This window comes from Delftia sp. WSY_12, assembly GCF_043104645.1.
GTDB classification, from domain to species: Bacteria; Pseudomonadota; Gammaproteobacteria; order Burkholderiales; family Burkholderiaceae_C; genus Comamonas; species Comamonas tsuruhatensis.
This window is the reverse complement of record NZ_JBICKW010000022.1, coordinates 283,234-508,210: the sequence shown is the minus strand read 5'-3', so window position 1 is coordinate 508,210 and position 224,977 is coordinate 283,234. Positions and strand designations below refer to the sequence as shown.

At 67.0% G+C, this 224,977-nt stretch carries 198 protein-coding genes and 1 tRNA gene (2 of these 199 running past the window's edge); 106 read left to right on the top strand and 93 right to left on the bottom strand.

Annotation, left to right across the window (positions count from 1 at the left end):
- Together ACF8LI_RS14615 and ACF8LI_RS14610 are read right to left on the bottom strand one after the other, a co-directional pair.
- Positions 1 to 2,523, bottom strand: the 5' portion of a protein-coding gene (locus ACF8LI_RS14615) for a diguanylate cyclase (RefSeq protein ID WP_280047779.1). The gene continues 447 nt to the left of window position 1, outside the view; the window shows 2,523 of its 2,970 coding nt (coding positions 1-2,523); the start codon lies at positions 2,521 to 2,523; its stop codon lies beyond the left edge, outside the window.
- Positions 2,524 to 2,840: 317 nt separating this feature from the next.
- The gene (locus tag ACF8LI_RS14610; protein WP_392414245.1) at positions 2,841 to 3,812 is read right to left on the bottom strand and encodes a LysR family transcriptional regulator; all 972 of its coding nucleotides are present in this window, start codon (positions 3,810 to 3,812) and stop codon (positions 2,841 to 2,843) included.
- A 116-nt stretch (positions 3,813 to 3,928) separates the two neighbouring features.
- Here ACF8LI_RS14610 and ACF8LI_RS14605 point away from each other — a divergent pair, with 116 nt between their 5' ends.
- Positions 3,929 to 5,170, top strand: a complete 1,242-nt coding sequence (locus ACF8LI_RS14605; protein ID WP_392414244.1) for a serine hydrolase domain-containing protein — start codon at positions 3,929 to 3,931, stop codon at positions 5,168 to 5,170.
- Positions 5,167 to 6,339, top strand: a complete 1,173-nt coding sequence (locus ACF8LI_RS14600; RefSeq protein ID WP_392414243.1) for an MFS transporter — start codon at positions 5,167 to 5,169, stop codon at positions 6,337 to 6,339. The genes ACF8LI_RS14605 and ACF8LI_RS14600 overlap by 4 nt, the downstream gene beginning before the upstream one ends.
- A gap of 32 nt (positions 6,340 to 6,371) precedes the next feature.
- Here ACF8LI_RS14600 and ACF8LI_RS14595 read toward each other — a convergent pair whose 3' ends face one another.
- From ACF8LI_RS14595 to ACF8LI_RS14570, 6 genes are all read right to left on the bottom strand, one after another.
- Complete coding sequence (locus ACF8LI_RS14595) at positions 6,372 to 8,648, bottom strand: putative bifunctional diguanylate cyclase/phosphodiesterase (protein ID WP_392414242.1); 2,277 nt, start codon at positions 8,646 to 8,648, stop codon at positions 6,372 to 6,374.
- Positions 8,649 to 8,676: 28 nt separating this feature from the next.
- On the bottom strand, positions 8,677 to 9,417 hold the full coding sequence (locus ACF8LI_RS14590) for a GGDEF domain-containing protein (RefSeq protein WP_012204881.1): 741 nt from the start codon (positions 9,415 to 9,417) through the stop codon (positions 8,677 to 8,679).
- On the bottom strand, positions 9,417 to 9,818 hold the full coding sequence (locus tag ACF8LI_RS14585; RefSeq protein ID WP_012204882.1) for a DUF1987 domain-containing protein: 402 nt from the start codon (positions 9,816 to 9,818) through the stop codon (positions 9,417 to 9,419). The genes ACF8LI_RS14590 and ACF8LI_RS14585 overlap by 1 nt, the downstream gene beginning before the upstream one ends.
- 68 nt (positions 9,819 to 9,886) lie before the next feature.
- Positions 9,887 to 10,459, bottom strand: coding sequence for a SiaB family protein kinase (locus tag ACF8LI_RS14580; protein WP_013802972.1), 573 nt, complete (start codon positions 10,457 to 10,459; stop codon positions 9,887 to 9,889).
- Between the two features lie 9 nt (positions 10,460 to 10,468).
- Complete coding sequence (locus ACF8LI_RS14575; RefSeq protein WP_392414241.1) at positions 10,469 to 11,701, bottom strand: SpoIIE family protein phosphatase; 1,233 nt, start codon at positions 11,699 to 11,701, stop codon at positions 10,469 to 10,471.
- Positions 11,702 to 11,894: 193 nt separating this feature from the next.
- On the bottom strand, positions 11,895 to 12,158 hold the full coding sequence (locus ACF8LI_RS14570; protein WP_034364437.1) for a DUF2789 domain-containing protein: 264 nt from the start codon (positions 12,156 to 12,158) through the stop codon (positions 11,895 to 11,897).
- A gap of 224 nt (positions 12,159 to 12,382) precedes the next feature.
- Between ACF8LI_RS14570 and ACF8LI_RS14565 the strand changes: the two genes are divergently transcribed.
- The 7 genes from ACF8LI_RS14565 to ACF8LI_RS14535 all read left to right on the top strand — a co-directional run bounded on the left by ACF8LI_RS14565 (position 12,383) and on the right by ACF8LI_RS14535 (position 22,064).
- Positions 12,383 to 13,423, top strand: a complete 1,041-nt coding sequence (locus ACF8LI_RS14565; protein ID WP_392414240.1) for a ligase-associated DNA damage response exonuclease — start codon at positions 12,383 to 12,385, stop codon at positions 13,421 to 13,423.
- Complete coding sequence (locus ACF8LI_RS14560) at positions 13,420 to 15,111, top strand: ATP-dependent DNA ligase (RefSeq protein ID WP_392414239.1); 1,692 nt, start codon at positions 13,420 to 13,422, stop codon at positions 15,109 to 15,111. Before ACF8LI_RS14565 ends, ACF8LI_RS14560 begins: the two co-directional genes overlap by 4 nt.
- 22 nt (positions 15,112 to 15,133) lie before the next feature.
- A complete protein-coding gene (locus tag ACF8LI_RS14555) occupies positions 15,134 to 18,019 on the top strand; it encodes a ligase-associated DNA damage response DEXH box helicase (protein WP_392414238.1) in 2,886 nt (961 codons plus the stop codon).
- Between the two features lie 16 nt (positions 18,020 to 18,035).
- Entirely contained in the window at positions 18,036 to 18,767 is a 732-nt protein-coding gene (pdeM, locus tag ACF8LI_RS14550; RefSeq protein ID WP_034347934.1) for a ligase-associated DNA damage response endonuclease PdeM, read from the top strand.
- A 133-nt stretch (positions 18,768 to 18,900) separates the two neighbouring features.
- Complete coding sequence (locus ACF8LI_RS14545; RefSeq protein ID WP_016448183.1) at positions 18,901 to 19,518, top strand: hypothetical protein; 618 nt, start codon at positions 18,901 to 18,903, stop codon at positions 19,516 to 19,518.
- A gap of 190 nt (positions 19,519 to 19,708) precedes the next feature.
- Positions 19,709 to 20,752 (top strand): transporter, encoded by a 1,044-nt coding sequence (locus ACF8LI_RS14540; RefSeq protein WP_016448182.1) that lies wholly within the window; start codon positions 19,709 to 19,711, stop codon positions 20,750 to 20,752.
- A 94-nt stretch (positions 20,753 to 20,846) separates the two neighbouring features.
- A complete protein-coding gene (locus ACF8LI_RS14535; protein ID WP_016453711.1) occupies positions 20,847 to 22,064 on the top strand; it encodes a Fic family protein in 1,218 nt (405 codons plus the stop codon).
- Between the two features lie 10 nt (positions 22,065 to 22,074).
- Here the strand turns inward: ACF8LI_RS14535 and ACF8LI_RS14530 are convergent, their stop codons facing one another.
- The 4 genes from ACF8LI_RS14530 to ACF8LI_RS14515 form a co-directional block, all read right to left on the bottom strand.
- On the bottom strand, positions 22,075 to 23,583 hold the full coding sequence (locus tag ACF8LI_RS14530; protein WP_392414237.1) for a tripartite tricarboxylate transporter permease: 1,509 nt from the start codon (positions 23,581 to 23,583) through the stop codon (positions 22,075 to 22,077).
- Between the two features lie 27 nt (positions 23,584 to 23,610).
- Positions 23,611 to 24,198 (bottom strand): tripartite tricarboxylate transporter TctB family protein, encoded by a 588-nt coding sequence (locus tag ACF8LI_RS14525; protein ID WP_392414236.1) that lies wholly within the window; start codon positions 24,196 to 24,198, stop codon positions 23,611 to 23,613.
- An 11-nt stretch (positions 24,199 to 24,209) separates the two neighbouring features.
- Positions 24,210 to 25,247 carry a tripartite tricarboxylate transporter substrate binding protein gene (locus tag ACF8LI_RS14520; RefSeq protein ID WP_071955152.1) on the bottom strand — a complete coding sequence of 346 codons (1,038 nt, stop codon included), beginning with the start codon at positions 25,245 to 25,247 and terminating at the stop codon, positions 24,210 to 24,212.
- A 105-nt stretch (positions 25,248 to 25,352) separates the two neighbouring features.
- Complete coding sequence (locus ACF8LI_RS14515; RefSeq protein ID WP_047327241.1) at positions 25,353 to 26,594, bottom strand: alanine--glyoxylate aminotransferase family protein; 1,242 nt, start codon at positions 26,592 to 26,594, stop codon at positions 25,353 to 25,355.
- A gap of 158 nt (positions 26,595 to 26,752) precedes the next feature.
- Here ACF8LI_RS14515 and ACF8LI_RS14510 point away from each other — a divergent pair, with 158 nt between their 5' ends.
- Genes ACF8LI_RS14510 through ACF8LI_RS14500 form a run of 3 tightly spaced genes read left to right on the top strand, consistent with a single transcriptional unit; the run spans position 26,753 to position 31,006 of the window.
- Entirely contained in the window at positions 26,753 to 27,442 is a 690-nt protein-coding gene (locus ACF8LI_RS14510; protein ID WP_012204897.1) for a GntR family transcriptional regulator, read from the top strand.
- An 8-nt stretch (positions 27,443 to 27,450) separates the two neighbouring features.
- Positions 27,451 to 30,537: an FAD-binding and (Fe-S)-binding domain-containing protein gene (locus ACF8LI_RS14505; RefSeq protein WP_392414235.1), complete on the top strand. Its 3,087-nt coding sequence runs from the start codon at positions 27,451 to 27,453 to the stop codon at positions 30,535 to 30,537.
- A 49-nt stretch (positions 30,538 to 30,586) separates the two neighbouring features.
- Complete coding sequence (locus ACF8LI_RS14500; RefSeq protein ID WP_392414234.1) at positions 30,587 to 31,006, top strand: heme-binding protein; 420 nt, start codon at positions 30,587 to 30,589, stop codon at positions 31,004 to 31,006.
- Positions 31,007 to 31,018: 12 nt separating this feature from the next.
- On the opposite strand, the gene ACF8LI_RS14495 is transcribed toward ACF8LI_RS14500, so the two are convergent.
- Positions 31,019 to 31,705 (bottom strand): GntR family transcriptional regulator, encoded by a 687-nt coding sequence (locus ACF8LI_RS14495; protein WP_012204906.1) that lies wholly within the window; start codon positions 31,703 to 31,705, stop codon positions 31,019 to 31,021.
- 228 nt (positions 31,706 to 31,933) lie between these two features.
- Here ACF8LI_RS14495 and ACF8LI_RS14490 point away from each other — a divergent pair, with 228 nt between their 5' ends.
- The gene (locus ACF8LI_RS14490) at positions 31,934 to 32,884 is read left to right on the top strand and encodes a transglutaminase family protein (RefSeq protein ID WP_016448176.1); all 951 of its coding nucleotides are present in this window, start codon (positions 31,934 to 31,936) and stop codon (positions 32,882 to 32,884) included.
- A gap of 54 nt (positions 32,885 to 32,938) precedes the next feature.
- Here ACF8LI_RS14490 and ACF8LI_RS14485 read toward each other — a convergent pair whose 3' ends face one another.
- The 7 genes from ACF8LI_RS14485 to msrB (ACF8LI_RS14455) form a co-directional block, all read right to left on the bottom strand.
- Positions 32,939 to 35,098, bottom strand: a complete 2,160-nt coding sequence (locus ACF8LI_RS14485) for a TonB-dependent siderophore receptor (protein ID WP_160855647.1) — start codon at positions 35,096 to 35,098, stop codon at positions 32,939 to 32,941.
- Between the two features lie 321 nt (positions 35,099 to 35,419).
- A complete protein-coding gene (locus tag ACF8LI_RS14480) occupies positions 35,420 to 36,106 on the bottom strand; it encodes a B3/4 domain-containing protein (protein WP_392414233.1) in 687 nt (228 codons plus the stop codon).
- A gap of 84 nt (positions 36,107 to 36,190) precedes the next feature.
- Positions 36,191 to 37,018, bottom strand: a complete 828-nt coding sequence (locus ACF8LI_RS14475; protein ID WP_392414232.1) for an AraC family transcriptional regulator — start codon at positions 37,016 to 37,018, stop codon at positions 36,191 to 36,193.
- Positions 37,019 to 37,030: 12 nt separating this feature from the next.
- Entirely contained in the window at positions 37,031 to 38,410 is a 1,380-nt protein-coding gene (chrA, locus tag ACF8LI_RS14470) for a chromate efflux transporter (RefSeq protein WP_392414231.1), read from the bottom strand.
- 62 nt (positions 38,411 to 38,472) lie between these two features.
- The gene (gene msrA, locus ACF8LI_RS14465) at positions 38,473 to 39,222 is read right to left on the bottom strand and encodes a peptide-methionine (S)-S-oxide reductase MsrA (protein WP_392414230.1); all 750 of its coding nucleotides are present in this window, start codon (positions 39,220 to 39,222) and stop codon (positions 38,473 to 38,475) included.
- A gap of 34 nt (positions 39,223 to 39,256) precedes the next feature.
- Complete coding sequence (locus tag ACF8LI_RS14460) at positions 39,257 to 41,020, bottom strand: cytochrome c biogenesis protein DipZ (protein ID WP_392414229.1); 1,764 nt, start codon at positions 41,018 to 41,020, stop codon at positions 39,257 to 39,259.
- A gap of 16 nt (positions 41,021 to 41,036) precedes the next feature.
- Entirely contained in the window at positions 41,037 to 41,537 is a 501-nt protein-coding gene (gene msrB, locus ACF8LI_RS14455; RefSeq protein ID WP_392414228.1) for a peptide-methionine (R)-S-oxide reductase MsrB, read from the bottom strand.
- Positions 41,538 to 41,705: 168 nt separating this feature from the next.
- Between msrB (ACF8LI_RS14455) and ACF8LI_RS14450 the strand changes: the two genes are divergently transcribed.
- The 6 genes from ACF8LI_RS14450 to ACF8LI_RS14425 all read left to right on the top strand — a co-directional run bounded on the left by ACF8LI_RS14450 (position 41,706) and on the right by ACF8LI_RS14425 (position 48,104).
- Entirely contained in the window at positions 41,706 to 42,422 is a 717-nt protein-coding gene (locus tag ACF8LI_RS14450) for a response regulator transcription factor (RefSeq protein ID WP_016448168.1), read from the top strand.
- 2 nt (positions 42,423 to 42,424) lie between these two features.
- A complete protein-coding gene (locus ACF8LI_RS14445; RefSeq protein WP_392414264.1) occupies positions 42,425 to 43,930 on the top strand; it encodes a sensor histidine kinase in 1,506 nt (501 codons plus the stop codon).
- A gap of 88 nt (positions 43,931 to 44,018) precedes the next feature.
- Positions 44,019 to 45,737 carry an FMN-binding glutamate synthase family protein gene (locus tag ACF8LI_RS14440; RefSeq protein ID WP_392414227.1) on the top strand — a complete coding sequence of 573 codons (1,719 nt, stop codon included), beginning with the start codon at positions 44,019 to 44,021 and terminating at the stop codon, positions 45,735 to 45,737.
- An 88-nt stretch (positions 45,738 to 45,825) separates the two neighbouring features.
- Entirely contained in the window at positions 45,826 to 46,104 is a 279-nt protein-coding gene (locus tag ACF8LI_RS14435; RefSeq protein WP_016448165.1) for a hypothetical protein, read from the top strand.
- Between the two features lie 16 nt (positions 46,105 to 46,120).
- On the top strand, positions 46,121 to 47,794 hold the full coding sequence (locus ACF8LI_RS14430; protein ID WP_016448164.1) for a PepSY domain-containing protein: 1,674 nt from the start codon (positions 46,121 to 46,123) through the stop codon (positions 47,792 to 47,794).
- The gene (locus tag ACF8LI_RS14425; RefSeq protein WP_392414226.1) at positions 47,787 to 48,104 is read left to right on the top strand and encodes a DUF3325 domain-containing protein; all 318 of its coding nucleotides are present in this window, start codon (positions 47,787 to 47,789) and stop codon (positions 48,102 to 48,104) included. The genes ACF8LI_RS14430 and ACF8LI_RS14425 overlap by 8 nt, the downstream gene beginning before the upstream one ends.
- A gap of 34 nt (positions 48,105 to 48,138) precedes the next feature.
- Here ACF8LI_RS14425 and ACF8LI_RS14420 read toward each other — a convergent pair whose 3' ends face one another.
- Positions 48,139 to 50,463 (bottom strand): Ig-like domain-containing protein, encoded by a 2,325-nt coding sequence (locus ACF8LI_RS14420; RefSeq protein WP_392429827.1) that lies wholly within the window; start codon positions 50,461 to 50,463, stop codon positions 48,139 to 48,141.
- Between the two features lie 387 nt (positions 50,464 to 50,850).
- Between ACF8LI_RS14420 and ACF8LI_RS14415 the strand changes: the two genes are divergently transcribed.
- From ACF8LI_RS14415 to ACF8LI_RS14400, 4 genes are read left to right on the top strand one after another with little or no spacing between them, the layout of a single operon-like run.
- A complete protein-coding gene (locus ACF8LI_RS14415; protein WP_392414224.1) occupies positions 50,851 to 53,199 on the top strand; it encodes an ATP-binding protein in 2,349 nt (782 codons plus the stop codon).
- Between the two features lie 4 nt (positions 53,200 to 53,203).
- A complete protein-coding gene (locus ACF8LI_RS14410) occupies positions 53,204 to 54,415 on the top strand; it encodes an EAL domain-containing protein (RefSeq protein ID WP_392414223.1) in 1,212 nt (403 codons plus the stop codon).
- A gap of 20 nt (positions 54,416 to 54,435) precedes the next feature.
- Positions 54,436 to 57,720 carry a response regulator gene (locus ACF8LI_RS14405; protein ID WP_392414222.1) on the top strand — a complete coding sequence of 1,095 codons (3,285 nt, stop codon included), beginning with the start codon at positions 54,436 to 54,438 and terminating at the stop codon, positions 57,718 to 57,720.
- An 18-nt stretch (positions 57,721 to 57,738) separates the two neighbouring features.
- Positions 57,739 to 58,392 (top strand): response regulator transcription factor, encoded by a 654-nt coding sequence (locus ACF8LI_RS14400; protein ID WP_016448158.1) that lies wholly within the window; start codon positions 57,739 to 57,741, stop codon positions 58,390 to 58,392.
- Positions 58,393 to 58,417: 25 nt separating this feature from the next.
- On the opposite strand, the gene ACF8LI_RS14395 is transcribed toward ACF8LI_RS14400, so the two are convergent.
- On the bottom strand, positions 58,418 to 58,663 hold the full coding sequence (locus tag ACF8LI_RS14395) for a hypothetical protein (RefSeq protein ID WP_223275363.1): 246 nt from the start codon (positions 58,661 to 58,663) through the stop codon (positions 58,418 to 58,420).
- Positions 58,664 to 59,035: 372 nt separating this feature from the next.
- On the opposite strand from ACF8LI_RS14395, the gene ACF8LI_RS14390 reads away from it, so the two are divergent.
- Positions 59,036 to 61,195 (top strand): methyl-accepting chemotaxis protein, encoded by a 2,160-nt coding sequence (locus tag ACF8LI_RS14390; RefSeq protein ID WP_392414221.1) that lies wholly within the window; start codon positions 59,036 to 59,038, stop codon positions 61,193 to 61,195.
- Between the two features lie 14 nt (positions 61,196 to 61,209).
- On the opposite strand, the gene ACF8LI_RS14385 is transcribed toward ACF8LI_RS14390, so the two are convergent.
- On the bottom strand, positions 61,210 to 62,025 hold the full coding sequence (locus tag ACF8LI_RS14385) for a BRO family protein (RefSeq protein WP_392414220.1): 816 nt from the start codon (positions 62,023 to 62,025) through the stop codon (positions 61,210 to 61,212).
- Positions 62,026 to 62,879: 854 nt separating this feature from the next.
- Here ACF8LI_RS14385 and ACF8LI_RS14380 point away from each other — a divergent pair.
- Positions 62,880 to 64,880, top strand: coding sequence for an ATP-binding protein (locus ACF8LI_RS14380; protein ID WP_392414219.1), 2,001 nt, complete (start codon positions 62,880 to 62,882; stop codon positions 64,878 to 64,880).
- A gap of 224 nt (positions 64,881 to 65,104) precedes the next feature.
- Here the strand turns inward: ACF8LI_RS14380 and ACF8LI_RS14375 are convergent, their stop codons facing one another.
- From ACF8LI_RS14375 to ACF8LI_RS14360, 4 genes are all read right to left on the bottom strand, one after another.
- Complete coding sequence (locus tag ACF8LI_RS14375) at positions 65,105 to 65,839, bottom strand: retron Ec48 family effector membrane protein (protein ID WP_392414218.1); 735 nt, start codon at positions 65,837 to 65,839, stop codon at positions 65,105 to 65,107.
- Entirely contained in the window at positions 65,832 to 67,040 is a 1,209-nt protein-coding gene (locus tag ACF8LI_RS14370; protein WP_392414217.1) for a reverse transcriptase family protein, read from the bottom strand. Before ACF8LI_RS14370 ends, ACF8LI_RS14375 begins: the two co-directional genes overlap by 8 nt.
- A 544-nt stretch (positions 67,041 to 67,584) precedes the next feature.
- Positions 67,585 to 68,565: a GyrI-like domain-containing protein gene (locus tag ACF8LI_RS14365; protein ID WP_392414216.1), complete on the bottom strand. Its 981-nt coding sequence runs from the start codon at positions 68,563 to 68,565 to the stop codon at positions 67,585 to 67,587.
- A gap of 91 nt (positions 68,566 to 68,656) precedes the next feature.
- Entirely contained in the window at positions 68,657 to 68,980 is a 324-nt protein-coding gene (locus tag ACF8LI_RS14360; RefSeq protein ID WP_392414215.1) for a winged helix-turn-helix transcriptional regulator, read from the bottom strand.
- A gap of 150 nt (positions 68,981 to 69,130) precedes the next feature.
- On the opposite strand from ACF8LI_RS14360, the gene gstA reads away from it, so the two are divergent.
- Positions 69,131 to 69,763, top strand: a complete 633-nt coding sequence (gstA, locus tag ACF8LI_RS14355) for a glutathione transferase GstA (RefSeq protein WP_203399547.1) — start codon at positions 69,131 to 69,133, stop codon at positions 69,761 to 69,763.
- A 131-nt stretch (positions 69,764 to 69,894) separates the two neighbouring features.
- Here the strand turns inward: gstA and ACF8LI_RS14350 are convergent, their stop codons facing one another.
- The 4 genes from ACF8LI_RS14350 to ACF8LI_RS14335 form a co-directional block, all read right to left on the bottom strand.
- A complete protein-coding gene (locus ACF8LI_RS14350) occupies positions 69,895 to 70,905 on the bottom strand; it encodes a hypothetical protein (protein ID WP_034392344.1) in 1,011 nt (336 codons plus the stop codon).
- 80 nt (positions 70,906 to 70,985) lie between these two features.
- The gene (locus ACF8LI_RS14345) at positions 70,986 to 72,299 is read right to left on the bottom strand and encodes a hypothetical protein (RefSeq protein WP_392414214.1); all 1,314 of its coding nucleotides are present in this window, start codon (positions 72,297 to 72,299) and stop codon (positions 70,986 to 70,988) included.
- A gap of 523 nt (positions 72,300 to 72,822) precedes the next feature.
- The gene (locus tag ACF8LI_RS14340) at positions 72,823 to 73,314 is read right to left on the bottom strand and encodes a response regulator transcription factor (RefSeq protein WP_046988640.1); all 492 of its coding nucleotides are present in this window, start codon (positions 73,312 to 73,314) and stop codon (positions 72,823 to 72,825) included.
- A 691-nt stretch (positions 73,315 to 74,005) separates the two neighbouring features.
- Positions 74,006 to 74,560, bottom strand: a complete 555-nt coding sequence (locus tag ACF8LI_RS14335; RefSeq protein WP_034367244.1) for a MarR family winged helix-turn-helix transcriptional regulator — start codon at positions 74,558 to 74,560, stop codon at positions 74,006 to 74,008.
- Positions 74,561 to 74,677: 117 nt separating this feature from the next.
- On the opposite strand from ACF8LI_RS14335, the gene ACF8LI_RS14330 reads away from it, so the two are divergent.
- Together ACF8LI_RS14330 and ACF8LI_RS14325 are read left to right on the top strand one after the other, a co-directional pair.
- Positions 74,678 to 75,529, top strand: coding sequence for an EamA family transporter (locus ACF8LI_RS14330; RefSeq protein WP_392414263.1), 852 nt, complete (start codon positions 74,678 to 74,680; stop codon positions 75,527 to 75,529).
- A gap of 45 nt (positions 75,530 to 75,574) precedes the next feature.
- Complete coding sequence (locus ACF8LI_RS14325; protein ID WP_392414213.1) at positions 75,575 to 76,210, top strand: nitroreductase family protein; 636 nt, start codon at positions 75,575 to 75,577, stop codon at positions 76,208 to 76,210.
- 28 nt (positions 76,211 to 76,238) lie between these two features.
- Here the strand turns inward: ACF8LI_RS14325 and ACF8LI_RS14320 are convergent, their stop codons facing one another.
- Positions 76,239 to 76,598, bottom strand: a complete 360-nt coding sequence (locus tag ACF8LI_RS14320; RefSeq protein ID WP_016448140.1) for a hypothetical protein — start codon at positions 76,596 to 76,598, stop codon at positions 76,239 to 76,241.
- Between the two features lie 281 nt (positions 76,599 to 76,879).
- On the opposite strand from ACF8LI_RS14320, the gene nikR reads away from it, so the two are divergent.
- From nikR to ACF8LI_RS14305, 3 genes are all read left to right on the top strand, one after another.
- Positions 76,880 to 77,338, top strand: a complete 459-nt coding sequence (gene nikR, locus ACF8LI_RS14315) for a nickel-responsive transcriptional regulator NikR (protein WP_043781638.1) — start codon at positions 76,880 to 76,882, stop codon at positions 77,336 to 77,338.
- Positions 77,339 to 77,427: 89 nt separating this feature from the next.
- The gene (locus tag ACF8LI_RS14310; RefSeq protein WP_392414212.1) at positions 77,428 to 79,491 is read left to right on the top strand and encodes a TonB-dependent receptor; all 2,064 of its coding nucleotides are present in this window, start codon (positions 77,428 to 77,430) and stop codon (positions 79,489 to 79,491) included.
- Positions 79,492 to 79,517: 26 nt separating this feature from the next.
- Positions 79,518 to 80,225 carry a DUF4198 domain-containing protein gene (locus ACF8LI_RS14305; RefSeq protein ID WP_392414211.1) on the top strand — a complete coding sequence of 236 codons (708 nt, stop codon included), beginning with the start codon at positions 79,518 to 79,520 and terminating at the stop codon, positions 80,223 to 80,225.
- A 33-nt stretch (positions 80,226 to 80,258) separates the two neighbouring features.
- Here ACF8LI_RS14305 and ACF8LI_RS14300 read toward each other — a convergent pair whose 3' ends face one another.
- Positions 80,259 to 81,557: a D-amino acid dehydrogenase gene (locus ACF8LI_RS14300; RefSeq protein WP_016448135.1), complete on the bottom strand. Its 1,299-nt coding sequence runs from the start codon at positions 81,555 to 81,557 to the stop codon at positions 80,259 to 80,261.
- Between the two features lie 114 nt (positions 81,558 to 81,671).
- Between ACF8LI_RS14300 and ACF8LI_RS14295 the strand changes: the two genes are divergently transcribed.
- Both ACF8LI_RS14295 and ACF8LI_RS14290 read left to right on the top strand, forming a co-directional pair.
- A complete protein-coding gene (locus ACF8LI_RS14295; RefSeq protein ID WP_016448134.1) occupies positions 81,672 to 82,157 on the top strand; it encodes a winged helix-turn-helix transcriptional regulator in 486 nt (161 codons plus the stop codon).
- 810 nt (positions 82,158 to 82,967) lie between these two features.
- Positions 82,968 to 83,720: an IPTL-CTERM sorting domain-containing protein gene (locus ACF8LI_RS14290; protein WP_392414210.1), complete on the top strand. Its 753-nt coding sequence runs from the start codon at positions 82,968 to 82,970 to the stop codon at positions 83,718 to 83,720.
- Positions 83,721 to 83,745: 25 nt separating this feature from the next.
- Here ACF8LI_RS14290 and ACF8LI_RS14285 read toward each other — a convergent pair whose 3' ends face one another.
- From ACF8LI_RS14285 to ACF8LI_RS14250, 8 genes are all read right to left on the bottom strand, one after another.
- Positions 83,746 to 84,336 (bottom strand): HD family hydrolase, encoded by a 591-nt coding sequence (locus ACF8LI_RS14285; protein ID WP_016448132.1) that lies wholly within the window; start codon positions 84,334 to 84,336, stop codon positions 83,746 to 83,748.
- Between the two features lie 46 nt (positions 84,337 to 84,382).
- Positions 84,383 to 85,252, bottom strand: coding sequence for a phosphodiesterase (locus ACF8LI_RS14280; RefSeq protein ID WP_392414209.1), 870 nt, complete (start codon positions 85,250 to 85,252; stop codon positions 84,383 to 84,385).
- Positions 85,239 to 86,300: an ABC transporter ATP-binding protein gene (locus tag ACF8LI_RS14275; RefSeq protein ID WP_043822683.1), complete on the bottom strand. Its 1,062-nt coding sequence runs from the start codon at positions 86,298 to 86,300 to the stop codon at positions 85,239 to 85,241. Before ACF8LI_RS14275 ends, ACF8LI_RS14280 begins: the two co-directional genes overlap by 14 nt.
- Positions 86,290 to 87,057, bottom strand: coding sequence for an ABC transporter permease (locus ACF8LI_RS14270; RefSeq protein WP_183019367.1), 768 nt, complete (start codon positions 87,055 to 87,057; stop codon positions 86,290 to 86,292). The genes ACF8LI_RS14275 and ACF8LI_RS14270 overlap by 11 nt, the downstream gene beginning before the upstream one ends.
- Positions 87,058 to 87,176: 119 nt before the next feature.
- Positions 87,177 to 88,034 (bottom strand): ABC transporter permease, encoded by an 858-nt coding sequence (locus ACF8LI_RS14265; protein WP_392414208.1) that lies wholly within the window; start codon positions 88,032 to 88,034, stop codon positions 87,177 to 87,179.
- A complete protein-coding gene (locus ACF8LI_RS14260) occupies positions 88,031 to 89,068 on the bottom strand; it encodes an ABC transporter substrate-binding protein (protein WP_392414207.1) in 1,038 nt (345 codons plus the stop codon). The genes ACF8LI_RS14265 and ACF8LI_RS14260 overlap by 4 nt, the downstream gene beginning before the upstream one ends.
- A gap of 79 nt (positions 89,069 to 89,147) precedes the next feature.
- Positions 89,148 to 90,137: a LacI family DNA-binding transcriptional regulator gene (locus ACF8LI_RS14255; protein WP_392414206.1), complete on the bottom strand. Its 990-nt coding sequence runs from the start codon at positions 90,135 to 90,137 to the stop codon at positions 89,148 to 89,150.
- A 126-nt stretch (positions 90,138 to 90,263) separates the two neighbouring features.
- On the bottom strand, positions 90,264 to 91,043 hold the full coding sequence (locus ACF8LI_RS14250; RefSeq protein WP_392429825.1) for a nucleotidyltransferase domain-containing protein: 780 nt from the start codon (positions 91,041 to 91,043) through the stop codon (positions 90,264 to 90,266).
- Positions 91,044 to 91,212: 169 nt separating this feature from the next.
- Between ACF8LI_RS14250 and ACF8LI_RS14245 the strand changes: the two genes are divergently transcribed.
- Positions 91,213 to 92,601, top strand: a complete 1,389-nt coding sequence (locus ACF8LI_RS14245; protein WP_017407212.1) for a GntP family permease — start codon at positions 91,213 to 91,215, stop codon at positions 92,599 to 92,601.
- 489 nt (positions 92,602 to 93,090) lie between these two features.
- On the top strand, positions 93,091 to 93,357 hold the full coding sequence (infA, locus tag ACF8LI_RS14240; RefSeq protein ID WP_016448120.1) for a translation initiation factor IF-1: 267 nt from the start codon (positions 93,091 to 93,093) through the stop codon (positions 93,355 to 93,357).
- A gap of 141 nt (positions 93,358 to 93,498) precedes the next feature.
- Here infA and ACF8LI_RS14235 read toward each other — a convergent pair whose 3' ends face one another.
- The 4 genes from ACF8LI_RS14235 to ACF8LI_RS14220 all read right to left on the bottom strand — a co-directional run bounded on the left by ACF8LI_RS14235 (position 93,499) and on the right by ACF8LI_RS14220 (position 96,337).
- Positions 93,499 to 93,798, bottom strand: coding sequence for a pentapeptide MXKDX repeat protein (locus ACF8LI_RS14235; RefSeq protein WP_016448119.1), 300 nt, complete (start codon positions 93,796 to 93,798; stop codon positions 93,499 to 93,501).
- A 104-nt stretch (positions 93,799 to 93,902) separates the two neighbouring features.
- Positions 93,903 to 94,694 (bottom strand): molybdopterin-dependent oxidoreductase, encoded by a 792-nt coding sequence (locus tag ACF8LI_RS14230; protein ID WP_074923934.1) that lies wholly within the window; start codon positions 94,692 to 94,694, stop codon positions 93,903 to 93,905.
- Positions 94,691 to 95,344, bottom strand: a complete 654-nt coding sequence (locus tag ACF8LI_RS14225) for a cytochrome b/b6 domain-containing protein (RefSeq protein ID WP_043791287.1) — start codon at positions 95,342 to 95,344, stop codon at positions 94,691 to 94,693. Before ACF8LI_RS14225 ends, ACF8LI_RS14230 begins: the two co-directional genes overlap by 4 nt.
- Positions 95,345 to 95,413: 69 nt before the next feature.
- The gene (locus tag ACF8LI_RS14220) at positions 95,414 to 96,337 is read right to left on the bottom strand and encodes a LysR family transcriptional regulator (protein ID WP_046983529.1); all 924 of its coding nucleotides are present in this window, start codon (positions 96,335 to 96,337) and stop codon (positions 95,414 to 95,416) included.
- A gap of 114 nt (positions 96,338 to 96,451) precedes the next feature.
- Between ACF8LI_RS14220 and ACF8LI_RS14215 the strand changes: the two genes are divergently transcribed.
- The 9 genes from ACF8LI_RS14215 (at position 96,452) to ACF8LI_RS14175 (ending at position 104,455) form a co-directional block, all read left to right on the top strand.
- Positions 96,452 to 97,405 (top strand): hydroxymethylglutaryl-CoA lyase, encoded by a 954-nt coding sequence (locus ACF8LI_RS14215; RefSeq protein WP_392414205.1) that lies wholly within the window; start codon positions 96,452 to 96,454, stop codon positions 97,403 to 97,405.
- 37 nt (positions 97,406 to 97,442) lie between these two features.
- Positions 97,443 to 98,588, top strand: a complete 1,146-nt coding sequence (locus tag ACF8LI_RS14210; protein WP_392414204.1) for a CaiB/BaiF CoA transferase family protein — start codon at positions 97,443 to 97,445, stop codon at positions 98,586 to 98,588.
- Between the two features lie 77 nt (positions 98,589 to 98,665).
- Positions 98,666 to 99,649 carry a tripartite tricarboxylate transporter substrate binding protein gene (locus tag ACF8LI_RS14205; protein ID WP_392414203.1) on the top strand — a complete coding sequence of 328 codons (984 nt, stop codon included), beginning with the start codon at positions 98,666 to 98,668 and terminating at the stop codon, positions 99,647 to 99,649.
- A 227-nt stretch (positions 99,650 to 99,876) separates the two neighbouring features.
- Complete coding sequence (locus ACF8LI_RS14200; RefSeq protein ID WP_016453658.1) at positions 99,877 to 100,164, top strand: hypothetical protein; 288 nt, start codon at positions 99,877 to 99,879, stop codon at positions 100,162 to 100,164.
- Positions 100,161 to 100,571: a hypothetical protein gene (locus ACF8LI_RS14195; RefSeq protein WP_043791292.1), complete on the top strand. Its 411-nt coding sequence runs from the start codon at positions 100,161 to 100,163 to the stop codon at positions 100,569 to 100,571. Before ACF8LI_RS14200 ends, ACF8LI_RS14195 begins: the two co-directional genes overlap by 4 nt.
- Before the next feature lie 227 nt (positions 100,572 to 100,798).
- On the top strand, positions 100,799 to 101,098 hold the full coding sequence (locus ACF8LI_RS14190; protein WP_392414202.1) for a hypothetical protein: 300 nt from the start codon (positions 100,799 to 100,801) through the stop codon (positions 101,096 to 101,098).
- Between the two features lie 82 nt (positions 101,099 to 101,180).
- Complete coding sequence (locus ACF8LI_RS14185; RefSeq protein WP_392414201.1) at positions 101,181 to 102,107, top strand: intradiol ring-cleavage dioxygenase; 927 nt, start codon at positions 101,181 to 101,183, stop codon at positions 102,105 to 102,107.
- Positions 102,108 to 102,119: 12 nt separating this feature from the next.
- Positions 102,120 to 103,763, top strand: a complete 1,644-nt coding sequence (locus ACF8LI_RS14180) for an ATP-binding protein (RefSeq protein WP_392414200.1) — start codon at positions 102,120 to 102,122, stop codon at positions 103,761 to 103,763.
- Positions 103,760 to 104,455 (top strand): response regulator, encoded by a 696-nt coding sequence (locus tag ACF8LI_RS14175; RefSeq protein WP_374005384.1) that lies wholly within the window; start codon positions 103,760 to 103,762, stop codon positions 104,453 to 104,455. Before ACF8LI_RS14180 ends, ACF8LI_RS14175 begins: the two co-directional genes overlap by 4 nt.
- 27 nt (positions 104,456 to 104,482) lie before the next feature.
- Here the strand turns inward: ACF8LI_RS14175 and ACF8LI_RS14170 are convergent, their stop codons facing one another.
- Together ACF8LI_RS14170 and ACF8LI_RS14165 are read right to left on the bottom strand one after the other, a co-directional pair.
- Positions 104,483 to 105,793 carry an NtaA/DmoA family FMN-dependent monooxygenase gene (locus ACF8LI_RS14170; RefSeq protein WP_034399462.1) on the bottom strand — a complete coding sequence of 437 codons (1,311 nt, stop codon included), beginning with the start codon at positions 105,791 to 105,793 and terminating at the stop codon, positions 104,483 to 104,485.
- 19 nt (positions 105,794 to 105,812) lie between these two features.
- A complete protein-coding gene (locus ACF8LI_RS14165; protein WP_260263053.1) occupies positions 105,813 to 107,762 on the bottom strand; it encodes a TonB-dependent receptor in 1,950 nt (649 codons plus the stop codon).
- Between the two features lie 358 nt (positions 107,763 to 108,120).
- On the opposite strand from ACF8LI_RS14165, the gene ACF8LI_RS14160 reads away from it, so the two are divergent.
- The gene (locus ACF8LI_RS14160; protein WP_096916011.1) at positions 108,121 to 108,912 is read left to right on the top strand and encodes an IclR family transcriptional regulator; all 792 of its coding nucleotides are present in this window, start codon (positions 108,121 to 108,123) and stop codon (positions 108,910 to 108,912) included.
- A 30-nt stretch (positions 108,913 to 108,942) separates the two neighbouring features.
- Here the strand turns inward: ACF8LI_RS14160 and ACF8LI_RS14155 are convergent, their stop codons facing one another.
- Positions 108,943 to 109,758 (bottom strand): ABC transporter ATP-binding protein, encoded by an 816-nt coding sequence (locus ACF8LI_RS14155; protein ID WP_047472422.1) that lies wholly within the window; start codon positions 109,756 to 109,758, stop codon positions 108,943 to 108,945.
- A gap of 119 nt (positions 109,759 to 109,877) precedes the next feature.
- On the opposite strand from ACF8LI_RS14155, the gene fepB reads away from it, so the two are divergent.
- Genes fepB through ACF8LI_RS14140 form a run of 3 tightly spaced genes read left to right on the top strand, consistent with a single transcriptional unit; the run spans position 109,878 to position 112,957 of the window.
- On the top strand, positions 109,878 to 110,852 hold the full coding sequence (gene fepB / locus ACF8LI_RS14150) for a Fe2+-enterobactin ABC transporter substrate-binding protein (protein ID WP_392414199.1): 975 nt from the start codon (positions 109,878 to 109,880) through the stop codon (positions 110,850 to 110,852).
- Positions 110,853 to 110,855: 3 nt separating this feature from the next.
- Positions 110,856 to 111,920 carry a FecCD family ABC transporter permease gene (locus tag ACF8LI_RS14145; protein WP_392414198.1) on the top strand — a complete coding sequence of 355 codons (1,065 nt, stop codon included), beginning with the start codon at positions 110,856 to 110,858 and terminating at the stop codon, positions 111,918 to 111,920.
- On the top strand, positions 111,917 to 112,957 hold the full coding sequence (locus tag ACF8LI_RS14140; protein ID WP_331254693.1) for an iron chelate uptake ABC transporter family permease subunit: 1,041 nt from the start codon (positions 111,917 to 111,919) through the stop codon (positions 112,955 to 112,957). The genes ACF8LI_RS14145 and ACF8LI_RS14140 overlap by 4 nt, the downstream gene beginning before the upstream one ends.
- Before the next feature lie 45 nt (positions 112,958 to 113,002).
- Here ACF8LI_RS14140 and ACF8LI_RS14135 read toward each other — a convergent pair whose 3' ends face one another.
- Positions 113,003 to 113,374 carry a hypothetical protein gene (locus tag ACF8LI_RS14135; protein ID WP_063326421.1) on the bottom strand — a complete coding sequence of 124 codons (372 nt, stop codon included), beginning with the start codon at positions 113,372 to 113,374 and terminating at the stop codon, positions 113,003 to 113,005.
- 143 nt (positions 113,375 to 113,517) lie between these two features.
- Here ACF8LI_RS14135 and ACF8LI_RS14130 point away from each other — a divergent pair, with 143 nt between their 5' ends.
- The 3 genes from ACF8LI_RS14130 (at position 113,518) to ACF8LI_RS14120 (ending at position 115,806) form a co-directional block, all read left to right on the top strand.
- Positions 113,518 to 113,826 (top strand): helix-turn-helix domain-containing protein, encoded by a 309-nt coding sequence (locus ACF8LI_RS14130; RefSeq protein ID WP_392414197.1) that lies wholly within the window; start codon positions 113,518 to 113,520, stop codon positions 113,824 to 113,826.
- A 548-nt stretch (positions 113,827 to 114,374) separates the two neighbouring features.
- Positions 114,375 to 115,154: an SDR family NAD(P)-dependent oxidoreductase gene (locus ACF8LI_RS14125; protein ID WP_392414196.1), complete on the top strand. Its 780-nt coding sequence runs from the start codon at positions 114,375 to 114,377 to the stop codon at positions 115,152 to 115,154.
- 70 nt (positions 115,155 to 115,224) lie between these two features.
- Positions 115,225 to 115,806: a TetR/AcrR family transcriptional regulator gene (locus ACF8LI_RS14120; protein ID WP_392414195.1), complete on the top strand. Its 582-nt coding sequence runs from the start codon at positions 115,225 to 115,227 to the stop codon at positions 115,804 to 115,806.
- 7 nt (positions 115,807 to 115,813) lie between these two features.
- Here the strand turns inward: ACF8LI_RS14120 and gcvA are convergent, their stop codons facing one another.
- Positions 115,814 to 116,740, bottom strand: a complete 927-nt coding sequence (gcvA, locus tag ACF8LI_RS14115) for a transcriptional regulator GcvA (RefSeq protein WP_392414193.1) — start codon at positions 116,738 to 116,740, stop codon at positions 115,814 to 115,816.
- Positions 116,741 to 116,950: 210 nt separating this feature from the next.
- Here gcvA and ACF8LI_RS14110 point away from each other — a divergent pair, with 210 nt between their 5' ends.
- Genes ACF8LI_RS14110 through ACF8LI_RS14095 form a run of 4 tightly spaced genes read left to right on the top strand, consistent with a single transcriptional unit; the run spans position 116,951 to position 120,219 of the window.
- Positions 116,951 to 117,295 (top strand): carboxymuconolactone decarboxylase family protein, encoded by a 345-nt coding sequence (locus tag ACF8LI_RS14110; RefSeq protein ID WP_392414192.1) that lies wholly within the window; start codon positions 116,951 to 116,953, stop codon positions 117,293 to 117,295.
- 48 nt (positions 117,296 to 117,343) lie between these two features.
- Entirely contained in the window at positions 117,344 to 118,009 is a 666-nt protein-coding gene (locus ACF8LI_RS14105; protein ID WP_392414191.1) for a cupin domain-containing protein, read from the top strand.
- On the top strand, positions 117,939 to 119,162 hold the full coding sequence (locus ACF8LI_RS14100) for a flavin monoamine oxidase family protein (protein WP_392414190.1): 1,224 nt from the start codon (positions 117,939 to 117,941) through the stop codon (positions 119,160 to 119,162). The genes ACF8LI_RS14105 and ACF8LI_RS14100 overlap by 71 nt, the downstream gene beginning before the upstream one ends.
- A 34-nt stretch (positions 119,163 to 119,196) precedes the next feature.
- Positions 119,197 to 120,219 (top strand): alcohol dehydrogenase, encoded by a 1,023-nt coding sequence (locus tag ACF8LI_RS14095; RefSeq protein WP_392414189.1) that lies wholly within the window; start codon positions 119,197 to 119,199, stop codon positions 120,217 to 120,219.
- Between the two features lie 542 nt (positions 120,220 to 120,761).
- Here the strand turns inward: ACF8LI_RS14095 and ACF8LI_RS14090 are convergent.
- Positions 120,762 to 121,163, bottom strand: a complete 402-nt coding sequence (locus tag ACF8LI_RS14090) for a hypothetical protein (RefSeq protein WP_013802859.1) — start codon at positions 121,161 to 121,163, stop codon at positions 120,762 to 120,764.
- Between the two features lie 332 nt (positions 121,164 to 121,495).
- On the opposite strand from ACF8LI_RS14090, the gene ACF8LI_RS14085 reads away from it, so the two are divergent.
- A complete protein-coding gene (locus tag ACF8LI_RS14085) occupies positions 121,496 to 122,116 on the top strand; it encodes a hypothetical protein (protein WP_392414188.1) in 621 nt (206 codons plus the stop codon).
- A 35-nt stretch (positions 122,117 to 122,151) separates the two neighbouring features.
- Here the strand turns inward: ACF8LI_RS14085 and ACF8LI_RS14080 are convergent, their stop codons facing one another.
- Complete coding sequence (locus tag ACF8LI_RS14080) at positions 122,152 to 123,087, bottom strand: LysR family transcriptional regulator (RefSeq protein ID WP_392414187.1); 936 nt, start codon at positions 123,085 to 123,087, stop codon at positions 122,152 to 122,154.
- 132 nt (positions 123,088 to 123,219) lie between these two features.
- Here ACF8LI_RS14080 and ACF8LI_RS14075 point away from each other — a divergent pair, with 132 nt between their 5' ends.
- The 3 genes from ACF8LI_RS14075 (at position 123,220) to ACF8LI_RS14065 (ending at position 126,328) form a co-directional block, all read left to right on the top strand.
- Positions 123,220 to 124,179, top strand: coding sequence for an alpha/beta fold hydrolase (locus tag ACF8LI_RS14075; RefSeq protein WP_392414186.1), 960 nt, complete (start codon positions 123,220 to 123,222; stop codon positions 124,177 to 124,179).
- Positions 124,180 to 124,258: 79 nt separating this feature from the next.
- On the top strand, positions 124,259 to 125,263 hold the full coding sequence (locus ACF8LI_RS14070) for a tripartite tricarboxylate transporter substrate binding protein BugE (RefSeq protein WP_012205002.1): 1,005 nt from the start codon (positions 124,259 to 124,261) through the stop codon (positions 125,261 to 125,263).
- 150 nt (positions 125,264 to 125,413) lie between these two features.
- Positions 125,414 to 126,328: a LysR family transcriptional regulator gene (locus ACF8LI_RS14065; protein ID WP_016448094.1), complete on the top strand. Its 915-nt coding sequence runs from the start codon at positions 125,414 to 125,416 to the stop codon at positions 126,326 to 126,328.
- A gap of 35 nt (positions 126,329 to 126,363) precedes the next feature.
- Here the strand turns inward: ACF8LI_RS14065 and ACF8LI_RS14060 are convergent, their stop codons facing one another.
- The 6 genes from ACF8LI_RS14060 to ACF8LI_RS14035 form a co-directional block, all read right to left on the bottom strand.
- Complete coding sequence (locus ACF8LI_RS14060; RefSeq protein WP_012205004.1) at positions 126,364 to 127,341, bottom strand: tripartite tricarboxylate transporter substrate binding protein; 978 nt, start codon at positions 127,339 to 127,341, stop codon at positions 126,364 to 126,366.
- 33 nt (positions 127,342 to 127,374) lie between these two features.
- Positions 127,375 to 128,880 carry an acyl-CoA synthetase gene (locus tag ACF8LI_RS14055; RefSeq protein ID WP_392414185.1) on the bottom strand — a complete coding sequence of 502 codons (1,506 nt, stop codon included), beginning with the start codon at positions 128,878 to 128,880 and terminating at the stop codon, positions 127,375 to 127,377.
- Positions 128,877 to 129,782 carry an SDR family oxidoreductase gene (locus tag ACF8LI_RS14050; RefSeq protein ID WP_392414184.1) on the bottom strand — a complete coding sequence of 302 codons (906 nt, stop codon included), beginning with the start codon at positions 129,780 to 129,782 and terminating at the stop codon, positions 128,877 to 128,879. The genes ACF8LI_RS14055 and ACF8LI_RS14050 overlap by 4 nt, the downstream gene beginning before the upstream one ends.
- Before the next feature lie 461 nt (positions 129,783 to 130,243).
- Complete coding sequence (locus ACF8LI_RS14045) at positions 130,244 to 131,671, bottom strand: c-type cytochrome (RefSeq protein WP_392413130.1); 1,428 nt, start codon at positions 131,669 to 131,671, stop codon at positions 130,244 to 130,246.
- Between the two features lie 5 nt (positions 131,672 to 131,676).
- On the bottom strand, positions 131,677 to 132,273 hold the full coding sequence (locus ACF8LI_RS14040; protein ID WP_392413128.1) for a (2Fe-2S)-binding protein: 597 nt from the start codon (positions 132,271 to 132,273) through the stop codon (positions 131,677 to 131,679).
- On the bottom strand, positions 132,270 to 135,191 hold the full coding sequence (locus ACF8LI_RS14035; RefSeq protein WP_392413126.1) for a xanthine dehydrogenase family protein molybdopterin-binding subunit: 2,922 nt from the start codon (positions 135,189 to 135,191) through the stop codon (positions 132,270 to 132,272). Before ACF8LI_RS14035 ends, ACF8LI_RS14040 begins: the two co-directional genes overlap by 4 nt.
- 433 nt (positions 135,192 to 135,624) lie before the next feature.
- Here ACF8LI_RS14035 and ACF8LI_RS14030 point away from each other — a divergent pair, with 433 nt between their 5' ends.
- From ACF8LI_RS14030 to ACF8LI_RS14010, 5 genes are all read left to right on the top strand, one after another.
- Entirely contained in the window at positions 135,625 to 136,671 is a 1,047-nt protein-coding gene (locus tag ACF8LI_RS14030; RefSeq protein WP_016448088.1) for a methionine ABC transporter ATP-binding protein, read from the top strand.
- Between the two features lie 3 nt (positions 136,672 to 136,674).
- Positions 136,675 to 137,340, top strand: a complete 666-nt coding sequence (locus ACF8LI_RS14025; RefSeq protein WP_012205011.1) for a methionine ABC transporter permease — start codon at positions 136,675 to 136,677, stop codon at positions 137,338 to 137,340.
- 79 nt (positions 137,341 to 137,419) lie between these two features.
- Complete coding sequence (locus ACF8LI_RS14020) at positions 137,420 to 138,229, top strand: MetQ/NlpA family ABC transporter substrate-binding protein (RefSeq protein WP_012205012.1); 810 nt, start codon at positions 137,420 to 137,422, stop codon at positions 138,227 to 138,229.
- 4 nt (positions 138,230 to 138,233) lie between these two features.
- Positions 138,234 to 138,764 carry a cupin domain-containing protein gene (locus tag ACF8LI_RS14015; protein ID WP_392413125.1) on the top strand — a complete coding sequence of 177 codons (531 nt, stop codon included), beginning with the start codon at positions 138,234 to 138,236 and terminating at the stop codon, positions 138,762 to 138,764.
- A complete protein-coding gene (locus ACF8LI_RS14010; RefSeq protein ID WP_392413123.1) occupies positions 138,761 to 139,861 on the top strand; it encodes a DUF6817 domain-containing protein in 1,101 nt (366 codons plus the stop codon). The genes ACF8LI_RS14015 and ACF8LI_RS14010 overlap by 4 nt, the downstream gene beginning before the upstream one ends.
- A gap of 59 nt (positions 139,862 to 139,920) precedes the next feature.
- On the opposite strand, the gene ACF8LI_RS14005 is transcribed toward ACF8LI_RS14010, so the two are convergent.
- Complete coding sequence (locus tag ACF8LI_RS14005; RefSeq protein ID WP_392413121.1) at positions 139,921 to 140,964, bottom strand: bile acid:sodium symporter family protein; 1,044 nt, start codon at positions 140,962 to 140,964, stop codon at positions 139,921 to 139,923.
- A gap of 118 nt (positions 140,965 to 141,082) precedes the next feature.
- Here ACF8LI_RS14005 and ACF8LI_RS14000 point away from each other — a divergent pair, with 118 nt between their 5' ends.
- On the top strand, positions 141,083 to 141,997 hold the full coding sequence (locus ACF8LI_RS14000; RefSeq protein WP_392413119.1) for a LysR family transcriptional regulator: 915 nt from the start codon (positions 141,083 to 141,085) through the stop codon (positions 141,995 to 141,997).
- On the opposite strand, the gene ACF8LI_RS13995 is transcribed toward ACF8LI_RS14000, so the two are convergent.
- The 8 genes from ACF8LI_RS13995 to ACF8LI_RS13960 all read right to left on the bottom strand — a co-directional run bounded on the left by ACF8LI_RS13995 (position 141,972) and on the right by ACF8LI_RS13960 (position 151,190).
- On the bottom strand, positions 141,972 to 143,309 hold the full coding sequence (locus tag ACF8LI_RS13995) for a D-tagatose-bisphosphate aldolase, class II, non-catalytic subunit (RefSeq protein ID WP_392413117.1): 1,338 nt from the start codon (positions 143,307 to 143,309) through the stop codon (positions 141,972 to 141,974). The two genes, ACF8LI_RS14000 and ACF8LI_RS13995, sit on opposite strands and share 26 nt — an antisense overlap.
- 4 nt (positions 143,310 to 143,313) lie before the next feature.
- Positions 143,314 to 144,282, bottom strand: a complete 969-nt coding sequence (locus ACF8LI_RS13990) for a sugar kinase (RefSeq protein WP_392413115.1) — start codon at positions 144,280 to 144,282, stop codon at positions 143,314 to 143,316.
- A 60-nt stretch (positions 144,283 to 144,342) separates the two neighbouring features.
- A complete protein-coding gene (locus ACF8LI_RS13985; RefSeq protein ID WP_392413113.1) occupies positions 144,343 to 145,368 on the bottom strand; it encodes an ABC transporter permease in 1,026 nt (341 codons plus the stop codon).
- The gene (locus ACF8LI_RS13980) at positions 145,365 to 146,882 is read right to left on the bottom strand and encodes a sugar ABC transporter ATP-binding protein (protein ID WP_392413111.1); all 1,518 of its coding nucleotides are present in this window, start codon (positions 146,880 to 146,882) and stop codon (positions 145,365 to 145,367) included. The genes ACF8LI_RS13985 and ACF8LI_RS13980 overlap by 4 nt, the downstream gene beginning before the upstream one ends.
- A 59-nt stretch (positions 146,883 to 146,941) precedes the next feature.
- Positions 146,942 to 147,862 carry a substrate-binding domain-containing protein gene (locus ACF8LI_RS13975; protein ID WP_343739560.1) on the bottom strand — a complete coding sequence of 307 codons (921 nt, stop codon included), beginning with the start codon at positions 147,860 to 147,862 and terminating at the stop codon, positions 146,942 to 146,944.
- 34 nt (positions 147,863 to 147,896) lie between these two features.
- Positions 147,897 to 148,706 (bottom strand): DeoR family transcriptional regulator, encoded by an 810-nt coding sequence (locus tag ACF8LI_RS13970; RefSeq protein ID WP_047327574.1) that lies wholly within the window; start codon positions 148,704 to 148,706, stop codon positions 147,897 to 147,899.
- A 111-nt stretch (positions 148,707 to 148,817) separates the two neighbouring features.
- Positions 148,818 to 149,549 (bottom strand): type 1 glutamine amidotransferase, encoded by a 732-nt coding sequence (locus tag ACF8LI_RS13965; RefSeq protein WP_016448076.1) that lies wholly within the window; start codon positions 149,547 to 149,549, stop codon positions 148,818 to 148,820.
- Between the two features lie 183 nt (positions 149,550 to 149,732).
- Positions 149,733 to 151,190: a hypothetical protein gene (locus ACF8LI_RS13960; RefSeq protein ID WP_392413110.1), complete on the bottom strand. Its 1,458-nt coding sequence runs from the start codon at positions 151,188 to 151,190 to the stop codon at positions 149,733 to 149,735.
- Here ACF8LI_RS13960 and ACF8LI_RS13955 point away from each other — a divergent pair.
- Positions 151,119 to 151,511 (top strand): hypothetical protein, encoded by a 393-nt coding sequence (locus ACF8LI_RS13955; protein WP_392413138.1) that lies wholly within the window; start codon positions 151,119 to 151,121, stop codon positions 151,509 to 151,511. The two genes, ACF8LI_RS13960 and ACF8LI_RS13955, sit on opposite strands and share 72 nt — an antisense overlap.
- 655 nt (positions 151,512 to 152,166) lie before the next feature.
- Here the strand turns inward: ACF8LI_RS13955 and ACF8LI_RS13950 are convergent.
- Positions 152,167 to 153,069: a DMT family transporter gene (locus ACF8LI_RS13950; RefSeq protein ID WP_392413108.1), complete on the bottom strand. Its 903-nt coding sequence runs from the start codon at positions 153,067 to 153,069 to the stop codon at positions 152,167 to 152,169.
- 14 nt (positions 153,070 to 153,083) lie between these two features.
- Here ACF8LI_RS13950 and ACF8LI_RS13945 point away from each other — a divergent pair, with 14 nt between their 5' ends.
- Entirely contained in the window at positions 153,084 to 153,653 is a 570-nt protein-coding gene (locus ACF8LI_RS13945) for a helix-turn-helix domain-containing protein (RefSeq protein WP_026062195.1), read from the top strand.
- Positions 153,654 to 153,888: 235 nt separating this feature from the next.
- On the opposite strand, the gene ACF8LI_RS13940 is transcribed toward ACF8LI_RS13945, so the two are convergent.
- The 3 genes from ACF8LI_RS13940 to cysC are packed head-to-tail and all read right to left on the bottom strand — an operon-like array spanning position 153,889 to position 156,360.
- Positions 153,889 to 155,049, bottom strand: coding sequence for a hypothetical protein (locus ACF8LI_RS13940; protein ID WP_046239880.1), 1,161 nt, complete (start codon positions 155,047 to 155,049; stop codon positions 153,889 to 153,891).
- Entirely contained in the window at positions 155,042 to 155,677 is a 636-nt protein-coding gene (locus ACF8LI_RS13935; protein ID WP_209672877.1) for an aspartyl/asparaginyl beta-hydroxylase domain-containing protein, read from the bottom strand. Before ACF8LI_RS13935 ends, ACF8LI_RS13940 begins: the two co-directional genes overlap by 8 nt.
- A complete protein-coding gene (cysC, locus tag ACF8LI_RS13930) occupies positions 155,674 to 156,360 on the bottom strand; it encodes an adenylyl-sulfate kinase (RefSeq protein WP_047327577.1) in 687 nt (228 codons plus the stop codon). Before cysC ends, ACF8LI_RS13935 begins: the two co-directional genes overlap by 4 nt.
- A 753-nt stretch (positions 156,361 to 157,113) precedes the next feature.
- Between cysC and ACF8LI_RS13925 the strand changes: the two genes are divergently transcribed.
- From ACF8LI_RS13925 to ACF8LI_RS13825, 21 genes are all read left to right on the top strand, one after another.
- Positions 157,114 to 157,899, top strand: coding sequence for a beta-ketoacyl synthase chain length factor (locus ACF8LI_RS13925; RefSeq protein WP_392413106.1), 786 nt, complete (start codon positions 157,114 to 157,116; stop codon positions 157,897 to 157,899).
- Positions 157,892 to 158,662, top strand: coding sequence for a lysophospholipid acyltransferase family protein (locus ACF8LI_RS13920; RefSeq protein WP_392413104.1), 771 nt, complete (start codon positions 157,892 to 157,894; stop codon positions 158,660 to 158,662). Before ACF8LI_RS13925 ends, ACF8LI_RS13920 begins: the two co-directional genes overlap by 8 nt.
- Positions 158,655 to 158,915: a phosphopantetheine-binding protein gene (locus ACF8LI_RS13915; RefSeq protein WP_128422704.1), complete on the top strand. Its 261-nt coding sequence runs from the start codon at positions 158,655 to 158,657 to the stop codon at positions 158,913 to 158,915. Before ACF8LI_RS13920 ends, ACF8LI_RS13915 begins: the two co-directional genes overlap by 8 nt.
- A gap of 38 nt (positions 158,916 to 158,953) precedes the next feature.
- A complete protein-coding gene (locus ACF8LI_RS13910; protein WP_017406831.1) occupies positions 158,954 to 159,214 on the top strand; it encodes an acyl carrier protein in 261 nt (86 codons plus the stop codon).
- Positions 159,215 to 159,228: 14 nt separating this feature from the next.
- Positions 159,229 to 159,780: a membrane protein gene (locus ACF8LI_RS13905; RefSeq protein ID WP_046239885.1), complete on the top strand. Its 552-nt coding sequence runs from the start codon at positions 159,229 to 159,231 to the stop codon at positions 159,778 to 159,780.
- Positions 159,781 to 159,787: 7 nt separating this feature from the next.
- On the top strand, positions 159,788 to 161,554 hold the full coding sequence (locus ACF8LI_RS13900) for an AMP-binding protein (RefSeq protein ID WP_392413102.1): 1,767 nt from the start codon (positions 159,788 to 159,790) through the stop codon (positions 161,552 to 161,554).
- Positions 161,551 to 162,315 (top strand): glycosyltransferase family 2 protein, encoded by a 765-nt coding sequence (locus ACF8LI_RS13895; protein WP_392413100.1) that lies wholly within the window; start codon positions 161,551 to 161,553, stop codon positions 162,313 to 162,315. The genes ACF8LI_RS13900 and ACF8LI_RS13895 overlap by 4 nt, the downstream gene beginning before the upstream one ends.
- Positions 162,312 to 163,289 (top strand): acyltransferase, encoded by a 978-nt coding sequence (locus ACF8LI_RS13890; RefSeq protein ID WP_209672871.1) that lies wholly within the window; start codon positions 162,312 to 162,314, stop codon positions 163,287 to 163,289. The genes ACF8LI_RS13895 and ACF8LI_RS13890 overlap by 4 nt, the downstream gene beginning before the upstream one ends.
- Before the next feature lie 23 nt (positions 163,290 to 163,312).
- Positions 163,313 to 163,753, top strand: a complete 441-nt coding sequence (locus tag ACF8LI_RS13885; RefSeq protein ID WP_017406826.1) for a thioesterase family protein — start codon at positions 163,313 to 163,315, stop codon at positions 163,751 to 163,753.
- Positions 163,750 to 164,454: an outer membrane lipoprotein carrier protein LolA gene (locus tag ACF8LI_RS13880; RefSeq protein ID WP_392413097.1), complete on the top strand. Its 705-nt coding sequence runs from the start codon at positions 163,750 to 163,752 to the stop codon at positions 164,452 to 164,454. Before ACF8LI_RS13885 ends, ACF8LI_RS13880 begins: the two co-directional genes overlap by 4 nt.
- 9 nt (positions 164,455 to 164,463) lie before the next feature.
- The gene (locus ACF8LI_RS13875) at positions 164,464 to 166,839 is read left to right on the top strand and encodes an MMPL family transporter (protein WP_392413095.1); all 2,376 of its coding nucleotides are present in this window, start codon (positions 164,464 to 164,466) and stop codon (positions 166,837 to 166,839) included.
- Positions 166,840 to 166,853: 14 nt separating this feature from the next.
- A complete protein-coding gene (locus ACF8LI_RS13870; protein WP_392413093.1) occupies positions 166,854 to 168,104 on the top strand; it encodes an NAD(P)/FAD-dependent oxidoreductase in 1,251 nt (416 codons plus the stop codon).
- A 65-nt stretch (positions 168,105 to 168,169) separates the two neighbouring features.
- Complete coding sequence (locus tag ACF8LI_RS13865) at positions 168,170 to 168,754, top strand: DUF3261 domain-containing protein (protein ID WP_392413091.1); 585 nt, start codon at positions 168,170 to 168,172, stop codon at positions 168,752 to 168,754.
- Complete coding sequence (locus tag ACF8LI_RS13860) at positions 168,751 to 169,962, top strand: beta-ketoacyl-ACP synthase (RefSeq protein ID WP_392413089.1); 1,212 nt, start codon at positions 168,751 to 168,753, stop codon at positions 169,960 to 169,962. The genes ACF8LI_RS13865 and ACF8LI_RS13860 overlap by 4 nt, the downstream gene beginning before the upstream one ends.
- A gap of 12 nt (positions 169,963 to 169,974) precedes the next feature.
- Positions 169,975 to 170,454 (top strand): hotdog family protein, encoded by a 480-nt coding sequence (locus tag ACF8LI_RS13855; protein ID WP_097202602.1) that lies wholly within the window; start codon positions 169,975 to 169,977, stop codon positions 170,452 to 170,454.
- Positions 170,451 to 171,194, top strand: coding sequence for a 3-ketoacyl-ACP reductase FabG2 (locus ACF8LI_RS13850; RefSeq protein WP_160854387.1), 744 nt, complete (start codon positions 170,451 to 170,453; stop codon positions 171,192 to 171,194). The genes ACF8LI_RS13855 and ACF8LI_RS13850 overlap by 4 nt, the downstream gene beginning before the upstream one ends.
- Positions 171,191 to 172,450, top strand: a complete 1,260-nt coding sequence (locus ACF8LI_RS13845) for a beta-ketoacyl-ACP synthase (RefSeq protein ID WP_392413086.1) — start codon at positions 171,191 to 171,193, stop codon at positions 172,448 to 172,450. Before ACF8LI_RS13850 ends, ACF8LI_RS13845 begins: the two co-directional genes overlap by 4 nt.
- Positions 172,447 to 172,842: a hypothetical protein gene (locus ACF8LI_RS13840; RefSeq protein ID WP_209672864.1), complete on the top strand. Its 396-nt coding sequence runs from the start codon at positions 172,447 to 172,449 to the stop codon at positions 172,840 to 172,842. The genes ACF8LI_RS13845 and ACF8LI_RS13840 overlap by 4 nt, the downstream gene beginning before the upstream one ends.
- Positions 172,843 to 172,889: 47 nt before the next feature.
- The gene (locus tag ACF8LI_RS13835) at positions 172,890 to 173,324 is read left to right on the top strand and encodes an excinuclease ATPase subunit (RefSeq protein WP_392413085.1); all 435 of its coding nucleotides are present in this window, start codon (positions 172,890 to 172,892) and stop codon (positions 173,322 to 173,324) included.
- A gap of 1 nt (position 173,325) precedes the next feature.
- Positions 173,326 to 174,078: a 4'-phosphopantetheinyl transferase superfamily protein gene (locus ACF8LI_RS13830; RefSeq protein WP_052734075.1), complete on the top strand. Its 753-nt coding sequence runs from the start codon at positions 173,326 to 173,328 to the stop codon at positions 174,076 to 174,078.
- 168 nt (positions 174,079 to 174,246) lie between these two features.
- Positions 174,247 to 174,543: an addiction module antidote protein gene (locus ACF8LI_RS13825; protein WP_017406814.1), complete on the top strand. Its 297-nt coding sequence runs from the start codon at positions 174,247 to 174,249 to the stop codon at positions 174,541 to 174,543.
- A 74-nt stretch (positions 174,544 to 174,617) separates the two neighbouring features.
- On the opposite strand, the gene ACF8LI_RS13820 is transcribed toward ACF8LI_RS13825, so the two are convergent.
- From ACF8LI_RS13820 to ACF8LI_RS13795, 6 genes are all read right to left on the bottom strand, one after another.
- A tRNA-Thr gene (locus tag ACF8LI_RS13820) sits at positions 174,618 to 174,693 on the bottom strand.
- A 26-nt stretch (positions 174,694 to 174,719) separates the two neighbouring features.
- Positions 174,720 to 175,727 carry a class 1 fructose-bisphosphatase gene (locus tag ACF8LI_RS13815; protein ID WP_012205101.1) on the bottom strand — a complete coding sequence of 336 codons (1,008 nt, stop codon included), beginning with the start codon at positions 175,725 to 175,727 and terminating at the stop codon, positions 174,720 to 174,722.
- Between the two features lie 198 nt (positions 175,728 to 175,925).
- Entirely contained in the window at positions 175,926 to 178,652 is a 2,727-nt protein-coding gene (gene pepN, locus ACF8LI_RS13810) for an aminopeptidase N (protein ID WP_016450620.1), read from the bottom strand.
- 78 nt (positions 178,653 to 178,730) lie between these two features.
- Positions 178,731 to 179,835, bottom strand: a protein-coding gene (prfB, locus tag ACF8LI_RS13805; protein WP_392413084.1) for a peptide chain release factor 2 whose coding sequence is annotated in 2 segments (ribosomal slippage) — positions 178,731 to 179,753 and positions 179,755 to 179,835 — 1,104 coding nt in all. Because the reading frame shifts where the segments join, the coding sequence is not laid out codon by codon here.
- A 291-nt stretch (positions 179,836 to 180,126) separates the two neighbouring features.
- Positions 180,127 to 181,986: a methyl-accepting chemotaxis protein gene (locus tag ACF8LI_RS13800; protein WP_392413083.1), complete on the bottom strand. Its 1,860-nt coding sequence runs from the start codon at positions 181,984 to 181,986 to the stop codon at positions 180,127 to 180,129.
- Positions 181,987 to 182,267: 281 nt separating this feature from the next.
- Positions 182,268 to 184,856: a GGDEF and EAL domain-containing protein gene (locus ACF8LI_RS13795; RefSeq protein WP_047219769.1), complete on the bottom strand. Its 2,589-nt coding sequence runs from the start codon at positions 184,854 to 184,856 to the stop codon at positions 182,268 to 182,270.
- Positions 184,857 to 185,083: 227 nt separating this feature from the next.
- Between ACF8LI_RS13795 and ACF8LI_RS13790 the strand changes: the two genes are divergently transcribed.
- The 6 genes from ACF8LI_RS13790 (at position 185,084) to ACF8LI_RS13765 (ending at position 193,415) form a co-directional block, all read left to right on the top strand.
- Complete coding sequence (locus ACF8LI_RS13790; protein WP_203399512.1) at positions 185,084 to 185,596, top strand: sigma-70 family RNA polymerase sigma factor; 513 nt, start codon at positions 185,084 to 185,086, stop codon at positions 185,594 to 185,596.
- Positions 185,575 to 186,588 carry a FecR domain-containing protein gene (locus ACF8LI_RS13785; protein ID WP_392413080.1) on the top strand — a complete coding sequence of 338 codons (1,014 nt, stop codon included), beginning with the start codon at positions 185,575 to 185,577 and terminating at the stop codon, positions 186,586 to 186,588. The genes ACF8LI_RS13790 and ACF8LI_RS13785 overlap by 22 nt, the downstream gene beginning before the upstream one ends.
- An 89-nt stretch (positions 186,589 to 186,677) precedes the next feature.
- On the top strand, positions 186,678 to 189,140 hold the full coding sequence (locus ACF8LI_RS13780) for a TonB-dependent siderophore receptor (protein WP_392413078.1): 2,463 nt from the start codon (positions 186,678 to 186,680) through the stop codon (positions 189,138 to 189,140).
- Between the two features lie 126 nt (positions 189,141 to 189,266).
- A complete protein-coding gene (locus ACF8LI_RS13775) occupies positions 189,267 to 189,749 on the top strand; it encodes a sigma-70 family RNA polymerase sigma factor (RefSeq protein WP_016450750.1) in 483 nt (160 codons plus the stop codon).
- A 5-nt stretch (positions 189,750 to 189,754) separates the two neighbouring features.
- Complete coding sequence (locus tag ACF8LI_RS13770) at positions 189,755 to 190,738, top strand: FecR domain-containing protein (protein WP_203399510.1); 984 nt, start codon at positions 189,755 to 189,757, stop codon at positions 190,736 to 190,738.
- 142 nt (positions 190,739 to 190,880) lie between these two features.
- The gene (locus tag ACF8LI_RS13765) at positions 190,881 to 193,415 is read left to right on the top strand and encodes a TonB-dependent receptor (protein ID WP_392413077.1); all 2,535 of its coding nucleotides are present in this window, start codon (positions 190,881 to 190,883) and stop codon (positions 193,413 to 193,415) included.
- A gap of 128 nt (positions 193,416 to 193,543) precedes the next feature.
- On the opposite strand, the gene ACF8LI_RS13760 is transcribed toward ACF8LI_RS13765, so the two are convergent.
- Together ACF8LI_RS13760 and ACF8LI_RS13755 are read right to left on the bottom strand one after the other, a co-directional pair.
- Complete coding sequence (locus ACF8LI_RS13760; protein WP_034400160.1) at positions 193,544 to 193,801, bottom strand: hypothetical protein; 258 nt, start codon at positions 193,799 to 193,801, stop codon at positions 193,544 to 193,546.
- A gap of 3 nt (positions 193,802 to 193,804) precedes the next feature.
- The gene (locus ACF8LI_RS13755; protein ID WP_392413076.1) at positions 193,805 to 194,185 is read right to left on the bottom strand and encodes a hypothetical protein; all 381 of its coding nucleotides are present in this window, start codon (positions 194,183 to 194,185) and stop codon (positions 193,805 to 193,807) included.
- A 407-nt stretch (positions 194,186 to 194,592) separates the two neighbouring features.
- On the opposite strand from ACF8LI_RS13755, the gene ACF8LI_RS13750 reads away from it, so the two are divergent.
- The 8 genes from ACF8LI_RS13750 (at position 194,593) to ACF8LI_RS13715 (ending at position 205,925) form a co-directional block, all read left to right on the top strand.
- Entirely contained in the window at positions 194,593 to 195,948 is a 1,356-nt protein-coding gene (locus ACF8LI_RS13750; protein ID WP_199961529.1) for a sigma-70 family RNA polymerase sigma factor, read from the top strand.
- A 132-nt stretch (positions 195,949 to 196,080) separates the two neighbouring features.
- Positions 196,081 to 198,576 (top strand): TonB-dependent receptor, encoded by a 2,496-nt coding sequence (locus ACF8LI_RS13745; RefSeq protein WP_047473137.1) that lies wholly within the window; start codon positions 196,081 to 196,083, stop codon positions 198,574 to 198,576.
- A gap of 205 nt (positions 198,577 to 198,781) precedes the next feature.
- Positions 198,782 to 199,117: a DUF3649 domain-containing protein gene (locus tag ACF8LI_RS13740; RefSeq protein WP_392413075.1), complete on the top strand. Its 336-nt coding sequence runs from the start codon at positions 198,782 to 198,784 to the stop codon at positions 199,115 to 199,117.
- A 1-nt stretch (position 199,118) separates the two neighbouring features.
- Positions 199,119 to 200,834, top strand: coding sequence for a PepSY-associated TM helix domain-containing protein (locus ACF8LI_RS13735; RefSeq protein WP_392413073.1), 1,716 nt, complete (start codon positions 199,119 to 199,121; stop codon positions 200,832 to 200,834).
- Positions 200,831 to 201,208 (top strand): DUF3325 domain-containing protein, encoded by a 378-nt coding sequence (locus ACF8LI_RS13730; RefSeq protein ID WP_126312216.1) that lies wholly within the window; start codon positions 200,831 to 200,833, stop codon positions 201,206 to 201,208. Before ACF8LI_RS13735 ends, ACF8LI_RS13730 begins: the two co-directional genes overlap by 4 nt.
- A 49-nt stretch (positions 201,209 to 201,257) precedes the next feature.
- Entirely contained in the window at positions 201,258 to 202,463 is a 1,206-nt protein-coding gene (locus ACF8LI_RS13725; protein WP_016450742.1) for an efflux RND transporter periplasmic adaptor subunit, read from the top strand.
- Positions 202,463 to 204,466 (top strand): ABC transporter permease, encoded by a 2,004-nt coding sequence (locus ACF8LI_RS13720; protein ID WP_392413136.1) that lies wholly within the window; start codon positions 202,463 to 202,465, stop codon positions 204,464 to 204,466. Before ACF8LI_RS13725 ends, ACF8LI_RS13720 begins: the two co-directional genes overlap by 1 nt.
- 1 nt (position 204,467) lies before the next feature.
- Positions 204,468 to 205,925 (top strand): efflux transporter outer membrane subunit, encoded by a 1,458-nt coding sequence (locus tag ACF8LI_RS13715; RefSeq protein WP_392413072.1) that lies wholly within the window; start codon positions 204,468 to 204,470, stop codon positions 205,923 to 205,925.
- A 69-nt stretch (positions 205,926 to 205,994) separates the two neighbouring features.
- On the opposite strand, the gene ACF8LI_RS13710 is transcribed toward ACF8LI_RS13715, so the two are convergent.
- The 4 genes from ACF8LI_RS13710 to ACF8LI_RS13695 form a co-directional block, all read right to left on the bottom strand.
- Entirely contained in the window at positions 205,995 to 207,269 is a 1,275-nt protein-coding gene (locus ACF8LI_RS13710; RefSeq protein ID WP_016446718.1) for an acyl-CoA dehydrogenase family protein, read from the bottom strand.
- 78 nt (positions 207,270 to 207,347) lie between these two features.
- Entirely contained in the window at positions 207,348 to 208,433 is a 1,086-nt protein-coding gene (locus ACF8LI_RS13705; protein WP_016446719.1) for a phosphotransferase, read from the bottom strand.
- Between the two features lie 145 nt (positions 208,434 to 208,578).
- Positions 208,579 to 209,298, bottom strand: a complete 720-nt coding sequence (locus ACF8LI_RS13700; RefSeq protein ID WP_012205125.1) for a Crp/Fnr family transcriptional regulator — start codon at positions 209,296 to 209,298, stop codon at positions 208,579 to 208,581.
- Positions 209,299 to 209,468: 170 nt separating this feature from the next.
- Complete coding sequence (locus tag ACF8LI_RS13695; RefSeq protein WP_392413071.1) at positions 209,469 to 211,007, bottom strand: 3-hydroxyacyl-CoA dehydrogenase; 1,539 nt, start codon at positions 211,005 to 211,007, stop codon at positions 209,469 to 209,471.
- 100 nt (positions 211,008 to 211,107) lie between these two features.
- Here ACF8LI_RS13695 and ACF8LI_RS13690 point away from each other — a divergent pair, with 100 nt between their 5' ends.
- Positions 211,108 to 213,801 carry a FimV family protein gene (locus ACF8LI_RS13690; RefSeq protein WP_392429770.1) on the top strand — a complete coding sequence of 898 codons (2,694 nt, stop codon included), beginning with the start codon at positions 211,108 to 211,110 and terminating at the stop codon, positions 213,799 to 213,801.
- A 64-nt stretch (positions 213,802 to 213,865) separates the two neighbouring features.
- On the opposite strand, the gene thiE is transcribed toward ACF8LI_RS13690, so the two are convergent.
- The 4 genes from thiE to ACF8LI_RS13670 all read right to left on the bottom strand — a co-directional run bounded on the left by thiE (position 213,866) and on the right by ACF8LI_RS13670 (position 217,078).
- Positions 213,866 to 214,789, bottom strand: a complete 924-nt coding sequence (gene thiE, locus ACF8LI_RS13685) for a thiamine phosphate synthase (RefSeq protein ID WP_392413069.1) — start codon at positions 214,787 to 214,789, stop codon at positions 213,866 to 213,868.
- A gap of 11 nt (positions 214,790 to 214,800) precedes the next feature.
- The gene (locus ACF8LI_RS13680; protein ID WP_016452920.1) at positions 214,801 to 215,610 is read right to left on the bottom strand and encodes a thiazole synthase; all 810 of its coding nucleotides are present in this window, start codon (positions 215,608 to 215,610) and stop codon (positions 214,801 to 214,803) included.
- 32 nt (positions 215,611 to 215,642) lie between these two features.
- A complete protein-coding gene (gene thiS, locus ACF8LI_RS13675; RefSeq protein WP_012205130.1) occupies positions 215,643 to 215,840 on the bottom strand; it encodes a sulfur carrier protein ThiS in 198 nt (65 codons plus the stop codon).
- A gap of 119 nt (positions 215,841 to 215,959) precedes the next feature.
- On the bottom strand, positions 215,960 to 217,078 hold the full coding sequence (locus tag ACF8LI_RS13670) for an FAD-dependent oxidoreductase (RefSeq protein ID WP_074922885.1): 1,119 nt from the start codon (positions 217,076 to 217,078) through the stop codon (positions 215,960 to 215,962).
- Between the two features lie 354 nt (positions 217,079 to 217,432).
- Between ACF8LI_RS13670 and thiD the strand changes: the two genes are divergently transcribed.
- Complete coding sequence (gene thiD, locus ACF8LI_RS13665; RefSeq protein ID WP_034392653.1) at positions 217,433 to 218,314, top strand: bifunctional hydroxymethylpyrimidine kinase/phosphomethylpyrimidine kinase; 882 nt, start codon at positions 217,433 to 217,435, stop codon at positions 218,312 to 218,314.
- 21 nt (positions 218,315 to 218,335) lie between these two features.
- Here thiD and ACF8LI_RS13660 read toward each other — a convergent pair whose 3' ends face one another.
- Complete coding sequence (locus ACF8LI_RS13660) at positions 218,336 to 218,812, bottom strand: SH3 domain-containing protein (RefSeq protein ID WP_026062660.1); 477 nt, start codon at positions 218,810 to 218,812, stop codon at positions 218,336 to 218,338.
- 196 nt (positions 218,813 to 219,008) lie between these two features.
- On the opposite strand from ACF8LI_RS13660, the gene ACF8LI_RS13655 reads away from it, so the two are divergent.
- Positions 219,009 to 219,788 (top strand): ankyrin repeat domain-containing protein, encoded by a 780-nt coding sequence (locus ACF8LI_RS13655; RefSeq protein WP_047327611.1) that lies wholly within the window; start codon positions 219,009 to 219,011, stop codon positions 219,786 to 219,788.
- Between the two features lie 125 nt (positions 219,789 to 219,913).
- Positions 219,914 to 222,115, top strand: coding sequence for a TonB-dependent receptor (locus tag ACF8LI_RS13650; protein WP_392413067.1), 2,202 nt, complete (start codon positions 219,914 to 219,916; stop codon positions 222,113 to 222,115).
- 186 nt (positions 222,116 to 222,301) lie between these two features.
- Here ACF8LI_RS13650 and ACF8LI_RS13645 read toward each other — a convergent pair whose 3' ends face one another.
- The 5 genes from ACF8LI_RS13645 to ACF8LI_RS13625 all read right to left on the bottom strand — a co-directional run.
- Entirely contained in the window at positions 222,302 to 223,087 is a 786-nt protein-coding gene (locus tag ACF8LI_RS13645; RefSeq protein ID WP_016446742.1) for a peptidylprolyl isomerase, read from the bottom strand.
- Positions 223,088 to 223,168: 81 nt separating this feature from the next.
- Positions 223,169 to 223,450: a BolA family transcriptional regulator gene (locus ACF8LI_RS13640; RefSeq protein WP_013802780.1), complete on the bottom strand. Its 282-nt coding sequence runs from the start codon at positions 223,448 to 223,450 to the stop codon at positions 223,169 to 223,171.
- Positions 223,447 to 224,046, bottom strand: a complete 600-nt coding sequence (locus tag ACF8LI_RS13635; RefSeq protein WP_017406454.1) for a septation protein A — start codon at positions 224,044 to 224,046, stop codon at positions 223,447 to 223,449. The genes ACF8LI_RS13640 and ACF8LI_RS13635 overlap by 4 nt, the downstream gene beginning before the upstream one ends.
- Positions 224,047 to 224,174: 128 nt before the next feature.
- Complete coding sequence (gene msrB / locus ACF8LI_RS13630; protein ID WP_016446744.1) at positions 224,175 to 224,588, bottom strand: peptide-methionine (R)-S-oxide reductase MsrB; 414 nt, start codon at positions 224,586 to 224,588, stop codon at positions 224,175 to 224,177.
- On the bottom strand, positions 224,585 to 224,977 hold the end of the coding sequence (locus ACF8LI_RS13625) for a YdiU family protein (RefSeq protein WP_016446745.1). It continues 1,140 nt past the right edge of the window; 393 of the gene's 1,533 nt are visible here — the last part of the coding sequence; the start codon falls outside the window, past its right edge; it ends in the stop codon at positions 224,585 to 224,587. The genes msrB (ACF8LI_RS13630) and ACF8LI_RS13625 overlap by 4 nt, the downstream gene beginning before the upstream one ends.

Genomic DNA, 224,977 nt, shown 5'->3' with positions numbered 1-224,977 from the left:
CAGGCGCAGGTGCTCCAGCTCCGACTCCATGCGCGTGATGAAGGCCCGCCGGTTGCTGGCACCCGTGAGCGCATCGGTCAATGCCAGGGCTTCGAGCTGCGTTTCGCGCCTCTTGTAGTCGGTCACGTCGTGGAATACCCAGCAGTAGCCAAGCAGCCGCTCCTGCCTGCGAAGCGGCAGCAGCTCCGTTTCTATATGGCGGCCGTTGGACAGGGCAAAGATCGTTCGTTGCGACAGGGCACCTGCCCCCGGTTGCGGTGCAGGCTGCAAGGCCGTTGCCATGGCCGGGGGCAAATAGGACAGCAAGGTCTGCAGGCTTTTCCCCACAAGGTCCGTGGCGGACAGCGGCAGCTCGAACAGGTCCACCAGCATTGCGTTGCTTGCCCTGATGCACTGCCCCGCATCGTCGGTCACCAGGATGCCTGACGGAAATTTCTCGATGATGGCCTCCAGCCGCTGCTGTACCTGGTGCAATGCGCTTTCCGCCTGATGGCGGGCATCTACGTCGAACAGTGTCCAGATCACATTGCCCTGGGGATCTTCGGGGTCCAGCAGTGCGCCCTGCATGTCGAACCAGCGCATGTGGCCACCCTTGACCTTCAGTGCCCACTCGGTACGCACCGTGCCCTTCAGGCTCAGGCGCTCGTACAGCGATGCGAAGCTGTCGAAACTGTCGCTGGACGGATGCAGCTGCTGGAAAGAGCACTGCGGCTCGAGCGCGCCCGCGGCAAGGCCGAAGCACTCGGCTGCCCGGGCATTGGCGTAGACGATGCTGCGGCGATGGCTGGCGACAAGCACCAGGGCGCTTCCGCGCTCCAGCAGGGCGCTCACCATATGGGTCTGCTCCACCCGTTCCTGGATATCGGTGTGCATTCCCAGCATGCGCAGTGCCTTGTTGTCGGCATCGCGCAGGGTCACTTCCCCGCGCGATTCGATCCATCGCCAGGAGCCATCGGCCTGCCTTATGCGCATCTCGACACGGAATGGGTCGCCGTGTTCGAGGTGGCGCCTGAGCCGTTCCTGGACGCGAGGCTGGTCCAGTGGGTGCAGCAGATGCATGAAGCCGGCCACGGTGAACGAACCGAGTGCCTGGTCCGGCATGCCCAGCATCTGGTAGCAGCGGGCATCCCACAGCACCTGGTCGTGTTCGCGGTCCCACTGCCAAAGTCCGTCACGCACGGCACCGATGGTCAGACGCAGCCGCTCCTCGCTCTCGTGAAGCGCCTTGCGCAGGCTTTCGTCCTGGGTGACATCGAGGATGTAGCCATGCCAGAGCACGGTTGCGTCGTCAGTGCGTTGCGGGCGTGCATGGCCCTGCAGCCAGCGCACGGAGCCATCGGCGGACTGTACGCGGTACTTGCAGGCCCAGTCCCCCTGGCTGCGCATCGCTTCGTCGATGGACCGCCTGAGCGCGGAGATATCTTCCGGATGAACCCGCTGTGCCAGGTCCTGCAAGGCAGGGTCTGCCGTATCCGGATCGATGCAGTGCATGGCATAAAAGCCGGGGTTGGCAAACGACAGAGCGTAGTGGCCGGCAGGGTCCCAGCTGTACTGGAACAGGCCGCCCGGCACTTCCTGCGAAAGGAGATGAAAGCGCTCTTCGGACTGGACCCGCTGGTCCTCCTCCCGCCAGCGCTGGAACGCCAGCCAGGCCGTCAGCATCCCGCCCAGAAAAATCAGCAGCGTGCCTATGCCGTTGCGCCACAGGCTCTGCCGTATGGTCTCGTTGAGCGGGCCGAACACGGCCTCGTGGTCCAGCCCCGTGCTCACCAGTATCGGAAAGCCGCTGACGCGGCTCCAGGCATACATGCGCTGTATTCCGTCGGTGCTCGCCAGCACCTCGTAGGTGCCATGCGTGACATCGGGGGCAAACAGCGCCACCCGCTTCGCGGGCAACTGGCGCCCGAGCACCCGGTCCTGGTTCTGCGAGCGCGCAAGATAGGTGCCGTCCTCGCGCAGCAGCAAGATCACGTCGCGCGGGCTGTCGAAGATGGCCTGCAACTGCCGCGACAGGTACTGCGGCGACAGCGACACCACCAGCACGCCCGCAAACGCGCCACGGTGGTGCAGGGCGCGGCTCAGCTGGATACCCCATTGCCCGGAGACCCGTCCCTGTACCGGACGGCCAATGAAGGTTCCCTGCGTCAGGCCCTTCAGATGCGCCTGAAAATGTTCGCGGTCGAAAATGGACACGCCCTGCGCAGGCGGCTCCGAGGCTGCCAGGCTCGAATACACCACCTGGCCCTTCGCATCGGCCACGGCCACCTGGACGATGGTGCCGGGCGGATAGGCCTCCTGGACGCTGGCGACGGCCCGCCCGAACGCCTCGGAGTCACCCGATTCGTAGTCCTGGGCCAGGTCCCGCAGGGAATAGTTCAGGCCCGACAGCATGGTCCCGGCCTGCGCGGAAACCGCCTGGGACATCTGCGAGACGCGCAGCCAAGCCTGATCCTGTGTGTAGCGCTGCATGTACTGGTGGCTGGCCAGCAACGCGGCCCAGTACAGCCCCGCTGCGAGCGCCATCAAGCAGACGCCTGCAATGACGGCCAACGATGTTCTTGCGTGCGAGCGCGAGGAAAGGGCGGGACGATGGATAGCGGTGGAACGAGAAGACATGCAACGCAGCGAGACAAGAAAAAAGATCTGCAACGCCAGCTGTCAACCGCAATGGCCCACCGATACAGCGCCCCGCACGCCACAGCGCTCGAGACGCAGGTCCTGCCTGCCGGTGGGCCAGAGCAACCGATATGACTCTGTGAATACGTCGCTCTATAAGCATGCTAACTCAGATAGGGGCCTGCGCGATAGCCAGCAAGTCAGGGCAGCAGCCGGCGCGCAGCCTATCTGCGCGTCCCGGATGTCTGGGGTGTCTTGGGTGTCTTGGGCGCCCCGGTCCTGGCAGCGTCCTGGACCTGCCCCGGCTGCGCCTGTGGAAACACCCGCGCGCACAGGAAGTCCACCAGTGCCCGTAGCTTGGGCGAGGGGTGCCTGCTGGCGGGCCACAGCACGTGGAAGACATTGGTGTGCTCCATCCAGTCCGCCAGCACGGGCTGCAGCCGGCCGTCGGCCAGCGGCTCGCGGATGGAAAAATCCGGCAGGTAGGCGATGCCCAGGCCCTGCAGCGCAAAGCACAGCCGGGTTTCGATGTTGTTGCAGATCATGGAGGTGGGCAGTTGCAGCTCGGGCGCGCCCGCTGCGCGCCGCAGCACCCAGGGCTCCAGCTTGCCGCTGTGGGGGTAGCGGTAGTGCAGGCAGCTGTGCTGCAGCAGATCCTCGGGCACCCGGGGCGTGCCGCGCTGCGCCAGATAGCCGGGCGAGGCCACCAGCAGGTAGCCGAAGGCGCCCAGTCGGCGCGCGGACAGCCGGGAGTCGGCGGGCGCGCCCGTGCGCACCACGGCATCGAAGCCTTCCTCGATCACATCCACCAGCTGGTCCGTGAAGTCCAGGTCCAGCTCGATCTCGGGATAGGCGCGCATGAACTCGCCCAGCACCGGCAGCACCAGCGAGCTGACCAGGGGCAGGCTGACCCGCAGCCGGCCACGCGGCGCGGCGCTGGCCTGCGACAGCTCCAGCTGCGCGGCCTCGATCTCGGCCAGGATGCGCCGGCTGCGCTCCAGGAACAGCGTGCCCTCGGCCGTCAGCGTGATGCTGCGCGTGCTGCGGTGGAACAGGCGCACGCCCAGCCGGTCCTCCAGCCGCGCCACGCTCTTGCCGATGGCCGATGCCGAGACTCCCATCAGCCGGCCTGCCGCCACGAAGCTGCGGGTCTCGGCGACCTGCACGAACACCAGGAAACCGTTGAGGCTGTCCAAGGCCACTCCTTCATTGCGGACAGAAAGCTCCGCATAACGCGGAAATCTACCCCACTTTTTCTTTAATCGAGGGCTTTCTATCGTCAGGACCCTGTTCATTGATCCCGGGAATTCCCATGACGATTGCTCTTTCTGCGGCATCTGCTGCACCCGCTGCGCTGCCTGCAGCCCCGTTGAACTCGCCCCTGTCCGACCGCATCCAGGCCGTGGTCCGGCAGGCGCTTGAGGCGCAGCGCCTGGTCGGCACCGTGGTGCTGGTGGCGCGTGGCGGCGCCCTGGTCCACCGCCAGGCGGCCGGCTGGGCTGACCGCGAGCGCGGCCTGCCCATGGCCGTGGACACGGTGTTCCGCCTGGCCTCGGCGAGCAAGCCCATTGTTTCGGCGGCGGCCCTGGTGCTGGTGGCGCAGGGCCGGCTCGGTCTGGATGAGGGCGTGGACCGCTGGCTGCCGCAGTTCCGGCCCCGGCTGGCCGATGGCCGGCCGGCGCGCATCACCGCGCGGCAGCTTCTCAGCCACACGGCGGGGCTGGGCTACCGCTTCTTCGAGGCCGACGCACAGGGCCCTTATGCGCTGGCCGGTGTATCGGACGGCATGGATGGCTCGGGCATCAGCCTGGCGGAGAACCTGCGCCGCATCGCCAGCGTGCCGCTGCGGTACGAGCCCGGCACGGCCTGGGGCTACTCGCTGGCCACCGATGTGCTGGGCGCCCTTATCGAACAGGTGCACGGCAGGCCGCTGGAGCAGGCCGTGCGCGACCTTGTGGCCGGGCCACTGGGCATGGCCGATACCGGCTTTGCGGTGACCGATGCACTGGCCGCACGGCGCGTGGCCACGGCCTATGTCAGCGATGTGCCGCAGCCCCATCCGCTGGCCGAGGGCGAGACCGTGTCGCCCTTCGAGGGCGCCATCGGCATCCCGTTCAGCCCGGCCCGCATCTTCAATGCGCGGGCCTTTGCCTCGGGAGGGGCGGGCATGGCCGGCACGGCCGGCGACTTCCTGCGCCTGCTGGAGGCCCTGCGCCAGGGCGGCGGAACGCTCCTGCCCGACGCGCTGGTCGCCGAGATGGCGCGCGACCAGACGGGCGGGCTGGAGCTGCCCGATGCGCCCGGGTTCGGCTTCGGACTGGGTTTTTCCGTGCTGCGCGATCCGGCGCTGGCCGCATCGCCCGAGTCGGCGGGCACCTGGCGCTGGGGCGGGGCCTACGGGCATTCCTGGTTCGTGGACCGGGCGCAGAAGCTCAGTGTCGTGGCCTTCACCAATACCTTGTACGAGGGCATGTCGGGGCGCTTCGTCAACGATTTGCGCGACGCGGTCTACGGGGTTTGTGAGGTCCACGGGGCTTCGGGAGAGCCGCAATGAACGGAACAAGCCAGGACCGCCTGCCCGTTGCCTCCCTGCTGGCGCTGGCCATGGCAGCCTTCATCACCATATTGACCGAGGCGCTGCCGGCCGGCCTGCTGCCGCAGATGGCCCAGGGCCTGGCCGTGACCGAGGCCTGGGTGGGCCAGACCGTCACCCTCTACGCCATAGGTTCCCTGGTGGCCGCCATACCGCTGACGGCCGCCACGCAGGGCATGCGCCGCCGCCCCCTGCTGCTGGCGGCGATCGCCGGCTTTGTCGTCGCCAACACGGTCACGGCGCTGTCCACGCACTTTGCGCTGACCCTGGTGGCGCGCTTTCTGGCGGGGGTCTCGGCCGGGCTGCTTTGGGCGCTGCTGGCCGGCTACGCGGCACGCATGGTGCCCGGCCATCTCAAGGGCCGCGCCATCGCCATTGCCATGGTGGGCACGCCGCTGGCGCTGTCGCTGGGCGTGCCGGCCGGCACCGTGCTGGGCCAACTGGTGGGCTGGCGGCTGTGCTTCGGACTCATGAGCGTGCTGGCGCTGGCGCTCATGGTCTGGGTGCGCGCCCGCCTGCCCGACTTTGCAGGGCAGGCGGCAGGCCGCCACCTGCCGCTGCGGCGCGTGTTCACCCTGGCGGGCGTGCGCCCCGTGCTGTTCGTGGTGCTGGCCTTCGTGCTGGCGCACAACATTCTCTACACCTATATCGCGCCCTTCCTGGCGGAGGCGGGCATGGCCGCGCGCACGGACCTGGTGCTGCTGGTGTTCGGCGCCACCTCCGTGCTGGGCATCTGGATCACCGGCGTGCTGATCGACCGCCACCTGCGTGCGCTCACGCTGGCCAGCATTGCGCTGTTTGCACTGTCCACGCTGATGCTGGGCGTGGCCGCTGATGCGCCGGCCCTGGTGTATGCGGCGGTGGCCGTCTGGGGCCTGGCCTTTGGCGGCGCCGCCACGCTGCTGCAGACCGCCATTGCCCACACGGCGGGCGAGGCCGCCGACGTGGCGCAGTCCATGCTGGTCACGGCCTGGAACATGGCGATTGCCGGCGGCGGCATCGTGGGCGGCCTGCTGCTGGCGCGCATGGGCGTGGGCGCCTTCACGCCCGTGCTGCTGGCGCTGCTGGGCGCATCGCTGGCCGTGGTGTGGGCGGCCAGGCGGCATGGGTTTCCTGCGGTGTGCAGGTAGGTAGGGAGGGAGCAGGGCGCGGCCTGCCCGCCTCAGGGGAACTCAGAGGTGCCAGGCTGCCGCTGAAGCGCTTCATTGCGCTGGCCCAGCCAGCCCAGCAACTGGCCCTTGTCCATCGGCCGGGCAACGTGATAGCCCTGTCCCTCCTGGCAGCCCATGGCGCGCAGGGCCTGCCAGGCGCTGGCGTCCTCTATGCCTTCGGCCAGGACCTGCAGGCCGAGCTTGCGGCCCAGCTGGGCGATCATTTCGGCGATGCGCGCTTCCTGTGATTCGCCAAGCTGGCGCACGAAGCTGCGGTCGATCTTGATGCGGTCCAGCGGCAGGCGCTCCAGGTAGCTGAGCGAGGAGTAGCCGGTGCCGAAGTCGTCGATGGCAATGGTCACGCCCAGGGAGCGCAGGGCGCTGAGCGTGGCCTGCAGCAGCTGGGTGGGCAGGACCGCGACGGATTCGGTGATCTCCAGCTCCAGCTGCGCGCCCTGCAGGCCGTGCTCTGCCAGGGCGTGGCTCACGGTCTGCAGAAAGCCCGGGTCCTGCAGCTGCACGGTGGAGACATTGACGGCCATGCGCCTGGGGGCGCGGCCGGCGTCCAGCAGTTCGCGCATGGTGCGGCAGGCCGTGGCCAGCACCCATTGGCCCAGCGGCACGATGAGGCCCGAATGCTCGGCCACCGGAATGAAGCGGTCGGGCGGCACGAAGCTGCCGTCCTGCCGGCGCCAGCGCAGCAGGGCCTCCAGGCCGACCAGGGCATGGGTTTCCAGGTCCACCTGGGGCTGGTAGACCAGGAAAAGCTGGGCGCCGTCGATGGCGGCGCGCAGGTCGGACAGCAGCAGGGCGCGGTCGCGCGCCTCCATGCCCATCTGCTCGGAGTACTCCAGCAGCTGGCCGCGGTGATCGCGCTTGGCGCGCTTGAGGGCGATGGTGGCGTCCTTGACCAGGTCGGTGCCGGCCTGGCGCTCATGGGGCAGGTACACGTAGCCGCAGGTCAGCGAGACCTTGTGCGGCACGCCGTCCACGGCCAGCGGCTGCCGGGCGCAGTCCAGCAACTGGGCCAGGGCCACCTCGTCGGTGGGGCCCAGGATGCCGAAGGTGTCCGATCCCACGCGCGCCAGCAGCACGCCTGCGGGCAGCGCGCTGGCCAGGCGGCGGGCCATGGCTTCGAGCAGGCGGTCGCCGAAGCGGTGGCCCATCACGTCGTTGGTGGCGCTGAAGTCGTCGATATCCACCAGAGCCAGCACATGGTCACGCGTGCCGCGCCACACGCATTCGTCCACTTTTTCCACGAAGTGGGCGCGGTTGGGCAGGCAGACCAGGGGGTCGAAGTAGGCGGACTGGTGCAGGCGCTCCAGCAGGCCGCGGTTGTGCAGCAGCGTGCGCAGGTTGGCGCAGAAGACTTCGAGCAGCTGGCGGTCCAGTGCGCTGTGCGAGGCCGGTGCGTCGATGAAGACGGCCATGTCCTGCTCGTCGCCCCGGCCTATGTACAGGGCCACGCCGCGCTGCACGCCGTAGATGTTGCGGCGGGTCTGCAGCGCCTGGCGCAGCAGGCGCAGCCCGCGCGAGGCCAGCACGGTGGCGATGGGCTGGTCGATGAGCCGGGCGAATGGCCCCGTGGCCGCGAGCACGCGGTAGGGCTCGGCCGGGTGCGTGCCCTCCGAGCAGACCAGGCCTTCGCTGGCCACGCCCAGCAAGGTGGCCAACTGGGTGATCACGCCGCGCGCGAAGGCGTGCAGATTGGTTTCCTCCAGCAGCGAGGCGCTGGAGCGCACCATCAGCTCCAGGCTGCGGCGGTTGGCCTCGATGGCGCACAGCTGCTCGTAGGAGCGCACGGCGGTCACCACGATGGCCAGCAGCCGGTCGGGCGTGAGTTCGGTCTTGGTGCGGCAGTCGTTGATGTCGTAGCGCAGCAGGGTTTCCAGATCGGGCGCCTGGCCCGGGCGGCCGGTGCGCAGCACGATGCGGCTGTTGCGCAGGCCGGCCGTGTAGCGGATGAAGTCCACCAGGTCCAGCCCGGCGCCCGTGCCATCGGTCACGGCGTCGAGCACCACCACGGCCAGGTCCTGCTCGCTGCGCAGCAGGTTGCGCGCCTGCGTGCCGGAGCGGGCGTAGAGGAACACCAGCGGCCGGCCGAACAGGCTGTGGCCTTCCAGCGCCAGGCGGAAGGCGGCGTGTACGTCGGGGTCGCTGTCCACGATCAGCACCCGCCATTCAGGCCCGGGCACGGGCGATGGCGGGGGCGGCTGCAGAGCCGGCTGCAGGAGGGCGGAAGCAGGGGCGGGCGCCCTGGGCGCCCGTGCGCGCATCACGAAACTCATGCCTCAGCCCTATCTGTGTCCGCGCCGCTCAGGCCGTGGCATGGTCTGCCGCGCGCACGACCTGGTTGCGCCCGCTGCGCTTGGCGGCGTACAGCGCCTCGTCGGCCAGGCTGTAGGCGTCGTCGAAGCGGCCGCCGCTCGGGCGCCAGCTCACGCCGAAGCTGGCCGTGATGCAGCTGGCGTCGGGCAGGCCAAAGGGATGGGCCTCGATGGCGGCGCGCACCTGCTCGGCCACGCACACGGCGCCGTCGCTGTCGTGCTGGGGCAGCAGCACGGTGAATTCCTCGCCGCCCACGCGGCCGATGTGGGCCGTGGCCGGCACGGCGGCCTTGAGGCAGCGCACCACGCCCAGGATCACGCTGTCGCCCACGGGGTGGCCGAAGCTGTCGTTCACGCGCTTGAAGTGGTCTATGTCCAGCACGATCAGGGCCAGGCCCTGCTGGGTGAAGTGGCGGTTCACGCGCTCGATGATGGCCGCGCGGTTGAGCACGCCGGTCAGCGGGTCGTGCGTGGCGCGGTATTCCAGCTCGCCGGCCAGCTCCTGCAGGCGCTGGTTGAGCTGGGTCATCTCCAGCTCGGCGCGGTCGCTGCGGCGCACCAGCCGGCGCGTTTCGCGCAGCAGGCGCTCATAGGCGGTCAGCAGCACGCCCAGGGCCTGGTGGCAGGCCTGGGCGCCGGCTTCTTCGCCCCGGTCGTGGGCGGCGCGGGCAGCCAAAAGGGCCTGGTGCTCGGCATCGAAGAGATCCGCGGGAGCGGCCACGGTGTCCATCACGCCGCCTTCACGGGGTGGCCGGTGAAGGCGATGGCGGGAAAGTCGTCGCGCAGCTCCTCGCCAAATTCGCAGATGGTGTCGTCTTCCTCGTCGTGGTACCAGTGCAGGGCCACGGGGCGGCCGGCCTCGGCGGCGCCGCTCAGTGCCTCGATCAGGTTGAACAGCATCTTGGTGCTGGAGCTGTTGAAGTAGGCCAGCGCGATGTGCACCTCGATGCGCGCCTGCTGCTGCGCCGGCTGCGGCTGCGCCAGGTAGTCCTTGAGGCGGGCCAGGATGCCGCCGTAGAAGGCGGCGGCGTTCTCGGGATAGGACTCGCCACGCAGGTGCAGCGTGTGCGTGTCGAACTGGAAGTCCACTTCCGGGGAACTGGGAGTCGGTGCGATGTAGAGGTTGTCCATGCGTGATCTCGGTGCGTTGTCCGTGCCTGCGGGCCGGGCCTGTCCAGGCCTGGTGCCGGAGCGACGGCTCAGAGCGTGGCTTTCAGGTAGAAGACGGGCCGGCCGTCCACGGTCTGGGCGGGATCGAAGTCGAACTGCAGCGGCTCGCGCGCATCGCGGGCCAGGGTCAGGAAACCCATGCCCGCGCCCTTGCTGCCTTCGGGCGCGTCATCGCGCAGCGACTGGCGGCAGGCCTTCTTGATCTCGTCCAGCGTCATGCTGCGCAGGGCGTCGAGCTTGGCGCGCAGTGCCTCGCCCATGCCCGGCTCGATGGGGTTGGCGCACAGCAGCACGAAGCTGCCGTCGTCCTCGCGGCGGATGCAGACCGCGCCGTGGCGCAGCTCGCCATCGTCCTGGTGGGGCGGGGTCAGGGCATCGGCCGAGTAATGGATGATGTTCTGCGCCATCTCGACAAAGGACGAGAACAGCTTGCGCCGCGTGGGGCCGGGCACGCCGGCCACTTCCAGCTGCAGCCGCACGGCCTCGGCCATGGCCGCGACGATGTTCTGCGAGAAGTAGCCCACGTAGTAGAAGATCACCTGGTGCTGGCGCGCCAGGTGGAAGAAGCTGCCGTACTTGTCGGCGATCTGTGCGGAGGGCATGGGAGGCATTCAGGTTCTGAAGCAGAAAAAGGTCAGGTCGTCGCGGCGGTGGTGCTCGCCTTGCCAGGTCTGCAGGGCGGCCAGCAGGGCGCGGTTGATCTCGGCGGGCGTGCGGCCGGCCTGCTCCAGCAGCAGCTCGCGCACGCGCTTCTTGCCGAAGGTGATGCCGCGCGGGCCGCCGACCTGGTCGATCAGGCCGTCGGTGGTGATGAAGACCAGGGCGGCGGCGGGCAGCTCCAGGTCGATGTTGTTCCAGGCGAAGTCGAACTCGCTGTCCACATAGCCCACGCCCTTGCGCTGGCCGTCGAGCACCTGCACCGCCTCGGCGCCGGGGCGCAGCACGAACAGCGCAAGGCGCGCGCCCGCAAAGCGCAGGCGCCGGTGCGCGGGCTCGAACCAGAAGCAGGCCGCGTCCAGCCCGTCGTCGGAGCCGGGCGTGCCATCCTTGCCGTCGAGCTGGCCCAGCATCTGCTTGACGCTGCGGTTCACATGGCCCAGCAGCGCGGCTGGGTCGCGCGGGCCGTGCTCCTTGATGGCCTGGCTCAGGCTGCTGGTGGCGATCAGCGTCATGAAGGCGCCGGGCACGCCGTGGCCCGTGCAATCGGCCACGGTGGCAAACCAGCCATCGCCGTCCTGGCTGAACTGGTAGAAGTCGCCGCCGACCACATCGCGCGGCTCCCAGACCAGGTCTGCCCCGGGGCAGGCGCGGGCCAGGGCCTCGCTCGAGCTGCGCAGCAGCGACTGCTGGATCACGCTGGCGTACTCGATGCTGTGCATGATCTGGCGGTTGCGCGCCACCTGCATGTCCGCCACCGCGCGCATCAGTTGCAGACCGTTGCCCACGCCCGCGAACAGGCCGTCGCGCGTGATGATGAAGCCATCGGTCAGCGCCTTTTCGCCGTACTCCACGGTCTTCACGGTCAGGGTGTCTATGTCGGTGGAGGCATCGACCACCAGCGGCTCCTTGTCCATGAAGGCGATGCAGCTCTTCTTGCCGTACAGCTCCATGCGAAACGGCTTGCTGAACTGGGACAGGAAGATGCTGCGGTTGATCAGGCCGATGGGGCGGTTGCCCTCCACCACGGGCAGGCTGATCAGGTCCCGGTGGCGCGTGAAGACCTCGAGCACCTTCTCGTTGGTCTCGTCGGCGGTCATGCAGGGGACGGGGGTGCACAGGTCCGCGGCGCTGGGTGGGCGGAAACGGGGCCGGAAATCGCTCAGGTAGGCGCGGGACTCATCCATGGAATGCACATCGCAAAATTGTTAGGGAATGTTACGATTTCCCTGTTTCAGTTTTGTGACGCGGATGGGCCTGAGGGGCAGGCACCTCTTTGGAGGACTGTGAGCCGACAGCCTTCGTCCTGGCGCGGCATGGCCGTTCGCGGCCTGGGGCTGCCGTCCATGCAGGCCATCGGGGTGGACAGGCAGCCTCGCTTCAGCTCAGGCCTTCGGCGCGCCGCCTGACCGCGTCCTCGTGCAGCGACTCGCTGAGCTGGTCGACCACGATGGCCCAAGAGGCATCGGCCTTGAGCTGCTCTGCCAGGAACTGGCGCTGCGCATCGCTCCAGTAGGGCGCATCCACCACATCCACATCGGCGGCCAGCTGGTGGGCGCGGATGAAGTCGGCAATGGCCTGGTCGCTGGCATCCAGGCCCAGCTGCAGGAAGAGATTGGACATGCGGACGACGGAGTTGTTCATGGAGGCGTGTTCGGTGCGTGTGGGATCAAAGGGAGCCGGCGGGCCGGCTGCAGGAAGGGGCCAGGGCGCTATCTTCCCCGATTTGCAGGGCGCCGCAGGCCAGTTGCGGCAGCATGGCAGCGCGGGTAGGTGCAGGCTGACAGCCTGCCGCGCTCCGGGCCAGCGCGCGCCCATCGACTGCCCCACTAGCATGGGGACATGAGCACTGCTTTCCCCGATCCCGCATGCCCGCCGACCTGATCGTGGCCCGTCCCGAAGGCCTGTACTGCGCGGCCGGCGATTTCTACATCGACCCCTGGCGGCCCGTGGACCGGGCCGTGATCACGCATGGCCACTCCGACCATGCGCGCGCCGGCCACGCCCATTACCTGGCCCATGACGACAGCGCAGGCGTGCTGCGCGCACGGCTGGGCGCGGACATCACGCTGCAGACCCTGCCGTATGGCGAAGCCATCGATCACCACGGCGTGCGCATCTCCCTGCACCCGGCCGGCCATGTGCTCGGATCGGCCCAGGTGCGGCTGGAGCATGGCGGCCAGGTCTGGGTGGCCTCGGGCGACTACAAGACCGAGGCCGACGGCACCTGCACCCCCTTCGAGCCCGTGCGCTGCGACACCTTCATCACCGAATCCACCTTCGGCCTGCCCATCTACCGCTGGCCCCGCCAGCCCGAGCTCATGGCCGACATCAACGCCTGGTGGCAGGCCAACGCGGCCCAGGGCCGGCCCTCGGTGCTGCTGTGCTATGCCTTCGGCAAGGCCCAGCGCATCCTGCACGGGGTGGACAGCGGCATCGGCCCCATCGTCGTGCATGGCGCGGTGGAGCCGCTCAACGCCGTGTACCGCGCAGCGGGCGTGGACCTGCCGCCCACGCTGCGCGTGACCGACCCCGGCGTGGATGCACAACGGCTCAAGACCGCCCTGGTGCTGGCGCCGCCTTCGGCGCAGGGCACGCCGTGGATGCGCCGGTTTCCCGGCCATGCCGATGCCTTTGCCAGCGGCTGGATGCAGCTGCGCGGCACGCGCCGGCGCCGTGGCGTGGACCGGGGCTTCGTCATGTCCGACCATGCCGACTGGCCCGGCCTGCAGTACGCCATTGGCGCCACGGGCGCCGAGCGGGTCTTCGTCACCCACGGCAGCGTGGCCGTGCTGGTGCGCTGGCTGCGCGAGCAGGGCCTGGATGCGCAAGCCTTCCAGACCGAATACGGCGATGAGGACGAGGCTGCCGCCGCCCAGACTGCACCGGACGAGGCGCCCGCCCCATGAAGGACTTCGCCGCCCTCTACCGCGCGCTGGACGCCAGCACCGCCAGTCGCGACAAGCAGGCCGCGCTGCAGGCCTATCTGCGCGCCGCCGCGCCTGCCGATGCGGCCTGGGCCGTCTACTTCCTGGCCGGCGGCAAGCCGCGCCAGCTGGTGCCCACCAAGGTCTTGAAGGAGCTGGCGCGCGAGGCGGCCGGCCTGCCCGAATGGCTGTTCGACGAAAGCTACGAGGCCGTGGGCGACCTGGCCGAAACCATTGCGCTGCTGCTGCCGCCGCCCGGTGACGTGCACGACCTGGGCCTGGCCGCCTGGGTCACGGACCACCTGCTGCCGCTGCGCGGCATGGCGCCCGAGGCGCTGGCGGACACGCTGCGCATGCAATGGGCGCGGCTGGCGGCCGATGAGCGGCTGGTCTACTTCAAGCTGATCACGGGGGCCTTCCGGGTCGGCGTGTCGCGGCTGCAGGTCACGCAGGCGCTGGCGGCCGTCAGCGGCGTGGATGCCAAGCGCATCGCCCAGCGGCTCATGGGCTACACCCACATCGGCGCGCGGCCCGGGGCGGCCGACTACCTGCGGCTGGTGGCAGGCGAGGAAGAGGGCGATGACGCGCATTCGGGCGAAGCCCGTGGCCACCCCTATCCCTTCTTCCTGGCCCATCCGCTGCAGGTGCCGCTGCAGCAGTTCGACGCCGTGCTCGGCCCGCCGTCCCAATGGGTGGTGGAGTGGAAATGGGACGGCATACGCGCCCAGATCGTGCGGCGCGGCAGCGGTGACGCGCTGGGCACCTGGATCTGGTCGCGCGGCGAGGAACTGGTGAGCGAGCGCTTCCCCGAGCTGCAGGCCATGGGCGATGCCTTGCCTGCGGGCACCGTGATCGACGGCGAGATCGTCGTCTGGGCTGCCCAGCAGGGCGAGGCGCCCGCCCATGTGCGCCCCTTTGCCGACCTGCAAAAGCGCATAGGCCGCAAGACCCTGGGCCCCAAGCTGCTGCGCGAGCTGCCCGTGGTGCTGCTGGCCTATGACCTGCTGGAGGAGGGCGGCCAGGACCTGCGCGCCTTGCCCCAGCATGAACGGCGCGCGCGGCTGGAACGGCTGGTGGCCCTGGTGGCGCACCCGGCGCTGCTGCCCAGCCCCGTGCTGGCAGGCGACAGCTGGCAGGCCCTGGCCGAACTTCGCGAACAGGCCCGCTCCCTGGGTGTGGAGGGCATGATGCTCAAGGCCCGCGACGCCGCCTACGGCGTGGGCCGCACCAAGGACAGCGGCGTGTGGTGGAAGTGGAAGATCGATCCGCTGAGCGTGGACGCCGTGCTCATCTACGCACAGCGCGGCCACGGCCGTCGCGCCAGCCTCTACAGCGACTACACCTTTGCCGTCTGGAACGCGCCGCCCGGCACCGAGGGCCGCGCCCTCGTGCCCTTCGCCAAGGCCTATTCGGGCCTGACCGATGCCGAAATGGCGCGCGTGGACGCCGTCATCCGCAAGACCACGGTGGAGAGCTTCGGCCCCGTGCGCAGCGTGCGGCCCACCCTGGTGTTCGAGCTGGGCTTCGAGGGCATTGCGCGCAGCGCGCGCCACAAGAGCGGCATTGCCGTGCGCTTTCCGCGCATGCTGCGCTGGCGCGAGGACAAGCCTGTGCAGGAGGCCGACTCCATCGACACGCTGGCGGCCCTGCTGCCGCATTCCGACCCGTGACCCACCCTTGACGCACCGCGCCATGGCCACCCGTTCCCCCCATCCCCTCGCCACCGCCTGGCTTGCCGCACGGGGCTGGAAGCCCTTTGCCTTCCAGCGCGCCGTGTGGAAGGCGCTGGCCCAGGGCCACAGCGGCCTGCTGCATGCCACCACGGGCGCGGGCAAGACCTATGCGGTCTGGCTGGGCGCGCTGCAGGCCCTTGCGGGCCCGCCGCAAACCCCGATGCCGGCGCACACCGGAAAACGAAAACCGGCCTCCGCACCGCTCACCGTGCTGTGGATCACGCCCATGCGCGCCCTGGCGGCCGACACGCTCAAGGCGCTGCAGACGCCCTTGCAGGCGCTGGCCCAGGGCCATCCCGCGCTGGCGCGCTGGACCGTGGGCGCACGCACGGGCGATACGGGGAGCGCCGAGCGCAGCGCGCAGTCGCGCCAGCTGCCCACCGTGCTGGTCACCACGCCCGAGAGCCTGTCCCTGCTGCTGGCGCGGGCCGATGCGCGCGAGCTGCTGGGCTCCGTGCGCCTGGTGGTGGCCGATGAATGGCACGAGCTGCTGGGCAACAAGCGCGGCGTGCAATTGCAGCTGGCCCTGGCGCGGCTGCGCGGCTGGAGCCCGCAACTGAGCGTCTGGGGCATGTCGGCCACGCTGGGCAATCTGGACGAGGCCATGCAGACCCTGCTGGGCCTGGACGACCATGGCCAGCCGCGGCCCGGCGTATTGGTGCAGGGCCAGGTGGACAAGCGCCTGGTGGTGGACACCTTGCTGCCCGACCGGCCCGAGCGCTTTTCCTGGGCCGGCCACCTGGGCCTGGCCATGCTGCCGGCGGTGGTGCGCGAGCTGGAGGCGACGGCCGGCTCCACCCTGGTCTTTGTGAATGTGCGCTCCCAGGCCGAGCTTTGGTACAAGGCGCTGCTGGAGGCCCGGCCCGACTGGGCCGGCCTGCTGGCCATACACCATGGATCGCTGGACCGGGGTGTGCGCGAATGGGTGGAGGCCGGGCTCAAGGCCGGCACGCTCAAGGCCGTGGTCTGCACCAGCAGCCTGGACCTGGGCGTGGACTTCCTGCCCGTGGAGCGCGTGCTGCAGATCGGCTCGGCCAAGGGCATTGCACGGCTGCTGCAGCGCGCGGGCCGCTCGGGCCATGCGCCGGGCCGGCCCTCGCGCATCACCCTGGTGCCCACGCACAGCCTGGAGCTGGTGGAGGCCGCCGCCGCCCGCGCTGCCGTGCGCGCGCAGCAGGTGGAAATGCGCGCCAGCCCCCGCCAGCCCGCCGACGTGCTGGTGCAGCACCTGGCCACCGTGGCCCTGGGCGGCGGCTTCGTGCCCGATCAGCTGTATGCCGAAGTGCGCCGCACCATCGCCTATGCCGGGCTGGCGCCTGCGGTCTGGCAGTGGTGCCTGGACTTCGTGCACCGCGGCGGCCCCTCGCTGGCCGCCTATCCCGACTACCAGCGCGTGCGGCCCGATGAAGAGGGCATCTGGCGCATGCCCGACGCGCGGCTGGCGCGCAGGCACCGCGCCAACATCGGCACCATCGTCAGCGACGCCAGCATGAGCGTGCAGATCCTGCACGGCGCGCGGCTGGGCAGCATGGAGGAGAGCTTTCTGTCGCGCCTGTCGCCCGGCGATGCCTTTGTCTTCGCGGGCCAGGTGCTGGAGCTGGTGCGCATCGAGGACATGACCGCCTACGTGCGCCGCGCCGCCAGAACGCGGCCCACCGTGCCGCGCTGGGCCGGTGCGCGCATGCCGCTGTCCACCGTGCTGGCCGACTTCGTGGTGCAGCAATTGGCGCTGGCGGCGGCGGGCGACTACCACTCGCCCGAGCTGCGCTGCGTGCGCCCCCTGCTGGAAGTGCAGCAGCGCTGGTCGGCCCTGCCCACGCCCGGCACGCTGCTGGCCGAAACCCTGCGCACACGCGAGGGCTGGCATCTGTTTCTCTATCCGTTTGCAGGCCGCCATGCCCATATGGGCCTGGCCAGCCTGCTGGCCTGGCGCGCCGCCCAGGGCGAGACGGGCACCTTCTCCATCGCCGTCAACGACTACGGGCTGGAGCTGCTGAGCGCCACCGAGCGTGACTGGGCCGCCATGCTGCCCGAACTGCTGCGCGCCGAGCCGGCCCAGGCCGTGGCAGTGCCCGGGCGCGTGTCCGCCAGCCAGGCGGTCGCCACGCGCAACACCGCCAATGCGGACCGCCACTGGGACCAGGCCGCCGACGATGCCCACCTGGCGGGCGAGGACGCCCATCACGCCCGCCATGCCCTGCTGCACGAAGTGCTGGCCAGTCTCAACGCCACCGAGATGGCGCGGCGGCGCTTCCGCGAGATAGCGCGGGTGTCCGGCCTGATCTTCCAGAGCCACCCGGGCGAGCGCCGCAGCGCGCGCCAGCTGCAGGCCTCGGCCCAGCTGTTCTTCGAGGTGTTTCGCAAGTACGACGACAGCAACCTGCTGCTGCGCCAGGCCGACGAGGAAGTGCTGAGCCAGGAGCTGGACGTGGCCCAGCTGCTGGCCGCGCTGCGCCGCATGCAGGCCCAGCAGCTGGTGGTGAGCGCGCTGCGCCGGCCCAGCCCGTTTGCCTTCCCGCTCATGGTGGAGCGCTTTCGCGAAAAGCTCACCAACGAGCATCTGGCCGACCGCATCGCGCGCATGCTGGCCCAGCTGCACGAGGCGGCAGATGCCGGCGGTGCAGCCAGCGAGCCGCGCACGCAGGACCTGGTCCCGCCCGATCCGCCGCTGCGTCCACGGAAAAAACCCAAGGCAGACCAGCCCCCCGCCGTGGACGAGGACACGGCCGCCGTGCGCCGCACGCTGGATTTCTCGCTGCAGGCCACCGACGGCCCCGAGGCCGATGCCGCCAGCCGCCGCCCGCGCCGCGTGCGCAAGCCCTCGCGGCCCTTGCCGCTGCTGTAGAACCATTGCACCGCTGATGAAAGGCCACGCACCGTTGCCAAGTCCTGTTTCCCCCGACGCCCTGGCCGGCAGCCTGGGCATGTTCCTGGCCGGCGAGCCCGTGCACCTGCTGGCCCAGCATGCGCTGTGGTGGCCCGCCCAGGGCACGCTGTTCATCGCCGACCTGCACCTGGGCAAGGCCGCCACCTTCCGCGCGCGCGGCATTCCCGTGCCGGCGGGCACCACGCAGGGCAACCTGGAGCGGCTATCGGCCCTTCTTCTGGGCCTGCCCGTGCGGCGGCTCGTGGTGCTGGGCGACTTCCTGCACGCGGCCGAGGCACGCAATCCTGCCGTACTGGCTGCACTGGCCCGCTGGCGCAGCCGCCATGCGGCTGTGGAACTGGTGCTGGTGCGCGGCAACCATGACAGCCACGCAGGCGATCCGCCGCCCGCGCTGGGCTTTGCCATCGTGGACGAGCCCTGGCACCTGGGGCCGTTCGCCGCCTGCCATCACCCCCCGCCGCCAACGCAGGACCTGCAGGCGCAGCAGGCCCGGCCCTGGCATGTGCTGGCCGGCCATGTCCATCCCGCCATCGTGCTGCGCGGCACCGGCCGCGACGCCCTGCGCCTGCCGTGCTTTGCCGTGCACGCGGGCTTTACCCTGCTGCCCGCCTTCGGCCTGTTCACCGGCATGGCCAGCCTGCCGCCCGAGCCAGGCCGCCAGCTCTTTGCCGTGGGCGCGGACCGGGTCTGGGCCGTGCCTGGGTGAGCCCAGGGATGTAATCGGGCGTAATTCTCCGCAAGGCCGTTGTTCCCTACAGTGACTCCCGCAGCAAGCGTGGCGGGACAGCAGGCAGTGCCCGGGGATGCCGCAGCGCTTTTCGTTCCACCAGGAGGAATGCATGGGCGTTCAACTCAATTTCTTCAACCAATCGAACGACGCGAACCACCCGCAGATCGTCATCTTCCAGAAGAACGTCGCCAGCGACCTCGATGCGCCTGCCGTGGCGTGGCGCGTCATCAAGTACTGCGGACAGGGCGACAACCATCCGTTCACCTTTCCGCTGGGCCTGCAGGTCGGCGCCAGCGACAGCCATGGCAACTGCACGCCGCAGCTGGAGGCGCAGTACGGCCAGCAGTTCCAGATGGCACCGTCCACCGCCGGCGATCGCCTGGCGCCCGCAGGCTACGGCGCCAGCTCCAAGGAAGTGCAGGTGCTCAACGCGCTGCCCCAAGGCGCCATCAACGCCAGCTGCTACAAGGACGGCAGGCTGCTGGCCGTCAAGACCGCGATTGCCCCCCGGCAAAAGGCCGTCTTCGAATTCAAGCCCAGCATCTGGATCGGCGTGGCCTCGCACATCCAGCAGGGCCAGATCATGAACTCGGCCATCGTCTCCCAGATGAACACCGAAATCTCCCTGCTGGGCATCTCCCGTGCCGACATCGTGATGCGCGGCGGCGGCTCGGGGGCGAATTCCCGCCCCTTCTCGTTCTCGCTGGAGAACGTCGTGATGTGCTGATGCAGGGTCGCGGCAAGGGGAGGGGGGGAGCAGGGGCAGGAGCAGGGGCAGTGAGGGGGCGGAGAGGGGACGCAAGGGCCTGTGCATGACGGTCTGATGACGGCTGTCACATCCCTGTCATGGACGCAGCCAAGAATCCCGCACTTGCCCGGCCCGCGCAGGCCACTTCCGCAGGTGCTTCCTCCTCCCCATGACCGATGCAGCCTCCCCCCTGGCACAGGCCCACGAAGACGCAGGCCTGATCTGCGGCTGGCGCTTCTTCAGTGACACACGGCAGTGCGTGCAGGCCGTGACGGCGCCATCCGCCGCGCAGTGGCTGGCCGATGCCGCAGCCCGGTCCGATGCGGGCCGGCGCGATTTCCTGTGGCTGCACTTCAACCTGACCCACACCCAGTCCCTGCGCTGGCTGCAGCGCCATGCGGGCCTGCCCGACGTGTTCTATGCCGCCCTGCGCGAGGGCCTGACCTCCACGCGCATCGAGCGCGCCGACGACAGCCTGGTCGCCGTGCTCAACGATGTGAACTTCGAGTTCAACTTCGATTCGGCCGACATCGCCACGCTGTGGATCTGCCTGGACGAGCGCCTGGTCATCACCGCGCGCACCCAGCCGCTGCGCTCTGTCGATGCCCTGCGCGACGCCGTGCGCCGCGGCGACAGCCCCGCCAGCACGGCCGAGCTGCTGGAGCACCTGATGCGCACCCAGGCCGATGTGCTGGTCAAGGTGGTGCGCGAGACCACGGCGCGCGTGGACGATATCGAGGACGCCATCCTGGCCCAGCGCTACCACCATCCGCGCGCCCACCTGGGCCGGCTGCGCCGCCTGCTGGTGCGCCTTCAGCGCCTGCTGGCGCCCGAGCCCGCCGCGCTGTTCCGCCTGCTGCAGCAGCCCCCCGGCTGGATGGGCGAGGAAGACCGGCGCGGCCTGGCCGCAGCGAGCGAGGAGTTCTCGCTCATGCTGCGCGACATGCAGACCCTGCAGGACCGCATCAAGCTGCTGCAGGAAGAGGTGGCCGCCGCCGTGAACGAGGACAACAGCAACAGCCTCTTCGTGCTGACCGTGGTCACCGTGCTGGCCCTGCCCATCAACATCCTGGCCGGCCTGTTCGGCATGAACGTGGGCGGCATACCGCTGGCCGAGCACGAGCACGGCTTCTGGATCGTGGTGTCCATCGTCGTCGCCTTCACCGTCATCGCCGCATGGCTGGCGTTTCGCAAGAAGCGGTACAGGGATTAGGGGACGTGTCAGGGAATCTTGCAGAAGAACTCGCAAAATATCTCGCACTAAACGGATTTCATCTATATAAATCAGCTGCTTATATAGGTGATCAATGTCGCAAAAATTCCTGCTCTACGACCATCCTGCCCAGATGGAGCCGCTGCTGCCGGGGGAACACAAGCTGGGCCCTTTGCTGGAGCTCTCCCATGACCTGATCAGGTTGGGTGAGCGGCTGGCCGGCCGCTACCGACCAGACACATTGCCAGGCCTGCGCCGGCTGCTTCGGGCCATGAACTCGTATTACTCGAACAGGATCGAGGGGCAGCACACCTTTCCGCTGGATATCGAGCGCGCCCTGCACAACGACTATGCGCAGGACGAAGATCAGGCCCGCCGTCAGCGATTGGCGCTGGCGCACATGGCCACTGAAGAGCAACTGGAGTACAGGTCCACGCAATGGACGAATGCGCAGGTCTGGACCCCCCAGATGCTGGCCGATATCCACCAGGATCTCTTCGCCCGTCTGCCCCAGGCCGATCTGGAGGCCGGCGCCCTTGGCGACGATGCCATCGAGCCGGGTCGATGGCGCACGCGGGAGGTTAGCGTGGGCAGGCATGCGGCGCCTGCAGCGGGGCAGTTGCCATTTTTTCTGGACCGCTGGTCGAGCTTCTACTCAGGCGTGCGCCGTGGCGAGTTGCAGCTGGTGGCCATGGCCGCTGCGCACCAGCGCCTGGCCTGGATCCATCCGTTCCGGGACGGCAACGGGCGCGTGGCCCGGCTGCATTCACATCTCGTACTAACCCACATGGGCCTGAGCAATGGTCTGTGGTCCCCCCTGAGGGGGTTCGCACGGTCGCAGGAGCGCTATTACGCCTTGCTTGCCGCCGCAGACGAGCCGCGCCGTGGTGACCTTGATGGCCGTGGCAATCTGACCGAACTGGGGTTGATCGACTGGATCGCATACGTGCTGGAACTGTGCATGGACCAAGTGAGCTTCATGGAGGGACTTCTGTCGCTGGACGGCATGAAGGAACGCATGGCGGCATGCCTTGCCTATGAGGAACGGGTGGTGCGCCAAGGCGTGCGCAGCGAGGCATTGCGCGCATTGCACTATCTTTTTGCGGCCCAGGCGGAGATGGATCGGGCCGACTTCAAGGCCATGCTGGGGTTGGGTGACCGGCTGGCCACCGCCCAGGTATCGGCACTGCTCAAGCGCGGCCTGCTGGAGACGGATTCACCGTATGGAAGAGTGCGCCTGGGCGTGCCGCTGCACGCCCTGCGTTTTTACTTCCCCCGCCTCTGGCCGGAAGCGGAGGCTGACTCGCTGTAGACGGCTCCTCTCAGGCCGCCACAGCCCTCGCCCCGAACACCATCGCCCGCAACTTGCCCAGCAGCGGCCACACCAGCATCAGCAGGGCCAGCGTGGTGATGGTGCCGGACAGGCCGTTGTGCCAGAAGATGCCCAGCGCGCCCTGGCTGGAGAGCATGCTCTGGCGGAAGGCGTCTTCCATGCGGTCGCCCAGCACGATGGCCAGCACCATGGGCGCCAGTGGATAGTCGAGCTTCTTGAACACGTAGCCGACCACGCCGAAGACCAGCATGAGCCAGATGTCCGTGGCATTGCCGTGCACGGTGAAGGCGCCGATGGCGCAGACCATGAGGATCATGGGCGCGACGATGGAAAACGGCACGCGCAGGATGGCGGCGAACAGCGGCACGGTGGCCATGACGATGACCAGGCCGGCGATGTTGCCCAGGTACATGCTGGCGATCAGTCCCCAGACGAAGTCCTTTTGCTCGGTGAACAGCAGCGGGCCGGGCTGCAGCCCCCAGATCATCAGCCCGCCCAGCAGCACGGCCGCCGTGGCCGAGCCCGGAATGCCCAGGGCCAGCATGGGCAGCAGGGCCGAGGTGCCGGCCGCGTGGGCGGCGGTCTCGGGGGCGAGCACGCCTTCGGGGTTGCCCTTGCCGAAGCTGTCGGGGTCGCGCGAGAACTTCTTGGCCAGCCCGTAGCCCATGAAGCTGGCCGCCACGGCGCCGCCCGGCGTCACGCCCATCCAGCAGCCCACCAGGGCCGAGCGCAGCATGGTCAGCCAGTAGCGCGGCAGCCGGGCCCAGGTCCTGAACACCACCTTGAGGTCGATGGAGGCCTTCTTGCCCTTGAAGGCGAGACCTTCCTCGATGGTCATCAGGATCTCGCTGATGCCGAACAGGCCGATCACCACCACCAGGAAATCAAAGCCGCGCAGCAGCTCCGTGGAGCCGAAGGTCATGCGCAGGTCGCCCGAGATGGTGTCCATGCCCACGGCTGCCAGCAGCAGGCCCACGGCCATGGCGGCCACGATCTTGGCCTTGGGCTCCTTGCCCATGCCGATGAAGGAGCAAAACGTCAGGAAGAAGACCGCAAAGAACTCCGGCGGCCCGAACTGCAGCGCGAACGAGGCCACGACCGGCGCCAGGAAGGTGATCAGCATCACGCCCGAGATGGCGCCGATGAACGAGCCCGTGAAGGCCGTGGTCAGCGCGGCCCCCGCGTGGCCCTGCTGGGCCATGGGATAGCCGTCGAAGGTGGTGGCCACCGACCAGGCCTCGCCCGGGATGTTGAACAGCACCGAGGTGATGGCGCCGCCGAACAGCGCCCCCCAGTAGATGCAAGACAGCAGGATGATGGCCGAGGTGGGCGACATGCCGAAGGTCAGCGGCAGCAGGATGGCCACGCCGTTGGGGCCACCCAGGCCCGGCAGCACGCCGACCACGATGCCCAGCAGGATGCCCGTGAGCATCAGCCCCGTGTTCTGCCAGGTGGTGACGGCCGCGAAGCCGTGCGCGAGGTATTGGAGTTCGTCCATGGTGTTGCTCCGTGGCGGCGACAGGGGTCAATAGCCGAGCCAGGCTTCAAGCGGACCCTTGGGCAGGGGCACCTTGAACTGGATCTCGAAGACGTAGAACAGCAGCACGCTGGTGAAGCCCGACAGCGCCACGGCCTTCCACCAGGGATAGCGGCCCGCAAACACCATGAAGCCCGTGATGAACAGCACCGAGGCCGCGTAGATGCCCAGCGGCGCGATCACGGCGATGTAGGCCGTCAGCGGCAGCAGCACCTGGGCCACGCGCTTGAGCTGCAGCCAGCTGGCGAACTGCTCCTGGCTGCGGCTGCGCAGCGCCTGCACGAAGACGGCGATGGCGCAGATGCCCAGCACGGCGCCCACGCGCAGCGGGAAGTAGCCGGCCTGCGGGCCGGTGTCGCTCCAGCCTGCGCCAATGCGCTGGTTGTCCCAGACCACGAGCACGGCCAGCGCCAGCAGCACGGCGGCCACGCCGTACTCCACATGGCGGCGGGACAGGCCGGGGGCCTGGGCTTCGGTGGCGGGGATGGATTCGGTGGCCGCGCTGGAGGCCTGGGCCGGGGCTGCTGCTGCCGCTGCGTTGGAGGAGGGCGGGGCAAGGTGGATGGCGGTGTCCATGGCGCGGCTCCTCACTTGGCGGCGGCGGCCACGCTGGCCGACAGGAAACCGGCCTTCTTCATGATGTCGAGGTGGCGCGTCTCGTCCTTGGCCAGGAAGTCCACGAAGGCCTGCCCCGTCATGTACTCGGGCTTGAGCGCGTTTTTCTCCAGGTACTCCTTCCACTCGGGCGTGGCCACCACCTTGTGCATCACGCCTGCATAGAACTGCGCCTGCTCGGGCGTGGTGCCGGGCGGCAGGAAGAAGCCGCGCAGCATGGTGTATTGCACATCCAGGCCCTGCTCCCTGCAGGTGGGGATGTCCGACAGCGCCTGGCTGCCCGTGACCTTGGCCGTGTACTCGATGCGCTGCGTGTCGAACACGCACAGCGCCCGCACCTGGCCCGCGCGCCACTGCGCCATGGACTCGCTGGGGTTGTTGACGTTGGAGTCGATGTGCTTGCCCACCAGCTGCGTGCTGGCCTCGCCGCCGCCCTTGTAGGGGATGTAGGTGAACTTCACGCCGGCGGCCTGTTCCATGTTGGCCGTGATGATCTGGTCCTCGCGCTTGGAACTGGTGCCGCCCATCTTGAACTTGCCGCCGGCCTGCCGCGCGGCGGCCAGGTAGTCGGCGGGCGTCTGGTAGCCGGTCTCGGCATTGACCCAGAGCACGAACTGGTCCTGGGCAATCATGGCCACGGGATTCAGGTCGCGCCACTGGAAGGGCAGGGCCGTGGCCATGGGCAGGGTGAAGATGGCCGTGGAGGCCACCAGCAGCTTGTGCGGGTCGCGCGCCGAGGCCTTGACATCCAGAATGCCCTCGGCGCCGGAGGCACCGGCCTTGTTGAGGATGACCACGGGCTGCTCGATCAGCTTGTGCTTGGTGACGATGGCCTGGATCACGCGCGCCATCTGGTCCGAGGCGCCACCGGCCGAGAACGGCACGACGAGTTCGACGGACTTGGCGGGCTTCCATTGCGCCCAGGCGGCAGGGGCGGCGAGGGTGATGGCGGCGGTGGCGGCGAGGGTGGCGACGGCAGTTGCCGCCAGGCGGTTGCGGGGCGATGTCATGTCTCTTGTCTCCTGTTATTTCCTGGTATGGGTGCAATCCACGATCAAGGGGGCGAGCCATGTGCTCCGGCTCTGCCAAGGGGTTTCGGCGCGGGGCCGATGGGTTCAGGCGGCCTTGCGCAGCGCACCGGCTGCGGCGTGGGCCGCGAAGTAATCCATGGACGCCTGCACGCCGCTGCCGGCCAGACGGATGCCGGACAGCTTCAGCCCCATCTCCACGCCCGCCACCATGGCCAGCAGCGTCAGGTCGTTGCTGTCGCCCAGGTGGCCCATGCGGAACATGCGGCCCTTGAGCTTGCCCAGGCCCGCGCCCAGCGACAGGTCGAAGCGCGTGTGGATCAGGCGGCGCAGGGCATCGGCATCCACGCCCTCGGGCGTGATCACGCCGGTGAGCACGGGCGAGTAGACCTGCGGATCGGCGCACTGGATGGGCAGGCCCCAGGCCTGCACGGCGGCGCGCACGCCGGCCGCCCAGCGCTGGTGGCGCGCAAACACCGTATCCAGCCCTTCGGCCAGCAGCATGTCCAGCGATTCGGACAGGGCGTACAGCAGGTTGGTGTTGGGCGTGTAGGGCCAGTAGCCGGTCTGGTTCATCTCCACGATCTCGTCCCAGGCCCAGAACGACTTGGGCAGCCTGGCGCTTTTGGCAGCCTCCAGCGCGCGTGGCGACAGCGCGTTGAAGCTGATGCCGGGCGGCAGCATCAGGCCCTTTTGCGAGCCGCTGATGGTCACGTCCACGCCCCATTCGTCATGGCGGTAGTCGGCGCTGGCCAGGCCCGAGATGGTGTCCACCAGCAGCAGGGCCGGGTGGCCCGCCGCGTCGATGGCCCGGCGCACGGCGGCGATGTCCGAGGTCACGCCCGTGGAGGTCTCGTTGTGCACCACGCACACGGCGCGGATCCGGCGCTCCGTGTCCTTGCGCAGCCGCGCCTCGATCAGCCCGGCCTGCACGCCATGGCGCCAGCCCGGCGCCTGGGGCAGGTGCTCGTCGGAGCCGCCATAGGACAGGAACTCGGTGGACAGGCCCAGGCGCGTGGCCATCTTCTGCCACAGCGAGGCGAAGTGGCCGGTCTCGAACATCAGCACATGGTCGCCAGGGCTGAGCGTGTTGATCAGGGCCGCCTCCCAGGCGCCCGTGCCGGAGGCCGGATAGATCACCACCGGATGCCGGGTCTTGAAGACCTGCTGGATGCCGGCCAGCACCTTCAGGCCGAGCTGGCCGAACTCCGGCCCCCGGTGGTCGATGGTGGGCAGGCTCATGGCCCGCAGGATGCGGTCGGGAACCGGGCTGGGGCCGGGGATCTGGAGGAAGTGGCGGCCCGTGGGATGGTTGTCGAGCGTGAGCATGGTGCGTCCTTTTCAAGGAAATGCCAGGTCGGTCTGCGGGGGAGGGTGTTTGCAAATTTTTGCATTCAAAATTCATAAATGCCTTGGTGATAACCATGAATGCCTTAAGAAATGCTTGCGTAAAAATGAATGCAAAATTCATTCGACCAGGAGAATCCATGGCGGAGATCATCGAGATTTCGCGGCTTGCCCTGCATGACCAGGTGGCGGCGCGGCTGCGCACCTGGCTGGTGGAGGGGCGCATACCGCCCGGCGCCAAGCTCAACGAGCGCGCGCTGTGCGAGCAGTTGCGCGTCTCGCGCACGCCGCTGCGCGAGGCCATCAAGCTGCTGGCCTCCGAAGGGCTGGTGGACCTGGTGCCCAACCGCGGCGCCGTGGCCGTGCGCCTGGGCGAGGCCGATGTGCTGCAGACCTTCGAGGTGCTGGCGGGGCTGGAGGGCATGTCGGGCGAGCTGGCCGCGCAGCGCATCAGCGAGCAGCAACTGGCCGAGGTGCGGGCCCTGCACTTCGAGATGCTGGCCAGCCATGCGCGCCAGGACCTGTCCGGCTACTACCGGCTCAATGCGCTGATCCACTCGGCCATCAACCGCGCCGCCGCCAACCCCGTGCTGGCCGAGACCTATGGCCGCATCAACGCCCGCGTGCAGTCGCTGCGCTTTCGCACCAACCAGGACGCGGCCAAGTGGAAGCGTGCCGTCCAGGAGCACGAACGCATGCTGGAGGCGCTGCAGGCGCGCGATGCCGCCGCGCTGCGCCAGGTGCTGGTCGCCCACCTGGAGCACAAGCGCGACACCGTCATCGCCCTGCTCAAGGCAGGCCAGATCTACCCACGAACCATGAACGAATGAGAGCCGCCATGCTGATGGAATCCACGCACCGCCTTGCCGCTTCCCCCGACGACACCGTGCCCGCCCCCGGCACCGTGCTGCCGCCCGACGATGTCAGCCAGATGCTGGCGCGCCGCCTGCGCTCGGACACGCGCGGCCAGGTCCTGTTCGACGCCGCCTCGCGCGGGCGCTATGCCACCGATGCCTCCATCTACCAGATCATGCCGGTGGGCGTCTTCGTGCCCACCTGTGAAGAAGACATCGCCACGGCCCTGCAGATCGCCCGCGAGCTGAAGGTGCCCGTGCTGCCGCGTGGCGGCGGCACCAGCCAGTGCGGGCAGACCACGGGCGCGGCCCTGGTGATCGACAACAGCAAGCATTTGCGCAACATCCTCTCGGTGGACCCTGATGCAGGCACGGCCGAGGTCGAGCCCGGCCTGGTGCTGGACCACCTCAACGCCCGGCTCAAGAAGCTCGGCCTGTGGTATCCGGTGGACGTATCGACCAGCGCCCAGGCCACGCTGGGCGGCATGGCGGGCAACAACTCCTGTGGCTCGCGCTCCATTGCCTACGGCAACATGGTCCACAACGTGCGCGGCGCCCGCGCCTGGATGGCCGATGGCGAGCTGCTGGACTTCGGCCCCGTGGCCCAGGCCACGGGCCGCGCGGCGCGCATTGCGCAATTCGTGCACGGGCTGGCGCAACAGCACCGCGAGGACATTCACGCCCACTGGCCCAAGGTCATGCGCCGCGTGGCCGGCTACAACCTCGATATCTTCGACAACCAGAGCGAGCGGCCCTACACGGCCGACGGCAGCGTCAACCTGGCCCATCTGCTGATAGGCGCCGAGGGCACGCTGGCCTACACGCGCTCGCTCACCCTGCAGCTCAGCGCGCTGCCGCGCGCCAAGGTGCTGGGCGTGGTCAACTTCCCCACCTTCCACGCGGCCATGGACTCGGCCCAGCACATCGTGAAGCTGGGCCCCACGGCCGTGGAGCTGGTGGACCGCACCATGATCGAGCTGGGCCTGGCCAACCCGGCCTTCAAGCCCACCATAGAGACCGCGCTCATCGGCCGGCCCGCCGCCATCTTGCTGGTGGAATTCGCCGGCGACGACCGCGCCGCGCTGCTGGCGCGGCTGCGCCAGCTGGTGGAGCTGATGGGCGAGCTGGGCCTGCCCGGCAGCGTGGTGGAAATGCCCGAGGAAGCGGCCCAGAAAAACCTCTGGGAAGTGCGCAAGGCGGGGCTGAACATCATGATGAGCCTCAAGGGCGACGGCAAGCCCGTGAGCTTCATCGAGGACTGCGCCGTGCCGCTGCAGCACCTGGCCGAGTACACCGATGCGCTCACCGAAGTGTTCGCGCGCCACGGCAGCCGGGGCACCTGGTACGCCCATGCCTCCGTGGGCACGCTGCATGTGCGGCCCATCCTGGACATGCGCACCGACGGCGCGGCGCGCATGCGCGCCATTGCCGAGGAAGCGGCCGAACTGGTGCGCAAATACAAGGGCGCCTTCAGCGGCGAGCACGGCGACGGGCTGTGCCGCGGCGAGTGGATTGCCTGGCAGTTCGGGCCCGCCATCACCGAGGCCCTGCGCGCCATCAAGCAGGAGTTCGATCCCCAGGGCCTGTTCAACCCCGGCAAGATCATCGATACGCCCAGGATGGACGATGGCCGGCTGTTCCGCTTTGCGCCCGCCGATGCGCCCCGGCCCTACCGGCGTATTCCCATCACGCCCGTGCTCGACTGGTCCGCCTGGAACGTGCAGGCCGACCCGGTCACCGAAGTCACCACGGCGCCCGGCACGGGCGGCGACGTCACCGGCGGCTTTGCCAAGGCCGTGGAGATGTGCAACAACAACGGCCACTGCCGCAAGTTCGACGCCGGCACCATGTGCCCCAGCTACCGCGTCACGCGCGACGAGCAGCACCTGACGCGCGGCCGAGCCAACACCCTGCGCCTGGCCATCTCGGGCCAGTTGGGGCCGGACGCCTTCACCAGCGAGGCCCTGCACGACACCATGGACCTGTGCGTGGGCTGCAAGGGCTGCAGGCGCGACTGCCCCACGGGCGTGGACATGGCCCGCATGAAGGTGGAATTCCTGGCCCACTACAAGGCCCGCCATGGCCACACGCTCAAGGACCGGCTGGTCGCCCATCTGCCGCGCTACGCGGCCACGGCCAGCCGCATGCCCTGGCTGCTGAACCTGCGCAACCGCCTGCCCGTGCTGCGCCAACTGGGCGAAAAACTGCTGGGCCTGTCCGCCCGGCGCTCGCTGCCGGCCTGGCGCAGCGACACCTTCTGGCGCGCGCCCGAAGCACATGCCCTTCTTGACCGCGACCAGGCCCTGGCCCGCGCGGCGGCCGGCGAGCGCGTGGCCGTGCTCTTCGTGGACACCTTCAACGGCACCTTCGAGAGCGAAAACGCCCTGGCCGCCGCGCGCGTGCTGCAGGCGGCCGGCTATGCGCTGCATACCGCCAGCAAGTCCGCCAAAGAGGGCGGCGGCCACCACTGCTGCGGCCGCACCTACCTGGCCACCGGCATGGTCGAGCAGGCCAAGGCCAGCGCGGGTGCGCTGATCAACGCCCTGGCGCCATTGGCCCGCGCCGGCATTCCCATCGTCGGCCTGGAGCCCTCCTGCCTGCTGACCCTGCGCGACGAAGCCCTGGTCATGGGCCTGGGCGAGCCTGCGCAGGCGGTGGCTGCACAGGCCCTGCTGTTCGAGGAATTCATTGCCCGTGAAGTGAAGGCCGGCCGCTTTGCGCTGCCGCTGCGTGCGGCCGAGGCGCCCATCCTTGTGCACGGCCATTGCCACCAGAAGGCCTTTGGCGCGGTCAGCCCCATCCTCGACGTGCTGCGGCTGATTCCCGGCGCCCAGCCCGAGCTCATCGAAAGCTCCTGCTGCGGCATGGCCGGCAGCTTCGGCTACGAGGCCAGCCACCACCAGGTGTCCATGGACATGGCCGAGGCGGCCCTGCTGCCGGCCATCCGCCAGCGCCCCGAAGCCATCGTCGTGGCCGACGGCACCAGCTGCCGCCACCAGATCGCCGACGGCGCGGCGCGCGAAGCCGTGCATGTGGCGCGGCTGCTGGAAAGCCTGCTGGACGCCCGCTGACTGCCCGCTGATCGCCATCCTCCATCCCGCACAAGACCAAGGCACTCCCATGAAGCACAAGTCCTGCCTGGACCTCCAGGACATCAAGACCATCGCCCAGGCCGCCGAGGCGCATGCCACGGCGCGCGGCTGGGCCGTCAGCATCGCCATCGCCGATGACGGCGGCCACCTGCTGTGGCTGCAGCGCCTGGACGGCGCGGCACCGGCCTCGGCCCACATCGCGCCGGCCAAGGCCCACGCCGCAGCACTGGGCCGCAAGGAAAGCCGGCTCTATGAGGAAACGATCAATGGTGGCCGTACCGCCTACCTGAGCGTGCCCGCGCTGCAGGGCCTGCTGGAAGGCGGCGTGCCCATCACCAGGGAGGGCCACTGCCTGGGCGCCGTGGGCGTCAGCGGGGTGAAGCCGGCCGAGGATGCGGAGGTGGCGCGGGCGGGGATTGCGGCGCTGGGGGCCGCGCCGCAGCGGTAGGGGCCCTGGGCTTCAGCGCGCCTTGCGCGGCTGCAGGGCCTCGGCGCGCAGCATGGCCAGCACGGCATCGCGCTTGTGGTGCAGGTGGGTGACCAGCAGCTCGCGCAGGGCCGTGGCGTCGCGTGCGCCCAGGGCCTCGATCATGGCTTCGTGCTCCTTGACGGCCTGCTTCCACTTGGCCGTGTCCAGGTTGGTGCGAAAGCGCAGCGACTGCACGCGGTTGTTGATGCGCTGGAAGGTTTCCGTCAGTACGGGGTTCTTGGCGGCGCTGTTCAGCGCCGCGTGGATGGCGGCATTGAGCCGGTAGTAGGCGGACACGTCGGCGCGCGCCACGCTGGCCATCATCTCGTAGTGCAGGGCGCGGATCTCGGCGAATTCCTGGTCGGTGATGCGCTGGGCGGCCAGTTCGCCCGACAGGCCCTCGATGCCGGCCAGCACCTCGAAGGCGTGCATGACGTCGGCCTCGCTCAGCTTGACGGCAATGGCGCCGCGGTTGGGCAGCAGGTCGGCCAGGCCTTCGGCGGCCAGCAGCTTGATGGCCTCGCGCAGCGGCGTGCGCGAGACGCCGAGCTGCTCGCACAGCTCGCGCTCGTTGAGCTTGGCGCCCGGGGCGATGCGCCCCTCGATGAGCATGGACCGCAAACGGTCCGCCACCTGCTCGTGCAGCGCCGCCCGCGATATCTCGATGATCTCCGCCATCTAGCGGTCTCCTTGGCTGTTCCTGGCTGGTGGATGCCCCCGCCACAGGTATTGCGCCATGCGGGGCGGCGCCGATGTTAGCCGAGTTTGCATCCCCTGCGGGCCGCCGGGCGGGCGCACGCGCTGTCCCTGCCAAGCACTACAGGCTTTTCAGCAGGGGCCTACGGCCGGCGGAGACTCTTGATCCCACCATGGATGCCGATCCGACAGACCAACCAGGGAAAAACAATGGCCCAACCAGGAATCAGGCTGCAGATCCAGGTGGATCTTGCCTATGACATCCGCGATCCGGCCGGGGCCGACTTCGTGTTCAACATCCATGCGGCCCACACCTCGCACCAGACGGTGGAGAACGAGCGGCTGGTGCTCAGCCAGCCGGTGGAGCCCGACATTGCCACCGAGCCCGCCACCTCCACCCGCTTCATGCGCCTGCATGCCAACCCAGGCCCACTGCACCTGACCTACACGGCCACCGTCTGCATCGCGCACCACCGCGAGGATCCGGCGGCGCTGGGCGAGGTTCCGGTGCGCTGCATCCCGCTGGAGGTCCTGCCCTACATCTACCCCAGCCGCTACTGCCAGTCCGACCGGCTGATGCAGCTGGCCTTCCGCAATTTCGGCCACCTGGCGCCCGGCTATTCGCGCGTGCTGGCCATACAGCAGTGGGTGCAGGAGCTGGTGACCTTCGCTTCGGCCACCAGCAACTCGTCCACCTCGGCCGTCGATACCCTGGTGGAGCAGGTGGGCGTGTGCCGCGATTTCACGCACCTGATGATCGCGCTGTGCCGCGCGCTGAACATTCCCGCCCGCATCGCCACCGGCACGGACTACGGTGCCGACCCTGCGCTGGGCCCGCCCGATTTCCATGCCTACGTGGAAGCCTACCTGGGCGACAGGTGGTACCTGTTCGATGCATCGGGCACGGCCATTCCCATGGGCTTCATGCGCTTTGGCACGGGCCGTGACGCGGCCGACGTGGCCTTTGCCACCATCTTCGGCAACGTGGTGGCCATGGCCCCCATGATCCAGACACAGGCCCTGGAAGACGAGCACAGCCAGCTGCCCCGGCTGTGCAGCGAGGCGCTGTCGACCACCGCGCCTTCGCCCGCCGTGCTGTCGGGCTGCGCATCGTTTGGCAGCACGGCGGACCGAAGGAGCTTCAGGCAGCTGCCTGCCTGAGCTGCCTGCGCTGCGTGAAATGCCTGGGCTGTGTGAGGCGCGCGGCGGCGGTCCTCAGAAGCGGTGCGTTCCCGTCACCGCAAAGGTGCGCCGCTGGCCGTAGAAGCAGTCGCCGCGTGCCAGGCACTGCGTGATCTGCACCTTGTCGGTCAGGTTGACCACGTTGAAGGCCAGGCGCCATGGGCCGGCGTCATAGGACACCATGGCGTCCAGCAGGGTGGCCGAAGGCGTGTCTACCAGGCTGGTGCCCGTCCACTGCGAACCCGTGTAGCGCACGCCCGCACCCAGGCTCCAGCCGCCGCGTCCTTCGCTGGCAAAGCGGTGCGTCAGCCAGGCCGACGCCGTGTGGCGCGGCACGCTGGTCACGCGCTGGCCCTGGTCGCCGCCATTGCTGCGGGAGATGACGGCGTCGGTGTACGCATAGGCCAGCGTGGCGTCCCAGTGGCGGGCCAGGCTGGCGGTCAGCTCGGCCTCGAAGCCGTTGACCTTGACCTCGCCGATCTGCAGGCTGTTGAGCGGGTTGGCCGGGTCGGTGGTCTTGCGGTTCTTCTCGCGCAGCGTATAGACCGCGGCAAAGGCCGACAGGCCCTGGCCCGGTGGCTGCCATTTCACGCCGGCTTCCCATTGCTCGCCGCGCTGCGCCTTGTAGGGCGTGCCGTAGACGTTCACGCCGCCCAGCGGCTGGAAGGACTCGGAGTAGCCCAGGTAGGGCGCCCAGCCACCGTCCATCTGGTAGGTGGCGCCTGCGCGCTTGGTCCAGGCCTTCTCGTCCACGGCGGAGGCGGGACGGCCTTCGGTGTCCGTCTGCGCGCTGTCGTGGCGCAGGCCCAGGGTGGCGGTCCAGCGGCCCCACTTGATCTGGTCCTGGGCGTAGAAGCCCAATTGCTTTTGCGACACGCCCGGCTGGCGCACCAGCTGCGAGGCCGTGGGCGGCGTGAAGTTGCCGTAGACGGGGTTGTAGACGTCAAACGGCGCGGTCACTCCGCGCCAGGTGGACTGGCTGGTGCTGTTGCGCTGCGCATCCATGCCGGCCAGCACGGTGTGCTCGGCCGTGCCCCAGCGCAGCTTGCCTTCGAGCTGCGTGTCGATCACCAGCATGCGCCCGCCGTTGACCTGCCAGGAGGCATCGCGGTAGACGCTGCGGTTGTCGGGGTTGAAGACCGGGCGCGCAGGGCGGCCCTGGCCGGGGATGGCGGTGAAGCTGGTGTAGATGGAGCGGTAGTCCACGTCGCTGATGGTGCGCCGCAGGTTCTGGCGCACGGTCCAGTCCGCGTTCAGGCGGTGGCTGAACAGGTAGCCCCAGGATTTGTTCTCTGTGTCGAACGAGTCCCAGCCGGGCTCGCCGATGAAGGTGCTGGTGGGAATCTGGCCGTAGGGGCTGGGCAGGCGCGTGCCCTGCCAGGGGAAGAAGCCGATCAGCGAGCCGCTCTTGTCCTTCTGGTAGAGCGCCTGCAGCGTGAGCGAGGTATCGGCGCTGGGCCGCCAGGTCAGGCTGGGCGCGATCACCAGGCGGTCATCGTTCACATGGTCCACCTGGGTGCCGCTTTCCCGGCCCACGGCCACCAGGCGGTACAGCCACTGGCCGTCTTCGGTGACGGCGCCTGTCAGGTCGGCGGCGATCTGCTTGCGCCCGTAGCTGCCCATCTGCACCTGCACCTCGCGCAGCGCCTCGGCCTGCGGGCGCTTGCTGGTCAGATTGAGCACGCCGCCCACGCTGCCCTGGCCGTAGAGCACGGAAGAGGGTCCGCGCAGGAATTCCACGCGCTCCAGCGTGTAGGGATCGGGCCGGCTGGTGTTGTAGGTGCCGTAGGTGCGCAGCAGCCCGTCCTGGTACTGGCTCACGTTGCCGCCGCGTGCCGAGAAGCTGTCCACCCGGCTGTCGAAATAGTTGGACACCACGCCGGCGCTGTAGGCGGTGGTCTGGCGCAGCGTCTGCACGCCCTGGGCCTCGAACTGGTCGCGCGTGACCACGCTGATGGCCTGGGGCGTCTCTATCAGCGGCGTGTCGGTCTTGGTGGCCGAGATGGCGCGCTTGGCGGTGAAGCCCACCACAGGGCCGGTGGGATTTTCCTTCTCGGTGCCTGCGTTCACGGTGACCGGGGCGAGCGTGGCCTCGGGGACCTTGTCAGGCTGGGCCTGTGCGTGGGCTGCGCCGCACAGGGCAAGCAGGGCGGCATGCGCAACTGCCGTGCGCGAGAGTCTTTGGGTAAGCATGGTCAATGGTCGAGAGCTGGGAAACCTGTGCCGTGGGGCGTGCTCTGGGTGCGTCGGCGCTGCTGCCGGCCCTGGGGCCAGCAGCGCAGCCTGTCATGGCGGGTGCGGATTCTAGAATGACAATGGGAATGATTTCTTTTTCTTTTCATTTGTATGTAGCATGCAACGCATTGTTATCAATTTGATAGCGTAGAAGCTTGTTCTGAAGGGACCTGTGGGTCGATGTGCAGGGCGGTGCGATACGCGTACGGTCTTGCTTGCGGGAAGTCCGCGCAGCGTGATAGCCCTCTTCGTGCCGGGGCGCCAACCGCCCCGGTCGCCTCAGGCCTGGGCGGCCTGCAAGGGGTTGCCTGGGTGTGAAACGGCCTCGGGCCACAGCCGACCGGCCGCCGCCTGCAACGCTTGCACCAACTGCTGCGTATCCGTCTTGCCGGTGGCGTGCAGCGCTTCGGTCACGATCAGCGCGTTGACGGTGGATTCGCGCACTGCCGAGTGGCCGCTTTGGCGGTTGCACCAGCGCCGGGCGTGGGCGCGGCCAGCCGTGTCGGCAAAGATGATTTCGCCGGGCTCGGGATATTCGATCTCGCCCGAGAAGGTCTCGTAGACCTCGCTGCCGGTTGCGGGGCGCACCTGCAGGCAGCCGCTGATGCGGTCCAGGTCGAAGACGGCCACGGGAATGGCAAAGGCCACCGAGGCCGCATTGCACAGGTCCACCAGCGGATGCAGGCCGGGAAGATCACCCTCCTTGCGCAGGCGGCGCAGCAGGGCCTCGGCGGCGCAGCGGTATTGCGTGGGCTTGAGGCCCATCCTGGCAAAGCCGCGCCGCCAGGCCTGGATGGATGGCATCTCGCTTTCCGGGGTGCAGGCCAGGTTCTGCCTGGCCTGTGCCATGAAGGGGGCGATCACGGCGTGTGCGGGCACGTCGGGTGACAGGCCGCGCAGCAGCAAGGTCTGCGAGGCCAGTTCAGGAAAGTCGCGGGGGATGGAGGGTGAGTAGGAGAACTGCAAGATCGGGCCTTGTGAGTGGGGAGGGGATGTGATCTCCATCCTCGCCAGGCCGGTTTGCGTGGTCTTGAAGGAAATTGCAGCGCGTCACGCAGTGCAGGCGCTTGCTGCCCTGGCATAGAAGCCGGGCGCCATGCCGAAGCTGCGCACGAACAGGCGCGTCATATGGCTCTGGTCGGCAAAGCCGCTGTGCGCGGCGGCCTCGGCCAGCGGCATGCCGCTGGCGATGAGCCTGCGCGCCTGGTGCAGGCGCCGCTGCAGCAGATAGGCATGGGGCGTCATTCCCGTGGCGCGCGCAAAGGCGCGCAGGAACTGGTAGCGGCTCAGGCCCGCCTCTTGGGCCAGGGCGCCCAGGGTCAGGGGCGCGCCGGGATCGTCGTCCATCCGGGCGCGGGCCAGGGTGATGGGGGCCGGTGCGCGGGGCGCCGGGGCAGGGCGCTGCAGCATGCCGCCCAGCAGCTGCAGCAGGGCTTCGTCCAGGTCCAGGGCGTCCGCTGGCTCGCCGCTGCCGGTCATCCTGCGGTACAGGGTCTGAAAACACGCGCCCAGGCGCGGGTCGCGCACGGCGGGCTGGCGGAACTCGAAGCCGGCCGCCGGGCCTGCGCCATCCATGTCCGCCATGAGCCCGGCCACGACCGATGGTTCCAGGTAGAGCATGCGCCAGGCGCGACCGCCGTCGCCCAGGGGCATGCCGTCATGCAGCTCGCCGGGGTTGACCATGATGAGGTCGCCAGCCCCGGCCTCGTACAGACCTCGCCCGCTGGCGGACTTCTGCGCGCCACGCTCGATCAGGCCGATGCCGTACTGCTCGTGGGTATGCCGCCCAAAGTGCCTCGCCGTGTCGGCGGCCACGGCCTCCACGCCTGCGGTGCGGCAGCGCAGCCAGCTGAAATGCCCATCCGTGGTCGATACCATGCCGCAGCCTTTCTACCCACCCTGGCGCGCCAGCGTGATCGCCAGGCCGGCCAGCCCCGCGCCCACCACCACGGGGATCACGCCGACCTTCCAGCGCAGCAGCGCGGCCGCCGCAGCCAGGCCCAGCAGTGCGGACGGCCAGTCGAAGGGACCCGCCCAGCCCTGTGGCCACAGCACGTGCCAGGCAAAGAACACGGCCAGGTTGGCGATGACGCCCACCACGGCGGCCGTGATGCCCGTCAGCGGCGCGGTGAAGCCCAGCCTGCCATGGGTGGACTCGATGAAGGGGCCGCCCAGCAGGATGAAGGCGAAGGACGGCAAAAAGGTGAAGAAGGTCACGACCAGGGCGGCGGCGGCGCCGGCAGGCAGCAGCGCATCGGGGCCGAACACCTGCGTGCTCCAGCCGCCCAGGAAGCCCACGAAGGACACCACCATGATCAGCGGCCCCGGCGTGGTCTCGCCCAGGGCCAGCCCGTCCATCATCTGCGTGGCCGTGAGCCAGTGGTAGTGGTCCACGGCGCCCTGGTAGAGGTAGGGCAGCACGGCGTAGGCGCCGCCAAAGGTCAGCAGTGCCGCCTTGGTGAAGAACCAGCCCATCTGGGTGAGCGCGCCCTGCCAGCCGAAGGCGGCGGTCAGCAGGCCCAGCGCCAGGGCCCACAGCCCCAGGCTGGCCGCCAGCACCTGGCTGAAAAAACGCCAGCTGAACCGTGCATGGGCCGGTACGGGCGTGTCATCGTCGATGACGGCCGGGCCGTGGCTGCCCCCGCGCGGGCCGTGCCCGCCCGCAGGGGAGAAGTGGCGCGGCGCCAGCCTGCCCCCCAGGTAGCCCAGTGCACCGGCCGCCAGCACGATCAGCGGAAACGGCAGCTTCAGCGCGAAGATGGCCACGAAGGCCGCCGCGGCAATGCCCCACAGCCAGCCGTTGCGCAGGGTGCGCGAGCCCACGCGCCAGGCCGCCTGCACCACCAGCGCCGTCACGGCCGGCTTGATGCCATAGAAGATGCCGGCAACGGCCGGCACATGGCCGAAGGCCACATAGATCCAGGACAGGGCGATGAGCAGCAGCAGCGAAGGCAGCACGAACAGCCCGCCGGCCACGATGCCGCCCCAGGTGCGGTGCAGCAGCCAGCCGATATAGGTGGCCAGCTGCTGCGCCTCGGGGCCGGGCAGCAGCATGCAGTAGTTGAGCGCATGCAGGAAGCGCCCCTCCGAGATCCAGCGCCGCCGCTCCACCAGGTCCTCATGCATGATGGCGATCTGCCCGGCCGGCCCGCCAAAGCTGATGCAGCCCAGCTTCAGCCAGTAGCGCAGGGCTTCGGCGCGGGTGGGGGCCACAGGGGCCGCGGGAAGGGGAGCGGGCGGGTTGGGTGCGGTCTGCAGGCTGGAGGGCATGCCGCAAATGTCTCATACGGCAGCCGCCCCCGATGCCTGAAGGCACCCGCGCTGCGCAGGCGCTACATCTGCCGCGCGGCCTGCTTGACCAGCACCGGCTCGGCCCGGTAGCTGTCCGGGAACAGGCGCTTGAGCTGCTCCACCTTGGGCAGGTCGTTGATGACGATGTAGGGATGGCGCGGGTTCTCGGTCATGAAGTCCTGGTGGTAGTTCTCGGCCGGGAAGAAGCTGGGCTTGTCCTCCAGCCGGGTCACGATGGGCTTGCCGAAGACCTTGGCCGCGTCCAGCTGGGCCACATAGGCCTGGGCGGTCCTGAGCTGCGCGGCGTCGGTGGCGAAGATGGCCGAGCGGTACTGCGGGCCCGTGTCCGGCCCCTGGCGGTTGAGCTGGGTCGGGTCATGGGCCACGGAAAAGTAGATCTGCAGCAGCTGGCCGTAGCTGACCTGGGCCGGGTCATAGGTGACCTCGACCGACTCCGCATGCCCGGTGCGGCCGCTGCTCACCGCCGAATACGAGGCCTGGGCCGCCGTGCCGCCGCTGTAGCCCGATACGGCGCGCTGCACGCCCTTGACATGCTGGAACACGCCCTGCACGCCCCAGAAGCAGCCGCCCGCAAAGATGGCTTTCTGCGGCCCCTGGCCCGTGGCGGGCGCATCCTGCGCGGGTGGCGGAATGCGCACGGCCTGCTCGGCCGCCTGCAGGTCGCTGCCCTGCCACAGCAGGGCGCCGCCCAGCAGCACGGCGCTGCCGGTCAGCAGTTGGAGAAGGCCGCGGCGGCGGGGTGCGGTGGCGAGGGGGGAATCGTTGGTCATGGTGTCTCTCCGGTGAAAGTGAAGCGGCCAGGGATCAGCCAAAGGTGAAGGCATAGGCGGAGATGCCGGGGTCCAGGAATTCGATGCTGAAGGTGCGTTCGGCTGCGCCGCCGTCCTGGCGCACCAGCTGGTACAGGCGCTGCGCGGTCACGCTGCCGCTGCCGTCGGCGGCCACGTCCATGCCGCGCGAGGCGCCGGGCGCCTTGCCGTCTATCAGCACCTTGAAGCGCACGGGCTTGCCATCGCTGCCGGGGCCCAGCACCAGGTGCAGGTCGCGTGCCTGGAAGCGGTAGGTGATGCGGCCGGTGGCGCCGTCCAGCGTGGCGCTTTCCGGGCCCACCGTCCATTGGCCGCTCAGGCCCCAGGCGTTGAGCGGCAGGCGCTCGGGCGTGGCATAGGCGGTGGCCTGGTCGTGCACGGCTGCAGGCGTGGCGGCAAATTGCTCGGCGCGCTCATAGCCCAGGTAGGTCTCGTGCGAGCGCACGGCTGCCATGTCGGCTGGCTGCTGTACGCCCTGGGCCTGCACGTCGATCAGGCCCAGGTCCACCTGCTTCGATCCGGCTTCCTGCAGCAGTTGCTGGATCACGCGCTCGGACTCGGCATAGCCGCCTTCGCCAAAGTGGTGGTGCCGGATGCGGCCCTGGGCATCGATGAAGTAGTGCGCCGGCCAGTACTGGTTGTGGAAGGCGCGCCAGATCTTGTAGCCGTTGTCCACGGCCACGGGGTAGCCGATGCCCAGGTCCTTGACGGCCTTTTCCACGTTGGACAGCTTGCGCTCGAAGGCGAACTCCGGTGCATGCACGCCCACCACCACCAGGCCCTGGTCGCGGTACTTCTCGGCCCAGGCCTTCACATAGGGCAGGGTGCGCAGGCAGTTGATGCAGGAGTAGGTCCAGAAATCCACCAGCACCACCTTGCCGCGCAGTTGTTCGGCCGTCAGCGGGGTGGAGTTGAGCCAGTCGGTGGCGCCGTCCAGCGCAGGGGCCAGCCCTTCGTCCGGCAGGGCGGCGCGGGACGGGCCGCCGGCCATCATTGCGGGACCGGCCTGCATGGCCATGGCGCCACCCTCGGGCCTGCCGCTCAGGCGGTCCACCAGCCTTTGCTCCAGGCCGCCGGTGGAGGCCGTGGACACTTGCGCCAGCACGCCCGTGTCCAGCCCCAGCGCAATCGCGCCCACACCGGCCAGCATGGCTGCGCCCAGCCCGCGCCGCACCCATTCGCCCGCGCCCAGCATGCGCTTGAGCGCCGCAAACACCTTGCCGCCCAGCAGCAGGGCCGCCGCCATGGAGGTGGCCGCACCGGCCGCATAGGCCAGCAGCAGCAGGCTGGAGGTGGTGTTGGCGCCCTGCAGTGCGGCGCCCGTGAGGATCAGGCCCAGGATGGGGCCGGCGCAGGGCGCCCACAGCAGGCCCGTGGCCACGCCCAGCAGCAGCGAGGCGCCGGGGCGGGCGCCGCCGTCCGTGCCCTGGGCACGCTCGGACAGGCGCGAGCCCGCTGCCACCAGCGGCCGCGTCAGCCGCTCGGACAGGCCGGGCCACAGCAGGGTCAGCGCAAACACGGCGACCAGGCCCAGGGCCAGCCAGCGGCCGTATTCATTGGCGGCCACCACCCAGCCGCCGCCCACGGCGGCCAGCGAGGCCACCAGGGCGAAGGTCAGCGCCATGCCCGCCAGCAGCGGCAGGCCGCTTTTGGCGAAGGGCTGGTCGGCGCGTGCAAAGACGAAGGGCAGCACCGGCAGGATGCAGGGGCTGACGATGGTCAGCACCCCGCCCAGATAGGCCAGGACGATCAGCAGCATGGCGTGGCTCCCGGGGTCAGGCCGGCTGGGGCGTGAACGTCAGCGACAGGCCGTTCATGCAGTAGCGCAGGCCCGTGGGCTTGGGGCCGTCGTCGAAGACATGGCCCAGGTGGCCGTCGCAGCGGCGGCAATGCACCTCGGTGCGCAGCATGCCGTAGGTGCGGTCCTGGCGCGTGGCCACGGCCTTGTCCAGCGGCTGCCAGAAGCTGGGCCAGCCCGTGCCGCTGTCGAACTTGGTCTTGGAAGAGAACAGGGGCAGCGCGCAGCCCGCGCAGGCAAAGGTGCCCGCGCGGTGCTCCTTGTTCAGCGGGCTGGAGCCTGCACGCTCCGTGCCTTCCTTGCGCAGGATCCGGTACTGCTCGGGCGTGAGGCGGGCGCGCCACTCGGCATCCGTGTAGCTGACCTCGAAGACCTCGCTGGAGGCGGCCGCTGGCGCGCGGCGCGGGAACAGGCTGGCCGCCAGCACGGCGGTGGTGCCGGCGCCTGCGGTCCACAGAAGATGGCGTCTGGTGGTCATGGTGTGCTCCTGAAGGTTGCGTGCGTCTGAAAACGATGCGATGCCAGTCAGGTTAGGGCGCCGGCCTCCCGAAGTCCTCACGCAGAGTTCAAAGATTCGTGATAACTCCCGGCCCCGGTATTGCGCACAATGGCAGCCACTCCCGCCACTTCCAGGAAACCGCATCCGATGACCGCCACGCGCCGCGTACTTCTCGTCGAGGACGACGCCCATATCGCCGACCTGCTCACGCTGCACCTGCGCGACGAGGGCCTGGAAGTCATGCACTGCGCGCGCGGCGACGACGGCCTGCGCCAACTGGAGCGCGGCGGTTGGGACGCGCTGGTGCTGGACATCATGCTGCCCGGCGTGGACGGCCTGGAGATCTGCCGCCGCGCCCGCGCCATGGCGCGCTACACGCCCATCATCATCATCAGCGCGCGCTCCAGCGAGGTGCAGCGCATCCTGGGCCTGGAGATCGGCGCCGACGACTACCTGGCCAAGCCGTTTTCCGTGCTGGAGCTGGTGGCGCGCGTCAAGGCGCTGCTGCGCCGCGTGGAGGCGCTGGCCCAGAACGCGCGGCTGGAGTCCGGCAGCCTGTCCATTGACGGCCTGGCCATGGACCCCGTGGCGCGCGATGCCCGGCTTCATGGTGCCCGGCTGGACCTGACCCCGCGCGAGTTCGACCTGCTGTACTTCTTTGCGCGCCAGCCCGGCAAGGTGTTCTCGCGCATGGACCTGCTCAACGCCGTCTGGGGCTACCAGCACGAAGGCTACGAGCACACCGTCAACACCCACATCAACCGCCTGCGCGCCAAGATCGAGGCCGACCCGGCCCAGCCCGCGCGCATCCTCACCGTCTGGGGGCGCGGCTACAAGTTCGCCGAAGCGGGCGAGGGCGCATGACCATGAAACTGCGCCTGACACTGACCCAGCGCCTGTCCCTGGTCTTTGCCGTGCTGCTGCTGGTGTGCAGCGGCACCTCGGCCTGGATGCAGCTGCGCGCCAGCCGCATGCACGAGCTGGAAGTGGTGCAGGGCCTGTCGCGCGACGTGGCCGAAAGCATTGCGCGCGACGCCCAGCTGACCGACGCCAACGGCCTCATGCCCGGCGCCGTGCGCAGCTTCTTCAACCAGCTCATGCTGGTCAACCCCAGCGTGGAGGTCTACCTGCTGGACGCCGACGGCCGCATTGCCGGCCATGCCGCCCCCGACGGCCGCGTGCGCCGCGAGCGCGTGGACCTGGCGCCCGTGCACCGGCTGCTGGAAGGCGGCACGCTGCCCATCCTGGGTGACGACCCGCGCAGCACCGAAGGCCGCAAGGTCTTCAGCGCGGCGCCGCTGCGCGTCAACGGCAAGGAAGTGGGCTTCATCTACGTGGTGCTGCAGGGCGAGGCGCATGACCAGCTGGTGGCGCAGGGCTCGGCCAACTCGGTGCTCAGCACGGCGCTGTGGTCCATCGGCCTGGTGGCGCTGCTGTGCCTGGTGGCCGGCCTGGTGGCCTTTGCGCTGATCACGCGGCCGCTGCGCCGGCTCACCGAAGAGGTGGCCGGCTTCGACATCCATGGCACCCCCCCGGACCTGCCGCCCCCCCAGCCCGGCGCCGCGCAGGACAGCCGCGACGAGATCGCCGTGCTGGACGCGGCCTACCGCCGCATGGTGGCGCGCATCGGCGAGCAGTGGCGCGCCCTCACGCGCCAGGACCAGGAGCGGCGCGAGCTCATCGCCAACGTCTCGCACGACCTGCGCACGCCGCTGTCGTCCCTGCACGGCTACCTGGAAACGCTGCTGCTCAAGGACGCCGTGCTCGACACCACCGAACGCCGCCGCTACCTGGGCATTGCCCTGGCACAGAGCCAGAAGGTGGGCGAGCTGGCGCAAAGCCTGTTCGAGCTGGCGCGCCTGGAGTACGGCTTTGTCCAGCCCGAGCCGGAGCCGTTTTCCATGCCCGACCTGGTGCAGGACGTGTTCCAGAAATTCGAGCTGCGTGCCGAGGCGCGACAGGTGGCGCTGCGGGCCGACTTCCCAGCCCGCCTGCCCGTCGTCCAGGCCGACCTGGGGATGATCGAGCGCGTGCTGGGCAACCTGCTGGACAACGCGCTGCGCCACACCCCCGAAGGCGGCAGCATCCAGGTGGCGCTGGCGGCGGCGGGCAACGCCGTCGAAGTCACCGTGGCCGACACCGGCCCCGGCATCCCGGCCGATCTGCGCGAAGGCCTGTTCGAGCGGCCCTTCACCGTGGGCGGCGCCCGCCGCGGCGGCGGCCTGGGCCTGCGCATCGTCCACCGCATGCTGGAGCTGCACGGCTGCCGCATCGAACTGGTGGACCAGCCGGGGCAGGGGGCGAGCTTCCGGTTCGTGCTGCCTGCGGCCGCGCAGGCAACGGGCGCCGGCGCCCGGCCGCGCCAGGGCTGACGCGGATCGTGGGTTACCCTTGTGCACAGCGCGCCCTCGACGGCGCGGCATGCACAAGATCGTCAACACGCCCCCAAGGACCCACGCCATGTCAACGTCTGCCTCCCCGGTTCATCGCCTGCCCGCATGGGTGCCGCTGCGCTACACCACGTTCTGCCTGAGCCTGGTCGGCAGCGCGGGGCTGCTGGTGGCGGCGCTGGTGTGGGGAGGGCTGTGGTGGTGGCTGGGCTTTGGCGTGTGCGCCGCGCTGGCGCTGCTGGGCGTGCGCGACATGACCCAGGTGCGCCATTCGGTGCTGCGCAACTACCCCATCATCGGCCACCTGCGGTTTCTGCTGGAGTTCATCCGGCCCGAGATGCGCCAGTACTTCATCGAGTCCGACCATGAGGCGCTGCCTTTCTCTCGCGCCCAGCGCTCCCTGGTCTACCAGCGCGCCAAGGGCGATCCGGACAGCCGCCCGCTGGGCACGCAGCTCAATGTCACGGCCCAGGGCTATGAATGGGTGAACCATTCCATGCAGCCCACCAGGCTGGCCTCGCATGATTTCCGCATCACCATCGGCTGCGCCGATGAAGGCGCCTCGCCCTGCACCCAGCCCTACAGCGCCAGCATCTTCAACATCTCGGCCATGAGCTTCGGCGCGCTGTCGGCCAATGCCATCCTGGCGCTGAACAAGGGCGCGAAGATGGGCGGCTTTGCGCACGACACGGGCGAGGGCTCCATCAGCCAGCACCACCGCGTGCACGGCGGCGACCTGATCTGGGAGGTGGCCTCGGGCTACTTCGGCTGCCGCAACGACGATGGCAGCTTCAACGAAGAAAAATTCATCGCCAACGCCACCGACCCGCAGGTCAAGCTCATCGAGATCAAGCTCAGCCAGGGCGCAAAGCCCGGCCACGGCGGCATGCTGCTGGGCGCCAAGGTCACCCCTGAGATCGCCGCCGCGCGCGGCGTGCCCGTGGGTGTGGACTGCATCAGCCCCTCCAGCCACAGCGCCTTCAGGACGCCGGTGGAGATGATGCATTTCATCGCCCGCCTGCGCGAGAAGTCGGGCGGCAAGCCCACGGGCTTCAAGTTCTGCGTGGGCCATCCCTGGGAGTGGTTCGCCATCGTCAAGGCCATGCAGGAGACGGACATCACGCCGGACTTCATCGTGGTCGATGGCGCCGAGGGCGGCACGGGCGCGGCGCCCGTGGAGTTCACCGACCACGTGGGCGTGCCGCTGCAGGAAGGCCTGCTGCTGGTGCACAACACGCTGATCGGCGTGGGCCTGCGCCACCGCATCAAGATCGGTGCGGCCGGCAAGGTGATCACGGCCTTCGACATCGCGCGCATGATGGCGCTGGGCGCCGACTGGTGCAACGCCGGGCGCGGCTTCATGATGGCCCTGGGCTGCATCCAGGCGCAGAACTGCCACACCGGCCACTGCCCCACGGGCGTGGCCACGCAGGACGCGGCGCGCCAGAAGGCCCTGGTCGTGCCCGACAAGGCCACGCGCGTGGCCAACTTCCATGACAAGACCCTGCATGCGCTGCAGGAGCTGGTGCAGGCGGCGGGCCTGGAGCACCCCTGCGACATCACGGCCCACCACATCGTGCGGCGCATCTCCGACACCGAGGTGCGCCAGCTCGCCAACCTGGTGCTGCGCGTGGAGCCCGGCGCGCTGCTGGGGCCGCTGGACAAGCAGCACAACGTGTTCAAGCTCTACTGGCCAGGGGCGCGCGCGGATACCTTCCAGTTCGTGCCGCCCACGCTCAAGCCTTCGGCACCGCAGGCCAAGGCGCAGGCGGCAGGCCAGCCCGCATAGGGACACCACGGCCGATCACGGGTTTTGACGGCGCTCGGGGATAATGCGCCCCGAGCACTTTGGTCCACGACTGTATTTTTCTTTGTAAATGAAAACTATTTTGGTTCGCATTGCGGCTGCCGTCTTCGGCGGCTATGCCTTCACCTGGGGCTTCATCGCCCTGGGCGTGGCGCTGATGTTTGCCGCCGGAATGGAGTTCCACGATGCCGAGCATCTGGGCTACATCCTCGGCTTCCTGGTGTTTCTGACGGTGTTCCTCTGGGCCTTTGCGGCGCAGAGCCTCCCGCGCGTCTGGGCCGTGCTGGCCGGCGGCGGCATTGTCATGACCGGTTGCGCATCGCTGCTCCAGCAGATGCTGCTGCCCTGAATCCGGAGAACGCCCCATGTTCCAGAACTTCCGCCTCTCCATGGCCTGGCTGCACACCTGGTTCGGGCTTGCGCTCGGCTTCGTGCTCATGGCCGCCTTCTTCTTCGGCGCGCTGTCGGTGTTCGATCGCGAGATCGACCGCTGGGCCATCCCGGCCTCGCGCTTCGAGCCCACGCCCATGCCCTCGTACGACCAGATCCTCAAGCCGGTCTTCGAGTCCATGCAGCCCAACGCCCAGGCGCGCGATGCCATGCGCGGCGAGGTCAACGGCCCGCTGCCCGAGCGCTTCGACACGCCCCAGCGCTGGGGCGCCTACACCACCCACCGCGATCCCGTGCTGGGCCTGTTCGCCGGCTACGAGGTGCCCAACGCCAAGAAGCCCGAGACCCTGATCTGGGCCATGCGCACCATCGACCCGCGCAATGGCGAATCCCTGCCGGACGACCACCTCAAGATCGGTAGCCGCTTCTTCTACCCGCTGCACTACAGCCTGACGCTCAACTGGATGAACCTTGGCTACTGGATCGTGGGCTTTGCCGCGCTCATCATGCTGGTGGCCCTGGTCAGCGGCGTGGTCATGCACCGCAAGATCTTCCGCGAGCTGTTCACCTTCCGTCCGAAGAAGGCCACGCAGCGCAGCGTGCTGGACCTGCACAACCTCACCGGCGTGGTGGCGCTGCCCTTCCACTTCTTCTTCGCCTTCACGGGCCTGGTGATCTTTGCGGGCATCTACTTCCCCATCACCCATACCCAGCTGGAGCCCCTGCACGAGTTGCACGAGAAGATGGAGGCCGAGGAAACCGGCCTGCCGCACGACCGCGCCGGCGTGGCCGCACCCATGGCCTCGGTGGACGCCATGGTGGCCGAGGCGCAGCGCCGCTGGGCCGCCAAGGGCATGGCCGGCGACGTGGGCTTCCTGTCCGTCACCCATGTGGGCGATGCCAACGGCTACGTCAGCGTCTACCGCGCCGGCACCGACCGCATCGCGCTCACGGGCGAGGGCATCCACTTCAAGGCCAGCACGGGCGCCCTGCTGCGCGAAGATCCTCCGCGCACGGCCGTGGACAGCATCAACACCTTCCTCACCGGCCTGCACCTGCAGCACTTCCGCCACTGGCTGCTGCGCTGGCTGTACGTGCTGGGCGGCCTGGCCGGCTGCGTGTGCATTGCCACCGGCTTTGTCTTTTTCGTGGAAAAGCGCAAGAAGCAGCACGCCAGACAGGGCGTGCAGGGCGCGCGCGTGGTCGATGCCCTGGCCGTCACCACGGTCACCGGCATGCTGGTGGCCACGCTGGGCATGCTGATCGCCAACCGCCTGCTGCCCGAGGCCATGCCCCAGGGCTGGCCGGGCCGGGGCGACATGGAACGCTATTTCTTCTGGGCCACCTGGCTGCTGGCCATGGCGCATGCCTTTGTGCGCAGCGCCCCCGTGGCCCGGGGCCTGCCCAACCCCGCCTGGCGCGAGCAGTGCTGGGCCGTGGCCGCCATGGCCGTGGTGGCCGTGCTGCTGAACTGGCTGACCACGGGCGACCACCTGTTCAAGACCCTGGGCGCGGGCTACTGGCCGGTGGCCGGCGTGGACCTGTTCATGCTGGCCAGCGCCGTGCTGGCCGTGGTGGTGGCGCGCAAGCTCAAGACGCGCGCCGCGCCCGCCATGCCCTCGCGCGCCGCGGAGGTGGCCCATGTCTGAGGGACTGATGGACGCACTGCTGCTGGCCGCCGCCTTTGCCGCCTCGCTGGCCGGCATGGCCTGGTTTGCGCTGGCCAAGGACGTGCACTGGGAGCAGGTGCACGGCGACACGCCCCAGCCCGATGGCAAGGTCAGGCTGCTGCGCTGGCTGGGCGCCTCAGGCCTGGCCGCCTCGCTGGGCCTGTGCCTGGCGGTGGACCATGCCTCCATGGCCTCCCTGGTCTGGATCATGACGCTGGCCGCTGCCGCCCTGGCCATTGCCTTCACGCTGACCTGGCGGCCGAGCTGGCTGCGCTGGCTGCCGGCCTGACGATTGCGCGGGGACCTCTGCGCCCGCCGCAGGCTCAGGCCTGCCTTTTCCTCATCCTGCGGCTGGCCAGATAGGCCATGCCGCACAGCAGCGCCAGCATGCCGCCCTTGCCCAGGCCGGGAACGGCCTGGACATTTCCGGGGCCGGCACCGGGCCCTGGGTCCGTGCCCGGACCGGGGTCGGGATCGGTGCCCGGGCCAGGGTCGGGAGGATCGGCAGCGATCACCTCGATGGACACGGATGCCGGTGCGGCAGCGCTCTGGTGCCCGTCGGATACCGTGAAGGCGAAGGTATCGGGCCCGGAGTAGCCGGCCGCCGGCGTGTAGACCAGCGTGCCCGTCTGGGGATCGAAGCCGCTGATGCCGCCATGGGCGGGGCCCGTGGTGATCTCGAAGCGCAGCGGGTCCGACTCGAAGTCCGTGCCAGCGAGGGTGATGGACAGCGCCGTATCCTGCGGCGTCGTGACGGCTTGCGGCAGCGCCACGGGGGCGGCGTTGGCCGCCATCGCGTTGGAAAAGCGCGAGGTGTCGCCGGTGGAAATCCGGGTGGCGGTCGCCGTGACAGCGGCCTGGTCGCCCGGGGGCATGGCGCCCTTGAACACCAAGGGCGCATGGCCGGAGGCATCGGTGGTCACGGTCTGCGAGCCCAGCAGAACCTTGCCGGCGGCGCGCTCCACCAGCCCGTCGGGCAGCCTGGGCGTCGAGAAATACTCGATGCGCATGCTCTCGTTGGCGACGCTGTCCAGCGTGCCGGACAGGCCGTCGGGCGTCACCGTGAGCAGCACCGGATCGGCAGGATCTCCGTTGGCCAGGCTGGTTCGTGCGATGCCTCCCTCGGTATTGCCGTAGATGGCATTGCCGAGCATGGAGATGCCCTTGACTTCGTCCCCCCGCAATCCCACGCCGAACAGTCTGTTGTGCGCAATCACGTTGGCATGTGCCGCGTCGTCACCGCCGACCAGGGTGTCATGGGCCTTCTGGAAAAAGGAAACGCCTTCCCCATTGGGCAGGGCGGTTCCCTGGGGACTGACGCCCACGTAGTTGCCCTGCACGAGGTTGTTCTTGCCGGCGCCCTGGAACTGTATGCCGGAGGCCTTGCTGCCACCGACGATGTTTCCGCGCACGGTCACCTCGTCCGAATCTTTGATGACGATGCCCCATTGATTGGGCAGCATGGTGCTGGCATCCAGGCTGGTTCCCACGATATTCCCGGCAATCAGGGTATTCGAGTTGCGTGCGGCGTAGTTTCCATTCAATTCAATGGCCGTTTCCTTGTTTCCGGCAACCAGGTTGCCGTCTTCAGGGCCTGTGCCAATGCGATGTCCGCCTTCCGGTGAGAAGAATACGGCAATGCCTGGACCATTGTTGGCAATCATGGCCGTGCCGGCTGCATTGGTCCCGACACGGTTGCGGGTCACCAGCGTGTGCGAGCCGGAAATGGAAATCCCGGATGAACCACCGGTTTCCCTGACATTGCCGGAGACGAGGTTGCTGTCGATCAGCGTGCCGGTAAATCCGGATGCCACGCTGATGCCGTTTCCCTGGTTTCCCAGCGCCACATTGCCGGTGATATCGGTGCCTATGTAATTTCCCTGAATGATGTTTTCTGTACCGGCGCCCGGCCAGGAAAGCCATATTCCGGAATTTTCCGCCGCGGAGATGACATTTCGCCCGCCAATATCGAGACTACCGATGCGGTTGCGGTTGCCGGAGTTGACAAGGATGTTGCTGCGATTGCCCATGGCGACCGTTCCCGATGCGTCAACGCCTATATGGCAGCCCAGCACGGTGTTGCCGTCGCCGGTCACCGCCAGGGCGGTGTTGAAGCCGCCTATCGCCAGACCGCGCACCGTGATGGCGCCTGCCAGCTCGAGCCCTGTACCGAACTCGGAGCTGCCTGCCTGCAGCGTGATCAGGGGGCGGCGTGGCAAGTGGTCCTCATAGCCGGGTTGCGTGCTGGCGTCCACCGTCAGTGATGTGGCGGGTGCAATGGGCTGCATGAGGCTGCCATTCCAGTTGCTTTGGGTGACGATGGTCTGCTCTCCCCCCGCACCGATGTTGAACTCGATGCGGTTGTCGCCCCCTTTGTTGCGGTTGGCGTTGGCGTAGGTGATGGCGTCGCGCAGGGAGCAGGGTCCCAGGCCGGTGCTGGCGCACGGGCCGCTTGCGTCGGCGGCGCTGTCCACCACGACGGTCCATGCATGGGCCGTGGCGACACAGCCTTGCAAGAGCAACGCCAGGGCGAGCAGGCGCAGCGGCCTGCTTGCCGGCCTGGTAGTGAATCGTTGCCTGTATATCCTCATTGCCATTTTTACTTTCCCTGAAAGGGGCTGCCGAAACGCATTCTGGATATTGCGCAATACAGGACGTGAAAAAAGCGCTGGCATTCTGCATGCGCGACGTCTGTGTGCAATATCACAGGGGTGGTCGGAAACGGAGCAGCCTTTGTCGATGAATCAATCCGGCAATGATCTCCAGGGCATCGGAATATTGGTTTAAGAATTTTCTTAAAGTGACAGGAATAATGGCATTTTCAAAGAGATTTGACGATTTTCCGATGGCGGATCGATGTTTGAAATCGCTCTTTGGCGAGGCGGCGTGCAAGAGGTTTCAGCATTAAGAAAATTCTTAGTCCAAATTCGCCCTTTGATTCCTAAGATTCGGCAATGCGCCAGTTTCAAGCTCTCTTGTTTTCTTCCAGATCGACACATCACAGGCTGTGCCTGTCCCTGGCACGGCGTGACTTGATGGCATTTGCACTGGCGATCATGGCCATGCTGGCCTGTGCCGGTCACGGCGGCAGGGACGACGCCGCCCCGGCGACGCCGTCGCGCAGCCTCGGCCATGTGCCCGTGCGAGACATTCAGTTGTTTTTCATGGACCGATGTTTCCTGCTGCTGGACGCTGCGGTGGGGGCCACGCACGCAGCCATCCACACGCAAGCCGGTTATGCCTGGCCGTGGCGCGCCAGCGCAGCGCAGGGCCAGCCCGGGCCGCTCCATTCACTGATGCAGGCAGGCCGGGCGCTTCCCGAATCCCTGTTGCTGCGCAAATCCGCGAACAACGCCGGATGGCTTGCAGGCCGCTGGGAGTCCGCGCGGCAGCTGGTCAGGGCCCATGTCTGGCTGCTGCTGGGGTCCGTGTCGCTGGGACTTGCCTTCATGGCTGTTCTTGCATGGTGCGTGCGCCGGCTGCGCCGCGGCGTGCCGGCTTCGGCCTGGAGCCGGGCAGGCACCTGCGCCGCCGGTGATGCGCTCTGCCGAAAGCTGCTGGACACGGCCCCCGTGGGCCTGGCACTGGTGCGGTGCAGCGATCGCAGCCTGCTGCTGTCCAACGGGCTGGCGCGGCAGTGGGTGTGCAGTGATTCTTCGTGGTTCGAGCATGCCGTTGCCGCGGGCGCGCAGCAGGGCCGGCGCGAGCTGGTGCTGGGAGACGGTCGGCTGGTGGAGGTCAGCACCACGCACACCAGCCACGCAGGCGAGCCGGTGGTTTTTTGCCTGGTCAGCGATGTGACGGCGCTCAGGCAGGTGCAGGCAGCGCTGGTTGATGCCAAGCTGCGCGCCGAATCGGCCAGCCAGGCCAAGACGCAGTTTCTGGCCACCATGAGCCATGAAATACGGACGCCGCTCTTTGGCATCCTGGGAACGCTGGAGCTGCTGGCGCTGTCCAGGGTTCCTTCCGAACAGACACGCTACCTGGGGGCCATGCAGCAGGCATCGGCCTCCTTGCTGCGCATCGTCAACGACAGCCTGGACCTGTCGGCCATCGAGGCGGGCCGGCTGCAACTGGAGGCCCATGCGTTCTCGGCCACCGAACTGCTCGACAGCGTGGCCGCAGGCCTGCTGTCGCGTGCCGAGCAAAAGGGGCTGCAGCTGTATGCCGTCTCCGATGTGAAAACGCCGCCCCTGCTGGTGGGCGATGCCTTGCGGCTGCGGCAGATCCTGGACAACCTGGTGGGCAATGCCATCAAGTTCACGTTCTCCGGCCATGTGGCCATCCGCCTGCAGGTCATGGGAGAGAGCGAGGAAGGCACCGACCTGCGGTTCCAGGTGCAGGACACCGGCATCGGCATCGACCCGGAGCAGCAGCCCTTCCTGTTCGACCCGTACTTCCGTGCCCATGCGGCCACCCAGCAGCAGGTCCAGGGCGCGGGCCTGGGACTGTCCATCTGCCTGCGCCTCAGCCAGGAGATGGGCGGGCGGCTGACGGCCGCCAGCCAGCTGGGACTGGGGACCTGCGTGTCATTCGAGCTGCGCCTGCCGCGCGAGAGCGCGGCAGGCTATGAGGCAGTGCCCAGTCTGTTGCCGCACACCGTCTACGTGGATGGCGCCATTCCGGAAGTCGTGCACAACCTGTGCGCCTGGCTGCGGCATTGGGGCGCCATGGCCCAGCCCTACCGGGACCAGGTGCAGGGTCCCAATGAGCAGGCCGTGCTGGTGCAAGCCTGGCCGCGGTCGCTGCGCCGTCCGCAATGGACGGGCAAATGCGTTCTGGCGCTGGCGCCGGGCGAGAGCCCCCGCGAGACCGTGCAGGCCTGCGTGTGGGAGGCCAGCGCGCCTGGCGTGCCGGCAGTGGGCCATGCGCTGGGCCTGGCCCAGCAGGGCATTGCACCGGGTGCGCGCCCCGACCTGTATGCCGCCGCCGCCCAGGTCCACGAGCCCCTGGGGCTGAGGGTGCTCATCGTCGAGGACAACCCCATCAACAGGATCATCCTGCGAGAGCAGCTGCAGTTGCTGGGCTGCGAGGTCCAGCAGGCCAGCAATGGACAGGACGCGCTGTCCCTGCCCGGCCTGCTCGAATTCGATGCCGTTCTCACCGACCTGCACATGCCGTTGCTGGACGGCCCGGCCCTGGCGCGTGCGCTCAGAAAGCGCGGGTATGTCCGCCCGATCGTCGGGCTGACGGCCAATGCACAGCCGCAGCCGCAGCCGCAGACCCAGACGCAGGCTCAAGAGCAATCGCAAGGGCAGGGGCAGGGGCAGGGGCAGGGGCAGGGCGAAGGACTGCCGGCCGGCTTCGACAGCCTGCTGTGCAAGCCATTCACGTTGGCGGTGCTGCGCACCACCTTGAACAACATCAAGCAAGGCAGGACCTGAACCCATGCTGGCCCCATTCAAAGTACTCATCCTGGACGACCATCCCCTGTGCTGCGAGCACGCGCGCAGCCTGCTCATGGAGGCGGGACTCACGGACACGCACATGGCCTGCAACGCGCGGGAGGCCCTGGAGAAGCTGGGCGACGGCGGATTCCATCTCGTCATCACCGACCTGAAGATGCCTGACATGGACGGCCTGCAGTTCATCGATGAATTGAGCCGGCGCGACCTGCATCCCATGCTCGTGATATCCACCTCCTGCTCGCGCCGGCTGATGAACAGCGTCAGTCTCATGGCCAAGGAGTCCGGCTTTTCCGTCATCGGGATGTTCCAGAAGCCGTTCGGCACGGACCATGTCCAGGCGCTGGTCAGCCAACTCAGGTCCGTCCATGCAAACGAGGGGAAAGCCGCTGCCGGCATCAGGGAGCGGCCGATTTTCGCCAAGGCCCACCTGGTGCAGGCTTTGCAGGAGAAAACCATACAGGCCTGGTTCCAGCCCAAGAAATCCCTGCTCACGGGCCACATCGTCGGCGTGGAAGCGCTGGCGCGCTGGAACGATCCGCAGTTCGGCTTCATGATGCCGGGCTCGTTCATGTCCGCCATCCGGTTCCATGGGCTGGACCATGCCTTGCTGGTGCGGATGATGGAAGATGCCATGTCGGCGCACCTGGCCTGGCGCAGTGCCGGACATGTCGTGCCTGTGTCCGTCAACCTGCCGGTACCGCTGCTGGACGATATCGGCCTGCCGGACGAGTTGCACGGCATGGCGGCCCGGTGCGGCATTGCTGCGGAGAACATCACGTTCGAGCTGCTGGAGGACCAGGCCGTCGGCATACCCGCCAACTACTACATGAGCGCGAGCCGGTTGCGCCTCAAGGGCTTCGGCCTGGCCCAGGATGACTACGGGCGCGGATACAGCTCGATGTACAGCCTCATCTCCACGCCCTTCACCGAATTGAAGATCGACCGGGCCTTCGTGGCCGGTGCGGCAGGTGACGAGGTGCGGACTGCGGCCTTGACGTCGTCGGTGCAACTGGGGCGGCAGCTGGGCCTGACGGTGACGGCGGAAGGCGTGGAGACTACCCGGGACCTGGAGTTGCTGCGCAGCATCGGATGCGATTGCGTGCAGGGCTATCTGCTGTCCGCCGCGGTGCCTGCGGTTGAATTTGCCCTTATGCTGGCGTCCGAACCCCGGCACCAAGGCAACCCCACCTGACCCAAGCACGCAAGGCGTCCATGCCCGACTCCCCGTTCAGCAAGATCACACGCACCACACGCTGGCAGAACCGGGTACTGTTTGGAGCGCTTCCCCTGGCGATCTTCCTCATCGCCGTGCTGCTGTGGGGTTCGGAGAGGATCTTCGAGCAGGAGCAGGGGCGCCTGGCCTTGAACTTCTCCGCCATCGTCGGCTCGCTGCAGGAGCAGGAAATCTTCCTTCGGCGGCTCAAGGGCCGCAACGAGTCCTGGAAAGCGCTGCCGGACCAGAGGATAGCCACCATCGTCGACGTGCCCGCACCTGCGCAGGCGGACTACCGCATGTTCCGTGGCCGCGAGGCCATCGGCGGCATTCCCTTTTCACTGCAATGCTCTGCGCGCGTGGCCTGCGACACGCTCCCGGACCGGCTTTTCTCGCTGGGCAGCTCCCTGGCCGCAGGCTATTCCTCCTTCTGGGCAGGCTCCTACTTCCCGGCAGCCGCTGCCTTCTTCACCAAGGAGGACGGGGCGATCAGCATCGGCGTGCCGGCCATCGACGTGCCCATCGGCAACGAGAGCGTCACGCAGGAAATGTTCGACAGCACGATTGCCGCCGTCAAGGCGCATCTGCGGGCCAGGGCCGCCGATGCCCGGCCGGGCGCCGGCTCCACGGCGCCGGCGCAGGAAATCGTCTGGTTCCGGTCGCCCCAGTTCCCGGAGAAGATGATCGGCATGGTCGCCGCCGGCTTTTCAAGCCATCTCGAAGCCGGCGACGAAGCCGCCACAAGCCCGATCTACGCCGCCATCCTTTTCAGCCGCCAGCGCATCAGCGCCATAGAAAGAACCATCCATACGCTGCCCAGGCATCTTTTCTGGCTGGAGCACCGGGACTTCGGCGTGCTCATGGGCACCGGCCCCGTCCCGCAGGTGGACAACACGGGGATGCAGTACACGCGCAATGGCCTGATCCTCAAGACCGAGGATGCCTCCGGCCGGTGGACCGGCTACTACCAGGTGGACTACGCCACCTTTTTCCAGGGCAGGCTGTTCGCCCCTTCTGCCGGCCTGGTGCTGGCCCTGCTGCTGAGCCTGCTGGCCGGCGTGGCCTATACCCGGTGGTTCAACCGCAAGGTGATTGCGCCCGCGCAGGAGGCGCAGCGGGTCATCGTCGAGAGCAATGAATTCAACAGGACGCTGATCGAAACCGCTCCCGTGGCCATCTGCCTTGTGGCCTACGGCAGCGGGAAAATCATCTTCAGCAACTCGCTGGTGCAGGAGTGGCTGCACTCGGCCGATGGCTACCTGCGTCCCGGCTCGCCGGAGAACAAGGCGGCGCTGGAGGAGATTGTCCATGCCCGGGCCGCAGGCACCATGGAGCGCCTGGTCACCGAGCAGGGCAGGACGCTTCATGTGGCCTATGCGCCCACGCGCTACCTCGGCCAGGATGTGACGCTGTGCATTTTTGCCGACGTCAGCGCGCGCGCGGAGATCGAGAGCAACCTGGAGCGGGCAAGAATCGCGGCGGACGAGGCCAACGAGGCCAAGTCCACCTTTCTGGCGACCATGAGCCACGAAATCCGCACGCCGCTGTATGGCGCGCTGGGCACGCTGGAGCTGCTGGGCATGACCGAGCTCACCCAGCTGCAGAGCAAATACGTGGACCGTATCGAAGCGTCCTCGTCCATCTTGCTGCAGATCATCAGCGACATCCTGGACACCAGCAAGATCGAGGCCGGCCAGCTGCAGCTGGAAAAGGCCCCGTTCAATCCCCGGGAGCTGGTGCAAAACTGCACCAGTTCCTACGCCGCCATGGCGCAGCAAAACGGCCTGCTGCTGTTTTCCTGCGTGGACGCGCAGGTGCCCGAGTCGGTGCTGGGCGATGCGGTGCGCATCCGCCAGATCCTGGGCAATCTCATCAGCAACGCCATCAAGTTCACGGAGGCCGGCCATGTGATCGTCCGCCTGCGCAGCATGCCGGGCACGGCTTCGCAGGCCCGGCTGGTGTTCGAGGTCTGCGACACGGGCGTGGGCATAGAAAAATCCCTGCATGGCGAGCTTTTCACGCCCTTTTATCTCGTCAAGAACAGCAGCCGCACCGCCCGTGGAGCGGGCCTGGGCCTGTCCATCTGCTGGAGCCTGGCCCGGATGATGTCCAGCTCCATCCAGGTCTGGAGCGAGCCCGGCCTGGGCAGCAGGTTCTGGTTCGAGCTGGGGCTGGAGACCGTCGCGCAGGAGCAGGAGCAGGAGCAGGGGCCGGAGCAGGAGGAGGCTCCCGCGCTGCAGGGCGCCCGGATCGCGGTGCGCACCCCCCACCCGGAACTGACGGACAACATCTGCGCCTGGCTGCGGCGCTGGGGCGGCCAGGCCCGCGCGGCGGCAGCCGCCCCGGTGGCGGCCCATGACGATGAGCTGCTGCTGGACGTCCTGCTGCCGGCGGACAGCCCCGCGCCGCAGTGGAAGGGGCGGCACCTGAACCTGTCCTCGCCGGACAACCGGGGCATCGACGGGCACAACGTCCTGAGCATCGGCCAGGGCATTGCCCAGGTGCTTGGCGGTGCGCAGCGCTCTGCCAGCGCCGGCACCGATCTGCCCCTGTTCGACCTGCGCGTGCTGGTCGCCGAGGACAATCCCGTCAACCAGGTGACGCTGCGCGGCCAGCTCGAGAGCCTGGGCTGCGAAGTCACGGTCGCCGACGACGGGGAGGAGGCGCTGGCGCTGTGGGACATCAGCCCGCACGACCTGGTGCTGACGGATGTGAACATGCCCTACCTCAACGGCTACGAACTCGCCGAGCGGCTGCGTTCGGAGGGGGTTGCCTGCCCCATCGTCGGCGTGACCGCCAATGCCATGCTGGACGAGGAAAACCGCTGCCTGAACGCCGGCATGAATGCCTGGCTGGTCAAGCCCATCCAGTTGCGCACGCTGGTCCGCACCCTGGAGAAGTTCGCGCCGAGAAAACGCCTGCGTCCGGCGCCTGCCCAGGCCGGCGCTGCGGCGGCGGACATTCCCCCGCCCCCGGCCCTGTCGGAGCCCAACGTTTTGCAGACGCACAGGCAGGTCTTCGTGCAGTGCATGAACGACGACATAGAAATGCTGGCCCGCGGCCTGCAGGAGCGCCGGCCCGACCTGGCCGCCCAGGCCCTGCACCGCATGCGCGGCGCCTTGCTGCTGGCCAGGATGCAGGAGCTTGCCGCCCGCACCCAGGCGCTGGAGGAGCGGCTCCTGAACGGCGCCCCGGAGCCCGGCCTGCAGGCCGCGCTGTCAGTCCTGCTGGACGACCTCCTGGCCGACCTTCGCGCCATGATGGCGCAATTGCCCCAGCCCTAACCCTTTGCTTGCGATCCCATGAAACTGAAACTGCGCATTGCTGTCGTGGACGACCACGCCGTGGTCCTGCTTGGCGTCAAGGACTTCCTGGAGCAGGACCCCAATCTCCAGGTCGTGGCCACGTTCGATACCCCGTCGTCCTTGATGGAATACGCCAGATCGAACCCCCTGGACGTGGTTCTGACCGACTACTCCATGCCGGGCGATGACCTCTACGGAGACGGCCTGCGCTACGTGGACTACCTGATACGCCATTTCCCGCACATCAAGGTGCTGGTGCTGACGACCGTCTCCAATCCCATGATCATCTCGGCCCTGTATGACGCGGGCGTCGCCGGCGTGCTGCTCAAGGAAGACCCGCTCAGCCAGATCATGGCGGCGCTGCAATGCGTGCGCCTCAACACGCGCTACTACTCGCCCTCGTTCCAGGCAGGCACGCCCAGGCAGGAGAGGACGGTTTTCCTGAGCGAACGCGCCAACAACCTCTCGCCGCGCGAATTCGAAGTCCTCAGGCATTTCGCCAAGGGGGAATCCATCACGGAAATCGCCGCACGCCTGAGGCGCAGCGTCAAGACCGTCAGCCTCCAGAAGAACTCCGCCATGCGCAAGCTGAACGTGGACAGCAACCAGGACCTGGCCGCCTTCTGCGCCGAGCACCATCTCTTCGACTGACCGGCCTGCGGGCTGCACCAGCCGGTCAACCTTCCAGCGCCTGGCCTTGCGCCTGGCTGCCGCCCTCGGCGTCCACCTCGCCCAGGCGATAGTGCGGTTCGGACGGCATCAGGCGAAACCCCAGAAGTGCCCCGCGCCGGCTTGTCTTCATCGCCAGGGGCGCCTGGCAATGCACGCAGCCATAGTTCACGAAATTGGCATCCTGCTCCAGCGAGTAAAAGCGGAACCTCAGTCCGGGGTGGGGCTTGGACAGGGATGTATTGCTCAGCAATTCGTAGCATGGGTCGCACAGTTTCTGGATTGTTTTCGGCTGCATTTCTGGAAATAAAACGGATCGATATACCGCTGTCCAGTCTTGCCAGAACCTGCGCAACCCAGGTTAAGACGATTCTTATCGTCGGCTGTCATATCCGTTGCAATGAATGCCGCCGCCGGCGGCAATCCGGCAGTTTCTGCCGCTGTTGCAACACTTGGTTACTTCCTTGACCCATCTCAAATCCCCCAGGCGGCGGCGCCGATACGCTTCGGCCCATGAATCGCCACGGCTTGACTTGGGTCAGCCTGGCCTGGCACGCAGGCATTCCATGCCGATACCGCGTGCGCACACAACAGCGGCGCCCTACGCCGCACAGGAGATGCATCAATGCACATCGGCCAACGTTTCTGGCGCCGCCAAGGGCTGGGCACCAAACTGTCCATCACCAATTTCGTCTGGGTCGCCTCCATCCTGGGCCTGCTGGTCCTGGGCATTGCCTGGGATGTCAGCAAGTCCCTGCAGTCCAGGATGAACAGCGACATGCAGCAGGGCATACGGACGCTGTACAACTTCATCGAGTCCAACGACAAGGAGCTGCGCCAGCGCACCCAGTTCCTGGCCGACAGCCTGGCGCACAGCCTGCAGGGCACGCTCAGCCTGGACACCGGCGGCAGCGAGCCGGTGCTGAGCCTGGACGGCCAGCCGCTCAACGGCAACGATGCGCAGCTGCAGGCTTTCACGCGCAGCACCGGCGCCGTGGCCACCGTGTTCGCGGCGCAGGGGCAGGGCGACTTCGTGCGCATTGCCACTACCCTGAAGAACGACAAGGATGACAAGGGCGCGGCCGTGCTGGGCAGCCGCCTGGACCGCGCCCACCCCGCCTACGCCGCCATCCAGGCCGGCCAAAGCTACATGGGCCTGGCCCATCTGTTCGGCCGCCAGTACATGACGCACTACCGCCCGCTCAAGGACGCGGCGGGTGCCACCGTGGGCATTGCCTTCGTGGGCCAGGACTTCTCGCAACTGCTGGAGCACTTCAAGGACTCCATCCGCGCGCTCAAGGTCGGCCAGACCGGCTACTACTTCGTGCTCAACGCCGAAGACGGCCCCCAGCGCGGCCAGCTGGTGGTGCATCCCGCCATGGAGGGCAAGAACATCAGCGAGTCCAGGGACGGCGACGGCCGTTTCTTCATCCGCGACATGCTGGACCGCAAGCAGGGCAGCATCGCCTATCCCTGGACCAACCCGGGCGAGGAGCAGCCCCGCGACAAGCTGGTCGTCTTCAGCCACTACGCGCCCTGGAACTGGGTCATCGCCACCAGCGCCTACGTGGACGAATTCGTCTCCGAGACCCGCAGCCTGATCCTGCAGTTCGCCCTCATGGGCCTGGGCGCCGTGCTGCTGCTGTCGGCCGCGTGGTTCTGGCTCATCCGCCGCATGATCGTTCGCCCCTTGAAGCAGGCCAGCCACATGGCCTACGCCATTGCCGATGGCGACCTGACCGTGCGCATCGCCAGCGACCGCCATGACGAAATCGGCCACCTGCTGGAAGCCATGAACACCACCAGCACGGGCCTGACCCGCGTGGTCGGCAGCGTGAACGAACAGGCCCACAGCGTGGCCCTGGCCAGCGCGGAAATCGCCCAGGGCAACCAGGACCTGGCCGCCCGCACCGAAAGCGAGGCCAGCGCGCTGGAGCAGACGGCCGCCGCCATGGAAGAGCTGGGCTCCACCGTGGCCCACAACGCGGACCACGCGCAATCGGCCGACCGCATCACGCGCGAGGCCCAGCGCGTCGTCACCGAAGGCGGGCAGGCCGTGCGCAAGGTCGTGCAGACCATGCAGGGCATAGACGCCAGCAGCAAGAAGATTGCCGACATCATCGGCGTCATCGACGGCATTGCCTTCCAGACCAATATCCTCGCCCTCAACGCTGCCGTGGAAGCTGCCCGGGCGGGCGAGCATGGCCGCGGCTTTGCCGTGGTGGCCGAGGAAGTGCGCGCCCTGGCAGGCCGCAGCGCCGAGGCCGCCAAGGAAATCAAGCAGCTCATCAGCCACAGCGTCGCCGAAATCCACACCGGCAACCAGGAGGCCGCGTTTGCCGGGGAAACCATGGAACAGGCCATGGAGGAAATCCGCAAGGTCACCCAGCTGATATCGGACATCAGCCACGCCAGCGCCGAGCAGAACAGCGGCGTCGCCCAGGTGGCCGAAGCCATCACCCACATCGACCAGACCACGCAGAAAAACGCCGCCCTGGTCGAGGAAATGGCCGGCGCCGCCGCCGGCCTGCGCCACCAGTCCGATCAACTGGTGCGCGTGGTCTCCATCTTCAGGCTGCCGGGCGGCAGCAATGCCCAGGCGCAGGCGGCGCCCCGCGCACCGTCGCTGGCGCCCGGCGCGGCCAAGGCATCTGTGCCCCAAGCCGCCCCGCCTGCCGTTGCCAAGCCTGCCACCCCGGCCGCGTCGGCTGCCTCGGCAAAACCGGCTGCCGCCAAGCCCATCGCCATGGCCTCCACGGCCGATGACGACTGGGACAACTTCTAGGCGCCGCGCCCGCCTCAGTCGTGCCGCGCCATCAGGTCACGGCGGCGGCGCTCGTAGTAATGCCGCTGGCACTCGGCCGCCTCCTGCCAGGCCTGCCTGTCTATGGCCTCCTGCACATGGTCCGGCAACGGCCGGGGCGCAGCCGCAGTCGCCAGCATGGCCTCCATCCCCTCCAGCGGCGCAAAGCCCAGGCAGGGCAGCTCGAATGGCAGCGCGGGCTCCTGCGCATTGGCAAGAATGGCCCCCAGCGCCCAACGTGCCATGCGGTCAAAGAACCCGTCAGGGTGCCCATGGTTCCAGTACCGCGCCATCTCCGGCCCCGCAAACCGCATGGCGTCATAGGCATGCCTGGGGTTGTGGCGGGCCAGCTCCACCACCTCGCTGAACCAGATCTCTCCAATCCCATAGTGCTCATGCCCGCTGTTCATGCGCGGCGGCACAAACCACTGAATGCGCTCCCCCTTCGCATTGCGCCGTGTGAAAGACAGGTCATCGCAGGTGCGGATGCGGCGCAAGACCTTGGGCGCAGGCCCCGGGATCAGGCTCTGGGGCGGGTGCATGGCATCGTGCCCGGGCTTGGTCTTGTACTTGGGTTTGCTGTCTTTGGCCGGGGCATCCACGCCAGTCAACACCTTGCGCTGCACCCAGCGCCTGAAGGGCTTGGCCTCAGGTGATGGGCTGGCTTGAATCAGCGCCTGCAGGCCGTTCGCATTGACAGCTGCCAAGGCTTGGCGCCTGGGCATGCGGCCGGGCTCGCTGGCAAGGCGGACGGTGCAGCGGTGGTCTTCAGCGAGCTTGCCGATGGCCAGCTTGTGGCGGGAGATTCCCAAAGCTGTGCACACATCCTTGGCCATGAACCAGGTCCACGCCGTTCCTGCGGAATGTGCGGATCGGGATGTCGCCGAAGTGGAGGGTTTGGGGAGTGGTGTCGTCTGCAGGGATTCCACGGACGGACGGGGTCTGCGTAGCCATGACTGGCCTCCTATGATTCGTTGGACTACCAACTTCGCCTCCTGTTGAGAGAGGCGGCCGGGTGCTTCAACACGGTCATAGGGCCGCCCGCAGATTTCCCCCGAAGGGTCTTGTATAGCTGCGCGCCACCCGGCCATAAGCAAGCCTTGCCCCGGAGCTCGAGGCAAGACGAAACGTATGGACGAAAAAAAGCCACTGGACTTACGGGAGTGACTTCCGCCTATGAGGTGTGTTGAGCACCGGGGAGGATCGTAGCAGGTGTGGGCGTGCGGGAGCTGCCCAAAGCTGTTACGTAGGCGTGCTGGATGGAGGGTGCAGGGACGTGTTGAATGAGTGGCTTTGCAGTGAATTGCGAGGGCAACGTTTAGTTGTTCAAGGCCTGTGCGTCAGCAGTAGGCCACCGCACACGTCCGAACGACGGCCTCAGGCTGGTTGACGACGTTCGGCGGAAACAACCAGACGACGGCTATCGACCCAAAGCAGTTGGTCAAGTGCCTTACCCAACGCATGCTTTGCAGCGCAAGCGGAAGTGACTTGCCCTCCGCCGAATGTAGGGTTACTGGCGCTTGGCCCACATTTGTGAACATACCTGCCGTCCTGCCGACGGTTTGGCCTCTGTGTACATCGTTGCCAAACAGGTATGCTCACTGGGTGCCCTCTAAATCCATCTACATCGCGCTGTGCAAGCGCGCCACAGCCTAGTCCAATAGTCATGTCTGTTCCTGCTGACGAAGTCCTAGCCCCAACTAACGAATTTTCTGGCACCGCCGACATCGGCAATGAGGGCATCAAGAAGCACTTTAAGAAGAGCGAGGCGCACGAGCCGCTCTTTGAACTCGTGTGGAACGGTTTTGACGCAAAGGCCGAGCGCGTTTACGTGGATATTTACGAAAACGATCTGAACGGTATCGACCGTGCCACCGTTCTAGACGATGGAATAGGCATCGACTACACCACGCTAAAGGCAACGTTTGGCCAGTTCAACGAATCATCCAAACAGGCCGACCCATCGCTGCACGGTTCGCACGGTCGCGGCCGCCTGGCATTCCACGTTATCTGCCGAGATGCCACCTGGTTCACTCGGTCTACAAAGGGTGACGCCCGCATATCAGTTGAAGCCCAATCCATCAAGCATTACAAGGGGCATCACGTCAAGGCTGATGAGCAACACCCCAAGCTGGCGAACAAGCTCCATGGAACCGTAGTCGAGCTGAGGAACTTTACAAAGATTTTACCGAGCTCAGAGATTTTGCGAGAGAGATTCTCAGCTGAATTCGGCTGGTTCCTGGCTGTCCGCGAGAGCAAGGAACTGCGTGTCAACGACGTGCTTATTGCGGTCCCGAGGAATGAGATAACGAAGCGAACCATAAATGTTCGCGACTATGACTTCGAGGTGCAGGTGATCCGCTGGGACAAGAAACCAAGCTCTGAGAAGTCTTACATTTACCTGTTCAACTCTAAGAATGAACTGGTCTATAAGGTGCTCAGCACCTTGAATAATAAGCCAGGCTTCTTCACGACGGTGTGCGTCACCTCTGCGTGGGCAGATTCATTTTCGCCAACCGCGGATCTGTTCAACCTAGAAGCGAACAGCCTTACGTCTTTGGCTTGGAGAGGGCTGATTCGCCAACTTAGCGCCCTGACCGAAGAAGTCTACGAGGACTTCTTGCGCAAGAAAGCCGAAACTGTAGTGGACGGCTATATCCGTGATGGATACTTCCCTACCTACGCAGGCTTGCCCGAGAGCGAAAGGGAATGGCGACTCAACAACTCACGAACCCTCGTCAAGGAAATCTATCTTGCAGATCCACAGGTCTTCAATGGGAGCAAGAAGCAAATCAGGGTCATCATTCGTCTGATTGACCGCCTGGCAATCTCAAATGAAAACGATGCTCTTCTTGACGTCTTGAATGGTGCTTTAGACCTTTCTCCAGAAGCCGTCCATAAGCTCAGCGAACAACTGCGCCAAACTTCTTTCGAGAACATCGTCTCCACCATCGAGGTGCTACAACGTCGATCCACTGCTGTTCAGAAGCTGAGAGTGGTCATGAACGAGCACTATCGAGAGGTGCTTGAGACGCCCGATCTGCAGCAAATTATCGAAAACAACACTTGGCTCTTCGGTCCGAAGTTCGAAACGCTCGGCGCAGAAGAAGACACGTTTACCAAGATTGCCAAGTCTTTGAGAGACAAAGCCATCAAAAACAATGCGATCGATGAGGCGGACGTGGAGGACAGCACTGATGTCGCGGGAGCACAGCGGCAAGTGGACCTGTTCTTAGCAAGAAAGTACCCAACCCACGACTCACGCGGCCAGTCGATCTACAAGTGCACCATCATCGAGATAAAGCGACCGTCCATCGCGCTGAACACCAAACACCTGAGACAACTGGAGGACTACGCGCAGATCATCAAGCGCTTTCCCGAATTCTCGTCTGAGAGGGCGCACTTTGAGCTCATCCTCGTCGGACGGAAGATTTCCTCTGAGGACACGCTGATTCAGGGGCGAAAAAACGATCTCATTGATCGTGGAGAGATGGGACTCATCGCCGAATTACCCCGCATGAAGCTGTACGTGATGGACTGGTACACGCTGTTGGACTCGTTCGACTTGTCGAACGACTTCATGCTCGAACACCTAAAGTTGCGGCGTGCCGAGTTTGCTGGCGAGTCTAAAGAGAAGTTGATTGCGGAACTGCAGCAGCCACACTGAAGAGCCAGTTTTATGTTAGCCACCGTCTGAAAGACAGGTTCTGGTCGTCGCAGACAGTCAGCCTCTTGAAGCGAGTGGCAACAGCCAGCCTGCGGCGGAACAAGCAGGCATCGCGGCCAACTATTCCTGACCAGTAATAGCTCCTCGCTGCAGACTTTTGCAGGCACGTATCAGACACTCCGCGTCCAGTGGTAGCGAACCGTTCCATGCAAGATGATTTAATATTAATAATACCTTTGATTATGTATCTTCGTGAGTTCGCCACCAGAGCAAAACGAATGGCTTATTCGATCAAGTAGAGAAAAAAGCTGTTTTTCCATCTCGAAATAATCATTTCGCGGCGCCGTATAAATTGTTATCCCCACTCCAGTCATGTGATCGCGAACACGCCGTTGATGCTCTTTGTAACTAAATCCACCGGGTGTCCCTATGCTGCATCTTTCGTTTGATTCATCAATTATTTCATTGACTTTATTAAGAAATACATTATAGTCATTGGATACGGTTGTTTTGCCGACTCTTGATAGGCTAAATATTTTTCCATACAGAAATAATATATCAAAATGCGAGCGTGAAAGACGATCTCTTTTATCCAGTTCTGCTTCAATGTATTCAGTAAATACTTTTAGATGCTCAATGTGATTTGTTAGTGCGGCATTGCTGGATGAATTAAAATAGCTAAGTAATGCTACAAATATTCCACCCATCGTTGCTATAGCGACACCAAAGTCAATAGCCGCCTTAGCCGTTGATGTGGCTGAGCCGATATACCCAAAGAATCGACCCACGCATTCACTATTGAAGCAAATATCTTGCAGATACAGCTCTTTATCAAAAATTGTAAGAATGACAATAACTACTGCAAACCCTATCCCAACTATTAGAATCAAAGCAAGCGTGCTGCCTAGGACTAGCAGGCTCCTAGGTTGGTTGTGTAACATATTTTTAAAGCTATTCATATTTATTCTTTGGTTTTAATTTCCGAAGTTGCTCCCTCAATTCGTGAGCCTTATTAGGAAAGGATCTCTTTAAAATAACAAGGCGCTGACTCGCTACATGCCATCTCTTATGAAACCAATAGGTATCTTGATAACCTGGTTTAGCGCTATCTTTCAATAATCGAGCCACTTGATTTTCGGCTCGCTCGATGTCTTTATGGGATGGCAACGGTGTCACACGTTGCAAGCGCTCAAGTAGAAATTTATGCTGAGTATGCCCAACCCGTCTTAGTTTGTTGATGCGGCCAAGGCATCTATTAAAATCTCTGCGATAGGCGCGAGAAGCGCGATAGCCTGGGGTTGATGCAAGAAGCTCAAGATTTTTAACCGATGCTCTAATACGCTTTGGTTCGTCAGGTGGGAGCCGAGGTTGGCCAAAATCGACGCGCAGGCCGTGCACAATCAATGGTTTCATGCCAGCATTTTGAACTCTTGTTTTGTTTTTATTTAGAGGCAGGCCGACCTCATCCAGCATGCTTTCAACTTTACGAAGTGCGAAAGAGAAGTCGTATTGCGCAATACGGCTAGATATGGTTATGTCATCTACCAGTCTCGTGTATCGAAGCCCTTTATGGCGCAAATTTTTGACTAAAAGTCCTTCGTTGGAGTATAAGCACAAAGTTGCCAAATAACTTGATGTGAGTGCCCCTTGTACGACATGATCTCCACGACAACATAGATTTGCCAATACTTCGGATACATCGTCGCTAAAATTTAGAAATTTTGAGAAAATTTCTATAACTCTGCTTTTATGAATATTATCGAAAAAATCTTTGATATCTACAGATAATATACTTTTAGAGTCGCAGTGCTGTCTTGCGCAATTGACGTAATCTTTTTCTGCCGCTGGAGATGTGGATAAATCGTCGTTAGGGATTGAGCCAAAGACATGATCAGGCCATATGATGACGTGAGGATTGGAAAAAATCCGTTTGTTTAATCTGCGTTGAATTTTTCTTATCAGATGGTGTGGATTGTGAACAGTACGTTCTGATCCATTTGCCTTGGGAATAACTCGCTCTTGATATCGCTCGCTCACAGACAACGCTAGCGCTTGTTCGATTTCGCTAGCAGTAATGTCTAGAGCTCTGCACAACGCACTGATTGTGGCGATCGTGCCTTTAGAGACCTTCACAGGTTCCAGTCGTGGCGTGTGATGCACATCCGTCTCCCAGGATGAGATCAAAGTGGTTTGGCCAGCCCATACAACAGGGCTCAGGTAGACGTGATGCTTCCACTGACGAGTCGTTGGCAACAGCCACGTCCACCATGGCCAAACCCTGCGACTAACTCTCTTCGAGGAAGAGACGGACGGTAGATCCCTCTCCCCACAAGCTGATCGGCGCGAAAGCCTATCAACGTCTGTTTCCAGACTTATCCAACAACTCTGATTCGTCAGTTGATGCAAGTGAGCGATACGCTCACGCTATGCTTGAATTGTATCGCCTTGAAACAGTGAGTCAATAGCTGCATATGGCTTTGCACCCCAAGTAGCCGAAGTGCGTATAAACCCTATAACCTAGACGCACGTCTTGGCTGTCACGAACGACCGCTCTTGGCTGTGAATTCAACCGGCCGATCTTGGCAGAAGGCAGCAACCGCAGCAAAGCCGACACCTGACGGCAAAGGTCGAACGGCTGCAGCGGTTAGTGGATTCACCCGGCCAACCCAACACATTCGTCAAACCTCAACCGGCTTGAGTCGCTTTACAGCGCCCGCACCGGAATGCAGATGTCGCAGCAGAACTCCCCGGTCTCGGCATCCATGGCGGAGGCCGCAGAAAACATCTCAAAGCAAGGCCGGTCGTCGCATTGCATGCCGCTGGACGGCATCCATTCGCGCGTCAGCCACATCCAGGCGTTGGCCAAGCCCTCGGGTTTTCCTTTGAACCTTGCCACGGCGTAGCGTCCGCCCGGCAGGGTTTGGGTATCCACCTGGCCGCTGGCGACGAAATGCGCGGGGACTTCCACGCAGGCGTCATAGCGGCATTTGTTGGCGGGTGTGAGAGAGGGGTCGTCATAGCCTATGCCGTAGCACGTTTGGTCGCTGAGGCCATTGGAGTGCATCCACGGCGCAATGGTGCCTCGCCAGAATTGGCCTATGGCTGGCCCATAGGGGCCGATCAAGCGTTGATAGGCGACATGTGCTTTGGGTAGATCAATGATGCGTACGTCCATGGCGATTTCTTCCTTCAGGTGACAAGAGCCCTGAGGTTCGCCGAACGCGCGCGGGTCTTCCTGATGGAGATTGCCGAAGACCTGATCAGGATTGCTCTGCTGGCTGCCTGGCGGCTGTCCGATGGCGGCCGCCTGGGTTTTCAGCCGCTCAAGCGTGGTGGAGCGCCAGGCCGATGGCGTGCAGCCAAACTTGAGCTTGAAGGCGCGCGCAAATGCTTCGCCCGATTGGAAGCCGGTGGCCAAGGCGGTTTCAAGCACGGTTTCCTTGCTGCCGCAGGACAGCCGGAATGCCGCTTTCTCGAGCCGTCGGCGCTGGGCATAGCTGCCCAGCGTTTCTCCCATCCATGCCGCAAAAATTCGGTGAAAGTGAAAGCGCGAGAAATTGGCGATGTCGGCCAGATGTGCGCCATCCAGAGGCTGATCCAGGTGGGCATCGATGTAGTTGAGCACGCGATTGATCCGTCGCGCGTACTCGGCGCGGGATGCCTGCTCGGAAGGCTTGTTCGTCATGGTCGTTGTTCTTCAAATCACCGTGCATGCGGCGATGGGGCCTGCCTGTCAGCAGGGGGCGGATGGAGACAACCAGCCGGCGCAGCTCTCGTCAGGCCGGCGCCTTGCCTTTCACCCACAACCCAAACTCCTTCATCACTTCCACCACGGGCTTGAGCCGCTCCCCATCCTGGGTCAGCTCGTACTCCACCTTGATCGGCGCCGTGGGGTAGACCGTGCGCTTGACCAGGCCCGCTTCCTCCAGCGCGCGAAGGTCCAGGGTGAGGGAGCGTTGGGAGATGCCGGGCATGTCGCGGCGCAGGTCGTTGAAGCGCCGGGGGCCGTCGATGAGGTAGGAGGCGAGGAGCAGCCTCCAGCGGCCGCCCAGCAGGCGCATGGCTTCTTCCACGGAGCAGCCGGAGATGTTGGATTTCATAGCACATTCATCATAGGCAGGCGGCAGGTATATTTTTTTAACCTATGGGCAGTTTTATTGCCTTCTTCCAGATTTATCCCTGGTGCATGACATTGGCCAGGGGCTGTGCCTGAACGCGCAGGCCCCTTGTTCCATCACCAGAGAAATTCCATGAAGCTGTATTACCTGCCGGGCGCCTGTTCGCTGGCGCCGCACATTGTCCTGAACGAGCTGGGGCTTGATTTCAAGCTGGTCAGGGTGGACCACAAGACCCACCAGACGGAAGACGGCAGGGAGTTCCGTGCGCTCAGCCCGTTCGGCTATGTCCCCTTGCTGGAGTTGGACGACGGCAGCCTGCTGCGGGAAGGGCCCGCCGTCCTGCAGTACCTGGCGGACCTGGGGCCTGCGTCGCTTCTGGCGCCGGCCCATGGCAGCCTGGAGCGCTATCGGCTGCTGGAGTGGCTGGCCTTCCTGAATTCGGAGATCCACAAGGGCTTCATCCCGCTGCTGTATGCAGTGGCGGCGGGAAAGTACGGCGTGGAAACGGCCAAACCCAAGCTGGAGCAGCGGTATGCCTGGGTGGATTCGCAACTGGCCGGCAAGCGCTACCTGATGGGCGATGGCTTCACCGTGGCCGATGCCTATCTGTACGCGCTCACGCAGTGGGGGCAGGCGTCGTGGCTGGAGTCGGTCTACAAGACGAGCATTCGCTTCGATGGCCTGGAGCATCTTGCCGGCTGGTATGGGCGGATGCGGGAGCGGACTGCCGTGCGCCAGGCGCTGCGGGCGGAAGGTTTGCGATAGGGCCGGTGGCCGCCACGCATGCGGCCACCACGCACTTTGCTGCGTCATGGCAAGCAGCCCGCGCCTTGCGGCCTTGAGGGTGCCCAATGCAAATCGTCTGACGTGAAGTGACGTGATGTGGACGTGACGGATCACGCCAAGGTTTCAAGGCTCACGGCCACGATGACGGGGGCAGGCTCCGTGTTCACGAGGCGCAAGGCCTGGTTTGGCTGTCCGTCTCCGCGTGCGCGCTGAACCGTCACACCCATGGCCTGCACGGTGTCAGCCTCATCCAGCGTCTGGCGCAGCGAGGCGGGGATCGGCGCTGCGGCAGTGAAGTCGAAGCGGGGTTTCAACGCGACGTAGAAAGTTGACACACGGCACGCCATCAGTCCGCCAGGCCCGAAGAACACGCCTGCATCCGGCACCAGGCCGCGACCCAGCGCCACCATCGAGGCGTCGTACCAGCTGCCGGGGTAGATCGGCACTTGGTCCCAGCATTCAGAGGTGATCGTCACCGTCTCCAGCGAAGCGGCGGGTAGCGCAAGGACGCGGCCGGAAGCGTCCAGGGCCTGCAGGGAAGCCGGAGCCTGCGGCCCTGCGCCGGATGTGTCGTTGAGATTCAAGCGCAAGGTGCCGGGGTTTGCGATCGTGCCGACAGCCACTGCTGCGCTCCACTCCGACGAACTCTTGGGCAGTGTCCAGATCGGTTTCCACTGGAGGTAGCCGGTCTCGTACACCTTGGTCCATCCCACCGGAGTGGGCGAGTATGCAGGTTCGCCTGGAGGCGTTGCCATCTTCTGCATGGCGCCTGCAAGCATCGACTGATAGGGAAATTTGCAGGCTTCGAGTACCTGCAGAAAGGTCTTGTATCCCTGCGAAAAGCTGCGCCCCGACGCTTGGTACAGCGCGCCATTGGCAGCGGACTGGGGCACCGTGTCTGCAAAGAGAAACTGCGCGTCGGCCATGGTGCCGGTCACTGGATCCGGCCAGTTCCACGCGGTCACCGGCATCAGCATCTGCCCCCGCACCAGCGGCGCCGAAATGGATGCCGAGCGCTTGAACACCATGCCGGTTTTCGGCCCGCTCGATACGCTTGGGGCCCTTGGGGGCGGAGGCACCAGATCAGCCAGGCCGCCGAGGAACTGATGGATCACGTTCATGAACGCTGTCTCCGGTTGACGGGGGTGGGCGGGGTGGGCAGGACCGGCCGCGGCGTCCCGCCCACCCGCTGGTCTTCAGGTCAGTGGATGCCCGGGAAATCAACGATCACGCCGATGATTTGCGGGTTCACCGAGGTGCTGCTTCCCTTGAAGGTATTGGCCTGTGCGGTGCTCTTGGTGTACTCGGACTGGTGACCGCCCGTGCCACCGAAGGTGAAGGGCCCGATGCGCACACCCGCGCTGGCCTCGAAGGCCTGCTTGTTCTGCTGGTAGGTGTTGGCGCTCATCGTGATCTCGAACGAAGGCTTATAGACGACCAGCAGCTCGGACACCCGTGCCGCGACGATGCCGTTCGGGCCGAACAGGGAGCTCGATCCCGGGCCACCGTTGGCCACCCACGGGGCGACGATGGTGTAGCCCTGGCCGCCCGGCCCCTGCTGGGCCTTGGCCAGTTCGCTCATGAAGCCGCCCGGGTACCAGTCGCCCGGATTCACCTTCACGCGCGTGGAGGACTCGCAGCTGATCTTCACTGCCGAACTCGAGTCCTGGTTGAACAGGTCGGACTTGCTCCAGCCGCCCGATGCGTTGACGCTCCAGAAGAAGTTGCCAACGCTGGTCGAGCCCTTGGCAAACGAGGACTTGAAGTCGCTGCTCGACTGCGAAGATTTCATCGCGATCGAGAACGCGCCTGCACTGCCATTGCTGAGCGCTGCGCGCCAGTCCGCGCCCGTCGTGTCGATGTGGAAGTCCGGCTGCCAGCGCAGGATGCCCGAGCCATCCGGCACCTTGGTCCAGCCTGCCGGTGCGTTGTTTGAGGCAGGGTCGCCCGACGGAATCTGCATCATGTCGATGGCGCGCTGCAGATCGCTGGGCATGCTGGCCCGCTCCAGCTCCATCTTCATCTTGACCGCCTGGTTGTAGGCGTTGGTGGCCGCCTGGATGGCGGCAACGTAGGCAGCAGCCTCCGGCGCGTTATTGAGCCAGGTGTTGATGTCAGGGTAGCGGGCTGCGAATATCAAGCCGCCGTTCTGCTTTGAACTCAGGTAGAACTGGTTCATGTCGCTGTTGGCCTTGGCCATCGCATTGCTTTTCTGGACGCACAGGTTGGCCAGCTCCGTCTGATTGGCCTGCTGCTCGGGGCTGACCTTGAATGTCAAGTGACCAAAGATCTGGCGGACGGCGTCGAAGAGCGTCGCATCGAGGCTGCCGTACTGGCCGATCGCGGACCACTGCGGCATGCCGCTGACGATCTGATAGGCGGCCGGGTCCCATTGCCCGGTCGGAGCCGTGCCCCAGCTGAAGTCCTTGGGGGTGCCAAGCAACTGGAAATTCGGGGTGCCGAGATTATCGACAAGGGCGTTGTACAACTGGCTGAACATGGCTTGATCTGACATGGCGTGCAATTCCTGAAATTGAATGGATAGGGAGCGACATGAGGTTTGAAGTCATGAACGCTTTTCTTTGCCAATGAGAATGATTGCCCGGTATTGGGCCTAAGGCATGGGGTGCTTGGGAGAAATCGCAGGGGGTGACCGCGAAGAATGATTCATGGCGGGATACTCCTTTGAGTTGCGTGCAAGGATCCGACACGTGGGTGCCGGGAAGATGCCTCGACGGATGCGGACCGTAGAGACGAAAAAACTAAAAGGCGAAGAGACTAAAAGGCGAAGAGATATGAGCCTCTGCAGTTGTTCAAGGCTCGCGCGGATATTCCATGTCAACCGCACAAACCTCAAATGCAATGGTGCCTGCTGCAGCCGCCATAAGGAGATTGCTCACCCTCCGGTTGATCCAAAGTCGCGAAAGTCAATGTCCGAGATTTGTTGTGCTCATCATGCCCAATTGCACCAGGAGGGTGGAATACTTCCAATGTCGTATTCGGTGGGTACGGACAGGCGATGCACGCTGGCCTGGATATCAGGTGTCGCCGCCATTGCGAGTTGCCGTTGGCGCGAATGTCTGCAACTGGGCGGTGCTTGTCAGGCCCAGTTTGCGCAGAATGTTTTCGCGATGCTTGCGCACGGTCAAGTCGCTGAGGTAAAGCGAACGTGCGATCTCCTTGCTGGTGTGTCCCGCCAGCACGTGCGCCAACACCTCCTGCTCGCGCGGAGACAGAGGGAGCGGTGAGCGGGCAGCGCTCAACCAGCCTTGCCGCCTGGCATGCGTGACGAGTTCTACGGCATTGCGCAGGCCCAGCCGTGTACACATATTGCTGCGGTGCTTGCGTACCGTGTGTTCGCTGATGCCCAGCGTGTGCGCAATGTCCTTGCAACCAAGGCCTTTGGCCATCGCTTCGAGTACATCGATTTCGCGCGCAGTGAGTGCAGACGCGATGACTTCATCTGCTGTTGGATGCTCAGCATCGAGATGGCATTCGCTATTTGCCAAAGCTATTTCCGATATGTCCATGGTATGTCTCCCATTTTCTATGTGCCGATGCCATAGGGCTATTCCACGCCGAAGCCTCGGCGAGACTGCTTTGCACAGTGCCGTTTGAAAGATTGAATAACTCGCTAAAGGGCCTGTTTACCGACTGAATAAACTGGCGTCATGCCATTCGTGTAGAAATTGTGCGGTAAAGGATCAGCCGGAAAAAGCCTGAACATTGGACGATTGAAAATCGCGCGCATTCAGCCTGCGGCAGCCTTTTGTATCCAAGGCGGGAGATTAGTAAACCATTATCAAGATGGTGTGGTGCGTTGAGGGAGTATCAAAGTCGTTTGAGAATCTGTTATCGCCATTTCACCGTTGGAATGGACATCTTAGTGGAAATCTCTGGCGAAATCATTACATCTGGCTACAAAAGTTCGACACCAAGGTTTTGGCAGCAGATTGTGGGAAAGCCAATGGTCTTCTGTGGGTCGCGCTTGTGTGATCAGGATTTTCTGGCATTGCCCATCCGAGTCCAGGATGCGGGCTGTAGCGCAGGTCTTGAGACATGCGGGTAAGCAATTGCTGCCATGGCGCATCGAGAAGCGGCTGGGTGCCTGCGATGTGCTTCAAGGGAAGCACCTCTTTTGCCAAAAGCGTTCCCGGGTCATGGCGAAGGGCGTGAGCACCACGACCGTCGCCAGTTCCAACGACCTGGATAGACGCCAGTTCAGGGGGCAGGGCGGGTGCCCTCGTCAGGCCCGCCCTCCAGCACGCGCAGCAGCAGGGACAGCCGCTGATCCAGCGCGGCCAGTTCGGCGGCAGGCATGGGCGCCAGCATGGCGCGCTCGTTGTCCAGGTGCGCTTCCACGGCGCGGTCTATCAGTTCCAGCCCCTGGTCGGTGAGCTGCACCAGCATGCTGCGCGCGTCCTGCGGGTTGGGCAGGCGCTGTACCAGGCCGCGCGTCTCCAGGCTTTTCATGCGGTGGGTCATGGTGCCCGAGGTGACCATGAGCGTGGAGAACAGGGCCGTGGGCGTGAGGCAGAAGGGCGCGCCCGAGCGGCGCAGCGTGGCCAGCACGTCGAACTCCCACATGGTCATGCCGAAGCGTGCAAAGCATTCCTCCAGCCGCTGCTCCAGCAGGGCGGCGCAGCGCTTGATGCGGCCTATGGGCCCCATGGGGCTGGGGTCCAGGTCCGGGCGTTCGCGGCGCCATTGGGCCAGGATGGTGTCGACATGGTCGGGCAGGCGTTGGGAGGAGGGTTGGGAGGGGGGTTGGGTCATTTTTCTTGATTTTAAGATAAATCGTGCATAATGGGTTTGTCTTGAATTGAAGATAAATCCATGTCCTCCTCCTCATCGTCCTGTGCCTCCACGGCTCCTGCTGCAGCCAGCGCTGCCATGTCATGGCGCGACATCCTGCTGACCGCGCTGGCCCCCGCCATCTGGGGTTCCACCTACATCGTCACTTCCGAACTGCTGCCGCCGGACCGGCCGTTCACGGCCGCGCTGATCCGCGTGCTGCCGGCCGGGTTGCTGCTGGTGCTGTTCACGCGGCGGCTGCCAGCGGGTTCGGGCTGGTGGCGGCTGGCGGTGCTGGGCGGGCTGAACATCGGCGTGTTCCAGGCGCTGCTGTTCGTGGCGGCCTACCGTCTGCCGGGCGGGCTGGCGGCCGTGCTGGGCGCCGTGCAGCCGCTGCTGGTGATGGCCCTGGCCTGGGGGGTGGACGGGCGCTCCCCCGCGCGGCTGACGCTGTGGGCCGCCGTGGCGGGCATTGCGGGCATGGCAGTGCTGCTGCTGTCGCCGCAGACGGTGTTCGAGCCCGTGGGCATGGCGGCGGCATTGGCCGGCGCGGTGTGCATGGCGGCCGGCACGTGGCTGACGCGGCGCTGGCGCGTGGACTTGCCGGTGCTGGCGCTGACGGGCTGGCAGCTGCTGTTTGGCGGGCTGATGCTGCTGCCGCTGGCCTGGTGGGTGGATGCGCCGCTGCCCGCGCTGTCTCTCACCCAGCTGGGCGCCTATGCCTACCTGTGCCTTGCCGGCGCGCTGCTGGCCTATGTGCTGTGGTTTCGCGGCATCGGGCGCCTGCCTTCGGTGGCCGTGTCGTCATTGGGCCTGTTGAGCCCGCTCACGGCCGTGGTCCTGGGCTGGGCGCTGCTGTCGCAGTCCATGACGGGCATGTCCTTCCTGGGCCTGCTGGTGGTGCTGGCCAGCGTGCTGGTGGTGCAGTGGTCGGCTTCGCGCGGCGCCTGAGTTTCTGGCATCGAGGTTCCTCTTTTTTCCCACCGAGCGTTTCACATGACTTCTTCCGAACTTTCCTCCATGCCCATCGGGCAGGCCATCGCTTCGCGCATTTCCGCAGACCGTTTCGAGCCGGGCAGCCCGTTGGCCGATGAGACGCTGGCCGCGCTGGTGGCCCAGGCCTCGCTGTCCCCGTCGGCCTACAACCTGCAGAACTGGCGCTTCATTGCCGTGCGCACACCCGAGGCCAAGGCGCGGCTGAAGGCCGCCGCCTATGGGCAGCAGAAGGTGGAGGATGCCTCTGCCGTCTTCATCGTCTGCGGCACGCTGGCCGCCCATGCGCGGCTGGCGGAGTTCTTGCAGCCCAGCGTGGCCAGCGGCGTGATGAGCCAGCGCACGGCCGATGGCTGGGTGGCGCAGGCCCATGCCGCGCATGCGGACAACCTGCAGTTGCAGCGCGACGAGGCCGTGCGCTCGGCCTCGCTGGCGGCCATGACGCTGATGCTGTCCGCCCAGGGCCTGGGGCTGGCCAGCTGCCCCATGGTGGGGTTCGACGCCCAGGCGCTGGCGGCGGGCTTTGGCCTGCAGGCCCACGAACTGCCCGTGATGCTGGTCGCCGTGGGCCACGCGGCAGGCACGCCACGCCCGCAGAAGGCACGCAGGCCGCTGGCCGACATCCTGGCCTACGCCTGAGCGTGGGATGGGTTGGCCGGGTGCAGGCTCAGCTGGCAGGCTGCAGCTGCATGCCCAGGCGCGAGAACAGGATCTGCCGGCCGTCGCCCTGCAGGCGCTGTATCACCATGCCACCATCGCGGTGCAGGTAGATGCGCAGGGCGCTGCCGTTGCCGGGATCGTGGTCCAGGTAGCAGGGGTCCTTGTCCAGGTCCTTCCAGCCATGGGGTTCGACCAGCCGGCGGCCGGCGATGCGGCGCAGCTCGGACTCGGGCGCCGCGAAATAGGTGTGGGTCTGCAGCCACAGCGTGCGCAGCTGTTCGAAGGCCTGGTCGCGAGAAGAACAGGCGGGCGCAGCCTCCAGCAGGGACAGCAGCATGTCCAGAAGCTGATCGAATGAATACTGCATGCCGCGCCCCTTTCAGCGATCGACGGTGCGCACCGCGCATCCTCGATCAGCGTAACCGGATATGGCGCGAATGTGAACAAAGCATGACCGTGGTGGTTTGTCGCTATTGCCAGTCCGTACCGACAGTGATTGGCGCGGCTGTTGCATGTGGGGCATGTGAGGCATGTGGGGCAAGGGCCTGGATGGCCGGACAATGGCCGGCAGATCCGGCGTGATGCCTGTCTTTTGCGCCTGCTCCGCTGTTGCCGTCATCTTCCTGTTTCCCTTCACTTGTGCTGCCCATGGAACGCTTCACCATCTCCATCGACGACGACCTGGCCCGTGATTTCGACGGCTGGATCGCCGCGCGCGGCTACGACAACCGCTCCGAAGCCATACGCGACGTGCTGCGTGCCCACCTGGCCCAGGTGCGCGAGCGCGAGGACGCCGACGGCCTGTGCGTGGCCAACCTGTCCTATGTCTACAACCACCACGAGCGCGATCTGTCCGAGCGCCTGGCCAGTCTGCAGCACGACCACCATGAGCTGCACATGGCCACCACGCACGTGCACCTGGACCACGAGCAATGCATTGAAACCGTCATGCTGCGCGGCCCGGCCAGCGCCGTGCGGCGCTTTGCCGACACCATCACGGCCGAGCGCGGCGTGCACCACGGCCAGCTCAACGTGGTGATGGCGCGCAGGGCAGAGCCTGGCGGGCACGATCACGCGCACCACCATCCGCATTCGCACGACGATTGAGCCAGCCCGGGGCCGGGCGCATTGCGCAGCCCCTGTCATGCAGGTCGGTATGAAGTTTGCTTTTTTCTTCATACAACTCCTGGAAACGCATGACACATCCCCTGAATTCCCCTTCCCGGCGCCTTGCCGTGCACCAGATTGCAGCAGCTGGCCTGCTGGGCCTGGGTTGCATTCCCCATGTCGGTGCACAGCAGGCGGGCAACGCCACGGCCAGCCTGCAGGCTGTCGAGGTCAAGGGCCAGACCGCGCGCGGCGCCTCGGCCGCCTACACCACCAGCGTGATCGAGGCCGAGGACATCGCCAACGCCCATGTCAGCCATCCGCAGGAGCTGCTGCGCCAGGTGCCGGGCATGAATGTGCAGAACTACCAGCTGTCCGGCGTGGGTGACGCCATCGTCATGCGCGGCTTCGGCGGTGGCGGGCACGGCGGCGACGTGGGCGTGGTGCTGGACGGCATTCCACTGAACGAGGCCATGTCGCATGCCGACGGCTATGTGGACCTGGGCGTCATCGTGCCGCTGGAGATGGAGCGCATCAGCATCTACAAGGGGCCGGTGTCGGCGCTGTACGGCAACTTCAACCGCGCAGGGCTGATGGCGATAGAGACGCGCAAGCAGGGCGACTACACCCCCTACCGCGAGGCCGACGTGAGCCTGGCCTCGCACGGCACGCTGGACGCTCAGGCGGCGCTGGGGCTGAAGCCGGGCGATGGCGAGTTCCTGAACCTGGCGGCCCAGCACTACCGCACGGACGGTTTCCGCGCGCAGTCGCAAATGCAGCGCAGCACGGCATCCCTGCGCTGGAGCAAGCGGCTCTCGTCGCAGCTGGAAGTGGCGCTGTCGGCACGGCTGCACCACGGCGAGGGCGACTCGCCTTCGTACCTGACGGCGGGGCAGTTCGCACGCGATCCGCGTGGCATCGATCCGCGCGCCATGAACGATGGCACGCGCAAAAACTTCGCCACGCTGCGCGCCGATGTGCAGTACGCGCTCTCGCCACGGCTGACCTGGCTGGGCTATGCCTACACCACGCAGCAAAGCTTCACGCGCTGGTTCAGCCGGCCCATCGACGCACTGCAGTGGCGCCAGCGCGAGGAAAGCTATGACCGCGCCGTCTACGGCGCAGGCACCAGCCTCAATGGCCGCCATGCCACGGCGCTGACCCCGATCAACTGGGTGGCGGGTCTGGAGGCCGTGCGCGAGTCCACCGACTACCAGTTCTACGACGGCCTGCAGTGGCGCGAGCGCACGGGCGCTGCCCTGGATGACCGCAATTCCAGGCTCAACACCCTCTCGGCCTTTGCCGAGGTGGATGCGCCCGTTCACCGCCTGCTGCAGCTGTCCGCCGGCCTGCGCTGGGATCGCTTCACGGGCGGCTGCCGTCCCAACGGCCCTGAGGCGGGCAGCGACCCCTGCGGCCCGCTGGCGCGCACCTCGCATGCCAGCCCCAAGCTGGGCCTGCGCTCGCAGGTGGCGCCGGGTGTGCTGCTGCGCGCCAGCTGGTCCGAAGGATTTGCGCTGGCCAGCGATTTCGCCAAGTACGCGCTGGGCGCCGCGCAGCTCGATCCCAACATCTTCCGCCAGACTGAAGTGGGCGCGCAGATCAAGCCCATGCCGGGCCTGGTGCTGGATGTGGCCGCCTATAGGCTGCAGTCCTCGGGCGAGATCCGCAGCGTGGCGCCTGGCGTGTACGAGAACTTCGGCGCAACGCGCCGCACGGGCGTGGAGGCCAGCGCGCTGTGGGCCGTGCGCAAGAACCTGGACCTGCAATTGGCCTGGGGCAGCGCCCATTCGCGCGTGACCGAGAACGGCAACCCGGCCCTGGTCGGCAACCAGGTGGCCGGCGTGCCCCGGCAGACGGCCACCGTGGGCCTGGCCTGGCGCCCGCTGGCGCAGTGGGAGGGCACGCTCACCTGGCGCCGCGTAGGCCGCTATGCCGTCACCGCCGACAACAGCGTCTTCTACGGCGGCTACGCCACCTGGGACCTGGGCCTGAGCTGGCGCCTGCCTTCGGCGCGCAGCCGCATTTACGCCGTGGTCTCCAACCTGGGGGACAAGGCCTATGCCACGTCGGCCTCGGTCATCCGCGGCGTGCCGCTGTTCGCGCCCGGCGCGCCGCGCACGCTCAAGGTCGGCGTACAGACGCAGTTTTGAGGAAACCCCAAATGAGAAACAGGTACATGACAGCCCGCCATCCCTTCGCCGCCGCAGCGTTCGCTGCGCTGCTGGCCTGCGCACCGCTGGCCCAGGCCCACAACGTCTGGCTGGAGCCCGATGCCGACGGCGCCTACACCGTGCAGTTCGGCGGCCATGAGGGCAAGCTGGAGAACTTTGCGGCCGGCAAGCTCAAGAGCGTTGAGGCCTACGACACGCGCGGCCGCCGCATCGACGTGGCCGTGCAGCCCGTGCCCGGCGGCGCCCGCGCCACGCCGGCGCGCAAGGCCGCGCTGCTGGCCGCGCATTTCGACAACGGATTTTTCAGCCGCGTGGGCGAGGGGCCGATGGTCGAAAAGCCCATGACCGAGAACCCCGGCGCCACCAGCGGCGTGCATGCGCTCAAGTTCCACAAGACCATCCTCGAATGGGGCCCGGTCACCCGCGAGAAGCTGGGCCAGACCCTGGAGATCATCGCCAAGACCCGCCGCTCGCCCCACGCGGGCGAGCCCCAGCAATTCCAGGTGCTGCTGAACGGCCAGCCCCGAGCCGGCGTGCGCGTGTCGCTGGGAGAAAGCGGCCCCCCACTGGCAACCGATGCCGACGGCCTGGTGACCGTGCTGCCGCGTGCCGGGCTCAACCAGCTGCTGGCCATCGTGCGGCTGCCTGTCTCCGGCGACGCGCGCACCACCAGCCTCAGCTACGAATACCTGCTGGGGTTCTCGGCGCATTGAAGTGGGGGCGGCGCCCGGCCGCGCTCAGTACGCTCAGGCGGACACGGGGGTGGAGCTGCCCCCCAGGTGCCGGGCCGGCCGGTGCGTGTAGCGGTCCAGCGCCAGGCCGTCGGTGCTGATTTCGGGGCTGCGGCCGGTGATCAGGTCGGCGATCAGCCGGCCCGAGCCGCAGGCCATGGTCCAGCCCAGCGTGCCGTGGCCGGTGTTCAGGAACAGGTTGGAATAGCGCGTGGCGCCGATGATGGGCGTGCCGTCCGGCGTCATGGGCCGCAGCCCGGTCCAGAAGCTGGCGCGCGCCACGTCGCCGCCCGGGAACAGGTCGTTGACCACCAGCTCCAGCGTGGCGCGGCGGCGCGGGTCCAGGCGCAGGTCGAAGCCGCCCAGCTCGGCCATGCCGCCCACGCGGATGCGGTCGTCAAAACGGGTGACGGCAATCTTGTAGGTCTCGTCCAGCACCGTGGACTGCGGCGCCAGCGCCGGGTTGCCCAGCGGCACGGTGAGCGAATAGCCCTTGACGGGGTAGACGGGCAGGTCCAGCCCCAGCGGCTCCAGCGCCTGGCGCGAGTAGCTGCCGAAGGCCATCACGTAGCGGTCGGCGGTCAGCAGTTCGCCATTGACGCGCACGCCGGCAATGCGGCCGCCTTCGACCACCAGGCCATCCACGTTCTGGTTGAAGCGCAACTCCACGCCCAGGCCGGTGGCGATGCGGGCCAATTCATTGGTGAAGCGGTGGCAGTCGCCGGTCTCGTCCTTGGGCAGGCGCAGGCCGCCGGTCAGCCGGTCGCGCGCCTGGGCCAGGGCGGGTTCCACCTGGGCCAGCTGGTCGCGGTCCAGCAGTTCGTAGGGCACGGCGCATTCGCGCAGCACGGCCACATCGCGCTCCACGGCGTCCAGCTGGGCCTGGGTGCGGAACAGCTGCAGCGTTCCGCCCGTGCGCTGCTCGTAGGCGATGCCGGTGTCGGCGCGCAACTGCTGCAGGCAGCTGCGGCTGTACTCGGCCACGCGCATCATGCGTTCCTTGTTGACGGCGTAGCGCTGGGCCGAGCAGTTGCGCAGCATCTGCGCCATCCAGCGCAGCTGGAACAGGCTGCCGTCCAGGCGCACGGCCAGCGGCGCGTGTTCCTGCAGCATCCACTTCAGGGCCTTGAGCGGAATGCCGGGCGCCGCCCAGGGCGTGGAGTAGCCGGGCGATACCTGGCCTGCGTTGGCAAAGCTGGTTTCGGACGCGGGCGCATCCTGCCGGTCCAGCACCGTGACCTCGGCACCGGCCCGCGCCAGGTAGTACGCACTGGTCACGCCGATGACACCGCCGCCAAGAACAAGGACTTTCATGGGATTCACCGCCAGGTCAACAAGATGAAATCAAAGTCTATTGACGATGAGGCAGTGGAAACCACTGAAATATTGATACTCTCCAGTGATTGATCATCCCCGGGAAGCACCGCCATGGCCGCCAGAAGTGAAAACCGCGTACTCGACCGCACCGACCGCAAGATCCTCGACATCCTGCAGCGCGATGGCCGCATCTCCATGACCGAGCTGGCCGAGCAGGTCAGCCTCTCGGCCACGCCCTGCTCGGAGCGCGTGCGCCGCCTGGAGCGCGATGGCGTGATCACGGGCTACCACGCCCACCTCTCGCCCGAGGCGCTGGGCAAGACGCTGCTGGTGTTCGTGGAGATCAAGCTGTCTTCCAAGTCGGGCGAGGTCTTCGACAAGGTGCGCCAGGAACTGCTGCACGTGCCCGACGTGCTGGAGTGCTTCCTGGTCTCGGGCAGCTTCGACTACCTGGTCAAGGCCCGCCTGGGCGGCATGCGCGAGTACCGCCGCCTGCTGGGCGACATCCTCAAGAAACTGCCCGTGCCGGCCGAGTCGCACAGCTATGTGGTGATGGAAGAGGTCAAGGAGACGCTGGCGCTGCCTGTGGATCGGTGAGGGAGCCGTCCTCGGTGTTCCAGGGTCGGATCTACCCCCCATTCCTCATTGTTATTTACTGTTTGAAACGTTTGTCACAATAGATTTGATTCAAATGGGGTATTGTGCGATCCCATCCAAATGGATATTGGACGGCAGATCGGTTGTTATGAAGTTCCGCATTCATCGGCGCTCTCCGTTGAAAAGTAGGCAGGACGGCAACTTGGAGTTCCATTCCAATGGCGGTATTGCAAATATTTGTCATTGAATGGTGAATTTTTGGGATTGGTGATTTTTAAAGTTCAATGCCAGTGATAACTTGATAGCTCAAATCTATCTATCGCTGGGAGTTCTATGAAAAATCACGCCCTCATGGCTGCCTTGATGGCCGGCGCAGCACTCTCGGCCTGCCCCCCCGCCAGCGCGCAAGTGACGCGTTACTTCGGGGAGATGAGAACCTCCTACTCGGATTTCCAGGATCGCACGGCTTGTCCCCTGGCGTCTCACGGCTCATGCCAGGATTTTCCGAGGACGGCCCGCCTGGCCGGCTGGTTTGAAACGGCCGCACCCTTGCAGCCCGACCTGGATGAGAGCGAAATAAGGGCGCTGGTCACTTCCTATAGTTTCTCGGACGGATTGACCACCTACAGCAGTGCCGATCCGGATGTGCGCGCATTCATATTCAGGGTTTCCACGGACAGTGGGTCCAATATCGTGAGAAACAGAATCCACCTTCAACGCTGGCTGACGGGAAACAATCCGCACCGCTCCATCAATGGCGTTGGCCCGGGTGGATCTCCCAATGATGTGGATATGCTGAGCCGGTTTGAAATGGCCACGGAACAGGTGGCGGCCGTGAACAACGCGATGTGCGCTTCCCTGTTCTCGGAAACATCCCAGCAGGTCAGCCATTCGGGTGAGAGCGACACCTGTCTGGGGACCTATGAGATGCCCGACAACGGCGTGTCCGTTGCGTGGACCGGGGCGCCCGTGCAAAACCAGAACGTCATGTCCTGGCACAGGGAGGCCGTGCATCCTGCCCTGTCGTTGACCCACAGCATCTCGCCCGCAGGCCAGGTGCAGGCGGGGCAGGAGGTGCGCTACACCATCACCGTCAGGAATACGGGGACCGTGGCCGCCACCCAGGCGCAGATTGCCGACAGCCTGCCGGCCGGCCTGGAGCGCGCCACCTGGACCTGTACGCCCGGCGCCGGCACGCCATGTCCCGTGGCGTCAGGCTCCGGATCGCTGGCGGTCACGGTGCCCGTGTTCGCGGCAGGAGACTCGCTGGTGTTCACCGTGATGGCCAGCGTGTCCAACCCGGCGCCCGCAACCATTACCAATGTGGCCACCGTGGATGCCGGGGACCCGTCGGTGCAGTGCATGCAAGCAGGGCAGGTCGTGGGAACGGTGCCGTGCATGGCTTCCGCGTCCATCAATACGGTGGCGGCTTTCCCCGGCGGTGGCCAGGTGACCCCCGTGCCGACGCTGCAGCACACAGCCCTTGTGGTCCTGAGCCTGCTGGCCGCAGCCATCGGATGGAGGGGGCTGGGGCGGCGCCAGCGGGTCGGCGCGGGCCGCTGACGCGGCCACAGGGGCGCTGGTGCAGCTAGGTCGCGCTGGCGTCCTGCGCGGCGGCGCCCATTTTCTGGCGCGTGTCCTCGTCGAGCAGGCTGCGCACCTGGGCGAACAGAGGATCGGCACCCGTGTACTTCCTGCCGTAGCCCAGGTTGAAGCCGTAGTCGAAATCCTGCGGATTGATCCCCTGGTTGTGCTGCAGGATGGTCTCCAGCTTGTCCAGGGCCTTGACGGCGCGGGCCTCGGGCGTGGCGGCGTCTTCGTACTCCTGCCACAGGGCCATGATGGCGTCGCGGTGCCCGGGCTGCAGGGAGCGGGTCAGGTGCAGCAGGTCGGCCTTTTCCTGCGCGCTCTTGTCGGGGTGCTGGTTCTTTTCCACGGCGGGGATGTCGCCGTGGATGGCCTCGCCCAGGTCGTGGATCACGCACAGCTTGAGCAGCTTGAGCATGTCCAGCTGTGCGAACTGGTCCTCGAAGGCGATGGCCATCAGGCACAGGCGCCAGCTGTGCTCGGCCGTGCTTTCGGTGCGGCCGGTGGAGGTGTGGGCGCTGCGCAGCACGCTCTTGAGCTTTTCCGCCTCGCGCAGGAAGTCCAGGCGGCCCTTGATGTTGTTGATATCCATGGCGGATATTCTCGTCGGCTTTCACCAGGGCCGCGCGCGTCCGGGCTCAGTCGATCAGCCGCCCCTGCGCATCCCAGAACGGGTGCGGGCCGTCAAACTGGCCGCTGGCCACGGCATGGCTGACCAGCCGGCCGCCGTGCGGCAGGGCGTGCAGCATGAAGCCGGGCGGCTCCAGCGTCCAGGCCGATGCCGCATCGGGCGCCAGGTCCAGGCAGACCTGGTGGGCGGGCGCGGGCGAGGTCATGGCCACCGTGCCGCCGAAGGCGACCTGGATGCTGCGGTGCAGGTGGCCGCATATCACGCGCTGCACGTTGGGGTGGCGGCGCACCAGGTCTTCCAGCGCCTGCGCACCCTGCAGCAAGCCGATCTTGTCCATGTGGCCTATCAGGGTCTCGAAGGGCGGGTGGTGCATGGCGATCACCACGGGCCGGCCTTCGCTGGCGGTGAGTTGCAGCTCCAGCCATTGCAGGCGTTCCTCGCACAACGCGCCCTCGCTGTGACCGGGCACCACGGTGTCCAGCGCGATCAGCCGCAGCGCGCCAATGTCCACGGCGTACTGGATGAAGCCTTCGCTGCGCAGCCAGGTGTGCTCGGGAAAGGCGGTGCGCAGCGCGTCGCGGTCATCGTGGTTGCCGGGCAGCAGGTAGATGGGAAGCGTGCCCAGCGGCGCCAGCAGGCTGCGCAGGTGGGCGTATTCGGCGGGCCGGCCGAAGTCGGTCAGGTCGCCCGTGATCACCAGGGCATGCGGTGGCTGGGGCAGGGCGAGCACGCTTTGCACGCTGCTTTCCAGGTACCGGGCGGTATCGATGCGGCGGTAGGTCAGGCGGCCGGGTTCGCGGATGTGCAGGTCGGTGAGCTGGGCCAGGAAGGTGGTCATGGAGGGGCGGGAAGTGCGATGGCTTTCAGGCGTGGGCATGGTTGGGCATCCATTGGTGGGGGGCGATGCGCAAGGCCACGCGGTCGCCCGATTGCGCGGCGTGGTCGCGGGCCACGTCGGCCATCAGCGGCGTGTGGCCTGCCAGTTCCAGCGTGAGCTGCAGGCGATCGCCCAGAAAGACGCGGCGCGCCACCGATGCGGGCACGGCGCCCGGCGTGCCGGCGGCGCAGACCTCGATGTCTTCAGGGCGCAGCAGCAGCCGGGCCGCGCCCGTGCATTCGGCCGGGCAGGCCAGCTCCATGCCGGCCAGCGCCAGCCGGTTGCTGCGCGCATCGTCTTCGCTGCGTTCGACCTGGTTCACGCGTCCCAGGAAGGTGGCGACAAAGGGATGGGCCGGTCGGCGGTACAGGCTCTCACCGTCGCCCACCTGCAGGATGCGGCCTGCCTGCATGACGGCCATGCGGTCGGCAATGGCCATGGCCTCCTGCTGGTCGTGCGTGACGTGGACGGCGGTGATGCGCAGCTGGCGCAGCAGCTGGGCCAGCTCGTCGCGGAGGGTTTCCTTGAGCTTGGCGTCCAGTGCGGTCAGCGGCTCGTCCAGCAGCAGCACGCGCGGGCGCGATGCCACGGCGCGGGCCAGGGCCACGCGCTGGCGCTGGCCGCCGGACAGTTCGGCCGGGCGCTTGTGCTCCAGGCCGTTCAGGCGCACCAGGTCCACCAGTTCGCCCACCACGCGGCGCTGCTCCTGCTCGGACACGCCGCGTATGCGCAGGCCGTAGCCAATGTTGGCCTGCACGCTCATCTGCGGGAACAGCGCGTAGTGCTGGAACACCATGCCGACCTGGCGCTTTTCTATGGGCACGCGGGTGACGTCGGTGTCGCCGAAGGCGATGCGGCTGCCCGCATCCGGCGTCTCCAGCCCCGCGATGATGCGCAGCAGCGTGGTCTTGCCGCAGCCCGATGGGCCCAGCAGGGCCAGCACCTCGCCGGGCTCCACGCGCAGGTCGGTGGCCTGCAGGCCGCGGGTGCCGTCGGCATAGGTCTTGGCGCATTGCCGGATGTCGATGGCGACGCTGTTACTTTCCATAATGCTTCTCGATGAAATGCCCCAGCGCCTGCAGCAGCCACATCACGGGCAGGATGACGATGAGGAAGATGAGGGTGTAGGCCGAGCCCACCTCGATGCGCATGGACGCATAGCTGTCGGCCAGGCCCACGGGCAGGGTGCGCGTCAGCGGCGTGTGCAGCATCCAGGTCAGGTTGAACTCGCCCATGGACAGGGTGAACACCATCAGGCAGGCGGCCACGATGGCGGGCAGCACGGCAGGCACCAGCACGCCCAGGAAGCGCTGCGTGAACGAGGCGCCCAGGCTGCGCGCAGCCTCCTCCAGCGCCACCAGCTCCTGGCGGCGCAGCGCCGAGCCCACCATGCGCACCATGAAGGGCAGGGTGAACACCACATGGCCCACCAGGATGAAGGCAAAGCTCTGGCGGAAGGCGGCCACGCTGCCATAGGCCAGCAGCAGGGCCAGGGCGCTGGCCAGGCCCGGAATGGCTACGGGCAGCGTCAGCAGCTCCTCGAAATGCCGGGCCCAGGGCGAGCGGCTGCGCGCCAGCGCATAGGCGCAGGGCACGCCCAGCACCAAGGTCATGGCCACGCAGGCGCAGGCCAGCAGCAGCGACATCAGCACGGTATTGCCGTAGCCGGCCCAGACCTCGGCCAGCCAGCGCGTGGTCAATCCGCTGGACAGGCCCTGGCCGTAGTTCTGCACCAGCCCGGCCAGCACCGACAGCAGCATGGGCGCCAGCATGAACACGGTGACGGTGGCCGTCACCAGCCACATCAGCGGCGGCATTTTTGGCCGCCGGGCCGCCCCAAGGCAAAAAGCGGCCCCTTCGGGGGGCAGCGGACCTTGCGCTGCAAGGGCAGCGTGGGGGCTATTTTTTTGTGTGGTCCGCATGTTCAGACTCCCGAGGCGGCCGGGCCCGCCCAGCGCCCCGACAGCCACAGCACCAGCCAGGTGATCAGCCCCAGGCTGATCGACAGGCTGGCGGCCAGGGCGAAGTTGGCGTAGTTGGTGAACTCGTTGTAGATGGTGATGGGCAGCACCTCGAACTTGCTCGACAGCGTGAAGGCCGTGCCGAAGGCGCCGACCGACGTGGCGAACACGATGGCGCCGCAGGCCAGCGTGGTGGGCAGCAGCTGCGGCCACCACACATCGCGCGCCACGCGCCAGCCGTTGCCGCCCAGCGAGCGCGCGGCCTCCTCCAGGTGCGGGTCCAGCGCCTCGGCCGCTGCCGTGTAGGAGGCAATGGCGCGCGGCAGCGAGAAGTACAGGTAGCCCAGGAACAGGCCCAGCAGCCCGTAGGCGAAGGTGATCCGCTCGCCGCCCAGGGCCACCGACAGGTCGGCCAGCGCGCCCTGGCGCCCGCCCAGCAGGATGATGAAAAAGCCGATGATCACGCCCGGAAACGACAGCGGCAGCGTCAGCAGCGACAGCAGCAGGCCGCGCCCCGTGAAGCGGTGGCGCGCCAGCGCAATGCCCATCACCGCGCCGATCAGCAGCGTGGCCAGGGTCACGGCCAGCGACAGGGCCAGCGTCTGCAGCAGGCTTTGCAGGTACAGCGCGTCGGTCAGCGTGGCGAAGTAGGTGCGCCAGCCTTCACGCGCCGGCAGCGCCAGCAGCAGGCCGGCCGGCAGCAGCCAGAACGCCGCGAAGAAGGCCACGGCCGGCGCGCTGCAGGCCAGCAGCAGCGCGCGGGCGCGCCAGTCGCCTGGCGCTTGGGAGGGAATGCCCACGATGCAGTCCGCCCGGCTCAACGCACTTCACGCAGGTAGCGCGTGGAGAAGCCCTTTTGCACATCGGCCATCTTCTGGTAGTCCACCGAGGTGGCGCGTGCGTACTCGCTGGCGGGCAGGAAATGGCCGGCCACTTCCTTGGGCAGGGCCACGTCGCGCACCGGGCGCAGGTAGGCGTTGGCCCAGATGGACTGGCCCTTGTCGGACAGCACATAGTCCAGCACCTTCTTGCCGTTGTCCGTGTGCGGCGCCTTGTTCACCAGGCTCATCACATAGGGCATGACCACGGTGCCTTCCTTGGGGATCACGAAGTCCACGTCGGCCTTGTCCTTGTAGCGGGCGCGGTAGGCGTTGAAGTCGTAGTCCAGCAGGATGCCGATCTCGCCCGACAGCAGGCGTGCATACGAGGTCTGCTTGGGCACGATGGGCTCGTTCTTCTGCAGCTTCTTGAAGTAGTCGATGGCGGGCTGGAAGTTGTCCAGCGTGCCGCCCATGGCCTGGTTCACGGCCACGGCGCCCACATAGCCCACGAAGGCCGATGCCGGGTCCAGGTAGCCCACCAGGCCTTTGTATTCGGGCTTGAGCAGGTCTGCCCAGGACTGCGGCACGGGCTTGCCGCCCAGCGCCGCCTTGTTGACCATGAAGCCCAGCGTGCCCGAATGGATGGTCACCCACTCGCCCTTGGGGTCCTTGAGGCCGGCGGGAACCTGGTCCCAGTGGACGGGCTTGTAGGCGGCGACCACGCCGTCTTTCTGCGCCTGGATGGCGAAGGTCACGCCCAGGTAGGTCACATCGGCCACGGGGCTGGCCTTCTCGGCCACCAGCTGGGCCAGCGACTGGCCGGAGTTCTTGTTGTCGGGCGGCACGGTGATGCCGGTATCGGCCTTGATGGCCTTGATCTGCGTGCCCCAGTCGGCCCATTCGGGAGGGCAGTTGTAGCAGATGGCGCTCTGGGCCAGCGCCGTGCCGCAGACGGCAGTGGTGGCGGTCAGCAAGGCAAGGCGCTTGATGGAGGGCTTGAAGGAGAGCTTGAAGGGGAGGGCAGTCAGTTTCATGGTGCGTACTCGAAGAGGTGGGGGAGCGTTGGGAAGGGAAGGGCGCGGCCTTGGCTTGCGCGGGCCGCTGTTGCTGGTTTCAGAGCCGGCAGGACTCGCCGCTGCGCCAGCCATGCGGCAGGCACAGGCTGTCTTGCGCGGCCAGGGTTTTCTTGCCCGCCAGCGCATCGCACAGCAGGCGCACGCAGGCCGAGCCGATGTCTTGGTTGGGCTGGGAAATCGAGGCCAGCGAAGGCGTGAGATCGCCCGCCATGGCAATCCCGTCAAAGCCGACCACGCTGAGGTCCGCAGGCACGGAGAACCCGGCCAGCGATGCCGCGCGGATGGTGCGTATCGCCAGCAGATCGTTGCTGCAGACAATGGCCGTGGGCGGGGCCTGCTCGCTCAGGTGCTGCTGCAGCATCTGCACGGCCGTGGCGGCAAAGGGCACCTCCCAGACCGGCAGCGGCGACAGGCCTGCGGCCTGCATGCCCAGCGCATAGCCACGGCAGCGCTGCTGGGCGCGGTCGGACGCGCGCAACTGGCCCGTGACCATGCCGATGCGGCTGTGGCCTGCCGCAGCCAGGCGCAGCACCAGCTCCCTGACGGCGCCCGTGTTGTCCACGCCCACGCAGGCATGCTCATGGGTGTGGTGATAGGCCAGCACATAGGGCTTGCCGGCCTGGCGCACACGCGCCAGCGCCGCCGAATCGCCAGGGTTGGAGACCACCAGCACCAGCGCATCCACCCCGCTGGCCAGCAGCCGCGTGGTGGCCGCGTCTTCACCGGCGTGGTCGTATTCGGTGGTGCAAGGCGAAATCGCATAGCCGCGCAGCGCCGCCTGTGAGGCAATGCCCTGCAGGCACTCGGCAAACACCGGATTGGTGAGCGTGGGCAGCACCACGCCCAGCACCTTGCTGCTGCGCGTGCGCAGCGTGCGGGCGCTGGCATTGGCCACATAGCCCACTTCCTGCGCCACACGCAGCACCGTGCTGCGCGTTTGCGCATTGACCACCTCCGGCGAATTGAAAACCCGCGAAACAGTGGCGACGGACAGGCCCGCGCGGCGTGCAACCTCGGTGATGCTCATGGATGTAAACGATTTCTTGAAAACGTTTACATTGCACCCGCTGCGCGTGACGGTGCGGTGACGGAGATTTGAAGCTTTTGTGGCAGCCAGGCGTTTGGCGGCTTGGGCCCTGGCGTTGCCCGGTACCTAGACTGCCGTAGATGCAGCCCGCTGGCGCCGAATCCAGCTGATGAAGGCCGAAAGCTCTGCGTTGAAACGAGCTCTGGGTGCCTCGGGCGTCCTTGCCTGCGCCAGAAAGAAAGCCATGGACTGCGCCATGTCCGGATGGAGCTGCGCAAAGCAATCGGCGAACTCCTCCAGCGTGCGCGGCCAGAAGCCCCCTGAGCAGGGGCGCAGCACATTGGTGGCCCGGATCAGCTTGCGTGCGGCTTCGCGTTGCAGGCGCAGGGCCTCCATGTCGTCCCGGGTTGCAGCAATGCGCTGCAGGTAGTCGTTCAGCACCTGCACGTAGTCGCCATTGACGGCCTGTGCAATCGCCCTGGACGGCTCGAACGCCTCAAACTGCTGCGCCAGGTCTTCTCCATGGATGCAGCGGCACTCATGCTTGAGCCAGTAGCCCCAGCTGTAGAGATGGGCCGGGTCCAGCACCTCTTGCCGAGTGCCCAGGTCGAAATCGATCTTCACGACTTCTGTGTGACGTAGTTGCAGGTCCTGGCGCAGCTGCTCCAGTCGGGCGCTTTCCTGTCCACTAAGGGAGCGCACCAGCACCACCGTCAGGTCCAGGTCCGAGAAGCCCGCCCTTGCGCAGCCGCGCGCCACGCTGCCATACAGGTAGAGGCTGTCCAGCGCCTCGCCGAGGGCGCTGGCGATGGCTGCGCGCGCATCTGCCACCAAATCCACAAATTCCGGCTGGATGGGGGCTCTGACAAAGACTTCGAGAGTGCCAGCGGAGCCGAGGTTGTTCATTGGTCTTGCAGTAGTGGAATGGGAGGCACGGCTCTGAGCCAGTCTCCTGCGAACAAGCCTGGAGCCTACAGGTCCCCTTCAGGGTCAGGCATAGGATTTGTAGCGATTGGAAACCGCATGCATCCCAGCGTGCGGGCGTCCATCATAAAAACACAACTCCAAGCCTCCTATGTCTTCATTCGATACCCAACTGCTGCTCATCGCGCTGGCCAGCGTGCTGGTTCTGGTCGCGCTGATCGTCTCGCGCATCCGTCTTCATCCCCTGCTGGCGCTGCTGGTGGTTTCCATCGGCGTGGGCTTTGCCACCGGCATGGCGCCGGGCGAGATCGTCAAGAACCTCACCAACGGGGCCGGCAAGACGCTGGGTGCGGTGGGCGTGGTGATTGCCTTGGGCGCCATGCTGGGCAAGATCCTGGCGGACTCCGGCACCACCGAGCGGCTGGCCGGTGCCATCCTGCAGCGCACGTCCGAGCGCATGATTCCCTGGGCCATGACCCTGGTGGCCTTCGTGATCGGCATTCCCATGTTCTTCGAGGTGGGGCTGGTGGTCATGCTGCCGCTGATCTTCAGCGTGGCGCGCAAGCTGGAAAGCAATGAGCGCTTCAAGGGATCGGCCTATGTCTATGTGGGCGTGCCCGTGATCGCCGCGCTGGCCGCCATGCACGGCATGGTGCCGCCGCACCCCGGCCCGCTCACCGCCATTGCCACGCTGCACACCACGGTCGGCCCGACCATGCTGTACGGCTTTCTGGCCGTGATCCCCGCCATGGTGCTGGGCGGCCCGCTGTACGGCGCCTTCATCACGCCGCGCATGAGCACGCGCCCCGATGCAGCCCTGCTGGAGCAGTTCACATCAGGCAAGAAGGAAGGCGGGGAGGGCAGTGCGCCCAGCATCGGCATGGGCGTGCTGTGCGCCTTGCTGCCCGCGCTGCTGATGCTGGTGCATGCGCTGGCCGAGGTGCTTCTGCCCAAGGATTCGGGCCTGCTGCATGCGGCGGCCTTCCTGGGCAATCCGCTGGTGGCCATGCTGCTGGGCGTGGTGTTTGCCTCCATCACCCTGGGCTATCTGCGCGGCGCCGATGCCGAGAAGCTGCGAGACGCGCTGGGCCAGAGCCTCAAGCCCATCGCCGGCATCATGCTCATCATTGCGGGCGGCGGTGCGTTCCAGCAGATCCTGACCAGCGCCAAGGTGGGCGATGCCATCGTCCACATGACCCAGCAGTTCGCCCTGCCTCCGCTGGTGCTGGGCTGGATGATCGCCATGCTGCTGTCGGTGTCCACCGGCTCGGCCACCGTGGGCATCGTGGGCGCGGCTGGCCTGCTGGCGCCGCTGGCGGCCTCCGATCCTTCGCTGAACGTGCCGCTGCTGGCGCTGGCCATCGGCTGCGGCTCGCTGTTCTTCAACTATGCCAACCACGCGGGCTTCTGGATGGTGAAGGAGTCCTTCGGCATGAGCATGGGCGAGGCCACCAAGACCATTACCGTGGTGCAGTCCATCGTGTCCTTTGTGGGCCTGCTGATGGTGCTGCTGTTCAACCTGCTGCCCAAGCTGGGATAGGTGAAAGGCATGAGGCGGGCCGACGGCGGCCGCTTCGATGCCGCGGCAACCACCAAGGCAGTGCACTTCTTCCGGTTCGACTGCGAATTGCCCCAGTCGCGGCAGGGAAAATGCCGCCCCTTACAGGTGCGGTACCCGGCGCCGCTTCAACGCGGGTCCGGCAATTGACCTATACTGCTGGAGGTGCTGTCCTTGTTGTTCGCCTCCTCAGTGCCCGTCTGACATTCTTGCAGTCCCCGGACTGCCGTTGGCCGCCCACTGTGACGAAGTCCGCAACTGTCACTCCCATCGGCGAGCACCACGCGGGTCCAACACCCTTCCCCGGGCCCGCACTCTCCCTGCCACCTGCAGGGGCCTCTTTCCCTTTTTTCCGATGATCCGCTGCCTGTGTGCGGCGGTCATCCTGCGCTGGCCCAAGGCCGCAGCATGGTGCTGCACCGGCAACTTGCGGCGACGCACCCCTTTCAACATGTACTCACAGGAGTCCCATTGGCTAAAGAAGAACTGATCGAAATGCAAGGCCGGGTAGACGAAGTGCTGCCTGATTCCCGCTTCCGCGTAACGCTGGAAAACGGCCACCAGCTCATCGCCTATACCGGCGGAAAAATGCGCAAGCACCGCATCCGCGTGCTGGCCGGCGACAAGGTCACGCTCGAGATGTCGCCCTATGACCTGAACAAGGGCCGTCTCACGTTCCGTCATATTGAGCAACGCTCCGGCGGCGCCCCGGGCCAGCGCCCACCGCAGCGCCGCTGAGGTCTGCCAGCCCGCTCTTGCCTCGGAGCGGGCATGGGGGGTGCACAGAAAGGACCCGGCTTTGCGCCTGGTCCCATGGCCGGCAGCCCCGCCAGCCCGGCCGCCCGGGCGGCATCGGCCGGGACAGGCGAGTTCCCCGGCTTACTTGGACATTCCGTCCTTGCCCATGGAGTCCTTCTTCATTGCGTCCTTGGACATGCCATCCTTGTGCATGCCGTCCTTGTGCATGGAGTCCTTCTTCATTCCATCCTTTGACATGGAATCCTTCTTCATCCCGTCCTTGGACATGGAGTCCTTCTTCATCCCATCCTTGGACATGGAATCCTTGGTCATTGCGCCCTTGGACATGCCGTCCTTGGACATCTCATCCGCAGCGAATGCCGAGGTGGCGCCGGCCAGGGCGAGGCAGGCGGCGAGCACGGTGGTGGTGAACTTGGTCATTTGAGTCTTCCTTTGGATTAGCGGTTTGCAGGTTGCACAATCGGCCGGCCTTGCATGGCCCGGCCTCGCACCTTCGTTGGCGGCACAGCGGCTTGTGAGGCCGCTCAGCTGCCTCCGAACCAGTTGTAGCCCTGGTCTTCCCAGTAGCCGCCGGAGTAGGTGTTGGTGACGAACATGGCCTGGACGTGCTTCGGGTTCTTGTAGCCCAGCTTGGTGGGCATGCGAAGCTTCATCGGGAAGCCATATTTGGGCGGCAGGGGCTGCCCGTCGTAAGTCAATGCCATCAGCGTCTGCGGATGCAGGGCCGTGGCCATGTCGATGCTGGTGAAGTAGTCGTCCACGCACTTGAAGCCGACGTACTTGGCGCTGGTGTCGGCGCCTATATGGCGCAGGAAATCGGCGAAACGCACGCCGCCCCAGCGGCCTATGGCGCTCCAGCCCTCCACGCAGATATGGCGCGTGATCTGTTCTTCCTGCGGCATGGCGCGCAGCTCGGCCAGGCTCCAGGCATGGCGGTCGGCGACCATGCCGGTCACCTCCAGGCGCCAGCTGGCCCCATCCACCTCGCGCACCTCGTCCTCGCCGTAGTAGGCATTGAAGGGGAAGGGGCGCGTGATCTCGGCTGCTGAATAGGTGGGCGCCAGCCGCGTGGGGCTGAACAGCAGGCCCTGCACGCGGTCGTTGAAGCGCGATACCTGATTGAGCGCGGCCTCGACGTGGCTGTCATCGCTGATGCTGCAGCCCGTGAGCAGGGACAGGCCGCCCAGCGTCAGCGAGCGTTGCAAAAAGGCGCGGCGTGCGGGCTGGTCGAGCTTGCGGGCGATCAGCGAGCGTGCCTCGCGCACCACGGCCTCGCCATCGACGCCGGGCAGGGAAGGGGCTTTGAAGATTTTCATGGGGACTTGGGCGCACGGCCGTGGATCATGGTCAGGAAGGTCCGGGGCACCAGGGCGACCATTGCCAGGTGCACCACCACAAAGGCGACCAGCGCAGCCATGCCGAAGAAGTGCACGCGCCGTGCGGACTCATAGCCGCCCAGCAACTCGCGCAGCAGCGGAAACTGCACCGACTTCCACAGCACCAGGCCCGACAGCACGATCACCACCAGGTCCAGCACCACGAACAGGTAGGCCAGCTTTTGCACATGGTTGTAGCGGGCCGGGTCGGCATGCGAGAGCCGGCCCTTGAGGGCGGACACCAGGTCCTGCCGCACGCCCTGCACCGTGATGGGAAAGAACTTGCGCAGCCACCGGCCGCTGGCGATGTTCAGCAGCAGGTACAGCAATCCGTTGAACACCAGCAGCCACATGGCCGCGAAATGCCATTGCAGCGCCCCGCCCAGCCAGCCGCCCAGCGTGATCGAGCCCGGAAAGCTGAAATCAAAGAACGGCGCCGCGTTGTAGATGCGCCAGCCGCTGGTCACCAGGATGACCACGGCCAGCGCATTGAGCCAATGCGTCAGGCGCAGCCACAGCGGGTGGATGCGCTGGCCATCCTGGTGCTGTGCCGGTTGGGGGGTGATGAGGGCGGTGTTCATGGGTCCCATTGTTGGAGGGACCCTGTAGCGGATGTATCACGCAAACTTCAATTAATCGTGATAACTCCCAAGGCCGGCTCAGCCCGCCTGCGCGCACCCGGCCAGATAGTCCACCAGCGTGCGCGCCGCAGGCGATAGCCGGCTGCCGTCCCTGAAGCAGATGGCGAACTGCCGCCGCGCCCAGGCATCGGTGAGCGGCACCATGTTCACGCCTTGCACACCTTGCCCGCCCTGACCGGAGCCCGCCATGCCCAGGATCTCCCTGGGCATGATGGCCACGCCCAGGCCGGCGCGTACGCAGCGGATCGTGGCGTCGAAGGAGCTGACCACGGCGCGGTAATTGAGGGGCCGGCCGATGATGGCCGCCGCCCGCGCCAGCATGGTGTAGACGGCCGTGGAGGCGGGCAGGCCCACATGCTCGCAATCCAGCGTTTCGCTGAAGCTGCAGCTGTCGCGCAAGGCCAGCGGGTGGCCGGCCGGCACGGCCACGGCCAGGGTGTCGCAGCGGTAGGGCAGGGTCTGCAGGCCCTCCAGATCGGCCGCGTTCCAGCACACGCCCACCAGGGCCAGGCCTTCGCGGATGGAGCGGATGATTTCGCTGCTGGTCAGCTCCTCGATGTCCACGCGGATCTGCGCGTGCTCGGGCTTTTGCAGAAAGGCCGCAATGTCATCGGGCAGCGACTCGGCAATCGACGAGACCGAGGCCAGTATCCGCACCTGTCCCTTCACGCCATGCTGGTAGGCCGCCATGTCGCGGGCCGCGCGGTCGGCGCTGGCCAGCATGGCGCGTGCATGCTCCAGCAGCATCAGCCCGGCTGCCGTGGGCACCACGCCCCGGCGGTGGCGCTCCAGCAGCGGGGCCTGCACCTGCTCTTCCAGCAGCGCCATGCGCTTGCTGATGGCCGATGAGCCGATGTGCTGCTGCTCGCCCGCGCGGGCGATGTTGCCCAGGTCGCAGGCCGCGACAAAGAGCCGCAGGGTGGTCAGGTCCAGGTCTTTCATGGCGGTTATGGATTTCCATTCGGGAAACTCTGAGCCGAAAAATTATCGCTTCTGCACGCTTGTGGGAATGTCTAAAGTGCCATTCAAGACAAACCACCCCACGCGAACCTTCCCATGCCAGAACCCATCCGTGCCCCGCAGTCCGCCGTCATCCGCGAGGTCGGCCTGCGCGATGGCCTGCAAAGCATCCAGACCGTGCTGTCCACCGAGCGCAAGAAGGAATGGATACGCGATGCCTACGCTGCCGGCCAGCGCGAGATCGAAGTCGGCTCCTTCGTCCCCGCGCGCCTGCTGCCCCAACTGGCCGACACGGCCGAGCTGGTGGCCTATGCCCGAACGCTGCCGGGCCTGTTCGTCTCCGTGCTGGTGCCCAATCTGCGCGGTGCCGAAAGCGCCCTTGCCAGCGGGGCCGACCTGATGCTGGTGCCGCTGTCGGCCAGCCATGCCCACAGCCTGGCCAACCTGCGCAAGACGCCCGATGAGGTCGTGGCCGAGGTGGCCCGCATGCGTGCCGCACGCGATGCGGCGGGTTCGAAGATGCTGATCGAAGGCGGCATAGGCACGGCCTTCGGCTGCACGCTGCAGGGCCGGGTGGAACCGGCCGAGGTGCTGCGTTGCATGCAGGCCCTGCTGGACGCGGGGGCCGACCGCGTCAGCATGGCCGACACCGTGGGCCATGGCGGGCCGGGCCAGGTGCAATCGCTGTTCGAGCAGGCGCGGCGCATTGCGGGCGAACGCTTTTGGTGCGGCCACTTCCACGACACGCGCGGCCTGGCCCTGGCCAATGTGCATGCCGCACTGCAAACCGGCGTCACGCGCTTCGACGCCACGCTGGCCGGCATCGGCGGCTGCCCCCATGCGCCCGGCGCCAGCGGCAATGCCTCCACCGAAGACCTGGCCTTCATGCTGGCCACCATGGACATCGACACGGGCCTGGACATCGAGGCCCTGCTGCGCCTGCGCGCCAAGGTGGCCGCCTGGCTGGATGGCGAAAGCCTGCATGGCGCACTGTGGCGCGCGGGCCTGCCGCGCAGCGTCACCGCCGACGCAGCCACCGCCGCTGCATGAACCCATGAACCCCTTACCTTCCCACGAGCACACCTGTATGGCCACCGAACCCCAGCTGCCGCTGTCCGGCATCCGCGTCATCGAATTCACCCACATGGTCATGGGCCCCACCTGCGGCATGATCCTGGCCGACCTGGGCGCCGAAGTCATCAAGGTCGAGCCGCCGGGTGGCGACAAAACGCGCACGCTACCCGGCCTGGGCATCGGCTTTTTCCGCAGCTTCAACCGCAACAAGAAAAGCGTGGTGCTGGACATCACCACCGAAGCGGGCCGCGCCACCGCTGCCGAGCTGGCCGCTGGCAGCGATGTGGTACTGGAGAACTTCCGCCCCGGCCTCATGCAATCCCTGGGCCTGGACTACGCCACGCTGTCGCAGCGCGCGCCCGGCCTCATCTACGTCAGCCACAAGGGCTTTCTGCCCGGCCCCTACGAAAAGCGCCTGGCGCTGGACGAGGTGGTGCAGATGATGGGCGGCCTGTCGTACATGACCGGCCCTGTGGGCCGGCCGCTGCGCGCGGGCACCAGCGTCAACGACATCATGGGCGGCATGTTCGGCGCCATCGGCGTGCTCGCGGCCCTGCGCGAGCGTGAGCGCACCGGGCGCGGCCAGGAGGTGCAAAGCGCGCTGTTCGAGAACTGCGTCTTCCTGTCCTCCCAGCACATGCAGCAGTACCTGATGACGGGAGAGGCACCGCCGCCCATGCCCTCGCGCGTGTCGGCCTGGAGCGTCTACGACGTGTTCACCCTGGCCGGTGGCGAGCAACTGTTCATCGGCGCCGTCAGCGACAAGCAGTTCGCCACCCTGTGCCGCGTGCTGGGCCGCGCCGACCTGCTGCAGCGCCCCGAATACGCCGACAACGCCGCCCGCGTGGCCGTGCGCCCCCAACTGCTGGCCGAGCTGGGCGCCATCCTGGCCAGCCATGAATCGACCCGGCTCGCGCCGCAGCTGGAGGCCGCAGGCATTCCCTACGCGCCCATCACGCGGCCCGAGCAACTGGTGGACGACCCGCACCTGCGCCAAAGCGGCGGCCTGGCTTCCATGCAGACCGAAGACGGCGGCCAGACCGACGTGGTGCTGCTGCCCCTGCTCATGAACGGCCACCGTCCCGGCGTGCGCATGCCGCTGGCCGGGATTGGCGAGCACACCGAAGAAGTCCTCGGAGCCCTTGCATCACGGACCTGACAGCCATCCCCGGGCGCCGAAGGCCGCAGAAAAACCACCCCGGCGCGCATGAGACAACACAAAAAGGAGACAACCCCATGCACTCGTCCCATCCCTTCCGCCGCCGCACCCTGCTGGCCCTGGCCGGCGCATCGCTGGGGGCCGCTGCCCTGGGCGTGCGCGCTCAAAATGGCACGCCGCTGCGCGTCATCCTGCCCGTGGGGGCAGGCTCGGGCGCCGACACCATCGTGCGCTCGGCCCAGACTGCGCTGGTGCGCTCGCTGGGCGGCCAGCCCGTGGTCATGGAGAACCTGCCGGGCGCGGGCGGCATCACGGGAACGCAGGCCCTGGTCAAGGCGCCGGCCGATGGCAACACCATCGCCTTCATCTCCAACAACCACGCCGTCAACCCCAGCGTCTTCAAGAAGCTGCCCTACGACAGCCTGGCCGACATCACGCCGCTGTCCATCGTCGGCGGTTCGCCCTTCGTGCTGGTCGTCCACCCCAAGGTGGCGGCGCGCAATGCGCGCGAACTGCAGGCGCTCATGAAGGCGCGGCCCGGCGACCTCAACTACGCCTCGTCCGGCAACGGCACCATCTTCCACCTCGCGGCCGAAGTCTTTCTGGACGCGGCCGGCACCACGGCACGCCACATTCCCTACAAGGGCGTGGGCCAGATGGTGGTGGACCTGCTCAGCGGGCAGGTGGACTTCGGCGTGATCGCCGTGGGCACGGCGCAGGCGCACCTCAAATCCGGCGCGCTGCGTGCCATCGGCATCATGGGCCGCGAGCGCGTGGCATCGCTGCCCGATGTGCCCACCGTGGCAGAGCAGGGCTTTCCCGGCGTGGACATCGCCGGCTGGGTGGCCGCCATAGGCCCCAAGGGCATGCCGCCCGCCCAGGTGCGCCGCCTGCACGACAGCATCGCCTCTGCCTTTGCCGACCCCGAGGTCAAGGCCGGCTTTGCACGGCGCGACGAATACACCGTGCTCAACAGCCCCGAGGCGGCAGCCCAGTTCCTGCGCTCCGAGCAGGAACGCTTTGCGCGCCTGGTCAAGAAGGCCAATGTCACGCTGGAGTAAGTCCGGATGGCCCTGATCTGGTCGGCTGTATCCCTGTGGGCGAAGTTTCTGAACGCGCTGCTGCCTTGCGCGCAAGGCCCCACGGCCGCGCAGGCAGTCTTCAGATGGGTGTGAAAAGGTCCGGGTGGTACCGCTTTGCCGACATGCCCGAGGCATGGTCGATTCATGGGCATCGTTGACATGTACTGGCAGGGTGGATATCTTTGATATATCCAAAGGAGTTGAATATGCCGACCCGCACAAACGCCAACCAGATTGCCTTCCGCTACCGCGCAGTGGACAGCGCCACCGGCGTCACGCGAGAAACCGCCAAGCGCCTGGCCGAGCATCTTGGTGTTGATGAAACGCAGGCGATACACCGTGCGCTGCATGAGCTTGCCGTACGCATGCTGCCGCAGTACGAGGCGGATGACGGCCCCTTGACGGCAGCCCAGGTCAGGCAAATCAAGAAAAAAGTGCCGCAAGGAGAGCAACGCTCGGTGAAGTCGAGCTTGTTCGACTTGGAGACGCTGTGACCGCGCCTTGGTGGGATGAGCCCACGGCGGGCGACATCGTCTGGTGCTATTTCCCGCAAGACATCATTCCCGGGCCCAAGCCTCGGCCCGCGCTGATCCTGGTGGTCTTCGATGACGATGCTCCGCAGTTCACCGTACGAGTCGCCTACGGCACCAGCCAGCGCACTACCACGCTGTACAAGGGCGAGTTCGCCATCCTGCGCGAGCGCAATCCCGTGGCCTATGCGGCTGCCGGGTTGAGCTATGACACGAAATTCAATCTCAAGCAGGCCCTGGATCTGCCGTATACGGCAGAGTGGTTTGCAGTGCCGCCTGCAGCTCCCCATGGACAGACGCCCAAGTTGGGAGTCCTGCATCCTTCCCTTGTGCGCGCGGTGCAGGCCGCTTATCAGGCAGTGTCCAAATAAGCAGGGTCCTGCCACGGCCGCCGGGCTTGCCCTGTGTCGCAGGTGCCTTGCCCGATGGGGATCAACAAGCTGATGGTGGACAATGGCAAGGAGTTCACGTACGCCTTGTCCGCAGGCAATGTAAGCCGGGTGCAGCCATCAGACGATGTTGCAGAACCCACGTCCACTTCTCCCAATTTCCCCCCAGATTGGTCGCAAGAATTCCTTGGCAACTCCAGGAAAAGACCATGATTGATTTCTCGCAAACCAACGCTTCACGCATTCGCCCGGCCCTTGTGCTGGCTGTGGCGGCCTTCGCGGCGGCCTGCAGCCATGCGCAGGGCTACGGGGGGCACGGCAATCCGCCGTCGCCGCCGCCCGAGGCCTATACGGCCTGCCAGGGCAAGGCCGAGGGCGACAGCGTGACGCTGACCATGCCCGATGGCAAGACGCTGGCCGGCACCTGCCGCAGCCTGAACGGGCAGCTGGTGGCCATGCCGGCCGGCGGGCCCGGCGCAGGCGGGCCGCCGCCCCATCCGCAGCAGTGATCGCGTGGCCCGGCGGGCCACGCCGCCGGGCTGTCTGCAAACCCACGGGTCTGCGCACAGGCCCTCATGAAAAAGCCATCCCATGAACCACTCTCACGATGCCCATGATCTTGCCCACGACCTGGGCCTTCAGCACGATCTGCAAGTCATGGCGCGCCGCCTGCTCGACCGGCGCCGCATGCTGGGCCTGATGGCCTCTGGCGGCGCTGCAGCGCTTCTGTCCGCCTGTGGCGGCGGTGGTGATTCCAGTGATTCGACAGGAACCGGCACGGGCACCGGATCCGGGACAGGCACCGACACGGGTACGGGCACCGACACGGGCACAGGTACTGGAACCACGACCGGCACCTGCATGGTCGATCCCACGGAAACCGAAGGCCCTTACCCCGCCGACGGCTCCAACGGCTCGCGCGGCAGCCTGGTCAACGTGCTGTCGCAAAGCGGCGTAGTGCGCAGCGACCTGCGCAGCAGCTTTGGCGGCATGAGCGGCACGGCTGCGGGCCTGCCGCTGACGCTCAAGATCACCCTGGTCAACGTCAGCACCAACTGCAGCCCGCTGGAAGGCTATGCCATCTACCTGTGGCATTGCACCCGCGAGGGCGAGTATTCGCTGTACTCCACCGACCTGCTCAACCAGAACTTCCTGCGCGGCGTGCAGGCGACGGACAGCAATGGCGAATGCACCTTTGTGACCATCTTCCCGGGCTGCTATGACGGGCGTTGGCCGCACATGCACTTCGAGGTGTTCCGCAGCCTCAACACGGCCGGCAGCTACACCAACAAGCTGCTGACCTCGCAGATGGCCATGCCCAAGGACGTGGCCAGCGCCGTCTATGCCGGTGTCAGCGGCTACAGCGCCAGCGTCTCCAACCTGTCGCGGGTCAGCGTGACATCGGACAATGTCTTCGGCGACAACACCAGCGAGCAGATCGCCTGGCAGACGCCCACCTTCACCGGAGACACCACCAATGGCCACACCGCCACGATATCCATCGGCATTGCCGTCTGACGCAGCAACTGAATGAGCCTCCGCCTCCCGCGCCTGAAGCTGCAGCACAAGGCCTTCTTCGCCCTGGCCGTGCTGCTGGTGGCCCTGCTGCTGGTGTTTCTCGGGTTCTCCCGCCTGGGCCTGCAGCGGGGCTTGGGGCCCTACATGGCCGAGGTGGAGCTGACCGGCATGGACGGGCTGGCCGAGCGGCTGGTCCAGCACCATGAGCAAAACGGCGGCTGGGATGCGGCGTGCGCCAACCCCGGTTTCTGGCGCGACATGGTGCGCCCGGGCGCAGGCATGGGCCGGGGCTTTCCTGCGGGCGAGCCCGGGCCACGGCCCCCCATGCCCATGCCCATGCCGGAGCCGAGGCCTGGTTTTGAGGGAAGCCACGGCCCGGGGCCGGGCCCGGAGTTTCCACCGCCACCGGGGCCGGAAGGCGGGGAGCGTGCCGATCGCTCAGATCGATCAGATCGCTCCGACCGTACAGATCGCCCAGACCGCCCAGGCCCGCCGCCAGACCGCCCGTTCGGCGGCCCGTGGGCGCGCGTGGGCCTGCTGGATGCCCAGGGCCAGCTCATCTCCGGCATGGCGCCGCAGCCCGGTGCGGCGCACCGCGTTCTGCGCGCCGCCAACGGGCAGGCCATTGGCGAGATCGTGCTGTCCCCCGTGCAGACCGGGCAGGGCATGCAGCGCGACCTGGACCGCGCCTTCCTCGCGCAGCAGATGGGTTTTGTGGCCTGGACCGGGCTGGCCGGCCTGCTGCTGGCGCTGCTGCTGTCGGCCTGGCTCACGCGGCGCTGGCTGGAGCCGCTGACCGCCTTCGTCGATGGCCTGCGCGGCATTGCGGCCGGGCGGCTGGACACGCGCGTGGCCATCAAGGGCGATGCCGAACTGGCCCGCCTTGCGGAAACCTTCAACGACATGGCCGTGCAGCTGGCCACCATGGAAGCCTCGCGCCAGCGCTGGCTGGCCGACGTGGCGCATGAGCTGCGCACGCCCCTGTCCACCATGCGCGCCGAGGTCGAGGCCGTGCAGGACGGCGTGCTGCCCCTGGACGACCGCATGGCGCTGCGCCTGCACCGGCAGATCATGCGGCTGATACGGCTGGTCAGCGACCTGCGCGTGAGCCTGGACGACCCGCAGGCCCTGCACGGCTCGGGCCATGTGCCCGTGCATGTGCTGACCCCGCTGGGCGAGGCGCTGGACGGCGCGCGGCCCGGCTTCGAGCAGGTGGGCATCGGCCTGGACCGCTCCACCGTGGACCAGCTGGCCGCGCGCGTTCCGCCGCCGCTGGTGCAGGGCGACCCGCACCGGCTCCACCAGGTGTTTGCCAACCTGCTGGAAAACAGCCTGCGCTACACGGCTGCGGGCGGGCGGCTGCAGGTGTCCGCCGAAATCGTCCAGATGCAGGACCGCAGCATGCTGCAGCTGTGCTGGGACGACACGGCTCCCGGCGTGGCCAGCCAGCACCTGCCGCGCCTGTTCGACCGCCTCTATCGCGTGGACGCCTCCCGCGTGCGCGATGGCGACGGCCTGGGCGGCTCCGGCCTGGGGCTGGCCATCTGCCGCACCATCGTCCAGGCCCATGGCGGCAGCATCGAGGCCGCTGCCTCGCCGCTCGGCGGCCTGCGCATCACGCTGTGGCTGCCCTTGCTGGAAAATCCCGCGCCATGAAGCCTGCACGCATCCTCCTGGTCGAAGACGAAACCGACATGGCCGCCATCGTCATCGACTACCTGCGCCATGCAGGCTACGAAGTCGAGCACATCCGCCACGGGCGCGAGGCGCTGGACCGCATGCTGCGCTCCCCGCCCGACCTCACCGTGCTGGACATCATGCTGCCGGGGCTGGACGGCCTGGACATCCTGCGCCAGTTCCGCCCCCACAGCGCCAGCCCCGTCATCCTGCTCACCGCGCGTGTCGAGGAAATGGACCGCCTGCTGGGCCTGGAGCTGGGTGCGGACGACTACATCTGCAAACCCTTCGCCCCGCGCGAAGTCGTGGCCCGCGTCAAGGCCGTGCTGCGCCGCAGTGCCGGCCCCGTCCCCGCGCAGCAACGCCTGACGCTGCTGCCCGAGCAGGGCCGTGCCATGCTCAACGGCAGCGTGCTGCCGCTGACCAAGCGGGAGCTGACCTTGCTGCAGGCCCTGATGCGCCAGCCCGGCCGCCTCTACTCCCGCGCGCAGCTGCTGGAGCTGGCCTGCGCCGACACGCTGGACGTGAACGAACGCGCCATCGACAGCCACATCAAGAACCTGCGCAAAAAGCTCAAGGCGGCGGACGATCGCCATGAGTGGATTCGCTCCGTGTACGGCGTGGGCTTTGCGTTCGAGCCCGATGGCGGGTCCGACACGCGGGTGCAGTGAAGGCCAGGCGAGGGCAGGGCGCAGCCCCTACCTCGACTCGTCGAGGTGCTCCATGAACGTGGTGCCCGTGTAGCGGGAGCGGAACAGGCCGGCCTCCACCAGGCGCGGCACCAGTTGCTCCAGCACGCAATGCAGGGACTCGACGGAGCCGCCGGGCGCGGCCAGAAAGCCGTCGATGGCGCCGGCAGCGCTCCACTCGGTGATCTGCGCCACGGCATCGTCCACCGTGCCGACCACCTGCCAGTGCGCGGCGGAGAGGATTTCCGGCCGCTGCAGCAGCTCGTCAATGCGTAATGACTCGCGCTCCATCAGGCGCCTGAGCAGGCCCGCATGCGTGCGGCTGGACGGGGTTGCCACGGGCGGCGGAAGGTCGGCTGCGGTGATCGGCCGGTCTGCGGGCCAGTCCGTCAGGTCCAGGCCGACCATGGCCTTGATCGATGCCAGCTTGCGGCCCCTGTCCACCCGGCCGTGCGTCTGCTGGAACATCTCCCGGGCCTGCTCGCGGGTGTCGGCCAGGTACAGGCTCAGGCCGGGCAGCAGGCGCACATCCTGCGCTTGGCGGCCATGGCGCTGGGCGCGCCGAGACAGGTCCCGGCGCAGCTCCAGCGCCGCGTCCAGGTCCGGCGTGGGGGCGAAAACAATGTCTGCCACCGATGCGGCAAAGTCGCGCCCGGTGCTGGACGCGCCCGCCTGCACCAGCGGAATGCGCGGGCCGCCGAACTCCGGCAGGTTCAGCGGGCCGCGCACCTTCAGGTGCGGTCCCTCGTGGTCTATGGGGTGGACCAGCGAGGCATCGGCGTAGCGGCCGCTGTCCCGGTCGATCTTCAAGGCCTCGTTGGGGAAGCTGGCCCACAGCCGGCGCACCACGTCGGTGAATTCTGCGGCCCGCGCATAGCGTTCATCGGCATCGGGCATGGCCTGCAGCCCGAAGTTCTCGTGGCCCTGCAGGGCCGTGACGATGTTCCACCCGGCGCGGCCGTTGCTGATCCAGTGCAGCGACTGCAGCTGGCGCGCCACCGCATAGGGCGGGAAAAACGTGGTCGATACCGTGGACACCAGGCCGATGCGCGAGGTCTCGCGCGCCAGCGCGGCCATCAGCACCGTGGGGTCCAGGCTGGCGAAGCCCGCGCCCGTCTCCAGCGCTTCCATGGGCAGAAAGCTCACGTCCGGGCGGAAGACGAAGTCCAGGTGCGCGGCCTCGGCGCGCCGGGCCAGGTCCAGGGCGAAGTCGCTGGAGTACAGCCCTTCGATATTGCTGCCGGGCCGCCGCCAGGCGTCGCCGCTCAGCCAGGTGGGGGCCAGCGAAAGGCCGATGTGCAGGGGTTTGCGGGGTGTCATGTCTGCTGTCATTCCCATCTCAGAACGTTCCGCGCACGCCCACGCCGATCATGCGCGGCGCGGTCATGCTGGCCTCGATGCCGCCGATGCCGCGGTTTTGCTGCAGATACGTCGGTGCGCGCCTGTCGAACACGTTCTTGATATAGCCGTACAACTGCACGCGCGCGCTGTAGGCATAGGTCATGCGCAGGTCGGCGATGGTGTTGGAGCCGACCGCATAGGCGCGCGTGTTGGCGGTATCGGAGTAGTAGCCGTCCAGGTGGCGCACCTGGCCGGAGACATTGAACCGGGGGCTGGCGTCCCAGCTCACGCCCAGGCTCAGGTTGTAGCCGGGCGAGCGGGCGAAGCGGTTGTGCTCGTAGCCGGGGTTGCTGCCCATCTCCTCGATGCGGGTGCGCAGCACGCCCACGCCGGCCTTGATCCGCAGGTTGTCCAGCGCGCGGTAGTCGGCGCCCAGCTCGAAGCCGTAGGCATGGGCCTTCTCCGCGTTGATGGTGTAGGACTGGGCCACGCCCGGGGAGATGACCACGGGGATGTTGTACTGCGCATCCCGCATGTCCATGTAGAACAGGTTGGTGTTGAGCATCAGCCGGTCATCGAGCAGGCTGGCGCGGCTGAACAGCTCGTAGTTCCAGATCGACTCCTTCTTGAAGTACGCCCATTGCCGGCTGGTGAGGTTCAGCGACACACCGCCCGGGTTGTAGCCCCGGCTGACCAGCGCGCCCACGGTCCAGCGCGGTGTGGCGGCATAGGCCAGGGACAGCTTGGGCAGCAGGGCCGAGAAGGTTTTCGTGTAGTCGAGGGCGGTGGGTGCCAGCACCGAAGTGCCGGTGCGCACCACCTCGTCCTGTTGGTAGCGCAGGCCGCTGGTCAGGGTCCAGCGGTCGGCCAGGCGCCAGTTCAGCTCGCCGAAGACGCCCAGGTTCTTCTTCGTGTCGTCGAAGGCGGACAGGCCGCGCAGCAGCAGGCTTTCGTCCGTGCCGGTGCGCGCGTAGTAGACGCCGCCGAAGCCGCTCAGGCGGTCCTTGTCGCTGCCCACCAGGGCGCGGAACTCATTGGAGACATTGTTCTGGCGGATATCGGCATCGCCCTCGCCGGGAATGCCCGTGTAGCGCTGCACGGACGAGCGCGAATACTGGGACTGGTTGACCAGCCGCACGCCGTTGCCCAGCTCGTAGCTGAGGTCGAGGATGCCGGTGTCGGTCTTCTGCTTCCAGCTGGGCATGGTCGTCGTCCAGTGCTCCAGCGCGCTGAACGGAGCGGACGCCGCCTCCTGGCTGGGGCGGTTGCTGTCGTTGTGGGAATAGGTGAACTTGGCCTCCAGGCCCGGAACGCTGCTGGGCAGCCACAGGAACTTCATGCGTGCGTTGAGTGCGCGGAAATCCTGATCGGCCTGGCCCCGCTGGAACTGCGGATTGGTGTAGTCGATGAAGGTATCGCGCCCCGAGTAGTCCACGGCCAGTCGCGCGGCCAGCTCCTCGCCCACGGGGCCGGAGACGGCGATGGACGCACGCCGCGATTGGTAGTCGCCCGCCTCCAGCTGGTAGGCCCCTTCGCGCTTGAAGCTGGGGTCCTTGGTGTTCACGACGATGGCGCCCGCGATGGCATTGGCACCCTGCGAGGTGGTCTGCGGGCCGCGGAACACCTCGATGCTCTCCACATCCCAGACCGAGGTCGCGCCGAAGAACATCTCGTTGTAGTTGAGGTAGTGCCCGTCCAGGTTGATGGTGGCGCGCGGCACCGTGCCGCCCCAGAAGACGTTCTGGCCGTTGTTGGGGCCCTGCGTGTCCTGCCCGCGGATGATGGGCGCGCCCACCGTGTCGGTGTAGACCACGTTGGGCACATCGTGCAGCACCTCGTGGACCGAGGCATTGCCGGACTCCTGCCGGGCCAGGTCCTTGCCGGCCTTGACCGACACGGAGGAGGCCGTGTCCTTGAGCTCGCGCCTGACCTTTTCTCCGCTGACCACGACCGCTTCAAGCGCGTTGGATTCCCCCCCGGAACCCGACGCGCCCTGAGCGAAGGCGCCGGCCGGCGCCATCAGGGTAGAGAGTGCGATGGCGCCCGCCCGGGACGGGAGCCTGCGATGGAAACACAGCTTCACAGCATCTTCCTTTGATGAGAATGATTCGTATTTTTCAAAGGTCGCCATCATGCATTGAAATTCCACAGTAGGGAATGAATTCCCACATGCGGAAGAGAAAAACAGCGGCGAAATGGTGTGCGCGCACCTGTGCAGAGCCTTCGGCAGAGCCGGTATCATCGACACCGGCGGCGCATGCGCCCCCACCTGCGATGCGCCTGGTACAGGCAAGAAAGCCCAGCCCTTGAAAACAACAACACCTCAGACGACAGCCGGCGAGAAGCGCTCCGGCACCATCCAGTCCGTCTCCATCGCCACCCGGTTTCTCATGGTCCTGGCCAATGCCGAAAGCGAACTGGCGCTGGGCGAGGTGGCCCGGCGAACGGGAACGGGGGGCTCCACGGCCCACCGCTACCTGCAAAGCCTCGTCAAGGAAGGCCTGGCCAAGCAGGACCCGGCCAGCGGCCTGTATGACCTGGGCAGCGCGGCGCTGAGCATCGGCATTGGCGCGCTCAAGCGTGTGGATGCGGTGGAGATTGCGGCGCAGCGCATGAAGGCGCTGACGCACAGCCATGCGCTCAGCGGCGGCGTGGCCATCTGGACCGACCGGGGGCCGACCCTGGTGCGCTGGTACCGCAGCGCCTACTTCTCGATCAACCCGCTGGCGCTGGGCGACATCCTGCCCATAGACAACACCGCCTGCGGCCTGGTGTTCCAGGCCTTCCTGCCCAAGGCCACCATCGACGCCGCACGGCGCCAGCAGCCCGCCCATTTCCGTGGCAAGCCGCCGGCCAAGGCCGTGCTCGACGAAGTGCGCGAGCGCTGCTGGTCCGAGATGACCAGCCACCTCCTGTCCAACGTCACGGGCCAGGCGGCGCCGGTGTTCGATGCGCAGCATGAAATCGTCTGCGCGGTCACCACCGTCTCGGACCTGGGCCAGCTCAAGTCACCGGAAGACCGGGTCGCACTGTTCCGCGAGGCCAGCCTGATCAACCAGTCCACGGGCGGGCGGGCCTTCAGCGCAGATTCGCCTTGAAAGCCGCGCCGGGAAGAATGGCCGGGCGCCTCAGTTCCCTGCGGCGCGCTCCACGGCATTCACGGCCCTGCGCCCCCTGGGCACCACCAGGGGCGTCCCCGACACAGGGTCTGCCATGATCACGGCCGGCAGGCCGAACACCTCCTGCACCAACTGCTCCGTGAAGATCGCCCCGGGCGCGCCCTGCGCGGCAATGCGCCCGTCGCGCATGGCGATCAGGTGCGAGGCATAGCGGCAGGCCTGGTTGAGGTCGTGCAGCACCGCAACCACCGTGCGGCCGGCGTCGTTGAGATCCGCCAGCAGCTCCATCAGCTCGATCTGGTGGGCGATGTCCAGGAACGTCGTGGGCTCGTCCAGCAGCAGGATCGGCGTCTGCTGCGCCAGCACCATCGCAATCCACACCCGCTGGCGCTGGCCGCCTGACAGCTCGTCCAGCAGGCGGTCGGACAGCGCTGCCACATCGGTGGCCTGCATGGCCTCGGCCACGGCCTGCTCATCCGCATCCGTCCACTGCCTCAGGAAGGATTGATGGGGGTAGCGCCCCCGCGCCACCAGGTCCGCCACCGTGATGCCCTCGGGCGCCACCGCGCTTTGCGGCAGCAGGCCCAGGCGCCGTGCCACCTCCTTGGCGGGAAATTGCGAGATGTGCCGGCCATCCAGGATGACCTGCCCGGCCACCGGCACCAGCAGCCGCGACAGCGCGCGCAGCAGGGTGGACTTGCCGCAGGCATTCGGCCCCACGATGACGGTGAAGGAGCCATCGGGAATGGCAAGGGACAGGCCCTGCGAAATCGTGCGCTCGCCGTAGCGCAGCGTCACCGCATCAGCACTCAGGCGCTGCGTCATGGCCGGTCATTTCCCACAATCGATAGGTCCTTCGGTGTTTGCAATGTGGAATGAATTCTACAATACGGAATACGCTGAAGACGCCGCCCTGGCGCCCGGCCCCGTCGCTTCGGATCGAGATGAACAGACTCCAACTTGCCGCCCTGGGTGCGGCCGCCGCACTGGCCGTGCTGGCCTGTTTCGCATGGTTTCCACGCGCCGCCGGTCCCGTGGCGGGCGCCGCACCGCATACATCGGATACGCCGGCTGCAGCACACGCAGACCATGCACCGCTGCCCCGGCGCATCGTCTCCACCTCGCCCAGCGTGACCGGCATCCTGCTGGCCATCGATGCGCCGGTCGTCGCGACCGCCGCGACCACGCCCAGCCGCATGACCGACGACAAGGGCTTTTTCTCGCAATGGGCCGCGGTTGCCGACAAGCGCGGCGTGCAGGTGCTCTACCGCAACCTGCAATTCGACATCGAGGCCGCCATCGGCGCCAGTCCCGACCTGCTGGTGGCCTCCGCCACCGGGGCCGACAGCGTGGCCCAGCACCGCACCGAACTGCAGGCGCAGGGCGTGCCCATGGTCGTGGTCGACTACTCCAGCCAGTCCTGGCAGGACATCGCCACCGAGCTGGGCCGCATCACGGGCCATGCGAAGCAGGCCGCCGCAGCCATTGCCCGCTTCGATGCCCATGTGGCGCAGACCGCCGCCTCCATCACGCCCCCTGCCCAGCCCGTCAGCATCGTCGCCTACAACCTGGCCGGCAGCTACTCCATAGGCCGCGCCGCCAGCCCCCATGCGCGGCTGCTGGCCGCACTGGGCTTCAAGGTGGAGGGCCTGCCGCCCGCGCTGGCCGCCCAGGTCACACGCGCCTCGGACTTCGAATTCATCTCCCGCGAGAATCTCTCGGCCGCCATCACCGGCGACTCCGTCTTCCTGCTCGGCGCCTCGCAGGGCGATGTGCAGGCCTTCCTGGACGATCCGCTGCTGGCCAACCTGCCCGCCGTTGCCGGCCGGCGCGTCTATCCGCTGGGCCCGACCTCGTTTCGCATCGACTACTACTCGGGGCAGCAGATGGTTGACGCCGTGGCAAGCCATTTCCGCTGAGCCATGCGTGCACGGCTCCAAGGCGCGGCGGCGCGGCCTGCTCAGCGCTCCTGTTTGCGCTCCTCCCTGCACTGCAGGCGTTGGCTGGGCCTTGCAGGCGGGCTGCTGGCGCTGGCCATCATCGCCGTGCTCGGCATCACCGTCGGCTCGCGCGACATTGCGCTGGCCGACATCCTCGGCGCGCTGCGGGCTCCGGACCTGCGTGATGACCAGCACCTGATCGTCAGCCTGCTGCGCATGCCTCGCACCGTGGTGGCCATCCTGGCCGGCATGGCGCTGGGCGTGGCCGGCGCGCTCATGCAGGCCGTCACCCGCAATCCCCTGGCGGAGCCGGGCCTGCTGGGCGTCAACGCGGGTGCGGCGCTGGCCGTGCTCATCGGCATGACGGCCTTCGGCCTGACGTCCGTGCTCCAGTACGTCTGGTGCGCCTTTGCCGGCGCGGGGCTGGCGGGCGCTGCCGTCTTCGCGTTCGGCCAGTCCCGGGGCGCGGGCGCGCACCCGGTGCGCTTGGTCCTGGCCGGGGCTGGCCTGTCGGTCATGCTCACCTCCAGCGCCGGCATCATCCTGCTCAACGCGCCCCCGGAAGTCTTCGACGGCTTCCGCCACTGGGCGGCCGGCTCCCTGCATGGCAGCGGCTATGCCAGCGCCGCCGTGCTGGCGGTTGCCGTGGCGGCAGGGCTGGCGGCGGCCTGGGCCATCGTCGGCCAGCTCAACGCCATGGCGCTGGGGCATGACGTGGGCCTGGCGCTGGGCGTCAATGTGCGCGCCACCGCGCAACTGGCCTGCCTGGCGGTCATGCTGCTGGCCGGGGCGGCCACGGCGGCCGTGGGGCCCATCGCCTTCGTCGGCCTGGTGGCGCCGCATCTTGCACGCCTCTCGTGCGGGCCGGACTACCGCTGGATACTGCCGCTGTCCGCGCTCTACGCGGCGGTGCTGCTGCTGGGTGCCGATGTGCTGGGCCGCGTCGTCGCGGCGCCTGCCGAAGTGGCCGCGGGCATCGTCGCCTGCCTGATCGGCGGGCCGTTCTTTGTCTGGGTGGCGTGCAGATACCGGTTGAGCAGGCTATGAAGACCTCCGTGAACACATCGGTTGTGCGCTGGGGAGCCTGTTCGTTTCTCTGGCGGCCCAGGCCGCTGGCCGTGGGCATGGCGCTGGTCGTGCTGGCCCTGGTGTTGGGTGTGCTGCTGCTGGGCACGGGAACCCTGTCCCTCAGCCCCGCCGAAGTGCTCGACAGCCTGCTGGGCACGGGCTCCAACCCCGCAGCAGAGCGCATCGTGCAGCGGGTGCGGCTGCCGCGTGTCCTCACGGCCATCTTCGTGGGCGCGTCTCTTGGCATGGCGGGTGCCATCTTCCAGTCCATCTCCCGCAACGCGCTGGGCTCGCCGGACGTGATCGGCTTCACCACCGGCGCGGCCAGCGGGGCGATTGCGCTCATCGTGCTGGGTGACGCCGGGCCGCTGTGGACATCGCTGGCCGCCGTGCTGTCGGGCATGGCCACGGCGGCGGTCGTGCTTGCGCTGTCCGGAGGGCGGCGTGCTGCCGGCGGCTACCGGCTGGTGCTGGTGGGCATAGGCGTGGGGGCCACGCTCTCGGGCCTGAACACCATCTTGCTGGTCATGGGGGACCTGGACCGGGCCGTCGCCGCGCAGCGCTGGCTGGCCGGCTCGCTCAGCGCGCGGACCTGGGCGCATGTCGTGCCCGCCGCGCTGGGCTTCATCGCCATCGTGCCCGTCGTGCTGTGGTGCGCCCGCCGCATCAACCTGCTGGAGCTGGGCGACGATGCCGCCACCCAGCTCGGCGTCAACGTGCCGCGCACGCGGCTCACCATGGTGATGGCTGCAGTGGCCCTGACCGCCATCGCCACGGCAGCGGCGGGGCCCATCGCCTTCATCGCGCTGGCCGCGCCCCAGGTGGCCAGGCGCCTGGGCCTGTCGCCCGACGTGCCCCTGTTCACGGCGGCAGCCATGGGCGCCGTTCTGCTGCTGGCGGCCGACATGCTCAGCCAGTGGGCACCCGTGCGCCTGCATCTGCCCATCGGGCTGGTGACGGGGCTGCTGGGCGGGGTGTATCTGCTGTGGCTGCTGTTTCGAACGCGCAAGGGATAGACGGCCGTGCAGGGTGCAACGGGCGCAGACCCAGTACCTGCGGGACTACCTGACGCCGCGCGCCACCCCAGGCCCCGCCACGGTGTACACATGCCCGGCCTCTTCGGCAGCCACCTTGGCCGCCTCGCTGCGGCGCACCTCCGCCTGGTCCTCGTACTCGCAGTTCATCACCCGGGCTTCACTGCCCGCGAACTCCGCGAGCGATTCAGCGCTGTTGCGAATGGTCACCAGCGCCTGCGCCACCACGTCCAGCCGCTGATGGCCCTCCGGGATCTCCAGCCATGCCAGCGCCAGCTGGGCCAAGGCGGAAACCTCGGCACAGCCTTGCTGCACGAAGCGGTCCATTTCATGCAGCGCTGTTGCGAGCTTCTGGGCGTGGGTGTTTTCGGGGGGAGGGGATGGGGGGATGTGCTTCATGGGTTGCTGCTCCTGTGACGAAGCGCCGTGCTGCGGCGAGGACGTTCCGTAGCGATTCGTGGCTGCAGGCTAGAAAACTACGCAACTCGTAGTATCGAGAATACAGCATAACTACGAGTCTCGTAGCTTTTGGAAAGCACGAGATGTCAGACGCAGATGAACAATGGGGCGCGAGGCTCAAGCAAGCTCGGCTTGCAGCAGACCTGTCCCAAAAAATGCTGGGAATTGAAGCTGGAATCGATCCGTTTGTGGCGAGTGCGCGGATCAATCGCTATGAGCTGGGGAAACACAAACCAGACTTGCTGACTGTGCGTAAGCTGGCGGAAGTGCTCAAGGTTCCGATGGCGTTTTTCTATTCGGATACGGATGATGAGGTGGCGGAGTTGTTGCTCAGGTATGGGCAGGCGAGCAGGGCGGTGCGCAAGAGGGTGAGCGAAGCGTTGAAGGGGTAGGGCGTTCGGGTTGCGTGGAAGGCTGCTTGCGATCCATTGCCGCCGTTCGAGTTTCGATGATCAATGTCTGCTCTGCAGCGAGAGCTCTAGATTGCCAACGAGGCTTCGGCGGCAGTTGTGGGACCAAAAGCCGCCGTCCGTTCCCAGGCAGATTTGGAGCTTGAAGTCGTCGCCGGCTTTTTGCCTGAAGCGTAGACTCGAACCATGTGTAGCGCCCTTGGGCACTGCGTCTTTCCGACCGCATCTCCAGCAAGGCCCCAAATCTGAGACCGCGGCGCCCTGCAGCTTCAGCCAGGGCAACAGCTCGTCGAGCTTTTCCCAGACCCGCCAACTCACGTCAAAGCTCAGGGCGGACCTGCAGCCGACGGTCCAGATCATCGAAATAAAAAATTTCTCAGATAAGAAGAAAAACTGGCTAACACAAAAATCACACCTTTCTCTACAGTAGATGGCGCCAGCTGAGCACTTTGCAAAATCAGTTGGTCCCGCGGCTCAGCCGCATTTTTCAACTACGCATACCCTACCTACCGGTAGGTTTGGAGAAAGTCATGAGCGCAATTTTTGAAGGCAAGAAACTCTTGGTCGTGGGCGGCACCAGTGGAATGGGGTTTGAAGCAGCACGCATGTTCCTGGAACAGGGCGGCCAGGCCGTCATCGTTGGTCATCGAGCAGACAAGACAGAGGCGGCCCGCAAGGAACTGTCCACGGCAGGTTCGGTGGATTCGCTGGCTGCAGACCTGACCACAGACGGTGGTGTCGGCGAAGTCACTGCGTTCCTAGACAGCCAGCACGCAGACGTGACCCATCTCGTCAACGCCGCTGGTGTCTTCTTTCCCAAGGCCTTCCTGGAACACTCCCACCAGGACTACGACATGTACCAGCAGCTCAACCGTGCATTCTTCTTCATCACCCAGAACGTGGTGAAGAAGTTGGTGGCAGCTGGCCACACGGGAGCGATAGTGAACATCGGCTCAATGTGGGCCAAGCAGGCCATCCAGGCCACGCCGTCGTCCGCCTACTCGATGGCAAAGGCCGGGCTGCATTCGTTGACACAGCACTTGGCCATGGAATTGGCCCAGCATGGAATCCGGGTGAATGCCGTCGCCCCAGCCGTGGTGCAGACCCCCATCTATGAAGGATTCATCCCCAAGGAGCAGGTCCACACCGCGCTTCAGGGGTTCAACAGCTTCCATCCAATTGGTCGGGTCGGCACGCCTCGCGATGTCGCGGAGGCGGTCACCTTCCTGCTGTCGGACAAGGCGGCCTGGGTCACAGGCGCTGTATGGGACGTCGATGGCGGCGTGATGGCCGGTCGCAACCAGGCCTGACGCACCAGGCTCGCGGCGGGGAATTGCTGCTGCACAATGCAACCGCCGCTTTGCCAAGAATCGACCGAGAATGAAGCACTTTTCCGAACTCTCCCAATCCGCTGAGCGCATCGTCGATGCAGCGGAAAACCTGGTGCAGCAGTTCGGATTCAACGGCTTTTCCTTCGAGGACATTGCGCAGTTGGTGGGCATCCGCAAGCCCAGCATTTATCACCACTTCCCGTCCAAACAGGAACTGGTAGCGGTGATGACGCAGCGGTACACGCATCGCTTCTGTGCGCGACTTGAAGACATCAACGCAAAATACAACGGTGCGGTAGAGCGACTGCATGCGCACGCAGCCCTGTTCTCCGAGACGCTAGGCAAAGAGGGCCGGCTTTGCGCATGCGGCATGCTGGGCGCAGAGCACAATTCGCTGCCGGAACCTATTCGACTGCATGTGAAGTACTTCTTCGCATGCAACATCGCCTGGCTCGAAGAGGTTATTCTGGCGGGGCAAAAACGGGGCCATCTCGCAGAGACGAAACCGGCCGTGTCACTTGCACAGCTCTGGCTCAGTGCACTGGAAGGGTCATTGCTGGTCGGCCGAACCTGCCAAGCCCCGACACCTGCCAGCATTGCCAGCGCACTGCTGGCCAGCTGGCAGCGGTGATGGCGCCTTAGTTGTCATCCTGGCATTGAAACTGGGCCTCCGCAAACAGCCAATCGCGGAATGCCACCAGCTTCGGCTTGGAGATGCATTCGGGCCGGTAGACCACGTAGTAGGCCAGCGAAGAATGGAAGCGCCTTTCTGGAAAGAGCCGCACAAGCCGGCCTGAAGCGACGTCATCGCAGGCCATGACGCTGCGCGCCAATGCGATGCCCTGACCGTCCACTGCAGCCTGTAGCACGGCAGCCGAGTTATTGATGCGCATGCCGCGCTCGGTCGACACCCCTTCAGCGCCCGCATACCGGCACCAAGCCTCCCAGGTCGGGAACCCCGTGCTGGAGTCAAGGGACAGGTCGTGGATAAGCGTCTGTCCGGCCAGGTCGGTAGGCACTTTCAGTGGCACCCGGCTCAGAAACGCAGGTGAGCAAACAGGGTAAACCTCTTCCTCCATGAGCTTCTCCGCTTTCAGCCCTGGCCAGCTCCCGGAGCCGTAGCGCACGCCGATATCGACGCTTTGCGAGACAAAGTCCACCGCTTTGTGGCTCGTATCGAGACGCACATCCGTCTCTGGCCAGGCTGCATGAAACCTCTCGATGCGGGGCAGCAGCCACTTGGCCGCAAATGCAGGGCTCACGGTCACGGTCAGTGCGCCCTGCGCCGAGCTCTCCTGCAGCTTGGACACCCCAAGGCTCAAGCGGTCGAATCCCGCGCGGATGTCGGGCAGGGCAAGTTGCGCAGCGTCCGTAGCGACAAGACGCACCTTTCCACCAGGCGCACGCGTGAACAGCGGGGTGCCCAGCCACTCCTCCAGTCCTCGAACCAGTTGCCCGACTGCGGCGGAGGTGACGTTCAGTTCATTGGCGGCCCCCGCGAAGCTCTGGTGCCGGGCTGCGGCCTCGAAAGCACGCAATGCATTGAGGTAAGAAGGTGCGCTCATATATAGAAAGTTTTTCTTTAATTGATAGAAAGAATATCACATTTGTCGTGAAGGCTCGGATCGTGAAAAATTCCAACTATCCGAGGAAAAATCCTTGGTATCGCATCGGATTCGAGCCATCACTGCAAATTTATGAGAAGTTTTACTTCTTCAAAAGCAGGATCGCAATCGCAACGGGGCACGCCCTTAAACACCTCTCAAGGAACCATCATGATGAAAGACTGGAACAACTTCCGCACGGACCTGCACACTCGCGTCGGCGACTTCGCAAAGCTCAATCCCGATGTCATGCGCGCCCTGTCGGCCATCGATGCAGGCGTCGCCAAGTCTGGCCTGCTCGATGCCAAGACCCACGAGCTCATCGCACTGGCAGTCTCGGTGACAACCCGCTGCGATGGCTGCATCGCCACCCATACCAAGAAGGCTGTCGAGGCCGGTGCGACGCGCGGCGAAATCTCCGAAGCGCTGAGCGTGGCCATTTCCCTGAATGCCGGCGCAGCCCTGACCTACACGGCACGTGTGCTGGATGCGCACGACGCACTGACTGCCGCCTGAAAACCAGTGGGCAGCCGGCCTCGAACCAAGGCCGGCTGCGAAGACGCCATGCAAATCAACTCCGACTTCTCCCGCTCTGTGCGCATCTCCAGCGATGAGCAGCACTGGATTGCCTCGCCGCAATCCGGCGTAGAGCGCGTCATGCTGGACCGCATTGGAGCGGAGGATGCACGCGCCACATCGCTGGTCCGCTACGCCAGGGGCTCCTCATTCCCGCGGCACGCCCACCCCCAGGGTGAGGAAATTCTTGTTCTGGCTGGCACGTTCTCTGACGACAGCGGCGACTATCCAGCCGGCTGGTATCTCAGAAACCCTCCGGGCTCATCCCACCGCCCTCATAGCGACGAGGGAGCGCTGATTTTCGTGAAGCTGCGGCAGATGCATGTCACGCAGGACACGTTGCGCATCAACACCTGCTCTTCGGAAAACTGGCAACAACGCGCTGACCACAGCGTCTGCAACCTCTACTGCAGTTACGGAGAACAAGTGAGTCTCGTGCGACTCGACGAAGGCGCATTGCTGCCCACCCAAACGCGAGGTGGGGCTGAGATTTTGGTCCTCTCGGGTGCCCTGCGCGAAGGCTTACAGCTGCACGGCTCGAGTAGCTGGTTACGCCTGGCCCCCGGCGAAAACTGCCAGCTCCATGCCCAAGTCCCTGACACAACGGTCTACCTCAAGACAGGGCATCTGGGTGACCTTCCTTTCATCGAGTGATGTCATGAATACTCAATCGATTGCCATCGTGGGTGCAGGGCTGAGCGGCATCTACGCGGCCTACCTGCTGGAAAAAGCTGGAGTGTCCAACTACCAAGTCCTGGAAGCCAGCGAACGTCTGGGTGGACGAATCCGGTCTGAAGAATACCGTTCTTCGCGAAGCAGCGAGCGTCTGGACCTTGGTGCAGCCTGGTTCTGGCCACACATGCAGCCTGAGCTCCACGACTTGGTCCGGAGTCTTCGCTTGAAGGTCTACGCCCAACATGAACAAGGGGCGATGATGGTCGAACGCTCACCAGAGACCGCTCCAACACGTCATGCCGGCTACTTAAGCTCCCCACCTTCCATGCGCATCGAAGGCGGCATGCTTGCCTTGGTAGACAGACTGAGCACAAGCATTGCTTCCGAGCGCATTCACCTGGACCGTCGTGTCACAGCCATCAGCGCCACCGACGCAGGCGTCACGCTTGAAGTGCAAACCGGCTCAGGCGAAATCGAATACCTGTTGGCCGACCATGTGCTGCTGGCGATTCCCCCTCGGCTTGCCGCGTCGACCATCCAGTTCATGCCGAAGCTTCCTTCCAACGTACTCGACCAGTGGCACAACACTGCCACTTGGATGGCTAGGCACGCCAAATACCTCGCTGTCTATTCCACACCGTTCTGGCGAGACGAGGGCCTTTCCGGAGAGGCCCGCAGCTTCTCGGGGCCCATGGGTGAAATCCACGATGCATCCTTGCCCGATGGAACAGGCGCTTTGTTTGGCTTTCTAGGTGTTCCTGCCCATACACGCAAACGTGTTTCATCGCAGACCCTGCAGCGTCTGTGCCGCGCGCAATTTGTGAGGTTGTTTGGAGCCAAGGCAGCCCACCCCGTAGCCGAGTGGCTCGTGGACTGGTCGCAGTCTTCGTTGACGGCTACATCCGCGGATGAACAGTCCGATGGCCAACATCCCATCCCGCCTAGCCCACGGGTGGACGAAGGTCCGTGGCGAACCCGCATTTCGGGAGTCGCAAGCGAGTGGTCCCAGACCTACCCAGGCTACGTTGCCGGCGCCGTACAAGCTGCGCAAGCCGCTGTGCACGCGCTGCTAGCTGCACGCACCCCTTCAAGCCAGGCCTCTTCGTCAATCGAGTCGGCTTCGCCTCTCTGAGTCATCCCAACAGCTTCACTCCCTGGAGACACCTATGAGCAACACATTCAAGGCCATGCAAATTTCACGACCTGGAGTGCTTGAATTGGTAGAGCGAACCATTCCGAATCCGGGTAGCGGCGAGGTTCTGATGAAGGTCGAAGCTTGCGGTATCTGCGGCGCAGACGTAGCAGACATTGAAGGCGCCAAGACGGACCTGCCCAGCCCTCGCATCCCAGGCCATGAAGTCGTTGGTCGCATCGTCGCGGTGGGGCCCAATGTCTCGGGCAGCTGGTCTGTAGGCCGTCGCGTGGGCGTTGGCCGTCTGGGCGGGCATTGCAACGAATGCAGCATGTGCCGTCGCGGCATCTTCCAGCTGTGTAGTAACCAGCATTTTGTTGGCAGCAGCTGCGATGGTGGCTATGCGGAAATGATGCTTGCGCGCAGCACAGGGTTGGTCTCCATCCCTGAAGAGCTAGATTCTGTCGAGGCAGCGCCTCTTCTGTGCGCCGGCATCGCCACGTTCAACGCCATGCGCAAATCCGGCGCCCTGGCCGGAGACTTGGTCGCCATTCAAGGCATAGGCGGACTCGGCCACTTGGCCCTGCAATATGCACGGCGAATGGGTTTTCGCGTTGTCGCGGTAGGCCGTGGCGATGACATCGCCGACGACGTGAAACGTCTGGGTGCGCACGCCTACATCGACACCCACAAAGAAGACCCTGTGCAACGACTGCAGGAAATGGGGGGCGCGCAGTTGATTCTCACGACCCTCACCAACAGTGCCGAGGCATCCAGGCTCGTTGGAGCGCTGGCTCCACAGGGGAAGTTCTTGGTAGTGGGCGCGGGCAAAGACCCCCTGACCGTCTCTCCGGGTTTCATGGTTGTCGGTGAGCGCTCTATTGAGGGAGCCATCACCGGAACGCCCTTTGAGTCGGAACGCACCTTGGACTTCAGCGTCATGGCGGATGTGCACCCAATGGTTGAAACCATGCTGCTTGAGAACGCCGTCGAGGCCTACAAAAAAATGAAGTCTGGGGACGTCAAGTTCCGCATGGTCCTGAGCATGAGCAACTGAGCGCGCGCAACAGGCAACGCCATGAAGCAGCTCAAGCAAAACCTGCCAATGCTCGCCCCCAGCGTCGTTCACTGCGGCACGTCTTGGTGCAGGTGCAATCGTACTTCTGGCAATGAAGAAAATGCGCCTGATGCCTGCAGCTGGTGCGCGTGAAGCATGGATTTCGGCAGCAATTCTCTTCGGCTACGCCATCGCGATGTCATACGCCTACCGAGGCATAGGCACTGAGGCAGGTGCACTCGTTCTTTTCGCAGCGGCGCAGATTCCCATGGCCTTGTCCAGATATCGGTATGCCCAACCGTCTCCGCCCGACTATGGAGGCATTGCGTGACATGAAATGGCTATGACGCTGCGTTTTCTGCGCTGTATCGCGTGAAACGAGGGATTAGGCCCAAGTGGGGTGGGTGGGAGTCTGCTTTGGGACGCACTGCCGCCTCCTGACAAGTTTCGCTGAACGTCTCAGTTCAGCCTAAAGCCGTCGCTCAGATATTTGCCGGTGCCGACCGGTCTCGGCCCTAACCCGCTCCCAACCGCCAAAACCCTCACCCAAACAACCCCCCCTCATCCAACAACTCAAACGCCACCTCTGGCGTCCTCTCCATCCCCCGCCGAATCGCCGCAGGAATCGCCTGCCGAGTCTTGCTGCACAGCCCGCGCATGGGCAAGACCTCGATCTGTATGCCGCGCACTGTACGCACTTCGCTGGCGCCGGGCTCGATGCGCACGCGGATGCCGAGCTGCTCATACATGCGCTGCTCCACATGGCGCAGGTCCTGCAGGCTGGTGATGCGTTCCAGCCGTAGCAGCAGGCGTTTTTCCTCTTCCCTGGTGAGTCGCAGAATGCGCTGGTCGGCCATGGAGTCGGCTAGCAGGGCGTCGTGCTCGCAGATGCAGGCGCCCGGAGGGCAGGGGACTCGGATCGGAATCTGAACGGGAAAGCTCATCGATGCCCAGGGAAGATCCGCCCCGGCCGGGACGGTGCAGGCCATGCTAGTTCAAGGCTGCGGCGGGGCCAAGGGGAAAGTCCTGGGCAGCTTCCATCTCTGCAATGTGGCCTGCCTGATGCCGCAGGGTGCGGAGGGCGGGGCAGCGATTCGGTGTGTCTGCGAGGCCGAATGCAGGCTTTGAGAAGCAGCTGTTTGGCAAGGTGATGAAGGGATGCAATCCGAAGTGGGAATCCGCATCGTCCATTGCGCGAATGATTAAAACGCAACTGATAAGATGCCCGCGCCCAAGTCGGGCATGAATGAATCAATTGAATAAGGGAGCGGAACACATGAAGAAGCTGATCATTGCAATGGCCGTTGCGCAGATGGCATTGGGCGTTGCCGCCGCACCTGTGGCCAATCGCGACAGTGCGATAAAGGCGTGCCTCAAGACATTCCCCGAAGCGGCTTCTCCCGTGGACGACAAGACGCGAACGTTTGCACAGGACGATCGCATCAATCTTGAGTTCAACTACATGGGCGCAAAGCTGATGTGCTCCGTGGGCAAGACCAGTGCGGAGGTGGAAGAGGCCAGCGTGATGGGGCGCAAGTTCTCAAAGGCTGATTTGAAATCCTCGCAGGAAAAGCGCCAATCCAATGAACAGGCAGTGGGCCAGATCGCCGCTGGCAATTGGAAGAGCTTCGTGGTAAACGCGAAGATCAGTACATCCAAGAAGCTCCAGAATCCCCAGTCTGCACGCTTCAAGGACTTGTTTATCAGCAACGTGGATGAACAGCCCACGCTGTGCGGAAAAATTGATGGCAAGAATGAAGCCGGTGCCTATTCCGGCTATCGCGCTTTCTATTCGAATGCTGCCAGTACGCTGGTGGCCGCAGAGACTGGCCAAAGCCCGATGTTCAAGGCGATGGTGGATGAGTTCTGCAGCTCTAAATTCGCAGACGCTGAGTAACGTGAAGGTCGAACGCTACGGGTCAGACTGACTGCTCACGACTTCTGACTCCTCCCATAAAGATTCTCCAACCCCGCCCACACCCTGCGCGTGAGCGGCTTGCTCTGCGCCGCAGGCCGGCGGTAGAGCCGCACGTTGATGGGCACGTCCTTGTCGGGCCCGGCCGCGCGGGCCAGGCGGCCCTCGGTCAGGTCGGTCTTGACCAGGGTGAGCGGCAGCCAGGCCAGGCCCAGGCCCTGGTGGACCATGGCGTGCAGGGAGTCGGCGAGGTCGGCCTCGTAGACGGTGCGCAGGCGCGTGGTGTCGCACAGTTCGTGCAGGTGGCTGCGCAGGATCTTGCCCAGGGACATGCTTTGCGCGTAGTCCAGGTAGGGCACCAGCGGGCCGCCGCCGTGGGCGGGCAGGGCGTACTTGGGCAATTGGTGAACCAGGGGGATGCTGACGGGGATCAGCGTGTCCTGGCCCACGGGCAGCCAGGCCAGGTGGTGGCCCTGCAGGCTGCCTTCGATGGCGGGCTGGGCGTGGCACATGAGCAGGTCCACCTTGCCTTGCAGCAGCATTTCCACGCCGTAGTCCAGGCTGGTGGTGACCACTTTCCAGCACAGCTGGGGCATGGCCTGGTTGAGGGCGGTGATGATGCCCGGCAGGACGGTGTGCGACAGCGTGCGGCCGGCCGCGATGGTGATGGTTTCATCGCGCGTGCGGTGCGGGCGCTGCAGCAGGCCATGGGTCTGCTCCAGGATGCCCAGCACTTCATGGGCCGAGGCCAGCAGCGTCTTGCCGGCGGCCGTGAGCGTGGTGAACTGGTGGCCGCGCTCGACCAGGGGCGTGCCCGCCCATTCCTCCAGCGCGCGGATGCGGCGGCCGAAGGCAGGGTGGGTGATGTGGCGGCGCTCGGCGGCCTTGTAGAGGCTGCCGGTGTCGGCCAGGGCCTGCAGGTCCTGCAGCAGTTTGAGGTTGAGTTCGTGCATGGGTAGGGTGGGTGCAGGGCTGTGCTGATCCGGCACAGCGCCGCCGCAATCGGCACAGCACCAAGGCGGGGCATGCCTAGCATGGCGGCATGCGAGAGAAGCCCTGTTATGCCTGAAGTTTGCCTCAGGAAGATGCAAAGCCATTTCATTGGCGGTGCGCAGCGCACGGTGCGGGATCTGCCGATCCAGCACAGGGAAGTGGTGCGCAACGGCGGCGAGCGGCCGCTGGACATGAATGGCAGCTATGCCGTAGGCCAGATGTACGCCATGGAGTACCGGCTGGCGCGTCCGCGCAGCCCCCTGCCGGTGCTGCTGTGGCATGGCGGCGGCATGACCGGGGCGCAGTGGGAGTCCACGCCCGATGGGCGCCAGGGCTGGCTGTGGCGCCTGCTGGAGGCCGGCCACGACGTGGTGGTCTGCGATGCCGTGGAGCGCGGCCGCGCGGGCTGGGCGATGTTCCCCGAGATCTATGCCGAGGCGCCCGTGTTCCGCAGTGCCGAAGAGGCGTGGCAGCTGTTTCGCATAGGCCATGGCGCGCCTTCGGGAGACGGTGTGGGCGAGCCCTTCGTCGGCCAGCGGTTTCCGCATGAGAATTTTGGTGCCCTGGTGCGGCAGATGGTGCCGCGCTGGCTGGGGCATGAGGCCATGGCCATGGCGGCCTATGACGCGCTGCTGGAGCAGTTCGGCCCCTGCGTGGTGCTGGGCCACAGCCAGGGCGGTGGCTTTGCCGCGCATGCGGCCATCCGCAAGCCGCACCTGGTGCGCGCCGTGGTGGGCGTGGAGCCTACGGGCATGCCGGTGGTGCAAGAAGGGCAGCAGGGCCAGCAGGGGGCGGATGCCTTCACGCCTGCATCGGCCATCCCGCACCTGGCGGTGTGGGGCGACCATTTCGCGCACAGCCCGCAGTGGCAGAAGTACCGCGCGCAGACCGATGTGTATTGGCAGCTGCTGCGCCGCCTTGGCGGCCGTGCCGAGGTGCTGGACCTGCCGGCCGCAGGCATCACCGGCAATTCGCATTTCTGCATGCTGGACACCAATGGCGACGAGGTGCTGGGCCGGGTGCTGGCCTGGCTGGAGCGCCTGGGCCGATGACTGGCGGGTTACTGGCGGGTCACTGGCCAGTGACTGGCCGGTCCTGGTCCCGAAGAATTTCAACGAGGAGAAAAATCTCATGCAACGCCGCAATTTCATGATCCGCAGCCTGTCTGCAACCACGGCGGCCCTGGCCCTGGGCGCCCTGGCGCCCGCGCAGTCGGCCCTGGCAGCCGATGCCGGCTGGCCCACGGCCGAGCCCATCCGCCTGATCGTGCCGTTTCCGCCCGGCGGCACGGCCGATGTGGTGAACCGCCTGTTCGCGCAGCAGCTGGGCAAGGTGCTGGGCGCCTCGGTGATCGTGGAGAACAAGGCCGGGGCCGGTGGCTCGCTGGGCACGCGCTTCGTGGCCGATGCCAAGCCGGACGGCTATACGCTGCTGGGCGCCACGTCCAGCACGCATGGCACGAATCCGGCCGTCTACACCAAGCTGCCCTATGACGCGGTGAAGGATTTCACGCCCATCACCCAGGTGATCACGGTGCCGGGCGTGCTCAGCGTGCATCCCTCGGTCAAGGCGGCGAATCTGAAGGAGTTGATCGCGCTGGCCAAGGCGCAGCCGGGCCATCTGTCGTATGCGTCCTCGGGCGCGGGCGGTCTGGGCCATCTGGCCATGGAGCTGTTCAAGGCCAAGGCGGGCGTGCAGATCATGCATGTGCCCTACCGTGGCGCTGGCCCGGCCTTCACCGATCTGATCGGCGGCCAAGTGTCCATGCTGTGGGAGCCGCTGCCGGCCTCGCTGCCGCACATCAAGTCCGGCAAGATCCGCCCGCTGGCCGTGGCCACGGCCCAGCGCAGCAGCGAGCTGCCCGATGTGCCGACCTTTGCCGAGTCCGGCGTGCCCGGCTACGCCGTACAGGCCTGGAACGGCCTGCTGGCACCCAAGGGCCTGCCCAAGGACATCCGCGACAAGCTGCACAAGGCCAGCGTGCAGGCCCTGGCCGATCCGCAACTGCGCCAGCGCCTGGCCGAGCTGGGCGGCACGGTGGTGGCCAATACGCCGGAGCAGTTCGGCGCGGTGATCCTCAAGGATGTGACGACCTGGAAGCAGGTGGCATCTTCGTCGCAGATCAGCCTGGACTGATGCGGCGGGCACCGGGGAAAGCCCTGTGTCCAGGCGCCCACGGGTGGCGGGGCCAGGCGTCGTGACGGTGCCATAGTCCGGGGGTGGCGGTCCGGGCGCGTTGCCTGCGGCCGCGCACAAGGCGGGCCGCCTGACCTGCCGCCTCAAGCCATGGACATCAATCTCATCCGCAATTTCGTAGAGATCGTGGACGCGCGCAGCCTCAGCGCTGCGGCGCGCAAGCGCGACATCACGCGCTCCAAGGTGAGCAAGGAGCTCAAGGCGCTGGAGACGGCGCTGGGCGTGACCCTGCTGCACCGCACGACGCGCAGCTTTTTGCTGACGGCGGCGGGCGAGGTGCTGTACGAGCATGGGCGCAGCATCATCCAGGAGGTGGAGGCGGCGCAGGGCGCCATCGACGCGCTGCAGCATGTGGTGACGGGCTCGGTACGGCTGAGCATTCCCACGGGCCTGGGCGAGCTGTACCTGGCCGACATGCTGCTGGCCTTCCAGAAACGGCACCCGCAGGTGCGCATCCGCGTGCTGTTCTCCAACCGGGTGAGCGATCCCATGAGCGCCCAGGTGGATGTGGCCGTGCGCGTGGCGCGCGACGTGCAGGAGCACCTGGTGGCGCGCGATCTGGGGCCGGTGGGCTTTGGCCTGTATGCCAGCAGCGCCTATGCCAAGGCGCGGCCGTTCCACGACCCTGCCGAGATTCCCCACGGCGTGCTGCTGACGCCGCCCGGCGACGGCAAGACCTATGCCGTCTCGGTGAAAAAGGGGCAGCAGGAGATTGCACTGAAGTGCGAGCCCTGCATCACCAGCGAGCATTTCCCCTTCCTCAAGCAGTCCATGCTCCGGGGCAGCGGCGTGGCCACCTTGCCCAACTACATGGTGATGGACGAGCTGCGATCGGGCGCCGTGCAGCGCGTGTGCCCGGACTGGACGGTGTCCGGCCTGGGCGACAGGCTGTACATCATCACGGCCGAGGACCGTCGGCCCTCGCATGCCGTCAAGGTGATGACCGAGTTCCTCAGGGCCAGCCTGCTGCGCTTCGTGGAGCAGGCCGAGGTGTCCGGCCCTTAGGTCCTTAGGCCCTTAGTTCATCACCTTTTCGGTCTTCAGTTCTCCAGCGCAATCGCGTTGTCCGCGATCACCTTGCGCCACATCTGGCCGTCTGCGGCCAGGAAGTCGTCGAGCTGGGCCTGGGTCTGGGGCTTTCTGGCGGCCAGGGTCTGGTTGCCCAGGGCACTGGCGAATTCCGGGTTGAGCATGACCTTGTTGACGGCGGCCTGCAGGGTGTTGCGCGCGTCCGCTGGCGTGCCTGCGGGCACGGCAATGCCGAACCAGGTGGAGGCCCTGAAGCCCGGCACGCCCGATTCGGCAATGGTGGGCGTCTGCGGCAGGAACTGCGAGCGCTCCGGCCCGGTGGTGGCAATGGCCACCAGCTTGCCGGCCTTGATGTGGGGCAGGGAGGTGCCGGCCACGTCCACCATGAGCTGGGTGTCGTTGGCCATGAGGGCGGTGAGGGCCGGCGCGCTGCCGTTGAAGGGAATGTGGGTGGCGGCCACGTCCAGGCGGGACTTGATCAGCTCGGTGGTCAGCTGCAGCGGGTTGCCCAGGCCGACCGAGCTGTAGTTGAGCTTGCCCGCGTGCGCCTTGGAGTAGGCCTTGAGGTCGGCCACGTTTTTGATGCCGGTCTGGCTGTTGGTGACCAGCACCAGCGGGGCCTCGGCCAGGATGTTGGTGAGCTTCAGCTCCCGGTCGGGGTTGTAGCTGAGCTTCTTGTAGAGCAGGGGGTTGAGCACCATGCTGGCATTGCTGGCCAGCAGCAGGGTGTAGCCGTCGGCCGGCGAGCGCGCCACGGCCGAGGCGGCAATCATGGTGTTGGCGCCCGGCCGGTTCTCCACGACCACGGACTGCTTGAGCTCCGTGGACAGGTGCGTGGCCAGGGTGCGGGCCAGCACGTCGACCGAGCCGCCCGGCGCATACGGGGCGATGAGCTTGATGGGCTTGCTGGGGTAGTCGGACTGGGCGAACCCGGGGGCTGCGGCTGCGGTGGCCGCAGCGGCAAGCAGCAATGCGATGGCCTTGTTCATGCGTTGTCTCCTTCTCTTTCGGTGTTGGCGGGTTCAGATCTTGCGCTGCGTCGCGCCCCAGTGGGCGTCGCGCAGCTTTCTTTTGGCGATCTTTCCGTTGTCGTCGCGGGGCAGGCGCTGGAAGACGAAGCTGCGCGGCAGCTTGTAGGCCGCCAGCCGGCCGCGCAGCCATTCTTTCAGTTCCGCCTCGGGCAGTGTGCCTGACTGGCCGGGCTCGACCAGGGCCAGCAGCCGTTCGCCGTACTCGGCATCGGGCACGCCGATGACGGCGCAGTCTGCTATGCCGGGGTGCCTGAGCAGCTCGTTCTCAATCTCGGCCGGGTAGATGTTCACGCCGCCGGAGATCACCATGTCCGAGTCGCGGTCGCAGACGTAGAGAAAGCCTTCCTCGTCCAGGTAGCCCATGTCGCCCAGGGTGATCAGGCCGCCCTGGTCCATCTTGCGGCGGGCCTCATCGTTGCCCTTGTAGGTGAAGTCGGCATAGGCGGGCTGGCGCACGTAGATCAGGCCCACCTCGCCCGTGGGCAGGGCCTGGCCCTGCCTGTCGAGGATGCGGACTTCGGCGTCCTGCAGCGGCAGGCCCGCGCTGCCGGGGTGGGTGAGGGCGTCGGCCGAGCCGATGAAGGTGACCAGGCCCGACTCGCTGGAGGCATAGGTCTCGTTGATGATGGGCCCCATCCACTCGATCATGGCCCTCTTGACCTCGGGCGCGCAGGGCGAGCCGGTGGATGCGATGAAGCGCAGCGAGGAGATGTCGTAGCGCTCGCGCACTTCGCGCGGCAGCCTGAGCAGGCGCACGTACATGATGGGCACCATGTAGGCGGTGTCGATGCGGTGCTCCTGCACCAGCTGCAGGAAGCGCTCGGGGTCGAAGCGCTGCTCCAGCACCACCAGCTCGCTGAGCATGAGCGCGTTCTGGAAGTACAGGCTGGGCGCGCTGTGGTAGATGGGTGCGGTCAGCAGGGTGCGCGCGCCGGGCTGCAGACCGTAGGCGGTGGCGATCAGCGCCTGGTTCACGGCCAGGCGCCGGGGCAGTTCTTCCACGGGAAACGCCTTGCGCAGCACGCCCTTGGGGCGGCCCGTGGTGCCCGATGTATAGGCCATGTGGCCGCGCGGCGCGACCAGCGGGCCGTCGTAGGGTGCCTGGGCGGCCAGCCAGGTTTCGTAGTCCTGCTCCGGCTCGCGTGCGTGGGCGACGCGCCGGGGCAGGTCCGCATAGAGTTCGCCCTTGAGGCCGTCGAGCAGGTCCTGGCTGGTGATGAGGGCGCGGGCGCCGCTGTCGGCCAGGATGTAGTCGATCTCCGTGGCCGTGAAATGCCAGTTGATGGGGCAGTAGTAGATGCCCGCAATGCGGCAGGCATGGACCACGTCGGCGTATTCGATGCCGTTGCGCAGGAAGACGGCCAGCACGTCGCCTTCGGCCAGGCCCAGGCTGCGCAGGCCCTGGGCCAGCTGGCGGCCGCGCTGCTGCTGGGCGGCGCCGGTCAGCGTGCGCTGTTCGAAGACCAGGGTGGAATGGGGCGTGGCGGCGGTGCTCATGTGGGCGTGGCCTCCTGGTCCCCATCGTTGACGTTGGGCTGGTTGGCGGCCTTGGCCATCTGCCGGGCGCGCGCCCAGTCGGCATCGTCCCAGGCCTGGTATTCGGTGAAGTAGGCGCCGTTGGCCAGGGCGTCGCCGCCGTCCAGCGTGATGGTCTGGCCGTTGAGCCAGGTGTTGCCCGGGGCCAGGATGAAGGCGGCCATGTTGCCGATGTCCTCGCCCGTGCCCAGGCGGCGCGTGGGGTTGTCCAGGCGGCGGCGGTCGGCCGAGTCCTCGTTGCCGTCGATTCTGGGGCGCAGGCGCTGGCTGGCGCCCTGGGTGGGAATCACGCCCGGTGCAATCGCGTTGAACCGTATGCGCTTGGGACCCCATTCCACGGCCAGCGATTTGGTCATGGCGTCCAGCCCGGCCTTGGACATGGCCGAGGGCACGACAAAGGGCGAACCCGTATCCACCCAGGTGACGACGATGGACAGCACCGAGCCCGGCAGCCCTTCGGCGATCCAGCGGCGGCCCACGGCCTGGGTGACGTAGAAGGTGCCCCGGAAGACGATGTCCGATATGGCATGGAAGCCGTTGATGCTCAGGTCCTCGGTGCGGCTGACGAAGTTGCCGGCCGCGTTGTTGACCAGGCTCGTCAGCGGGCCGTGTTCGGCCCAGATGCGGTCGATGACGGTGTGCACGGCCTCGGGCTGGCGAATGTCGAGTTCATGCGCAAAGGCCTGCGCGCCCGTGTCGTTGTTCAGCATCTCGCAGGCCTGCTGCACCACGGAATGCCGCCGGCCGCACAGGTGCAGCTCGGCACCCAGCTCCGCCAGCTTGGCCGCCATGGCCAGGCCCAGCCCCGTGCCGCCCCCGGTGATCAGGACGCGCTGGCCCTGGAATAGATTGGCTTCGAACATGCTTGTCTCCTTTTGCTTTCACTCTAGGGAGACAGGGGCGGCTGGGAAAGGAGGGTGGTGGAACGCGGTTGGTTCCGTGGTGGAAACAATGGGCTTGTGTTTTGGGGCTGTGACCGCGGCTTGTCAGCGAGTGCAGGGGGGCTCATTTCCCCCTGCCGGGTGGTTGTTTTTCGAGGCCGGGTCTCGGCCCGGCAGCCGACTGCCCTTTCTTGATTCGCCAAGAAAGGTCAGATCAAAGAAGGCGACCCGGATGTCCGCGACCCTCCGCTTCGCTGCGGGCAACCTGCGTCGTGGCGGTTGCGGGGTTCGCCGTGAAACTCGTTGCGCGCTGCGCGCTTCACTCAAACATCACGGCGAGTCAGATGACGAAGCAAGCCTGTCCTTCGGCAGGCTTGCAACCCCGCAACCGCCACGCCGCAGGCGCGGGCATACGGGTTGGGCTCCGTAGAACAGCCGGTGTTTCACGGCGCAGCCTTGTGCCCTGACTTTCCGGCTGCGCTGCGCAGGTCGGCCACCTGGGCGGCGGTCACGTCGGCAGGCTGGCCGCCCAGGGCGGTGCGGGTGTAGTTGGCCAGGGCGGCGACTTCGCCATCGGTCAACTCCTGCATGAAGCCGGGCATGCCGGGCAGGGGCGTGGGGCCCTGCTGGGTGGCCGGGTGCTTGGGCAGGCCGACGAGGATGGCCAGCACCAGGTTGCGGGCGTCGGCCTGGCGCACGGTGCTGTTGCCCTTGAGCGGGGGCATGGTGAGGCTGCGGCCCAGGCCCTCGCTGCCGTGGCAGCTGGCGCACAGCGCCATGTAGTGGCCCCGGCCCGCGTCCAGCGTGCCCGCGCCGGAGCTGTTGCCGGTGCCGGAATCCGGGGGCGCGGCGGCCGGCAGGGGCTGGGGCGCGGGCGGGTTGTCGCCCAGCAGGAAGGTGGACAGCGCCGTCATGTCCTCGGCCGTGAGGTACCGGGTGCTGTTGGCAATGACCTCGTGCATTTCATCGAAGGCGCTGCCGTGGGCCGAGAAGCCCGTCTGCAGGAACTGGGCCATGCCCTCGCGCGTCCAGCCGCGTGCGGCCAGGGCTTCGGCGGTGATGCCGGGTGCCGTGAACAGCGACAGCGTGCCGCCCTGCAGCCAGCGGTCCTTCTGCATCTGGCCGAACATGCCGCGCGGCGTGTGGCATTCGGCGCAGTGGCCCATGACATTGCCCAGGTACTGCCCGCGCAGCCAGGCCGGGCTCTGGCCCTGCGAGCCCACGGGCAGCGGCGCGCTGGACAGGAACAGCGTCTTCCAGCCGAACATGAGCACGCGCAGGTTGAAGGGAAAGGGCAGGGCGGGCTTGGTGTTGGGCTGGGCCACGGGCCGGATGTTCATCAGGTAGCCGTAGATCAGGTCCGAGTCTTCGCGGCTCATCAGGTGGTAGGAGGCATAGGGCATGGCCGGGTAGAGCTGGCGCCCGCCCGGCGCCGTGCCGCGGGTGACGGCGGCGTGGAATTCCTCGGCCGTCCAGCGGCCTATGCCGTGGTCCGGGTCGGGGGTGATGTTGGTGCCGTAGAGGGTGCCGAAGGGCGTGGGCAGGGGCTTGCCGCCCGCAAAGGGCTGGCCTTCCCGGGCGCCACCCATGCCACCCACCCCGTCATGGCAGGCCATGCAGTCGGCGGCGCGCGCCAGGTACAGGCCCTGGGCCAGCTGCTGGGGGCTGCGGTGCACGGCCTGCGGCTCGCGCTGTGGCACATGGGGCCGGTTGCCCCAGACGGCGGCAATGGCAAACAGCACGGCCAGCAGCAGGAGGATGAGCAGCAGCCCGCGCCAGCGGCGCCTGGGCCTGCGCGGTGGCGGGGGGCGGGCACCGCTGTAGTCGGCAGGTGGCGCGGCGGTGGCTGCGCTGGGGTCGGCGGCGGACATGGCGCTCATCCTTTCAAGGTCAGCCCGGGCGTGTTCAGGACCAGGTCCTTCACGGCCGCGTAGTAGCGCACATAGCCGGTGCAGCGGCACAGGTGGGGCTGCAGCGCCTCGCCCACGACCTGTTCCACATCGGCCGCGCGGATGGGCGCCTTGGCCAGGCGCTCGACCAGCACCGTGGCCGCGATGACGAAGCCCGGCGTGCAGTAGCCGCACTGGAAGCTGAAATGCTCCAGGTACTTCTGCTGCACGGGGCTGATGGCGATGACCTTGCGCGGCTGGCCCGAGGTACCCGAGGCGCCCGGGGCTGATGGGGGCGCGGTGTCCGCGCCGGCCGGGTCGGCAATGCCTTCGATGGTGCGGACCTTGCGGCCCTGGAAGTAGTGGGCGCCGGTGATGCAGGTGCGCATTTCGCGGCTGCCCTCGGGACCGTCCACGATGATGGTGCAGGCCCGGCATTCGCCGATGCCGCAGCCCAGGCGCGAGCCGGTGAGGTTCCGGTATTCGTGCAGGAAGTCGATCATGGGCATGCCTTCGGGCACGTCCATGGGGCCGACGGTCTGGCCGTTGACGGTCAGCGACAAGGGGCGCGGGACAAGGCTCATGGTGCGAGTGCCTCCCTGATCTTTTGCGGGGTCACGGGCAGGTCGTGGAAGCGCTTGCCTATGGCGTGGTGCAGTCCGTTGACGATGGCGGCGACGATGGGAATCATCACCACCTCGGCAATGCCCTTGGGCGGATCGGTGTCCGACAGAGGTGCCAGCAGCTCGGCCGTCTGCTTCCAGACCGCCACCTCGCTGCCGCGCGGCAGGTGGTAGCGGTGGAAGTTCCAGTTGCCGTCGCCGGGGCCGCCCTCGTACAGCGGCAGGGTTTCGTACAGCGCATGGCCTATGCCCATGGCGATGCCGCCTTCGAGCTGGCCGTGCACCAGCTCGGGCACGATGGGCCGCCCGCACTCCATGATGGAGTGGTGGGCCAGCAGCTCGACCGCGCCCGTGCCCGTGTCCACGGCCAGCTCGACCAGGGCCGCATTGGCGCTGTAGTAGGTGACGCCCGCGTTGTTGCGCTGCATGGGCGGATAGAACAGGTTGCGCCGCGCAATCATGCGGTAGCCGGCGGCGCTGCGCCGCGCGGTGACAGAGGCCTCGACGGGCGTGGCCGCCTGCGGCGTGTCTGTGTTTTCAGGGGCAGGCGTGACGGCGCCGGCATCGGGCGCGCTGCCCAGGCGCACGGCCAGCGCGTCCAGCGGCCGGCGCGCGCTGGTGCCCAGGATGTCGAAGTCGGCCTCGGCCCATTGCCAGCGGTTGAAGGTATGGCCCACGGCGCCCGTGACCAGCTGCATCGCATGGGCCTTCTGGGCCAGGGCCTGCAGGGACAGCGGCTGCATGCCGTTGGCCGTGAGCATGCCGTTGACCCAGCGCGCGTCCTCGCGGCGCACCACGTAGGGCGCCTTCTGGCCGCCGCCCGTGCCCTGGCTCCAGATGGCGACGGCGGCCGGCCACAGGCCGTGCTCGAAGACCACGCGCGCCGTCTCGCTGGTGGCGTGGCTGTAGTAGTAGGCCGAGTTGCTGGCGCTGGCCGGCGAGGCGTAGACCGGCGTCCACAGCGGCCGGGTGGCGAAGCGGTCCTGGTCGGCCTGGGGCATGGTGTAGTTGTCGCCCTCGGCCTTGAGCGGCAGCTCCGGCCAGTCCAGGCAGGCGGTCTGCAGCTCGTCGGCGGGCTTGCCGAACCATTGCACGCACAGCTGGGCCTGCGAGGTGCCCATGCCCGTGCCGATCTCGGTGCCCGAGTGGTGCAGCAGCACGCGGCCCTGGGGCGATATCTCGATGCGGGCGAAGGCCGCCTCGCCGCCCGTGCCGAAGTCCTTTTGCACGCAGGCAAAGCCCACGCCGTAGCGCTGGCCCGGGTGGCTGGCCTCGTAGGCGGTCTTGCGCTTGGCGCGCTCGGTCCACAGCGGATGGCGGCGGGCGCGCTCCAGCACCTCGTCGGCGCGCAGGGCGCCAGCGGCAATGGCGCCCTGGGTGTTCTTGGCGCCCGAGGTCAGCACGTTGCGCAGGCGCAGCTCGATGGGGTCGATCTGCAGCAGTTCGGCGATTTCGTCCACCATCATTTCGGTGGCCGCCATGCTCTGCAGCGTGCCGTAGCCGCGTGCCGAGCCCGCGTCCAGCGCGCGGCTGGCCAGGGCCACGGCGGTGATGTCGTTCTTGGGAAAGTAGTAGATGGACTGCGCCGCCGTGCCGCCCACCATGGCGACCGAGGGCGAGAAGTTGGCCCGGCCGCCGCCATTGGCCGTCATGTTGGCCACCAGGCTCTGGAAGAGGCCGGTCTTCCTGTCGATGGCCATGGTGTAGTCGATCTCGAAGGCATGGCGCTTGAGCGAGGACTGGAACTGCTCGAACCGGTCATTGGCCAGGCGCACGGGCTTGCCGTCCGCATACAGCGCGCAGACCAGGCCGTAGTAGGGCATGGGCGCGTGGTCCTTGGAGCCGTAGCCCACCGTGTAGCACGGGTGCACGAAAAGGCGCTTGAGCGGGAACCTGCTGGCCTGCACCATCTGCGCTGCCCATTCGGCCACTTCGTGCGGCGATTGCGTGGCCAGCACCATGTGCAGGCTTTGCGTGGCCGCGTCATACCAGCAGTTGGCGTTGTCGGGCTCCAGCGCGGCCGTGTCCACCGATTGCGTGGCGTAGTGGCGCTGCAGCACCAGCCAGTCGGCCGGCGGCGTGGCCAGCTCCTGGGCGATCTGCTCGGCCGCGCGCAGGCCGCGTGCCGTGACCGCGTCGGCCTTGGAGATCTGCGGCCAGACCAGCGGCTTGCGCTCGGCGGGGAACAGCGGGGCATCGCGCAGGCTGGAGAACACGTCGTCGTCAAAGGCCGTGGCACCGCCCTGGCGCACATAGCGGAACACGCCCCAGGGCGGACGGTCCAGCGCGCCCGTGATACGGCCGTAGCGGATGACGCCGGCCGTGGCCTGCAGCCTTTCCTTGGCAAAGCGAAAGCGCGCGAAGTCGTGGTAGATGAGGATGGCCACGGCCTGGCCCAGGTATGCGGGGGTCTTGCCTGCGGGCAGCAGCATGTCTTCGCCATAGAACTCGGGAAAGGCCAGGCCGTCGCGCGCCAGGTCTTCGGCGGTGACCACGCGGTCGGGCGCCAGTTCGCCGTCCAGTGCGGAAAGGTCCATGCCGTCGAACCGCCGGTCGGCCAGCGTGGTGCGCACGATGAAGGCATGGGATTGCTGCTGGGGCCAGTGCGGCATGTCGCGTGCGCGGATGTCGCGGGCGAAGACCTTGGCGCCCATGACCTTGGAGCGGCCATCGAGCCGCATGCGCGGCAGCTGGGTGGCCGGCTCGCGGGCCACGCTGCCGAGCACGCGGTCTTCAAAGAGGGCTGCATAGGCCTGGCTGGCCAGCGGCGCCACCCAGACGCTGACGCCTGCGATGCTGGCGGCCTGCAGAAAGCCGCGCCGCGACAAGGGAGCCGTGCCGGCCTGGCTGCCGGCGCCGGAGTGTTGTTCTGGGCGCATGGCGCTCTTCTCCTGTGGGGTTGAGCCCACTGTAGGAGGGCGCATGCCGCGCGGCCTGTCAGCAAAGGCTGCTTCTGGCGTCAGCGCGGCGGCAGCGGCGGGTGCCTGCCATCGTCAAAAGCAGGAGCGGGCCAGGGCCACCAGGCCGCGACGGCAGCGTGCCGGCCGCACTGTCAATCAGACGCCGCCGCAAGAACGGCCTTTCCGCAGTGCTCCGTGGCGCCGCGCATAGCCCGGCAGGGCCAGGGCGTGTCCACATTCAGGCATAGTTGAGGGTTGTGCAGAAAGTAGCGAAGTCCCGGGCATAACCGGAGCTTCTTATTACTTAATTTTTTTATAGTTTGCGTTTTTATAAGCGCAACCTATATTTGCTCCCACTTCCCAACAATGCGCAGCGGCGTCCCCAGGCCGTCCTGCGCCGCGGCGTTTTTTCATGATCGAGATTCGGGATCTATCCCTGACCTACAAGGGCCCCACCGGGCCCGTCCATGCCTTGCGGGGCATCAACCTGCAGATCGAGTCGGGCGAGGTGTTCGGCATCATCGGCCGCAGCGGCGCGGGCAAAAGCTCGCTGGTGCGCTGCCTGAACCTGCTCAACCGCCCGACCTCCGGCCAAGTGCTGGTGGGCGGCCGTGACCTGATGCAGCTCAGCGATGCCGAGCTGCGCACGGCGCGCCGCGACATCGGCATGGTGTTCCAGCATTTCAACCTGCTGTCCTCGCGCACGGTGTTCGACAACGCCGCGCTGCCGCTGGAGCTGGCGGGCATGTCGGCGGACGACATCAAGAAGCGCGTGGACCCGCTGCTGGACCTGGTGGGCCTGAGCGCGCTGCGCGACCGCTATCCGGCGCAGATCTCGGGCGGGCAAAAGCAGCGCGTGGGCATTGCGCGCGCGCTGGCCAGCCACCCCAAGGTGCTGCTGTCGGACGAAGCCACCTCGGCCCTGGACCCCGAGACCACGCGCTCCATCCTGGACCTGCTGCGCAAGGTCAACCGCGAACTGGGCCTGACCGTGGTGCTGATCACGCACCAGATGCAGGTGATCAAGCAGATCGCCGACCGCGTGGCCGTGATCGACGGCGGCGAGATTGCCGAGCTGGGCCCCGTGATCGACGTGTTCACGCGCCCGCAGCAGGCCATCACGCGCAGCCTGATCGACGAGATCGTTCCCCAGCAACTGCCCGAGTCGGTGGCCGTGCGCGTGAACGCGCTGGCCGCCCAGCTGGCGCCCGGCCAGCAAGGCCGGCTGCTGCGCCTGTCGTATGCGGGCGAGAGCGCCTACCAGCCCATCCTGTCGCACCTGATCCGCGAGCTGGGGCTGGACCTGTCCATCCTGCATGGCCAGATCGACGAGATCCAGGAGCAGACCTTCGGCTCGCTGGCCGTCTTCGCCAGCGGCGATGCGGCAAAGATCGATGCCGCCGTGGACCATCTGCGCGCCACCGGCGTGCAGGTGCAGATCGTTTCCACCAGGGATTGAGCGATGTTTGAGAATTTTTCGGAAATGATGCTGGAGCTGTTCGTCAGCTCGCTGTGGGAGACCATCATCATGGTCGGCGTCTCGGGCCTGGTGGGCGGCCTGATCGGCATTCCCCTGGGCGTGTTCCTGCGCCTGACCGACCACGGCGGCGTGCTGCAGAACGGCCCGGCCAACAAGATCGTGGGCTGGATCGTCAATGCCCTGCGCTCCACGCCCTTCATCATCCTTTTGGTCGCCATCATCCCGCTGACGCGTCTGATCACGGGCTCGTCCATCGGCACCTGGGCGGCCGTGGTGCCGCTGACCATTGCGGCAGCGCCCTTCGTGGCGCGGCTGGTGGAGACCGCGCTGCGCGAGGTGGACAACGGCCTGGTGGAAGCGGCCCAGTCCATGGGCGCCACCACGGGCCAGATCGTCTGGAAGATCCTGCTGCCCGAGGCGCTGCCCGGCATCGTGGCGGGCCTGACCATCAGCTTCGTGAGCCTGACCGGCTATTCGGCCATGGCCGGCGCCATCGGCGGCGGCGGCCTGGGCGACCTGGGCATCCGCTACGGCTACCAGCGCTTTTTGCCCGATGTGATGCTGGCCGTGGTCATCATCCTGATCTTCTTCGTGCAGGCCATCCAGAGCCTGGGCGACTGGGCGGTGCGCAGGTTGAGCCACCGCTGATCCACACACCCCGGCGGCCGGTGCGGCTGGCGTGGCCGGGGCGGCAAGCTGCCGCGAGATTGTCTGAAAGAGGGATTCCATGAAAAAGCGCGCATTGCTTCAATCGCTGGCCCTGGCTGCCGTCCTGCCCCTGGCGGGAATGGCCGCGCTGCCGGCCCATGCGGCCGACGGCTCGGTCACCATCGGCGTGACCTCGGGCCCGCATGCCCAGATTGCCGAGGTGGCCAGGAAGGTGGCCGAGAAGAACGGCCTGAAGGTGAAGCTGGTCGAGTTCGGCGACTTCATCCAGCCCAATGCGGCGCTGTCGCAGGGTGAGCTGGATGCCAACATCTACCAGCACCAGCCCTTCATGGACGCCCAGAACAAGGACCGTGGCTACAAGCTCGTGCCCGTGGCCCGTGCGGTCAACCAGCAGATGGGCGTGTACTCCAAGAAGATCAAAAGCCTGGCCGACCTCAAGAGCGGTGCGCGCGTGGGCATCCCCAACGACCCCACCAACGGCTCTCGCGCACTGATGGTGCTGGCCGCGCAAAAGCTGATCGAACTGAAGACCGGCGCGGGCGCCCGTGCCTCGGTGCTGGACATCACGGCCAATCCGAAGAAGCTGAGGTTCGTGGAACTGGAGGCCGCCCAACTGGCGCGCTCGCTGGACGACCTGGACGCCGCCGCCGTCAACAGCAGCTACGCCGTGGCCGCAGGCCTGTCGCCGCAAAAGGATTCGCTGGCGCTGGAAGCCACGGACACGCCGTACGTGACCGTGCTGATCGCCACGCGCGCCGGCCATGAAAAGGACGCGGGCCTGCAGGCCTTCGTCAAGGCCTACCAGTCGCCCGAGGTGCGCCAGTTCATCGACACGCAGTTCAAGGGCGCCTACACGGCGGCCTGGTAAGACCATGGGCGCCCTCGCATCCCACCGGGTTTCCGACGCGGACTTCGTGGCCGCCATCGGCGTGCAATGGCAGCACCGTCCGCTGGCGCCCGAGCCCGGCCTGGCCGCGCTGCTGGCGCAGGCCCAGCTGGATGACGGCGGCAAGGCCACCGTGGTCCAGGCCGTGGGCATGCTGGTGGCGGACGAATGCGTGGCCCATGGCTACCACAGCATGGACCTGGTCGTGCTGCACCCAGGCACCCCGGGCCTGGACGAGGCGCTGGAGCGCTTCGACAAGCCCCACACCCATGCCGATGACGAGGTGCGCTACATCCTCGAAGGCGAAGGCCTGTTCGGATTTTTTGATGCCCACGGCCAAGAGCGCGTGCTGCGCGTGCAGCCCGGCGACTACCTGCGCATACCGGCGGGCGTGGAGCACCGCTTCACGCTGACCGCCACGCGGCGCATCAAGGCGCTGCGCCTGTTCGCCGATACGGCGGGCTGGGTGGCGCAATATACCCAGCGGCCCGCCGCTGCCATGGAGGTGCCTGCATGAGCCTGCCTGTCCCGACACTGTTCCAGACACTTGACGAGGCGCTGTTCACGCGCGCCCAGGACCTGCTCGACGAGGAATGGCTGCGCAGGGATGCCGACCTCGCCCCCGTGCTGCCCGTGGTGCTGGCGCGCGGCGTGGGCCAGGACTGGCACAAGGCCGGCACCTTCCGCCACCACCTGGCGGGCGTGGCGCGTTCGCTGGCGCTGTGGCGCCAGCCGCGCGACGTGCGCCTGCTGGGCCTGCTGCACAGCGTCTACGGCAACGCCTTCGTGGACCTGGTCAAGTTCGACGCGGGCAGCGAGCGCGGCCGCCTGCGCGAACTGGTGGGCGAGGGCGCCGAGCACCTGGTCTACCTGTTCTGCACCATGAGCCGCACGCAGTTCATGCAGAAGATCCTGGCCGGCGACCTGGCCGAAGACGGCTCCATGGCGCTGGAATCCGCCGGCCGCAGCCAGCGCCTGAGCGCCTATGAGGTGGCGGCCTTCACCATCGTGAGCATGGCCGATGCCATGGAGCAGTGGTTCAGCTGGCAGGAAGACATCTATTCGCAGTTTCCGCAGGTGCAGAACCAGCGGCAGCAGGGCGTGCACTGGGCGGCCTCGCTGTGGCCCGGTCCCATGCGGCCTGCCAGCCGCATGCTCAGCCAGATCAGCGACCTGGGCCGTGCGCTGCAGCACCCGGCGCTGCGCGCCCAGCTGCCGCTGCCGCCGGTGTTCGACCATTGCAGCCGGCAGCTGTTGCCCGGCGACGAGGCCGCTGCCGTGTCGCTGTACTGGTCGGTGATCCAGCTGGACCAGCCGCTGGTGGACCTGGACGCCGCCACGGCCGTGCTGGAAAGCGCCGTGCGCCTGAACCCCTGGGTGGGCGAGCCGCAGATGGTGCTGGCCCAGCTCTACCTGTCTGCCGGCCGCGCCGACGACGCCGCGCGCGCAGCCGCCAGCGCGCTGCAGTGCTTCAGCGGCTGGGGCAATGCCTGGGACAAGCGCGTGCAGTGGGACGCCTGGATCGCCTGGACGCGCATCCTGCTGCAGTCGGCGCAGCAGGGAAGCTGGCCTGAACGGCTGGACAAGCTCAACAACCTGGCCCTGAAGGGCTGAGATGCAAAAAAGCCTGGCGCGAGAGCCAGGCTTTTTCGTTGTGGGAGCGCGCCCGTGCCTTATTTGGCCGGCGCCGTTCCGGCCTTGGCGGCCGGCGCAGCGCTGGCGGGCGCGGCGCCATCCTCGATCGCCTCGGGGTGCATGGGCCGGCGTGCATAGCGCTGGGCCAGCACGGCGCAGACCATGAGCTGCAGCTGGTGGAAGATCATCAGCGGTAGCACGATGGCGCCCACGGCGCTGGACTCGAACAGCACCTTGGCCATGGGCACGCCGCTGACCAGGCTCTTCTTGGAGCCGCAGAACACCAGGGTGATCTCGTCCTCCTTGGAAAAGCCCAGGCGGCGCGCCGTCCATGACGTGATGACCAGCACCAGGGCCAGCAGTATGGACGACAGCAGCAGCAGGCCCAGCAGCGCGGGCAGGGGCGTCTGCTGCCACAGGCCGCTGATGACGGCGGCGCTGAAGGCCGTGTACACCACCAGCAGGATGGAGCCCTGGTCCACGAACTTCACGCGCTTGGCATGGCGCGAGATGAAGCCGCCGATCACGGGCCGCAGCAGATGGCCCAGCACAAAGGGCAGCAGCAGCTGCAGCGCGATCTTGCCGATGGCCTGCAGCGCGTCGCCCCCTTCGGCGCTCTTGTGCAGCAGCATGCTGACCAGGATGGGCGTGATCACGATGCCCATCAGCGTGGAGGCCGAGGCGCTGCACACGGCAGCGGGCATGTTGCCGCGCGCCATGGCCGTGAAGGCGATGGCCGACTGCACCGTGGCCGGCAGCGTGCACAGGAAGAGCACGCCCATGTACATCTCGGGCGTGACCAAGGGCTCCAGCACGGGGCGCAGCGCCCAGCCCAGCAGGGGAAAGAGCACGAAGGTGGCCGCGAAGATGGTCAGGTGCAGGCGCCAGTGGCCTATGCCGGCAAAGATGGCCTCGCGCGAGAGCTTGGCGCCGTGCAGGAAGAACAGCAGGCTGACCATGAGCGTGGTCGCCACCTCCAGCCATTGCGATACGGCGCCCGAGGCGGGCAGGAAGCTGGCCAGTGCCACGGTGGACAGCAGCATCAGCGTGAAATTGTCAGGGGCGAAGCGGGGGCGTGCCATAGGAAAACTCTCTCCAACTAACTATCGGTTCGTGCAGCCAGGCTGCAAGGCCCCGATTGGACGCCACGGCTATTGAAAAGAGAAATGGATTTATCTGATGGTTTTATAATTTTTTCGTATGAATATCAGCCTGCGCCAGCTGCGCGCCTTCCTGGCCGTGGCGGAAAGCCGCAACTTCAGCCGCGCCGGCGAGCTGATGGCGCTCACCCAGCCCGCCGTCAGCCGCAATGTCACCGAGCTGGAGCAGGCCCTGGGCGTGCAGCTCTTGCACCGCACCACGCGCGAGGTGGAGCTGACCGACGCCGGCCGACTGCTGCAAGGCCATGCCACGCGCGTGCTGGACGCGCTGGATGAATGCCTGCTCGAAGTCAGCGGCCTGGCCACCCAGCGCCTGGGCAAGGTGCGCGTGGCCAGCAGCCCCACGCTGTCGGCGCATCTGATGCCGCGCTGCATTGCGCGCTGCCGCGAGCAGGCGCCGGGCATCGAGCTGCTGCTGCTGGACCGCATCCAGAGCGACGTGCTGCAAAGCGTGCGCAGCGGCGAGGTGGACTTCGGCGTGGTCATCGACCCGCAAGGCCGCGATGACCTGCACTGCGAAACCATACTCAGCGAGCCCTTTTGCCTGGTCTGCCCGGCCACGCACCGGCTGGCCCGCAAGTGCCAGGTGGCCTGGAGCGACCTGGCCGGCCAGCCGCTGGTACTGCTGGACCACGCCTCGGGCAGCCGCCGCCTGATCGACGCCGCGCTGCAGGCCCACGACGCCGAGGCCGCCGTGGTGCAGGAAGTCGGCCACACCACCACCATCTTCTGCATGCTCCAGGCGGGCCTGGGCCTGAGCGTGGTGCCGGAACTGGCCGTGCCGCAGGCATGGCGAATTCCCGCGAGTGGCGCCGCCCCCGACGCCCTTGCCAGCCGCCCCCTGCTGCCGCGCGTGCAGCGCGACATCATGCTGGTGCGCCGCCGCCAACGCGAACTGTCGCCCGTGGCGCAAAGCGTGTGGGATTTGATCAGGGGGGAGGCGGGACAGCTGTGAGGCTCGCGTTGCAGGCTGCCGCATACGGCCGTATCGCCTCGCGCACGCGGTCTAGCACCAGTGCGTGGGGCGAGGGTGCCAGCCGCCCGGCGCGCACGGCCTGGTATTGGGCTGGGAGGAACTGGCTGAGCATGTTCTCGGGCAGGGCGCAGGCGGACAGGTTGTCCAGCAGCCGCGCCACGGCGGCGTTCACCGTGGGGTCGGCCCAGTAGTAGCGGATGCGGTCGCTGTAGCTGTAGATGCGCAGCAGCCTTTGGGCGCCGGGATCGGGCTGCTCGCCGCGGTAGTAGCGCTCCCAGTTGGCGGGGCGGCCCAGCATGGCCGACTCCAGCACGGCGGGCAGGTGGGAGCGCTGGGGTGCATCCACGAGCTGCTCCTCTATGGCGGCCAGCGCGAACAGCGCCTCGCGCAGCGCAAAAGTGGCGCCGGGCCCGACCTTGAGGATGGCAAAGCCGTCCTGCACCAGCTGGCGCAGGGCCTCGGGCCGCTGGTAGTCGGTGGAGTGGGCCTCGAAGACCAGTTGCGGATGCTGGCGCAGCAACTGCCGGAGGTCGGCTGCCCCGGCTGGCGCGTAGTCCACCACGCGCGTGTGATCGAACTCCACGCCCGGCTGCACCACCAGCGCGATGATGCGCGGCCAGACAGCGTCCAGCCCCTGCTGCGCGAAGACGTCGCGGTGCACCTGCAGCGTGCGCTGGGCGTCGGCGCGCGCGGTGACTTCCACATGCTCCAGCGCATGCGCGGCGCCGCCGGGCACGGGGACTTCGGTGCCGATCACGTAGGCCGGGCCGGGCGCGGGGCAGGTGCTGGCCTGCTCGGCCGCCTGGCAGAGCAGGGCGGCGCGGCGGGCCACGGTGGCGTCGTCCAGTGCCTGGGGGTCGCCCGCGCAGGCCATGCTGGCGTCCAGGTGCAGCTTCACGAAGCCGGCCGCCGCATAGGCGCGCACCAGGTCCTGCGCCAGTTCCATGGCCTCGGCGGCGGGAAGATGGGTCCACGCCGTGGGGCCCAGGTGGTCGCCGCCCAGCAGCACGCGGTCTGGCGGCAGGCCGCAGTGGTCGGCAATGGCCAGCACGAAACGGCGAAAGTCGGCGGGCTGCATGCCGGTGTAGCCGCCGAACTGGTTGACCTGGTTGGCGGTGGCTTCCACGAGCAGCGGCGTGCCGTCGTCCAGCGCCTGGTGCATGGCCGCCTCGATGACCAGGGGATGGGCCGAGCAGATGGAGTAGATGCCGAGTGCGCCGTTCGTGCCGCCAGCGGCTGCTGGCGCCTGCCCGCGGCGTGACTGTGCCAGACGGGTGAGGTGGGTGAGCATGGCTTCAGCCCTCCATCACCGCATGCCGCAGGTGCTGCGGCTGCTGTGCCAGCAGCGCGTCGAGCCCCGCAAAGCCGGATGTGCCCTCCATCGGCCCCGTGCTGGAGACGGCCAGCGCGCCGGCCGCATTGGCGTAGCGCAGCGATTGCAGCGCGGTCTTGCCCAGGCGCCGGCAGGTGATGAAGGTGGCGCCGAAGCAGTCGCCCGCGCCCGTGGGGTCGGCCACGTCCACGGGGAGGGCGTCGAGGTCGATGCGCTCGTCGGCACTGAAATAGCTGCAGCCGTCGGCGCCGCGCTTGACCACGATTTCGCGCACGCCGCGCGCAAAGATCTCGGCGATGGCGCCGGCCTCGTCGGCCGAGCGGGCCAGCTGCGTGACCTCGTGGCCGCTGGGCAGGAAGATGTCGGTGAACTCCAGGATGTAGGCCAGGGCTTCGCGCATTTCGGGGATGCGCAGCATCTCCTTGCGCACGTTCGGATCGAAGGACACGGTGCCACCCTGGGCCTTGACGATTTCGATGGCCTTCTTCATGGCATCGATGATGCGAAACGAGAACAGCGACGAGCCCATGACGTGGAAATGCGCGCAGTCCTTGAGCACGGCCTGGTTGACCTGCTCGGGCTGCAGCTGGGCCGAGGCGCTGTTGGTGATGTTGAAGATGAAGTCGCGCTCGCCGCTGTCGCGGTAGGTGACGAAGGCGCTGCCCGTGACGGCGCCCTTGCACACGGCGATGGCGCTGGTGTCCACGCCGTCGCGGCGCAGCCGGTCGATGTTGAGCCAGCCAAAATCATCATCGCCCACGCAGCCGATGATGGCGGCCGGGTGGCCCAGCCGGGCCACCTGATCGATGAAGATGGCGGGCGCCCCGCTGGCATAGGGCCCGGCCAGCGGCCCCGGCGCGCGAAAGCTCTGGCCTTTTCGCTCGGCCATGATTTCGACGAGGATCTCGCCCATGGTCATGATGGATTGCATGCTCTCCCTCCCTTTGGAATCAAACCCCGTGCGCCGTTCGCTGCACCGCCGGCCCATGCGTCAGCGCCTGCGCCTGCTGTGCACATCGATGCACACGGCCACCAGAATCACGCTGCCCTTGACGATGAGCTGATAGAAGTAGGGCACGCTCATCAGGTTCATGCCGTTGTTGATGACGCCGATCATCAGCGCCCCTATCAAGGTGCCCGCAACGCTGCCGTGGCCTCCGGCCAGGCGCGTGCCGCCCAGCACGGCGGCGGCAATGGCGTCCAGCTCCCAGCCCATGGCCGCGTTGGGCTGGGCCGAGTACAGGCGGGAGGTGAGCAGCAGGCCGCCCACGGCCGCCATCAGCCCCGACAGCATGAAGATGGCGATCTTGAGCCGCCCCACCCGTATGCCTGCATAGATGGCCGCCTCGGCATTGCCGCCTGCCAGATAGGTCTTGCGGCCAAAGACGGTACGGGCCAGCACGAAGTGGTTGGCGGCCAGCAGTGCGGCCAGGATCCAGATGGGCACGGGCATGCCCAGCCATTCGCCGTTGCCGATCCACAGAAAGGCTTCGCTGTCCACCGGCTGCGGCATGCCGCCCGAGACGATATAGGCCAGCCCCCGGAAGATGCCCATGGTCGCCACCGTCACGATGAAGGACGGCAGATGCAGCAGCGCCGACAGCGAGCCGTTGACCGCGCCCAGCAGCAGGCCGCACAGCAGCACGGCGGGCAGCACCAGGGCGGGCGCCAGGCCCTGGCCCAGCATCAGGCCGGCCACGCTGCCGGCCAGGGCGACCACCGATCCCACCGAGAGATCGATCTCGCCCAGCAGCAGCACATAGGTCATGCCGAAGGCCACGATGGCGATGATGGACACCTGCAGCAGCACGTTGCGCAGGTTGCCGGCCGTCAGAAAGGCCGGCGACAGCAGGGAGAACAGCAGCACCAGGGCGGCCAGGCCCATGAGCGTGCCGGCATGGCGCCGCAGCGGCTTGCAGGCATGCCGCCAGCCATGCCTGCCGTCATACCGCCGGTCGCCGGGAATGCGTTCTTCGGGCGCGCCCGTGGCGGGGACGCCCAGGTCGGAATGGTTCATGGCAGTCCTGCTCCGGTGGCGTGCGCCATCACGGTCTCCTGGCGCAGATGAAGGGTGTCCAGGCTCTGGACCAGGCGCTTGTTGCGCATGACCAGCAGCCGGTCGCTCAGGGCCAGTGCCTCGGGCAGCTCCGACGACACCAGGATGACGGCGGTGCCGGCCGCTGCCAGCTCGCGGATCAGGGCGTAGATCTCGAACTTCGCGCCCACGTCGATGCCGCGCGTGGGCTCGTCCAGCACCAGCAGCCGGGGCCGCATGGCCAGCCATTTGGCGAACACGATCTTTTGCTGGTTGCCGCCCGACAGCTGGCGCACGGGCTGGTGCAGGCCGGCAACGCGTATCTTCAGCCGCTGCACGCAGGCGCGGGCCAGCGATTGCTCGGCGGCCTCGTCGGTGAGCAGTGCGCCGCCGCGCCCGCTGTGCACCTGCACCATGCAGATGTTGTGCTGCACGGACTGGTCCAGCACCAGGCCTTGCTCCTTGCGGTTCTCGGTCACGAAGGCCATGCCCTGGCCAATGGCGTCGGCCGGCGAGCGCAGGCGCAGCGGCCGGCCGTGCATGAGGATGCTGCCCGTGCAGCGGTGCATGCCGAACAGCGCATCCATGACATCGGACCGGCCCGAGCCCACCAGCCCGAAGAAGCCCACGATCTCGCCCGCGTGGACCTCGAAGTCAATGCCTTCGAAGCGCCCGGCCAGGCCCAGGCCGCGCACCTGGAGCAGGGCGCGCGTGCTGCGGTCAGGGGCGGGGCCGCGCGGCGGATAGATGTCCTGCATCTGGCGTCCGACCATGAGCGCGATCAGCGCCCCGATGTCGGTCTCGTCCCGCGCCAGGGTGCAAATGGAGCTGCCATCGCGCATGACGGTGATCTCGTCGGAGATGCGCATGATCTCGTCCATGCGGTGCGAGACATAGATGATGGCGCGCCCCTCGGCCTTGAGGCGGGCGATGAGGGTGAAGAGAATCTGCGCCTCGCTGTCGCTGAGCGAGGACGTGGGCTCGTCCATGATGACGATGCGCGAGGGCTGGCACAGCGCCTTGGCGATCTCCACCAGCTGGCGCTGGGCCAGCGACAGTTCGGCCACCTGCGCGTTGGGGTCCAGGTCCATGCCCAGTCGAGCCAGCAGCGCGGCGGCGTCGCGGCGCAGTGCGCGGCGGTCCACGCAGCCGGCCCGCTGCGGGAGGCGCGCGGCAAACAGGTTGTCCGCCACGCTGAGGTTGGGCGCCAGGCTCAGCTCCTGGTGAACGATGGCGATGCCGTGGTGCTGCGCATCGCCGGGGCTGCCGAGCCGGGCCTGGGCGCCGGCCACCAGCAGCTGTCCGCCATCGGGCCGGTGTACGCCGGCCAGGATCTTGAGCAGGGTGGATTTGCCGGCCCCGTTCTCGCCCAGCAGCGTGTGCACCGTGCCTGCGCGCAGGCGGAAGGAAACGCCTTTGAGCGCCTGCACGGCGCCGAAGGATTTGGCCAGCGCCCGGGCCTCGAGCATGGGGGGCGGCGCAACGGCGGCGAGCATGGCACGGCCTGGGTGGCTGTGTGCAGTGGGGCCTGGCATGGCGGGCTCCGCAGGTCCATTTACCTGGCGGCAGCCGTGTACACGCCGGGCAGCACGGGGTGGAATTTTTCCACCGGCTTGCCCTGCAGCAGCTGCGCGGCAATGGCCACGGCTTGCAGTCCCAGCTGGTCGGGGTACTGGCGGATCACGCCCACGAAGGCCGGTTCGCGGTCCACGGCTGCGCGGGCCTCGGCCATGCCGTCAAAGCCCACGATCTTCACCTGCTCCAGCTTTCTGGCGGCCTTGACGCTGGCCAGCGCGGCCAGGGCCGCATCGTCGCCAAAACCGAAGATGCCTGCCAGGTCGGGGTGGGCCTGCAGCATGTTCTGCGATGCGGACAGGGCCTCGGCGCGTGTGATGCCGGGTTGTACCGAGACGATCTTCATGCCGGGGAAGGCCGCGATGGCCGACTTGAAGCCCTCCACGCGATCGACCACGGACTGTATGGACGGGTAGTGCAGCACCCCGATCTGGCCCTTGCCACCCGTGGCGCGGGCCATGAGCTGGCCGGCCAGCACGCCGCCGGCGCGGTTGTCGGTGGCCACGTGCGAGGCCACTTCCACCCCGCTGGCCGCAATGTCCACGGTGATCACGGGTATGCGGGCGGCGGCGGCCTTGAGCACGGCGGCCTTGACGCCGCGTGAATCCACGGGCGACAGGATGATGGCATCGACCTTCTTGCTGACGAAGTCCTCCACATCGGAGATCTGCTTGCCCAGGTCCTGGTTGGCAATGCTCAGGTCCAGCTTCAGCCCCTGCCGCGCGGCTTCCTGCTGCATGGCCTGGGCCAGCTCCAGGTAGAACGGGTGCTGCTGCGTGAGTAGGGACACACCGATGGTGCGCGCGGGGCCGGGGCCTGGCTGTGCAAGCGCCGGGCTGGCCGGCAGGCCGAATGTGAATGCGCCGGCCAGCATGCGCCGGAGAAACGTGTTGCGGTCCATGGCGGTCTCTCTCCCTCTGTCGTTGTGGAAAAACTCAGCTTCTGGCGAACTCGATGCGGCCCTCGGCCTTGTGGGTGGCCTGCAGCCGGTGGCGTTCCAGCAGATCGAAGGCGCCGGGCTCCATGTCCTGGTGCGCGCACAGGCCGTCGAGTTGAGCGATGTCGCAGACCGGGTGTCCGCCCGAGGTGCTGTCCAGATCCAGTGCCAGCGCCACGGCCTTGGCGCTGTGCTCCACGGCTGCCGCGTACAGCCGCGCGGCGCCCGGGTCGCGGCACAGCAGGCGGTTGCGCTCGTCGATGCCGCAGATCTCGAAAAGGCAGATGTCCAGCGGCCGGCCGCGCAGGCCCGTTTCAGCGCCGGGGCCGATGAGGCAGGGCTCGTCGCCGGCCAGCGAGCCGCCCGTGATGTGGATGGTGCAATCGAGAAACTGCCGGGCCGTCGCCACCATGGACAGGTCGTGCAGCGTCAGCGCAATGCCCTGGCGGCTGGCCAGCAGCGGCAGCACGCGGTGGGTGATGCGGCCACCGCCAAGAAAGACGGACGCATCGTCTTCAATCCAGCCCAGGGCGCCCTGGGCCACCTGGGCCTGTGCCGGGCCTTGTGCGGCGGCGTGGGCGCCAGGCAGCTCGGCCGCCGTCTTGAGCAGGGCCGGGTTGTAGCGCGCTTTGCCGAAGGCGCGCACCACATAGCCCTGCTGCTCCAGGTAGTGCAGGTCGTTGCGGATGGTGACGGTGGAGACGCCGAAGAGCACGCTCAGCGCCTCGACCCGCACCTCGTCGGTCTTGCGCGCCAGCTCCACGATCTGCAGCCTGCGCTTGAGTGAACTGTTGCCTTGTTCCTGCATGGATTCTTTCGATTCGAAAGTTTTCTATTTCGTATCGAAAGTTTCCCTGCGCGCAAAAGCTGCGTCAAGCGCACCCAGGGTATTCACCAGGGATTGCCTGGCCTGGAAGGTTTACCGGCTGGCCGCGCTCAGGGGCACGACCACGGGCCGCTGCAGCTGTGACGTCCAGGCCCGGTAGGTGCGGTGGGCCAGGGCGTGCAGCACGGGAATGCGCAGGTCCAGGTGGCGCAGTATCTCGCTCTCGGTCTGCGCCGCGGGGCCGCGTGCGCGCAGCAGCTCGTCATGGCCTTCGGCGCACCAGGCAGCCACGCTGGCGGCAGTCACCTCCATGTGGCCCTGGAAGGCCCAGTGCCGGCCATGTCGAAAACCCTTGTTCAGGCAATGGCTGCCGTACATGGTGCGCACGGCGCCGCGCGGGATCTCGAAGGTGTCGTAGTGCCAATGGAAGATCGTGGCCTCGCGCGGCAGGTCCATGAGCTGCTGGGCGGCGGCCGTCACCCAGATGCGGCTCCAGCCAATGTTGGGGCAGGGGTTGCGCCAGACCCTGGCGCCCATGGCGCGCGCCAGCATCTGCGCGCCGAAGCAGTGGCCGAGCACGGGAACGTCATGCCGCAGCGCGTCGGCCAGCAGGGACTGTTCATCCTCCATCCAGGGCAGGCCCTCGTTGACGCAATGGTTGCTGCCCAGCACCACGATGCCGCTGTAGTCGGCGGCATGCACAGGGGCTCTGCCATCGAGGGCGGGCTGCAACATTCGGTAGGGAATGCACTGCTGCTCCAGGTGTTCACGCAGAACGCCGGGGCCCTGGGTGGATTCGTGCTGGAGGATGGCGACAGGTCTCATGGCGGCGCGGCTTCATCGGGAAGCCATTTGTTGTGAGGCCTTGACTCTAGGGACGGCTGCCTCAAGGGCGGATTGTGTTTGCGCACAACGCCATCAAGGCCGCATCAAGGCCGCCCCATGCCTTGCGCAGGCCCAATGCAAAAAGGCGCCACGGCCGTGGCGCCTTTGATGGTGGCAACTACGTCAATCGTGATGCCGCCCGGAGCACTGCGGGCCCGGCTGCCTGCCACGGCGGCGCAGTCCCAGCGCCGCCGCGCCCAGCAGGAGCAGGGAGGCCCAGGCCCCGCCCACGGGGATGGCTGCGACGGAGTCGCTGCCTGGGACATCGTCCGCGCCAGGCGTGGTCTTGGTGGTGGTCGCAGTGCTTGAGTCGACATCGCCCGTCGCCTGGGTCTGGGTGACCGTGATGGTCACCGATCCCTTGGGCAGGCCGCTCACGTCTGTGGCAGGAGTGGTCCAGTGGCCATTGCCATCGCAGGGCACGGTCACCACCACGGCCTTGGGTGCCGTGCCGATGGTCACCGTCACGCTGCCACCGCCGGCCGTGCAGGTGCCAGAGAGGATGTAGCCGCCCTGGTTGCCCGCGTCTATCGGGGGAGGATTCACCACCGTGACCGAGGGCGTGGTGGGCGGCGTGGTATCGACCTTGGTGACCGTGGCATCGGCCGTGCCCGAATTGCCGGCGGCATTGGTCTGAGCCACATGGATGCCCACCGTGCCCGCAGGCAGTGCGCTCACGTCGGTGGCGGGGATGGTCCAATCGCCATTGCTGTCGCAGGGCGCAGTGGCCACCACCGCGTTGGGCGCCGTGCCTATGGTCACCGTGACGCTGCCTGCGCCGACTGTGCAGGTGCCAGAGAGGATGTAGGCGCCCTGGTTGCCCGCATTGATCTGGGGCGGGGTGCCCACTGTGACCACCGGCAGCGTGGTGTCTGCCTTGGTGACGGAGACATTGGCGGTCCCTGTATTGCCAGCCGCATCGGTCTGGCTTGCCTGGATGGGCACCGTGCCCGCAGGCAGCCCGCCCAGGTCGGTGGCGGCAGTGGTCCATTGGCCGTTGCTGCCGCAGGCTGCGATGGCTTCCACGGAGTTGGGCGCCGTGCCGATGCGCACCCTGACATCGCCATCGCCGGCCGTGCAGGTGCCCGAGACGGTGTAGCCGTGCTCATTGCCGGCATTGATCGCGGCTGCGTTGTCCACCGCGACCACGGGTGCCGTCGTGTCCGTGGCTGCGGCCGTGGTCTTGGTGGTGATGACACTTCGCGTACCGGTGTTGCCGGCCGCATCGGTCTGGGTGGCCGTGATGTCCACCGGACCCAGGGGCAGGCTGGCCACATTGGCAGCCGGTGCCGTCCAGGCTCCGGCTGCATTGCAGGCCGTCGTCATGGTCACGAACTTCGGGGCCGTGCCGATGGTCACCTTCACATTGCCATCGCCCGCGGTGCAACTGCCTGCGACGATGTAGGCCTCCTGGTTGTCTGCATTGATCACCGGGGACGTGGTGATGTCTACCGCAGGTGGCGTGGTATCCCCTTGCGCTGCGACGCAGTCGGCAAGCGAGGCTTGCGAATGGCCCAAGACGAGGTTGACGTCGGCGAGGGTGGGTATTTTCGCGCCAATGCGCAGGGCATTGACTTCCATTCCCCCATCCACGGGAGTTTGCTCGTTGAAAACGATTTCCAGGATTCCGGTATTCAGTCCGGTATTTGGGGATGGATTCAATGGAATTGGGACAGGGATACCGAGCACGGAGATGCTCAGGTTCTCGATGGTCGCGGCCCCGGTGGGCTGGATGGCGCCATTGACGCAGGTTGCCTGCACTTGGGACTGCAGCACATCAGCCTTGATGGCTACGACGCCAGCGATGGACAGGTTGATGTCACTGATGCCTGCGGTTGTTTCGACGCGGTTTTGCGCCAGCGAGCTCCCGGTGCTTGCCGAGAGCACACCCGCCTTCAATGAAATCAAGCTGTTGGTGGCGCCCCCGATGTCTGCAGCAAGCATTTTCCCGGAGACATTGAACGCCGGCGGCGCACTCTGCAGTCCGGTATCTACCAGCGGGATATCCAGCCCGAGGTCTACCAATGAAACGCCGGCCTTCACTTCCAGCGCATAGCCGCGACCTTCCCCTGCCGAGGCGGCCCATGCGGTGCCACCCGTCCCCAAAACGATTGTGCAGCTGGCTGCCATTGCCGCCGTAAAGCCGGCCAATTTCCGTCGATTTCCCGCGCCACGCTTTTGCATGCCATCGCCCTTTCATGAGTTCCTGAATTGAATGACCATCAAGCCGATGAATGGCTTGCCTGTTTTCAAAAGCGGAATCTAAAGGGTTGATTGCGTTTTGTAATGATCTTTTTGATGAAAATCGGATTTTCAGAGTCGTCCTAGGATTATTGAGGAAATGGGATTTATCCTAGGAATAGCTTATTTGATCTCGGATGTTTCTGATTGATTATGAAAATACCGTTTTTCAAGAGCTTCTGAGAAGTGTCCTGGCCGGGTTTTCGAGGCGCTTGGCATGCCCCCGCAATTTGTCCTACGCAGCAATTCGCCTGTGGCCTTGCCGCAGGGTGGGACAGGTGCGGTCCAGCACGCCGGGGACCGCAGCCGGGGTGCGTTACGGCTTGGGTGTTTGCCTGCCCAGGCGCAGCTCGCTGACCAGCACCCCGCCCACGATCAGCGCGGCCCCCAGAATTGCCAGCCCCGGCAGCCGGTCGCCGGCCATGCGTCCCACGATGCCAGCCCAGACCGGCTCGCTGGCATAGATCACGGTCGCACGCGTGGGCGACAGGGACTTCTGGGCCCAGTTCATGGTCAGCTGGATCAGGATGCTGGCGCAGGCCATGGCCACCGCGGCGGACAGCCAGACCCAGGAGAAATCGGGCACGGATTCCCCCGCCACCGGCATGGCCAGCAGCGCCATGACGCCGGCCGCCAGCAACTGCACCGTGGTCACGCGCCGCGCATCGACCTTGCCCGCGAAATGCCCGATCAGGAGCACCTCGGCCGCAATCGCCAGCGTGCTCAGCATGGTCGCCATCTCGCCCACGTTCAACTCCATTCCCCCGGACTCGGGTCCCGCCACCAGCATCAGGCCCGTGAAGGCCAGGCCAATGCCTATCCAGCTCATCAATCGCGGCGGCTTGCCCATCACCAGCCATTGCAGCAGGGGCACGATGGGCACATACAAGGCGGTCAAAAACGCCGACTTGCTGCTGCTGATGGTCTGCAGGCCGAAGGTCTGCAGACCATAGCCCAGAAAGATGCTGGCGCCGATGGCCGTGCCTGCGACCAGCTCGGTGCGCGTGAGCCCGGCCATGACCTTGCGGAACACCAGCAGCCCGATCAGACCCGCCGTGACGAAGCGCAGGCCCACAAAGAACAGCGGCCCGCTGTGCTGCATGGCCAGATGGACCACGAGAAAAGTGCCGCCCCAGACCATGGTGACGGCGATCAGGGCCAGCTCCTGCCGGCTGAGCAGCGGCGTGCGCGAACTGTGAGAAGATGACGTGTGCAACATATTGCGCAGATCATATGAGAAATATATTGCACAGCGCTGGCGAGCGCTCCGATGTCCTGGCTTTCGTCAGCGAAAACCTGCGCCGCCTTCGCCAGCGTGCAGGACTGAGCCAGGCGGCCCTGGCCGAGGCCGCAGGCCTGAGCCGGCGCATGGTCGTGCAGCTGGAAGGCGGCGACACCAATATCAGCCTGTCCAGCCTGGATCGGCTGGCCGATGCGCTGGGCGCCAGCTTCATAGAAATCGTCAGCGACCCGGCCGCGCAGCGCCTGCGCATGGACGCCATGGCCTGGCGCGGCACCCGGCCCGAAAGCCAGGCCATGCTGCTGGGCAGCGTGCCCGCCACGCGCGAGGCCCAGCTGTGGTCCTGGTCCCTGGGCCCCGGCGAACGCTACCAGGCCGAACCCGACCCGGAAGGCTGGCACGAGATGATCGTCGTGGTCGAAGGCCGCCTGCTGGTGGACCTGAGCGAAGGCCCCATGACCATCGAGGCCGGCGACTACGCCATCTACGGCAGCGCCCAGGACTACGCCTACGTGAACCTGCACGAAGGCGTGACGCGGTTCATTCGGAATGTGATTTCCTGAGGGGCGCTGCAGCGGTCTGTGCCGTGCTTTGGGCAAGGCGCTGTCGTCAGTGAAGTGCGGCAGCCTGCGGTGTCGCTTCAGACTGAAGCCGTGCATACACAGCGCGGACTACCAAAGGATCTGTGCTGCGCAAATCAAAGGAACGGGCAAAGCCGCAGATCGACTCGCCGTTTTTCTGGGGCTGGCACATCGTGGGCGCTGTCCATGTGCTGTTGGCGTTGATCTTTGGCGCGGCCTATTCGTGCACGGGTTGTGCGCGCCGCAGCAGCTGTGCGTGCAGCGGACCCAGGCGCTCTTCGATGCGCTGGCGTTCGCTTTCGCCAAAGACGGCCGCCTTGTCCCGCCCGTCAGGCTCGAAGCGCTGGTCCAGCGCCTTGGCATGCTGGCGAAGGCGTGCGGCGATGCGCTGGCGCGCTGCCTCGCCTGCATGCAGGTCGAAGCGCCGGGCTATCTGCTCCATGGCTTCGGCATCCAGCTGGCGGTAGTGCAGCACAGGAACGCCCTGGCTTTCGTGCAGATCCCGCATCCGCTCCATCATTGCCTGCAGCACGCGCATGCGGTGGTCGAGCACGGAGACAAAGGGTTGGCAGCCACTGCCGGAACAGAAAACCGGACCAGCGCCAGCCAGCGACGGGTCGCCCGACATGTGCCGGCCGGCCTGCCTGTGGTGTGAGGCCAGGATCTCCACAGGATCGCGGACCAGCATCAGGCCGGGCACCTCGGGGTAGAGATCGTGCAGCAGCTCCCACTGGAAAATGTCCCAGGCATTCCACTTGACCACCAGGTTGCGGCGCCCCGGCACGGCCACGGTGATGGCCGACACCAGGCCGGCAATGCCATCGCGCTTTTGCGCCCGGTCCAGCGAGCTGTCCAGCAGCAGCTCGGTGAAGACAGGTGGCTCCGACAGGACCAGCGTGCCGTCCAGTTCGGAAAGGCAGCCCGAGACCAGGGTGGAGCCGCAGCGCGAGAGGTGGAAGATGAAGCCGGCAGGCGGGTGGCCCCCGGGCCTGGGAAGGGATTCCGCGCACAGGCCGGCCAGCGGCGTGCGCGGCCGGATGAACTGGTTCAGCAGCCTGCGCTGCAGGCAGCGGCTGATGTACTCGTCATGAAACGGCTCGGTGGCAGCGCCGTCCGGCAGGCACCAAAGGATGCTGCGCGTGCGTGCCTCATACCTGTGTGGCAGCCAGCCACCGGCCAGCAGTGCGGCAGTTGGCACGGCGGCCGCCTGGTTCAACTGCTGCAGCGCCTGCATGAGCCGGCCATCGTTCCAGGCGGGAAGACACCACAGCAGGCGCAGCTGCACCAGTAGCGACTCCATGCTCCTGGCCTGCTGGAACAGGGTGTGCTGCCGGGGGCTTGCGATCAGTTCGGCAAAGGCCGCCTGCAACTCATGCATGGGCGTGTCCCTTGCCGATGCTGTCTGCCAGCCAGGCGTTGGCAAGGCAGTCGATGACCAGGTGGGTGCGGTCCCGGTTGCCCCGGTTCACCACTTCATGCGTGGCATCGGCATTGAAATACCAGAGCTCCCCTGCGGCCATGGGGATCGTGCGGCCTTCCACGATGAACTGCACATCGGGATGTGTGTGCACGGGCACATGCAGCCGGGCCTGGCCATGCGCCAGGCCCAGCCCACGGTCGCGATGCGGCTTGATGGATGAGCCGGCCTTCAGCTGCATCAGGCGCACAGAGCGCAGCGGGCACTGCAGTTGCTCCAGCACCTGGCGTATGGCGGGGCAGTGTTGCAGCAGGGGCAGGTCCTCCCAATCCTCCTCGGGTTCCTCGATGGAGAAGCTCTGGAGAATGGGGTGGGCCGCCACATGCTGGCGCTGGCAGCGCAGCGGCATCACACGCCATACGCCTTCGTAGCCGCCGTGGTTCACGTGGTCGCACCATGGCGAGGACAGCAGCGCATCCACCTCCTCGCGCAGCGCCTGCAGCGCAACCCTGGCATCAAGCCGCGCAAACAGGGGCGTGCCGGCACAGGCGTCTTCATGCGCGCAGGGCAGGGCGGGCATGGCATTCATTGCAGCGCCTTGGCCAGTGGCAGGGGACAGGTCATCAGCGGCGCCATGCCCTGGGCGGGCGTGCCCGGCGCAGTCGGCTGCCCCTGCAGCAGCAACGCCTGCAGGCGCGAAACACATGCGGCCACGCTGAGCTGGTCCGTGCGCAGGGTCAGCTCCGCTGCCACAGGGGGTTCATAGGGCGAGTCGATTCCGGTGAACTGAAGCAGTTCGCCACGGCGCGCTTTTCTGTACAGGCCCTTGGGGTCCCGCCGCTCGGCAACGGACAGGGGAACATCCACGAACACCTCCAGGAAGTCACCCTTGTCGAACAAGGCCCTGGCAGTGTCGCGCTCGCTACGGAAAGGGGAAATGAAGGCCGCGATCACGATCGTGCCCGCATCCACGAAAAGCCGGGCAACCTCCGAGACCCTGCGTATGTTCTCCGCCCGGTCTTCTTCGGAAAAGCCCAGATCGCGGTTCAACCGGCTGCGGATGTTGTCTCCGTCCAGCACATAGGTACGCCGGCCGGCCGCGTGCAGATGCGCCTGCAGCGCATTGGCGATGGTCGATTTGCCGGACCCCGAAAGTCCGGTCAGCCATATCGCAACGGCTTTATGACCATGGAGTATCTCCCGGTCTTGCCTTGAAACGGAAGACAGTTGGTCATGTATGTCGGGCGGCGGATTCTGGCCGGAAAACAGCATGGATTCAATACGGGAAGGAAAGGCCTGGAGTGGATGCTGAGCGCATCAGGTAGGCGGGAATATCGATGGATTGTAAGAAGTTTTCAAGAAGAGATTGCTGAAGCGGTTTTTCGTTGTGTGGCCGGATTCAAGCGCTTTCATTGGTCATTTATTTTCTTCTTCAGAGGAGGATGGCGAACAAGAGATGTGCATTTGGTGATCATCAGTAAATGCTTATATTTCCCGTGATTCTTGATAATTCATTTGCAATAGTTGTTGATTATTTCGATTGAACATGCTGCTGTTGGTTTTTGGTGATTGATTGATTTCTTGTTATCAATAGCATTGTGCGAATTGAGAATATAAGGCGCAGAAATCTGCGTCTGATGCGAATGGTTGGACAACCTGTTCAATGCATATGCGTGACATATCACTGAAACCAGGTACTGACTGCAGACTCCAGATGTCCGGCGCCCGGCGCTGTCCCGCATGCCTGAAGGAGGGGGGAGGGGGCTGCTCGGGGCTGACTTTGAAAGTGAGAGGCTGCGCGGTTCCGGTGCAGAGGGAAGGCGCCGCCTCCAGGCGAAGCACCGATCAGTCGTTGATGGCTATCATGGCCGCGTCACTGTTGTCAATATGCATCAAGTAACAAATTTAAATAACAGATACAAGAATTTTTTTACCTTCGATAGCTACAATGCATCGTTTTTTTAAAGCCAGCGGCCAGTAGCTACTGGACGTGACATTCAAACATAGGCATCGGGGGGGATTTTCGTGCGCCGCGTTTTTGCGATTCGGGCGTGGTCTGCGCTTGCGCCCGGACTGCAGGAACCTGTCCAGTGGCGGCAGTGGGCAAGGCAGCCCGTCTTGCCACAGGGCGAGGTCCGCCCGGATCTTGCCCATATCCCCCCAATCGCCCGCAGGCGCCTCGGCCTATTGGCCAGATGTGCCGTTGTTCCCGCCGATACCGTTGCGGCGCAGGCTGCATTGGCTGACCTGCCCGTGGTCTGGGCTTCGCGCTACGGCGATGCCGAAAAGTCCCTTGACTTGCTGCAAGCGCAGGCCCTGGGGCAGGCTTTGTCTCCCACGGCATTCGGCCTGGCGGTGCATAACGGCATTGGCGCCCAGCATTCCATTTTGCGAGGCATGCGTGCCAATGCCTTGTGCGTGGCGTCCACCGATTGCGCGCCGGAAGCGGGCATGATCGAAGCATTGGGCTTGCTGCACGAAGGCGCGCCGCAAGTCATGCTGGTCTGCTATGACGCGCCACTGCCTGCTCCGTATGACGGCTTCCACACAGAGCCCCAGGTGGTATTCGCCTGGGCGGTCTTGGTGCAATGGGCAGTACCCGGGGAGTCCGGTTTCCAGTTGAGCAGGCAGCCCGGGATGGACGCCGCGCAGCCGGAGCCGGACCACGCGCCGCATTTGCAGCATTTACCGCACGGGTTGCAGGTGTTGCAGTTTCTGTTGCACGACGGCCAGGCATCCCTGACAGGCCCGCAGCGCCCGGCACAGCGCCGTGGTGCAGGCGGATGGCGATGGGAGCGCGCTCATGGCTGAGTGGCTCAATCGTCAGTGGCGCCTGGCGGCCACCGGCCTGTGCTTTGCCGTGTTCGGCCTGGGTGGGCTGGTGGTGCGCTGCATGGTCTATCCGGCCTTGCTGCTGGCCATCCGGCAGCCGCAGTCGCGCCAGCTGGCGGCCCAGTCGGTGATCCATCACAGCCTGCGCTGGTTCGTGGCCCTGATGGCGGGTGTCGGCGTTCTGTCCTATGAAGTGCAGGGCCGTGAACGTCTGCAGCGGCGCGGCCTGCTGATTCTTGCCAATCACCCATCGCTGATCGACGTGGTGTTCCTGATCTCCTTCGTTCGCCATGCCGATTGCATCGTCAAGGCGGCGCTGGCAGGCAACCCTTTCACGCGCGGCCCCATCCGGGCGGCCGGCTTCATTGCCAACAGCCGTGGCGAGGGCCTGCTGCAGGACTGCCTGCGCTCGCTGGCATCCGGCAACAACCTGATCATCTTTCCCGAAGGCACGCGAACACCGCTGCACGGCAAAGTCCGGCTGCAGCGCGGCGCGGCCCATGTGGCGGTCAGAGGCCGCATCGATATCACGCCGGTGCACATCCATTGCAGCCTGCCCATGCTGACCAAGGGCGCGCCGTGGTGGCAGGTGCCGCCGCGCAAGCCCCACTTTTTCATCGAAGTCCGTAACGACATCGGTATCGAGGCCTTTTGCCAGGGCGCTGCCAGCGACTCCGTGGCGGCCCGACATGTCACGGACCATCTGTCCGCACAACTATTCAAGGAACCGTCCCGTGCCTGAGCTTGAGCAAGAAATCAAAGAACTCATCATCGAGTCCCTGGCGCTGGAGGACATCACGCCGCAGCAGATCGATGCGGGCGAGCCCCTGTTTGTCGAGGGCCTGGGGCTGGACTCCATCGATGCGCTGGAGCTGGGCCTGGCGCTGCAAAAGCGTTTCGGCGTGAGCCTGTCCGGGGACTCGGAACAGACGCGCCAGCATTTCCGCAGCGTCCAGGCGCTTGCTGCCTTCGTGGCAGCCCAGCGCACGCACTGAGTGCGGCCCTCCGCGCAGACCGCAGCAAAGACATTTTCATGAACAAAGAAACCATCTACGAACGCATCGTCGAAATCCTGACGGAAACCTTCGATATCGAGGCGGAGCGCATCACGCCCGAAGCCCGGCTCCATGACGACCTGGACATCGACAGCATTGATGCCGTGGATCTGATCGTCCAACTGAAGCCTCTGGTCGGCAGGCGGCTCAATGCCGAGGCCTTCAAGTCGGTGCGCACCATCCAGGACGTGGTGGATGCGCTGCATCAGCTGATGCAAGAAGACAGCGCCGTCGCCTGAGGAACACGCCTGCCATGCGCAAAACCGCGACAGGCCTTGTGCTGCTGGCCACGGTGCTCTATCCGCTGGCCGTCTATGCCGCGCTGGGGCGTGTGGCTGCGCACTGGATTGCCGCCGCATTGGTGGTGCTGGCGCTGGCGCGTGCCTGCAGCAGCCGCGAAGGATTTTGGTGGGTTGTCGCTGCGGGGGCGGCGGCGCTGTCTGCCGTCTCGTGGTGGCAGGGCCATGGCCTGGCGCTCAAGTTCTATCCGGTGCTGGTCAATGCCGTGCTGCTGGCCGGCTTTGGTTGGAGCCTGTGGTTTCCGCCGTCGGTGGTCGAGCGCCTGGCCCGGCTGCGGCAGCCCGATCTGCCTGCGCCGGCCGTGCGCTACACCGCCCGGGTGACGGCCGTTTGGTGCGTCTTCTTTGTCTGCAATGGCGCAGTGGCGGCCGGTACGGCCCTGTATGGCAGCGACGAGGCCTGGGCTTTGTACAACGGTTTGATCGCCTATGGCGCCATGGGGCTGCTGATGGCGGTGGAGTGGCTGGTGCGCCAGCGTGTGCGCAGGCGCCATGGACATGTGTGAGGCAAGGATGACGGCCACAAAGAGCGAACAAGGTCTGGCACTGGCATGGGTGGCGTTGGCGCAGGTAGCACTGCCGCAGTCCAGGGACGCAGGGCATGTGGTGGCAAGGCCGCAGGATGCGGCGGTCACGCACGCGCAATGGGTCGATGCTGTCCGGGCGTGGTGCGCGGCCTTCCAGCGTGTGCAAGGGGCGGAAGTGGCCTTGTATTGCGGCAATCCGCTGACCTTTGCAGCTGCGCTATGGGGTGCCTGGCACGCGGGCAAGACGCCGGTGCTGGCCAGTGACCTGCAGGCGCATACGCTGTCGGCGCTGCTGCCCCAGGTGGCGGCCTGCGCGGGCGAGTTGCCCCAGGCCCTGGTGCCGGATGCCGCTGGCGCGGACGGCGTGGTACTGCTGCCCCTGGACGTGCACAAGGCGCGTGTCGTGCTGTTCACGTCCGGCTCCACGGGGGTGCCCGAGCGCATTGAAAAGTGGCTGTCGCAGCTGGATGCCGAGGTGCAGGCCCTGCAGGCCGTGTTCGGTGCCGGCATGGCGCAGGAGCCGCACGTGCAGGTGCTCTCCACCGTGGCGCACCATCACATCTACGGCCTGCTGTTCCGCATTCTGTGGCCGCTGGCGGCTGGCCGCACCATGGGCACGCATCTGGCGCACTATCCCGAGGATCTGGTGCAGCCACTGCAGCAGGCGCCGCGCAGCCTGCTGGTATCGAGCCCCGCCATGCTCGGCCGCTTGCCGACGCACCTGGACTGGTCGCAGGCGATGGAGCGGCTGGGCGGTGTGTTTTCCTCCGGCGGCCCACTGGCCGAGAGCGCCTCGCAGCACACGCTGCAACTGCTGGGCCATTCGCCCACCGAAGTCTTCGGCAGCTCTGAAACGGGCGGTATCGCCTGGCGCCGCCGCGCAGAACACGGCGAATCCTGGCAGGCCCTGCCTGGCGTGGAGCTGCGCCTGTCGGACAGCGGGCTTCTTGCCGTGCGCTCGCGCCATCTGCCTGATGCGCAGCTTTGGTGGGAGACGGCCGACCGTGCCTTGCCCGGCACCGACGGCCTGGGCTTCGTGCTGCAGGGGCGTGCAGACCGCATTGTGAAGATTGCCGAAAAGCGGGTGTCCCTGACCGCCATGGAGCGTGTTCTGGAAACCCATGGTGACGTCCGGCAGGCCAGGGCCGTGGTGCTGGAGCAGCCGCTCGGCGTCAGCGGCATGGCTGGCGGCGCGCCGCAGCGCGTGGGCATGGTGGTGGAGCTGTCCGAAGCGGGCTGGCAGGCGTTGCAGCAGCAGGGCCGCCGCGGCATGGGTCAGGCGCTGCGCTTGCTGCTGCAACCCTGCGTGGACCGCGTGGCCTTGCCGCGCCACTGGCGTTATGTGGAGCGCATGCCCATGAATGCGCAGGGAAAGACCACGCATCACAGCCTGCTGACCTTGTTCAATCCCGTGATTCCCGTGCCGGCATGGCAGGAACGCAGCGCGCAGCGCGCCACGGCGCAATTGCTGGTGCAGCCCCGGCTGCGCGTGCTGGAGGGGCATTTTCCCGAGGCATCCCTGGTGCCCGGCGTGGCGCAACTGCATTGGGTGGTGAGCCTGGCGACCCAGGCCTTCGGCCTGGAGCACGGATTTGCCGACGCGCAACTGCTCAAGTTCCAGCAGCCCATCCTGCCCGGCGATACGGTGCAGATGCAGCTGCAGTGGCAGCCCGAGAAAGGCTGGCTGCAGTTCGAGTTGAGTTCCGCGCGGGGCGTGCATGCCAGCGGCCGCCTGCTGGAGCGCAGGCCATGACGGCACCTGGCTTTCGCCCCACGGCCCTGATCCCCGTCTACAACCACCCCGACACGGTGGGGGGGATGGTTCGGGGCTGCCTGCGCGCAGGCCTGCCCTGCCTGCTGGTGGACGACGGCTCGGAGCCGCGCTGCGCCGCCGTGCTGGATGCGCTGGCAGCGCAGCACGCAGGGCAGGTCCAGGTGCTGCGCCTGGCAAGCAACCAGGGCAAGGGCGCCGCCGTGATGGCCGGCCTGCGCGCCGCGCTGGCCCAGGGCTGCACGCATGCGCTGCAGATCGATGCCGATGGCCAGCACGCCGTCAGTGACATTCCCGCCTTCCTGGCGCTGGCCCGTGCCCACCCGGGGAGCATGGTCTGCGGGGCACCCGCCTATGACGCCAGCGTGCCCAAGGCGCGTCTTTATGGCCGGTACCTCACCCATGTGTGGGTGTGGATCAACACCTTGTCGTTGGACATTCGCGATTCCATGTGCGGCTACCGCGTGTATCCGCTGAAGACCACGGTGGCGGTGCTGGACCGCTCCCGCATGGGGCGGCGCATGGAATTCGACACCGAAGTGCTGGTGCACCTGCACTGGCGCGGCGTGGCCTTCGTGACCTTGCCCACGCCCGTGACCTATCCCGCCGATGGGCTGTCGCACTTCAGGGTCTGGAGCGACAACCTTCGGATCTCCGGCATGCACGCGCGCCTGTTCGGCGGCATGCTGCTGCGCAGCCCGCAACTGTTGGCGCGCCGACTGCGAACGCGGGGGACGTCATGAGCGGGCCTTCCACACGCAGCCCGCACCACTGGGCGCAGATCGGCGAAAGCACCTGCGTGGGCGGCATGTGGCTGCTCTACCAGCTTCACCGCTGGCTGGGCCGCTGGCCCTTTTTGCTGTGCCTGTATCCGGTCGTCGGCTACTACTGGCTCACGCGCCCGGTGGCGCGGCGCGCTTCCCTGCAGTACCTGCAGCGCCTGCAACACGCGCATGGCCTGTGGCCGCGCGGGCCGGGCTGGGTGCACGGCCTGCGGCACTTTGGTGTCTTTGCCCAGGTGATCCTGGACAAGCTGCTTGCCGTAACGAACAGCTACCGCACCGAGCACGTGCGTTTGGAGGGGCAACAGCCCTTGCTGGACCTGATGGCCCGCGGGCAGGGGGCCGTGCTGGTGACCGCACACATGGGCTGCATCGAGCTGTGCCAGGCCCTGGCCCGGCAATGCCCTGGCCTGCAACTGACCATCCTGGTGCATACCCGGCATGCCGAGCGCTTCAACCGCCTGCTGCGCCGCATGGCGCCGGACAGCGGGGTGCAGCTGCTGCAGGTCTTGGACTTCAACATGGCCACCGCCATGGCACTGGCCGACCGCGTGGCGCGCGGGGAGTTCATCGCCATTGCCGGTGACCGCGTTCCTGTGCATGAGAGCAAGACCACGCAGGCCCTGTTTCTGGGCCATGAGGCCGCCTTCCCTTGCGGGCCCTACATCCTGTCTGCCCTGCTCAAGTGCCCGCTGTATTTCATGGGCTGCGTGCATGAGGGGCGGGGCTATGCCGTCGAGTTCGTGCCGCTTGCCGCCCAGGTTGAACTGCCGCGTGCGCGGCGCGCGCAGGCGCTGGCCGGCTATGCCCGGCTCTACGCCCGGCAGCTTGAACGCCTGCTGTGCAAGGCGCCTTATGACTGGTTCAACTTCTTCCCGTTCTGGGAGCAGGGCATGCCTGCACCTGCACCCACGCATCCTCTCAACCATGGGTAATTTGCCCTTCACGCGGAGCCTTCATGGCCACTGACCAGGAAATCGCCTCGCGCGAGCGGCTGAGCTACGAGATCGAAGTCACGCCGGCGTTCTACGACATCGACGTGATGGAGATCGTCTACCACGGCCACTACGTGCGCTATCTCGAACTGGCTCGCAGCGCCTTGCTGGCCCACTTCGACTACGACTATCCCCGCATGCGAGACTCCGGCTACGGCTGGCCCGTGGTGGACATGCGTCTCAAATACGTGCGCCCGGCGCTGTTCGGACAAAAGCTCCGGATCAAGGCCACCATCACCGAGTGGGAAAACCGCCTGCGCATCGACTACCTGATCAGCGATGCCGCCACGGGCGAGAAAGTGAACACGGCCCACACCACCCAGGTGGCCGTGGACATGCGCACGCGCGAGATGTGCTTTGTCTGCCCTCCCGTGCTGTGGGAACGGCTGGGGGTGCAGCCATGACTGCCCAAGGGACGCGCTTGGCTGCATGGGGCATGGCCTGCGCCCTGGCCTGCACCTTGTCTCTTCCGGCTGCCTTGCAGGCCGCGCCTGCTGCCGGTGTTTCCGGCGTTGGCGACGGCTCCCAGACCGCCCCGGCCACCCAAGTGTCACAGCAGGCTCTGTTGGCCCAGGTGCGTGAGCGCGTGCAGAGCGCGCCTGTGGTGCGTGGTCAGTTCACGCAGCTCAAGACCGTGCAGGGCTTCAGGCAGCCGCTCAAATCCTCGGGCGACTTCGTCGTGGCACGTGGCAAGGGCATCGCCTGGCAGGTGCGACAGCCCTTTGCCTCGACGCTGATCGTCAGGCCCGACAGCCTGCTGTCGCGCGGCGCCGATGGCAGCACGGCCGTGCAGATGCGCGCGCAGGACGAGCCTGTGCTGCGCACCATCAATGCCATGCTGTTTGCCGTGGTGTCGGCGGACCTGGCGCAGCTCACCCACTACTTCGAGGTCAGCGGCCAGGTGCAGGGTGCCGGCTGGAGTCTCCACCTGGTGCCGCGCGACCCCGTGCTGGCCCAGTGGCTGCAGGCGGTGGACCTGAGCGGCCAGCAGTTTGTGCAGTCCGTGCAATTGCAGGAGGCGCGCGGCGACCGCAGCCAGATCCAGATGGCGAACCCCGTTGCCGAGCAGGCGCTGCGTGCGCAGGATGCCGCCCTGTTTGACTGAGCCCGCGCCATGAGCACCAGTCCATCCCCCGCGCACGACACCGGCAGCCAGGACCGTCCCGGCCTTCTGTGGCGTGCAGCCGCATTGGCTTGGCTGCTGGCCGTGCTGGTGGTGGCCGTGCACCAATGGCATTTCTGGCATGGCCAGCGCATGGACACCGATGTGCTGGCACTGCTGCCGGTCAATGAACAGGCGCCCGAGGTGACGCGCGCCACGCAGCAGTTGGCCGACCAGTTGTCGCGCCAGGTCACCGTGCTGCTGGGTGCGCCCGACTGGGCCGGCAGCCGACAGGCTGCACAGCAGTTCCGGCAAAGCCTTTCACGTCAGGCGGCCGTGCCGCTGCGCGAGCAGGCGCTGGCGCAGCAGGTCTCCATGCAGGCGGCCCTGGATTTCTACCAGCCCTGGCGCCAGTCCCTGCTTACGCCGCAGCAGCGCGACCGGCTGCAGCACACGCCGGGCGAGCTCCTGGTGCAGCAGGTCCTGCAGAACCTGTACCAGCCCGGCCTGCAGGCGCGGTTGACCGACTGGATTCGTGATCCCCTGGGCCTGTGGACCCCCTGGTGGACGGCGCGCGCTGCGCAAAGCCATGCGCGGCCGCGCGACGGTGAGCTGTGGGTGTCCGGGCAGGGGCAGCAATGGGTGCTGCTGCAGTACGCGCTGTCGGGCTCGGCGTTTCGCCTGTCAGGCGAACCCGTGCTGCAGAACGCGCTGCAGCAGGCCCTGGCCGATGTGCGCCGGCAATGGCCCGATGCGCAACTGCTGGTGGCCGGCGTACCGCTGCATGCCGAGGCAGCGGCCACGCAGGCGCATGGCGAGATCAACACCATCGGCTGGGGCTCCCTTGCCGCTGTCCTGTTGCTGGCGTGGCTGGCATTTCGCGCCGTGCGCCCGATGGCCCTGGTGGGCCTGTCCCTGCTGATCGGCACGGCGGTGGCGCTGAGCGTGACGGCGGCCCTGTTCGGCCAGGTGCATTTGCTGACCCTGGTGTTCGGCGCCAGCCTGGTGGGTGTGGCCGAGGACTATGGCATTCACTACTTTGCTGCCCGGCAGGGCGCCCCACGGCGCACGCCGCATGCGCTGATGCGTTCCCTGCTGCCGGCACTGTGGCTGGCGCTGGGCACCAGCGTGATTGCCTACCTGGCACTGGGCGTCGCGGCTTTCCCGGGACTGCGGCAGATGGCCGTTTTCTCCGTGGTGGGACTGGCCGCCGCCATGTTGACCGTGGTCTGCTGGTTCCCCTGGCTGGACCGGGGCCATATGCCCGCCAGCCCCGCTGCACGGCGCATAGGCCTGAGCCTGATGGCCTGGCCGCGCTGGCGCGCAGCGCTGCCGGGTTCGGTGGTGCTGTGTGCCGCCATGGCGGCCTGGCTGGCGTGGGGTGGGCGCCTGAACATCCAGGACGATGTGCGCCAGCTGCAAAACGGCGCGCCTGCCCTGGTTGCCCAGCAGCGCCAGGTGGGTGACATGCTGGGCCTGCCCAGCCCGGCCCAGTTCTACCTGCTCGACGGGGCCAGCGACCAGGAGCTGCTGCAGCGCGAGGAGCTGCTCAAGCAGCGGCTTGATGTGCTGGTGCAGCATGGTCAGCTTGCCGGTTACACGGCTGTGTCCGACTGGGTGCCTTCCGCCCGGCGCCAGAGCGAGGATCTGGCCCTGGTGCGCCGTGTCGAGGACCAGGTGCTGCAAGGGATCAATGCCCAATTGGGCGAGTCTTTCAGTGCGCCTGCCGCCGCGCCGGTGCAGCCCCTGACCGTGCAGGCCTGGCTGGAGCAGTCCATCTCCGCGGCGGCCGGCCCCCTGTGGCTGGGCGAGCGCGATGGCCGTTGGCGCAGCATGCTCATGCTGCGCGGCGTGGCCGGTCAGGCCGCACTGCCGGGGCTGGCGCAGGCAGCGCAGGGGCTGGAGGGCGTGGTCTGGGTGGACAAGCCCGCCGAGATCTCCGGCCTGCTGCAGCGCTACCGCCTGTCGATGACGCAACTGCTGGTGCTGGGCCACGCCCTGGTGCTGGCCGCTCTGTGGCTGCGCTTTGGCAGCCAGGCCTGGCGAGCCTGGCTGCCCACCGTGCTGGCCAGCCTGGCGGTGGCGGTGGTCCTGTCCGTCTGGGGCCAGCCCTGGCAGCTTTTCAACGTGCTGGCGCTGATGCTGTTGCTGGGCGTGGGTATCGACTACGGCATCTTCCTGCAGGAGCACGAGGACGATCCCCACGCCTGGCTGGCCGTGGTGATCGGCGCGGCCAGCACCTGGCTGTCATTCGGCCTGCTGGGCCTGTCCCAGACGCCGGCCTTGCGGGCCTTTGGCGTCACGCTGATGCTGGGCCTGCCGCTGGTGCTGGTGCTGGCGCCGCTGTTTCGCGCGCCGCCGCAGGCGCCTGCCGGCACCCCTCTCTGAAAAAGACACCGTACATGCAACGTACCGAACAGACTGAAATCCTGATCATTGGCGCCGGTCCCTCCGGCGCCGTGGCGGCGGGCCTGCTGCGCCGGCAGGGGCGACGGGTGCTCATCCTGGAGAAGGAAGAGTTCCCGCGCTTTTCCATTGGCGAGAGCCTGCTGCCGCAAAGCATGGCCTACATCGAGCAGGCCGGCATGCTGCAGGACGTGGTGGAGGCGGGCTTCCAGCACAAGAACGGCGCGGCCTTCGCCCGGGGCGATCTGCGCACGGCCTTCGACTTCCGTGACAAGTTCTCCTGCGGATGGGGCACGACGTACCAGGTGCAGCGCGCCCATTTCGACAAGGTGCTTGCCGATGCCGCCCAGAAGGCGGGCGCCGAGATCCGCTATCGCCATACGGTGACCGGCGTGGACGTGGCAGGCGCCCAGCCGCAGGTCACGGCCCGCACGCCGCAAGGCGAGGAATATGTGGTGCAGGCCCGCCATCTGCTGGATGCCAGCGGCTTTGCGCGCATCTTGCCGCGCATGCTGGGGCTGGAGCGGCCCTCCGGTTTTCCCGTGCGCGCGGCCCTGTTCACGCATGTCGAGGATCGCATCGCGGCACAGGACATGGACCGCGACAAGATCCTGATTTCCGTGCATCCCGAGCACCGGCATGTGTGGTTCTGGACCATTCCGTTTTCCAATGGCCGCAGCTCGCAGGGCGTTGTCGCCACGCCCGAATTCCTGGAGTGCTATGCGGGCTCCGAGGTCGAGCGCCTGCGCGCCATCATTGCCGAGACGCCCAGCCTCGCGCAGGTGCTGCGCAATGCCCGGTGGGACACGCCCGGGCGTTCGCTCACGGGCTACTCGGCCAATGTGACGGCGCTGTGGGGCCCGGGCTATGCCTTGCTGGGCAATGCGGGCGAGTTTCTGGACCCGGTGTTCTCCAGCGGCGTGACCATTGCCCTGAAGTCGGCCAGCCTGGCCGCCGACTGCATCGCCCGCAGCTGGCAGGGCGAGGTGGTGGACTGGCAACAGGACTATGCCCAGCCGCTGCAGGCAGGTGTCGATACCTTCCGTGCCTTCGTGCAGGGCTGGTACGACGGCAGCTTCCAGGACGTGATCTTCCACCCGTCGCATGCGCCGGACATCCGCCGGATGATCTCGTCCATCCTCGCCGGCTACGCTTGGGATGGACGCAACCCCTATGTGGCCGAGCCGGAGCGCCGCCTGGACGTGCTGAGCCAGCTTTGCCAGCCGGGGCAGGGGGTGATGGCATGAGGCGGCTGCGTCTTTTCCCGGCCCTTGCGCGCCAGCGTGCGCCAGCCTTGTTCGCGGTGTGCTCCGTGAGCGCTGCCATCATCACGGCCAGCGCGTTGGCAGGCTGCTCCACCGCACCAGAGGCGCGTGCACCGCAGGGCAATGCCACGCCGCCGCGGCTGGCATTGCCGCCGGCTGCGCTGGGCTGCGCGCTGGCGCTGCAGCAGCATCTGGTGGTGCAGGCGCCTGGCCAGCCCGCGCAGGAACTGGACGCGCTGCTGGAGGTCGATGCGCAGACGGTGCGCCTGGCGCTGGTCCACCTGGGGCAGCGCGTGGGCGTGATCGTCTGGGATGGGCGGCAGCTGCAGGCCGAGCTGTCACGCTGGTGGCCGGCGCAACTGGCGCCGGCGCAGGTGCTCGGCGACATGCAGCTGGCGCTGTGGCCGGTGGATGCCATTGCGCAGGCCTTGCCTGCATCCTGGGTGTTGGAAGAGGTCGGAATGTCCGGTGGATCGGCCAGACACCTGTCTCACCAAGGGCAGACGCGCGTCGAGATCCGGCCTGCCGGCAGCGACGGGTTCGAGATCGTGTATGCCGCAGGCGCCTGGCAACTGCGCGTTGCCTCGCCCGGCGGCATGCGTCCCTGTGCCAATGCAGTGGAGGGCGCATGACCGCGATCACCCCGACGGCACAGGCCGTGTTTGTGCAAACCCTTTCAGCCACCAGCGCCCTGGGCGCCGATGCGGCCAGCCTGCGCGCCGCATTGTTCGCCACCCAGGCCCCCGACAGCCTGCAGTGCAGCGACCGCTACAGCCCGGGCCGGCACCTGCCGCTGGGCTGCCTGCCGCCCCACATGGTGCTCCCCACGCTGGACTGGGCACCGCCGCCGCAGCGATCGCGCAACAACGCCCTGGCATGGCACACCGCCCAGGGCGTGCGCGGCCCGGTGGAGCAGGCCTTGTCGCGCTGGGGCCCGGCGCGTGTGGGCGTGGTGGTGGGCACCAGCACGGCCGGCGTGCAGGAGGGCGAAGCCGCTGCCGCCCATTGGCAGGCACAGGGCCGGTTCCCGCAGGACTTTGATTACGCCTTGCAGGAAATGGGTAATGTGTCGGAGTTCCTGGCCCAGCACCTGGGCATCCAGGGGCCGGCGCACACCCTCTCCACCGCCTGCTCCTCCGGGGCCAAGGCGTTGGCATCGGCCGCGCGCTGGCTGCAGGCCGGCCTGGTCGATGCCGTGCTGGCCGGCGGGGTGGATGCGCTGTGCGCCTTCACCGTGGCCGGTTTCAGCGCGCTGCAGGCCGTGTCGGACAAGCGCTGCAACCCGCTGTCTGCCCGGCGCAGCGGCATCAACCTGGGCGAGGGCGCGGCGTTCTTCCTGCTGACGCGAGAGCCAGGCCCCGTGCGCCTGGCCGGTTGGGGCGAGACCCAGGATGCCCACCACATGTCGGCCCCCGACCCATCCGGCCAGGGCGCCATCCAGGCCATGGAGCAGGCGCTGCGGCGTGCGGCCATGCGGCCCGGTGACGTGGACTACATCAACCTGCACGGCACGGCCACGGTGCACAACGACGCCATGGAAAGCCTGGCCATACACAGCGTGTTCGGCGAAGCAACGCCCGTGAGCTCCACCAAGCCGCTGACCGGCCACACCCTGGCGGCGGCCGGGGCGCTGGAAGCGGCCATGGCCTGGCACCTGCTGCACGACAACCCGCAGGGCCGGCTTCCTGCGCACTGGTGGGATGGCGAGCAGGCGCCCGAACTGCCCGCCCTGGCCGTGGTCCGCCCGGGCATGGCGCTGGGGCGTGCGCCCCGGGCCGTGCTCAGCAATTCCTTTGCCTTTGGCGGCAGCAACTGCGCCCTGCTGCTGGCCGCTGCCTGAGGAGTCATCGAGATGAACGCATTTCTACCGATTGAAAACTACGTGCCCCATCGCGGCGTGATGCTGCTGCTGGACTGCCTGCTCGATGCATCCGCCGATAGCGCCCATGCGCAGGTCACCGTGCCGCGTGATGGCCTGTTTCTGCAGGACGCCGGCATGCCCGCCTGGGTGGGGCTGGAGTACATGGCCCAGACCGTGGCCGCCTGGGCTGGCTGGCAGGCGGTGCAGGCCGGGCGGCCCGTCAAGCTGGGTTTTTTGCTGGGCACGCGCAAGTTCCAGGCGGCCTGCGCGCATTTTTCCCCGGGCAGCGTGCTGCGCGTGAGCGTGCACTGCGAACTGGTGGGCACCAATGGCCTGGGCATGTTCGATTGCCGCATCCAGCCCCAGGGCGAGGACAGCGTGCTCGCCCAGGCCCGCATATCCGTTTACGAACCAGACAATGGCAGCGCATTCATACAGGCGCTGGAGCAAGAAGGAGTTGGACAAGCATGAGTGCAATCGCCCAGCCAGCCACGGTGCTGGTGACAGGGTCGAGCCGGGGCATAGGCCGGGCCATCGCCCTGCGCCTGGCGCGCGATGGTTTCGACATCGTGGTCCATTGCCGCAGCGGCCGCGAGCAGGCCCTGCAGACGGTGGCCGACATTGCCGCGCTGGGCCGCCAGGCCCGCGTGCTGCAGTTCGATGTGGCAGACCGTCCTGCCTGCGCTCAGGCGCTTGAGGCCGACATGGAACAGCACGGCGCCTACTACGGCGTGGTCTGCAATGCCGGCATCGCCCGGGACAACGCCTTTCCCGCCATGACGGGCGAGGAGTGGGATGCCGTGGTGCATACCAACCTGGATGCGTTCTACAACGTGCTGCACCCGGTGGTCATGCCCATGGTGCGCCGCCGCAAGCCGGGGCGCATCGTGACGCTGGCTTCGGTCTCCGCCCTGATGGGCAACCGGGGCCAGGCCAACTACAGCGCGGCCAAGGCCGGGGTGATCGCAGCCACCAAGTCCCTGGCCGTGGAGCTGGCCAAGCGCGAGATCACGGTCAATTGCGTGGCGCCCGGCCTGATCGACACGGAAATGGTCAGCGAGGAAGTGCTCGAACATGCCTTGGCGCTGATTCCCATGCGCCGCATGGGCACGGTGGACGAGGTGGCAGGTGCGGTCTCCTTCCTCATGGGCGGCGAGGCCTCGTACATCACGCGCCAGGTCATCTCCGTCAATGGAGGGATGGTGGGATGAGCGCAGCAAGCAAACGGCGTGTGGTCGTCACGGGCGTGGGTGCCCTGAGTCCGCTGGGCCACGACTGGGCCACGGTGCGGGAGCGACTGCGCACCGGCAAAACCGCTATCCGGGTGATGGACGAGTGGGCTGCCTATGAGGGCCTGAGCACCCGGCTGGGCAGCACCGTGCCGCCCTTCGATCTGCCGCCGCACTACAACCGCAAGTCCATGCGCAGCATGGGCCGCGTCGCCCTGATGGCCACGCGTGCCAGCGAGCTGGCGCTGGCCGATGCCGGCCTGCTGGGCAATGCCTTCGTCAAGAGCGGGCACATGGGCGTGTCCTATGGGTCGTCCGCCGGAACGCCCTCGGCCATCTGCGACTTCGGCCGCATGATGGCCGACAAGAGCACCGAGGGCATCAACGCCAACACCTACATCAAGATGATGTCGCACACGGCGGCGGTGAACATCGGCGTGTTCTTCGGAACCACGGGCCGCGTCATCACGACGTCCAGCGCCTGCACCTCGGGCAGCCAGGGCCTGGGCTATGCCTTCGAGGCCATTCAGAGCGGCAAGCAGCTTGCCATGCTGGCCGGCGGGGCCGAGGAGCTGGATGCCACGCAGGCGGCTGTGTTCGACACCCTGTTTGCGACCAGCGTCAAGAACGACAGCCCCGAGTGCACGCCACGTCCCTTCGACGCCCGGCGCGACGGCCTGGTGCTGGGCGAGGGCGCCTGCACCTTGGTGCTCGAAGAGCTGGAGCATGCACTTGCCCGGGGCGCCTGCATCCGGGCTGAGTTGATCGGCTTTGCCAGCAACTCCGATGGCACCCATGTGACGCAGCCCAACGCCGCCACCATGGCCCAGGCCATGCGCATGGCGCTTGATGACGCGGGGATCGAACCTTCGGAGGTCGGCTACGTCAACGCCCACGGCACGGCCACGGACCAGGGGGACATTGCCGAATCGCAGGCCACCCGCGAAGTGCTCGGCAGTCAGGTGCCCATCAGCAGCCTCAAGGGCTACATGGGCCACACGCTGGGCGCCTGCGGCGCGCTGGAAGCCTGGATGAGCATCGAGATGATGCGTGAAGGCTGGTTTGCAGCCAACGCGAATCTGCAGCAACCCGATCCGCGCTGCGCCGATCTGGACTACGTCATGGGCGAGCCGCGTGCCTTGCACACCGATATCGTCATGAGCAACAACTTTGCCTTTGGCGGCATCAACACCTCATTGATTTTTCGACGTTGGAAGCAACAGGAGCCAGTGAAATGAAACAGACGAGAACCGCCGCCATTGTCCTGGTCCTTGCCCTGGCCGCAGGCAGCGCGGTGGCACGAAGCACGGACATCTATGAACCCCCGGCGGTCATGTGGACCGCCTCGCCCGAGACTACGACGCAGCAGTTGCACGATCGCATCGTGGTGGCGTCGAAGTCGCTGGGCTGGGTGGTGGTCGGCGACGAGCCGGGCCGCCTGGAGCTGCACTACGACAAGCAAGGCAAGCACCAGGTCAACATCGCGGTGCACTACAACACAGATACCTACCGGATCAGCTATCTGCACAGCGTGAATCTGAATTACTCGGAAGGCGATGGCAAGCGGGAGATCCATCCCAACTACAACCGCTGGGTCCGGAATCTGATGAAGAAAATCAGTACCCCGTAATCCATCGCTGTCCCTGTTCCATGCTTTTTTACAGAGAGGGAGTTTCCATGAGAAAGATGATCTTGGCAGCCATGGCGCTGGTGGCCGCAACGGCGGTACATGCCCGCAATGAAGCAGTGATGCTGCCGCTGGCCGACGTGGTGAAGCTCGGCCTGGAGCAGGGCAAGCTCGACGGCAGCGTGAGCTTTCACCTGTCCGGTGCCAGCACGCCTGCCATCTCCGAAAAGCTGGGCGATGACGTGTCCAACAAGAAAACCAACGGCGTGGGCAAGGACGATGCCACGGCCTGCAACTGGGCAGCGCTGTCTGCCCTGATGGCCTTCGAGGCCAAGGCCAGGCAAAAGGGCGCCAACGCCGTGGTGGACCTGCACAGCTTCAACAAGAAGCAATCCACCCGGGATCCAGTCAATTTCGAATGCCGCGCAGGCAATGTGATGGCCGGCGTGACCTTCAAGGGCACCTATGCCCGCGTAGGCCGGTGATTTGAGCGCGCCGGCCGCCTGCGCCTTGCTGTTGGGGGCGCAGGCGCCCTTGTGGGCCAATGCGCAGTCGCTGGCTGCGGGCTGGCTGACGGACTCGGAGCGGGAGCGCCATGCCGGCATGCGCGAGGCGCGCCAGCGCGAATTCATCGCCTGCCGCTATGCCATGCGCCTGCTGCTGGCCGGCGGGCACGATGCCGCATCGACCTGGCGGCTAGCAGCGCCCCGCAATGCTGCCCCCCACGTGGAGCAAGGCGGGGAGGGTGGCATTTTTGGAGCGAAGCCCCGTTTGAGCCTCTCGCACAGCGCCGGCTGGCTGGCCTGCGCCGCCGCACAAGGCCCGGTAGGCGTGGACCTTGAGCGAAGGGCTGCGCACCGCCAGCGCGACGTGCATGCCATGGCCGAGATGGTGTGCTCCCCGCCCGAACGCGCATGGCTTCAGGCGCAGGACGGAGCCCGCCTGCAGCACAGCCTGGTGCAGCTGTGGAGCCTGAAGGAGGCCTATTTCAAGAGCCTGGGCCAGGGCCTGGACTTTGTCCGGATGCGGCAGCTTGCGTGGATACCCGTCTCCGCTGCGCTCGACATGGCTGGGCCGCCCCTGGCCCACGGCCGCCTGTGGCAAGGCCGGGATTGCGATGCACAGGCCGTGTGCCTGGCGCTTTGCATGCCTGGGCCCCTGCCCGAGGTGGCTATATCAGGAAGCGAAGAAGTGCATTGGCAGCCCGCTGCGGATTGGCGACTTGTCGTGCTGGCCTGATGGCACAAGACCCATGTCCAGCTGCAGAAATTCTGACCACTGAGGTGGTTTCGCCGTTAGCTTTGCGTGTTACGTGCTGGTAGCTATGTTGGGTGGTGGCGACAAGGCAACCCAGCAGGTGGACATTGCGGCTGCAATTGCCCTGTCCAAGACCCTGGAGAACTGACCATGACCAAGATTGCTGACCTTCCCACCTTTGACATGGCCGAGCACCTGAAAACCGATGAGGACGTGGCTGCCTATCTGTCCTTGGTGCTGGAAGAAGATGACCCCTCCGAACTGGCCCATGCCCTTGGCGTGATCGCACGCACGCGCGGCATGAGCGAGATAGCCAGTGCCAGCGGTCTGACCCGGGAGGCTTTGTACAAGGCACTGCGGCCGGGCAGCCAGCCTCGGTTTGACACCATCCGTCGCGTCTGTGGCGCTCTTGGCGTGCGTCTGGTGGCTCAGCCTATCCGCACCTGATCATTGTTGCCGGAATGCACTCAGAGTGCCCAACGAAAAAGCCCCAGACTCTTGCGAATCTGGGACTTCCTGTTTGGTGCCGGAGAAAGGAATCGAACCCTCGACCTTCTCATTACGAATGAGCTGCTCTACCAACTGAGCTACACCGGCGACAGACAAAAATTATAACGGCAAATTTATGCCTCGGAATGGTATTGCGTCACTTTTTCGACTTCGTTCTTCGAGCCGAGGATGACGCTCACACGTTCGTGCAGCTGCGTGGGCTGGATGTCGAGGATGCGCTGCTTGCCGTTGGTGGCGGCGCCGCCGGCCTGCTCGACCAGCCAGGCCATGGGGTTGGCTTCATACATCAGGCGCAGCTTGCCGGGCTTGTTGGGCTCGCGGCGGTCCCAGGGGTACATGAAGATGCCGCCGCGGGTCATGATGCGGTGCACGTCGGCCACCATGGAGGCGATCCAGCGCATGTTGAAGTCCTTGCCGCGCGGGCCTTCCACGCCGGCCAGGCATTCGTCCACGTAGCGCTTGACGGGGGTGTCCCAGTGGCGCATGTTGGACATGTTGATGGCGAATTCCTTGGTGTCCTCGGGGATGCGGATGTTTTCCTGCACCAGCACGAAGGAGCCTTGCTCGCGGTCCAGCGTGAACATGGAGACGCCGTCGCCCACGGTCAGCACCAGGGTGGTCTGCGGGCCGTAGATGCAGTAGCCGGCGGCGACCTGCTGGGTGCCGGGCTGCATGAAGTCCTGCTCGGTCACGCCGGGGTGGCCTTCGGGCTTCTTGAGCACGCTGAAGATGGTGCCGATGGAGACGTTGACGTCGATGTTGGACGAGCCGTCCAGCGGATCGAACATCAGCAGGTACTCGCCGTGCGGGTAGCGGTTGGGCACCAGGTAGATGCCTTCCATTTCCTCGGAGGCCATGGCTGCCAGGTGGCCGCCCCATTCGTTGGCCTCGATCAGCACCTCGTTGGCGATGATGTCCAGCTTCTTCTGGACTTCGCCCTGCACGTTCTCGCTGCCGGCCGTGCCCAGCACGTCGCCGATGGCGCCCTTGTTGACGGATTGGCTGATGCGCTTGCAGGCGCGTGCCACGACTTCCAGCAGCAGGCGCAGCTGGCCGGGGATGAGGCCGTCCACGCGTTGCTGCTCGACCAGGTAGCGGGTCAGGCTGACGTTTTTCTTCATGGGTTCAACTCCTAAAAATCCGGGAGCAGATGCGGCATGGCGTATGCATCTGCTGATGAACAGCATTTCAGTGATTCCTGGCTTGCAGCATAAAACCGGCGCTGCTCAAGCCAGGGACACCGAGGAAGAGCCGCCTCGCACCGAGGGTGTCGTCCCCCTGCAAGGGGGAAGGCGCGAAGCGACTCAGGGGGTGGCACGTCAATCCGCGAGGGCGCGGGTGACGACTTCACGCACGTCGTTGCTGAGTTCGGCGCGGGCCGCCACGCGGGCGATGGCTTCACGTGCAGCCGTGCGGTAGGGCTCGGCCAGCTTGCTCCAGCGGTCCAGGGCACGCGCCAGGCGGGCGGCGACCTGGGGGTTGATGGCGTCCAGCTCGATGACGCGCTCGCTCCAGAACACGTAGCCCGCCGCGTCGGCGCGGTGGAAGGCGCCGGGATTGGCGCTGCAGTAGCTGAAGATCAGGCTGCGCGCGCGGTTGGGGTTTTTGATCTGGAAGTCGGGGTGCTTCATCAGCTGCTTGACGGCCGGCAGCACGTTGCCGCCACGGTCGCAGGCGCCGCCCTGCAGCGCGAACCACTTGTCCAGGACCAGTGCATCGTGCTGGAACAGCTTGTGGAAACGCGCCAGGGCCTGGGCGGCCAGCGGGTGGCCGCTTTGCACCAGTGCCGTCAGGGCGCTCATGCGGTCGGTCATGTTGCCTGCGTCCTTGAAGCGCTGCAGCGCCTTGCCGGGCCAGACCGTGTCGCCCGAGGCGCGCGCGGCCAGGCACAGCATGGACAGTGCCATGCCGGACAGGGCGCGGCGGCCGGAGCTGACGGGGTCGGGGCGGTAGGCGCCGGTGTCGCTGTGCTCTTGCCATGCCTGCTGCCAGTCGGCCTGCAGCTCGGTCGCCAGTTGCTGGCGCATGGCTTCGCGCACGGCGTGCACGCGCTGAGGATCGACCACGGCCAGCTGCTCGGCAATGTAGCTTTCGCCGGGCAGGGTCAGCATCAGTTCCTTGAAGGCCGCATCCAGCTGCGGATGGCGCAGCACGCCGCGCATGGCCTCGACGAAGGAGGCCGGCAGCAGGGCAGCAGCGATCTGGCCGCTGGCGTCTGCCGTGATGGAGGTGTCGCCAATGGCCTGCAGCGCGATGCGCAGGCCCAGGCGCTGGCCGGCTTCCCAGCGGTTGAAGGCATCGCTGTCATGGGCCAGCAGGGTCAGCAAGGCGGCATCGCTGTCGCTGTGCTGCAGCACCACGGGGGCGCTGAAGCCGCGCAGCAGCGAGGGCACGGGCTCCTGGTCCACGTCGGTGAAGACGAAGCTGTGGCTGGGTTCGGACAGCACCAGCAGGCGGCTGTCGCCGGCTGCCTGCGCATCTTCGCCCTGCAGGCGCAGGGTCAGCGCGCGGCCGTCCTGGCCCAGCAGGCCCATCTGCACGGGGATGACGAAGGGCAGCTTCTCTGCCTGGCCGGGCGTGGGCGCGCAGCTTTGGCTCAGCGTCAGCGTGTAGGTGCGGGCGGCCGCGTCATAGCTGCCTTCGGCGCGCAGCTGTGGCGTGCCGGCCTGGCTGTACCAGCGCTTGAACTGGTCCAGGCGCCGGGCCAGCTCGCTGTCGGGGTTGGCGTCGGCCATGGCCTGGGCGAAGTCGTCGCAGGTCACTGCGTGGCCGTCATGGCGCTCGAAATACAGCTTCATGCCCTTGGCGAAGCCTTCGCGGCCCACCAGGTTGTGCTGCATGCGCACGACCTCGGCACCTTTTTCGTAGATGGTGACGGTGTAGAAGTTGTTGATCTCGATGTAGCTGTCGGGCCGCACCGGGTGGGCCATGGGGCCTGCATCCTCGGGGAACTGGGCGGTACGCAGCACGCGCACGTCCTCGATGCGCTTGACGGCGCGCGCCGAGGGGCTGCCCGCCATGTCCATGCTGAATTCCTGGTCGCGGAAGACGGTCAGGCCTTCCTTGAGCGATAGCTGGAACCAGTCGCGGCAGGTGACGCGGTTGCCGGTCCAGTTGTGGAAGTACTCGTGGCCGACGACGGACTCGATGTTGGCGTAGTCGGTGTCGGTGGCCGTGGACTGGCTGGCCAGGACGTACTTGGTATTGAAGACGTTCAGGCCCTTGTTCTCCATGGCGCCCATGTTGAAGTCGCTGGTGGCGACGATCATGAAGCGGTCCAGGTCCAGCGACAGGCCGAAGCGGGCCTCGTCCCAGGCCACGCTGGCCATGAGGGAGTTCATGGCGTGCTCGGTCTTCTCCAGGTCGCCGGGGCGCACGAAGACCTGCAGCAGGTGGTCGCGGCCCGCGCGGCTCTTGATCTTTTGCTCGCGCGCAACCAGGTTGCCGGCCACCAGGGCGAACAGGTAGCTGGGCTTGCGGTGCGGATCGGCCCACTTGGCGAAGTGGCGGCCGTCTTCCAGCGCGCCTTGCTCGACCAGGTTGCCGTTGGACAGCAGCACCGGGTACGCGGTCTTGTCGGCGCGCAGCGTCACGGTGTACATGGCCATCACGTCGGGACGGTCCAGGAAATAGGTGATGCGGCGGAAACCCTCGGCCTCGCACTGGGTGAAGAACGTGCCCTGGCTCACATACAGGCCCATGAGCTTGGTGTTCTTGGCGGGCGCGCAGGTGGTGAAGATTTCCAGATCGACGGGGTCGCCGCCCTCGGGCAGGTTCTCCAGCACGAGCTGGTCGCCGTCCATCTTGAACGAGGTGCCGCCGCCGTTGACCAGCACGCGCGCAAGGTTCAGTTCATCGCCGTCCAGGCGCAGCGGCTGCGCCGGCACCTCGGTGTTGCGGCGCACGCGCATCTTGTTGAGCACGCGGGTCTTGGCCGGATCGAGATCGAAGGTCAGGTCCACGGTGTCGATCCACCAGGCAGGAGCCTGGTAGTCGGCGCGGTGGATGGCGGTGGCAGGGGCCTGCCCGTCACGCAGTTGCAGCATACAGATTCCTTCCTATGCCAATATCAGGGGACAGAGTTCAAGCCCCTGTGCGGCCGGTGCCGCCCAGGGGCTTGAAACTCAGAGGCCTTGCTTGAGCGAGGCTTCGATGAAAGCGTCGAGGTCGCCGTCCAGCACCTTCTGGATGGCCGAGATTTCGACGTTGGTGCGCAAATCCTTGATGCGGCTGTTGTCCAGCACGTACGAGCGGATCTGGTGGCCCCAGCCCACATCGGTCTTGGTGTCCTCCAGCTTTTGCTGCTCCACCATGCGCTTTTGCATCTCGTGCTCGTAGAGCTTGGAGCGCAGGCGCTGCCATGCAACGTCGCGGTTGCTGTGCTGGCTGCGGCCATCCTGGCATTGCACGACGATGCCGGTCGGGATGTGCGTCAGGCGCACGGCCGAGTCGGTCTTGTTGATGTGCTGGCCGCCGGCGCCCGATGCGCGGTAGGTGTCGGTGCGCACGTCCGAGGGGTTGATCTCGATCTGGATCGAGTCGTCGATCTCGGGATAGACGAACAGCGAGGCAAAGCTGGTGTGGCGGCCGCCCGAGCTGTCGAACGGCGACTTGCGCACCAGGCGGTGCACGCCGGTTTCGGTGCGCAGCAGGCCGTAGGCGTACTCGCCTTCGATGTGGATGGTCGCGCTCTTGATGCCGGCGATGTCGCCCGGCGTTTCTTCCTCGACCGTAGCCTTGAAGCCCTTGCGTTCGGCGTACTTCAGGTACTGGCGCAGCAGCATGCCGGCCCAGTCGCAGGCTTCGGTGCCGCCGGCGCCGGCCTGGATGTCCACGAAGCAGTTCAGCGGATCGGCTTCCTTGCCGAACATGCGGCGGAATTCCAGTTCCTCGATCAGGGGCTGCAGCTTGGCGGTCTCGCCCTCGATGGTGAGCAGGCCGGTCTCATCGCCTTCTTCCTTGCTCATCTCGAACAGCTCGGCGTTGTCGGCCAGCTCGGTGGTGAGCTTTTGCAGCGTCAGCACGACGCCGTCGAGCAGCTTCTTTTCCTTGCCCAGTTCCTGGGCCTTCTTGGGGTCGTTCCAGACGCTGAGATCTTCCAGCGAGGCATTTACCGTGCGCAGTCGTTCGTACTTTGCATCGTAGTCAAAGATACCTCCGTAGATCTGCCGTCCGCTGCGACAGATCTTCGAGGGTGTTGCCGATGAGGTTGATGCGTTCTGCTTCCATGATGTGTTCCGTCTTCTGATGAATGTGTTCTTGGCTGAATCGCCGATTTTCTCATGCTGGGGCACCGTGCCGGGCCAAGCGCCTGTCGCGCGGGGCTGCGGGAGGGCGGCAGACTGGCGAGGGCTTTCAAAACAAGGGCTTGCAGCGGTCGATCATGGCAGATTTGAAGGGCTTGGCCATGGCAGGGGCGTGATCCGCCTGCGAGGCGCCCGGAAAAAAGGCCCGGCCAGCAGGAGCTGGTCGGGCCTTGGCCGGTGTGTCCGCCCCCGGCGGGGCGGGCGAAAACCTGGTTCAGAAGGTTTCCCAATCGTCGTCGGAGGCCGTGCTGGCCGCCTTGGCCTTGGCCCTGGCAGGTGCGGTCACGGCAGGCCGGGCCGGCTGCGCCGGCTGGGCCGGGCGCGCGGCGCCTGCCGGAGCAGGGGGTGCACCGGCCGCACCGGCCGCACCAGTTGCAGAAGGCAGGGCGGCCGATGCGCGTGCGGGCACAGCGCCTTTGGGAGCGGCAGGCGCCAGATGCGGACGGGGCGCCGCCGGTGTTTGGCGGGGCGCTGCCACGGCGGCGGCGTGGCTGACACCGCGGCTGCTGCCCAGCATGCCGGTGGACGGCGAGAGCTTGAACACGCTCACCACCTCGGCCAGCGCCTTGGCCTGGGCCTGCAGGGCGCCGGTGGCCGCCGCCGATTCCTCGACCAGGGCCGCGTTCTGCTGGGTCATCTGGTCCATCTGCGTGACGGCCTGGTTGACCTGCTCGATACCGGCCGTCTGCTCATGGCTGGCGGCCGAGATCTCGCCCATGATGTCGGTCACGCGGCGCACGCTGGCCACGATCTCCTCCATGGTCTTGCCGGCCGAATCGACCTGGGCGCTGCCTTCCTCGACCTTGCCCACCGAGTCGTCGATCAGCTGCTTGATCTCCTTGGCGGCGGCGGCCGAGCGCTGGGCCAGGGTGCGCACTTCCGAGGCGACGACGGCAAAGCCCCGGCCCTGGTCGCCGGCGCGGGCCGCTTCCACGGCGGCATTCAGCGCCAGGATGTTGGTCTGGAAGGCGATGGAGTCGATGACGCCGATGATGTCCACGATCTTGCGCGAGGCATCGTTGATGGCGGACATGGTCTGCACCACCTGGGCCACGGCCGTTCCGCCGCGCACGGCGACCTGGGACGCGGCGGCGGCCAGCTGGTTGGCCTGCTGGGCGTTGGCGCCGTTTTGCTTGACGGTGGAGGTCAGCTCCTCCATGGAGGCGGCGGTCTGCTCCAGCGAGCTGGCCTGCTCCTCGGTGCGGGCCGACAGGTCCTGGTTGCCCGATGCGATCTGGCCGCTGGCCGTGGCGATGGAGTCCGTGCCCTGGCGCACCTGGCCCACGATGCGTTGCAGGCTTTCGTTCATGTGCTGCAGGGCCAGCAGCAGCTGGCCGGTCTCGTCCTTGCCATGCACCTCGATGCGGCTGCCCAGGTCGCCTGCGGCCACGGCCTGCGCCAGGCTCACGGCCTGCTGCAGGGGGCGCGCCACGCTGCGGGCGATCAGCAGGGCCATGGCCAGGCCGAAGACCACGGCGCCCACCAGCAGGGCGATCACCCACCAGCGCGCAGCCGTGAAGATGTCGTCACCGGCCTGGTTGGCATCTTCGATGCCCTGGGCGTTGAGCTTGATCAGTTCATCGAGCTTGCTGTTGATGGCGCGGCTGGTCTTGACCGAATCGCCGCGCAGCAGCTCGGAGGCCTCGTCGGTGCGCAGGGCGTGGGACAGGTCCACGATCTTTGCCGTGTGCTGCGCGTACTGGCCCAGGTCGTCCTTGATGCCGGCCATCAGCTCGCGCTCGCGAGCCGTATTGGCATAGCGCTCGAAGGCCTGCTGGTTCTTCAGCAGCTCGGACCACAGCGCGGGCATGTTCTTGTCGTAGACGGCCATCTCTTCCATGGAGGTGGCCAGCACATGCTGCATGGTCTGCGAGCGGTAGCGCTGCAGCTGGTAGCGCATCTCCAGGAGCACGCGCTCGGCAGGCATCCAGTGGTGGGCCAGGTCGGTGGCGGTCTGGTTGACGCGGTCCAGCTGGACCACGGAGAACAGGCCCAGGCCTGCGGTCAGCAGCAGCAGGGCGATGAAGGAGGCCAGCAGCTTGGGGGCCAGCTTCAGATTGCGGAAAAACATCATGGTGGGGGAGTGCCGTATGGCGAAGAGCGGAAGCGGATGAGCGGCTGGGGCTGGGAGTCGGCGGAAACGGTGGCGATCTGTGGCGATCAGCGGGGCCGACACTCAGCCGCCGCCATGCCGCAGATATCGGTCACTTGCCGGCGAGGCTTAGGGAAAAATAGGTCCAGTCCGAATATTTATTGCGGATTGTTACTTTTGCCGGCCAAGGTCTCCGCGCGCATGGCCTGGTCCGCTCACATGCCCGTTCACATGCCCGCTCACACGTCCGCTCACACGTCCGCTCACACGTCGGTCGCCAGGCCGGCCTGCGCGCTCGATGCCTGCAGCCACCGTTCCAGATCAGCGGCCGGCAGCGGGCGCGAGAACAGATAGCCCTGTGCCACCGGATAGCCCTGTTCGCGCAGGATGGTGTTCTGCGCTGCCGTCTCCACGCCCTCGGCCACCACGGTCAGGTGCAGGCTGCGGCCTATGCCCAGGATGGCGTTGCTCAGCGCCTGCGCGGCCTCGTCGTGCTCCAGGTCGGCGACGAAGCTGCGGTCCAGCTTGAGCTCGCTGACCGGCAGGCGCCGCAGGTAGCTGAGGCTGGAGTAGCCCGTGCCGAAGTCGTCCATGGACAGGCGCACGCCCTGGGAATGCACGGCCTGCAGCGTGCGCATGGTGCCCGGGTTGGTGTCCAGCAGCAGGCTTTCGGTGATCTCCAGCGTGAGGTCCTGCGGCTTGAGCGCGTTGTGCTCCAGCGTGTCGGCAATCATGCGCGGCAGGTCCAGGTTGTGAAAGCTGGTGGGCGAGAGGTTGACAGACATGGCCGGCACGTCGATGCCCCGGCTGCGCCACTCGCCCAGCTGGCGGCAGGCCTCGCGCAGTGCCCAGGTGCCCAGCTCGCCGATCAGGCCGCATTCCTCGGCCAGCGGAATGAAGCGTGCGGGCGAGATCTCGCCGAATTCCGCATGGCTCCAGCGCGCCAGGGCCTCCACGCCGTAGAGGCGCCCGTCCTTCAGGTCGAGCTGGGGCTGGTAGTGCAGGCGCAGGCCGCCGCTGCGCAGGGCGTCGCGCAGCGCCGTCTCCAGCACCAGGCGCTCCTGGGCCAGGCGGTTCATCTCGGGGCTGAAGAAGCTGTAGAGCCCGCGCCCGCCGGATTTGGCCTGGTACATGGCCATGTCGGCGCGGTGCAGCAGGGTCTCCATGTCGCGCCCGTCGGCGGGAAACACGGCAATGCCGCAACTGGCCGTGCTGGCCAGGGATACGTCGTCGATCATGCAGGGCTCGCCAAGTGCCGACTGCAGCCGCTCTATCACCTCGGCGGCCTGCGCGCCACCACAGTGTGGCAGCACGATGACGAACTCGTCGCCCGACAGCCGCCCGGCAATGTCACCCGTGCGCAGCTCCGCCTGAATGCGCTGGGCCACGCTGCACAGCAGCCGGTCGCCGGCCGGGTGGCCCAGCGAGTCGTTGACCTGCTTGAAACGGTCCAGGTCGATGAAGACCACGGCCAGCTCGTGGCCCTCGTGCGAAGCCACGGACAGCGCCTGCTCGGCCTGGGCCAGCAGCAGGCTGCGGTTGGGCAGGGTGGTCAGCCCGTCGTAGAAGGCCAGCTGCCGGATGCGGCGGCGTGCCTGCTCGCGCTCCAGCGCCAGCGCGCACAGGTCGGTGCAGGCCTCCACCAGCCGCTGGTGGAAGGGATCGGGGCCGGGCCGGTTGAAATGGCGGTAGTAGAAGGCAAAGGTGCCGGCCACGCCGCCCTGCAGCCCGCAGATGGGCGTGGACCAGCAGGCCGTATACCCCAGCGGCAGGATGAGGTGCTTGTAGTCGGCCCACAGCGGGTCGGTGGCGATGTCGCCTACCAGCACGGGCCGGTTGTGAAAGGCCGCCGCGCCGCAGGAGCCGACATTGGGGCCGATGGGCACGCCGTCCAGCGCCGCCGAATAGGAGGCCGGCAGGCTGGGCGCGGCCAGCGGATGCAGGCGGTTCTGGTCATCGACTTCCAGCACCGAGACCGCGATATCGGGCGCAATGCGCTCGACCTCGCGGCACACCAGGTCCAGCACCTCGGTCAGCGGCTGGTCGCGGGCCATGGCCTCCAGGGCGCGCCGCTGCAGCACCTCATGCATCTTGGCTTCGGTAATGTCGGTGATCACCGTCACCGTGGTCTGCAGCCGCCCGTCCGGCCCCATCACGGGATTGGCCTGGGCGCTGACCCAGTAGCGCTCGCCGTCCTTGCCCACCAGGATCTCCTCGCGGTACACGGGCTTGCCCGCGTCCAGCTCGGCACGGTAGGCGGCCGTGAACTCGGGCGAGGCATGGGGCACCAGCAGGGCGATGGGCGCACGGCCCACCACCTCCTCGCTGGTCCAGCCGAACATGCGGCTGAAGCCCGCATTCACATAGCTGATGGTCCAGTTGCCATCGGCGATCACCACGGCCGCGTCGGTGGCGTCTGCCACCAGGGACAGGCGCCGCATGTGCTCCTGCCGCCGGCGGTCGGCCAGCATGCGGGCCGAGACATCGGTGGCAATGCACAGCACATGGCTGAGGGCGCCGGCCGCATCGAGCACGGGCGCATAGGTGGCCTCCAGCCAGCAGGTGCTTCCGTCGCGGCGCCGGTGCTCTCCCACGCGCGAAACCGTCTCGCCCGCGCCCCAGCGCTGGCGCCACTGGCCGTAGGCGGCCGGGTCGGCCTGGGCCTGCGTGCACAGATCGCTGTGAAGCAGACCTTCAGCGCCCGTGGCCGGATAGCCGAGGATGGCCTCGTAGTTGGCATTGGCGCGCATCAGCCGGCCTTCGGGCGTGAATTCCGCCAGCGCCATGGCCTTGTCCAGCGTGCTCCACAGCGCCTGTTGTCCTGCCGTGCCTGCTACCCGCGTTTCGAACATGGTTCGCTCTCCTGATGGATGCTGAGCTGATGATTGATTGTTTCTAAATGATACCGATCCGGCGCGGCAGCTGGATGTCAGCCACTCTGGTCGCACTTGCTCCCACTGTTCGCCTTTGGATGGTCCGCCTGATGGCACTCTTAGGCAAGTGATTCCGCTGGTTACAATAAGTTGAGAATGATTCTTGTTTGATGGTGCCTCCCGCCTTCAAGCCATCGGGTCCTACCATGCCATCCGCCCCAGCCTCTACCCCCCAGCACCGAGAAGCCGCCTCCCTGTACACCGCCCACCATGGCTGGCTGCAGGGCTGGCTGCGCCGCAGGCTGGGCAACGGGGCGGATGCGGCGGACCTGGCGCAGGACACCTTTGTGCGCATCCTGGGCGTGCGCGACCTGGCTGGTGTGCAGGAGCCGCGTGCCTACCTGACCACGGTGGCCAAGGGCGTGCTCGTCAACTGGTACAAGCGCCAGGCGCTGGAGCGGGCCTACCTCGAAGCCCTGGCCGCCTTGCACGAGCCCGTAGCGCCTTCGCCCGAGCAGCGCGCCCTGGTGCTGGAGACCCTGCACGAGATAGACGCCATGCTGGACGCGCTGCCGCCCATCGTGCGGCGCACGTTTTTGCTGTCCCAGCTGGACGGCATGAAGTACGAGGACATCGCGCAGCAGCTGGAGGTCTCGCTCACCAGCGTCAAGCGCTACATGGCCCAGGCGTTTCGCCAATGCCTGGTGGCAATGGCGTGATGGAGACGCCCCTGCAAGCGCGCGTGCTCGACGAGGCCGCCGAATGGCTGATGCGCCTGCACGACAGCGGCGCCACCGATGCCGACCGCGCCGCCTGCGAGCGCTGGCGCCAGGCCGACCCCCAGCATGCCCTGGCCTGGGAGCGTGCCGAGCGGCTGCTGGGCAAGTTGGGCGGCCTGCCTGCAGCGCTGGCCATGCCGGCGCTGGACCGGCCCCGAAGCCACCGCGCCCAGCGCCGCGCCACCGTGGCCCGGCTGGCCGCGCTGCTGGCCGTGGCGCCTGCAGGCTGGCTGGCCTGGCAAGCCTGGTATGCGGCGGACCAGCGCGGCTGGGGCGCCGACCTGCGCACCGCCACCGGCGAGCGCCGCACCGAGCATCTGGCCGATGGCAGCCGCCTCCTGCTGGACACGGCCAGCGCGGTGGAAATCCGGTTTGATGGCGCACTGCGCCTGCTCACCTTGCGCCAGGGCGCGATTTCCATAGAAACGGCGGCAGATACCGCCACACCACGCCGCCCCTTTGTCGTGGACACCGCCCATGGCCGGCTGCGCGCCCTGGGCACCCGCTTCACCGTGCGGCAAGAAGGGGGCAGGGCGGACGGCGGCCCCGTGCGCCTGGCCGTGACCGAGGGAGCCGTGGAAGTCACGCTGCGCGGCGCCGCCAGCCCGGCGCTGGTCGTTCAAGCCGGTCAGCAAACGGTATTGCGAGCGGGGGAGGTGACCGCGCCCCAGCCCCTGCAGCCCGAGGCCACGGCCTGGACCCACGGCATGCTGATGGCCGACGCCATGCCGCTGGCCGCGTTCTGCGCCGAACTGTCGCGCTACCGGCCCGGCCTGCTGCAGTGCGCGCCAGAGGTGCGCGCGCTGCGCGTGTCCGGCTCCTTCCCGCTGGGCGATACGGACCGGACGCTGACCATGCTGGCCTCCACCTATCCCGTCGACGTGCAGACGCGCATGCGCGGCTACTGGATCACCGTCGTCGCCAGGAACTAAAAAAATCGAGGCAGGGTGACACCTTTTCGGATCTCGGCTGGCAACGGGGAAAGAGCTTCTTTCTTCACCGCCTCCAAGGACCGATTTCCATGCCTGCCGTACCCATGCCGCATCCCGTCTTCCATCCCCTGGCGCATGCCGCCCGACTGGCCCTGCTGGGCATGGCATTGGCCGCAGGCGCCGTGCAGGCGGCCGAACCGGCCCCCGCAGCCCAGACCTACCAGATTGCGCCCGGGCCGCTGGGCCGCACGCTGGCTGGCGTGGCCACGGCGGCGGGTATTTCGCTGTCCTTCGATCCTGCGCTGACCGAAGGGCTGACCAGCCCGGCCCTGTCCGGCCACTACGCGCCGCAGCAGGCGCTGCAGCGCCTGCTGGCCGGCAGCGGGCTGGACATGGTGGCGCGCAGCGATGGCAGCTACACGCTGCGCAGGCAGGCCGCACCGGCCGGCGCTGGTGCCGGTTCCACCACGGTCCTGAACGAAGTGCAGGTGACGGCCCGCGCCGAGCGCAGCGCCACCAGCGAAGGCACGGGCAGCTACGCGGCCCGCGCGGTCACGGTGGGCAAGGGCGAGCAGGCGATCAAGGACATCCCCCAGTCCATCAGCGTGATCACGCGCCAGCGCATGGACGACCAGAACCTCCACACCGTGGACGACGTGCTGGCCAGCACCACGGGCATCACCATGTACGACAGCCCCATGGGCGGGCGCTATGTCTACTCGCGCGGCTTCCGCGTGGATACCTACCAGTTCGATGGTGTGAACCGCGCCTTCTACTACCCGCAGGCCGACAACTTCACCAGCAACGCCGCCACGCTGGACCGCGTGGAAGTGGTGCGAGGTGCCACGGGGCTGCTGCAGGGGGCGGGCTCTCCCAGCGCCGCCATCAACATGGTGCGCAAGCGCCCCCTGGCAGAGCGCCAGCTGGAGGTATCGGCCAGTGTGGGTTCCTGGAACAACCTGCGCAGCGAGATCGATGCCACGGGCCCGCTCAACGAGGCCGGCACGCTGCGCGGGCGCGTGGTCGCCAGCCTCAACAGCCGCGACTATTTCTACGACGTGGCCAGCAGCCGCACCGGCGTGCTCTACGGCGTGCTGGAGTACGACCTCAGCTCCCAGACCCGGCTGACGGTGGGCACCACCCACGAGCGGCTGCGCTCCACGCCGTTCTTCCAGGGCCTGCCGCGCTATGCCGACGGGGCAGACCTGCGGCTGCCGCGCTCCACCTTCCTGGGCGCGGACTGGAACCGCTGGGACAGCGAGCAGACATCGCTGTTTGCCGAGCTGCAGCATCGCTTCAACGCGGACTGGACCGTTAAGGCCACGGCGGGCTACACCCGGGAAAAGCACGACATGAAGTACGCCTTCGCCCTGGGGGCCATCAATCCCGCCACGTTGGCGGGCAACGAGATGTATGCCGGCCTGTTCGATGTCACCACCGACAACAAGACCCTGGACGTGGCGGTGGACGGCAAATTCGACGCCTTCGGCCGCCGGCATTCGCTGAGCTTTGGCGCCAACACGGGCCGCATGGTCAACGACAGCGACTATTCGCTGATCCGCATGGGCTTGCCCAACAACGTGTTCGACCCGAGCGCCGCCATCCGCGAGCCGTTCCGCGCGGAATTCCTGGCCAACCGCTATCGCGGCGATGAAAGCCGCACCCGCATGACCCAGTCCGGCGCCTACGGCGTGGCGCGGCTGGGCCTCACCGATGCGCTGACCCTGATCGGCGGCGCCCGCATCACCCGCTTCACGAGCAGCAGCAACTACCGCAACACGGGCGAGGCCTACAACGACCCGTACAAGGAAAGCGGCGTCATCACGCCCTATGGCGGCCTGGTCTATGCGCTCAATGACCAGTGGTCGGCCTATGCCAGCTACTCCGACATCTTCCAGGCCCAGAACGCCGTGACGGCGGCCGGCGACCTGCTGGCACCCATCAAGGGGCGAAATCTGGAAGTGGGCATGAAGGGCGAATTGCTGGACGGCAGGGTGAACGCGGCCGTGGCCCTGTTCCGCATCGACCAGAAGAACCGCGCCGAAGAGGACTTGGTCAACCCCTGCTCGGCCAGCACCTACTGCTATGTCTCCGTGGGCAAGGTCCGCAGCCAGGGGCTGGATGCCGAGATCAGCGGCGAGGTGGCGCGCGGCTGGCAGCTGTTTGCCGGCTACACCTTCAGCCATTTCAAGTACCTGAACAACACCTCCAATGCCGGCGTGGAGTTCGCCAGCACCTACACGCCCAAGCACATGCTGCGGGTCTGGAGCGACTACCGCCTGCCGGGCGAATGGAGCGCCTGGAACGTGGGCGGCGGCGTCAACTTCCAGACCGCCAGCTCGCGCGCGGTGGGCGCCATCACCGATGTGCAGCCAGCCTATGCCGTGTGGTCTGCCCGCCTGGGCTACCGGATCGACCGCAACTGGTCCGTGGCACTGAGCGTGGCCAACCTGTTCGACAAGACCTACTACCAGACCATAGGCGCGCCGGCCTGGGGCAATGTCTACGGCGCACCGCGCAGCGCGACGCTCACCCTGCGCGGCAAGTTCTGAAACGCGGCCAGGAGGAACGGACTGCAGCAGCAGGCGGTAGAGCAGGGTCGCAAGAGGGTCGCAGTTGCCTATAATTGAGAATTATTCTCAATCTCGGGTCGTCGCGTGTCCAGCCCATCGCCTTCCTTGTCCGCCCATGTCGAATCCCTGTACCTGGCCCACCACGGCTGGCTGCAGGGCTGGCTGCGCAAGAAGGTGGGCAATGCCTTCGACGCGGCCGATCTGGCGCAGAGCACCTTCCTCAAGGTGCTGGGCGCCAAGGGGCTGGACCAGCTCCAGGAGCCGCGCGCCTACCTGACCACCATTGCCCGCAACCTGCTGATCAACCAGGTGCGCCGCCGCGCCATCGAGCAGGCCTATCTCGATGCCCTGGCCGCCATGCCCGAGCCCGTGGCGCCGCCGCCCGAGGTCCGGCTCATGGTGCTGGAGACCCTGGTGGAGATAGACCGGCGCCTGGGCCGCCTGCCCGCGCTGGCCAAGCAGGCCTTCCTGCTGGCCCAGCTCGAAGGGCTCGGCCATGGCGAGATCGCGGCCGAGCTGGGCATCTCCATCTCCACCGTCAAGCGGCATCTGGCCAAGGCGGCCATGCGCTGCTTCTTCCCGGAGTAGTCGGCATGCAGGCGTTCCCTTCCGCTTCTTCCCCCATTTCTGCCGAAGTGGCCCGCCAGGCCGTGCAATGGTGGCTGCAACTGAACTCCGGCCAGGCCCAGGCCCGGCAGCACGATGGCCTGCAGCGCTGGCGTGCGGCCAGCCCCGAGCATGAGGCCGCCTGGCAGCGCATCGAATCCATGGGCAGCCAGATGGCCGGCATCCCCATGCCGCTGGCGCGGGCCGCATTGGCCGCACCCGGCTCGGCCGGCAGGCGCCGTGCGGTGCAGGCGCTGGCCGTGCTGCTGGTCTCGGGCGCAGGCTCCGCAGCCGTCGTGCGCTCGCAGGCCTGGCGCGGCTGGACGGCCGACCAGGTCGCGGCCGTGGGCGAGCAGCGCCGGCTGCCGCTGCCCGATGGCGGCAGCGTGGTGCTCAACAGCGGCAGCGCCCTCAACCTGCGCTACGGCGCGGCCGAGCGCGTGCTGGAGCTGGTGCGTGGCGAAATCCTCGTGCAGACCGCGCCGGACAGCCTGCACCGTCCCTTCATCGTGCAGACCGCCATGGGCGCCGTCCAGGCCCTGGGCACGCGCTTCACGGTGCGCGAGCGCGAGCCCGGCATCGAAGTGGGCGTGCTGCAAGGCGCCGTGCAACTGCGGCCCGCGCATGCCCCGCATGCCGCGCAGCGCATAGCTGCGGGAGAGCAGGGCACGTTCACGGCCCAGCAGGCCGTGCACTCCGGCGCGCTGGACACGGCGGCCAGCGCCTGGGCCGAAGGCATGCTGGTGGCCTCGCGCATGCGGCTGGAGGATTTCCTGGCCGAGCTGGGCCGCTACCGGCGCGGGCGCCTGGGCTGCGACCCGGCCGTGGCCGGCCTGCACGTCTCCGGCGCCTATCCGCTGGCCGACACCGACCGCGTGCTGGCCGCGCTGACCTCGTCGCTGCCCGTGGAAATCCACTCCTTCTCGCGCTACTGGGTGATGGTGCGGCCTGCCGGGGCGGGCAAGGCATGAGCGGCACGGCCTGCATGAAGGCCTTCGCCTCTCTTTTGAAAAAAATTTGAGCTGATTTGCCGGCGATGGCTGTCAACAGAGACAGGAGCGCACCGCAGCGTGCGCCAACGCTTCTCTACAACCATTGCAACAAGGCCTTTCCATGCGCCCTCAGACCATGCGCCAGAACTCCATGCGGCAGACTGCCGCCCCCACTGTCCGCCCATCCCAGGCGGCCCCGGCGTTGCGGCCCGTGGCGCTGGCGCTGCAGGTGCTGTGCGCGGGCACGCTGGCGGGGCTGGCTGCCGCAGGCGCCCTGGCTCCGGCACAGGCCTGGGCGCAGCCGGCTGCCGGTGCTTCGCAGCAACGCCAGTACGACATTGCCGCCGGCCCGCTCGAAAGCGTGCTCAACCAGCTCGGGCGCGAGGCCGGCGTGCTGGTCACCTTCGGATCGGCCGTCACCGAAGGGCTGCGCAGCGGCGGCGTGAGCGGGCGCTTCACCGTGGAGCAGGCGCTGGACCGCGCCTTGCTGGGCACGCCGCTGGCGGCCGTGCGCTCGGCCGGCGGCGGCTACACCCTGCGCGAGATGCCCGTGGTGCCTGCCACCTCCGGCGCGGCGGGTGCTGCGGGTGCGGCAGGCGCGCCGTCCTCCCAGACGCTCAGGACCGTGCTGGTCACGGCCTCTGCCCAGGCCAGCCCCACCACCGAAGGCTCGGGCTCCTACACCACGCCGGCCACGGCGGCGGCCACGGGCCTGAGCCTGTCGCTGCGCGACACGCCGCAGTCCGTCAGCGTGCTCACGCGCCAGCAGATCGAGGACCAGGGCCTGCTATCGCTCAACGACGCCATGCGCAGCGTCACCGGCATCCATGTCGTCAGCTCGGACAGCGACCGCTCGGACTTCTACTCGCGCGGCTTCTACGTGGACAACCTGCAGTACGACGGCGTGCCCACCTCCATCGGCCTGTCGTTCTACGGCGAATCGGGCAACGACACCACCATCTATGACCGCGTCGAAGTGGTGCGCGGCGCCACGGGCCTGCTCACGGGCGCGGGCAATCCGTCGGCCTCCATCAACATGGTGCGCAAGCACGCCAACAGCAAGGTGTTCACGGGCTCGGCCTCGGCCAGCGTGGGCTCGTGGAACCACCATCGCGGCACGGTGGACCTGTCCATGCCGCTGACGCAGGACGGCCGCATCCGCGCACGCGTCGCCGGCATGGCCGAAGAGCGCGACTCCCATGTGGATCTCTACCACGCGCGCAAGCAGGTCTTCTACGGCGTGATCGATGCCGACCTCACGCCCGACACCACGCTCAGCGTGGGCGCCGACTACCAGGCCAACCGGCCCACCGGCTCGACCTGGGGCGGCCTGCCGCTGGTCTTCACGAACGGCATGCCGGCCGACTGGAGCACCTCCAAGACCACGGCCGCCAACTGGACGCGCTGGAACAGCACCAACAAAAGCATCTTCGCCAACCTGCAGCACCGCTTCGGCAACGACTGGAAGCTCAAGGCCAACTTCGTGCACCGCGACAGCGCCTACGACGCCAAGCTGCTGTACCTCATGCGCCAGCCCGACATCACCACCGGCCTGGGCATGGCGGCCCTGCCCAACTACTCCGAATACAGCTTCCAGCAAAACAGCGCCGACCTGCAGGTGACGGGCGGCTGGGAACTGGGCGGGCGCCGCCATGAGGCCGTGGTGGGCCTGACCAGCAGCCGTGCCCGCGAGCACAAGGCCGGCCATGCGCGCACCAGCCCGCTGCAGGACGTGGGCAACTACTACCAATGGGACGGCTCCTATGCCGAGCCCACCTGGGGGCCGCTGACCACCAGCAGCCTGGACCACACGCGCCAGGACGCGCTGTACGGCGCGCTGCGCCTGTCGCTGGCCGATCCGGTCAAGCTCATCGTGGGCGGGCGCCAGAGCAGCTGGAAGGTGCGCAGCCTCAGCGAGGTGCGCGACCACAACGTCTTCATCCCCTACGCAGGCCTGGTGCTGGACCTGAGCGAAGGCTTCTCGGCCTATGCCAGCTACACCGACATCTTCCAGCCCCAGAACTACCGCGACCGCGGCGGCAGCTACCTGGACCCCGTGGCGGGCAAGAGCTTCGAGATCGGCATCAAGGGCGAGCACCTGGACGGCAGGCTCAACAGCTCGCTGTCCGTCTTCCGCATCCAGCAGGACAACGTGGCCCAGCTGGACGAAGGCCAGGTCGTGCCCGGCACCACCGACTTCGCCTACTACGGCGCCAAGGGCGTGACCAGCAAGGGCTTCGAGGCCCAGGTCTCGGGCGAGCTGGCCACGGGCTGGAACCTGTCGGCCGGCATTGCCCACACCGTCGCGCGTGACGCCCAGGGCCTGTCCATCAACGCCTGGGCGCCCAAGACCCAGGCCCAGCTGTTCACTTCCTACCGCCTGCCCGGTGGGTGGAATCAGCTCACCGTGGGCGGCGGCCTGCAATGGCAAAGCCGCACCCGCGCTAGCGTCTTCGTGGCGGGCAATGACCTGGTCTTCGAGCAGAAATCCTTCGCCACCGCCAGCCTCATGGCGCGCTATGCCTTCAGCCCCAGGCTCTCGCTGCAGCTGAACCTGAACAACCTCTTCAACAAGAAGTACTACGTCAACATCGACGGCCAGGGCCAGTTCGGCACGCCGCGCCAGGCCATGGCGGTGCTGAACTACAAGTGGTGAAGCTTTCCCTGTGAGGATGGGGTGGAGTTGGCGCGGCAGCAGCCGAGGACGGCGGTGCAGGCCGCTGGCGCCCATTGCGGAGCCAGCAGCCCTTGCAGAGCCATTGCGGGGTAGGCGGCGGATGGGGGCTACACCACGCGCCGGGCCTCCACCTTCACATGGCCGGCCAGCAGGTCGGCGCTGTCGCGGATGGCGCGCAGCGCATGGGCCAGGGCCTGCTGGCTGTGGTGCTCCTGCGGTGCATGCACCGCCGCCAGGGCCAGTTGCGCCAGGGCCGAGATCTCGGTGCAGTTTTCCTGCACGCTGCCGTGGATCTCGGTGATGGCGCTGGTCAACTGGTGCAGGCTGGGTGGCTGTGTCCTGAGGGTGTCTTTGTCCATGGCCATGCCTCAGCCCTGCGGGCGCACCGGCTCATGGGTGCGGCAGTCGAGCAGTTGCGCCATGGCCTTGGCGGCTGCCTCGGCCGCTTCGGCGCGGCGCATCTCGGCCGCGTCTTCGAATCCGCAGCCCATGGCCTGGGCCTCGGTGCCGGCGTAGTCGGCCAGTGTCTCGGCGCTGTCGCGGATGCTTTGCAGGGCGCGGGCCACCACGTCCATGTGGCGATGGCCCTTGGGCGTCTCCAGCCATGCCAGGGCCAGCTGGGCGATGGAGGAGATCTCTGCACAGCCTTGCTGCACGAGATGGTCCACCTGGGTGAGGGCATTGGACAGCTGCCGGGTGCTGTGGCTGTCCGTGGCGTGGGTGGGCTGGTTTGGCTGGGTGGAAGTCATGCCATGTCCCTCCGTGTCTGGCGCTGCGTGGATGGCAAGCGTGAGGGAGGGAGCGCGCAAAGACAGGGCGCGCGGGTCTGCCCGAGAAAAACGGTACTCATGTTTCGATGCTCCATTACGTATCGAATCCACGGGCCATTGCAATCTGCATTGGCTGGTGGATTCGGTGTGCAAGCCTCGCTTTCGGAGAGGCGGTGCCGCTTGCTAATGGGTGTTTTGAAGCACCAGCCCCGTGACAGGGGGCCGGTGCGGATGATAGCGCGTGCGGCGTGCGCAAAGTCGCTTCGCGGCCCGTTGCACCTTGCGATCGCGCCCTTTCAGGAACGGTCCAGGAACCGCTGAAAGAGCCCGGCATGCATTGCGTTTATTGAGAATGATTCTTCTTTGCGCGGTTATGATCCAGCCCCATGGATTTGTCCGCCTCCTTCACCCGCGCTCTGCTTTCCGGCTTTGACCGGGCCTATGCCGACCTGGTGCGTGCCGCCACGCGCAGCACGGGCAGCCGCGAGGAGGCGGGCGACCTGGTGCACGACACCTGGCTGCGGCTGGCGGAACACGCGCGCAGCGCCCCGGCCGAGGCCGCAGACCTGGCCGGGGCCGCGAATCCGGCCCAGATGCCGCGCGACGCCACGGCCTATCTGGCCGTGATGGCCCAGCACATGGCGCTGGATGCGCACCGCCGCCGCCAGCGCCATGCCCGCTACCTGGGCGAGGCGGCAGTCCATGAACAACTGGCGCCCAGCCATGCGCCCGATGTGGCCGACTCCGTCATGTACCGCCAGGCGCTGGCCGTGCTGGAGTCCGCCTTGCACAGCCTGCCCGAGCGCTGCCGGGCCGCCTTCATCGCCCACCGCGTGCAGGGCGAGCGCCAGCCCGAGATTGCCGAGCGCCTGGGCGTCAGCCTCAACACCGTGGAGCGCGACCTGATCCAGGCCAGTGCCTGCATAGAGGATGCGCTGCACCGCTGGCGCGGTACGCGGCCCGGCAGCGCCGTTGCGCGACATGCAGGTCGGCGGCGCAGCCTGGCCGCGCTGCTGGGCGTGGCCGGTTTCGGCCTGGGCGGCAGCCTGGGCTGGCAGCAATGGCGGCATTACCGCGACACGCATGTGCAGTGGCAGGCCGGCTGGTCCAGCCTGCGCGGCCAGCAGGTGCGCCATGGCCTGCCGGACGGCTCCAGCCTGCTGCTGGACGCGCTCAGCAGCGCGCAGGTGGAGTATTTCGCCACGCGGCGCGTGGTGCAGCTGACGCAGGGCGCAGCCTTCTTCGAGGTGGAGCGGGACGAGGACCGGCCCTTCACCGTGCAGGCCGGCGGCGTGCGCGTCACCGTGCTGGGCACGCGCTTCGGCGTGGAACTGGCCACGGGCGCCCAGGGGCAGGAGCGGGTCACGGTGCAGGTGGAGTCGGGGCGTGTGCGCGTGCAATCCGACGCGGATGGCGGGCGCTTCTATGAATTGTCTGCAGGCCAGGGCCTGCGCATGGAAGGCACGGTGGCCACGCAGACCCGGGGCGACGCCGGGCAGGCGGCCTCCTGGCGGCATGGCGAGCTGGTGTTTGCCGATGCCACGCTGGGCGAGGCCCTGGCGCGGCTGTCACGCTATGCGCCGTTCGACCTGCAGGCCACGCCCGAGGCCGCGCGCCTGCCGCTGAGCGGGCGCGTGCGCATCGCCAAGGCCCATGCCTGGGTGCGGGCGCTGCCCCATGCGCTGCCGGTGCAGGTGCGCAGGCAGGCCGATGGCGGCCTGCTGGTGGCCACGGCGGGCTGAGGCGTGACGGTGGCAAGAGCAACTGCATGCGCACGGCAGCGGGGCGCACATTATTTTTCAGGAGTTTTCCTGGCCAGTCGTCATGGCAGTGATCCCTGTGGGTCCCTTCCATCACTGCCAAGGACGATTTCCATGCATCCGCTTTTCCCTTCTTCGGGCGCCTGCCGCGCCGCCCTCCATCCGCTGGCCCATGCCGTGCTCTGCCTGGGCCTGGCCATGCCGCTGCAGGCGGCGCTGGCCCAGCCGGCCGCACAGACGCTGCGCTTCGACATAGCGGCGCAGCCGCTGGCCAGCGCGCTGGATCAGTTCGCGCGGCAGGCCGGACTGCAGCTGGTGTTCACGCCCTCGCTGGCCGCCCAGCGGCAGGCGCCGGCTGTACGGGGCGAGCTGCCGCTGCGCCAGGCGCTGGATGATTTGCTGGCCGGCAGCGGCCTGCAGGGCCATGTGCAAGAGGGCACGCTGACCGTGCAGCCCGTCGCCGCCATCGAAAAGACGCTGGCCGAAGTACGGGTGAGCGCGCGCCGGGCCATCGACGGCACGACCGAGGGCACGGGCTCGTACACCAGCCGCGTGACCAGCATCGCCTCCAAGACGGACCAGTCGTTCCGCGAGATCCCGCAATCGGTGTCGGTGATCACGCGCCAGCAGCTCGACGACCGCCGCATGACCGACATCCGCGACGCGCTGGCCGCCACGCCCGGCATCACCACCAGCCAGATCAATTTCGACTCCACCTATTTCTATTCGCGCGGCTTCCAGATCGACAGCATGCAGATCGACGGCGGCGCGCCGCTGAACATCGCCCAGTACACCTACAGCGTCAACCAGAGCATGGACTTCTACGACCGCGTGGAGGTGATGCGCGGTGCCTCGGGCCTGCTGGGCGGCGTGGGCGATCCGGGCGGCATCATCAACATCGTGCGCAAGAAGCCGCTGGCCGAGCCGCGCTTCGTGGTGCAGCAGTCCATCGGCAGCTGGAACAACTACCAGACCATGGTGGATGCCACGGGGCCGCTGGCGCTGGACGGCCGGGTGCGCGGCCGGGCCGTGCTGTCCTACCAGGACACGGACCAGTTCGTGGACATCAAGCACACGCGCGCTCCCCAGTTCTACGGCGTGGTCGAGGCGGACCTGACGCCCGACACCCTGCTGACCGTGGGCATGAGCCGCAGCAAGATCCGCACGCGCGGCGATGGCGGCGGCGACGTGCCGCGCTACAGCGACGGCAGCGATATCGGCCTGCCGCGCCACACCAGCTTCACCCAGCCCTGGGCCACGGGCCGCAAGGACAACAGCGAGCTGTTCGGCGCGCTGGAGCACCGCTTTTCCGCACGCTGGAAGGGCAAGCTCAACCTGACCCGCAGCAAGTCCAGCTATGACGGCTCCACGGTGTTCGGCTACGGCGCGCTGGACCCCGCAACCGGCCTGGGCGTGAACTGGAACGGCGGCGGCCACTACCTGTACGAGAACCGGCAGACCGTGCTGGACGCCAGCCTGGCCGGCAGCTTCGACCTGGGCGGGCGCACGCACGAGATCCTGCTGGGCATGGATCGGCAGAAGGTGGAGAGCTTCTGGAACGTGGGCTATTCCACCGATGCCACGGGCGTGGAGCCCATCGATGTCTACAACCCCGGCGCCTGGCGCCCCGCGCCGGCCGGCGAGATCTCGCGCCGCTACAACCCCTGGGGCCAGGACCAGTCGGGCGGCTATGGCGTATTGCGCCTGCATCCGACGGACCGCCTGCATGTGATCGTGGGCGCGCGCTATGCCAAGTACCGCTTCAACCAGGTCTATGAGTCGCTGAATGCGGCGGGCCAGTGGGAATTGGCATCGGGCAGCCGCTTTTCCGAGCCGGCCAAGTTCACGCCGTATGGCGGGGTGATCTATGACCTGAACAACCAATGGTCGGCGTATCTGAGCTATTCCTCGATTCTCAAGCCGCAGGCGCTGTCCAAGTCGGGGCCTCCTCCGGGCAATTCGCTGGACCCGGTCAAGGGCAAGAGCTATGAGGCCGGTTTCAAGGGCGAATTGGCCGATGGCCGGCTCAATGCCACATTCAGCCTTTTCAACGTGGTGCGCACGGGCACGGCGGTGACGGATACGCGCTATCCGAGCAATCACGAGGAATGGTCGGGCAATTGCTGCTTTCTGCCGCAGGGCAAGGTGACCAGCCGCGGCTTTGACGCCGAGATCGGCGGCGAGCTGCGCCCGGGCTGGCAGATCGCGGCCGGCTACACCTACACCACCACGCGCGACAAGACCGAGGATGCGCCCTACAGCAGCATCACGCCGCGCCATCTGCTCAAGCTGTCCACGGCCTATGTGCTGCCGGGCGAGCTGTCGCGCTGGAAGATTGGCGGCAGCGCCCATATCCAGAGCAAGCACCATGTGCGCGATACGCTGTATGACGCCGACTGGAATGAAGTCGGCCGCTACAACTTCACCCAGGGCGGCTATTCCGTCATCAATGCGATGGTGCAGTACCGGATCGATCCGCGCTGGACGGTTTCCCTGAATCTCAACAATATCTTTGACAAGACGTACTACCAGACCGTGGGCTATGCGAGCGGCGGCAATTTCTATGGAAAGCCGCGCAATGCGGTGCTGACGCTGCGCGGCACCTTCTGAGGGCCGGGGCGGGGTCCAGGAGGGCCCGCCCCAGTCCGACCCAGGCCACTGGCCGCAATGGCGAAAACCATTGCGGCTGGCCTTTTTTTCGATCTCGTTTGTCATGTATGAGGAGGGCCTTGAAGGCCGCCGCATCACGGCATCCGTTTTGGCCCCTTGTTTGCACGCATTCGTGCGTTCCTGTGCTTATCCGAATACCCATTACATGCCCCAATCCCAACCCGCTGATCCTGCAGATATCACCCAGGCCGACAGGCCCGTCCATCCGGGCCTGCTTGTCCTGTCCCGCCTGCTGGCCGCCGTCTTCGGCGGCTATGCGCTGGCCAGTGCGCTGGCGGCCTTCCTGGCCGCTGCGTTGCCCGGCGCGCATGTCGATGCCGTGATCGCCGGCATGCAGTGGAGCTTTGCGCTGCACGCGCTGGCGGTGATCTGGGCGTTCTCGCCGGTTTCGGCGGGCCGGGTCTGGCTGGGGTTGCTGGTGCCTGCGGCCCTGATGGGCAGCGCCGCGCTGCTGCTGGCGCGCAATGGCGCGGGAGGCTGAGATGGCAAAGGCGCAGATCAGCAAGGTCCCCGGCAGCGGCGCTGCCACGGGCGGTTTCCGCCAGGCCCAGGCCTGGCTGCATACCTGGTGCGGGCTGTGGTTTTCGTGGCTGCTGTTCGCGGTGTTCCTCACGGGTTCGCTGGCCGTGTTCCAGGAAGCCATCACGCACTGGATGACGCCCGAGCACCATGCCGAGGAGGCGGCCGAGGCGGCAGCGCGCGCCGCCGCGCCGGCCGGGCAGGGTGCGGATCTGGGCCAGCGCCTGGCCTGGGGCGCGGCCTACATGCAAAAGCACCACCAGGGCGCGCAGATGTGGGAGATCTGGCCGTCCGACGACAAGGGCGGTGGCGACCTGCGTGTCTACTGGTTCGACGCCAACCGCCAGTACGCCGATGCCGAGCTGGACACCGCCACGGGCGAGGAAATGGGGGCCGGCCACGGCCACGGCGCTGCGCGCGCCACCATGGGCGGCAACCATTTCGTGGACTTCCACTATGAACTGCATGCAGGGCAGGTGGGGCTGTGGGTGATAGGCATTGCCGCCATGGCCATGCTGGTGGCCCTGGTCAGCGGCGTGGTCACGCACAAGCGCATCTTCAAGGACTTCTTCACCTTTCGCGCACGCAAGGGCCAGCGCAGCTGGCTGGACGCGCACAACGCCGTGGCGGTGCTGACGCTGCCCTTCCAGTTCATGATTGCCTATACCGGCATCGCCATCTCCAGCCTGAGCTTCATGCCCGTTGGCGTCTGGACGGTCTATGGCACGGACCAGGCCGCCCGCACGGCCTTCATCGCCGACATGAACGAGGCCGGGCCGCCCGCGCTGTCCGGCAAGTCCCTGGCGGTGCCCGATCTGGAGCCGTTTGCACGGCGCGGCCAGGAGCTGATGGGCCAGGCGGTGCGCGCGGTGGTCATCGACCATCCCGGCGATGCCTCGGCACGCATCGGCGTCTACGGCTGGAACAGCGATGACCGTGCGCATCAGCGCCTGAGCCCCAATTCGGGCATGGCCATGTTCTCGGCCGCCACGGGCGAGGTGCTGCAGGTACGCCTGCCCGGCGGTGCCGACGGCGGCGCCCCCTCGCTGGCCCAGGCGGTCATGGGCGGGCTGCACATGGTCAAGTTCGGCGGGCTGGCCATGAAGTGGCTGTACTTTCTGTGCGGCCTGGCGGGCGCGGCCATGATGGCCACGGGCGCCATCCTCTTCATGGTCAAGCGCCGCAGCCGCCACCAGGGCGAGTTCGGCAGCGCCACGGCGCGCGTGTACCGGCTCATCGAGGGCCTGAACGTGGCGGCCATCGCCGGGCTGGGCCTGGGCTGCATCGGCTACCTGTGGGCCAACCGCCTGGTGCCCGTAGGCCTGGCGCACCGCGATGACTGGGAGCTGGCCGTGTTCTTCGGGCTGTGGGGCCTGGCGCTGGTGCATGCGCTGGCCTGCGCGCCAGCCACGGCCTGGCGCCAGCAGATGGGCCTGCTGGCCATGCTGTGCCTGCTGCTGCCGCTGCTCAACTGGATCACCGTGGGCGAGCCGCTGTGGGCCCACATGCGGGAGGGCGACTGGGAAAGCGCCGGGGTGGAGCTGTTCTGCCTGGCCACGGGGCTGGCTGCCGCCTGGGCCTGGCGCTGGCTGGCGCGGCGCGGCGCGGGTGCCGCCGCCAAGGCAAGGACGGCCAGGGGGCAGGCCGCCGTGGCCGGCCGCTCGGAGGTGCAGGCATGAGCACGTTGCACGCATCCCTGGCCGCACTGGCCCTGGCCTTTGCAGGCATGGCGGCCCTGGCCTTTGCCATGGACCGCCACTACGAACAATTGACCGGCGCGCACGAGCTGCCGGCCCGCCGTGGCCCGCAGTTGCGCGGCCTGGGCACGGCGCTGCTGGCGCTGGCCCTTGTGCCCGTTGTCTCGGGCTGGGGCGGCACGGTGGGCACGGTGGCCTGGCTGGGCTTTGTGTCCGCCGGCGCGCTGATGGCCGTGGCCCTGATCAGCGCCCATGCGCGCTGGGCGGCGCGGCTGGCCTGGTTGGCTGGCGTGCTTGCCGTGGCGGATTTGGCGTGGATTGTTTTCAGTTTCGGTACTACGGGGTTTTTCAGATGAGTTTCCTGCTTTCGTTCCAGTTCGGGGTGTGTGTGGTCGGGAGGCAAGCATGACGCGCACGCAGCAACGCTGGAAAGCCATCGCCGTGGCGGTGGTCCTGTTGGCGGCGGCCGGGGGCGCGGCCGCCTGGTGGTCCAGCCGGCCTGCCGTGGCCTACCAGACCGAGACCGTGGCGCGCACCGATATCGAGTCCACCGTCACGGCCATCGGCACGCTGCAGCCGCGCCGCTATGTGGACGTGGGCGCCCAGGTGTCGGGCCAGGTCACCCGGCTGCGCGTGGAGCCCGGCGCCCAGGTGGAGAAGGGCGCGCTGCTGGTGGAGATCGACCCCAGCGTGCAGCGCGCCACGGTGGATGCGGGGCGTGCCTCGCTGGCGGGCCTGCGCGCCCAGCTGGCCGAGCAGCAGGCGCTGCGCAAGCTGGCCGAGCAGCAGCTCACGCGCCAGCGCCAGCTGGCCCGCGACGGGGCCACGCGCGAGGAAGACCTGCAGACCGCAGAAGCCAACCTGGCCGCAGCCGGCGCCCGCATGGAGCATCTGAAGGCCCAGATCGACCAGACCCAGGCCACGCTCAAGGCCGACGAGGCGCGCCTGGGCTATACGCGCATCTACGCGCCCATGGCGGGCACCGTGGTGTCGGTGGAGGCGCGCGAGGGCCAGACGCTGAACGCCACCTACCAGACGCCCAACATCCTGCGCATTGCCGACCTGTCGGCCATGACGGTGTGGACCGAAGTGTCCGAGGCCGACGTGCGCCGCGTGCGCGACGACATGCCGGTGTACTTCACCACGCTGGGCGGCGCCGACCAGGCCAGGCCCCGGCGCTGGTCCAGCAAGGTGCGCCAGGTGCTGCCCTCGCCCTCTACCAGCCAGGCGCCGGCCGGCGGCAATGCGGGCCAGGCGCCTGCGCCCGCCACCAAGGCCGTGGCCTATACCGTGCTGTTCGATGTGGACAACGAGGACGCCGAGCTGATGCCCCAGATGACGGCCCAGGTGGTCTTTGTCACCGGGCAGGCCGCGCAGGCGCTGACCGTGCCGCTGATGGCCGTGGCCGACAAGGCAGAAAAGGCCGAGAAGGCAGGCAGCACGCAGACCGTGCGCGTGCTGGACGCCAAGGGTCAGCCCGAGCAGCGCACCGTGCGCCTGGGCGTGCGCAGCCGCCACCAGGCCGAGGTGCTGGAGGGCCTGCAGGAAGGCGAGCGCGTCATCGTCGGCGAGACGCCTCTGGACCGTGGCCCGCGGTGGCTGCAATGGTGATGGGGCAGGGCATGCAGGCCGGCGCGCCGCTGGCCGCACCGTTGATAGAGCTGCGCGGCATCACCAAGCACTACGGCGGCGGCGACAGCGGCCAGCCCGCCGTCACCGTGCTGCACGGCATCGACCTGGAGATACGCGCGGGCGAGTTCGTGGCCGTGGTGGGCAGCTCGGGCTCGGGCAAGTCCACGCTGATGAACATCCTGGGCTGCCTGGACCGGCCCAGCGAGGGCAGCTACCACTTCCAGGGCCAGGACGTGGCCACGCTGGACTCGGACGCGCTGGCCTGGCTGCGGCGCGAGGCCTTCGGCTTCGTCTTCCAGGGCTACCACCTGATCGCCAGCGAAAGCGCCAGCGAGAACGTGGAAATGCCCGCCATCTACGCCGGCCTGCCCAAGGAAGAGCGCGTGCGGCGCGCCCGTGCGCTGCTCGAGCGCCTGGGCCTGGGCTCGCGCCTGGGCAACCGGCCCAACCAGCTGTCGGGCGGGCAGCAGCAGCGTGTGTCGATTGCGCGCGCGCTGATGAACGGCGGCCAGATCATCCTGGCCGACGAGCCCACGGGCGCGCTGGACTCGCACAGCGGCGCCGAGGTCATGGCCCTGCTGCGCGAGCTGGCCGACGCGGGCCACACCATCATCCTCATCACCCACGACCGCGCGGTGGCCTCCCAGGCGCGCCGCGTGATCGAGATCAGCGACGGCCGCATCACCAGCGACAGCCGGCGCGACGATGCCGCCAACGCGGTGAATGCGGCGAATGCGGGCGCCGCTGCCCTGCCGCTCACGCCGCAGCGCGGCAGCGCCGGCGCGCCCTGGCTGGCCGAACTGTTCGAGGCCGCGCGCAGCGCCTGGCGCGGCATGCGCATGAACCGCGTGCGCACCAGCCTGACCTTGCTGGGCATCGTCATCGGCGTGGCCTCGGTCATCGTGATGCTGGCCATTGGCGAGGGCGCGCGGCGCAAGGTGGTCGAGCAGATGGGGACCATGGGAACGGCCATCCTCTACATGGGCAGCAAGCCGCCGGCCACGGGCGGGCCGGCCGGGCAGATGACCGAGGAAGACCTGGCCGCCGTGCGCGAACTGCCCGAGATACGGCGCGTCATGCCCGTGATCGGCGACCCCATCACCGTGCGCTACGGCAAGGCCGACAAGCAGATCTACGTCTTCGCGGCCAGCGAGGAGATGCCCCTGGTGCACCACTGGAAGCTGGCCCAGGGCCGCTACTACACCGAGGCCGAGGACCGCGACCTGGCGCCCCTGGTGGTCCTGGGCCACAAGGCGCACCAGCATTTCTTCCCCGACACGCCCAACCCGCTGGGCCGCCAGCTGATCATCGGAACATCGGCCTTCGAGGTCATCGGCGTGATGAGCGAGCGCGGCGCGGACTCGGGCGCGCAGAACTATGACGACATGGTCTTCATTCCCTACCGCTCGGGCCGGGCGCGCGTCTACCAGTCGCAGACCCAGCCCGACTATGTGGTGATCGAGGCCATGTCCTCCGACGTGGTGCACGAGGCGGAGGAGGCCATGCGCAAGCTGCTGCTGGCGCGCCACGGCGGGCGCGAGGACTTCGGCATCGGCAACGCGGCCGCGCGCATCCAGGCCGAGGCGGCCACGCGCCAGAGCATGGCGGTGATGCTGGGCCTGATTGCCGCCGTCTCCCTGGTGGTGGGCGGCATCGGCGTGATGAACGTGATGCTGATGACGGTGCGCGAGCGCACGCGCGAGATCGGCATCCGCATGGCCACGGGCGCGCGCCAGCGCGACATCCTGCGCCAGTTCCTGACCGAGGCCAGCCTGGTCACCTTCGTGGGCGGCACGGTGGGCCTGCTGGCCGGCCTGGCCGTGGGCGTGGTGCTCATCGTGGCGGGCGTGCCCGTGGTGTTTTCGGTGCGCGCCATGCTGGGCGCCTTTGCCTGCGCCGTGGTGACGGGCCTGGTGTTCGGCTACATGCCTGCCAAGACGGCGGCGCGGCTGGACCCGGTGCGTGCGCTGGCGGGAGAGTGAGATGAAAGACATGAACGACAAGACGCTGGGAAATGCGAGCCTGGGCTGCATCGCTCTCGCGCTGCTTGCCCTGGGCGGCTGCGCCGTGCAGCAGACGGTGCCGGACAGGACAGCGCCTGCGCTGGCCGCTTCGTGGAAGCAGCAGGGCGAAGCCGTCCCTGCCTCCGTCTCACCCCAGTGGTGGCAGGCCTTTGGCAGTGCGGAGCTGGGCGGCATGGTGCAGGCCGCCCAGGACCAGAGCCTGGACATGGCTGCCGCCATGGCCCGCGTGCGCCAGGCCGAGGCGGCCACGCGCCAGGCAGGCGCGGCGCTGCTGCCCTCGCTCAGCGGCGAGCTGCGCGCCCAGCGCATGAACCATGCACAGGTGGCGGGCGGGCAGGCCAGCGTCTACGGCGCTGCGCTGACGGCCTCGTATGAGGTGGACTTCTGGGGCCGCAACCGCGCCACGCGCGATGCGGCGGCGGCGGCCTGGCAGGCCAGCCGGTTTGACCAGGACACGGTGCGCCTCACGGTCACCGCCCAGGTGGCCCATGGCTGGCTCCAGGCCGTGGCGCTGCGCGAGCGCCAGGCCATTGCGGCGCGCAACGTGGCCAATGCCGAGCGGCTGCTGGGCCTGGTGGAGTCCCGCGCGCGCGCAGGCGCCGCCACCCAGCTGGAGTTGGCCCAGCAGCGCGGCCTGGTGGCCAGCCAGCGCCAGGCCCTGGCCACGCTGCGCCGCCAGGGCGAGGATGCCGATGCCACGCTGGCCGTGCTGCTGGGCCAGGCCCGCCGCCCCGCGCTGGCCACGGATTCGCTGCAGGCCCTGCAGCTGCCCGAGATCGGCGCAGGCCTGCCCACGCAGCTGCTGCAGCGCCGGCCTGACATTGCCAGTGCTGAGGCGCAACTGACCGCCGCCAGCGCCAACCTGCAGGCCGCCCGCGTAGCGCTGTGGCCCCGGCTGACCCTTACGGGCAGTGCAGGCACCAGCGCTGGGCGCGCCAGCGACTGGCTGCGCGAGCCCGTGTATTCGCTGCTGGCCGGACTGGCCGGCCCCATCTTCGACGGCGGCCGGCTGGCGGCCGAGCGCGATGGCGCCCAGGCCCGGCGCGAAGAACTGCTGGCCGGCTATTACAAGTCCATCGTCGCGGCCTATGGCGATGTGGACCTGGCGCTCAACGCCGTCCACGGCCTGAAGGCCCAGGCCGAGGCCCAGGCCGAGGTGCTGGCCCAGGCCCGCCAGGCCGTGTCGCTGGCCGAGCTGCGCTACAAGGCCGGGGCGGAAAGCCTGCTGTCCCTGCTGCAGGCCCAGACCACGCTGTACGCGGCCCAGGACGAGGCCGTGCTGCAGCGCCTGCTGCAGCTGCAGGCGCGCGTGGCGCTGTACCGCGCGCTGGGCGGGGGGTGGGAGGCGCCTGCCATGGGCGCTGAAATGCCGGAAAGGCAGGCACAAAAAAGCCAGGAGGCATTGCCACCTGGCTGAGAGGGAAGGGCCAGGGCCGCCACCCGGTCCTGCCGGGTGTGCGGCCCAGGCCTCAGGCTTGAAGCCTGCTCAGCTGCCGCGCGTGATGGGCACGCCGGCATCCTTGCCGTAGGCGCCGTACTTGCCCAGCTCCCACTTGGCGATGGCGTTGCGGTGCACTTCGTCCGGGCCGTCGGCAAAGCGCAGCGTGCGCGCGTGGGCGTAGGCGCTGGCCAGCGGGAAGTCGTCGCTCATGCCGCCGCCGCCGTGCACCTGCATGGCCCAGTCGATGACCTGGCAGGCCATGCTGGGGGCCACGACCTTGATCATGGCGATCTCGCTGCGTGCCACCTTGTTGCCGGCAATGTCCATCAGCCAGGCGGCCTTGAGCGTGAGCAGGCGCGCCATGTCGATGCGGCAGCGTGCCTCGGCGATGCGTTCCTGCGTCACGGTCTGCTGCGCCACGCTCTTGCCGAAGGCGATGCGCGAGCTGGCGCGCTTGCACATCAGCTCCAGCGCGCGCTCGGCCAGGCCGATCAGGCGCATGCAGTGGTGGATGCGGCCGGGGCCAAGGCGGCCCTGGGCGATCTCAAAGCCACGGCCCTCGCCCAGCAGGATGTTGCCCACGGGCACGCGCACGTTCTCGAAGTACATCTCCATGTGGCCGTGCGGCGCATCGTCATAGCCCATGACGTTGAGCGGACGCACGATGCGGATGCCGGGCGCGTCGCCGGGCACGATGATCATGCTTTGCTGCGAGTGCTTGGGCGCATCGGGGTCGGTCTTGCCCATGGTGATGAAGACCTGGCAGCGCGGATCGCCGGCACCCGAGATCCACCACTTGTGGCCGTTGATCACGTACTCGTCGCCCTGGCGCTCGATGCGCGTGCAGATGTTGGTGGCGTCGGAGGAGGCCACCTCGGGCTCGGTCATGGCGAAGGCCGAGCGGATCTTGCCGTCCAGCAGCGGCTTGAGCCAGCGCTCCTTGAGTTCGGTGCTGCCGTAGCGCGCAATGGTTTCCATGTTGCCGGTGTCGGGCGCAGAGCAGTTGAACACCTCGCTGGACCATGGCACGCGGCCCATGATCTCGGCCAGCGGCGCGTATTCCTGGTTGGTCAGGCCGCCGCCCTTGTAGCCAGCGGCCTCGGCGCTGTCCACGGGCAGGAACAGGTTCCACAGGCCTTGCTCCCGGGCCTTGACCTTGAGCTTCTCGATGGTCTGCAGCGGCGTCCAGCGCTTGCCTGCGGCGGTGTTGGCTTCCATCTCGGCGGCATAGTCCTTTTCGCCGGGATAGATGTGCTCGTCCATGAACTTCAGCAGGCGTTCCTGCAGGTCCTTGGTCTTGGGCGAATATTCAAAGTCCATGGATGCGCTCCTTCTCTTGGCTTGTCGCTTGTGGTGGAAACGGGGTGATCGGTGAGTGATGGGGGCGGTCTGGATGGCTCAGCTGCGCTGGGCGAAGGACCAGGCCAGCTCGGCCATGGGCCGGGCCGTGTCGCCGGAGGCCTTGGCCTGGGCGCTGGAGGCCGTGCCGGCCTCCACGCGCTTGGCAATGCCCTGCAGGATGGCCGCGATGCGGAACATGTTGTAGGCCATGTAGAAGTTCCAGTCGGCGCGCAGCGTGTCCACGTCCTTGAGGCCCGTGCGCTCGCAGTAGCGGCGGATGTATTCCTCTTCGCCGGGAATGCCCAGGGCCGCCAGGTCCTTGCCTGCGATGCCCCGGCCCAGCGTGGCCGGGATGTGCCAGCTCATGCAGTGGTAGCTGAAGTCGGCCAGCGGGTGGCCCAGGGTGGACAGCTCCCAGTCCAGCACGGCGATGACGCGCGGCTCGGTGGGGTGGAACATCAGGTTGTCCAGGCGGAAGTCGCCGTGCACGATGGACACGCGCGAGGCATCCAGCGCGCTGGCCGGCATGTGGGCGGGCAGCCACTGCATGAGCTGGTCCATCTCGGGGATGGGCTGGGTGACCGAGGCCACGTACTGCTTGCTCCAGCGGCCGATCTGGCGCTCGAAGTAGTTGCCGCTCTTGCCGTAGTCGGCCAGGCCCTGGGCCGCGAAGTCCACGGTGTGCAATGCCGAGATCACGCGGTTCATCTCGTCGTAGATGGCGGCGCGCTGGGCCGGCTCCATGCCGGGCAGGGACTGGTCCCAGAGCACGCGGCCTTCCATGCATTCCATGATGTAGAAGGCGCGGCCGATGATGGACTCGTCCTCGCACAGCGCATACATGTGGGGCACGGGCACGTCGGTGCCGGCCAGGCCCTTCATCACGCGGAACTCGCGCTCGATGGCATGGGCCGAGGGCAGCAGCTTGGCCACGGGGCCGGGCTTGGAGCGCATCACGTAGCTGCGTCCCGGGGTGATCAGCTTGTAGGTGGGGTTGGACTGGCCGCCCTTGAACATCTCCACCTGCAGCGGGCCGGCAAAGCCCTGCACATGGCCCTGCATCCAGGCGGTGAGCGCGGGCACGTCGAATGCGTGCTGGTCGGAGACGGCGCGTGTGCCTACGAAATGGTCGAAAGTGCTCATGGGGCAGTCAGTCCTGTGATCGGTTCGAGAATCGGTTCAACAAACGGGAACAGCCGCGCAGCACGGGCGCGGCAAGGCACCGGCCGGCGCGAACGTCCGGTCGGTGCAAGAAAAGGGGAGGGGGCGCGGCGCGGGCCGCGCAGGTTCAGGCGTCGGGCGCGGCGATGCGCAGCAGCGTGTCGCGGTCGCAGACCACCAGGCCGCCCGGCTCGATGCGGATGGCGTTCTCGCGCTCCATGGCCTTGAGCTCCTGGTTCACGCGCTGGCGCGAGGCGCCCAGCAACTGCGCCAGTTCCTCCTGCGCCAGGTGCAGGCCGATGCGGATCTCGCTGCCATCCGACAGGCTGGTCACGCCATAGCTGCGCACCAGGTGCAGCAGCTGCTTGGCCAGGCGCGCGCGCAGCGGCAGGGTGTTGAGGTCCTCGACCAGGCCGTAGAGCTGGCGGATGCGCCGTGCATGCAGGCGCAGCATGGCTTCCGAGAACTCCACATGCATGGACAGGATTTTCTTGAAGTCGGTCTTGGACACGCACAGCAGCGTGGTCTCGCCGTGCGCATAGGCATCGTGCGTGCGCTTGTCCCCGTCCAGGATGGCCACGTCGCCGAACCAGATGCCCGGCTCCACGTAGTCCAGCGTGATCTGCTTGCCCGTGATCGAGGTGGAGCTCACGCGCACCGCACCCCGGGCGCAGGCGATCCATTCCTCGGGCGGTTCTCCGCGTGCGCAGATGAGCGTGCCATCTTTGAACCGTTTGACGTAAGCGCATCGAAGAATGTCGTGCCGAAGCGATGGAGAAAGTGATGAAAACCAGCGACCGGAATTGATCGCTTCACGTTCTTCGATGGTAAGAATCGGGTCGTCCATGGCCTGTCTTTTGCGTGACTGATGACGGTCACATTGTCGCGTGTGGGACCGCCGCGGCGCAGCATGCCGCCGGCGGGCCTGTCACTTCGGTGTCTGGGCCTGCTGAAAACGGGGCAGGGCGGCGAAAAAAAGGCGACCCGTCGTGCGTCGGGTCGCCGGCTTTGCAGGGCTTATGGCTCCTCGTGCGTGAGGCTCAGTCCCAGCGCGCCACGGCGGCGCAGCCAGGGGCTGGGGCGGTAGCGCGGGTCGCCGTAGACGGTCTGCAGGTTGAACAGGACCTCCAGCATGTTGGTGGGGCCCCAGCGGTCGCCCATGGCCAGCGGGCCCATGGGATAGCCCAGGCCCAGGGTCACGGCCTTTTCCAGGTCGGCCGGGCTGCCGATGCCCTGCTGGCAGATGTCGCTGGCGATGTTGACGATGGAGCCCACCACGCGCTGCGTGACGAAGCCGCCGCTGTCGCGGATCACGCTCACGGCCTTGCCGTCGCTGGCAAAAAGCGCATGGGCGGCATCGCGCATGTCGGTGCGCGTGGCCGGCGTGGTGGCCAGCACGCGGCGGCGCGTGTCGGTGTCGGCGATCAGCATGTCGATGCCCATGGTGCGCGTGCAGTCCAGTCGCTCCACGGCAGCCACCGTGGTCACGTCCAGGCCCAGCGGCGCCACCAGGATCAGGGCCTGCTCGGTCGGTGTCTGCGCGGTTTCAATGCGCGCGCCCAGGCTCTTGAGCAACTGGTAGATCTCGTTGCGCCGGGCCGCGCGTGCGGACACCCAGACCGGTGGCAGCGTCTGCACCTGCGGCACGGCAGGCTCGGCAGGCTGCTCGGCGCGGCCTTCGGCATAGCGGTAAAAGCCCTGGCCGGTCTTGCGGCCCAGCAGGCCGGCCGCCACGCGCTGCGCGGCAATGGGGCTGGGGCGGTAGCGCGGCTCCTGGTAGTACTGGTGGTAGATGTGCTCCATCACGGCATGGGTGACATCCAGGCCGGTGAGATCCATCAGCTCGAACGGGCCGAGCTTGAAGCCCACCTGCTCGCGCAGGATGCGGTCGATGGTGGCGAAGTCGGCAATGCCTTCCTGCACGATGCGCAGCGCCTCGGTCACATAGCCGCGGCCCAGGTGGTTGACCAGAAAGCCCGGCGTGTCCTGCGCGCGCACGGGCGTGTGGCCGAAGCTGCGCGCGAACTGCGCCAGCGTGGCGCAGGTGGCCTCGTCCGTGGCCAGGCCGCGCACGATCTCCACCACCTTCATCAGCGGCGCCGGGTTGAAGAAGTGAAAGCCGGCAAAGCGCTGCGGGTGCTCGAGCGCCGTGGCCAGCGTGGTGATGGACAGGGCCGAGGTATTGCTGGCGATGAGGGTCCCGGGCGCAACAATGGCCTCCAGCTCGCGCAGCAGCGCCTGCTTGGCATCCATGCGCTCGACGATGGCCTCGATCACCAGGTCGCAGTTCCTGAACGCATCGAGACCGTCAGCCACCGTCACCCGGGCCTTGCAATCTGCGGCCTGCTCACTTGTTATTTTTTGTTTCTTCTCAAGCAGGTCCCACAGCGCAAACAGCTGTTGCTGCGCTTGCGCGGCAGCGCCCGGGCGAGCGTCCTGCAGCAGCACGCCGGCGCCTGCCTGGGCGGCCAGCTGGGCAATGCCTTGCCCCATGATGCCTGCGCCTATCAATCCGACGTTCCTGATAGGAGAAATGTTGTTTTGGATCATGTACATAGAGGAGGTGTCCTACAGGTGTCTATGCAAAAATGCAAGCGTTCAAAGAAAGGCTGATGTGAGAATTTGTAGCACCATTCTCGGCGTCGCCCTGTCCTCCATGGCCTGGAACGCGTCCGCATTGTCGTTGGGCAGTCCCCGGGGCAACGTGGTGCTGGGCGCTCCGTTCGACCTGGTGGTGGGCTTGCAGCCCGATAGCGGAAATGACGCCGGCAGCTCCTGCGTGCGCGCCGAGCTGCTGGCCGGTGACAGACCCATCGAATCCTCGCGTGTGCGCGTCAGCCCGACCACATCGGGCAAGGCCGTTCGTGTGCAGGCCAGCTACACGGTGGACGAGCCCGTGGTGACGCTCAAGCTCTGGGCCGGCTGCGAAGGCGGCGGCATCAGCCGCAGCTATACGCTGCTGGCGCAGCTGCCCGAGTCGGTGGATGCCACGGGCAATCAGCCCATCAATGTGCGAGAGCTGGCGGCAGCCCAACCGGCGCTGGCGGCCGCGGGTGCCGGTGCAGCAGGTGCTGCAGGTGCAGCGGGTGCCGCTTCCGACCCATCTTCGACTTCCTCCCGCCCGGCCGCTGGCCGCAGCGCCCGGGCCGATTCCAGGCCCGCAGCGGTGCCCGTTGCCAAGGAACCGAAACCCCAGTCCAAGCCAAAGACACAGCCAAGGCCCCAGGCCAAACCCAAGGCGGCGGCCGAGAAATCGAGGCCGCCCGTGGGCGTGACCGCCCAGGCCCAGGCCGGGCAGTTGCAGGCGGGCCTGCGCATAGAACCGCGCCTGCGCATGGAGCCGGTGGAGGAATGGCTGGGCACGGGCGGCACCCCGGGCGCCGCTGGCGCAGCCGGGACACCCGGGACACCCGAGGGCGCCGCCGCATCTGCGGCTCCCATGTTCGATGCGGGCAGCGAGCAGCTGGCCGAGGCCAACAAGCGCGTGCAGGCGCTGGAGGCCGAAATGGCGGCCTTCAAGAAGCGCGACACCGCCGACCGTGGGCAACTGGCCCAGCTACGGGCCGAACTGGAGGCCATGCGCCAGGAGTCGGGCGGCTCGTCGTGGCTGTTCAATGCGCTGCTGCTGGCGCTGATCGCCGCCGTGGCCGTGATCGCATGGATGGCCTGGAAAATGCGCTCGGGCGCCTCGCTGTTCTCGCGCGAGCCGGATGCCTGGCGGGAATCGGTGGAGCGTTCGTCGCAGGACCCCGTGCCGTCGAGCCCGCCGCATTCGCACGATGATGGGATCAACACCCTGCCGCATTCCCTGGACCCCCATCGGCCCACGCGGCCCATGGCACCCAGCCTGCGTGAACACCGGCCTGCGCCGTCGCCGGATGATCGCCGTGGCCCGGATACCCTGGCCTCGCCCTATGTGCAGCGCGGCGCGCAGATGCGCCCTGGCGTGACGTACGAGTTGCATGAGGACGTGGACCCCGGCGATTTCGGCCCGGCCACCATTCCCGTGCCTGTGTCCGTGCAGGCCGAGCTGCCCGAGCCGGACGGCGAGAAGACCGCAGCGCGCTCGCCTGCGCCCGAGGCCATCAAGGCCCGGCGCATGGTGCAGCCCGGCGAAATGTTCGACGTGCAGCAGCAGGCGGAATTCTTCATCTCGGTGGGCGAGCACCAGCAGGCCATCGAGCTGCTGCGCTCGCACATCGCCACGCATGAGGATTCCTCGCCGCTGGCCTATCTGGAGCTGCTGCACCTGTACTACACGCTGAGCCGCCGAGACGACTTCGACCAGCTGCGCGCCCGCTTTGCCAAGCATTTCAACGCCCGCGTGCCGGCCATGCCGGGCTTCACCGACAAGGGCAGCAGCCTGCTGCAGGGCTATCCCGAGCAGCTGGCACGCATCGAGGCGCTGTGGCCTGTGGACGAGGTCGAGGACTGCCTGGCGCACTACCTGTTCAAGCAGGACGGTGCACCCGACCCCGATGCGCCAGCCCCCTTCGACCTGGCCGCTTTCGATGACCTGCTGCTGCTGCTGTCCATCGCGCGCACCTCGCCCGCCGGAACGCGCGGCGAGCCCGGCCCGCGCGAGCGCACCACGCCGCGCATGGTGGCGGGCACGGCCGCAGCCGGCGCAGCCACGGCCGGCGCAGCCGTCCTCGCATCGGCCGCGGAACCCGCTCCCGCACCGGCCGCCGCTGCCGCCTTCATGGATGTGGATTGGATGGCCGAGCTGCAACCGCCTCCGGTAGAGGCCGCACCGCAGCAGGCTGCCTCTTCCCTGTCGCCGCAGGATCCGGGCCTGGAGTTCACGCCCATGGACACGCAGGCGCTGTCCACGGTCTCCGGTACAGCCGGTGAGAAGGCAGCCGACAGCCGCGCGCCGGACTCCCTGTCCGCGCCGCTGCAGTTCGAAATGCAGCCGCTGGACTTCGACCTGGATCAGGCAGGCCAGCTGCCTGCCGGCCAGGTGCGTGCCGTTCCGCTGAGCGAGACGCCGTCCTTCATCCACGATGCGGCGGCACCGCTGCTGGACATAGACCTCACCGCGCTGGGCGAGGATGAACTGCCCACGGTGGACGTGCCTTCGCGCTTTCCGCCCGTGGTGCTGTCGGCGCCCGGCTCAGGCCCCGTGGGCTTCAGCGAGCACAATCTCAAGGCGCCGCTGAGCATGGATCTGGCGCTGGAGAACTGGGAACTGCAACCGCCCGAAACCCTTCGCGATCACCGTGGCCTGGACGAGCCCTTGAGCCGCTCGGTGGACATGCTGCTGTCGCGCGAGACCGACCCGGCCTTTCGGACCACGCCACAGGCTCCGTCGCCGCAGGGTGACGGCAAGGAGCCGTCCAAGGACTGAGCCAGGTGCACATGCAAGAAAGGGAGCAGATGCTCCCTTTTTTGATGTGTGGTCCCGCAAAGGCTCAGTTCGCAGCCTGCATGCTGGCAAGCAACTGCTGCGCCGCCGCTTCCGGGTCCTCGGCATTGACCAGTGCCCGCACCACGGCCACCGAGCCCACGCCCGTGGCGCGCACGGCCGGGAACTGGTCGGCCGAGATGCCGCCGATGGCCACCAGCGGATAGCGCTGCATCAGGCGCACATAGGCGCCCAGGCGCGCCAGGCCCTGCGGAGCCGTGGCCATCTTCTTGAGCGTGGTGGGAAAGACGGCGCCCAGCGCGATGTAGCTGGGCTGCACGGCATGGGCGCGCACCATTTCGGCATAGCCATGCGTGCTCACGCCCAGGCGCAGGCCCGAGGCGTGGATGGCCTGCAGGTCGGCGCCGGCCAGCGCGTCCAGGTCCTCCTGGCCCACATGCACGCCATAGGCGCCGGCATCGATGGCCTCGCGCCAGTGGTCGTTGATGAAGAGCAGGGCGCCCGTGCCTTCCACGGCGGCCACGGCGGCGCGCACTTCGCGCGCGATGGCGTCGCGGTCCTCGGACTTGAAGCGCAGCTGCACGGTGGGCACACCGGCGCGGGCCATGCGGCCCACCCATTGCGCATCGGGCAGCACGCCGTACAGGCCCATGGACCTTGGGCACTCCGGGAAGGCCAGTGCGGGATCGGCGCCCTCCAGGCCGAAGTCGCGCGGATCGTCGGGCCATAGCGTGGCCTCGAAGCGGCCCCTGCGCAGCGTCTGCGCTTGCCAGGCGCAGGCCAGCGTCTCGGCGTCGATGGCGATGAAACCCAGGGCGCTGCAGGCCTGCAGCGCCGCAAGATAGGCCGGCTCCTGGCGCTGTGCCTGCGGCACGGGCTGCGAGGGCAGGGCGGAGCCTTCAGGGGCAAAGGTGGCGCCGTGCAGGCGCACGATGGCATCTGCCCAGGATTGGATGGAGTCGTTGCTCATGGCCGGTCTCCTCAGCCGTGGTGCCAGAACGGCGTGCCCAGCACGGGCGTGCTGGGCTGGGCGGCAGACTGCTCGGCCATGGCGCCGGCGCGGTGGGCGGCGTGGCCGGCATTCACGGCATCGGCAAAGGCGCCGGCCATGGCGACGGGATCTTCGGACAAGGCCACGGCCGTGTTCAGCAGCACGGCGTCATAGCCCCATTCCATGACCTGGCAGGCGTGCGAGGGGCGGCCCAGGCCCGCATCCACGATCAGCGGCACCTTCAGGCGCTCGCGCAGTGTCTGCATGGCATAGGGGTTGACGGGGCCGCGGCCCGTGCCGATGGGCGCCGCCCAGGGCATGACGGCCTGGCAGCCCACATCCACCAGGCGCTGGCACAGCACCAGGTCCTCGGTGGTGTAGGGCAGGACCTGGAAGCCGTCCTTGATGAGGATGGAGGCGGCCTCGACCAGGTTCAGCGTGTCGGGCTGCAGGGTGTAGTCGTCGCCGATCAGCTCCAGCTTGATCCAGGGGGTCTCGAAGACTTCGCGTGCCATCTGGGCCGTGGTCACGGCTTCCTGCACGGTCATGCAGCCGGCCGTGTTGGGCAGCACGGGCACGGCCAGCTTCTTGAGCAATTCCCAGAAGCTGGCACCGGTCTCGGCGGCATTGCTGCCCTGGCGGCGCAGCGAGGCCGTGACCATGGCGGGGCGGGCACGCTGCACGGCAGCTTCCAGCACGGCGGGCGAGGGGTAGCGGGAGGTGCCCAGCAGCAGGCGGCTGTCAAAGCGCTGGCCGTACAGGACCAGGCTGTCGTCGGAGGAAGGGGCGGAAGTCGTCATGGCGTGAGGCAATGGGAGAGTCGGATGGGGCATCAGCCGCCGGTCACCGGCGAGATCACTTCGAGGCGGTCGCCGTCGTTCAGCGCCTGCTCGGCATAGCGGGCCTTGGGTACGAAGACGGTGTTGATGGCCACGGCAAAGGGCGGGCGCGGCGCAAGCTGGGCCAGCGCGTCGGCCACGGTGGCTCCGTCGCTCAGTTCGGTCGCTTGCTGGTTGATGGTGATGTTCATGGCGGCTGGGGGAAAACGAAAGGCGGGTACGGGGGCTTGTTCGATCTTAGGCAGGGCCGGGGCTGGTGGCCCTGCGTGCATGTCCGGTCTGTTGTGCGTGAAAGTGCCGTGCGTGCCGTTCAGGCGGCTGCCTTGTGCTGCGATGGCGCATGCTCGACGGCAACATCGAAGCGGCGGGCCAGTTCGGAATCACCGCTGTCGAGCAGCTCCAGCACCACGTCCAGCATGGCCGGCGCGATCATGAAGCCATGGCGGTACAGGCCGTTGACCTCCATCACGCGCGGCGCGCTCCAGCGCACGGCCGGCAGATTGTCGGGCAGGGTGGGGCGGCACTGGGTGGCGATCTCGACGATGCGGCCTTCGGCAAAACCCGGATGCACGGTGTAGGCGGCACTCAGCAGCTCCAGCGTGGAGCGCACGCTGGCCGGCGACATGTCGTCGGACTCGATCTCGGTAGCGCCGATGACGAAGAGGTGGTCCTCCTTGGGCGCAATGTAGATCGGATAGCGCGGATGGATCAGGCGCGTGGGCCGCTGCAGCGTGACCTCGGGCGCATGGATGCGCACCACCTCGCCGCGCACGCCGCGCAGCGCAGGCCACTGGCCGCGTGCGCCCAGGCCCCGGCAGTCCAGCACCCAGTCGGGCTGGCCCGGCGTGCCGGGACGGAAGTCGGCCAGCTCGCGCGGCTGGTTCCAGTGCTGCTCCACGCCCAGGCGGGTCAGCGTGGCGTGGAGCGCGGCCAGCAGCTGGCGGTTGTCGAGCTGGCCTTCGCCCTGCAGGTACATGGCCTGGGCAAATCGCCGCTCAAGCGCGGGCTCGCAGTCGTGCAGGGCCTGGTCGGCCAGCGGCTGCAGCGCGGGAAGGCTGGGGTTGATGCGGCGGTTTTTCTCCAGCAGGCCGAAAAAGCGCTGGGCATCGCCCGCGTCCTGGCGGTGCCAAAGGATGAGGGTGCCGTTTTGCTGGAAGAACACGGGCGCATCGAGCTGGGCCAGCAGTTCGGGCCAGCGCGTCAGGCCGTGCTGGCCCATGCGCACCACGCCGGGCTCGGTGATGGCCGATTCGGCCAGGGGCGCGAGCATGGCGGCGGCCACGCGGGCCGCTGCGCCATCGCCTTCGGGGCCGTGGGCGTCGTATACGGCGATGCCGTGGCCGCGACGGGCCAGCGCCAATGCCAGCAGCCGGCCCATGAGGCCGCCGCCCAGAATGGCGATGCGGGAAGAAGCTTGTAGAACGGACATGTGCATCTGGTGGTCAAGTGCGCCCATGCCCGTGGGACTGCCGGCCGGCTGTCCGCGCACAGGGCATGTGCTGGACAAAACGCGGCGTACCACCCCGATTGATTGAAACTCCCCACGCCAGCATGACCTGGATCGGGTGCAGGGGCGCTGCGCGGCAAGGTGCCTGTGGTGCAGGCTTGTGCGGCAGGGGGCTGGTCGCCCCGGGGCCCCAGGGTGTTTCTCAGTCACGCATCGGCGAGGCGGGCCAGGCCCTGTTTCACCGACGGGACACCCCTGTTTCGTCCGTCAGCAGGCATTACAGCACATCCCGCAGCTGCCGGTATTGACCATGCGCATGGGTGATAATTTTCGCCCATGACTGCCGACCACTCCCCTTCGACCGCCGCATCCCCCGAACCGGCTCCCGCCGCGCGCAAGCGCTATGCACGCGTGCTCATCATCGCGGGCTCCGACAGCGGCGGCGGCGCCGGCATACAGGCCGACCTCAAGACCTGCAGCGCCCTGGGCTGCTACGGCATGACGGCCATCACGGCCATCACCGTGCAGAACACGCTGGGCGTCAGCGGCATCCACGGCATTCCCGTGGACATACTGCGCGGCCAGATCGATGCGGTGGTCGAGGACATCGGCGCCGACGCCGTCAAGATCGGCATGCTGGCCACGCCCGAGGTGGTGCAGGTGGTGGCCGATGCCATCCGCCGCCACCAGCTGCGCAACGTGGTGCTCGACCCCGTGATGGTGGCCACCAGCGGCGACCGGCTGATTGCCCCGGAAACCGCCTCCGTGCTGGTGCGCGAACTGTTCCCCCTGGCCACCGTGGTCACGCCCAATCTGGACGAGGCAGCGCTGCTGCTGGGCCACTCCATTGATGGCATAGACGCACTGGACGGCGCCGTGCAGGAACTGCTGGCGCTGGGCGCGCCGGCCGCATTGCTCAAGGGCGGGCATCTGTCCGGCGATCTGGTGGTGGACCTGCTGGGCCATGGCAACGGCCAGCGGCTGCGCCTGCAGTCGCAGCGCATTGCCACGCACAACGGGCACGGCACGGGCTGCACGCTGTCTTCGGCGATTGCCTCGCACCTGGCGCTGGGCCTGCCGCTGGAGGCGGCCGTGGCCCAGGCGCGCGAGTACATCCTGGGCGCGATTGCGGCCGGTGCCGATGTGTTCACGGGCGCCGGCCACGGTCCGCTGAACCACGGCTATGCGCCGCGCGCGCAGGTCGTGGTCAACGGCTGAACGTTCGACGCAGCGCCTGGTTCACCAGCCCCAGGTCAGGCTGCGCGCCACCCAGCCCTTTTGGCCGTTGTCGCGCTGGACATGGGCCCAGGAGCCCTGCTTCTTGAGCGTGCGCACCACCTCCAGCTCAGCCAGCTTGCCCACCACGCGGTGTTTCTGGCCCGGGCCTGCGCGCAGATTGGCGGTGCGCCCGGTCACCACCATGTGCGGGGTCTTGCCGGTCAGCGGTGCATGCACCCAGCCCAGCGTGCTCTCGTTGTCCCTGACGCGCAGCCACTGGCCCTTGCGCTGCACCACCTGCAGCGGATAGCCCTTGCCCAGTTCCCACAGCGTGGCCGAGCGCGTGGTGGGCTGCTGCCGCACATTGACGCTGGCGCCCTTGACGCTGACGAACTCGCGCGCATGGGCGGCGGCCGGGGCCAGGGTGGTGGTGAGGACGGCGAGGGCGGTGGCGGCTGCGGCCATCCAGCGGGCGGCACGGCTTTTGTTGCAAGACACGGGAACAGGTCTCCTTTCGTTTGAGAAAGGCTGGCGCGCGAAGACTTTCCGGCGCAAGCCCGGGGAAAGCGCGTGGGATCAGGCGATGTAGCTATAGTTCCTGAATGAAACTGACGTGCGACGCCCCGGCTTCATGCGCAACCGGGCAAGCTTGCCTTACGCTTGCCGCACAACCGTGTTTTCCAGGAGGGCTTGTATGCACCATGCTGTTTCCCGATCCGGCGCCCATGTCCGGCACGCTGCAATCCTGACGGCCTGTCTTGCCGCGGGACTGGCGGATGCGCAGGGACCAGAGACGCAGGCGCAGGAGGCACAGGCTGTGGCCACAGCCGCTGAGGGCCGCGATGCGGCCAGGGCGCAGGAGGGTGCGGTGAATCGCCCGGAATTCGGCCCCGCGCTGCTGGCGGCCGCCCAGGCCGGCGAAGCGCTGCAGGTACGCGACTGGCTCAAGCGCGGCGCACCTGTCGATGTGCGTGACCGGCAGGGCAATACGCCGCTGCTGCTGGCCGTGCGCGGCAACCATGTCGAGGTCGCGCGCTCGCTGCTGGTCCATGGGGCCAACCCCAATCTCAAGAATGACCTGCAGGACAGTGCCTATCTGCTGGCCGGTGCCCTGGGCCGCCTGGAGATACTGCGCATGACGCTGTCGTACGGCGCCGATCTGCAAAGCACCAACCGCTACGGCGGCACGGCGCTGATCCCGGCCTGCGAGCGCGGCCATGTCGATACCGTGCAGGCCCTGCTGGCCGCCGGTGTACGGGCCGACCATGTGAACCGGCTGGGCTGGACCTGCCTGCTCGAAGCCGTTTTGCTGGGCGACGGAGGCCCGCGCTACCAGGACATCGTCCGCCAGCTGATCGCGGCCAGGGCCGATCTCAATCTGCCCGACAAGGATGGCGTGACCGCCGTCGTCCACGCCCGCCAGCGCAGCCAGCATGAGGTGGAGCGCCTGCTGCAGGAGGCGGGAGCGCGCTGATCGGCGCAAGTGAAAACAAGTGAAAACGCCTGAAACCAGGGGTGATGCGCCAGATTCAGACGGGTCTGATTGCTTTGGAAAGGCTGCGTTGCAAATGATTCCCATTTTCAACGTGGATCTTTGCCATGCGCACAGCACATTTGCTATCTCGACCCTTCGTCTCCGGCCCCCAGTCGTGCCTTTTTTCGGTGTTCGCTGCGGCGCTGGTCACGCCCGCTTATGCGCAGGACGCCACTGCCGATGAGCGTCAGGTGCAGTTGGCGCCCTTGACCGTCTCCGGGCAGCGCTCCACCGGCTCGCGCACCGAGGCATCCGAATCGGCCAAATACGCCAAGCCGCTGCTGGATGTGCCGCAGACCATCACCGTGGTGCCCGGGCAGGTGCTGCAGGAGCAAAACGCCCTGAGCCTGCAGCAGGCGCTGTCCAATGTATCCGGCATCACCTTCAATGCGGGCGAGGGCGGTGCAGGCTCGGGCGACAGCATCAACATCCGCGGCTTCAGCGCCAACGCCAACCTGCAGATCGACGGGCTGCGCGACAGCGGGCAGAAGAGCCGAAGCGATCTCTTCAACACGCAATCCGTCGAGGTCATCAAGGGACCCAACTCGGTCTTCGGCGGCGCGGGCACCTCGGGCGGCAGCATCAACATGATCAGCAAGCAGCCCAAGGCCCATGACTTCACCGAGGCCGACGCAGGCCTGGGCACGGCCAGCTACCGGCGCGTCACGCTCGACGCCAACAGGGTGCTGGCTGGCGGCAAGGCTGCCATGCGCCTGAACCTCATGGGCCATGACAGCAACGTGGCGGGGCGCAATGCCATCTTCAAGCGGCGCTGGGGCGTGGCGCCCTCGCTGGCCCTGGGGCTGAATTCGCCCACGCGCCTGACCCTCGGCTTCTTCCATCAGAGCGATGACAATCTTCCCGACTATGGCGTGCCGGCCTTTCGCGGCAAGATGCTCGAAGGCGTCTCGCGCAATGCCTATTTCGGCTGGCGCAACCTTGACCGGGAAAAGATCGGCCAGGATGCCCTGACCGCGAAGATCGAGCATGACTTCGCCTCGGGCGCCAAGCTGCAGAACCTCTCGCGCTACTCGCGGCTGAGCCGCGATACCGTGATCTCGGCCTCGCATGTCGATCTCCGGGGCATGCAGCCTGGCTACTACCGGCCCGCAGGGCCCCAGGCCTATGGCCGCGATGCGGCCACCACCCTGTGGATCAACCAGACCAACCTGACCCAGCGCTTCGACACAGGCGTGCTGGGGCATACGCTGGTCACGGGCTTCGAGATCGCACGCGAGACCTATGACCGCACCACCTCTTCCTACAGCATCAACCGGCAGTTCCCGGCCGGCGGCTATCCGCTGGCCCGTCCGCCCGGATACTGGACGGGCACCACGGATCTGCAAAACAGCGGAAGGAACGAAACCCGCCTGGACACCCGCGCGCTGTATGCCACCGACTCCATTGCGCTGGGGCCGCGCTGGGATCTGAACCTGGGCCTGCGCTACGACTGGATCGACGGGCGCTCCAACGCCGCAACGGCCGCTGGCGTGCGCACCTCGGTGGACAGTTCCGACGGCCGGCTCAGCGGCCGCACCGCCCTGAGCTTCAAGCCCGCCGACAACGGCCGCATCTACTTGGCCTATGGCACGGCCTTCAACCCCTCCGCGGAATTCCTGGTCTCCAATGGTTCCGGCCTGGACGCGGCCACGGCCTCGCTGGCGCCCGAGAAGAACACCAGCCTGGAGCTGGGAACCAAGTGGGATGTGCGGGACCGCCAGCTGGCGCTGACAGCCGCGCTGTTCCAGGTGGACAAGACCAATGCCCGAGAGCAGATGGCCGATGGCAGCTATCTGCTGGCCGGTGAGCAGCGCGTGCGCGGGCTGGAACTCGGGGCTGCAGGCAAGGTGACTCCGCAATGGGACCTCTTCGCCAACTACACCTTCATGGCCAGTAAGACCCTCAAGTCATTGAACGAGCCTGCGCGTGTGGGCCAGGCGCTGGGCAATACGCCGCGCCATTCGCTGAACCTGTGGACCACCTATGCGCTGCCGCAGGGCTGGACGGTGGGCTATGGCGCGCGCTTCGTGGGCACGCGCAATGTCACCTCGGCAGGCGATGGGAAGCTCTCTGCCTATTGGGTGCACAGCGCCATGGTCGGCTATGAACTCAACCGGCAATGGAAGCTCCGGCTCAATCTCGACAACATCGGCAACAAGGCCTATGTGGCCGGCGTGCGCCAGCGCCTGGGCGAGCAGTCGCGTTCTTCGGCCGTGGAGTACGGAGAGGGTCGCACGGTCAGATTGACCGCGCTCTACCAGTTCTGAGAAGCACGATGGCCTGGTTTCCGGTGCCGTGGACGCCGGGACAGGATGAATCAGGCTTGAATCGGGCTGCCCCCAGGGGCAGCTTTTTTCTTTGGCGGCCACCTTGCCTGGGGCAAAAAAAGAGCCCGCACAAGGCGGGCTGGTGATGGTCAGGCCGACGGCAAAAACCGCCGACACGCAAGCATCTTACTGGATCTTGGCCTTTTCGCGCAGCGATTCCTGGAATTGCGCCAGCTTTTGCTGTTGCAGCTGCTGCACGATCTGGGGCTTGACTTCCTCGAACTTGGGCAGTTCGGCCTGGCGCACGTCGTCCTGGCGGATGATGTGGTAGCCGAACTGGCTCTTGACCGGCTCCTGGGTCATGCCGCCCTTTTCGAGCTTGATCAGGGCTTCGGAGAACTCGGGCACGTAGTTGCCGGGGTTGGCCCAGTCGAGGTCACCGCCACGGGCGCCGGATCCGGGGTCCTTGGACTCCTTCTTGGCGATGTCTTCGAACTTCTTGCCGGCCTTGATCTCGGCAATGATGGCCTTGGCGCGGTCTTCCGACTCGACCAGGATGTGGCTGGCCTTGTATTCCTTGCCGCTGTTGGCAGCGACGGCCTTGTCGTACTCGGCCTTGGCTTCGGCGTCGGTCACGGGGTTCTTCTTCTGGAAGTCTTCGAACAGCGAGCGGATCAGGATGGTCTGGCGGGCCAGTTCCATCTGCTGCTTGTAGGCTTCGCTGTTGGCCAGGCCGCGCTTGTTGGCTTCCTGCATGAAGATCTCGCGGGCGATGACTTCTTCCTTGATCTGCCCTTCCATCTCGGGCGTGACGGGGCGGCCGCTTTGCTCGATCTGCTGCTTGAGCACTTCGGCGCGTGCCTTGGGCACAGCCTTGCCGTTGACGACGGCGATGTTCTGGGCCGAGGCGGACAGGGCTGCGGTGCTCAGCACGGCGGCAGTCACCAGGCTGGTCAGAAGCTGTTTTTTCATGCGAATTCCAGAGATGAAGGAAAAATTGATTCTATAGCGTGGATACGCAACAGGCTCCGAATCTTCGGAGCCTGTAAAAGTTCAAAGAACCTCGATGGCGATGGCGTGAGCGCCCTGGTCAATGAATTCTTGCAGCGCATCATACACAAGGCGGTGGCGTGCCACGCGCGGCTTGCCTTGAAACAAAGGTGACGCAATGCGCACGCGGAAATGCGTGCCGAAGCCGGTGCCGTTGGCTCCCACATGGCCGGCGTGCTGGTGGCTTTCGTCGATCACTTCCAGGTGATCGGGGGCGAGGCGCTCGCGCAGCACGGCCTGCATGGCTTCGGCGGTGATGGGCAGTGGATGGGCGGGTGCGCTCATGGCTGCTTGTCCTGTTGCACGCCGGACGGGGGCAGGGCGTCGGGCGTGGCGGCGGCTGCCTCGCCCTTGTCTTCCTGCATGAAGCGGCTCATGTAGATGGCCTGTCCGATCACGAAGACCAGCATCAGCCCCATGCCGCCGAACAGCTTGAAGTTGACCCAGGTGTCGGTGTCGAAGCGGTAGGCGATGACCAGGTTGAGCGCGCCCATCACCGCGAAGAAGGCTGCCCAGCTCCAGTTCATGGTGCGCCAGGCGTTGTCCGGCAGTTGCAGTTGCGCGCCCATGACGGAGCGCAGCAGGTTCTTGCGAAATACCAGCTGGCCAATCACCAGGGCGCCGCCCATGAGCCAGTACAGCACCGTGGGCTTCCACTTGATGAAGGTGTCGTTGTGGGCGAGCAAGGTGGCGCCGCCGAACAGCACGATCACGCCCAGGCTGACCCATTGCATGGGCTCGACCTTGCCATGGCGCACGCGCAGGTAGGCGATCTGCGCGATGGTGGCGACGATGGCCACGGCCGTGGCCGTGTAGATGCCCCAGACCTTGAAGGCGACGAAGAACAGGATGATGGGGAAAAAGTCGATCAGTAACTTCATTGGAAGATTTCGATGGGCTTGGAGTCAGGCATGGTGCCTGAGCGCTTGGCAGGCGCATTGTGGCGCAGCCGGCGCGGCCCGGCATCGGTGCAGGGCCGCGCCGGCTGGGGTTTTTGCGGGCCTGGGGCCTAGGCCTTGGGCGGCTCGAATTCCAGCGACGCGGAATTCATGCAGTAGCGCAGCCCTGTGTCGGAGGGACCATCGGGGAATACATGGCCGAGGTGGGCGCCGCACTGGCTGCAGACGGTCTCGGTGCGCACCATGCCATGGCTGCGGTCCACGATTTCGGTGATGGCGCCTGGGATGGCGCGGTCGAAGCTGGGCCAGCCGCAGCCGGCGTCGAACTTGGTATCGGAGTCGAACAGCTTGGCGCCGCAGCAGATGCAGTGGTAGCTGCCATCGGCCCAGAACTGCTCATAGCGGCCTGTGAAGGGGCGCTCGGTGGCCGCGTGGCGCGTCACCTGGAAGGCGGCGGGCTCGGCGCCCTTGGCCTGCAGCTCGGCCTGCCATTCCTGCTCGGTCTTGTGGATGGGAAAGCTCATGATGAACAGCTGATCTCGATGGAGGAAGCCCAGTCGGGCGGGAAGCCTGCCCATTCGGCATGCTCGGCGTGGGGTGCGAACGGGGTCTGCAGCACGGCCAGCAGCTGGCGCACTGCGGTGAAGTCGCCCGCCTTGGCTGCGCGGATGGTGATTTCTCCCAGGTGGTTGCGCAGCACGAAGCGCGGATTCGATTCTTGCATCAGCGCGGCCGCTGCCGTGCCATCCACGGTCGCAAGCTGCCGTACGTAGCCTGCCGCCCAGGCGTCGAAGGCGGGCCGGTCCAGCACCAGGTCGCGCACGGGCTCCAGGTCGGGCTCGGTGCCGCCGGCTGTGGCCACGGCATCGGTCAGGCGGCTGAAGAAGATGGTGTAGTCCACGGCGTTGTCGGC

Bases quoted from the DNA above. Each gene is read 5' to 3' on its own strand.
- ACF8LI_RS14605 (WP_392414244.1), top strand. From the start codon at position 3,929: ATGACGATTGCTCTTTCTGCGGCATCTGCTGCACCCGCTGCGCTGCCT.
- ACF8LI_RS14600 (WP_392414243.1), top strand. From the start codon at position 5,167: ATGAACGGAACAAGCCAGGACCGCCTGCCCGTTGCCTCCCTGCTGGCG.
- ACF8LI_RS14595 (WP_392414242.1), bottom strand. From the start codon at position 8,648: ATGAGTTTCGTGATGCGCGCACGGGCGCCCAGGGCGCCCGCCCCTGCT.
- ACF8LI_RS14590 (WP_012204881.1), bottom strand. From the start codon at position 9,417: ATGGACACCGTGGCCGCTCCCGCGGATCTCTTCGATGCCGAGCACCAG.
- ACF8LI_RS14585 (WP_012204882.1), bottom strand. From the start codon at position 9,818: ATGGACAACCTCTACATCGCACCGACTCCCAGTTCCCCGGAAGTGGAC.
- ACF8LI_RS14580 (WP_013802972.1), bottom strand. From the start codon at position 10,459: ATGCCCTCCGCACAGATCGCCGACAAGTACGGCAGCTTCTTCCACCTG.
- ACF8LI_RS14575 (WP_392414241.1), bottom strand. From the start codon at position 11,701: ATGGATGAGTCCCGCGCCTACCTGAGCGATTTCCGGCCCCGTTTCCGC.
- ACF8LI_RS14570 (WP_034364437.1), bottom strand. From the start codon at position 12,158: ATGAACAACTCCGTCGTCCGCATGTCCAATCTCTTCCTGCAGCTGGGC.
- ACF8LI_RS14565 (WP_392414240.1), top strand. From the start codon at position 12,383: ATGCCCGCCGACCTGATCGTGGCCCGTCCCGAAGGCCTGTACTGCGCG.
- ACF8LI_RS14560 (WP_392414239.1), top strand. From the start codon at position 13,420: ATGAAGGACTTCGCCGCCCTCTACCGCGCGCTGGACGCCAGCACCGCC.
- ACF8LI_RS14555 (WP_392414238.1), top strand. From the start codon at position 15,134: ATGGCCACCCGTTCCCCCCATCCCCTCGCCACCGCCTGGCTTGCCGCA.
- pdeM (WP_034347934.1), top strand. From the start codon at position 18,036: ATGAAAGGCCACGCACCGTTGCCAAGTCCTGTTTCCCCCGACGCCCTG.
- ACF8LI_RS14545 (WP_016448183.1), top strand. From the start codon at position 18,901: ATGGGCGTTCAACTCAATTTCTTCAACCAATCGAACGACGCGAACCAC.
- ACF8LI_RS14540 (WP_016448182.1), top strand. From the start codon at position 19,709: ATGACCGATGCAGCCTCCCCCCTGGCACAGGCCCACGAAGACGCAGGC.
- ACF8LI_RS14535 (WP_016453711.1), top strand. From the start codon at position 20,847: ATGTCGCAAAAATTCCTGCTCTACGACCATCCTGCCCAGATGGAGCCG.
- ACF8LI_RS14530 (WP_392414237.1), bottom strand. From the start codon at position 23,583: ATGGACGAACTCCAATACCTCGCGCACGGCTTCGCGGCCGTCACCACC.
- ACF8LI_RS14525 (WP_392414236.1), bottom strand. From the start codon at position 24,198: ATGGACACCGCCATCCACCTTGCCCCGCCCTCCTCCAACGCAGCGGCA.
- ACF8LI_RS14520 (WP_071955152.1), bottom strand. From the start codon at position 25,247: ATGACATCGCCCCGCAACCGCCTGGCGGCAACTGCCGTCGCCACCCTC.
- ACF8LI_RS14515 (WP_047327241.1), bottom strand. From the start codon at position 26,594: ATGCTCACGCTCGACAACCATCCCACGGGCCGCCACTTCCTCCAGATC.
- ACF8LI_RS14510 (WP_012204897.1), top strand. From the start codon at position 26,753: ATGGCGGAGATCATCGAGATTTCGCGGCTTGCCCTGCATGACCAGGTG.
- ACF8LI_RS14505 (WP_392414235.1), top strand. From the start codon at position 27,451: ATGCTGATGGAATCCACGCACCGCCTTGCCGCTTCCCCCGACGACACC.
- ACF8LI_RS14500 (WP_392414234.1), top strand. From the start codon at position 30,587: ATGAAGCACAAGTCCTGCCTGGACCTCCAGGACATCAAGACCATCGCC.
- ACF8LI_RS14495 (WP_012204906.1), bottom strand. From the start codon at position 31,705: ATGGCGGAGATCATCGAGATATCGCGGGCGGCGCTGCACGAGCAGGTG.
- ACF8LI_RS14490 (WP_016448176.1), top strand. From the start codon at position 31,934: ATGGCCCAACCAGGAATCAGGCTGCAGATCCAGGTGGATCTTGCCTAT.
- ACF8LI_RS14485 (WP_160855647.1), bottom strand. From the start codon at position 35,098: ATGCTTACCCAAAGACTCTCGCGCACGGCAGTTGCGCATGCCGCCCTG.
- ACF8LI_RS14475 (WP_392414232.1), bottom strand. From the start codon at position 37,018: ATGGTATCGACCACGGATGGGCATTTCAGCTGGCTGCGCTGCCGCACC.
- chrA (WP_392414231.1), bottom strand. From the start codon at position 38,410: ATGCCCTCCAGCCTGCAGACCGCACCCAACCCGCCCGCTCCCCTTCCC.
- msrA (WP_392414230.1), bottom strand. From the start codon at position 39,222: ATGACCAACGATTCCCCCCTCGCCACCGCACCCCGCCGCCGCGGCCTT.
- ACF8LI_RS14460 (WP_392414229.1), bottom strand. From the start codon at position 41,020: ATGCTGCTGATCGTCCTGGCCTATCTGGGCGGGGTGCTGACCATCGTC.
- msrB (WP_392414228.1), bottom strand. From the start codon at position 41,537: ATGACCACCAGACGCCATCTTCTGTGGACCGCAGGCGCCGGCACCACC.
- ACF8LI_RS14450 (WP_016448168.1), top strand. From the start codon at position 41,706: ATGACCGCCACGCGCCGCGTACTTCTCGTCGAGGACGACGCCCATATC.
- ACF8LI_RS14445 (WP_392414264.1), top strand. From the start codon at position 42,425: ATGAAACTGCGCCTGACACTGACCCAGCGCCTGTCCCTGGTCTTTGCC.
- ACF8LI_RS14440 (WP_392414227.1), top strand. From the start codon at position 44,019: ATGTCAACGTCTGCCTCCCCGGTTCATCGCCTGCCCGCATGGGTGCCG.
- ACF8LI_RS14435 (WP_016448165.1), top strand. From the start codon at position 45,826: ATGAAAACTATTTTGGTTCGCATTGCGGCTGCCGTCTTCGGCGGCTAT.
- ACF8LI_RS14430 (WP_016448164.1), top strand. From the start codon at position 46,121: ATGTTCCAGAACTTCCGCCTCTCCATGGCCTGGCTGCACACCTGGTTC.
- ACF8LI_RS14425 (WP_392414226.1), top strand. From the start codon at position 47,787: ATGTCTGAGGGACTGATGGACGCACTGCTGCTGGCCGCCGCCTTTGCC.
- ACF8LI_RS14415 (WP_392414224.1), top strand. From the start codon at position 50,851: ATGGCATTTGCACTGGCGATCATGGCCATGCTGGCCTGTGCCGGTCAC.
- ACF8LI_RS14410 (WP_392414223.1), top strand. From the start codon at position 53,204: ATGCTGGCCCCATTCAAAGTACTCATCCTGGACGACCATCCCCTGTGC.
- ACF8LI_RS14405 (WP_392414222.1), top strand. From the start codon at position 54,436: ATGCCCGACTCCCCGTTCAGCAAGATCACACGCACCACACGCTGGCAG.
- ACF8LI_RS14400 (WP_016448158.1), top strand. From the start codon at position 57,739: ATGAAACTGAAACTGCGCATTGCTGTCGTGGACGACCACGCCGTGGTC.
- ACF8LI_RS14390 (WP_392414221.1), top strand. From the start codon at position 59,036: ATGCACATCGGCCAACGTTTCTGGCGCCGCCAAGGGCTGGGCACCAAA.
- ACF8LI_RS14380 (WP_392414219.1), top strand. From the start codon at position 62,880: ATGTCTGTTCCTGCTGACGAAGTCCTAGCCCCAACTAACGAATTTTCT.
- ACF8LI_RS14375 (WP_392414218.1), bottom strand. From the start codon at position 65,839: ATGAATAGCTTTAAAAATATGTTACACAACCAACCTAGGAGCCTGCTA.
- ACF8LI_RS14365 (WP_392414216.1), bottom strand. From the start codon at position 68,565: ATGACGAACAAGCCTTCCGAGCAGGCATCCCGCGCCGAGTACGCGCGA.
- ACF8LI_RS14360 (WP_392414215.1), bottom strand. From the start codon at position 68,980: ATGAAATCCAACATCTCCGGCTGCTCCGTGGAAGAAGCCATGCGCCTG.
- gstA (WP_203399547.1), top strand. From the start codon at position 69,131: ATGAAGCTGTATTACCTGCCGGGCGCCTGTTCGCTGGCGCCGCACATT.
- ACF8LI_RS14350 (WP_034392344.1), bottom strand. From the start codon at position 70,905: ATGAACGTGATCCATCAGTTCCTCGGCGGCCTGGCTGATCTGGTGCCT.
- ACF8LI_RS14345 (WP_392414214.1), bottom strand. From the start codon at position 72,299: ATGTCAGATCAAGCCATGTTCAGCCAGTTGTACAACGCCCTTGTCGAT.
- ACF8LI_RS14340 (WP_046988640.1), bottom strand. From the start codon at position 73,314: ATGGACATATCGGAAATAGCTTTGGCAAATAGCGAATGCCATCTCGAT.
- ACF8LI_RS14335 (WP_034367244.1), bottom strand. From the start codon at position 74,560: ATGACCCAACCCCCCTCCCAACCCTCCTCCCAACGCCTGCCCGACCAT.
- ACF8LI_RS14330 (WP_392414263.1), top strand. From the start codon at position 74,678: ATGTCATGGCGCGACATCCTGCTGACCGCGCTGGCCCCCGCCATCTGG.
- ACF8LI_RS14325 (WP_392414213.1), top strand. From the start codon at position 75,575: ATGACTTCTTCCGAACTTTCCTCCATGCCCATCGGGCAGGCCATCGCT.
- ACF8LI_RS14320 (WP_016448140.1), bottom strand. From the start codon at position 76,598: ATGCAGTATTCATTCGATCAGCTTCTGGACATGCTGCTGTCCCTGCTG.
- nikR (WP_043781638.1), top strand. From the start codon at position 76,880: ATGGAACGCTTCACCATCTCCATCGACGACGACCTGGCCCGTGATTTC.
- ACF8LI_RS14310 (WP_392414212.1), top strand. From the start codon at position 77,428: ATGACACATCCCCTGAATTCCCCTTCCCGGCGCCTTGCCGTGCACCAG.
- ACF8LI_RS14305 (WP_392414211.1), top strand. From the start codon at position 79,518: ATGACAGCCCGCCATCCCTTCGCCGCCGCAGCGTTCGCTGCGCTGCTG.
- ACF8LI_RS14300 (WP_016448135.1), bottom strand. From the start codon at position 81,557: ATGAAAGTCCTTGTTCTTGGCGGCGGTGTCATCGGCGTGACCAGTGCG.
- ACF8LI_RS14295 (WP_016448134.1), top strand. From the start codon at position 81,672: ATGGCCGCCAGAAGTGAAAACCGCGTACTCGACCGCACCGACCGCAAG.
- ACF8LI_RS14290 (WP_392414210.1), top strand. From the start codon at position 82,968: ATGGCCACGGAACAGGTGGCGGCCGTGAACAACGCGATGTGCGCTTCC.
- ACF8LI_RS14285 (WP_016448132.1), bottom strand. From the start codon at position 84,336: ATGGATATCAACAACATCAAGGGCCGCCTGGACTTCCTGCGCGAGGCG.
- ACF8LI_RS14280 (WP_392414209.1), bottom strand. From the start codon at position 85,252: ATGCCCACGCCTGAAAGCCATCGCACTTCCCGCCCCTCCATGACCACC.
- ACF8LI_RS14275 (WP_043822683.1), bottom strand. From the start codon at position 86,300: ATGGAAAGTAACAGCGTCGCCATCGACATCCGGCAATGCGCCAAGACC.
- ACF8LI_RS14270 (WP_183019367.1), bottom strand. From the start codon at position 87,057: ATGTGGCTGGTGACGGCCACCGTCACCGTGTTCATGCTGGCGCCCATG.
- ACF8LI_RS14260 (WP_392414207.1), bottom strand. From the start codon at position 89,068: ATGAAACTGACTGCCCTCCCCTTCAAGCTCTCCTTCAAGCCCTCCATC.
- ACF8LI_RS14255 (WP_392414206.1), bottom strand. From the start codon at position 90,137: ATGAGCATCACCGAGGTTGCACGCCGCGCGGGCCTGTCCGTCGCCACT.
- ACF8LI_RS14250 (WP_392429825.1), bottom strand. From the start codon at position 91,043: ATGAACAACCTCGGCTCCGCTGGCACTCTCGAAGTCTTTGTCAGAGCC.
- ACF8LI_RS14245 (WP_017407212.1), top strand. From the start codon at position 91,213: ATGTCTTCATTCGATACCCAACTGCTGCTCATCGCGCTGGCCAGCGTG.
- ACF8LI_RS14235 (WP_016448119.1), bottom strand. From the start codon at position 93,798: ATGACCAAGTTCACCACCACCGTGCTCGCCGCCTGCCTCGCCCTGGCC.
- ACF8LI_RS14230 (WP_074923934.1), bottom strand. From the start codon at position 94,694: ATGAAAATCTTCAAAGCCCCTTCCCTGCCCGGCGTCGATGGCGAGGCC.
- ACF8LI_RS14225 (WP_043791287.1), bottom strand. From the start codon at position 95,344: ATGGGACCCATGAACACCGCCCTCATCACCCCCCAACCGGCACAGCAC.
- ACF8LI_RS14220 (WP_046983529.1), bottom strand. From the start codon at position 96,337: ATGAAAGACCTGGACCTGACCACCCTGCGGCTCTTTGTCGCGGCCTGC.
- ACF8LI_RS14215 (WP_392414205.1), top strand. From the start codon at position 96,452: ATGCCAGAACCCATCCGTGCCCCGCAGTCCGCCGTCATCCGCGAGGTC.
- ACF8LI_RS14210 (WP_392414204.1), top strand. From the start codon at position 97,443: ATGGCCACCGAACCCCAGCTGCCGCTGTCCGGCATCCGCGTCATCGAA.
- ACF8LI_RS14205 (WP_392414203.1), top strand. From the start codon at position 98,666: ATGCACTCGTCCCATCCCTTCCGCCGCCGCACCCTGCTGGCCCTGGCC.
- ACF8LI_RS14200 (WP_016453658.1), top strand. From the start codon at position 99,877: ATGCCGACCCGCACAAACGCCAACCAGATTGCCTTCCGCTACCGCGCA.
- ACF8LI_RS14190 (WP_392414202.1), top strand. From the start codon at position 100,799: ATGATTGATTTCTCGCAAACCAACGCTTCACGCATTCGCCCGGCCCTT.
- ACF8LI_RS14185 (WP_392414201.1), top strand. From the start codon at position 101,181: ATGAACCACTCTCACGATGCCCATGATCTTGCCCACGACCTGGGCCTT.
- ACF8LI_RS14180 (WP_392414200.1), top strand. From the start codon at position 102,120: ATGAGCCTCCGCCTCCCGCGCCTGAAGCTGCAGCACAAGGCCTTCTTC.
- ACF8LI_RS14175 (WP_374005384.1), top strand. From the start codon at position 103,760: ATGAAGCCTGCACGCATCCTCCTGGTCGAAGACGAAACCGACATGGCC.
- ACF8LI_RS14170 (WP_034399462.1), bottom strand. From the start codon at position 105,793: ATGACACCCCGCAAACCCCTGCACATCGGCCTTTCGCTGGCCCCCACC.
- ACF8LI_RS14155 (WP_047472422.1), bottom strand. From the start codon at position 109,758: ATGACGCAGCGCCTGAGTGCTGATGCGGTGACGCTGCGCTACGGCGAG.
- fepB (WP_392414199.1), top strand. From the start codon at position 109,878: ATGAACAGACTCCAACTTGCCGCCCTGGGTGCGGCCGCCGCACTGGCC.
- ACF8LI_RS14145 (WP_392414198.1), top strand. From the start codon at position 110,856: ATGCGTGCACGGCTCCAAGGCGCGGCGGCGCGGCCTGCTCAGCGCTCC.
- ACF8LI_RS14140 (WP_331254693.1), top strand. From the start codon at position 111,917: ATGAAGACCTCCGTGAACACATCGGTTGTGCGCTGGGGAGCCTGTTCG.
- ACF8LI_RS14135 (WP_063326421.1), bottom strand. From the start codon at position 113,374: ATGAAGCACATCCCCCCATCCCCTCCCCCCGAAAACACCCACGCCCAG.
- ACF8LI_RS14130 (WP_392414197.1), top strand. From the start codon at position 113,518: ATGTCAGACGCAGATGAACAATGGGGCGCGAGGCTCAAGCAAGCTCGG.
- ACF8LI_RS14125 (WP_392414196.1), top strand. From the start codon at position 114,375: ATGAGCGCAATTTTTGAAGGCAAGAAACTCTTGGTCGTGGGCGGCACC.
- ACF8LI_RS14120 (WP_392414195.1), top strand. From the start codon at position 115,225: ATGAAGCACTTTTCCGAACTCTCCCAATCCGCTGAGCGCATCGTCGAT.
- gcvA (WP_392414193.1), bottom strand. From the start codon at position 116,740: ATGAGCGCACCTTCTTACCTCAATGCATTGCGTGCTTTCGAGGCCGCA.
- ACF8LI_RS14110 (WP_392414192.1), top strand. From the start codon at position 116,951: ATGATGAAAGACTGGAACAACTTCCGCACGGACCTGCACACTCGCGTC.
- ACF8LI_RS14105 (WP_392414191.1), top strand. From the start codon at position 117,344: ATGCAAATCAACTCCGACTTCTCCCGCTCTGTGCGCATCTCCAGCGAT.
- ACF8LI_RS14100 (WP_392414190.1), top strand. From the start codon at position 117,939: ATGCCCAAGTCCCTGACACAACGGTCTACCTCAAGACAGGGCATCTGG.
- ACF8LI_RS14095 (WP_392414189.1), top strand. From the start codon at position 119,197: ATGAGCAACACATTCAAGGCCATGCAAATTTCACGACCTGGAGTGCTT.
- ACF8LI_RS14090 (WP_013802859.1), bottom strand. From the start codon at position 121,163: ATGAGCTTTCCCGTTCAGATTCCGATCCGAGTCCCCTGCCCTCCGGGC.
- ACF8LI_RS14085 (WP_392414188.1), top strand. From the start codon at position 121,496: ATGAAGAAGCTGATCATTGCAATGGCCGTTGCGCAGATGGCATTGGGC.
- ACF8LI_RS14080 (WP_392414187.1), bottom strand. From the start codon at position 123,087: ATGCACGAACTCAACCTCAAACTGCTGCAGGACCTGCAGGCCCTGGCC.
- ACF8LI_RS14075 (WP_392414186.1), top strand. From the start codon at position 123,220: ATGCAAAGCCATTTCATTGGCGGTGCGCAGCGCACGGTGCGGGATCTG.
- ACF8LI_RS14070 (WP_012205002.1), top strand. From the start codon at position 124,259: ATGCAACGCCGCAATTTCATGATCCGCAGCCTGTCTGCAACCACGGCG.
- ACF8LI_RS14065 (WP_016448094.1), top strand. From the start codon at position 125,414: ATGGACATCAATCTCATCCGCAATTTCGTAGAGATCGTGGACGCGCGC.
- ACF8LI_RS14060 (WP_012205004.1), bottom strand. From the start codon at position 127,341: ATGAACAAGGCCATCGCATTGCTGCTTGCCGCTGCGGCCACCGCAGCC.
- ACF8LI_RS14055 (WP_392414185.1), bottom strand. From the start codon at position 128,880: ATGAGCACCGCCGCCACGCCCCATTCCACCCTGGTCTTCGAACAGCGC.
- ACF8LI_RS14050 (WP_392414184.1), bottom strand. From the start codon at position 129,782: ATGTTCGAAGCCAATCTATTCCAGGGCCAGCGCGTCCTGATCACCGGG.
- ACF8LI_RS14045 (WP_392413130.1), bottom strand. From the start codon at position 131,671: ATGTCCGCCGCCGACCCCAGCGCAGCCACCGCCGCGCCACCTGCCGAC.
- ACF8LI_RS14040 (WP_392413128.1), bottom strand. From the start codon at position 132,273: ATGAGCCTTGTCCCGCGCCCCTTGTCGCTGACCGTCAACGGCCAGACC.
- ACF8LI_RS14035 (WP_392413126.1), bottom strand. From the start codon at position 135,191: ATGCGCCCAGAACAACACTCCGGCGCCGGCAGCCAGGCCGGCACGGCT.
- ACF8LI_RS14030 (WP_016448088.1), top strand. From the start codon at position 135,625: ATGATCGAGATTCGGGATCTATCCCTGACCTACAAGGGCCCCACCGGG.
- ACF8LI_RS14025 (WP_012205011.1), top strand. From the start codon at position 136,675: ATGTTTGAGAATTTTTCGGAAATGATGCTGGAGCTGTTCGTCAGCTCG.
- ACF8LI_RS14020 (WP_012205012.1), top strand. From the start codon at position 137,420: ATGAAAAAGCGCGCATTGCTTCAATCGCTGGCCCTGGCTGCCGTCCTG.
- ACF8LI_RS14015 (WP_392413125.1), top strand. From the start codon at position 138,234: ATGGGCGCCCTCGCATCCCACCGGGTTTCCGACGCGGACTTCGTGGCC.
- ACF8LI_RS14010 (WP_392413123.1), top strand. From the start codon at position 138,761: ATGAGCCTGCCTGTCCCGACACTGTTCCAGACACTTGACGAGGCGCTG.
- ACF8LI_RS14005 (WP_392413121.1), bottom strand. From the start codon at position 140,964: ATGGCACGCCCCCGCTTCGCCCCTGACAATTTCACGCTGATGCTGCTG.
- ACF8LI_RS14000 (WP_392413119.1), top strand. From the start codon at position 141,083: ATGAATATCAGCCTGCGCCAGCTGCGCGCCTTCCTGGCCGTGGCGGAA.
- ACF8LI_RS13995 (WP_392413117.1), bottom strand. From the start codon at position 143,309: ATGCTCACCCACCTCACCCGTCTGGCACAGTCACGCCGCGGGCAGGCG.
- ACF8LI_RS13990 (WP_392413115.1), bottom strand. From the start codon at position 144,282: ATGCAATCCATCATGACCATGGGCGAGATCCTCGTCGAAATCATGGCC.
- ACF8LI_RS13985 (WP_392413113.1), bottom strand. From the start codon at position 145,368: ATGAACCATTCCGACCTGGGCGTCCCCGCCACGGGCGCGCCCGAAGAA.
- ACF8LI_RS13980 (WP_392413111.1), bottom strand. From the start codon at position 146,882: ATGCTCGCCGCCGTTGCGCCGCCCCCCATGCTCGAGGCCCGGGCGCTG.
- ACF8LI_RS13975 (WP_343739560.1), bottom strand. From the start codon at position 147,862: ATGGACCGCAACACGTTTCTCCGGCGCATGCTGGCCGGCGCATTCACA.
- ACF8LI_RS13970 (WP_047327574.1), bottom strand. From the start codon at position 148,706: ATGCAGGAACAAGGCAACAGTTCACTCAAGCGCAGGCTGCAGATCGTG.
- ACF8LI_RS13965 (WP_016448076.1), bottom strand. From the start codon at position 149,549: ATGAGACCTGTCGCCATCCTCCAGCACGAATCCACCCAGGGCCCCGGC.
- ACF8LI_RS13955 (WP_392413138.1), top strand. From the start codon at position 151,119: ATGGCCCAAGACGAGGTTGACGTCGGCGAGGGTGGGTATTTTCGCGCC.
- ACF8LI_RS13960 (WP_392413110.1), bottom strand. From the start codon at position 151,190: ATGGAAGTCAATGCCCTGCGCATTGGCGCGAAAATACCCACCCTCGCC.
- ACF8LI_RS13950 (WP_392413108.1), bottom strand. From the start codon at position 153,069: ATGTTGCACACGTCATCTTCTCACAGTTCGCGCACGCCGCTGCTCAGC.
- ACF8LI_RS13945 (WP_026062195.1), top strand. From the start codon at position 153,084: ATGAGAAATATATTGCACAGCGCTGGCGAGCGCTCCGATGTCCTGGCT.
- ACF8LI_RS13940 (WP_046239880.1), bottom strand. From the start codon at position 155,049: ATGCATGAGTTGCAGGCGGCCTTTGCCGAACTGATCGCAAGCCCCCGG.
- ACF8LI_RS13935 (WP_209672877.1), bottom strand. From the start codon at position 155,677: ATGAATGCCATGCCCGCCCTGCCCTGCGCGCATGAAGACGCCTGTGCC.
- cysC (WP_047327577.1), bottom strand. From the start codon at position 156,360: ATGCTGTTTTCCGGCCAGAATCCGCCGCCCGACATACATGACCAACTG.
- ACF8LI_RS13920 (WP_392413104.1), top strand. From the start codon at position 157,892: ATGGCTGAGTGGCTCAATCGTCAGTGGCGCCTGGCGGCCACCGGCCTG.
- ACF8LI_RS13910 (WP_017406831.1), top strand. From the start codon at position 158,954: ATGAACAAAGAAACCATCTACGAACGCATCGTCGAAATCCTGACGGAA.
- ACF8LI_RS13905 (WP_046239885.1), top strand. From the start codon at position 159,229: ATGCGCAAAACCGCGACAGGCCTTGTGCTGCTGGCCACGGTGCTCTAT.
- ACF8LI_RS13900 (WP_392413102.1), top strand. From the start codon at position 159,788: ATGACGGCCACAAAGAGCGAACAAGGTCTGGCACTGGCATGGGTGGCG.
- ACF8LI_RS13895 (WP_392413100.1), top strand. From the start codon at position 161,551: ATGACGGCACCTGGCTTTCGCCCCACGGCCCTGATCCCCGTCTACAAC.
- ACF8LI_RS13890 (WP_209672871.1), top strand. From the start codon at position 162,312: ATGAGCGGGCCTTCCACACGCAGCCCGCACCACTGGGCGCAGATCGGC.
- ACF8LI_RS13885 (WP_017406826.1), top strand. From the start codon at position 163,313: ATGGCCACTGACCAGGAAATCGCCTCGCGCGAGCGGCTGAGCTACGAG.
- ACF8LI_RS13880 (WP_392413097.1), top strand. From the start codon at position 163,750: ATGACTGCCCAAGGGACGCGCTTGGCTGCATGGGGCATGGCCTGCGCC.
- ACF8LI_RS13875 (WP_392413095.1), top strand. From the start codon at position 164,464: ATGAGCACCAGTCCATCCCCCGCGCACGACACCGGCAGCCAGGACCGT.
- ACF8LI_RS13870 (WP_392413093.1), top strand. From the start codon at position 166,854: ATGCAACGTACCGAACAGACTGAAATCCTGATCATTGGCGCCGGTCCC.
- ACF8LI_RS13860 (WP_392413089.1), top strand. From the start codon at position 168,751: ATGACCGCGATCACCCCGACGGCACAGGCCGTGTTTGTGCAAACCCTT.
- ACF8LI_RS13855 (WP_097202602.1), top strand. From the start codon at position 169,975: ATGAACGCATTTCTACCGATTGAAAACTACGTGCCCCATCGCGGCGTG.
- ACF8LI_RS13850 (WP_160854387.1), top strand. From the start codon at position 170,451: ATGAGTGCAATCGCCCAGCCAGCCACGGTGCTGGTGACAGGGTCGAGC.
- ACF8LI_RS13845 (WP_392413086.1), top strand. From the start codon at position 171,191: ATGAGCGCAGCAAGCAAACGGCGTGTGGTCGTCACGGGCGTGGGTGCC.
- ACF8LI_RS13840 (WP_209672864.1), top strand. From the start codon at position 172,447: ATGAAACAGACGAGAACCGCCGCCATTGTCCTGGTCCTTGCCCTGGCC.
- ACF8LI_RS13835 (WP_392413085.1), top strand. From the start codon at position 172,890: ATGAGAAAGATGATCTTGGCAGCCATGGCGCTGGTGGCCGCAACGGCG.
- ACF8LI_RS13825 (WP_017406814.1), top strand. From the start codon at position 174,247: ATGACCAAGATTGCTGACCTTCCCACCTTTGACATGGCCGAGCACCTG.
- ACF8LI_RS13815 (WP_012205101.1), bottom strand. From the start codon at position 175,727: ATGAAGAAAAACGTCAGCCTGACCCGCTACCTGGTCGAGCAGCAACGC.
- pepN (WP_016450620.1), bottom strand. From the start codon at position 178,652: ATGCTGCAACTGCGTGACGGGCAGGCCCCTGCCACCGCCATCCACCGC.
- ACF8LI_RS13800 (WP_392413083.1), bottom strand. From the start codon at position 181,986: ATGATGTTTTTCCGCAATCTGAAGCTGGCCCCCAAGCTGCTGGCCTCC.
- ACF8LI_RS13795 (WP_047219769.1), bottom strand. From the start codon at position 184,856: ATGTTCGAAACGCGGGTAGCAGGCACGGCAGGACAACAGGCGCTGTGG.
- ACF8LI_RS13790 (WP_203399512.1), top strand. From the start codon at position 185,084: ATGCCATCCGCCCCAGCCTCTACCCCCCAGCACCGAGAAGCCGCCTCC.
- ACF8LI_RS13785 (WP_392413080.1), top strand. From the start codon at position 185,575: ATGCCTGGTGGCAATGGCGTGATGGAGACGCCCCTGCAAGCGCGCGTG.
- ACF8LI_RS13780 (WP_392413078.1), top strand. From the start codon at position 186,678: ATGCCTGCCGTACCCATGCCGCATCCCGTCTTCCATCCCCTGGCGCAT.
- ACF8LI_RS13770 (WP_203399510.1), top strand. From the start codon at position 189,755: ATGCAGGCGTTCCCTTCCGCTTCTTCCCCCATTTCTGCCGAAGTGGCC.
- ACF8LI_RS13765 (WP_392413077.1), top strand. From the start codon at position 190,881: ATGCGCCCTCAGACCATGCGCCAGAACTCCATGCGGCAGACTGCCGCC.
- ACF8LI_RS13760 (WP_034400160.1), bottom strand. From the start codon at position 193,801: ATGGCCATGGACAAAGACACCCTCAGGACACAGCCACCCAGCCTGCAC.
- ACF8LI_RS13755 (WP_392413076.1), bottom strand. From the start codon at position 194,185: ATGACTTCCACCCAGCCAAACCAGCCCACCCACGCCACGGACAGCCAC.
- ACF8LI_RS13750 (WP_199961529.1), top strand. From the start codon at position 194,593: ATGGATTTGTCCGCCTCCTTCACCCGCGCTCTGCTTTCCGGCTTTGAC.
- ACF8LI_RS13745 (WP_047473137.1), top strand. From the start codon at position 196,081: ATGCATCCGCTTTTCCCTTCTTCGGGCGCCTGCCGCGCCGCCCTCCAT.
- ACF8LI_RS13740 (WP_392413075.1), top strand. From the start codon at position 198,782: ATGCCCCAATCCCAACCCGCTGATCCTGCAGATATCACCCAGGCCGAC.
- ACF8LI_RS13735 (WP_392413073.1), top strand. From the start codon at position 199,119: ATGGCAAAGGCGCAGATCAGCAAGGTCCCCGGCAGCGGCGCTGCCACG.
- ACF8LI_RS13730 (WP_126312216.1), top strand. From the start codon at position 200,831: ATGAGCACGTTGCACGCATCCCTGGCCGCACTGGCCCTGGCCTTTGCA.
- ACF8LI_RS13725 (WP_016450742.1), top strand. From the start codon at position 201,258: ATGACGCGCACGCAGCAACGCTGGAAAGCCATCGCCGTGGCGGTGGTC.
- ACF8LI_RS13720 (WP_392413136.1), top strand. From the start codon at position 202,463: ATGGGGCAGGGCATGCAGGCCGGCGCGCCGCTGGCCGCACCGTTGATA.
- ACF8LI_RS13715 (WP_392413072.1), top strand. From the start codon at position 204,468: ATGAAAGACATGAACGACAAGACGCTGGGAAATGCGAGCCTGGGCTGC.
- ACF8LI_RS13710 (WP_016446718.1), bottom strand. From the start codon at position 207,269: ATGGACTTTGAATATTCGCCCAAGACCAAGGACCTGCAGGAACGCCTG.
- ACF8LI_RS13705 (WP_016446719.1), bottom strand. From the start codon at position 208,433: ATGAGCACTTTCGACCATTTCGTAGGCACACGCGCCGTCTCCGACCAG.
- ACF8LI_RS13700 (WP_012205125.1), bottom strand. From the start codon at position 209,298: ATGGACGACCCGATTCTTACCATCGAAGAACGTGAAGCGATCAATTCC.
- ACF8LI_RS13695 (WP_392413071.1), bottom strand. From the start codon at position 211,007: ATGTACATGATCCAAAACAACATTTCTCCTATCAGGAACGTCGGATTG.
- ACF8LI_RS13690 (WP_392429770.1), top strand. From the start codon at position 211,108: ATGGCCTGGAACGCGTCCGCATTGTCGTTGGGCAGTCCCCGGGGCAAC.
- thiE (WP_392413069.1), bottom strand. From the start codon at position 214,789: ATGAGCAACGACTCCATCCAATCCTGGGCAGATGCCATCGTGCGCCTG.
- ACF8LI_RS13680 (WP_016452920.1), bottom strand. From the start codon at position 215,610: ATGACGACTTCCGCCCCTTCCTCCGACGACAGCCTGGTCCTGTACGGC.
- thiS (WP_012205130.1), bottom strand. From the start codon at position 215,840: ATGAACATCACCATCAACCAGCAAGCGACCGAACTGAGCGACGGAGCC.
- ACF8LI_RS13670 (WP_074922885.1), bottom strand. From the start codon at position 217,078: ATGTCCGTTCTACAAGCTTCTTCCCGCATCGCCATTCTGGGCGGCGGC.
- thiD (WP_034392653.1), top strand. From the start codon at position 217,433: ATGACTGCCGACCACTCCCCTTCGACCGCCGCATCCCCCGAACCGGCT.
- ACF8LI_RS13655 (WP_047327611.1), top strand. From the start codon at position 219,009: ATGCACCATGCTGTTTCCCGATCCGGCGCCCATGTCCGGCACGCTGCA.
- ACF8LI_RS13650 (WP_392413067.1), top strand. From the start codon at position 219,914: ATGCGCACAGCACATTTGCTATCTCGACCCTTCGTCTCCGGCCCCCAG.
- ACF8LI_RS13645 (WP_016446742.1), bottom strand. From the start codon at position 223,087: ATGAAAAAACAGCTTCTGACCAGCCTGGTGACTGCCGCCGTGCTGAGC.
- ACF8LI_RS13640 (WP_013802780.1), bottom strand. From the start codon at position 223,450: ATGAGCGCACCCGCCCATCCACTGCCCATCACCGCCGAAGCCATGCAG.
- ACF8LI_RS13635 (WP_017406454.1), bottom strand. From the start codon at position 224,046: ATGAAGTTACTGATCGACTTTTTCCCCATCATCCTGTTCTTCGTCGCC.
- msrB (WP_016446744.1), bottom strand. From the start codon at position 224,588: ATGAGCTTTCCCATCCACAAGACCGAGCAGGAATGGCAGGCCGAGCTG.